Here is a 211,167-nt window from a genome sequence, read left to right as displayed (position 1 = left end):
GAGGAAGAGCAAAAAGGTTCGTCATTACGGCGAACCTTTTTTGTTTTCTATCCTGCAAACAGCTGCATCAACGATACAGAATCTGCTGAATGCAGAGCTTCAACCTCTATATTAACATTATTTATACTATCCTTCGGCTACCGCCAATGTCAGCACACTAATGCGTACTCCTTCTATTTCATGAAAAACATCGGCACAAGCAGTAGTAGTAGAACCGGTAGTCAATACATCATCAACAATCAGCACATGCTTTCCCACAAAATTCTCCGGATGACGAAGCCGAAAGATGCCATCCACATTCTCCCAACGTTCATAAGTCGATTTACGGGTTTGCGTATCCGTATGCTTCTCACGTATCACCGAAGATACATCCACAGGTAATCCGACTACCTGAGACACACCACGGGCAATCCATTCACTTTGATTGTACCCGCGCGCCCTCCTCTTACGGGGATGCAGAGGCACGGGGATAATGATATCTACACCTTCGAAGAAATCTGTTGTAGCCAACTCTGCAGCCATAAAACGCCCCATTATTGCACCCAGTTCTTTTCGTCCTCCATACTTGAACTGATGCAGTATCTTGCGGAAATCACTCCCTTTGCGATAGAAAAAATAAGAAGTGGCACGTTCCAAAGGAATCTTTCCCCAGAACATACGCTCCACAAGGTTGTCTTTTACCTTATGGTAATTGGTACGGGGCATGTTAATGTTACAATGCGTGCAAATAGCCTCTTCACCTTCTACAAGCGGAGCTCCACAAACCACACAACAACGTGGAAAAAAGAGATGAAACAGAGGGCCTAACCAGATTTTCACAGTATTTTTCATTAAGTAGTTTATTTATGTTACATCCCCAATGGAGGGACTTCTTGTATCAGTTGTTGCAACGTAGAATGCAGATGTCCGTTCGTAGCAATAATATGATGCCCTTCTATAAAACTTTCATTTCCATAGAAGTCGGTCACCCGGCCACCTGCCTCTAATACAAGCAACGCAGCTGCCGAATAATCCCATTTGCCGATGAACGCCTCCGCCCAGGCATCAAAACGTCCGGCAGCTACATAACATATCGCTAAGGCAGCAGAACCGGTCATACGAATGCCACCTACTTTACCATACAGGTTATGTATCAAGTGTTCTCCCGTACGGGCATATTGGCATGAGTTATAAGGCAGTTCTACTACCAGAAAGGCATCTTCCATCTGTTGTACATTGGAAACCTGTATCCGCTGACCATCCACGTAAGCGCCACCGTCTTTCCAACCATAGAAACACTCATCCCGGCAAGGATCGTACACCACACCCAACAAAAGTTCCTCCCTGGAGCGAAGGGCTATACATACACAGTAAGGTGCATTGTCATGGATATAATTCGTAGTCCCGTCCAGCGGGTCCACAACCCAGCAATAGGGTTCATCCTGATACACAGCCGAACCTTCTTCCGTAATAAAACCGGCTTCCGGCAACAATGCGGAGAGCTCGGCAACAATCTGCTTCTCCGATTCTTTATCTACGTAGGACACGTAGTCATGCGCATGTTTCTTTTCCACGCTCTCGCTACGGAATGTTTTTCTTTCTTCTTTCAAAAAACTTCCTGCATCCATAGCAATGCGGCAGACTTCCGCAGTAAGTGATGCTAAATCCATATTCGTACTTTTTTCTTCGTTATTCTATTATTTCCCGGGCAATCCAGGCACAAGCCTCAGCGTCAGCCAATGCATGGTGATGCTGTTCCAACTCGTATCCAACATAGGCCGCTACCGTATGCAACTGATAATTGGGCAAACCTTTGATTCGCCTTCGTGCCGTACTCAAGGTACAATGAAATTCATAATCGGGGTAATCTAAACAGTAAGTCTTGAAAACCGCTTTCAAACAACTTTCATCAAAACCTTTGTTATGCGCCACAAGCGGAAGCCCCTCTATAAGCGGTGCAATCTCTTGCCATACTACCGGAAATACCGGTGCTTCCACTGTATCTGCCAATGTCAACCCATGTACCCGGGTATTCCAATAGGAGTAATACTCCGGTTCAGGACGAATAAGACTATAGTAACGATCTACAATCTCTCCATCCCGCACAATCACTACCCCGACACTGCACACACTGGTGCGTTGTTCATTGGCAGTTTCAAAGTCTATGGCAGCAAAGTTCTCCATAACATCTCAAACAATTACTTAGCCTCGTCCACCTGCTGATAGATCAGGTTTCCTCGTTGGCTGATTGTCCATTTTCCATTCTCCTGGCGGACATTCTTTGTATCATCGTCTTCTACATTCCAGACATAGTCTCCGTCCGGCAGCGAACGGCGATCCAATATTTCATTGGGTTGGTCACCGGAGAAGAATAATTCTACTTGCAATGAGTCGGGAGCAAAAACAATATACGCTGTATTTTCCTTATCTGCCACACTTTCCATGCGGACACCTTTTTCCCAAAGACGGATACAGTCTTTCTGCACCTCACTCCATATATATCCGGCGGAAGCAATACAGCCATGTTCATCTTTATCGCTACCTACTGCAGGAGATTCATTTTTCTTGTTTTGAGAGTTACCACAACTCGCCAATGCCATACCCACACCTACAAGGAGCATGAAATAGATTTTTCCAGTTTTCATAAAATTTCCAGTTAAAGTTTTACGGGTCAAAAGTACAAATAAATATGATGCGAGGGGTAAGATAAGCCAAAATCTATTTCTGAAAGAATGGCTCAATAAGAACAAATTAATAACATCAAAGAAGCTAAAAGACAGACCTGATTCTGGTCAAAAACACTTCTGCTCCTTACCAACTCCGTGTTTTCTCCACTCCTATACGGAGATTGGAAGAGTGGAGCAGGTGTGGACTTGGTACGGAATTGATCCTTTTAGATATCTTCGCAATGTTTTCCATGAATCGAACAACGATAACATCAACTATCTCCGGAAGTCCGAATAACTTTTAATATCAGTCAGAGTAATATGCCGAATTTTATATACTTAAATACAAACAAACTATTGGATATTTCATTCTTTTTCTATAATATTGCAGTTACATAATAATATCCACCGATATATTATCATCAAATAAATAGTCAGTGCATATTCTGACTCGCAAATTTACCAATACACAAGCACCATATTTATTAGGCAAAAGATTTATGTTAACCCAATAATACGAAAAAACATGAGAGCTCTCTTATTCTTGGCAGGCAGTATTCTTACTCTGTCTCTCCATGCACAGACATTAAGCACTACCTCCAATATGCCCAGAAGTGGTGACCAACTCATAAAACATGTAGTTACTACTTGTGAACCCGGAGATATGAGTTCCGAACAAATTTGGGATTTCAGCAACCTGAAACTCAAGAATGCGAGCTATCAGCTGAAGTACACAATGCAAGGTTCTGACAGTCTTGTTGCCATTGAACATCGTACGATGTATTATCATTCTATATCCGGAGACAGCCTTTTTTGCCTGGGATATGAAAATCCTACAACTCTTATCACTTATCAGAAGCCTGAACTACTTCTAACCTTCCCTATTTTACAAAACCAGAAAATCAGTGATTACTTCGATGGAAAGGGGCGCTATTGCGAACATATGTATATCCGGCAACGTGGTAAAAGTATCATCACAGCCGATGCCTCCGGTGATTTAATATTACCTGAGGGAGATACCTTACATAAAGTCCTTCGCATACACACTCATAAACAGATTCATCAGAGTATAATTCTGAAAGATAATGTATCAGCCTTATTAAAAGTGGATACTCTCCCATACACCCTAAATTGCGATAGCATAGAATATCTACTAACCAACGACTCTATTCATCAGGAAATAGAGACTTGGCGTTGGTATGCCTACGGCTACCGTTATCCAGTAGTAGAAACTATCAAAAGTACGGTTTATCAAGACAGCAAACCATACGAGCATTTCTCCACTTCTTTTATCTATTTACCTGAAGAACAATATTACGATTTACCTTATGACACCGACAATCAAAAAAAACGCGATATGGCAACAGAAGAACAACTCGAACGCAAATGGAAAAATATGGATAAATCTCTGGAAAAAGGAATAAATGACGACACTATCAACTACAATTATAGAATAGAAAATAACAGTGACTTATACATTAACTACGAACTGAAACAATCCGGCAACGTCACAGTTTCTCTCTTCAACCTGCAAGGACAAAAACTGGCGACAATACAACATACAAGCCTTTCGGCCGGACTCTACAATGAAACTATTTCAATGGACAGCTATCCGACAGGAGAATACCTGCTTCGGATAACAACCGGGGAAAAAGTTTATGCTAAAAAGCTATTTAAGAAATAAGTCAAACGGATTATTTATCATCATTATGAAAAATATCTTATTCGCTATATTAGTATCGGTATCAATTCTGCCGGTTTATGCTCAAAATCAAGACAGCATACCAACTCCAAACAGTCCTTCCCTGAACAGTCTGGACAATTCCCCTTATATTGTACCCCGTACCATTTCGGATGAAACTGTACTCCCGTCTCCCGAAGCAGCCCAGATGAACCGTTATGTAGACTACCCGGTGTCACGTAATACCGGAACTGCCGACGTACATATCCCTTTATATAATTTATCTCTAAAAGACATACCTTTCTCTATATCCATGTCATATCATACTTCCGGATGTAAAGTAGACGATATCCCCGGAGTGCTTGGACTGGGATGGACCCTAAATGCAGGCGGATGCATCTCCAGAGTAATTCACGGACAACCGGACGAGTCGCTTCCATATCAGCTGAAGACCCGCCAGCAAATAGAAAGTAGTGCTGATTTAGATTATTTAAAGGACATTGTTCACTTGCAAAAAGAAGCCAGTCCTGACCGGTATTATTATAATTTCGAGGGTTATTCAGGAAGTTTTATATGCAATCCCAACGGAACAATTACACAATTACCACCCACTAACTTAAAAATACAAAGCATAAATAAGACCTCTAATGGCATTTATGATTTTCTGATAACAACTCCTTCAGGCTGTACCTATTATTTCACAGAGCGTGAGCAGATGAGTTATGAATATTTTCCAACCATTCTGGACAATCTCTACCGTAGTCCTAATTATAGCACAGTATCATGCTGGCATCTCTCAAAAATAGTATCTCCATATCGTACAGATAGTATTTCACTAACCTACACTACCATTCCTTCGTGGCGACGTGAAGAGTCAGCCAATAGCCTCTCTTCCTCTTTTGTAACCACCACCAACGGAGCAACCGGAACCAGCAGCCAACAGTCAAATGCAATTTCGGCCATACACCGCACTACGTTTTCTAATCAACGGGTATTATCCCAGATAAAAAGCAGGACTACCACTATAAACTTTACCTCTTCTACCATTTCCGGTACCCGCAAATACGGAACTCCCAATATACGTATGGCGAAAATTGACATAAAAAACACGCTTGGCAATACTGTACGTAGCATCACATTCGATAATGACAAATTATTCGGAGACAAACGCTTACGTTTAGAGAGTGTCAGTATTACATCTGGCACCAAGCTACTTGACAAGCGCACCTTTACTTATTACAATGAATATGGCAGCTACAGCGATGACAAAAAAGACTTCTTCGGATACAGCAACTCCGGAATTACCACAACTTTAAAGCACAACAGTATCCTTGACTATTCCGGAAAACTTTCCGGCAACCGGAGCTATCACTTTGCAAGTGCCCGTGCCTTTGCCTTAGAGAGTATCCAGGAACCGACAGGTGCCATCACTACATATACATATGAGGCTAATCGCTGTAACCTTTTCCGTTCTCCGGTAAACATAGGTTTACGTATCCAAAGTATATCCGTGACCGATCCGGTGACCGGGAAAAGCAAAACAGCCGAATTCACATACGAGAATGAGGCCTGTACCATCAACTTTGACGATATCGGAACAACAGCCTTCATCTCCCTGTCCGGGGTCCGTGCCTCTTACATCGGATCTCCTACCAGCATCAGCACCGGAAGTGTCCGTACCACTTCTTGCCGCATCCCGGGCTATCGTGCCGAAAACGCTATTATATATTATGGGAAAGTGACTGAAACTGTATCCGGGAGTGGTGTCCCGCAAAAAATGAAAACGGTATATGAATATGACACATCCAATTGCCTGCATCCTTTCAAGGGTGCAGGTATATCTTCCAATCCATCGCTCGACCCTGACAATGCTCGTTATTTGGGCACCAAAATATATTATCCTAATTTAAGTCCGGAAACCTACGAAGAATGCAAGCGCATTTATGGCCCGCAGTTCGTAGGCGGCTATTTTCAAGAAACCTGTTGGGAAAAGGCCCCACTCATCCACCGTACCATATATAAACATACACCTTCAGGCTATGAACCCATAGAAGAGGAAATCAACCGGTATTCTCTTGACCGCACAGGTGTCGTACGAACGGGATTCTATGTAGAAAGTATTCTGCGTACCATAGACGCGTCAGGAATAAGCAAAGAAGATTTTCAGAGTACATCCGACTTTAATTTTTTTGAAACAGAAACCGCTTGCGGACGTTTATTCAAAGATACAACAATCACCATCATACATTACCCTAATTCCGTTTCACACCGTGAAGTAACTTCATATACCTACAACCGTTCCCAAGTGTATTCCAGCCTGACAAATATACTTCCCCCACCGTTAAGGATCATACTCCCCGGTTTTACGGAAGACAGTACACAATTGGCCGACCATGGCATACTTCAATCCACCAAAACAGTTTGCGGAAACCAAACATTTGAACATTATTATTGCTATTCATCCAATATAACGGGTGGTTTCCTCCAAAGAATTGCCAATGACGGAAATATCAGTCTTCCGGTTATGGAGAAATGGGTTATAAATACCAAAGATACAATCTTGCTGAACTGGCAATACGCTGATTTCGGGAGAGGAAATATACGGCCTTCCCGCAAAGTACTTTCATGGAACAGACAGGAAACAGCCTCACAGGTCTTCACTCTCTATGAAAAAGAATATCCACTGGAGACAATCCTCAACCGGCTTTCTCCCACCGCCTACATTTGGAATTTATCCTGGAATTACCCTATTGCAGTAGTACAGGGCGCTTCCTATGCAGACACACGAGTACAGATTGCAAGTACTTCCGGCAAAAGCACTGACGAGTGGCTACCGGTTGTGGAAGTATGGCAAAAGCCCGCCGGTTCCTTAACCACATGCTATGATTATGAACCACTCATTGGCTGTACTAAAGTGACAGAACCCAACGGGGAAGAGACAAATTATCAATATTTAGGAGGTAAACTCAGTAAAATAACAGATCATTCAAAAAAGACAATCGCAGAATATACTTACACCCTGCGTGGAGAAGGTGCAGCAGAGAATAGCATTACAACAAGGAACTATCTACACGGAGCGGTGAGTTACCTGGAACAAACCCAATATTACAATGGACTGGGACAGCCTATACAAATATTGGAGAAACAAATCACTCCACTCCGGAATAACCTGCTCCACGTTTTTGAATATGATTGCCTGGGACGCGAGACACGCAATTGGTTACCTATCCCAACCGCAACAAACGGACGTGCCACTAACTACGCCAATCTTTCCGCCAATTATTATGGCGACCCATACGCCTACACGGAAAATACACATGAAGCAGCACCTATGGAGCAGTTATTAAAGAAAACTCCTCCGGGGAATGATTTCCGGACACACCCGGTTACTTACGAATATCTGGCTAACAGCCCACAGATAGCAGTCTTAAACTGTAATCGTTATGAGGCTGTAAACGATGAACAATTCCGTTGTACCGGTACTTACCCGGCGGGAGAACTGGAAGTTATATTAACAACAGATGAAGACGGTCACAAACAATACACATTCACCGACTTCCGGGGAAACACTGTCCTGATACGGCAAGTCAATAATGGAGAATTTTATGACACTTATACCGTACATGACGCCCTTGGCAATCCCCTACTGGTACTTCCGCCAATGGCTTCCGCCTCACTTGGCAGCAGTGGCACGTGGAGCATCCGAAACAACGAAATCCTGCAGAAGTACGCTTACTATTATCGTTACGATGCCCGCCGCTTATGCGTAGAGAAGAAACTTCCCGGAGCAGAACCGGTCTATTACGTATACGACAAAACAAGACGTCTCATGTTCTCACAAGATGGAAACCAGCGTACCGCCGGAGAATGGACATTCTATCTTTACGACAAATTCCAACGGCCGACGGTACAAGGCGTATGCAAAAACACCAATACCGCCTCGGCAGCTTCAGTCATCATCAATTGTGAACGTAGCAATGGCAACACAGGCTTGGAAGGCAGCGGATACAGTTCCACTTTCTCGCTGGCCTCACCCGAAGTACATATAGTGAACTACTATGATGACTACGAATTCAAGACACTGCCCGGATTCAACAGCAGCAAATTTTCAACTGCATTTTCAACTGCAAACCCAAACTACGTCAAGGGATATCCGGCGGGCAGTATCACAAAGGTACCGGGAAGCAGTACCAAACTTTATTCTGTCAATATCTACGATATTAAGGGGCAGATTATCCAAAGCCTGTCCGCCAATCACCTGGATGGATACGAAGCAGTGGAGAACACTTATACTTTTACAGGAAAGCCCAAGACTGTGAAGCATGTTCATACCAGTAATGAGAGTAAAGCCAATAAAAATACAATAGAAGAGAACTATACTTATAATTATGATCACGCCGAGCGTATCACATCAATAAATTATACGTTAGGCAACAATACCATAACACTGGCAACAAACACCTATGACGAACTTGGAAGACTGAAAAGTAAGTCACATCATGGTTCTAATGCCAACATCATTACGTATAATTACAACACACGAGGATGGACTAAGAAAATAGAAAGCCCGAAATTCACTCAGAAGTTATACTATACAGATGGAAACAGCACACCATGCTACAACGGTAATATCAGCAGTATGACCTGGAAAGCAGATACCGAAGCCACAAGAGGATACAAGTTCACCTATGACCACCTGAACCGGATGATGAATGCCGGATATGGTGAAGGAGAGGATTTGTCGGCTAACGCAGGACGCTTCTCCGAGATTATCACCGGATATGACAGGAATGGAAATATTCTGGGACTGAAACGTAACGGAAAGAGTTCATCTTCCGCCTATGGGATGATTGACAACCTGACTCTGACGTATGACGGCAACCAACTGAAGAATGTTACGGATGCCGCTACTGACCCTCTCTACAACGGCGTGTTCAACTTTACAGATGAGAATAAGGGAAGCGGAACGGAATATCTCTATGACTCCAACGGAAATATGCAGCAGGATTATAACAAGAAAATTAGTAAAATCCAATATAATCTTTTAAATTTGCCTGCAACACTGCAATTTACCAATGGGAACCGGAAAGACTATACTTATAGTGCGGACGGAAAGAAACTGAAAGTCGTGCACAGGACGGCGATAGCAAATATATCCGTCCCCATGGGGCAGATAAAAGAACTGGCGGCAAATCAGATTTCACAAACCCATACGGTAGATTATTGTGGAAATGTGATCTATGAAAACGGAAGTCTGAGCAAGGTACTCACAGAAGAAGGATATGCCACTCTGAGCGGGACAACTCCAACATTTTACTATTATCTGAAAGATCATCAGGGAAATAATCGGATGGTGGTGCGTTTGAACGGAGCGTCATGGAACACAGAACAGGTGAACCATTATTATCCTTTCGGAGGGGTATTTGAAGTGAATACTGAAACCTCGAGAAAACAGTCCTATAAGTATAACGGGAAAGAGTTGGACAGGATGCATGGGCTGGATTGGTATGATTATGGGGCGAGGCATTATGATGCGGCGTTGGGAAGGTGGCATGTCGTGGATCCGCTAGCAGATAAATATTATGGAGTGAGTCCATATGTATATGTAGCAAATAATCCATTGAAACATATTGACTTAAACGGCGATAGCATAAGTGTTGTAGACCTTTACCAGCAAGATGAACGAGGCAATCTCGTAAATTCCAATCAAGTGAAAGCTTTTGAGTTTCTCATAAGTACAAAAGAAGGAAAGGCATTATTGGCAAATTATGCTGCGAAAGGACAAACAATAGCAGGTGTTACATTTAATAAAGATGGGAAATTTCATAAAAAAGGTATTGATATATCATTTGGAACAAAGACTTCTAGGCAATTTTCTTCAGGTAGCACATTTCTCACTGTGAAGACAAACAATATGAATATCCAAGTTGGAGTAGGGAAATCTTCCGACATTGCTGATTTACTGGATACTTTTATTCACGAAATTGTAATTCATGCAGACCAATCTTCTATTGATTTTATTGATGATAGAATAATGAACAATTCGAATGCTTATCCCGCATTAAGAAGAATGAACAAATCTAGAAATTATACCCAACATTGGCAAGAAAGAAATGTCAATAGGGCTATGGAAAGAATAGGAGTACCCATAATACAACAATATTACAAATCGCAAGGAATATTAAAATCAAACGAAGTGATAATGAAAATGATTTACGGATTTTCAAACAACTAATTATGAAAAAATATATAGCTATTACAATACTATTATTTATGCTGCAATCGTGTCAAACAGATTGTACCGATGACTATGAGATGAAAGTGCTTGTTGAAATTTTCGATGATTTGGTTGAGGAAATGGGCGCTTTAGATGGATATAAAACTCCCCCTCCTCCTTTATTATCTACTTCTGATAGCAACAATAATATCTATGATACGATTGAGTATCTCAGAGAAGTTGATAAGGTTCAGGCAAACAGGAAAATGAAAGATACCGTTTTGGTTATTGCTGTTTTAGATACTCTATTCAGTTGTATAAATGAAAATTTAGACATAGAATATATCAAAGAGCAATTAACGAACCAAGGCTATATCGAGGTGCTTGATACAATGAGAACAACTTCAATTATAAGTCAACCACTCAATATATCCAAAATAAGGAAAAGCGAGCGATTCACATTGAAATACTATTCAGAATTTCCCCAAGGAATTAAAATTTGGGAAAGAGAGAAGTACGACTTTCTCTTTTCAGGGGTATTGGAGATATCAAGGATCTATTTTGATGCCAAAAAACAATTTGGACTTTTGTACAGTTCTTATATTTGTGGACGGCTTTGCGGTGAAGGAGCAATTATTTGTATCCACAAAATTAAAGATAAATGGGTGATTGAAAAAAAAATATTATTGTGGGTATCATAACAATCAGAGTAAAAAGCAAATTGACATATTGTTATAGTCCTCAATACTTATCTAAGGAGACTGCGAACTATTTAATCATGTTAGAAAAGTCTGATATAGTGCAGGGAGATTCCGGTAGCTGTATACGTAATGACTGGAATTCCTACCTATCTATTGCGCTGGATTGTCTCATAAAAGGGATAAGCTCCATACGGACATCTTATATATGATTTCAATAAACAATTTTTCTTTTATTTCCATTATTCAGGTAGTATCGGGCTTTACTATAAAGAGGGTATGTAATCCATTCATTGCTAATCTTATAAAAAACAATATCAAATATGATATTGATATAGTATGACCAAGAAAGCAGATGCCGAAACCACAAGAGGATATAAGTTCACCTATAGCCACCTAAACCGGATGACGAATGCCGGATATGACAGGAATGGGAATATTCTAGGACTGAAACGTAGCGGAAAGAATTCATCTTCCGCCTATGGGATGATGTCAAAGAAGCGGAACGACTAAAGGAAAAGATAGATAATAAAATAGCATCATTAAGAAGTTGTTTAAAAATTAATCGAAATATTTATTAAGCATGATTTTACAGAACGCCAATTGCACCATAGCCACCGCTGTATCTGCATGGAACTCGTAGTCAATCGTAAGCCTTCTGAAGTTTTCAAGCCATGCAAAACTTCTTTCCACAATCCAGCGTTTGGGTAAAACTTGAAATTTTGACGGGCATTCATCAGGTCGTAGAACGACCTCTAGTTCCCATCCGAATTTATCCATTATCCAATCAGCAAGAGTTCCTCCGTATCCTCCGTCAGCGAGGATTTTGATCAAACGTGGAAATTTGAACGCGAGATTATCAACAACCAGTGAAGCGCCCTTTAATCTTTTTGTTACCATCAATCCCTCTATCGGAATCAACATGATGGAAAGTCTTCACACTTCTCGAGTCAATAATTCCTAAACTCGGGCTTGCAGCCTTTCCTAATTGTTTGCGTACATTAGAATGAAGGATGTCTGGCAGTTCTTCTATCATACCTTCATTCTTCCATTTACTGAAATAGTAGTATACACTCTGCCAAGGTGCAAAATTGGCGGGGAGCATACGCCATTGACAACCTGTTCTGAGCAAGTAGAGAATGGCATCAAAAATGCCACGAATAGAATATTTTCGTCTTCTCTTTTGTGTATTCACTATTTTTTCTATAAATTGCCACTGTTTATCAGTGAGGTTGGTTGATTATTGTTCCATAACTTAATGTCCTAGTAACCATAAAGTTACAAATAACACATCAATTAGCCTACTGATATTCAATATAATGAACACTTACATCGCAATTATTTTAATTCATTTTTAAACAGCTTCTAAAAAAAATAATGAGATGAAAACAATCTATATAATTTTAACATTTCTCCATTGTATACCAACAATATTTGCACAAACGAAATTGGAGGGAAGTTATTTTAATAATGCTACCTTTGAAATTGCAATAGTCGATACTACTTTTTATTTCGTTATTGCTCAAGGCACACATCTTGCTTTTGAAAATGATACTCTGGCTAAATGTTCAATAAAAAGGATTGGTGATAATTTCATAGAACTAAATTCTGAACATCCAGTTGACATTGTCAGGAAAAGTATGCAAATCGTTCAAGAATATGATGCAACTCTTGTATATAAGAAGCAAGTTATTTTCGATTTTCCTTGTCAACGAAAAGTGGAAATAGAAGTTATAACTGATGAATTGAAGTATTTTAATTTAAAATATTCATCTCACAATAAGTCCTTAACATAGCCTGAACAGACTCAAGCCTTTAGTTATATAATTTATTTAAAAGAATCTCCGATGCCTATATTTGGAAGTGTATGTTTTGGTATTATACAATATGATCCACTTCAAGAAATAAAATTTAACAATGATAAAAATGTTATTCACATCTATCTTCCGGCTATAAACGATACCTTCTTTGAACGTTTTTTCATACAAGGTGAATACGCGAGAGTATGTGGAAATTCGATAAATTGGAAAGGAGATATTTTTATTAAGAGTAAATAGTAGTTTTGGAGGACAGAAAATAAATAAGAACAATGATAGTATTAACCGAAATAGTAAGTATGTTTTCTAAAATAGATAACACAATCGTCATTGCTCCAAGTGTAGAAACTATAAATAAATGTTGTACAAAATACAACATCTACTCTTTTTCATGAGATAGATGAACGAAATATTTCAAATATAAACTTTAGAGGTGGGGTCATTGATTATGAAAATTATGCAAGAAAAATTATAGGACTTCCTATAAGGCCTTTTGGTCTAAACCATAGTAAAACAGTTAGGACTAATTATAAGTAAAATGAAGAAATTTATATTTTTAGCAGCAATCCTTGTTCATTTGAGTAACTTTCATGAACTAAACGCTCAAATAAACTCTCATGGAAATGAAATATACAATTCCTATAAGCAAGTGCTTTATATTGACAATATAGAGCAAAAATTAATACCTGACATTTTTAATAATATATATTATTCTCATTTAGATAGAACGGATTTGAGGATTGATCATTAGGATATTGATACTATTCATCAAGTAAGAAGTGTTTATGTACATTCCAAAAAAGCAGAAGATGGCTACCTTTTTATAAATAAGAATATAATGCATAAAATAAAAGAGTTATCTTTAAGTGGTACAAATATTACAGTTAGAGGAATAGTCCAAGAGGGATTTCCCAAAATAGCGACAATGTTTATATATAGCTGATTGGTATGTGATAGAGGTTTTGGTCTCTTTTTTATGGTTGAACGGTTGATTTATGATGAAAAAGATAGATAAATATGGTATTTTCGCTAAGGTAATCGGTAGGGCTAGCATGGCTATTATCTATAAATATCAACAAAGTTAACAAAAAAACTTATTGGAGAGCTAATATACGCTAATTCAGCTCTTCCATAACTAATTATTTTATATTATGGAATGGAGAAAAAAGATAAAAGATTATTTTAAGAATGGCAATTATGCATATTCTATTGCTTTACTGAAAAGAAATATATTAGAAAAAAATGATTTATTAGATACATTTATCAATCTAATCTATGTGTATTTGTATTCTATTGTTGAAACAGATATATCAAAAGAAACTAAACAGATCTATTTAAAGGATTTAAATTCTACCTTTAAAATTTTTATTGAAGATGAAGAGTATATAAACGATCCTGAGTTTTTGTTTTATACAGCTTACATAGCATCTTCTTTGGGTGAGTTTTACTTAGATTTAACCTGTAATGATATAGAACGAATGTTTGAAAAGTCTTTCCGAATAGATTCTTTAAATTTGCTTTATATTTGGGGGTATTCTCCATATTTGAATGTAGACTATACTAAAATGAGAAAAGAGTATGCCATAAAAATAGTGAGTAATAATAAGTATCTGGAAAGTATTAAGGGAAAAGCCATTGTTGGAAATAATCTATTAGCTACTTTATGCTTTGAGGCTGGCATCAATAGTATTTAAAATAAGGTCTATCTATTTCACTTTACAGTCTGAATATGTTTTTTGATGTATATGTTATTACGTATGCGTAGAGAAGAAATTTCCCGGAACAAAACCAATCTATTACGTAAAAATATTAAAAAATATGATTTATAACAAATATGAAATTTCGATAGTCAGTCCTTTTGACAGAGAATATTTAGTTGCTGAAATAGCTAAAGATGATAACTTTTATGCTGAAATAAATCAAGAAAACGGCTATTTAGAGATTCAGATATATTGCAATGTAAATGAAGTGAAACATTTAGAACTTCAACGTTTCTGTGAGGTTTTATACAAAACTAAGTTGTATTTAGCTCCTACTAATATCAAAAATATTATAATAAAAAATGAATTCCATATAAAAGAAGAAGTAAATGAAGACAAGAAGTGGATACATTTATATTACCGGAAAAAGAAAGTAGCTATTTGCTATTTGTTGAGAGATAGTATTGAACTAAATATAATTGTATCAAGTAAACGTTTAACCTTCCCCTTCGATTCTTTTTATAATATATTAATGAGAATTCATGAGAGACTGCGTAGTTTCATTTAAGCAACATAAACTATCAATACTTCGGTAAATTTTTACCGAAGTATTGATATAATTATATACCTAAATAAGCAGAGAATTATTATGAATAAATTAAACTATATTTTTATCATTTCATTATCTTTGGTGCTATGGGGATGTAATTCCTACGAAACCATTGTAAAGTTCAAACCTTATAAGGAAAAGGATTATATAACCAAAAGACTGGACATCTATGAGGTGGATACAATATTATTTCCTGTCCTTGACTCCATCATATTGAAGGCAGAAAGCCGGCCTGAATATCAAGAACTAAAAACTAAAATAGCCTTTTCTTTCAATACTTGTAAAGACTATATATCTGGTACGGAGAGGTTCTCGCCTAATCCATACATTTTAATTGGTGTTATTTATAGTCCTCGTTTCTATAACTACGGAGAGTGGACTCAAGGCGTCTTTAGCTACAAAGAATATAATTTCTATGTAGATACAGTAGAATATAATATACTCCTTCACAAAACAGGACGTTTTACTACAATTTCTTGTATTGCCCCCCAAAAGTACCAATTTGAATTTCATCATAGAGGGGATAAAGATTTGTATTGGTGGTATGAATATAGGGATGGACAAATTTTCAATCGACAATAGATATGTAATTCCAAAAATGCTTTACAGACTTTTTTAAATAATATGAATGGTTTCCGCCTCACTTGGCAGCCTGGATGGATACGAAGCTGTGGAAAACACTTATACTTTTACAGGAAAGACCCAAGACTGTGAAGCATGTTCAGACCAGCAATGAGAGTAAAGCCAATAAAAATACAACAGAAGAGAACTATACTTATAATTATGATCACGCCGAGCGTATCACATCGGTAAATTATACGTTAGGCAACAATACCATAACACTGGCAACAAACACCTATGACGAACTTGGAAGACTGAAAAGCAAGTCACATCATGGTTCTAATGCCAACAGCATTACGGATGATTACAACATACACGGATGGAAACAGCACGCCATGCTACAACGGCGTGTTCAACTTTACAGATGAGAACAAGGGAAGCGGAACGGAATATCTCTATGACTCCAACGGAAATATGCAGCAGGATTATAACAAAAAAAAATTAGTAAAATCCAATATAATCCTTTAAATTTGCCTGCAACACTGCAATTTACCAATGGGAACCGGAAAGATGCGGCAAATCAGATTTCACAAACCCATACGGTGGATTATTGTGGAAATGTGATCTATGAAAACGGAAGTCTGAGCAAGGTGCTCACAGAAGAAGGATATGCCACTCTGAGCGGGACAACTCCAACATTTTACTATTACCTGAAAGATCATCAGGGAAATAACCGGATGGTGATGCGTTTGAACGGAACGTCGTGGAACACAGAACAGGTGAACCATTATTATCCTTTCGGAGGAGTATTTGAGGTAGATACTGAAACTTCGGGAAAACAGCCCTATAAATACAGCGGGAAGAGTTGGACAGGATGCATGGGCTGGATTGGTATGATTATGAGGCGAAGATGATGGATGCGGCATTGGGAAGATGACATGTAATGGATACTTCAAATAACAGACAGGGAAGCATTTGACTTTACCCTGCTCATTTATAACTTTATAGTAAGTCTTATTGGATGCCAACCTTGGTTGATCGGCCTGTTAACCTTGGTTGATCGGCTTGTTAACCAAGGTTGATAGGCCTGTTGACCAAGGTTGACATCCAATTATTCCTAAGAGTGAACTGGATATTCCTCAGGAGAAAACAAAATCATGGCTTATACAAAACCAATTAATACCTTATAATTAGAACAAACAACTATGACAATCTTATCGTTTACACGGGGGAAAAAGGCTAAAAAACATCAGATTACAGATCCATCCGATATATGCATCATACGATAGGATACTACGTATGACAGAACAAGTTACGATATAGAAATGTAAAATTTGCGCGTGAGAGTAAGCCCCTACTCTCACGCGCAAACTTTACCCTCACTCACACCTAATATTTTAGCTATCAACGATTTATTTCGAAAGTGAGAGTAGTGATAGTAGATTGAGACTAACTTTAAGGGGAGGCTGAACTCAGAACCTTAATATTATTGGAAAGACACAGACTTGAAAATTCCACTTATCCGACCTGTCCTATTGTTATACCGACAACATTCAGTACATTTGCAGAAATATTGTGCGACTGAATATGGCTTTACCAATAAATATAGAAGACTTAATAAAAGGCAACACTGTTGAATGGGAGAGGATAGAGTTTAAATCCGGGTGGAATCCGGAAACCATTATCCACACCATGGTACTCTGGCGTCCTGCAGGAGACAATCGCATGTACTCCGCTCCCATAACACTTGGTACAAAAGCACAACGACAACCCTATATACGTGTAGGTAGCGAGAGCATTGTAGCCCGTGAATATCGAAACAGACGTATCGGTAATTTCCTGAAGGAGTTGCAATTAACAGAAGGGAGAGGCACAGGCTTTCCTGCTATATATGACGCATTGGAGGCAAATGGTTCTCCCAAACCTGTTTTTGAAACAGACGATGATAGTACTTACTTTTTAACAACAATTCCAGCGCATATTTTAGCGGATCAAACATTTATAAAGCCAAATATCAATCTTGATATTAAACTTAGTTTCAATACCATTGATGACCTTATTAATTTCACAAACCAAGTTAGCGACCAAGTTAGCGACCAAGTTAGCGATCAAGTTAGCGATCTCTTAAATAGGAAAGTGCACAATAGAGTGAAAGAAATGCTGATACTTTTGCAAAAGAGAATTCCGCGAACAGAGCTTTTTGAAATGATGGGATTAAAAAACCACTCAGATAACAGACTAAAGTATTTGGATCCACTACTTTCATATGGATGGGTGGAGATGGAGTTTCCTGACAAAAGGACAAGTCCCAAACAAACATACAAAATTTCAAAAACCGGAAGGCAAGTTCTTTTGTTATTAGGTAGAAAATAAAAAGGTTTAATAAACTCATAAAATCTCATGGAACATCCTCTTTCCCAATTCAAGTATTGCCCCAAGTGTGGCTCCATACACTTTGAAATCAACAACGAAAAATCAAAACGCTGTGCCGACTGCGGATTTGTATATTACTTCAACCCCTCCGCCGCCACCGTAGCCTTGATTATGAATGAACGGAACGAACTATTGGTATGCCGCCGCGCCAAAGACCCGGCCAAAGGAACACTCGACTTGCCGGGCGGTTTCATCGACATGGCCGAAACCGGAGAAGAAGGAGTGCGCCGTGAAGTGAAAGAAGAAACAGGCATGGAAGTGAATAAGGCGGAATATCTTTTTTCCTTACCTAACATATATGTGTATTCCGGTTTCCCTGTCCACACGCTGGATCTGTTTTTCCGTTGCACGGTAGCTGATACGCTGCATTACAAAGCAATGGATGATGCCGCAGACCTGTTTTTTATCCCATTGAAAGAGATACGCACAGAAGATTTCGGACTGGGGTCTATCCGGAAAGGATTAGGAATATTCCTGAAAGAAATGAGCGAATAATTATTCAACCGACACCTGTATATCCTAAAAAAGCCAAATAAGTGTAACAAATTCGACTTAAAACCCGTACTTTTGTAAAAACGCGTTGTATTATGAAGAATAAAATCTCCCGAATACTGTGCACGGCTCTCTGCTGTGCACCCCTGCTCGCTACAGCACAGACCAGCGAGAAAATCACTTCCCCCCAACGACTTTATCAGGAAGGACAATCATTGTTCCAACAAAAAGCTTACGCTGCCGCCATCCCGCCACTCCAGGCCTTTGTGCGCCAGGTAGACGCTGAAGGCAAACCATTGCCTGCCGAAGGCGAACGGATGGAGGCTGAATATATGCTGGTATGCGCCGCTTATGAACTGAAAGATACGAAAAGTATAGATAAATTGCGTGCCTATCTGGATGAGTACCCCGATACTCCATACGCTAATCGCATTTATGCACTCATGGCTTCCGTATACTTCTTCGAAGGAAACTATGATGCAGCTATGGCTATGTTCAATGCTTCCCGCCTCGACTTGCTTGGAAATGAAGAACGGGATGACATGACCTATCGCCTCGCCACCTGCTACCTGAAAACAGGAAATGTAAAAGAAGCCGCCATCTGGTTCGAGACGCTTCGTAGCACCAGCAAGAAATATGTTGCGGATTGCACTTATTACCTTTCATACATCCGCTATACCCAACAGCGCTACGATGACGCCCTGACTGGCTTCCTGTCCTTGCAGGATAATGAAAAGTATAAAGCATTGGCGCCTTATTATATAGCAGAAATTTATCTGATAAAGAAGAATTATGATAAGGCGGAAATCGTCGCACAGAATTACTTGTCTGCCTACCCCAACAATGAATATACCGCAGAAATGTATCGTGTTCTGGGTGATGCGGACTATCACTTCGGAAAATACCACGAAGCAATGGGAGCATTTGAAAAGTACCTGGCAAACAACAAAGAGGAAGCGCCCCGCCGGGATGCGCTCTACATGCTGGGACTTTCATATTATCACTCCGGTGTGTATACCAAAGCAGCCAATACCCTCGGGGAAGTAGCTACAGGGAATGATGCGCTTTCACAGAATGCCTATCTGCACATGGGCTTGTCGTACCTGCAAATGGGAGACAAAAACAAAGCGCGTATGGCATTTGAACAGGCTTCCGCCTCTAATGCAAACATGCAGATCAAGGAGCAGGCCGCATACAACTATGCCCTCTGTATTCACGAAACTTCTTATTCCGCTTTCGGTGAATCTGTCACCGTTTTCGAAAAGTTCCTCAATGAATTCCCCAATTCCCAGTATGTGGATAAAGTCAGCAGTTATCTGGTAGAGGTGTATATGAATACCCGCAGTTATGAAGCTGCCCTGAAATCCATCGAACGTATCACCCATCCGGGTGCTGCCATTCTGGAGGCTAAACAGAAAATCCTGTTCCACCTCGGCACCCAGTCTTTTGCAAATACACAATTCCAGGAAGCTATCGGTTATTTCAACCAGTCTATCGCTTTGGGGCAATACAACTTGCAAACCAAAGCGGATGCCATCTATTGGAGAGGTGAATCTTATTATCGCCTGAACCGGATGCAGGAAGCTGCCCGTAACTTTAACGAATATCTGAACCTAACTCCGGACAGGAATACGGAGACTTATGCATTGGCATATTATAATCTGGCTTATATTGCTTTCCACGAAAAAGATTATACGCTTGCACAAAACCGCTTCCTGAAGTTTACACAACTGGAAAAAGGAGAAAATGCCACCGCACTTGCCGACGCCTATAACCGTATAGGCGACTGCCACCTACATGTTCGCCGTTTTGATGAAGCCAAACAATACTATAATAAAGCTGAGAATATGGGAACTCCCGCAGGAGACTACTCATTCTATCAGTTGGCTTTAGTAGCCGGCCTACAAAAAGATTATGACGGCAAAGTGGCATTACTCAACCGTCTCTCCGGCAAATATCCGAATTCTCCTTACGCCATAAATGCACTTTATGAAAAAGGACGTTCGTATGTACAGACTAACAACAGCCGCCAAGCCATCGCAGCCTTCAAAGAGTTACTGGATAAATATCCGGAAAGCCCGGTCAGCCGGAAAGCTGCCGCTGAAATTGGCTTGCTGTACTATCAGAACGATGATTATGATCGTGCGATAGAAGCATACAAGCATGTTGTAACACAATATCCGGGTAGCGAGGAAGCACGTCTTGCCATGCGAGACTTGAAATCCATTTATGTGGATGCCAACCGTGTAGATGAATTTGCCGAGCTGGCGGCTAAAGTACCGGGGGAAATTCGTTTCGACGCCAGCGAACAGGACTCACTGACTTACATCGCTGCTGAAAAGGTATACATGAAAGGAGACATTGCACCAGCAAAGGCAAGCTTTATACGCTATCTGCAAAGTTATCCCAACGGTGCATTCAGCCTGAATGCGCACTATTACTTGTGTGTCATCGGCAAAGAGCAGAAAGATGAAGAAGCAGTACTGGAACACGCCGGTAAGCTGTTGGAGTATCCGGACACTCCCTACTCACAGGAAGCACTTATCGCACGGGCTGAAATACTATTCAATCGTAAACATTTCGACCAGGCACTTACCGACTACAAGCAGTTGAAGGCAAAAGCGACCACCACCGAACGTCGCCAGCTTGCAGCAACCGGTATGCTACGCAGTGCAGCCATGATGCAGGATGATGTAGAAACAATCGCTGCTGCTACAGACATGCTTGCCGAGGCTAAGCTGACACCGGAACTGCGCAACGAAGCCCTGTATTTCCGCGCTAAAGCATACTTGAATCAACAGGCCGACAAAAAAGCGATGAACGATCTTCAGGCATTGGCTAAAGATACACGCACTCTCTATGGAGCCGAAGCTAAATACTTGGTTGCCCTGCAACTGTATAAAGCCCATGAGTATGCTGCCGCCGAGAAAGAAATACTTAACTTCATCGAACAAAGTACACCACACGCTTACTGGCTGGCACGCAGCTTTATTTTGCTGTCTGATGTATATGTAGCCATGGATAAGAAACTGGATGCACGCCAATACTTATTGAGCCTGCAGCAGAATTACCATGCTGACGATGACATTGAACAGATGATCAATGAAAGACTGGAAAAACTGAAATAAAGGAATAAGGACACAAGTTGACAAGATACGAGGCCTTGTCAACTTGTCAACTAAAACCTCGTCAACTATAAATATGAAAAAGGTACAATATATATTCGGAGCATTGGCACTAATAGCCTTCCCGAACTGGGCACAGGCCCAAACGCAAGCTAAAGACACTACCCTGAGCCGCACGGTCGTGGTAGAACAAGAATATAATCCGGACATCATGGATGCTTCCAAGGTAAATGTATTGCCACAAGTGGCACCGCCAACTGTCAGCAAAAAAGCAGTGGAATATGATGCAAGGTTAGTACCGGAAGGAAATATCCCCGCAAGTACCATGCAAGTTTATACCGGAGCAGAAAGCCAGGACAAAGCACAGCGCGGATACGCGCGCCTGGGATATGGAAATTATGGGAATCTGGACGCACGCGCCAATTATTTATTTATTCTTCCCAATAGCGATAAGCTAAATCTGAACTTCCACATGAACGGCATGGACGGCAAACTAAAAGTACCCGGTTTTGCGGAGAAATGGGATGCACGTTACTACCGTACACACGTTGGTATGGACTATGTACATGCTTTCCGGAAAGTGGACTTAAATGTAGCCGGCAACTTCGGTCTGAACAATTTCAACTTTATACCCTATAGTATAAACAACAAACAGAAATTCCTGTCGGGCGATGTACATTTTGGAGTCAAATCGACAAGCGAAGACTTACCTTTTCAGTTTCATGCCGAAACGAACCTGATGTTCTATGAACGCCAGTATGACCTCTCTCAGAAAGATGCACAGGAAGCGATGGTACGGACCAAAGCAGGTGCAATGGGTTCTATCTCCGAAGAACAATCTGTAGGAGTAGACCTGGCAATGGACAATGTATTTTATAAGAACAATCTTTTTGATGATTATACATCTGTAGAACTCAATCCTTACTACTTGTATCAGAATGATGACTGGAAAATCCGACTTGGCGCCCATGTGGATTTTGCTTTCGGATTTGGCAAGAAGTTCCGGGTATCACCGGACGTCACTGCCCAATATATCTTCTCTGACAGTTACATTCTTTATGCCCAGGCCACAGGCGGACGCCGAACCAATGACTTCCGCAGACTGGAAACCGTTTCGCCTTACGGACAGAGTGAAATGCAACTGGATGCCACTTACGAGCAACTGAATGCCGCACTCGGATTCAAGACCAGTCCTGTAACAGGTTTATGGTTCAACCTCTATGGTGGATACCAGGATTTAAAGAATAACCTTGCCTCTGTCGGAGTTTCAAGCTATTTCGTAGATACCAACAACCAATCGTATCTCCAACTGTTCCAAAGAAACATGCATAACATCTATGCAGGTGCCGAGGTCAGCTACAGCTATAAAGACATTCTCTCTTTTTCCGCCTCAGGTGTCTACCGTGACTGGAAAGTTGCAAAGATAGAAGAGGATAACGGAGATTGGCTACTTGCCTATATGCCCTCTTTCGAAGCAAACATTCACGCAGATATCCGACCGATCTCCTCAGTCCTGATCAGCCTCGGATACCAGCACATCACTCGTGAGAAAATAGAAAACGAGCGGGTAGATCCCGTTGGTAATCTTTACCTTGGTGGTAGCTACGAAGTTTTCAAAGGTATCTCTATTTACGCTCGTGTAAACAATTTATTGAACAAAGACTATCAATATTATTGGGGATATCCTACAGAAGGTATCAATTTCGTGGGTGGTGTGAGTTTCCGTTTTTAACAAGCAACGAGGCAAAAAAAGTCATTTTTACTAAAAAAGAATATATTCTCCACATATTATAAGGTGGAAACAATTGTTTTTTTCTACTTTTGCGGGCGAATTCAGTGACAGGAGTCACTATAAAACAGAAATTTATGCCAAAAAACCTTGTCATTGTCGAGTCACCGGCAAAAGCAAAAACAATTGAGAAGTTCCTGGGAAAAGATTATAAGGTTCTTTCCAGCTATGGTCATATACGCGATTTGAAGAAAAAAGAATTCAGTATTGACGTTGAAAAGAACTTTGAACCGGACTATGAAATCCCGGAAGATAAAAAAACGCTGGTAAAGACACTGAAATCTGAAGCGAAAGAAGCAGATACCGTATGGTTGGCTTCCGATGAGGACCGCGAGGGAGAAGCCATCGCGTGGCACTTGTATGAGGTATTGAAACTCAATCCGGAACATACTAAACGCATCGTATTCCATGAAATTACCAAAACCGCTATATTAAAGGCTATTGAGCAGCCTCGAAACATTGACATAAATCTTGTTAATGCACAGCAGGCTCGCCGCATCCTCGACCGTATCGTGGGTTTTGAATTATCGCCCGTACTGTGGAAGAAAGTAAAACCTGCACTTTCTGCCGGACGTGTACAATCAGTAGCCGTACGCCTCATCGTAGAGCGCGAACGTGAAATACATGCTTTCCAAAGTGAAGCATCTTATAAGGTCACTGCCATTTTCCTGGTTCCCGACACCGACGGCAAACTTGTAGAGATGAAAGCAGAACTTGCACGCCGCCTCAAGACTAAAGCAGAAGCTCAGAAACTATTGGAGCATTGCCAGGCAGCAATGTTTACCATTGAAGACATTACAACCCGCCCGGTAAAGAAAAGCCCGGCCGCACCGTTCACCACTTCTACCCTGCAACAGGAAGCTGCACGTAAACTCGGCTTCACTGTCGCTCAAACCATGATGGTGGCTCAGAGATTGTATGAATCCGGACGTATCACTTATATGCGTACCGACTCGGTAAACTTATCGGAATACGCAATCAACGGCAGTAAAGAAGCCATCGCTAACATGATGGGGGATAAATATGTACACCCACGTCACTTCAACACCAAGACCAAAGGAGCGCAGGAAGCACATGAGGCCATCCGACCTACAGACATGGGACAGGCGCAAATAGAAGGCAGCGCACAGGAGAAAAAACTGTATGACCTGATCTGGAAACGTACCATAGCTTCCCAAATGGCAGATGCCGAACTGGAAAAGACAACAGCAACCATCAGCATCAGCAATGCATCTGATACATTCAATGCGACCGGAGAAGTGGTAAAATTCGACGGTTTCCTGCGTGTATACAGAGAATCTTATGATGATGATGTGGAGCAGGAAGATGAAAGCCGTCTGTTACCTCCTTTGAAGAAGGGACAGAAACTACAGTACCAGAATATAACTGCTACGGAACGTTTCACGCAACATCCACCCCGTTATACTGAAGCAAGCCTGGTACGCAAACTGGAAGAGTTGGGTATCGGTCGTCCTTCAACTTATGCACCTACTATTTCTACTGTACAGCAGCGTGAGTATGTAGAGAAGGGAGATAAGACCGGCGAAGAGCGTTTATACAATGTGATTACCTTGAAAGAAGATAAGATTGCAGATGATACACGCACTGAGATTACCGGGGCTGAGAAAGCCAAACTGTTACCTACAGATACCGGTACAGTTGTAACCGACTTTCTGATGCAATACTTCCCCAGCATCATGGACTACAACTTCACGGCAAGCGTAGAAAAACAATTCGACGAGATAGCAGAAGGCGATACAAAATGGACGACTATCATGAAGACGTTCTATAAAACGTTCCATCCATCTGTAGAAAGTACCCTCGCAGCCAAGAATGCACATAAGACCGGAGAACGCTTATTGGGAGACGATCCTGTCAGTGGCAAACCTGTTTCAGTCAAGATTGGACGTTTCGGTCCGGTAGTACAGATAGGAAGTGCGGAAGATGAAGAGAAACCTCGTTTTTCTCCTCTGAAGAAAGGTATGTCTATCGAGACTATTACCCTGGAAGAGGCTATGGAACTGTTCAAATTGCCACGTACCCTTGGAGAACATGAGGGTAAAACTGTCAGCGTCAATGCCGGACGTTTCGGTCCGTATATTTATTATAACGGAACCTATACCTCACTTCCCAAAGGAGCAGATCCTATGGAAATAGAATTGGAAGAGGCTCTGGAACTGATCAAGGAAAAAGCAGAAGCGGAAGCCAAAAAGCATCTTAAAAAATTCGAAGAAGAACCGGAATTGGAAATTATGAACGGAAGATATGGCCCTTATATCGCTTATAAAGGCAGCAATTATAAGATCCCAAAAGATATCGTTCCGGAAGATTTAAGTCTGGATGCCTGCTTGGAAATCGTCAAACTGCAAAGTGAAAAAGCTGCATCAGCTCCAGCAAAACCGAAACGTGGAAAATATGCCAAGAAGAAAGCATAAAGCGATTCATCATAAAACATCAGCCCCGGAATGATTCTCTCATTCCGGGGCTGATGTTTTATAATATTATCTGTAATTACATTCTATCCGGTACTTCGATACCCAGCAATCCCATGCCTAGGCGAACTACTTTAGCTACATTCTCCGACAAAGCAAGGCGGAATACTTTCACTACTTCATCCTCTTCGCGCAGAATACTGAAATCGTGGTAGAACTGATTGTATTCTTTCACCAGATCATAAGTATAGTTGGCAATGATAGACGGACTGTAATCTGAGCCTGCCTGCTTCACAACAGCAGCGAAATCAGCCACCATTTGGATAAGCCCTTCCTCTTTCTCACTCAACTCGATACCTACAGGGATTTCAGCCGGAACTGCGATACCGGCTTCAGCCGCCTTACGCAATACAGATTGAATACGTGCATACGTATATTGAATGAACGGTCCTGTATTCCCATTAAAGTCAATTGACTCTTTTGGATTGAACGTCATATTTTTGCGGGCATCCACTTTGAGAATAAAGTATTTCAAAGCACCCAATCCTACAATTCGGGCAATATTATCAGCCTCTTCCTGAGTCAAACCATCCAGTTTTCCCAGTTCATTTGAAGTTTCCTTAGCAGTGTTCACCATTTCCTCAATCAAGTCATCGGCATCTACTACTGTACCTTCACGACTCTTCATCTTACCCTCAGGCAACTCGACCATACCATAAGAAAAATGCACAAGCCCCTTTCCCCATTCGAAACCGAGTTTATCAAGCAAGATAGAAAGCACCTGGAAATGGTAGTTCTGTTCATTACCTACTACATAAATCATTTTGTCAATAGGATAATCTGCAAAACGTAATTTAGCTGTACCGATATCTTGGGTCATATAAACTGAAGTTCCATCGGCACGGAGCAACAATTTGTGATCCAAGCCTTCCGGAGTAAGGTCAGCCCATACAGAGCCGTCCTCTTTCTTATAGAAGAAACCTTTTTCAAGACCTTCCATAACTTTCTCTTTACCTTCAAGATAGGTATTTGACTCGTAATATATTTTGTCAAAGCCCACACCCATCTTACGATAAGTTTCATCAAAACCTTCGTACACCCAATTATTCATTTTTGTCCAAAGTGCACGTACTTCCGGATCACCGGCCTCCCATTTTACCAGCATTTCACGAGCTTCGTTCATCAAAGGAGAGGCAGCTTCTGCTTTCGCTTTAGCTTCTTCCTCCGTCACACCTTCAGCCTGGAATCTGACCATCAAATCTTTAACTTCGGCTTTATAGTGTTTATCGAAAGCTACATAATAGTCACCTACCAAATGATCGCCCTTTTTACCGGATGATTCAGGAGTTTCACCATTTCCATATTTGGACCATGCCAACATGGATTTGCAGATATGAATACCACGGTCGTTCACGATATTCGTCTTTACCACTTTGTTACCGTTCGCCATAACTATGTTGGCCAAGGCATTACCCAAAAGGTTATTGCGCACATGACCTAAGTGAAGTGGTTTGTTGGTATTGGGTGAAGAATACTCTATCATAACCAGCGGAGAATGATCCGTAGCAGCAGTAATACCGTACTGTTTATCGGCATGAATGCTGTTCAGTAACTCAATCCAGGCAGAAGAAGCAATGGTCAGGTTCAGGAAACCTTTGATGACATTGAACGCAGCAACGGAAGGTTCATTAGCTTTCAGGTATTCACCAATCTCTTGTGCTGTCTGCTCCGGTCCTTTCTTTGACATGCGCAGGAAAGGAAAAACAACCAGCGTGAGGTGTCCCTCAAATTCTTTCTTGGTTTTTTGCAGTTGCACCTGTGCGGCAGGCACATCCTGTCCGTACAGTGCTTTCAGTCCATTGATTACGGACGTTACCAGTTTATCTTCTATATTCATGATTTAAAAGTATTTTCCGGGTGCAAAGATACTATATTTTGGCGAATTAAGTACTCCGTTTGTAGGGATAATAAAAAAGGAGGTGCTGCTGCATCTCCTTTCCTATTCTTTATTCGTAGCCGTCTTTATCCGATGGCCAAAGTCAACTCCATACCAGGTTTAAACTTAGCAACTTTCTTTGCAGGAATCGTAATGCTCTGTTTGGTAGAAGGATTAATGCCCAGACGTGCTGCTCTTTCTGACACAGCAAACGTACCGAAGCCAACCAATGATACTTTATCACCAGCCTTTAGAGCCTTTGTGATTGATGCCATGAAAGCATCCAATGCTTTCTTAGAATCCGCTTTTGTCAAACCGGACTCTGCTGCCATAGCGCTGATAAGTTCTGACTTGTTCATAAATTTAAAATTTAATAATTAATATGTTACACAAAAGATATCTGCAATAGAATTTCACAAAGCTCTACAAAAATAGAGCAATATTTCTGAATATCAAATAAAAACATTAAAAAAAGATTGGATTTTGGCGAAAAAAAAGGAATAGAAAGCCGTTTTTCTGTTATAGAACAGAATTTATTCGTATTTTTGCAACTCAATGAATGAAATAACAGATTATGAATGCCATACCAACAGTTACTAAGAACCTATTAATCATTAATGTACTGGTCTTTCTTGCGACCATTGTTGCTCAAAGTTACGGCCTGGATTTAGCCCGTTATCTGGGACTTCACTTTTTTCTTGCCGATAATTTTAATATAGCACAGCTCATCACATACATGTTCATGCATGGAGGCTTTACGCATCTATTTTTTAACATGTTCGCATTGTGGATGTTTGGCCGTATCCTCGAACAAGTGTGGGGACCGAAACGTTTTCTGTTTTACTACCTGGTATGTGGCATCGGCGCAGGATTTATACAGGAAATCGTTCAATATGTACATTACGAAATGGTGCTTTGTGCATACACCAGCGTCAACACGGGCTATTCTGTCATTCCGATGGGAGAATATCTCAACATGATGACTACTGTAGGAGCGTCGGGAGCTATATATGCCATCCTGCTGGGATTCGGAATGTTGTTCCCCAACCAGCCGTTATTTATCTTCCCGCTGCCATTCCCGATCAAGGCTAAGTATTTCGTTATCGGATACGCATTGATTGAACTGTATGCAGGATTTGCTAACAATCCGGGTGACAATGTAGCTCACTTTGCACACTTGGGTGGTATGATATTCGGTTTTATACTGATCATGTATTGGAGAAAAAAAGACAGAGGAAATGGGTACTATTACAACTGATCTTAAAGAAGCTTTTCGGAGAGGGAATATTTATATCCAACTGATTTATATCAACGTAGCCGTCTTCGTGGTTACTACGCTGACGGAAGTTATTTTGCAGCTATTCAACCGTAGTCTTGGAGGGGTATTTGAATGGTTGGAACTTCCTGCTTCATTTACCCAATTCATCATACAGCCCTGGTCACTGTTCACATACATGTTTATGCATGCAGGTTTTCTGCATATTCTGTTCAACATGCTATGGCTATATTGGTTTGGCGCATTGTTCCTGATGTTCTTCTCTGCAAAGCATTTGCGGGGAGTTTATATATTGGGAGGTATTTGCGGCGGATTGCTGTATATGGTGGCATATAACGTTTTTCCGTATTTCCGTCCGATGGTTGACTACTCATTTATGCTGGGAGCATCTGCTTCTGTGCTTGCTATTGTAGCTGCGACCGCATATCGTGAGCCGAACTACCCGATACGATTATTCCTATTTGGCACGATACGACTGAAATATCTGGCACTGATTGTTATCGGTACTGATTTACTGTTCATCACATCCAGCAATGCAGGTGGACATATCGCCCATTTGGGTGGCGCATTAGCAGGAGTCTGGTTTGCAGCAGGACTGAGTAAAGGCAGAGACATTACGTCCTGGATCAATAAGATTCTGGATGCTATCGTTTCAGTATTCAGCTTCAAGCCTCGCAAACCCAAAATGAAAGTGCATTATGGTAACAGTCGTCAGAAAGACTACGATTACAACGCCCGCAAGAAAGTTCAGTCAGAAGAAATAGATCGCATCCTCGATAAACTAAAAAAATCGGGATACGAAAGCCTGACTACGGAAGAAAAGAAAAGTCTTTTCGACGCGAGCAAACGATAATATAGAAATATGGGAATAAGGCATATTGGCAGATTCGTCGCTTATCTGATTTTAGCGGTCAACATCTTCTTCATAGGTTTGTTGCTTCTTACCGCTTACAGCCCGTATATTAAGCCGGCCGCACATCCCGTGGAATCTTGTTTCGGACTGGCATTTCCTATCTTTCTGGTGATTAATATTTGTTTTCTGGTCTTTTGGCTTATTATCCAGAACTATAAGTTTTCATTAGTCACATTGATAAGTCTTCTTCTATGCTATCCGCAGATACGGACTTATTTTCCTATTAATTTTCATACGAACAAGTTACCGGAAAACAGCTTCAAAGTTTTATCGTACAATATAATGGGATTCGATGGAGCCGTTAAGAAAGACGGAAAGAACCCTATTCTAAATTATCTAAAAAACAGTGGAGCAGACATCCTATGCCTACAAGAGTACCAGACCATTGAATCTTCTCATTATCTCAGCCAGAAAGATGTCGAGAAAGCTCTGAAAGATTATCCTTATCATAAGATTCAAACTGTAGGAAGCGGAAAAGGCCATACCAACCGGATAGCCTGTTATTCCAAATACCCCATACTTTCGTCCCGCAGATTAGATTATGCCAGCGAATACAATGGCTCTGCGGTTTATGAGCTAAAAATAGGAGAAGATACTATAATGCTTATCAACAACCATCTGGAATCTAATAAACTGACGAAAGAAGATAAAGTTGTCTATGAAAGTATGCTCAAATCTCCCGAAACGAAAAAGGTAAAAAGCGGTGCCCGCCTGCTTATCCGCAAACTGGCAGAAGCTTCTGCCATCCGTGGTTCGCAAGCCGACAGCATCGCACAAAAAATTGCAGCGTCACAGCACCCTTACATTATCGTATGCGGTGACTTTAACGATACACCTATCTCCTACGCTCACAGAGTTATCGGCCAGGGACTGAATGATACTTTCACACAATCAGGTCGCGGACTGGGTATCTCTTACAATCAAAACAAATTCTACTTCAGGATTGACAATATCCTAGCAAGTAAAAATCTAAAATCTTATAACTGTACGGTAGACCGATCTATAAAAGAGTCTGACCATTATCCAATCTGGTGTTATCTGAAGAAAAAAGAAAAAAGAATAAAGAAAAAATGATTAATATCTAATACTTAAAACTATGTTTAAGAAGTGTATTTTTATTTTAGCTACAACTTGTATGATGTACTCCTGTACCACACAAACGGAAACGAATCCGTTTTTGTCTGAGTTCCAAACCGAACATGGCGTACCGCCCTTCGATAAAATTAAACTGGAACATTACGAACCCGCCTTTTTGAAAGGGATCGAAGAACAAAACGCGAATATCGATGCAATAGTGAATAATTCTGAAACACCTACTTTTGAAAATGTAATCGTTGCTCTCGACAATAGCGCCCCGATACTGGACAGGGTTAGTGCTATTTTCTATAATATGACGGATGCCGAAAAAACACCCGGCCTGAATGAACTGTCCATAAAAATAGCTCCGACATTATCAGAGCACAGCGATAATATCTCACTGAACCAAGAGCTCTTTAAAAAAGTAAATGCCGTATACCAACAAAAAGAATCTTTGAAACTGACCACTGAACAAGAGCGTCTGTTGGAAGAGACTTATAAAGACTTTGTTCGCTCCGGTGCAAACCTTTCTTCCGAAAAGCAGGCACGTCTGCGTGAGATCAACAAACAGTTATCTACATTAGGTCTTACATTCAGCGATAATATTCTGAATGAAAATAATGCTTTCAAACTATACATCGACAAAGAAGAAGATCTTGCCGGACTGCCCGAATGGTTCCGCCAAAGTGCAGCAGAAGAAGCAAAGGCAGACGGTCAGGAAGGAAAATGGCTGTTCACTTTAGGAAATGCCAGCCGACTCCCATTCCTGCAATACTCAGAAAACCGCCCGTTGCGTGAACAGATATACAAGGCTTATATCAATCGCGGTAACAACAATGATAAGAACGATAACAAGAAAATCATTACGGACATTGTAAGTCTTCGCCTTGAGAAAGCACAATTACTGGGCTTTGACTGTTATTCCAATTTCGTTCTGGATAACACAATGGCTAAGAACTCCACTACTGTAATGAATTTCCTGAATAACCTGTGGAGCTACTCCTTACCGAAAGCAAAAGCCGAAGCTGCTGATTTGCAAAAGATCATGGATAAAGAAGGCAAAGGAGAAAAACTGGAAGCATGGGACTGGTGGTATTATACTGAAAAGCTTCGCAAAGAGAAATATAATCTTGAAGAAGATGAAATCAAGCCTTACTTTAAACTGGAAAACGTACGTGAAGGAGCTTTCGCAGTTGCCAACAAGCTCTATGGCATTACATTAACGAAGCTGGAAGGTATTCCCGTATATCATCCTGACGTAGAAGTATTCGAAGTAAAAGACGCAGATGGCTCTCATATGGGTATCTTCTATGTAGACTACTTCCCACGCCCGGGCAAGAGCGGTGGTGCATGGATGAGTAACTATCGTGAACAACAAGGCGATATTCGTCCACTGGTATGCAACGTATGCAGCTTCACTAAACCTGTAGGCGACACTCCGTCACTGCTGACAATTGACGAGGTAGAAACTCTGTTCCATGAATTTGGGCACGCTCTGCACGGATTATTGACTAAATGCAACTATAAAGGCATTTCCGGAACAAATGTCGTACGTGACTTTGTTGAATTGCCCTCCCAGATAAATGAACATTGGGCTACTGAACCTGAAGTACTGAAAATGTATGCCAAGCATTATCAGACAGGAGAAACCATTCCCGACAGCCTTATCGAAAAGATTCTGAATCAGAAAACCTTCAATCAAGGCTTCATGACCACAGAATTACTGGCTGCAGCTATTCTGGATATGAATCTGCACAACCTGACTGACACCAAGAATCTGGATGTATTGGCATACGAGAAAGAAGCCATGAATCAATTGAATCTTATCCCCGAAATAGCCCCGCGTTATCGTACCACCTACTTCAATCATATCATCGGTGGTTATGCTGCAGGCTACTACAGCTATTTATGGGCAAACGTATTGGATAACGATGCTTTTGAAGCTTTTAAAGAGCATGGTATCTTCGACAAAAAGACAGCAGATCTTTTCCGGTATAATGTTCTTGAAAAAGGTAACAGCGAAGACCCGATGACACTTTACAAGAATTTCCGTGGTGCTGAGCCTCAACTGGAACCAATGTTAAAAAATCGTGGAATGAAGTAAAATTAGTACTATACAAAGGCAGCAAAATCATTGCCAGATGCAAATATTTGAGTTCCTTTTACTTCCGAATGTGAAAAAAAAACTATATTTGCAGCCTTGTACGCTATAGAAATCAATTAATAAAGTAATCATAATAAACTAAAAGTAACATGCAAAACAAAGGATTTGTAAAGGTTTTTGCAATTTTGCTCACACTGGTATGTGTGTTCTACCTTTCCTTCTCTTTTGTGACTCGCCATTATAACAATAAGGCAAAAGAGTACGCAAAAGGCGATCTGAAGTTAGAGCAGGACTACCTGGATTCTCTGTCAAACGAGAAAGTGTGGTTCGGCAATTGGACACTGAAACAGTGTCGTGAGATGGAGATCAGTTTAGGTTTGGACTTAAAGGGTGGTATGAACGTTATCCTTGAAGTTTCTGTTCCTGATGTTATCAAAGCATTGGCGGACAACAAAACCGACGAAGCATTCAACCAAGCATTGGCAACTGCCGCCAAACAGGCTATCAGCAGCCAGGATGACGTCATTACCCTGTTTGTTAGAGAGTATCACAGAATTGCTCCGGATGCACGTCTTTCCGAACTTTTCGCCACTCAACAGTTAAAAGACAAAGTTAACCAAAAGACTTCTGACGCTGAAGTAGAAAAAGTACTGCGTTCGGAAGTAAAAGCCGCAGTTGATAACTCATACAATGTACTCCGTACTCGTATCGACCGCTTTGGTGTGGTTCAGCCCAACATTCAGAGTCTGGAAGACAAGATGGGACGTATCATGGTGGAACTTCCGGGTATCAAAGAGCCAGAGCGTGTAAGAAAATTACTACAAGGTTCTGCTAATCTGGAGTTTTGGGAAACATACAACGCAAAGGATGTTGCACCTTATCTGCAAGCTGCTGATAACAAACTCCGCAGCATTTTAGCTAATGAAGCACCGGCTGACAGTGCAGCCGTTGACAGCACTGCTACTCCGGTTATGGCACAAGCTACCAGCACTGCCGATAGTCTTGCTGCAGTATTGAAAGGTGAAAACAAAGCACAAACTGTCGATCTTGCACAAATCAAGAAAGAACATCCGTTGCTGGCCGTTCTGCAGGTTAACTCCAGCGGACAAGGCCCGGTTGTAGCTTATGCTAACTATAAGGATACTGCTGAGATCAACAAGTATCTTTCTATGAGAGAAATTCAAGCTGAACTCCCGAAAGACCTCCGTCTGAAATGGGGCGTTTCTGCTTATGAATATGATCCGAAGGGTCAGACTTTCGAACTTTATGCTATCCGTTCAACCGAACGTAACGGACGTGCGCCATTGGAAGGTGACGTTGTTGTTAGCGCTAAAGACGAATACGACCAATTTGGTAAACCAGCTGTAAGTATGTCTATGAACACAGACGGTTCACGCCGCTGGGCTCAGTTGACTAAGCAAAACATTGGTAAGAGCATCGCTATCGTATTGGATGGTTATGTATATTCTGCACCGAATGTAAATACTGAAATTACAGGTGGTAACTCACAAATTACCGGACACTTCACTCCTGAGCAAGCAAAAGACTTAGCGAACGTATTGAAGTCAGGTAAGATGCCGGCTCCTGCACGTATCGTTCAGGAGGATATCGTAGGTCCGTCTTTGGGACAGGCTTCCATCAACGCCGGTGTATTCTCATTCATCGTGGCATTGGTACTGTTGATGATTTATATGTGTACCATGTATGGCTTCATTCCGGGTATGGTTGCCAATGGTGCATTGGTACTGAACATGTTCTTTACGTTGGGGATCCTTTCGTCTTTCCAGGCGGCCTTGACAATGTCCGGTATTGCCGGTATGGTGTTGGCATTGGGTATGGCTGTGGATGCTAATGTATTGATTTACGAACGTACCAAAGAAGAATTGCGTGCAGGTAAGGGTGTGAAGAAAGCACTCGCAGATGGTTACTCCAACGCATTCTCAGCTATCTTCGACTCTAACTTAACTTCTATTATTACAGGTATAATCCTGTTCAACTTCGGTACAGGTCCTATCCGTGGTTTCGCCACGACTTTGATTATCGGTATCTTGATTTCATTCTTTACCGCCGTGTTTATGACACGTTTGGTTTATGAGTACTTCATGAATAAAGATAAGTGGTTGAACCTGACCTTCTCTTCCAAGATCTCCAAGAACTTGATGGCGAATGTACATTTTGACTTCATGGGTGGCAACAAGAAGTGGTTGACAATTACAGGTGTTATTCTTGTAATCTGTATCGGTTCACTCTTTGTACGCGGTCTAAGCCAAAGTATCGACTTCACAGGTGGACGTAACTTCAAGGTACAATTTGAGAATGCGGTAGAACCAGAACAAGTACGCGAGTTAATCTCCAGTAAATTTGGTGACGCTAACGTCAGTGTAATCGCTATCGGTACAGATAAGAAAACTGTACGTATCAGTACAAACTATCGTATTGAAGAAGACGGCAACAATGTTGACTCTGAAATAGAAGCATATCTCTATGAGACATTGAAGCCCGTATTGACGCAAAACATTACTCTGGAAACATTTATCGATCGTGAAAACCATACTGGTGGTAGTATCGTCAGCTCACAGAAAGTAGGTCCGAGCATTGCAGATGATATCAAGACTTCCGCTATGTGGTCTGTAGTGCTTGCTCTGATTGCTATCGGTCTGTACATCTTGATTCGTTTCCGTAACATTGCATATAGTGTGGGTTCTGTAGCTGCACTGACAAGTGATACATTGATGATCTTGGGTGCTTATTCTCTCTGCTGGGGTTGGATGCCATTCTCACTGGAAATTGACCAGACATTCATCGGTGCTATTCTGACAGCTATCGGTTACTCTATCAATGACAAGGTGGTAATCTTCGACCGTGTACGTGAGTTCTTCGGCCTGTATCCGAAACGCGACAAGAAACAGTTGTTCAATGACTCATTGAACACTACTCTGGCACGTACTATCAATACTTCATTGAGTACATTAATCGTATTGCTGTGTATCTTCATCCTTGGTGGTGACTCTATCCGCAGCTTCGCATTCGCAATGATCCTCGGTGTTGTAATTGGTACATTGTCTTCTTTGTTCATTGCATCTCCTATCGCATACATGATGTTGAAGAACAAAAAAATAGCTGAGCCGGCTGCTGAAGTAGCTAAATAAGGACTATACAAGTTAACGATAAAAAAGGGAAGCCGAACGAATCGACTTCCCTTTTTATTTTGTAGTCCCGAGGGGAATCGAACCCCTATCTAAAGTTTAGGAAACTTCTATTCTATCCGTTGAACTACAGGACCAGCAACATTTGCGGTTGCAAAGATAAGGCATTCTCCCGATTTCACAAGGCCGAACGAAGATTTTATCGAGAAGTCAAGAAAATACAAGCAACACAAGATTTTATCAAAGTGTAAAGTCAAAACAGCTTCACACAGCATTAATTTAAGCGCCTATACTTACATTTAGTCAACACATGCATCAGTAGAACAAATGATAATATGCAACTTTTATTCGTTCAAGTCAGACACATAGTCAGAGTTTTGCTCACTCCAAATATCAAAAAACACTCATTTCTCAATTCTTTTAGAACACAATCACAGATTAACTCAAAAAGATTTTGCCAAGTCGCATAACTTTCCGACATTTGCAAACGTGCCTATAAAAAGCGTAGTACTTTTTGTAAGTACCCCAACCAACATGAGAACAGATTTTAAGTGATCCTATAAATTAATCATAGTAATACGAAATTATGGCAAACGACATGATGGTAAAAGAACTGGATCAAGTGGTAGTCCGCTTTTCCGGAGACTCCGGCGATGGTATGCAGCTCGCCGGCAACATCTTTTCAACAGTATCGGCTACGGTGGGAAATGACATCAGTACTTTCCCCGACTATCCCGCAGATATCCGCGCCCCGCAAGGCTCTCTGACCGGCGTATCAGGTTTTCAGGTACACATCGGCGCCAGCAAAGTATTCACCCCGGGTGATAAATGCGATGTATTGGTAGCTATGAACGCTGCCGCATTGAAAACACAGTATAAGTTTGCTAAGTCTACTGCTTGCATCATTATCGACACAGACTGTTTCCAGGCTTCCGATTTACAGAAAGCCGCTTTCAAGACTGACAATCCTATCGAAGAAATGGGTATCAAGCAAGATGTTATTGCCGCTCCTATTTCTCAAATGGTGAAAGACTGTCTGGCAGAAACAGGTATGGACAACAAAGCAATGCTGAAATGCCGCAACATGTTCGCTCTCGGCCTGGTATGCTGGTTGTTCAATCGCGACCTGAAGATTGCAGAAGATTTCCTTAGAGAGAAGTTTGCAAAAAAGCCGGAAATAGCAGAAGCCAACATCAAGGTAATTCACGTCGGTTACGACTATGGTCACAATACACACGCTTCCGTAGCACATACTTATAAGATAGAAAGTAAGATAAAGACGCCCGGAATATATATGGATATCATGGGCAACAAAGCTACAGCCTACGGTTTCATTGCTGCTGCTGAAAAAGCAGGTCTGAAGTTATTCCTGGGTTCTTATCCCATCACTCCGGCTACGGACGTATTACATGAACTCTCCAAACATAAATCCTTAGGTGTCATTACCGTTCAATGTGAAGATGAGATTTCCGGCTGTGCTACGGCTATCGGTGCTTCTTTTGCTGGTGCATTGGCTGTAACTACCACTTCCGGTCCGGGTGTCTGCCTGAAATCAGAGGCTATGAACCTTGCAGTGATTACAGAACTTCCCTTGGTTGTTCTGGACGTACAACGCGGTGGTCCTTCCACAGGTTTGCCGACTAAATCGGAACAAACGGACTTGTTACAGGCTTTGTTTGGTCGTAACGGTGAGAGTCCAATGCCGGTTATTGCTGCAACCTCACCGACAAACTGCTTCGATGCAGCCTATGCAGCTTGTAAAATGGCTTTGGAACACATGACTCCGGTAGTTCTGTTAACAGACGGTTTCGTAGCCAACGGTTCCGGTTCATGGAAGCTGCCGAACCTGGATACATATCCTGAAATCAAACCTCAGTATGTTACTCCTGAAATGAAGGATAACTATACTCCTTATAAACGCAATCCTGAGAACCAAGTACGTTACTGGGCCGTTCCGGGACAAGAAGGCTATACTCATATCCTCGGTGGTCTGGAAAAAGACAGCAACACTGGTGCGATCTCTACCGATCCTGAAAACCACAATCTAATGTGCCACCTGCGTGCAGAAAAAGTTGCAAAGATTGCTGTACCCGATGTAGAAGTACAAGGCTGTGCAGATGATGCAGACCTGCTGATTGTAGGTTTTGGCGGTACTTACGGACACTTGTATTCTGCTATGGAAGAGATGAACAAAGCCGGACAAAAAGTAGCCTTAGCTCACTTCTCTTATATCAATCCTCTGCCTAAAAATACGGCTGAAGTATTGAAGAAATACAAGAAAGTGGTAGTTGCCGAACAGAATCTGGGACAATTTGCCGGTTATCTCCGCATGAAGGTGGATAATTTCACTCCGTATCAATTCAATGAAGTCAAGGGACAGCCGTTCGTAGTAAGCGAATTAGTGGCTGCCTTCACCGAGATTTTAAATAAATAATAACCCCGTAAAGTATCGAAAGACATGAGCGAATATACAGCTAAAGATTTCAAAAAAGGACAGCCTCGTTGGTGTCCGGGTTGCGGTGACCACTTCTTCTTGAATTCACTGCACAAAGCGTTGGCAGAAATCGGTGTTAAGCCTTGGGAAACTGCCGTTATCTCGGGTATCGGTTGCTCCAGCCGTCTGCCTTATTATATGAATACGTATGCGATGCAGACTATCCACGGACGTGCTGCCGCCATCTCTACCGGATGTAAAGTAACCAATCCTAACCTGAGCGTTTGGCAGGTTTCAGGTGATGGTGACGGTCTGGCTATCGGTGGTAACCACTTTATCCATGCTATCCGTCGTAATATAGATATCAACATTCTGTTGCTGAACAACCGCATCTACGGTCTGACAAAAGGACAATATTCCCCGACGTCTCCCCGTGGCTTCGTCAGCAAATCCTCTCCTTATGGTACGGTAGAAGATCCGTTCCACCCAGCTGAACTCTGCTTCGGTGCCCGTGGACGTTTCTTTGCACGCTGTGTAGCCACAGATGGTCCCGGCACAGGAGAAGTTCTGAAGGCTGCTGCTAACCATAAAGGAGCCGCTGTGTGTGAGATTTTGCAACACTGCGTTATCTTCAATGACGGAACCTACGACTCTATATACAACAAAGACGGACGTGCCAAGAATGCTATCTACCTGGAACACGGTAAGCCAATGCTTTTCGGTGAGAACAAAGAGTTTGGATTGATGCAGGAAGGTTTCGGACTGAAAGTTGTAAAGTTGGGCGAGAACGGTATCACAGAAAAGGATATCCTCATTCATGATGCACACTGCATGGATAATACATTGCAACTGAAATTGGCTCTGATGGAAGGTCCTGACTTCCCGGTTGCTCTCGGTGTAATCCGCGATGTGGAAGCTCCGACTTATGACGATGCTGTAATGGAACAGATTGAAGAAGTATCAGCAAAGAAGAAGTATCACAACTTCAAGGAACTGTTGATGACGAATGATATTTGGGAAGTAAAGTAAGCGAATACACTATTCCTTTTCTAAAAAGCCTCATTACCGCTACTATTATATAGTACGGTAATGAGGCTTTTTAGAAATAATACAAATCAATAGTTGAAGACGGGTTATGAATAAAGTGTGATAAAGTGATAGCGGGATACCCCAAATGGTAACTTTGTTCACTCCACACGGTAACTCCATTTACATGCCGAGGTAAAGACCGTTACACGCCGAGGTAAAGGCCGTTACAATAAGGGGTAAAGACCGTTACATACGGCGGTAAACGCTTTTACATCTTATGATAAGCACACGGTAAATACTATTAGCTGATTATCAACAAACTAACAAGAAAGTCATCAGCAACCTTTGATTCACATCTTTTCCGCAAAGAATCAATTCCGTCAACAGATAATCCCAAATATCATATACAATTTTGGGATTTAAACTTTAAAAGCCTATATTTGCCCTGAAATAAAGCAAGATGAAAACAAAACACTTATTCTGGATATTCCTGTTAATATCCGTAATCAGCTTCACGAGCTGTGATGACGACAAATTAGAGAACAACACTCCAACACCGTTCCGGATTGGAGTGCTATTTCTTCCCTTACGCTGATTCAAAGCACAAAGTTTCGGATCACCTCATCGCCAAAGGTATCTACAGCTTTTCGTCAAAAACAGAACATGTCACGGAAGCTTCATCTTCTACCGATGCCATACCTTATCTCACATTGAACTATTCGGCCGATACAAAAGGAAACTTTACAGATGCAACAATTCCGCCCACACCGCATAATTTCAAGTTTGAAAAGGAAAACGGTATCACGAGTTACGCTATACTTGGCCTCATACAACGCTATCTGGATGTAGATTGGAAAAAACTTGTCCCCAAAGACGCCTCTACAAGAAATGACATTATCATAAAACCACTTTTAACAATGACAGTGGATGATACCGACTATTCCATTATCGGGGCATTCAATACCATTCCGGCAATTCCAGAAGGAGTATTAGAATAGCTGCGCCTTCAAAGTTTTTTCTGCCCTTTCTCTTTGATAATAAAAGAATTAGTGTATATTTGCATCAGGCATACATTAACCTTTAACATCACTGTACTATGGGTAGAAGATTAATCTTTGACCGGTTTTCCCAGCAAGCTCTCCAGACCTTGCACCGGTATCGTGCCGTAATGTTCAGTCCCACCCTTTATTCATGTTTTTAGTTCGCGAGTGATATTTATTTTCAGTCATTTACTAAACATGAATAGATTATGGATAATAGACCTACCATAGCCGAAGTACAAGAATGGGTACTGAAGCTACACAACACGTGTGAGCAAACCATTACAAACGAAGAGCGCAAAGAACAGCACAAGTATGCCGTCATGGTGCAACGCCCGCAGGACAAGAAGTTCCTAGTGAAAATGCTGGATGAATCTTCGCAGATACGTGATCGCAAAAAACTTGCCGCCCGCATTAAGACTCTGATAGACCGCTATGGAGTACCTGAATTCCTGAACAAGCGGGATACTTTCCTCTTTAAAATGTACCAAGCCTTCGGACATCATTTCGACTTCATCGCCATACCTATTATAAAGAAGCGTTTACGCATGGATACGTCTAAAGTCATCCTTGACGAAGCCCGTCCCAAGTTAACCCGGCACCTGTCTGAACGTGCACAGCAAAAGGTTGGACAAAATGTGAACCTACTGGGTGAAGTCGTTTTAGGCAATGGGGAAGCAGATCACCGTTACTATCATTACCTGGAAGCATTGGAAGCTCCGGATATTAACTATATCTCCGTAAAGATATCCGGCATCTATGCCCAGACGCATGCTTTGAATTATGAAGAGAGTTTCCCGGAACTGGTGAAACGCATGTCCGCTCTTTACCAAAAAGCAATAGACTTCCCGCATACAGATGAAAACGGAGTGAAACATGCGAAGTTTGTCAATCTGGATATGGAAGAATATAAAGATTCACACTTTACTTTACGCCTGTTTAAAACTGTACTAAGCAAACCGGAATTCAGAGACTATTCAGCCGGTATCGTTGTACAAGCTTATCTGCCTGATGCCTATGATTTCCAGACGGAATTGTTGGAATTTGCAAAGGCACGCGTGGCTGAGGGAGGTGCACCACTCAAAATGCGCCTTGTAAAAGGTTGCAATCTGGAAATGGAAACCGTGATTTCTTCCTTGCGCGGCTGGCCCAACCCCATACTTTCCACAAAAACGGAAGTAGATGCAAACTACCTGCATATTCTGGAACGCGCCCTGCTGCCCGAAAATGCAAAAGCGTTGCACATCGGAGTGGCTTCGCATAACCTGTTCACAATAGCCTACGCTTACCTGTTAAGCCAGAAAAACAACAGTTCAGAGTATATGACATTTGAGATGTTGGAAGGTATGGCCGACCATGTATGGCGTGCACAGTCGCAACTGGGTAATCACATCATACTATATGCACCGGTAGTGAAAGATGAACACTTCCTGAATGCAATCTCTTATTTGGTACGCCGCATGGACGAAAATACAGCTCCGGATAACTTCCTCACTCATTCATTCAATCTGAAACCGGGAACTGACACCTGGAATTTCCTGCAAAAACAGTTTGAAGAAGCATATCACAAGAAAGATAGCGTTTCTCATATTCCTACGCGCACGCAGAACAGGCTTTTACCGTATTCTCCCGTCCCCCCATCCGACGTGATGAAAAACGAACCGGATACGGATTTTGATCTGCCTCAAAACCAGAAATGGGTACGAAAGATCTTTGCCAAATGGAAAAAGTCTTCCGCCGATACTCCAGAAATCATTCCTCTGCAAATAGGAACCGAAGACATCATCTGTGAAAAACGCCATAAGTACATGGACCGCTGCCAGAATGATGAAGTATGTATTTGCGAAATGTCGCAAGCCAATACGGAACAAATAAAGCAAATCATCGGCATTGCAGAGAAAGATCCCACAGGCTGGCGGAACACTACCTTAGAGGAACGTCATAGAATCATGTTCGAAGCAGCCAATCGTCTGGGTGATATGCGCGGAGACCTGATAGGCAGTATGTGTGCTGTAACAGGTAAAACAGTGGTAGAAGGAGATGTAGAGGTATCCGAAGGTATCGACTACGCCCGCTTCTATACCACAACAATGAAAAAATTCGCCGCACTGCATGATGTGGACATCACCTCCAAAGGAACAATCCTCGTCATTTCGCCGTGGAACTTCCCATGTGCCATTCCTATCGGCGGCATTGTAGCCGGATTGGCCGGTGGCAATACCGTGATACTGAAACCCGCAACAGTAGCTGCTCCCGTAGCATGGCTATTTGCCAAGGCTTTCTGGGATGCAGGAGTGCCCAAAGAAGCATTGCAAGTCATTATAACCGACCGTGAAGCACTGAAAGAATTGACCACAGCTCCGGCTATCAAGCATATCATCCTGACAGGAGGTACGGATACAGCCCAAAGCATTGCACGTACCAACCCGTCTACCCCACTTTCTGCCGAAACCGGTGGAAAAAATGCTATTATCCTCACAGCCTCGGGCGACCGTGATCATGCCATCATGAATATCGTTACTTCTGCTTTCGGAAATGCCGGACAAAAGTGCTCAGCATGTTCCCTACTGCTTGTAGAACGCTCTGTATACGAAGACAAGAACTTCCAGGATAAGCTGAAGGATGCCGCCACCAGTATAAAAGTAGGCAGTGTATGGGAAGCTGGTAACGTAGTAGGCCCCATGATTACCAACCGGAACGACAAGTTATTGCAAGCCCTTACACTGGAACCCGGCGAGTCCTGGCTGGTTCCACCTAAGTTTATTGACGAGAAGCAATACATCCTCGCCCCTACCGTGAAGTGGGGAGTAAAACCGGGCAGTTATTCATTCCGTACCGAATTGTTCGGTCCCATGTTAAGTGTGGCTTGTATTGACAATCTTCAACAGGGAATAGAGTTGGTGAACAGCCTGGACTACGGTTTGACTTCCGGTCTGCAAAGCCTGGATGAAAACGAACAAAAACTCTGGAAGGACTCCATTCTGGCAGGTAATCTTTATATCAATCGTGGTATCACAGGTGCTATTGTCAACCGCCAACCTTTCGGTGGGATGAAACTATCTGCTTTCGGTGGTGGTGTAAAAGCAGGCGGACCGAACTATTGTGCCTGCCTTGTGAAGATTACCGACAAACCGGAAAGTAATACGGATTATAAGCAAAGTTATCCTCATGCTTATGAAGAAGAATTTGCGCATGCACGGGATATCAATAAGTTATATGGCGAACAGAATGCATTCCGTTATCTGCCATTAAAGAATATGGTACTCCGCCTTTTCCCGGGAGATAGTAACGAAGAAGCGGAAATGATTGCACTTGCCACAAAGCTCTGCCACACACCACTGACTATCAGCTTTGACCCGAATGATGATCGCACGACTGCATTATCATCTACCGGCTGTACACTAAAGAAAGAAACATTGGATGAATTCCTCAAAACAATGAGGAGCTATGAACGTATCCGCACTTGTGGCGCTGATATTCCGATGGAAATGTATGAAGAGGCAGCCCGTAGAAACAAATACATTGCCACGGCAAAACCTGTGAAAAACGGACGTGTAGAGTTAATACATTATATTAAAGAGCAAAGCATCTCCTTCGAATTCCATCGATATGGCAGCATTCTGGATGTGCCTCCCGTAGAATAACAATTAAAAAAACGTGGTCCGGCTTGCCTATCGAAAAGCGGACAGGTCAGGCCACGTCATTCCTCGTTCTCCACCGGCAATGGCAAAGAAACCGTAAATTCGCTATATTTTCCTTCCACACTCTCCACACTGACGTATCCTCCATGTTCACGAGCCACATTCATCACATAGTTCAGCCCCAAGCCGAAGCCGGATACTTTCTTCTTCGCATCCTCATTCCGGGTAATTACGCGTTCAAACTTATCAAATACAATCCGTTGAGCCGCAAGCGGAATACCGATACCATTATCCCGCACCTTGATCTGAGTATACTGTCCGGAAAGGCAGGAAGTAATCTGTATATCTATCGTATCCTTAGAGTATTTCACCGCATTGTCTATCAGGTTACTTAAAGCCTCTTTCAGATACTCCTCATCAGCATAGCATAGGGTTTACCCCAACCCGTCCAATCCCATTGAAGTTCTATCGGGTATCCTTATTATTACCGGGCATCTTATTGGGAGTGATGCCTGCAATCCATGGATTCTGTACAAGAGAAGCCAACATATTCTTTCTGGGATTATTTGGCGTTCTGGGTGGTACGGGAGATATTCTTTTTTGGTACAGCCTTCGTGCCTTTGATGATGAAGATCTGCTACTGGCCGATAAAAAAGCTTTTCAGGCCACTATTATAAAGCGCAATTACGGAAAGAATGACTAAAATTCTTCTCCCAACGTATAACAAAAAAAGTTCCCTCATACCCAAAGAGTAGAGAGAACTTTTAATCATTAGAGAGGAAGACTTATTCAACCTCCATTGTCAATCTATTAACATTCTTATTTAAGGACTTTAATCATTTGTTCTCCACTGGTAAGTACCCCTCGTACAACATATACTCCAGCCGGCAAGTCCGACATATCTACAAACTCAACATTCATAACTTGCTTTATCAGAGTACCACTAACAGAATAGATATAAGCAGTTCCCACCTCTGGTAATACTACTTTCTGAAGTTGGCTGTCATAATATGCTTTCACACTGCCATCTTCTACTTTATCAATACTTGTCGGTACACCTACAATAACAGCATTAGATGCAGCCGTTTCTACACCGCCAACCACCGCAGTTACTGTATATGAGCCGTCTGCTGCATTTTCAACTGTATAATTGGTAGCTTGAATACCTTCTTTCAAGAGTGTACCGTCAATGTAAAGATTATAAGTTGTAGCAGGTTCTTCTGCACGAGTAACAGCTTGCTTATCGGCATCCTGCAGAACTGCGGAAATTCGCCAGTTGTAATCCAAATCCTTATTCATAGACTTCAACGTTCTCCAAGTAGTTCCATCGGTAGTAATCAGATTACCTTTTCCATCCACTGCCGGTCCTTCATCTGTCATATTGGGCTTCACTCCATTAATGTGGCTAACATAATATCCTACACAAACTTCATGACCAGCCGGAATTACTACCGGTTTATCCAAACGAACAACATTTTCTCCTGCTACCAGAGTCTTCACATCAACTTCTTGTTCATAAACTAAATTACGATCATAAAAGACAGCTATGGCAGAAGTCTGCAAATAAACATCACTCAAACTATATTTAATGTGAGTTATATATTTACCTACCTGATCAACCAAATCATCAGCATCATAAGCAATTACAAAGTATCCATATACCCCGCTACTCCTAGTCAATCCAATTGCTTTACTACCGGATGTCTTATCTTGATAGTTCATTTCATTAGCAGCTTCAGGCGATTGCCATGTCAAAGTCAGATTCTTATTCTCCAATGTACCGCTCAAACCGTAAGGAGCAGGTGCAAGATTAGGTTGCTTGTATTCAACAGTATAAGTATCAGAAAGAGCGGATTCCCATCCATTTGTATAAACAGCGGATACAGCATATTCATACTTACCGTAGTTCAACGTTGCAGTATACTCCGGATCTTCTGTTTCAGTAGCCAATGAACCGTTACAATAAACACGGAAGTTCTTTATAGTAGGCTTATTATCAGTTGCACGAGTCGCAACAACACCATTTACCCCAAAGGCTGTTGCCGATTTCAAGTCAGAGAATGATCTGCCTGACATTCTTTCAAGCGGAACCATTTGATTATTAACAGGTGCTGTCTTTCTAAGTGTAGTCGTAGCAGCCTTTTGTGAACCTTTCAAACGTACCTGTGCTCCTACTACAAAGTTACTATTAAATTCTGCATCGATCCGGCTGTAAGCAACCCAAGTTGTTCCATCCAAACTAAGCATATCACCTCCAGTCACACGTGGACCGGCATCAGCAGCAATAGGTTCTTTTCCATCAGCAAACAGAACAAAGTATCCCACATAAATAGAACTTCCTACAGGTACAGCTACCGGCTCATCGAATGCAACACTAAACATTTCACCTGTTTTGATAGAAGTAGCAGTCTTAGAAGCTAAGATTTTCTTATTGGCAGAGCACAGCACAACTTTCAGCTCCTTAACATCATCCGTTAAGTACAGATTAACACCTGTTATCTCATAATCTGCATAAAGAGCCAACTCTTCTTTGGTAAATTGTGCTCCGACATAAAGATCCACATCTTTTCCATCATTGGTCATGCCCCATTTATATTTGGGTTCACCATAATGTTTCAATTCCATAGGCAAATCCGTATATACATCCCATTTCAAAGATAACTTTCCTTTATCGAAATCAGTTTCGGTAAAGGTAGGACGTACATATTCAGCCGGCAATTCAACTGTAGCTGTAGCAGAAGCGGAAGCCTTTGAAGAAAGACCATCTGTATAATTTGCCACAACTGTATAAGTATATGTACCTGGAGCTAATTCCTCCGTATAAGTTAAACCTGTTATTCCGGATTTGACTTCCACGCCATCACGATATACGGTATAGTCTTTCACTACCGGAGTCTTAATCTCACTCTGAGCTTCCACATCAGCACTTAGCATCCAGTTTGCATTAGCTGCTGCCTCAATATTAGTCCAACTGGGCACTGTAGTATCAAAATCAGATTTTGCCGTAGAAGTTGAAATAAAGCATGCACCGGAAATAGCCGGTCCACTATCCAACAACCCAGGGAAAAGATCTGCTGCATGAACCACATAATAACCATAAGACAATTCTGCACTCGGATCAATAACGTACGGAGTTGTTAAAGCCATTTTAGCCCATTTATGCACTTCCAGTGCAGCAATTTCTTCAGCTGACACCTGCTGAGAATATACAATTTTACTATTCTCAAGAATCACCAAACGCATTTCCGTTACTGCAGAATTCAGCATAACATTAATGGCTGTAATTTTATGATCAGCATAAGAAGCCAATTCATCGCTGGAAAATGCATTTACTGCCCATATTTTACGCACTGTACCGGAAGTTCCTCCCATGGCCTTACCTTTTTCCCCATTACTCCAAGTCAATGTTTTATCAGCAAGAATCGGAGATTTCCAACTCAACGTCGCATTCAAACCATTAACCGCAGCTCTTACGTCCACTGCAATTGGGCGGGCATCCTCTACAGGAATATTGGTCAATGACAAAGGGAATGACTTTTCTTCCTTTTCACCATAAACAGCCGACACACAGTAATCATAAGTACCCTTAGGTTCGTCCTTCAACAAGGCAGTTTTTTCCGTCAGCAAAGCTGTATTTACTTTAGTATCGCCACGATATACATTATATCCGTCAGGTTCTCCTGCAGCAGGTATATCAATATGAGCAGATACCAGGAAATTACCTTTCACCACGTTTTTCCAATTCTTTCCATCATACGAATATAAGTCACCCTTGCCCGTAACACCTGGTACGCGGTCCATAATGCCAACAAAAGTAAGGTTCGTACCATGAACTAATTTAGCAGCTACAGTCAATTCTACATCGTCACGCACAGTATAAGGTTCGTCCAACTTGATAGTCTGCATTTCTTTCAGTTTCAGATTCTCAAGATTCACCTTCTGTTCACGTACTACTTTATCATTCTCATACAACAAAAGACTAACCTCAAGCACTGCACTGTAATTGCAAAATGAGATAGCATCAATTACTGAACCTTTATATTCTTTAAGATCATCCTTATCAAAACGGTTAGCAATATAAAGAACAGGAATTTCCCCATTCAAGCTTACTCCGCTCACACCGTTATAAGGTGTATCATTATGCCATTGCATTGTTTTAGCCTCGGCTGGACTTTTCCAATTCAATGATACACTTGCAACCTGACTTTCTCCTCTTAGAGTATGAGGAGCCCCCGTCTGCGCCATAGCAAAGTTGTAACCCAACAATGCAGTCAGCAGAAAAAACATTTTAAAAGTAATATTTCCCATAAGCAATCATTTTATTCCCAAAGAGAGAATACTCCTTTGAGATCGTTAAACAATAATAGGCAAAATTAATGGAAGACCCCATTTCATCGAAAAAAACCGAATAGACAAATGATGTACAAAACCCTTTTTTGTTATCTTTGTAGCATGAAAAATGCATTTTTAATATATTTATGTATATTCTTATTACAACATTCTGTTTTAGGAAGTAATTCATATCGATGGAAACCTATCGATGCTTCTTTTGACTCTTTAGGAAAGCAACTTGAGCTGGTGGACTATAAAAATAATGAACGAAGGCAGTTTTATCCACTTATCACTCGCATGTACCAGATAGCAAATCTAAAAAACAATAGAAACCTGCAAGCGCGTGCCTTATATTGGGATGCCTGGCTGAAATTTGAAACAAATACAGAAGAAACAGAAACCCTTATAGAAGAAGCATTAGAAAAAGTGGATTCCGTTAATTACACTTATGATCACGCCCGTATTTTCTTCGTTAAGGGAATGCTTTTGGCAAAACATAACAAATACCCACAAGCTTATCGCACATTTAAGAGACAAGAAAATTACTTTAAATCCATAAATGATTTATATAGTCTTGGTTATACATATGTCAATATAGGTTCGATTATGAGAAGAATAGGAGAATACCAAGAAGGATATAAATATTATCTGCAAGCCGACGAAATATTCAAGAAAGGTGGATTCATTGATGATGAAATTAAGAATCGACACAATATAGGAATTAGTCAATATCATCTTGGACATCCACAAAAAGGCATAGAGATATTGACTGCTCTACTTGATGAGAGAATAGCGCAAGAAGACCTTCCTTTCAGAACCGATGTGCTGACCTCACTCTATTTTGTTTCGCAAACTCTACCTGATAAAGAGAAGTACGCGCGCGAAGCATATAAAACCGCTCAGAAAATCACAAATAAGACATCACAAACTTATACTCTCATTAATATGGGAGCATTATATATTTATAAGAATGAAAAAGATTCTGCCCTTTTTTATTTTCAAAAAGCACGCCATTCTGCCGAGGCCAACAAGGATGCCTTTTCAGCCATTCACACTTTATATGGCCTTGCAGAAATATATGATAGGAAAAACTTACCCGACAGTGCTTATCAGTACCTAAAACAGTATTTGCAATACAAAGAAGAAACAACCGGGTATGCCAAATCAAATGAAATCAATCAGTATGAAATGAAAATGGCAATTGAACAATATGAGAATGAATTGCATGAAGCTTCCGAGCGTATCGAACTCCATAAAAAATTGACTATAGCCAGCTTCTTAATAGGTTTAATGATTTGCTGCATTATTGGTTATATATTCTGGTTGTCAAGAAAGAAGGAAAAGATCGCCAAGCAACTGAAAGAAGCAGAAAATCGAGAACTAAACGAACGTCTTCAACGCCAACAATTACAAAATGAAAAATATCATCTGGAGTTAGATCTAAAAAATAGGGAATTGACGTCCAACTCCATGATCTCTATTGAAAAGAATCGGGTTCTAAAAGGTTTATTAAAGCAAATAGAGGAACTGGAAGGTAGTAAAGAACTGTCTACGCTAGGAGGAAGAACGCTAAAACAACAAATTAAATCGCACTTGGATACAGAAGACGAATGGATGTTTTTCAAACATCATTTTGAAGAAGTACACCCCGATTTTTTTAAGAAACTATATTCCATTCATCCCAATTTATCAGAAAATGAACTACGTTTATGTGCATATGTACGCACTGGTATGGAAACAAAACAAATTGCACAAATGCTTTCCGTTTTACCTGAAACTATAAATACAAGTCGATACAGAATCCGTAAGAAGATGCAACTCGGACAAGATGTTACACTGGAAAACTATCTGCGGGATATCTAATTTCGATTTTATTTGTTTTATCCATTCTGCTTACCACCAATTTCTGAAGATTGGCAGTAAGCAGCTTGATAATATCTATTCTTTTTCGCCGAAAGCCAAATCACCTGCATCTCCCAACCCCGGAACGATATATGAATGTTCGTTTATCTCCGGGTCGATGGCAGCACACCATATTGTAGTCTTGTCTTCAGGAAATGTTGCAGCAATGTGTTCTACAGCCTGACGGCTGGCAATAATGGAAGCGACATGTATCTCCGACGGGTGCCCTTTCGTCAGCATAGCCTGATAGCTCAGTTCCATGCTACTACCTGTTGCCAGCATAGGGTCCGTAATAATCAGTGTCTTTCCATCGATGCGTGGTGAAGCGATGTACTCAATATGAATATCAAACTTCAGCGTATCCTTATACTTTCGGTAAGCAGAAACAAAAGCATTTTCCGCACCATCAAAGTAGCTTAGAAAACCTTGATGAAAAGGTAATCCGGCACGCAAAATGGTACTTAATACCAGCTGATTATCCGGGGTCTGCACAGGTGCTATCCCCAACGGAGTCTGGATATTCTTCAAAGAATAAGCAAAGTCCTTACTCATTTCATACGCCATAATTTCCCCGATGCGTTCAATGTTTCGACGGAAGCGAAGGCGGTCGCTTTGTACTTGTACATCCCGGATCTCGGCAACATACTGGTTCAGGATGGAGTTTGTCTCGGCAAAATTGATAATTTTCATGATGTAATTTGAATTTATATGCGCAAAGTAAACGATTTCTTGTGCAATTTGCAACATTCAGTTTGCAGATATTGTTACGGAGTTATAAAAGACTTCTCATTAAAGAAAAATTTCTCTAATCAGGTGTTTGTTTCGAAAGAAAATACTACTTTTGTACGCGAAAAACAAGGGGCTGTTTGGAACATAACCCAATTCATACCAATTTCCCCTTGAAAAGAGAAGGTAAAAAGATATTAGCAAGAGATTAATAAACCAAATACCAAAATTTTAAATCATTAAAAGAAATGGCAAATTTAGATTTAAGCAAGTACGGTATCAAAGACGTGAAGGAAATCATCCACAATCCGTCTTATGATGTACTGTTCGCAGAAGAAACCAAACCAGGTTTGGAAGGTTTTGAAAAAGGTCAGGTAACTGAACTGGGTGCTGTAAATGTTATGACAGGTATTTATACCGGTCGTTCTCCTAAAGATAAATTCTTCGTTAAGAATGAAGCCAGCGAAAACACTGTATGGTGGACTTCTGACGAATACAAAAACGACAACAAACCTTGCTCTGAAGAAGCTTGGGCAGACTTGAAAGCTAAGGCTGTAAAAGAATTGAGCGGCAAACGTCTGTTCGTTGTTGATACTTTCTGCGGTGCTAACCCTGCTACTCGTTTGAAAGTACGTTTCATCATGGAAGTTGCTTGGCAAGCTCACTTCGTAACTAACATGTTCATCCGCCCGACAGCTGAAGAACTTGCTAACTACGGCGAACCTGACTTCGTATCTTTCAACGCTTCTAAAGCTAAGGTTGACAACTACAAGGAACTGGGTCTGAACTCTGAAACAGCTACTGTATTCAACCTGAAGACTAACGAACAAGTTATTCTGAATACTTGGTACGGTGGTGAAATGAAGAAAGGTATGTTCTCTATCATGAACTATCTGAACCCGTTGCGTGGTATCGCTTCTATGCACTGTTCTGCCAACACTAATATGGAAGGTACTGACTCTGCTATCTTCTTCGGTCTGTCTGGTACAGGTAAGACAACTTTGTCTACCGACCCGAAACGTCTGTTGATCGGTGATGACGAACACGGATGGGATGACGAAGGTGTATTCAACTACGAAGGTGGTTGCTACGCTAAGGTTATCAACCTGGATAAAGACAGCGAACCCGATATTTACAATGCTATCAAACGTGACGCTCTGTTAGAGAACGTAACGGTTGCCGCTGATGGTAAGATCGACTTTACAGACAAGAGCGTAACAGAAAACACTCGTGTTTCTTATCCTATCTATCACATCAACAACATTGTTAAGCCGGTTTCTAAAGGTCCTCACGCTCACCAGGTAATCTTCCTGTCAGCTGATGCCTTCGGTGTATTGCCTCCGGTATCTATCCTGAACCCGGAACAAGCTCAGTACTACTTCCTGTCTGGTTTCACTGCTAAGTTGGCTGGTACAGAACGTGGTATCACTGAACCGACTCCGACATTCTCTGCTTGCTTCGGTGCTGCTTTCTTGTCACTGCACCCGACTAAATATGCAGAAGAACTGGTTAAGAAGATGAATAAAGTTGGTGCTAAGGCATACTTGGTTAACACAGGTTGGAACGGTAGCGGCAAACGTATCTCTATCAAAGATACCCGTGGTATCATCGACGCTATCCTTGACGGTTCTATCGACAAGGCTCCGACTAAGGTTATTCCTTTCTTCGACTTCGTTGTTCCGACTGAATTGCCTAACGTAGATCCGAAGATCCTTGACCCGCGCGACACTTACGAATGTGCTTGCAAGTGGGAAGAAAAAGCAAAAGACTTGGCTGGCCGTTTCATCAAGAACTTCGCTAAGTTTACTGGTAATGAAGCCGGTAAAGCACTGGTTGCTGCTGGCCCGAAGCTCTAATCTGAATAAAACCGGTTTAGATATATATGCGAAAGCAGCTCTTGGTAATCAAGAGCTGCTTTTTTTGTTTTTATCCGTTTCACTTGTTCTTCATGATTATTTTCCTACTTTTGCGCTATACGTAATACCTAAGAATATGACTTATCTGGATACGGACAAGCAAACGCAAGCCGACTTAAGCATTACAGAAGGAATATATGACGAATATCCCCTCTACTCTTTATTCTCCAAAACAGAGACCAAAAACGGGAAACGCCTGATGCTCGATTGGATTACCTCTCCCCTGAATGACATATCCGTTATACAGAAAAGGCAAGAGGCAATCGCCTGGCAGGAACTACCCGAGCTCCCCCTGGATGAAGAAGAACTTGACTTCATCGAATATTATTTGGAATATCGCGACCAGATCAGAAGACCTAATATTTTAGTTTCGCTAACATCAGCCTTCGACCGTTTATTAAGACACGATGCTCAACGTTATGTCATTAAACGAGGTGTTACTTTGACTATCCGATTGTTAAATCAACTGGAATCATTACGAACAAATCTCCCGGAAAATGCCCCTTTACTTCTAAAAGAACTGGCACAGAGCATTCAATACACGATATATAGTAGCGAGTTGAAAGAAGTAGTCGAACTCTATAAAAAAGAAAAATCCCCTTCCAGCTATATCATCGATAAGTACGATTATCTGTTCCGCTGTATCCACTTAGAATTGATAAGAGGGCTGCTTTCCCATATTTATATACTGGATGTATGCCGTACTGCACACCGCATAGCAATCAGCAAAGGTTTCTGCTGCCGCCCGAAGATGACTGAAGCAATGGATTTGTCCATCACGGGCTTTGTACATCCATTTACCGAAGGAGGACGGATGAATGATTGGAAAATGACGAACGGTAATAATATATGTATCCTCACAGGTTCTAACATGGCAGGTAAATCAACTACCCTCAAAGCTATTACCATCTCTGTATGGCTGGCACACTGCGGATTGCCAGTTCCCGCCCGTTCAATGACCAGCCCTGTATTCGATGGGATCTATACCTCCATCAATCTTCCGGACTCCCTGCGCGATGGCAGGAGTCATTTTATGGCGGAGATTCTGCGGATAAAAGAAGTACTCCAAAAAGCGAAATCCGGCAAACGATGCCTGATAATACTGGATGAAATGTTCCGAGGAACAAATGCACAGGATGCTTTTGAAGCCTCTATTGCTGTAAATGAATTACTCAGAAAATATCCGCATTGTTCTTTCCTTATATCGACTCACATTCTGGAATATGCCAAACATTTCGAGAAAGATAATACATGCTGTTTCTATTATATGGATTCAAGAATTGAGAATGATCAGTTTATATGTCCTTACCAACTGCTTGAAGGCATATCCGAAGCACAAGTCGGATACTGGTTGGTAAAAAAAGAGTTGGAAGGTTTAATATAAAAAAGGTTCTTTTTTCCGAGTAACTACTTCATTACTACGTTTTTTTTGTTAGCTTTGCGAAAACCAATACTAAACAAAGCAATATGAAAAGTATCAAATTGATGTTGGCAACTGTCAGCCTGTTGTTGCTCTGCGGATGCGGTACGCAAGTACAAAAAGAGAATGAAGCCACGTGTGCAAATGAAAGTAAAGAGAATGCGGTGATTGAAAACATGATGTCACGCCGCAGTATTCGTAAGTACAAACCGCAAGCGGTAAACCGTGATACAATGCAGATTATACTGAACTGCGGTATCAATGCTCCTAACGGACAAAACAAACAATCCTGGGAAATACGGGTAGTGGATAATCCGGAATTCATCAACGGTATTACTGAAGTTTACAAAAAGCAAAACCCTAAAGCAACGGAAGATCCTAATTTCAAGAATATGTTCCGCAATGCCTCTACCGTAGTGTTTATTGCCAACGACAAGTCTTATGACCTGTCACAAATAGACTGTGGGCTACTGGGTGAAAATATGATTCTTTCAGCCTGGTCTATGGGTATAGGCTCCTGTTGCCTTGGCGGGCCGACACGATTCATGACATCAACACCGGAAGCAGCCGAATATCTGAAGAAGCTGGATATTCCCGAAGGATATCAATTACTCTATTGTATCGCATTCGGTTATCCGGATGAAACTCCCTCTGCCAAACCTAGAAATGCAGAAAAGATCAGATTTATAGATTAATCATTTCCTGCAAGTAACGTATAAATGAAAAGGAGTGCCACCATTACAGTGAAGCACTCCTTCTCTATCTATTTACAAACAACTTTAGTTCTTATTTGCACGCTTACGTTCTATTTCGTCCAGAATCACTTTACGCATACGCATCGCCTTTGGCGTAACCTCTACGTACTCATCTTCCTTGATATATTCCAAAGCCTCTTCCAGTGAGAACTGTACGGGTGGAATCAGACGAACTTTATCATCCGAGCCGGAAGCACGCATATTCGTCAACTTCTTGGATTTCGTAACGTTAATTACCAAGTCATTATCGTGAGAGTGTTCACCTACCACCTGTCCGGCATATACCTCTTCTTGCGGGAAGATAAAGAATTTACCACGATCCTGCAATTTATCAATAGCATAAGCAAAAGCCGTTCCTGTTTCCATGGCAATCATGGAGCCGTTGGTACGACGTTCGATATCTCCCTTATGCGGTTGGTATTCTTTGAAACGGTGTGCCATGATAGCTTCACCGGCAGAAGCAGTCAGTACATTCGTACGCAGACCAATGATACCACGTGACGGCATATTGAATTCCAGGTTCACACGTTCGCCTGCATTCTCCATTTTCACCATTTCACCCTTACGGCGGGTTACCATATCGATAATTTTGCTGGCATATTCTTCGGGCACATTCACAGTCAGTTCTTCAATCGGCTCACATTTCACACCGTCAATCTCCTTGAAGATAACCTGTGGCTGACCTACCTGAAGTTCATAACCTTCGCGGCGCATAGTCTCAATCAATACGGAAAGATGGAGTACACCACGACCGGAAACCACCCATTTTCCATCTTCCTCACTCTTACGCACACGCAGAGCAAGATTCTTATCCAATTCTTTCATCAAACGGTCATGGATGTGGCGGGAAGTCACAAACTTACCATCACGACCAAAGAAAGGAGAATCATTAATGGCGAACAACATACTCATAGTCGGTTCGTCAATAGCGATAGGTGGCAATGCTTCCGGGTTTTCAAAGTCGCAGATCGTATCACCGATTTCAAAGCCTTCGATACCTACCAACGCACAGATGTCACCGGAAGAAACTTCCGATACCTTCGCACGTCCCATACCTTCAAATGTATGCAGTTCCTTGATTTTGGATTTCACAAAACTTCCATCACGCTTGGCCAAAGATACATTCATACCCTCTCTAAGCGTACCACGATGTACACGACCTACGGCAATACGTCCGGTATAAGAAGAATAATCCAGAGAAGTTACAAGCATCTGCGGAGTACCTTCCAACTGCGTGGGAGCCGGTATATTCTCTACAATACAGTCCAGCAATGCGAAGATATTATCAGTAGGAGTCTTCCAGTCCGTACTCATCCAGTTATTCTTTGCAGAACCGTAGATAACGGGGAAATCCAGCTGATCTTCTGTAGCATTCAGACTGAACATCAGGTCGAACACCATTTCATATACCTCTTCCGGACGACAGTTCGGTTTGTCTACCTTGTTCACTACAACAATGGGTTTCAGACCAATCTGCAGAGCTTTCTGCAACACGAAACGTGTCTGGGGCATCGGACCTTCGAAAGCATCCACCAACAGGATACAGCCGTCCGCCATGTTCAGCACACGTTCCACCTCACCTCCGAAGTCGCTGTGTCCCGGAGTATCAATGATATTGATTTTTGTTCCTTTGTAATTGATAGAAACGTTTTTAGAAAGGATCGTTATCCCTCGCTCACGTTCCAAGTCGTTGTTATCCAGCATTAATTCACCTGTGCTCTGGTTGCTGCGGAAAAGATTTCCTGCCAAGAGCATCTTATCGACGAGCGTCGTTTTCCCATGGTCAACATGGGCAATGATTGCAATGTTTCTAATATTTTGCATACAATACCTATATATTTGGCTGCAAAGGTACGAATTTTGCATTAGATATAACCGTAGCAAGAGAAAAATTTCACTGAATACCATTGCAGTATAAAAGATTATCTCTATCTTTGCACCCTCTTTAAGAGAATATTAATATATCAATTTAATTAAAAGTTATGTATTTAGACGCTGCTAAAAAGCAAGAAATCTTTGGCAAATACGGAAAGTCTAACACTGATACTGGCTCAGCTGAGGCCCAGATAGCTTTGTTTTCATACCGTATTTCCCACCTGACTGAGCACCTGAAGCTCAACAGAAAAGATTATAGTACTGAAAGAGCCTTGACAATGTTGGTAGGAAAACGCCGTGCGTTGCTGAACTACCTGAAGGATCGCGACATCGCAAGATATCGTGCCATCGTTAAAGAGCTCGGTCTGCGTAAGTAATCCGTTACTTGCAGCAAAGCATTAAAAAAGGGAAGCCGTTAAAAAGCTTCCCTTTTTTGTTTTCAAATGTCTCTGATCCTTATACAATAAATGAACACAAAGATTATACAAGACATATTTCCTTTCTATTATGACTTCCATAGAAGACATATTTCAAGCAAAATATGCATTTTATAGAATTATTTCCTATCTTTGCATATCAAGCAAGCTGAAGTATGGAAAAAGACATCATCAAACAAATCATTCTGAACCAGCAAGAGTTCATCAGCCAAGTGAAGCTATTGCCCCGCAAAATATCCATTGAGGAAAATGGTAATTATGTATTTGTAGGTATCCGTCGTGCCGGCAAAACCTATATGCTCTACCAGCATATACTGCAACTGCTAAAAGATGGACATAGTAAACAAGAAATTCTCTTCATTAACTTTGAGGACGAACGCATTACGGATATTAAAAAGGAAGAACTTCATCTGATTGTAGAATGTTACAAAGAGATGTTCGCCTTCGAGCCTATCATCTTTTTGGACGAAATACAGAACGTAGAAGGATGGGAACACTTCGCACGCCGACTGGCAGATGAGAAAAGACGGGTTTTCATCACGGGTAGCAACGCCCACATGCTCAGCCGTGAAATAGCCTCTACACTGGGCGGACGATACCTGATGCAGGAAATATACCCCTTCAGTTTCACGGAATATCTGGAATATAATCATATTACACTGGATACCCACTGGCATCTGGCTCCCATCAGAACCGACGTAGTGCGTTTGTTCGAAGGTTATTTCTACAATGGAGGCCTGCCCGAAAGTTTCAGTTACACAGACAAGCGTGCCTGGCTCACCTCCCTATATCAAAAAATACTCTATTCGGACATTGTCATAAGAAACAATGTAAGAAATGAACAAAGCCTGCGTCTGTTAGTACGTAAGCTGGCCGATAGTGTACTTCAACCAATAGCCATCAAAAGATTGCAGAACATCTTGCAAGGAGATGGAAGCAAAGTGACCCGCGAAACAATCTCCAGCTATTTAGGTTATCTGCACGACGCTTATCTCATCTTCTCTCTCTGTAATTTCAATGATTCCATTCCACAGAGAGAAGGAACAAAGAAACATTATTTCTACGACAACGGCATCCTCAACCTGTTCCTTTTTCAACCTGAAACCAAACTACTTGAAAACATAGTAGCTATCCATCTCTATAAACAATATGGAGAAGCACTCTTTTATTACAATAAGAATGTAGAAGTAGATTTCGTAGTTCCCGATGCCGGGCTGGCTATTCAGGTTTCCTATTCTCTCCGCGACGAGCAGACGCGAAACAGGGAAGTCAATGCCCTTGTCAGCCTTTCCCGTTTCATGAACATAAGTACTGCTTTGATTATCAGCAAAGATCAAGAAGAGACTATTGAGCAGGATGAAGTAAATATAAAAGTGATTCCTGCGTGGAAGTGGTTGACAGAATAGTTGGCTATTCACGATTTTCCATATCAGATTGACACTATATGCCCGATTAATCTAACACACGCCTTTTTATAAAATTGCATTCCAGGATATTCTATGAATAAATAAAGAATAAGAATACTCTATTCCCGTATATTCTTCCGCATTTTCGGGTATTTTATGCAGAAAAGGGTTACTACTTACGGATGAAAGGGTTACTACTTATAAGCAAAACACTTACTACTTACGGGTAAAAGACTTACTACTTACAGATAAAACACTTGTTTGCATCATGATGAAGACTTATAAGTGTACTTTTGAGGAGATATTTCAATCTAAAAAAAATGTAATCATTTCGATATCATACTATCAATCTGTCATTTACGAATTTTCATTTGCCTGCTTTCGTGCGTATGAGGTATTGAACGGATATAGCGTATTCTCGGCCAACAGAAAATACAATTTGTCAGAATGATAAATTCTGTTCCGACTATGATTTTAAAACACGATATGAGACTTGAATGTTTGATTTTTAAGATTCTGCAAATAGTGGAACTATTACTTATCGCCAAAACGCTTTTCAAAGACCTTTTTGACAAATCAAATGTCAACAATGTCAATGAACGATTCGGTTTTAGTGAACCACATTTATTTAATTTTTTATCATTCATTTTTTATGTATAATAATGGTTTGTTATATCCTTTATTTCCGGAAATAAAGGTAGGAAGATAGGGATACTACTTGGTTGCAAAAAGAGGATGTGTGGAAATTGACTGATAAATATCGTTTTTTGACGAATTCCTTCCCTTTTCTATGCTTAAAAACAACTTTTTTTGTATTAAACAAATATATTTGTAGAACGAATAAAGGGTGAATACAATGAAAAAATGTTTTGCTATATATCTATTGCTCTTTTTTGTGTCAATTTCCTTTCATGCAGCAAACAAAGAGTTTAAAGTATTCGATACATCGGACGGTTTGTCGGATAATACAGTAAAATGTATCACGCAAGATAGTTTGGGGTTTATCTGGATGGGGACTTTCAACGGTTTATGTCGGTTCGATGGAGTTAACTTCATTACATACAAACACAATCCGAGTGGTGAAAATTCTATCGCACATAATCAAGTAGAAGCTATCTTGGCAACAGGTGGCGATTTGTGGGTGGGGACGGAAAATGGATTGAACCGATACCCTTTTGCGGAGGACAAATTTTACGCATGTTATACACAAATGGCATCCGGTGAGAAACGACAGATAAAATCGCCTATTCAAAGTATCATGCAGTGTGGAGGAAAGATTTTTGTATTGACAAGCTATAACGAACTTCTTGTGCAGGTAAATGAAAATCAGTTTACCACTTGCAACTATGGAAAGGAACTGACTTACTTGTCTATTGCAAATTACAAAGACCACTTATTTCTAACATTTACCACAGATGGTCTGTATTTAATTGATGCTTGGAAAGAAGTCATTGTCAGCTGGCTACCGTTCGATAGCCAGTCTTTATCCAGACATAATCTATATAATTTATATTATAGTCCCACAGAAGAAACGGCGTTTTCCGGAGCAGGCATCGGACACGAAGGAGAAGCATTTAAAATAACCTCTACCGGAAAAATTGAGAGGCGGAATGACTTTATGCTTTCGGATATTAAGGCGATAACCGATTATAAAGGCAAAGTTTTGTTCGGTACGGATGGTGGAGGATTGGTAAAATGGGATGACGGAAAAATTACCCACATTATTCCGCAAAACAGTTCCATAAGTAGTGATGCGATCCATGCCCTGTTTGTTGACCGAGAAGAAGGTTTGTGGGTAGGAACTTATCGGGGCGGTCTTAATTTTCACTCGCCTTCTTACGATTCGTTTCACACACTGAACATGATGAATGGAACATTATCACACAATGTCGTAACTGCTATTTGTCCCGATAAAGAACAAATCTATATCGGACTGGACGGGGGAGGATTGAATGTTTACGATAGAGTCACAAGGCAGAGTACTGTGTATTCCCGCCAGAATAGTGACATTAGCGGGAACAATGTCATGTCCATGTGTGCTGATGCCCAATACCTCTGGATGGGAATTTATGAGAAAGGCTTGTGCCGTTTCTCTCGTTCCAGTCATACCTTCAAAAATTATGATCTTTCTGCTGAAAGTAAAAACAACAACGCCAATCAGATATGGGATGTGTGTCGGGATGATAAAGGAATGATCTGGATATTGGGACATACTTTGTTCATATTCAATACCAATAATGAGAGTTTTACAACGATAGATGAAATTCATGGAGCTTCGAATATTATATTTGACGCTGATACAGTTTGGATTGGTTCAACCTATTCCGGTCTGTACAAATTGGATAAAAAAAGCCATGCTATCTTGGCTCATTATTACAAAGGAGCGGAAAGGGTTTCATTGGAATCGGATGCCGTCCGTTACATCTTTATGGACTCAGCCCGAAACTTATGGCTTTCTTTGAATTGTGGGCTTTTCAAACTGAATTTAGAGACATCGGATATGATCTCTTATACCGGAAGACGGGAGCTTGCAGACAACCGGGTCGTCAATATAATGGAGGATACCCAAGGATATCTGTGGATGGGTACTTATAAAGGCTTGTACAAATACACGCCCTATGATGATTCCTTTAGCCATATAGGCGGAATGGACAATTGGAAAAACGCACAGTTTAATTATCACGCCTGTGCCCAGGACAGTACCTCTATTTATATGGGATTTACTAAAGGGCTTCTTTATTTCGACCCCTCAAAAATCAATCAGATACCTCATCGCACCAATCCCGTCTGCTTTCGCGCATTGGAATTTCCTGACCATCCGGATGAAAGTTTTCATTGGCATGATGGGAGGGATAAGACGATTACTCTTCCTTACGACCGGAATTTCTTTACCATTCGGTTTTCCGTGGCCGAAATGTTCGCGCCGGAAGGAATCCGGTTCCTGTGCTATATGGAAGGATTTGAAACGGGATGGAAAGAAACTGGCACAGAAAGAGTTGCGTCCTATACCAATGTACCTCCCGGGAAATATACGTTCTACGTGAAATCAACCGACATATCGGGACGCTGGAATCCTAATGTGTCTTCTCTGCATATCATTATTACACCTCCTTGGTGGCAAACAGAATGGGCGTGGTGTCTATGGATTATACTCATTACAGGCATACTCTTTTCTGTTTTTGAGTTCTATAGGCATGAATTGAACATCAAGCATTTGGTTCAGCTGAAGGAAATAGAAAAAGATACAGCCAGAAATATCAATGAAGCCAAACTACGTTTCTACACCAATGTCGTACATGAGTTGCGTACGCCCATCTTCCTGATAACGGCTCCCTTGGAGGAACTGATGAGTGAAAAACAAAGAACAGTCTCTGTGCCCAAGTCTTATTTAGCCGGCATGTATCGAAATGCCATGAAATTGAATAAACTGATTACCCGCATGATAGATCTCCGGAAACTGGAACAAGGACAACTGCAATTGGTATTGCACAGCCAGAATGTTGTATCGTTCTGCAAGAATTTGGTGCCCGACTACGAAGCTCTGTGCCAGCAGAAAGAGATAGTTTTCCACTTCCTGCCTGAAAAGACGCTTGTCAAGGTGGCTTTTGATGCGGAAAAACTGGAGATTATTCTCTCCAACTTGGTATCTAATGCATTCAAGTATACGCCAGAAGGTGGTAAAGTTGTATTGTCCATTCACGAAACGGATCATGAGGTCGTTTTTACCATAGAAGATAATGGAACCGGTATCCCTAAGGAGTTTCAGGAAAAAGTGTTTGACCGTTTCTTCCAAGTGAATCCTTCCCAAAGTATCTCAACAGGTGATGGTATCGGCCTTTCCTTTGTGAAATACCTAGTGGAGCTGCATGGAGGTACCATACGTGTAGAAAGTGAAGTAGGAAAAGGATCTGCATTTATTTTCACTTTGCCGTTGGGAACAGCGACCGACGAGATCTCGGTAGAAGATCAGGAAACTGTCGAACCTCCTGTAGCGACCAAGGTTTCATCGGTTTCAGAAGTACAAGTATCTATTCCCACTGCCGGACACACCCTCTTGCTGATAGACGATGAACCCGAAATTCTGGAAATGCTGGAACACTCGTTGGTAGAAGACTTTCGGATATTGAAAGCCACAAATGGCATGTATGGCTTGGAACTGCTGCGGAAAGAAATGCCCGATTTGGTGATCTGCGATATCATGATGCCCGGCATGGACGGCATGGAATTTCTACGTCTGGTTAGAGGGGACAAAACACTGCTGCATATCCCCGTGATTATGCTGACCGCCAAAATGGATGAAGAAGACCAGATGAGTGCTTTCGACAGTGGAGCAGATGTTTATCTAACCAAACCTATTTCGCTGAAATATCTCCGGAATCGGATAGATCATTTGTTGACCCGCTCGGAAAGAGTGAACATATCCAGTGCTTTAAATCAAATGGAAAAGAGTTACACAAAAGAAGAACAACGTTTCCTGTTGAAGTGTAAAAACGTGATAGATGAACATTTGATGAACCCCGACCTTGGCGTGGTATTTTTAGCGGAAAAATTAGGTATGAGCCACTCTTCCTTCTACCGGAAGATTAAGGCCGTGACCGGCATGACCGGCATTGATTTTATTAACGAGTACCGCATCTTCAAAGCTGTCCAGCTCTTCAAGAGCGGTGAGACTAACATCAGTTCCGTATGCGCGAAGTGTGGATTCAACGATATCAAGAGCTTCCGTGAAGCTTTCAAAAAGAAAATGCACATTTTACCCAAGCAATATGTGATACAACTTAGTGAGAATTAATTTTAAATGTCCTATTCGTATAAGTAGCAGTTCTAAATTAGTACTTATTCTTTTAATTGGACATCTATTGTTTGATGTGCTATAAATATTTGTCTTCAGATTAGGATGTGTCAAGCAATATGTGAAGTGTATCGGTTTATATTCTATTCCAAAAATGAAATTAAATGGGTACGCGAATGAGACAAATTGCAGGGATGACCATAGGTATACCTGTTTTTATCTCGGCGTTCAATTTGATAATTAGAATAGAGTTCCCATCTGCCGAATTTATATCTTTTTTTGCCCAGTTTCCCCCCCTTTTATTGAGTATAATGGAGCACTTTTGTGCCTGTGAATTAGAAAACCTTATGATTGATTTTAAAAGTATAGCTCATAAAAAAACGAAAGAGAGCACATCTTTTCAAGCAAGGTTTAACTTGCTGTGGTGGCATCTTTCTTCATAGGTAAATTATATGCTTTTATAATCTATATATTAACTTTTAAATTTAATAATATGATGAATTCTGTATTGATTAAAGCCAGACGACGATTCACCGTTGGTTTATTTTACTCTATGGGCTTAATCTGTAGTGTTTGTTATCCATTTGACGCTTCCGCTAATTTAAGGGATTCGTTATCGGAGCTGACAACTCAAAGCGACCCTCCCCGCAAGCGAATTCTTTTAGGAACTGTGGTGGATGCTTCGAATGGAGAAACCTTGATTGGTGTAAGTGTGAAGGTTAAAGGGCAAGATGGTGGGACTATTACGGACATAGACGGTAATTTCCAGCTCAATGTAACCAGTAATATGGAGTTGATTTTTTCTTATGTGGGATATAAGACGCAGGAAATCACAGTGGGAGATTTGGGTATGATAACCGTACGTCTTGAATCGGATAATGAAATGCTGGAAGAAGTGGTCATCGTAGGTCAGGGAACACAAAAGAAAGTATCTGTGACCGGTTCTATAGCCACGGTAAAAGGTGCCACTCTGAAGATTCCTTCTTCTTCGCTTACAAGTTCGTTTGCCGGAAAACTGGCCGGTGTGGTATCCATGACAAGCAGCGGTGAACCGGGTTCGTCCTCACAATTCTACATCCGTGGCATCAACACGTTTGGCGGTGTGTCCACTCCACTGATTTTGTTGGACGGAGTAGAGATATCTGTATCCGACTTGGACCGTATTCCAGCCGAGTCCATAGCCAGTTTCTCGCTGTTGAAAGACGCTTCCGCTACAGCTATTTATGGTAACCGGGGAGCAAATGGCGTGATGCTCGTTACCACGAAAACCGGTCTGGAAAACTCGAAAGCTACGGTTAACGCCTCCTTGGAAGTATCATATTTTCGACCAATAAACGTAACGGAGTTTGTGGACGGTCCCACTTTCATGCGTATTTATAACGAAGCCCAGCAGGCCCGCAGTTCCACTCCCATCCTGTCGCCCCGCTATACGGAAGAGCAAATACTGCGCACCGAGCAAGGGGTCAATCCGTATATGTACCCCAACGTGGATTGGTACGACCTCATATTCAAGAAAGGGAACTTCAATCAGCGTGCCAATATCAACGTGTCGGGCGGCGGCTCGCGCGTGACTTACTACATGAGCCTACAGGCCAACCACGATGCCGGTTTACTGGACGCTCCCAAGTACTACTATAACAACAACATCAACAACTGGAACTACAACTTCCAGAACAACATTTCCTACAAACTGACCAACACCACAACCGTAGACATGCGCATGATGGCGCAGATAGGCAATCTGCAAGGGCCTAACTACTCCACCGCTGCTCTGTATCAAAGCGTGATGTATGCCAATCCAGTCGCCTTCCCTGCCTATTTTCCTGCCCAGGAAGAAGGAGAAGAGTTCATACGTTTCGGTACTACGGAGATAAAGCCGGGTATGTTTGGACAGAACCCGTATGAATACATGATGAGTTCTTTCAAGGAAACGAACTACAATACACTGAACGCTTCCATCTCGTTGACCCAGGATTTGAAGTTTATCACCGAAGGGCTGAGCTTGAAGGCGTTGGTGAATTTCAAGAACTGGTCGAACTCCTATTATAACCGTTCCATTACTTCCTATTTATATGGGGCAAAGGAAGGTTCATACAATCCGGAAACTGATACGTATGAACTGCAGTTGTTGCGGACAGGTAATGAATACTTGACACAATCCGGTGCAACACGCGATTCCGACCAGACGTTCTATTTCGATGCCCGTCTGGACTGGAAGCGAAGTTTCGGTAGCCACAACCTGACAGCCATGCTAATGTACATGATGCGTGAATACCGCCATGACGCTTTGCCCAATCGCAACCAAGGCTATTCAGGTCGTCTGACCTACGATTACGACAACCGTTACCTGTTTGAGTTCAACTTCGGTTACAATGGTTCCGAACGTCTGGCAGAAGGCAGCCGCTTTGAGTTCTTCCCAGCGGCCTCCATTGGTTGGGTAGCCAGTTCCGAAAACTTTTGGGAACCTTTGTCGGACTACATCAACCATCTTAAACTAAGAATGTCCTACGGATTGGTAGGTAGCGACTCTTTCAATGGAAGTGCCCCGCACTTCTTGTATCAGAATGATATTGTAATGGGGAGTGGCTATGGCTATTGGACCGGTCTTCCAACCAATGAAATTACCCGGACAGGTCCGTCGTTTAGAATTTTGTCCATTCAAGATGCGGGATGGGAACGTGTCAAGAAGTTTAATGTGGGTTTGGACTTGTCTTTGTTCAACCAAGTGAATATTACGTTTGACTACTTCCATGACATTCGCGACCGTATTTTGATGGCGCGCGCTTCATGGCCTTACATGCTGGGTTATTGGGGGTCTGTACCTTGGAGTAACATCGGTAAAGTAAAGAATCAAGGTGTAGAATTTAGTGTAAATTGGGCAAAGCAGTTTGGTAAAGACTGGAGGATTGACTTGCGCGGTAACTTCACCTACAACCAAAACAAATACTTGTATGTGGACGAACCGAATTATCCGTATGTATGGCAGACCAAGACTCATAAGCCGCTCAATACAATTACAGGTTATGTGGCCGAGGGCTTGTTCACCAGCGAGGAGGAAGTCCAAAACTGGGCGGATCAGTCGCAGTTAGGTGCCAACATCATGCCGGGCGACATTAAATATCGGGACATCAATGGTGACGGAATGATTACTACAGAGGACCAAGTCATGTTGTCTCCTTATAATTACATCCCGCGCATCCAGTATGGCATCGGATTGAACGTCATCTATAAGAAGTTCGACTTCGGCGTGTTCTTCAACGGCTCGGCCAAACGAAAAATCACCATCAATTCTGGCATTATGCCGTTTTTGTCGAGCGGTGGCGACGGAAACGGTGGAGAAACCGTCGAACGAAACTTGATGCAATGGATTGCGGATGACTATTGGTCGGTGGACAATCCGAATCCGAACGCCGGCTTCCCCCGATTAGGTATAAACAATTCGGAGATGTCTAATAATTTCCATACCAGTTCGTTCTGGATGCGAAACGGTAATTTCATCCGTTTTAAAACGTTGGAAATCGGATATACGTTGCCCTATTGCCGCATCTACTTAAATGGAGACAACTTAGCGGTATTCAGTCCGTTCAAGTTGTGGGATCCGGAACTATCTTGGAATTCCTATCCTTTGCAACGCACGTTCAACTTAGGCGTACAATTTACTTTCTGATAAATACTATTTTAATACTATATAGACTATGAAAATAAAAGATAGAATCAATAAGATGGTGCAGGTGGTCCTAGCAGCTTGCTGTTTGGCGTCCTGTGATTATTTGAATGTCATTCCGCCGGCACAACCGGACTTTGAGGACACCATGAAAGATGAGAATGCCACCTTGGGCTTCTTGTATAGTTGCTATTATGGGATTACATATTCCAATCCTATTCCTTATTATTCTTTTGAGGTCTCTGCTGATGAAACAGCCCAGCCTCCGTTGTTTTCGACCTATCCCCAGCAAATGGCTTGGGGAACTCTTTCGCCTTCCTATTCGGCCGTATGGGGTAGCGATGACTACAACATCTGGATCCCCAGTTACAACCACATCGGCTATATACATTATTTCTTGAGCTTGATAGACGATCTTCAGCCGACAGGCGTAACGCAGGAAGACAAGGAGGAATACAAGGCGGAATGCTATTTCCTGGAGGCTTACTATCATTTCCGGGTGTTACAGGCTTTCGGTCCTTGTCCGATTATCCCGGCCAGAGTAGACCCCAATATTACCGCTTCGGATATTCCCGGACGCTCGCATTTCGACTATTGTGTAGACTGGATTGTCGATAAACTAGACCGGGCGGCAGCGGTGTTGCCAGCCACACGTCCCAACAATGAATTGGGGCGCGCCACTTCCACCATCGCCAAAGCTTTAAAGGCGCGTGTGTTGCTCTGTGCCGCTTCTCCCTTGTGGAACGGGTCTTTCCCTTATTCTAATTGGAAAAACGAGAATTATGAAACGCCGGAATATGGTAATGAATTGGTCAACCACACGTATGATGGGAGTAAGTGGACACGTGCCTTGACGGCATGCCAAGAAGCGTTGGCGGCTGCGGAAGAGGCGGGCTATCGGTTGTTCGACATTGAGACCGCCAACAGAAAGGCGGAACGCGACGACGTGCCTCTGCCTTTTGTTCCGGGCAAGGAAGAAGATACGCCGGAAAACCTGCTGTTTAAAGAGCGAGTACGCATGTTCCAGTATATGGTGACTGCCAACGAAGGCGATAACAACAAGGAACTGATATGGGCGCAACGCATTTCCCTCTTTTCCAATAACGGCGGTGAGGGAGTAGAGAGCCGTTTACCTAACAAGGTAGTGAAGCAGAGTAACGGTATTTATGCCGGAGGCTGGGCAGCCATTGCACCCACCTTGTATTCGGCACAGCATTTTTATACAGAGAACGGAAAACTTCCCGCTTACGATCCAGACTTCTACCCGAAAGATCACTGGTACACCCGTTTCTATGAAGGTACCGAGAGTCCGGCATTAGCAACGGACCGGTTAGACAGCGAGGACGTGAAGAATGATATCATCAAAATGCATGCTCGCCGGGAAGCCCGTTTTTATGCGTGGATTGTATTTGATGGCAGCCAGTACACGACCAAAATCAATGACGGTCATCCGTTGTGGATTAACTTCAAGAACAAGGATACGAACGGCTACAATACCGGTAGTCCGCGAAACTGTGTCGGAACTGGTTATTTGTCGAAAAAGTTCATAGATCCGAATATAATTTATGGCGCGAACGGGAGCAGGATGCATACCGCACCTCGCGTTCCTTTTATCCGTATGGCGGAACTGTATCTGAATTTGGCAGAGTGTCATGCTGCATTGGGCAATACGACAGAGGCATTGATCAATCTGAATGTCATCCGTCAGCGTGCTGGAGTTCAAAATCTAACTGAAGGCGACTTGACAGGCGAAATGAACTTGATGGACTGGGTACGCAACGAGCGTTTCGTCGAACTGTTTGAAGAGGGACACCGCTACTATGACTTGCGTCGTTGGACCTTGGCTCCCGAGATGCTGAAGGCGGGTGTCCGTCACGGATTGAACGGTTTCCTTGTAAACGCAAGTTTTGAAGAGTTCAATGTGCCGACCCTTATCAACCAGCCTTTCAAGTGGGACGACAGGCTATATCTACTTCCTGTTCCGACCCGAGATGGTTTGGATGAATTGTACAGCAATTCGCAATTGGTTCAAGCACCCGGTTATTAAGTAGGAAAGTGAGTACATACTAAGATGGGAATATAACTGCGTCCCATTAAAGACACAGTGTAATCCGATAAATTATCATTTATATGAAAACATTCAATCAAATAGCAGCACTTTGTACGATGGTCGCCTTTTGTTCATGTGAGGCGAAGACACAAGATGTGGTTTCCCCCAACGGAGATTTGAAAGTGACAGTAGCCTGTACACCTACGGACGCTTATGGCGAAGCCACTTTCTCCATAGACTACAAAGGAAAGCCGGTGCTTGTCCAATCTCGCTTGGGTATGGAGACAGAAGCGCAGGAACTGGCGGGAAACTTGAAACTGAAATCGGTCTCCGAGGCCAAACCTGTGGTGGATGATTACCAGATGCAGACTGGAAAGCGCAGCCATTGCGTGAACGAGGCCTCCGAACGTGTCTACACCTTTGAGAACGAAGCTGGACAAACTTTGGACGTCACCCTCCGTGCCTACAACGACGGTGTGGCTTTCAAATACGGTCTTCAAATGAGAACGGATAAGGAGCGCATCACCCGCGAACATACCACTTACACTTTGCCCCAAGGTACCAAGCGGTGGATACAGGAGTATGACATGGGGTATGAACGTTTCTTCCCTTTGTCTACAGACGGGACACTGACTGGGCATCCGGAAGTAAATGTGTGGGGCTATCCGGCATTGGCTGAGTTGCAAGACTCTGTGTTCATGTTGGTGACCGAGGCAAATATCCGCTTCGGGCATTGCGGTTCCTTATTATATAATGGTGAAAACCGTAACTGCTACCAGGTTCGTCTGTCCGATGACAAGATGACGGGCGAAGGCACTTGGGAGTCGCCTTGGCGAGTACTCATCCTCGGCAGCCTGGCTGATGTAGTGGAGAGCACGCTGGTAACGGATGTGTCCGACCCTTCGAAGGTGGAAGATACGAGTTGGATAAAGCCTGGCTTGGTGTCGTGGATCTACTGGGCCCACAACCATGGCAGTAAAGACTTCCGTTTGTTGAAGGAATACGTTGACTTAGCCATCCGCATGAAGTGGCCCTACAACTTGATAGATTGGGAGTGGAACGAAATGGGCAATGGCGGAAAGATGGAAGATGTGGTGAAGTATGCAACGGAACGTGGCGTCAAGTCCTTGGTATGGTACAACTCGAGCACGGCATGGCTGGGTCCCGGTCCGCTATACAGGCTGAACAAGAAGGAAGAACGCCGGAAGGAATACCAGTGGCTGAGCGACCTGGGTGTAGCAGGCATGAAGATAGACTTCTTCAACGGTGACAATGTGGCAACCATGAACTACTGCATCGACTTGCTGGAAGATGCGGCCGACTATCACCTGATGGTAAACTTCCACGGAGCAACCATTCCTCGTGGGTGGCAACGCACCTATCCGCACATGATGTCCGTAGAAGGAGTATACGGCGCGGAGTGGTATAACAACAATGCAACACTGACCGACCAGGCTGCCGCACACAATGCTACGCTGCCTTTTACCCGCAATGTCGTTGGTTCGATGGACTATACGCCTGGCACCTTCTCCGACTCACAATATCCGCACATTACATCGCACGCTCACGAACTGGCTTTGCCCATACTTTTTGAATCTGCCTTGCAGCACATGCCTGACCGTCCAGCTACCTACGACCAATTGCCGGAAGCTGTAAAGCAACTTTTGTCCACATTGCCCACTGCTTGGGATGATACCAAATTGTTGACCGGCTATCCGGGTGTAGAGGTGGTTATAGCGCGTCGCAAAGGTGATGTTTGGTACATTGCAGGTATCAACGGTACGGATGAGCCTCGTACGCTCCGTAGCTCTTTGGATGTGCTCTCTATCGACGGTCGTCAAATGACGTTGTTCAAGGACGGTGCTGACAACCGTAGCTTCAGCATCGAAAAGGATGTGCCTACGGGTGATTCCCTAACAGTGGATTGCCTGCCGCGCGGTGGCTTTGTAGGAGTGATAAAATAAACCGATAAATTATCATTTAAAATCAGTTCAGATGATTATGAAGTTGAAATATTTATTATTGGCAGGCTGCTTAATGGGATTGGCTGCTTGTAGTGATTTAGAATATGATTTGGACAATATTGTTCCGGAACAGTATCATAAAATATTGTATGTGAAAGGCAACGGTAAACAATCTTTAACTTTGCATAATACAGGGGAAGACCAACAATATGTTTTCTCCATAGTTAAGTCCGGTAGTGATCCCAGTCTGACGGCTCATGTCTCTATAGGCGTAATGGAGCAAAATCAAATTGATGAAGAGTATAGTATACCCGAGGGAGTGAATTACTCGTTAATTGGCGAAGATTGCTATTCGTTGGAAACTACTGAGGTTGATTTTACTTCTTCCGATCGCTATAAACTGGTCAATGTATTTTTCAAGACTCAACAAGTGAAGGATGTATTGGAAAATAATCCGGACAAAGTATGGGTATTGCCTTTGCAAATAACCAGTGCAACAGACTCTGTCAATGCAGAAAAGAATAAGGTATTTATCGAATTGGAAGCAGTCTTAGCACCGATGGTCGGTTTTGTGATGAAAACACCTGTCGAAGTGATACAGATGGAATACAATTCTCTGGCCACATTTACTGAAGAACTCCCTTTCGGGCTTAATGTAGACAATTATTGGGATTTGGAGTGTTCTTTTGCTGTAGATAAAGCGTATGTGGACCAATACAATCATTCCAACAACACTCTGTTCAGCTTATTACCCGATGAAAGTTATACTCTGCCGCAAACAATGTCTTTGCCCAATGGTGTTACCACGACTGATTTGGAAGTTGAAATAGTAGGGAGCGCCTTGACACCGGGTGACTACATGCTTCCGATTGCGATTACAGGCATTTCCATGTTTGAAATTAACACCGTTAGTTCCGTTTATCCCTTGATGTATCGTATCATGGGTAAACAGTTGGACCGTACAGGCTGGACAGTCGAAGCTACTTCTGAAGAAACAACTGGCGAAGGTGCGGGAAATGGAGTTGCCGGATGTATATTGGATAATAATCCGTCTACTTTTTGGCATTCCAGTTGGCAAGTCATGGAGTATCCTCCGTTTGAGATTATTATTGATATGCAGACGGAACATACGGTCAGCCAGATTGCGATGGCTCAGCGCTGCAATGGATATACGGATACAGCAACGGGGCGCTTCTCTATCAGCTCCGACAAAGAAAGCTGGATGGAGATTGGCCAATTCTCCATGGAGAATGCCCTCGAAGAAACCCAGACTTTTGGTGTGAACACAGCGAAAGGGCGTTACCTGAAGATACGGATAGAAACCAGCTATAGAGATGGGTATGCTTCATTGTCCGAAGTATATGTTTATGGTATGGAATAAATGAAGAATAGAACTGCGTTGCACAATGGTATATTTTTATTAGTAATGACTATATTTATTAAAAAAAAATTCACATGAAAAGATTTATTTATTTATTTTCTGCGCTACTTTGCTTTTGGATAGAAGGCTGGTCGCAGGCTGTACGTTCTTTTCAGAAAGAGAAGAGCCGGATCGTATTTGAAATGGCCAATGGGGAATTGCAACTCTATCCATTGTCGTCCAATACGATAAGAGTGAAGTTTGTAAAGCAACCTTTGGAAATGAAGATACCGGAATGGATTTATATCAACAATGAAACGGAAGATGCTTTTACTGTAAAGGATGGTAAAAAGGCGGTATCCGTGAAATTAGCAGGTATTACAGCCCAAGTTGATAAGGCGACAGGACTGATTACGTTTTTATCTCCGGACGGGAATCCTGTTTTGCAAGAAGCCGGCCGTCAACTTACTCCGTCTTCTATTCAAGGTATAGACACCTATTGTGCAACACAAAAGTTCTATTCACCGGAAGATGAACATCTTTTCGGATTGGGACAGTTTCAAGACGGATGGTTAGACGTGCGCGGACTTACACGTCGGCTAACCCAGGTGAATACGCAGATAGCCATCCCTATGTATGTGTCGAATAAAAAGTATGGTGTATTGTGGAACAATTATGGACTGACCGATTTCAATCCTGCGGAGGAGGTGGTTGAACTATTACCCTTCCGGAAAGAGAGCGAGGCGAAGGAAGTGGATGTTACCTCAACGGAAGGAGGTAAAAAAGAGATGCGTGAGAATTATATTTTCACTTCCGATCTGATGATACCTGCGAAAGGGCGTTATTCGATTTTGTTAGATGTGGGGCAGACAATGGCTCGGAAATATCACTTACGCATAGGGAACAAGACCATCTTTGATATGGAGAACACGTGGTTGCCGCCTACCACTTCTACTATTGTGGAACTAGAAGCTGGAAGCTATAACGTAGTAGCAGAGCTGGAGAAGAATGACAAACCGAAAGTGTTTTTCAAGAAGGTGGATAACGAAACCGTGCTTCGCTCTCCGGTTGCGGAATGTGTGGACTATACCGTATTTTGCGGTGGGGCCGATGATGTGATTACTTCCTATCGGCAACTAACGGGACGTGTCCCCATGTTTCCAGATTGGGCATTGGGGTATATTCATTGCCGCGAACGCTTCCACAATCAACAAGAATTGTTGGAGACGGCTGCCCAGTTCCGTAAAGATAGACTGCCGATGGATATAATTGTGCAGGATTGGCAATATTGGGGACGTTACGGATGGAACGCCATGAAGTTTGATGAAAAGGATTATCCGAATCCCACGGAGATGGTGAACAAACTGCACGAGCAGGACATGAGATTGATGGTTTCCGTATGGTCCAAAGTAGATCCCACTTCCGAAGTAGGAAAAGCGATGGCACAACAAGGGTATTTTATTCCTGGAACGTCATGGGTGGATTTTTTCAACCCCAAAGCAGCATCTTTTTATTGGAAAAACTTCAGTCGGGGACTTTTAAAACATGGTATAGACGCTTGGTGGCAGGATGCAACCGAACCGGAGAACGATGATTTGTTGGGACGAAAAGTGGCCGATGGAAAGATACCCGGAGAAGTATTCAGGAATTCCTACCCGATATTAGTCAATAAGACGGTTTACGAAGGTTTACGCCGGGATGCTCCGGAGAAACGTTCCATGATTCTTACCCGCAGCGGCTTCCCCGGCATGCAACGTTATGCCACTGCCACTTGGTCAGGTGATGTCGGATCTGACTGGAACACCTTGCGCCGGCAGATTGTAAGCGGATTGAGTATGTCTGTTTCCGGACTGCCTTGGTGGACTTATGATGCAGGAGGCTTCTTTCGGCCATACGACCAATATACAAATCAGGCTTACAAAGAATGTATGATGCGTTGGGTACAGACAAGTGTCTTTTTGCCTTTGATGCGTGTACATGGCTATGGATCGAACACCGAGTTCTGGAATTATGGTGCGGAAGTAACGGCTCTTGCCCGTCAGACACTTGCTACGCGCTATCGCCTGGCTCCTTATCTATATTCGGAAAATGCGAATATCAGTTTCAACAATGGTACATTCCTACGTCCTTTGGTGATGGACTTTGCGAACGATACCACGGCCATCTTGCAAAAATACCAATACATGTTTGGCCCCTCCTTACTGGTAGCTCCTATCGTTGAAGAAGGCGCGAAGGAATGGAATGTTTATTTTCCTGCGACCAAAGGAGGATGGTACGACTTCTGGAATGACAAGTATGTAGCTGATAAAGGCTGGCGAAACGTTTCCGCATCCAAGAGTCATATTCCAGTGTACGTCAAGGCCGGTTCCATTCTGCCATTGGCTGACGGGACCCCTCAAACGATGAATGAAGCCTATAAAGAGGATTGGATCATAAAAGTATTTGCCGGAGCAAATGGCTCTTATATGTTGTATGAAGATGAAGGGACCAACTACAATTACGAAAAAGGACAGTTCTCAAACATCCATATGGATTGGAATGATAAAAAGAAGAAACTGACTGTCGGAGAACGGAAAGGCTCATTCCAGGGGATGATTGAAAAACGTCCTATCCGAGTATTGCTTATTTCCGAAAATGGCATAGAGGAACAAAAACTTAGCTATGAAGGTGAAAAGATTGTAATCAGGTTTTGAAATAAAAAAATAATCGATGCCAAGAAAACCAAACAAGAATTTGTATCATAACAACTTTGAAATATGACAAAGAAGGTAATTTTTTGTATATGTATGGCTTGGATAGGGCTTTCCGCATTTGCCGACGATTTGAGGCTTTGGTACAGCCGACCTGCCAGCAATTGGACGGAAGCCCTTCCGGTCGGCAATTCCCGTTTAGGGGCCATGATCTATGGTGGGACAGGGCATGAGGAACTCCAATTGAATGAGGAAACTTTCTGGGCCGGCTCGCCTTACGATAACAATAATCCGAACGCACGGTATGTCCTTCCGGTCATCCGTCAATTAATTTTCGAAGGAAAGAACCGCGAAGCACAAAGTCTGGTGGATGCTAATTTCTTTTCCGGAAAGCATGGAATGAGTTACTTGCCTATAGGAAGCCTCTTCTTGGATTTCGAGGGACATGAACAGGCCACGGACTTCTATCGCGACTTGGATTTATCCAATGCCACGGCCACCATACGCTACAAGGTCAATGGGGTGGATTATGTCCGTACCGTTTTCGCTTCCTTTGCCGACAGTGTGATTATTGTGCGCATGCAGGCTGGGAAGGGCGGCGAACTGAAATTTCGGGTCAGCTACGATGCCCCGTTGGAGTACAGCGTAAAGGTGGAGAACAGTATGCTCTCCACCCTCTGTCGAGGGATAAGCCTGGAGGGCGTGCAGAGTGCGCTTCGGGCCGAATGCCGAATAAAGGTGCTTACGGATGGCACGGTGGCGGAGTCTGTCGATGCTTTGGAGGTCTCCGGGGCGCAGGAAGCCACACTCTACATCGCTGCAGCCACGAACTTCGTGAACTATCACGATGTGAGCGGCGATGCGGCAGCCCGGGCGGAGCGTTGCTTGGGACAGGCCATGCAGGTGTCTTATGAGGAAGCGTTGGATCGTCATGTAGCTCGTTACAAAGAACTGTTCGATCGTGTGCAGTTGACTTTGGGAGATGGGATCGACAAAGCTTCACGACACGAGACAGACGTGCGTATCAGGAATTTCAACCGAGGGACGGACGTGTCTTTACCCGCCCTGTTGTTCCAGTACGGACGTTATCTCCTAATTTCCTCTTCCCAACCGGGCGGGCAACCAGCCAATCTGCAAGGTATCTGGAATAACAGCGTGTACGCCCCTTGGGATAGCAAATACACCATCAACATCAATACGGAGATGAACTACTGGCCGGCGGAGGTCGCCAATCTGGCTGAGATGCACGAGCCTTTATTTTCCATGCTCGACGATTTGTCCCGGACAGGGGCGACGACGGCCCGCAATATGTATGGGTGTCGCGGATGGGTGACCCATCATAACACCGACCTGTGGCGAATTGCCGGACCGGTGGATTATGCGGCTCCGGGCACGTGGCCCACCGGTGGCGCCTGGCTGGCCCAGCACTTGTGGCAGCGTTACTTGTTCTCTGGCAATAAGGAGTTCCTTCAACGCTACTATCCGGTACTGAAAGGTACGGCACAGTTTTTCCTAGACTTTCTTATAGAGCATCCGCAATACCACTGGTGGGTCGTCGCTCCGTCGGTTTCCCCCGAGCACGGTCCCATAACAGGCGGATGCACGATGGACAACCAAATCGTGTTCGATGCGTTGTGCAACACGCTGCAAGCCGCTCGTGTGGTGGGCGACAGGCAGACGTTCCAAGATTCTTTGCGGCAGATAATAGACCGCTTGCCACCCATGCAGATAGGCCGGTACGGTCAATTGCAGGAATGGTTGCAAGACATGGACGATCCGCGCGACGAGCACCGTCATATCTCGCACCTCTACGGCTTGTATCCCAGCAACCAGATTTCGCCATTCCGTCAACCGGAACTTTTCCAGGCCGCACATACCACGTTGGAACAGCGCGGCGACAAGGCAACGGGGTGGAGCATCGGCTGGAAAATCAACTTTTGGGCGCGCATGCTCGATGGAGACCATGCCTACCGCCTGATTTGCAACATGCTCCAGCTCTTACCGAGTGATGCTGAGGCTGAGAAATATCCGGAAGGTCGCACATATCCCAATATGTTCGATGCCCATCCACCTTTCCAAATCGACGGCAATTTCGGGGCAACGGCGGGCATTGCGGAAATGCTTCTGCAAAGCCACGATGCTGCGGTACATCTCTTGCCTGCATTGCCGGAAGCTTGGGCAGAAGGTCGCGTAGCGGGGCTTCGTGCACGTGGCGGATTTGAGGTCGACATGAAATGGACGGGCGGTACGCTGAAGGAAGCCACCGTGCGTTCCACGATAGGCGGTACGCTACGTATTCGTTCGTACGTGCCGTTGAAGGGTAATGGCTTGCGCAAAGCCACAGGTGATTGTCCGAATGCCTTGTTTGCCCCGGCGGAAGTGAAAGCACCGCTTTACTCTCAGGAATTGAAGGAGAAACCGCAGGCCGACGTTCCCACAGTGTATGAATATGATGTGGATACTCGTCCGGGGAAAGTGTATAAGCTGAAAGCCATATAATAGAGTTTATACAGAATAAAGAGTAGGGTCTTTGATTGTCGATGCCCTAGAATCTTTATGAGGGTGAAACTCAGGCTTCTCAACAGCGATCTGCCACTTTAGGAGTTGGAGAATCCCGCACTATCCCGTCTACAGATTCCGCTGGAAAACGCCCGGTTGTGGAGTCTGAAGATTCTGACTGGAAAATTTACGTTCCATTAGCTGCCACACACGACATTGTGGGCTACAACTACCAGATACACAAATCTTATCCGCGCGATGTTTTCATCAACTAGACACGGGTCGTTGACAATTCTTACATCATCGGTGACTTGTATGGACAGGAATAGACTACCCTTGGCGGTGGTGAAGAGCGGAAAAGAAACCGGTGAGTTGACACTAACCGTCAAAGCCAAAGGACTAAAAACAGAGAGAATTAAATTAATGGTTAATGATTATAGGTAAAAAGATTAAAGATGACGAAGAATAAGTGTAGATGCGTGTACCGATGGTGTGCTGCCTTGATGTTGTGGTGTGGCTGGGCGTTGTGTTACGGTGCGGCCACAGACGGAGGACGTGAAGTGGTGAATCTGAACCGCAAGTGGGCTTATCAACGGGGCGATTTCCCGGGTGCAGAACAAACTGGATATGACGATTCCGGATGGGAACATATTGGGTTGCCCCATTCTTTCAGCATTCCTTACTTCATGTCGAAAGACTTCTATACGGGGTATGGCTGGTACCGGAAAACACTGGAACTGTCGAAGAAAGATTTGAAGAAAGACTTGTTTCTAGAGTTCGACGGCGTGTTCCAAGAAGCAGAGGTCTATGTTAACGGCGAGTTGGCGGGCACCCATCGCGGGGGATATACCGGATTCAATGTCCGCATCACGCCCTATGCAAGGCGGGGACAGAACCAAATTGCCATACGGGTAAACAACCTGTGGCAGCCCGATCTGGCGCCACGCGGAGGCGAGCATGTCTTTAGTGGCGGCATTTACCGGAATGTTCGTTTGGTAAAGAAACATCCGGTACACATTGATTGGTACGGTACATTTGTCACCACTCCTACACTGGAGGCGAACGCCGGACGTTCGTCCACAGTGCATGTGCGGACAGAAGTAAGGAACAACGCAGAGGAAACTGGGGAATATCGATTGAAAATACAAGTGATAGACGATAACGGGCACACCGTGGCCGCATGCGACACGATGCAGCGGGTGGAGGCCGGGCAAACTGTGAATTTTGAGCAGACAACAGAAACAATTCCGGGCGTAGCCCTATGGCATCCATCGCATCCCCACTTGTATGTGTTGGTGAGCGAGCTTTACAGTGGAAATAAATTGGTAGACCGTGAAGAGACACCTTTTGGCTTCCGCTGGTTTCGGTGGACAGCGGGCGGTGGTTTTTTCCTGAACGGTGAGCATTTCTTTTTCCACGGTGCCAACGTACATCAAGACCAGGCTGGATGGGGAGACGCTGTCACAGAAGAAGCTACGCGGCGCGACGTGAGGATGATAAAAGAAGCAGGCTTCGACATGATCCGCGGCAGTCATTATCCTCATTCTCCGGCTTTTTCTGAAGCTTGTGACCGCGAGGGGCTATTGTTTTGGTCGGAATGTCCGTTTTGGGCTACCGCCGGGCCGAAGGTAGACGGGAGCTGGACGGCCAGCGCTTATCCAGTGAAAGAAAGTGACATAGAGGGTTTTGAACGCAGTGTTCTTCAACAATTGGAAGAGATGATCCGCATTCACCACAACCATCCGTCGGTTTTCGTGTGGAGCATGTCCAACGAACCGTTCTTCACGGTGGAGTCGACCATTCCGAGCGTGAAGCGACTGCTGGAGAAATTGGTGAACAGAGCGCACGAACTGGATCCGACGCGGCCAGCAGCCGTGGGCGGTGCGCAACGTCCCTTGGGGGCAGACCGTATAGACCGTATAGGAGATGTGGCCGGCTATAACGGTGACGGGGCAAACATTGCCGATTTCCAATCACCAGGCCATCCCAGTGTGGTAACGGAATATGGGAGCACTTTTGCCGATCGTCCAGGAGAATATATCCCAGGCTGGGGTGATTTAGCACGCGACGAAGGGTGGAAAGGCCGTACGTGGCGTGGTGGACAGGTGATATGGTGCGGCTTTGACCATGGAAGCATCTTTGGAGATTACATGGCCAAGTTGGGCATTGTAGATTATTTCCGTCTACCTAAACGTTCGTGGTATTGGTATCGGAACGAGTATACCCACCAGGCTCCACCGCAGTGGCCTGTGGAAGGCCAGCCGGCCCGGCTTCGTCTGACGGCCTCAAAGACTAAAGACATTCGGACGGATGGGACAGACGATGTACAATTGATTGTTACGGTACTGGACGCAGAAGGGCGAGAATTGAGTAATAGTCCGGACGTACGCCTGTCCGTGGTATCCGGTCCGGGTGAGTTCCCCACAGGGCGATCCATTACTTTTTCTGCGGACAGCGACATCCGTATCCAAGATGGTAAAGCAGCAATAGCCTTGCGAGCCTATTATGCCGGGCGTACGATAGTGGTGGTTTCTTCTGAGGGGCTGGAAAGCGCAAGGCTGGAGTTGGAATTCGTGGACGGCCCGCATTACCGAGAAGGACATTCGTGGCAGGTGGAGGAAAGACCGTATGTACGTTTCGTTTCGGAACAGGTACAGAAAGATATGCAGTGGTATGGACCGGACAGTCCCGTTTTTGCCAGTAGTTCAGCACCTGGATATTCGTCCGGTTTGGCGGCAGACGGTGAAATCTCTACTTATTGGTTACCGGCCGATGACGATGTGCGGCCCAGCCTAACTCTAGACGTAGAGCGCACGCTGATGCTTCGCATGGTGAAATCATCCTTTGCAGAGGGGTTTGCCGGGCGTTGTGTAGTGGAAGTTTCTGCCGATGGTAAACAATGGCAGGCGGTGGCTGACGCGGTATCGCGCTCGAAAGGCAAGTGGGATATACAGTTAGAAAAGCCCGTAAAGGCGCGTTTTGTCCGTTTCTCTTTCACACAAGGAGATACGTCCGTTCGCCCGGCTTTGGCCGAGGTGGAGGCTGGCGGCACAGTAGCAGAGTGATTAGATGGACTATGTTGTCAGCCTATCTACATCCGGAAAAATAGATACGGTTGATTTTAAGTGCATTTTACCGGGTTTCTCCCCTTATTTGCCCGATTTTCCCCCTTTTTCTTGAATGGACTGGGGTACTTTTGCATCAGCATCATCTTTCTGTTATCGGAGATAATAGGATAAGACAGCAAGTTTAGGATAAAACTTATTGTCTTTCCCAAGATTATTTATCATTGTGAATAAAAATCTTTAAAATAAGACTTATGCATAAAAGATATTTATTGTTTTATAGTGTATTGGCTTGCTTGTTTGTGATAAGTATCCAGTCCTGTCGTATGGAATCTCCAAAAACCATTGTGCCGGGCACAGTTTGGTACGATACAGATGGAAATCCCATTAATGCCCATGGTGGAGGTATCATGTACCATGATGGAGTCTACTATTGGTATGGAGAATACAAAGGCGATTCCACGTATTATCGGGATGACATCTGTGTAGGTTGGCGTGCCGAAGCAGGTGGCGTGTCCTGCTACTCGTCAACGGATTTGGAGAACTGGAAATTCGAAGGAGTTGTTTTGCTGTCTGAACCTGACGATGTTCATTCGGACTTGCATCCGTCACAAATCATCGAACGTCCAAAAGTCATTTACAATGACAAGACGAAGAAGTTTGTCATGTGGATGCATATCGATGACCCCAATTATGAGAAAGCCCATACTGGCATAGCCGTAAGTGACTCGCCTACGGGCTTGTTCACTTACTTGGGTTCCTTTAAACCCAATGGAGGAGACAGCCGTGACCAAACCATTTTTAAGGACGATGACGGACGTGCCTATCATATCTATTCGTCTGAATGGAACAAGACTCTGTATATCGGCTTGTTGAACAATGACTACACGCAACATACGGGCGTCTATACCCGTAATTTCATTGATCAATATCGGGAAGCACCGGCAGTCTTCAAGCATAAAGGAAAATATTATATCATCTCTTCCGGTTGTACAGGTTGGGATTCTAACACAGCCCAATGCGCAGTAGCGGATTCTATGTTAGGCGAATGGAAAGTGATAGGAAATCCTTGTATAGGAGAGGATGCGGAAAAGACCTATTATGCACAAAGTACATACGTGTTGCCTATAGGAGGAAAAAAGGGACTGATTATCGCAATGTTCGATCGTTGGAATAAGACGGATTTGGACGATTCTCGTTATGTATGGCTTCCACTTACTTTTCGTGATGGGAAACCTGTGATAGAGTGGAAAGACGAATGGGTTCTTGCTGAATAGAACAGAATGAAGAATTAATCTACTAATATTTTACTTATGAGAATAATAAAAAACTTTTTATTGGTCGTGTGGGTGCTCTTTGCTGTAGGATGTTGTGTAAAACAGGTAAGACCTGACACCAATTATCATTTGGATACAAAGGAGGGAAACAATTCAAACACCGGACTTTCAAAAAAACAAGCGTGGAAAAGTCTGAACAAAGCTAATGCTTTGCAGTTGAAAGCCGGTGATAGCTTGTTGCTTCGGTGTGGAACTGTGAAAAGAAAGTCAGAAATCAATGCGCACGGGAATGCGGATTGCCGCATCGTTGTAGATGCATACGAACACCTAAGATTATAACTATTGATTCATCTTTGTACGCAATACTTATTAAAAATTATAATAATCAAATTCTTTTATACACGATGAGAGCCATTTATATTTTTTGTTTGCTTTTACACGCACTTTGCTTTCAAATAGCTTGTGCACCTACGAACGTGCAGCCTCGTGAAGTGACCAACATCAACAATAGCTGGAAATACTCCAAAGGTGATTTTAAAGGAGCCGAACAGGCAGACTATAATGATGGGAGTTGGGAAAACATTGGCTTGCCTCATTCTTTCAGCATACCTTACTTTATGTCGAAAGATTTTTATGTGGGGTACGGCTGGTACCGGAAACATTTACTACTGGATAAAGAGGATTTGACTAAAAAACTCTTTCTGGAGTTTGATGGAGTATTTCAAGAAGCTGAGGTCTTTGTCAATGGAAAACTGGCTGGCAGGCATGTGGGAGGATATACGGGCTTTCCGGTGGACATCTCAGATTGTGCCCAAATTGGGGATAACGTGATAGCAGTCCGAGTAAATAACTTATGGCAACCGGATGTGGCACCTCGGGCAGGAGAACACGTATTCAGCGGAGGTATTTACAGAAATGTACGGTTGGTAAAGAAAGCTCCAGTCCATATCGCTTGGTATGGCACCTTTGTAACCACTCCTCAACTGGAGGAACAGAACGGACAAAGCTCATTAGTAAAGATTGAAACGGAATTGTGTAACGACACGGATGAACCGGGAACATTCCGTTTGCAGACACGTATTCTGAACGAGTGGGGAAAAGAAGTAACCGTAACGGAAAGTACGGAAACATTGGAAGCAAACGAACGGAAGGTATGGATCCAGCAGACCGAACCGGTACAGAAGCCTGCATTGTGGACACCGCAGACACCCGTCCTGTACAAAGCAATCAGTTCTCTTTATAAAGATGACGTGCTGCTGGACCGTATGGAAACTCCGTTCGGATTCCGTTGGTTCAAATGGACAGCAGACAAAGGTTTCTTCTTGAATGGCAATCACTTTGTAATTCGGGGGGCCAATGTGCATCAAGACCAAGCCGGATGGGGAGATGCTGTGACGGAAAGTGCTGCACAACGAGACGTAGCGATGGTGAAGGAAGCCGGATTTAACTTTATACGCGGCTCGCATTATCCGCACGCTCCAGCTTTTGCTCAGGCATGTGACGACCTGGGATTGATGTTCTGGTCGGAAGCACCTTTCTGGGGAATAGGCGGATTTGAGGCAGACGGCTATTGGAACAGCAGTGCCTACCCGGTGGACCAAGCGCACGAAGCGGCATTTGAAGCAAGCGCTTTGCAGCAATTGGAGGAGATGATTCGCATCCACCGTAATCATCCGTCCATCGTAGTCTGGAGTGTATGCAATGAGGCGTTCTTTACGGCACCGGAGGCCATGGACGGTATGCGGGGATTGCTGAAGAAGATGGTGGACAGGGTACATCAGTTGGATCCGACGCGCTTGGCTGCCATAGGCGGTGCACAACGCCCCATCGGTGAAGGACGCATAGATCGTATTGGAGATGTAGTCGGCTACAACGGTGATGGAGCTGTCATTCCCGACTTTCAAAATCCAGGCGTTCCCAACGTGGTGTCCGAATATGGTTCAGAGATCTCGGCAGACCGTCCGGGAGAATATGATGCGAAGTGGGGATGTATGGAACAGAATGAAGGCTGGAAAGGCTATCCTTGGCGAAGCGGACAAGTCATTTGGTGTGCTTTTGACCATGGAAGCATTGCGGGCAATATGATGGCCAAGCTGGGCATCATTGACTATTTCCGTATTCCAAAACGCTTCTGGTACTGGTATCGAAATGAATACGCAGGTATTGCCCCTCCGGAATGGCCAAGTGACGGAACCGCTGCGAAACTGCAACTGAAAGCCAGCAGTACTATGGCTAAAACAGACGGTACGGACGATGTACAGTTGTGGGTCACGGTATGTGACGCTTTAGGCAAATCGGTCAACCACTCTCCAAACGTACAATTACGCATTGTTTCCGGACCGGGTGAGTTCCCCACAGGACGTTCCATCCGTTTTGAAGCGGACAGTGATATACGTATCATGGACGGACAGGCAGCTATCGCAATACGTTCCTACTATGCAGGAAAGACGGTGATAGAAGCCACCTCTGATGGGCTGGAACCGGCACGTGTAACAATTGAATTTGAGGGGGAAACAGAATATCAGAAAGGCATCACTCCGGTAGTAGAACATCGGCCTTACAAGCGGTTTGTACGCGAAAAACAGACAGAAATCATTCAGACCTTCGGACGGAACAATCCGACATTCGCCAGCAGTAACGAAGCAGGACATACCCCCGGTAGAGCCGCAGACGGAAACACGCAAACGTACTGGAAGGCTTCAGCCGAGGATAAGGTCCCCTATTGGATATTAGATACAGAGAAAGGGTTGCGGCTGAAAGAAATCCAACTGCATTTTCCCAATGAGGTTTCCCGTAGCTATGTGGTTGAAGCATCTCATGACAACCACACGTGGCAACTTCTCTGTGACAAAAGTCAAAATCCTCATGCGGAACAGAACTTGCTATTGACACTACCGGATACCGCTCCTACTGGACGTTTTATCCGTATCCGTTTTCTGGAAAGTGACAAGGCTGCTTTGACAGAAGTGATTGTAAAAGGAATTGTTTTAGAATAAGAATAACTATGAAACAACAACTTTTGAATTGGCTTTTTCCCATCCTCTGTTTAGAAGCATTATTCGTTTCCTGCCAACAAGCGAATTCACCAACAGAACTGAAGCTGTGGTATACCCGTTCGGCCACGAACTGGATGACTTCCGCTTTGCCGATAGGCAACGGAGAACTGGGAGCCATGTTCTTTGGAGGCATTACTCGCGAGCAAGTGCAGTTCAACGAAAAGACACTTTGGACAGGCAGCACGGAGAAACGGGGAGCCTACCAAAGCTTTGGCGACGTATACATTGACTTTGAGGGCACGGACACTTGCGGGGTGACGGATTATCGGCGTGAATTGTCTTTGAATGATGCCATAGGGAAAGTAAGTTATCGTTGGAAGGGAGTGAACTATGTACGCGAGTACTTTGCTAGTCGTCCCGACGGAGTGGTTGTAGTTCGTCTTACAACCTTAGGTAAGACCGGCCTGCTGAACTTTACCGTATCGCTGAATGACGGACGGGAAGGAATAACTGAACCAATAGAAGAGAATGCGCTGTTGTTACAGCACCATCTTGACCTGCTTTCGTACGAAGCCCAATTAAAGGTACAGAATGAAGGAGGTACCTTGACTGCAGAGGGTAATCAATTGAAAGTGACTGGTGCCAATGCTGTTACTTTGTTGTTGATTGGTGCCACAAATTTTAGCCTTTCTTCCTCCGATTATGTCGGTGAAACAAGAGAACAGTTACATAAACGTTTATCTGAACGAATGAAACAGGCTTCTCTCCATAGTTATGTTCAACTGAAAGAGAGGCATTTAGCAGACTATCGGTCGTTGTTTGACCGGGTGAAATTGGATTTAGGAGCCTCCCTACCTGATATACCGACGGATGAACTGGTTCGTTCCCATCGGGAAAGCCTTTATTTGGATATGCTTTATTTTCAGTATGGCCGTTATTTGATGTTGGCCTCTTCGCGTGGCATGGATTTGCCTAACAACCTGCAGGGTATCTGGAACAATAACAATACACCACCTTGGGAATGTGACATCCACAGCAACATCAATGTGCAGATGAACTATTGGCCAGCAGAAGTGTGCAACCTGTCCGAATGCCATTCTCCTTTTTTGAAGTATATTGCCACAGAGGCTTTACGTCCGAAAGGAAGCTGGCGGCAAGTGGCACACAGTGAAGGATTGAAAGGCTGGACCATGCGGACCCAAAACAACATCTTTGGCTATACGGACTGGAACATCAACCGACCAGTCAATGCTTGGTACTGCATGCACCTATGGCAACATTACCGTTATACGCAGGACATAGATTTCCTAGCCAATACAGCTTTTCCCGTTATGCAAAGTGCATGTGAATACTGGTTTGACCGACTAAAAGAGGATGAAAGTGGAAAATTGATAGCCCCTGATGAGTGGTCGCCTGAACAAGGTCCGTGGGAGGATGGAGTGGCATATGCCCAGCAGTTGGTATGGCAACTTTTCAGTGAGACATCACAGGCATTGCAATCATTATGTAGCCAGGGGAAGAAAGTGGATGAAGGCTTCACTATTGAACTTACAGAAAAACTCGCAAAGCTGGATAATGGAGTGGCCATCGGAACGTGGGGACAGATTAAGGAATGGAAAAAAGATACCCAACATTTGGATACATGTGGTAACCAACACCGACATCTTTCCCAATTGATAGCACTCTATCCAGGCAACCAGATTTCATATTATGAAACTCCGGATCTTGCCGAAGCGGCCAAACGCACTTTAGAATCGCGAGGTAACTTGGGTACAGGCTGGAGTCGGGCATGGAAGATAGCCTGCTGGGCACGGCTTGGAGAAGGGAACCACGCTTACCGACTTTTAAAATCAGCCTTAAACTTTTCCACGACAACGATTGTGAGTATGGATAATGACAAAGGAGGGGTTTATGAGAATCTGTTTGACTCTCACCCTCCTTTCCAAATTGACGGAAATTTTGGGGCTACGGCAGGCATCGCAGAGATGTTGCTCCAAAGTCACCAAGACTTCATTCAGTTACTACCGGCTTTACCTGTGGAATGGCCGACTGGTAAAGTTGAGGGGCTGCGCGCCGTGGGAGACTTCACGTTCAATATAGAATGGGAGCAACATTGCCTACGCAAGTGTTCGTTCCTATCAGGTTCTGGTGGAGTATGCCGCATCTATAGTCCAGTGACTTCCATACTCAGCGTAAAAGATGCGTCTGGAAAGGATGTAGAAATCCGTCAGTGCACAAATGGAATGTATGTGATTACTACCGAACGTGGGAGTAACTATCAATTGGTATTGGAGTAAGCTCACACGAGCTTATCTGAGAAACGGATATCTCCCCCAAAAGCATCATTTTAGTTAGTTTCGCCACTTTTGCGAAACTCTACAAGGTTACGGATTCAAAGTATTATACAAATAGATTTTGTGATCGCTACGATGAGAAACTTTAGTGATAATATTATTTTCGAATGATTATGAAAGACTCAAAACCAACCTCATTAAAAGATATGACCTAAATGCTGGGAGTATCTATACCTATTGTATCTAGAGCGATTAATAACAGCTCTGAGATTAGCCGTGAGCTTTGTATAAAGGATAATAGAAATAGAGGAAGTAAACGATACTTTGAAGAATCGAAGGTTATTACGTAATCCGTTATGTGCATTTTGTGCGTAACATACCATGTACGTTAATGTATATACTTTGCTAACAGAAAGTATATCGAATAAAATGCAAAAGCACTGATGTTCAAAAACCTATTGTTGAATCCATATAACATCTAATATAAATTCATTTTTTAAATCTAAGAATTATGAGAAGAAAAAAGGAACATGTCTTTTTGAGTAAGGTTCTACTTCTGACCGCATCTTTGTCTATAGGATGTGTGGAATCTTTCCCAACTTTTGCAAAATCCCATGATGGGAGATTGGCAATTGAGCAAAATTTCGCAAATGCAGTGATTAAAGGAACTGTGGTTGATGAGAATGATGTACCTATTATTGGAGCCAGTGTGATAGTGAAAGGTAATACCTCAATCGGTACCATTACTGATATGAATGGTAACTTTGAGTTGTCTAACGTTTCTGTCCCCGGCACATTGATTATTTCGTATGTGGGCTATCAGGGTCAAGAAGTATCTTATGACGGTAACCGTTCTCTTCGTATTGTCATGAAAGAAGATTCGAAGAGCTTGGATGAAGTAGTAGTGGTAGCTTACGGTACAGTTGTAAAGAGAAAGATAACGAATGCCGTGACATCGATCGATGTAAAACCGATTGAGAATCTTGGCGGATACGCAGATTTATCGGCAGCTTTGCAGGGTAGAACTCCGGGAGCTATTATCACTAATTCTTCGGGTATGCCGGGTTCTGTTCCCAATATCAGCATCCGTGGTGGCGGAACCCCCTTATTTGTGATAGACGGTATAGTACAAGACCAAGCGACTTTTAATCTCTTGAACTCTCAAGATATTGAATCTATTTCACTGATGAAAGATGCTGCTTCCGCGGCTGTATATGGTGCATTGGCAGGAAATGGCATTGTAGTTGTCAAAACTAAAACGGGAACAATTGGTAAAACGCGTATTAATTATACGTTTGACCATCAATTTAATAAGCCTACAAACATAAAAGAAAATGCTAATTCGTATGACTTAGCTATGGCTCGAAACTTTCTTGATAGAGTGTATGGGTATGCGCAGACTTATTCGCAAGAGGCATTGGACGCCTACCGAACCGGTTCGGACCCCGACAACTATCCTAACGTGCTTTGGCGTGACGCTGTTATGAGGAATGTGGCGCAATCAGACAGGCATTCATTAACAGTTGATGGAGGAAATAAAGATACTCAATTTCATATTTCATTGGGATATTTTAATCAAGGAACATTGGCAAAGCCTATTGGCGGTAAGGAAATCAATCAGTATCAGAGAGCCAATATTGGCGCAAATGTCACCCACTATTTCCGGAATATAGGTTTGAAAGTCGGATTAGACATGAAAAACTCTTTTGTCTGGAAAAATTCCGCAGCAAGTGAGTATGATATTATGTGGGCTAGCAAATCATTTCCTACAGAAAAAATATGGAATCGGGACGGAACCTATTTTGCCAATACTACTTATATATCCTTAGACCCGGAGAGTGGATACAACAAGAGCAGTGAACCGGTTATGAACAGTCGGCTCAATATGGATTGGGATGTATATGGAGTAAAAGGGCTAAAAGTACTATTTGTGGGAAATTATAAGACAGGCTCATATAATGAAAAATCATGGAACAATGCTTATGTACCATCGTATCGAGCAGACGGAAGTGTACAACCGGCTACAACTAAGCCTTCGTTAAATATGACAAAAAGCAACTCATGGAAGTATGAATTTAACATAGGTCTACAGTATAAAAACATATTTTTCGACAAGCATACTTTGGGAGTCTCTTTCTTCTATAACCAAACAGAATCTTCTTATGAAAGTTTGAATGGAGGCCGGAAAGAGTATCTGACTTCATCTGTAGATCAGATTTTTGCCGGTCCGGAAAAGGATATGACCAGTGGAGGTTCAAGTAACGAATCCGGCAGATTAGGCTATGTTGGTATCTTGAATTATGACTATATGGGACGTTATGTTGTTGGAGCAAGTTTACGTGTTGATGGTAGTGACAACTATTCTCCGGGAAACCGATATGGATATTTCCCTTCGGTCTCTGCCGGTTATGTGTTGTCGGATGAGCCATTCGCCCGTCCTCTGGCTGATAAATTGAAAATTGATTTGTTTAAACTGAGAGCTTCTTGGGGCAAAACCGGTATTGACGGAGAGCGTTTTGCCTATTATTCCAATTGGAGTATGGGCTCGGCACAATGGGACATCAATGGTCAACGTGCCCCTTTGATAAACACTCCCGGTCTGGTATCTCCGGACTTGACATGGTATTCTACCACTTCCACAAATTTCGGGCTTGATCTTTCAATGTTCAATAATCGCTTGAGTGCAACATTTGACTATTTCGTACAAGACACAAAGAATTATTTGCGGAGTCCGAACAATATCTATAAGACACCCCTCGGTACAAGTTTACCCAAAGTGATGTCTAATGATGTGTTTAGAAGAGCCGGTAGTGAAATTACGCTCCATTGGCGGGATTCATACAATAGTTTAAGATATGAAGTAGGCATGAATCTTTCTTTCTATGACGAAGTGTGGAAATCTATTAATGAGGATCCTACAACAAGTGCCAACCCATTGATTAGTTCTCTTGGAAAGACATTGACAGATGGAACCAGAACATGGATCTCAAACGGATTGTACCAAAACGTCGAAGATTTGTTAAACAATCCCCATGCCTTATGGACTACCAATCTCAAAACCGGAGACATCCAATATATAGATGTCAATGGTGACGGACGCATCGATACAGATAATACCTACTCTGATGATAGGATATATAATGGCATGCAACCAAAACCTATTTTGCAATATGGTATAGATTTCAATCTCGCCTATAAAGGCTTTTCCTTGAGTGGCTTGATCCAAGGTTCCGGTAAGAATTACAAACTTATTGGTATGAATGGGCAACCGGTTGGTCTGGGTCGCCTGCGGTTTAATTCAGAGTTAGACTTTTGGACTCCTACCAATACAGATGCTCGTTATCCTATTCCGGATACAGGATACGGGCAATCCAATAACCAACAAGGGTCTACTTTCTGGGAATTAGATTGTAAATATATACGTTTAAAGAATTTACAATTGGGATATGATTTCAAGTATAAATTCTTAAAAAACGTCACTTGGATTTCCAACCTCACACTTTCTTTGGTGGGACAGAATCTCATCACTATTTCTAAGGCTAATGATTATTACTTAGACCCCGAGCAAGGTGATGTGGAAAATTACGGATATCCTATTACGCGTACCTATTCTTTAGTACTTAATTTTGGATTCTAAAAAACAGAAATGAATTATGAAACAGATAAATATATTTTCCATTATAGCTGCTTTCATCGGATTGCCGGTTTTGTTTTCATCTTGTGAGGATGTTCTTGACAAGAAACCACTGGACTTGATAGCAGAAGATGACGTATGGATGGATGCGTCTTTGGCGCAAGCGAACATATACGGTATGTATGAAAACCTGAATTACTTTTCACATTGGAACGGAGATCCTATCACTTATAGATCGGGGGGCGAGGGCTATTATGGATGGGACTATTATAATTCTTACAATTCAGATTGCCAGGCAGATCTCTATTGGGGTCATTGGTTATCCGGACGAGGTAAAGATGATACCGGCTGGACTCCAAGTACGGATTTCGGCTGGGATGCTTTCTCGCTCATAAGAAAAACGAATATTGCAATCAATCATTTGACAAGTGAAGAATCCCGAAATAGCATAGGGGTAAGTGTTGCTAACGATATGTTGGGACAAGTCTATCTGTTGAAGGCAGCGTTTTATTTTATGCAGGCACGTAAATATGGTGGTTGGGTTATTGTCGATGAGGTGTTAGATGATATTGGCGCCGTTGCCGGTAGCGACGAGAGTGCTGCTCAAAAATTGAAACTTCCACGAGCTACTTTGCAGGAAACATATGATTATACGATTGATTTGTGTGAAAAAGCAGCGAATTTGCTGAACACAGATGCCCCATCGGGACAAATAAACAAAGGTTCGGCTTATGCCCTGCTTTCGGAAATTGCTTTGCATGGGGCGGCTTACCTCTCCTATTATGACGGAATAAATGTAGATGCGTATTATCAGAAAGTAATAAAGTCTGTTGAGGAATTGGATGCCCTGAAAAAGTATTCTTTGGTTTCGGGTGCAGAAGAGTATAAAAATATGTTTAGTGACTACGCATACGCACAAACCTGCCCGGAGAATATCCTTGTATCGCAAATGAATGAATCGTATGGGTACAGAGATGCCCCCTATTCTCATATCAACCGACTTTTAGTGAACTTTGGCACAGCATTATTAAATAATAATATCAATCAATCTTTTCAGTCATTAGATAAAGGGTATAGCATGACTAATGCAGGGGCGCAAATACAGCCTGACCCACAAATGGTTGAAAAAGCCTATTATGTAATCGATTTGGATAGGAAAGCACGGCGATTTGAAGAATCTCAATTGTTTGCAGAAAATATAGATATTGTAATGGAAGAAGACAGATGGGTTCCGGGAGCTATGCGCGAAAAGCGGAAATTGAAACCGACCTCGTCCTATACTTCCATTTCAGATTTGATGTATAGTAGAAGAGATCAGCGTTTGGCCGGAACTTTTGTGCATGATGGAAGTGAGTTCTTAGGAAATACAATTTATTTTCGCACGGGTGGAAATATTCATCGCGACTCGTATGTAGATAAAGCACGTGAGATGGGTTCTATGACAGGCATTTTGTATTCGAAGAGAGTCCCTCAATATCGAGAAATTGTCGGAAATCTTAATTGTACAAATCCTATTTTTCGTTTGGGACGATGCTATTTAAATGTAGCAGAGGCTTACCTGTCATTATCTACTCCCAATGAAGCCAAGGCGAAGGAGTATATAAACAAGACACGTGTACAGCATGGGGGGTTACCAGCGTTAACCACGGAGACAGGAGGTGAACTGAAGATGATTTATCTTGACGAAAGAGTTGCGGAACTGAATATGGAAAACGATCGTTATTTAACACTACTTCGTACAGCTCTTTCGTGGGGAGTAACCGATCCTACGACAGGATATCCTACAGGAGAAAAAGGCGGAATCATACCGGAACTAAACCGGGGTAATAACCCGACTAAAAAACTGGAGATAGAAGTGCCCGGAGATTATATGGTGGAAGAAGACTTTATGAAACCTAACGCCTATTTCTATCGCGAGATACAAGTTCCACAAAGTGATCACAATTTCATTTTTACGCCTAAAAAGAGATATTTACTACCTGTTCCACAAAGTGAACTTATAGAGAATGAGAACTTATGGCAGAATAAAAACTGGGAATAACAATAATTTAAATATTTTTTTATGAAAAAGTATATATATATAATCGCGTTGATTGCCCTTCCCCTTTTGTTCAGTTCATGTTTGAAAGACGGATTGGATGAAGTGGAATACTCAACAGAATGTGAGATCACATCTATTGCTTTTGAGCACAGATGGGCTATTAAATCAGATATAGAAGGCATCTATACACTCTATTTTAAGGAGTTATCCGCAAATTATTCCATCGATAGTGAAAACCAAACGATAACCGTTGACATTACAGTTCCCGGTACAGATAACACATTTACCCAAGAGGAAAGAAACAAAGTAACCCTGTCTTCACTTGCTTGTTCCTTTTTTGTATCGCATGCGGCTTCAGTAACGCCATTGGATGGTGCGCCTAAGTTGGGTACTTTGGGAGATTATTCAGCCAAGTCTTTTAGATACCGTGTTACATCTGCATCAGGAATCTATAAAGATTGGGAACTGCAAATTAACAGTTTCAACAAATAAGTATCGGTTACCAAACAGATTTTCCAAGAGAGTGTGTCAAAAAGACAAATAGATAAACTTTTTATTATGTTGAATCATGACACACTCTCATAGGAAAATCAAAAAATGGATATCTCCAACATGAAAAGCGGACAAAGAAATGCGCTTTGCCTCTTTTCGTCACAGCATTCAGCCATAGAGGTATTGTGTGTGAGAACACTTGTGTTACATAGCATATCGGAAGAATGACAAAGTGGTGGGTGGTGTGCCCATTCGTTCTCGTTACATCTGATTCCAGTCGTAATGGGGATTGGATAGCAAATCTCACGGGATTATTATGTATCTATATACAATGGTTCATAATAAAATTATATCGTATTTAAGATATTCATGCTGCCCTGTAATTAGACTATATCGATTAGTTCTTTGACCAGCTTTGCATTTATGTTTCTGTTCGGCTTAAACCCAGACAGTCAAAAAAATCATTTGATATACATCAGGTTCTTTGGTGTATCCATAGAAAATGGTATCCTATTCTCCTTCATCATTATTTTTGCCACATTCACAGTTGTCATTAATGCGTTGAACATAAAATTCAACCGGTTGATATCCCTTGCTTGGGAGTGATACAGGTCCGTGAACCGCTTGCTGTCCCTAAAGCAAAATTCGATCTGAGACCTTGTTCGGTAATATTGGATAATTCTTCCCGCTCATCTGTGTGTCAGTGGAGAAATAGAGTCTATGTACTCTTTAGGGAGTGCTCCATATCACCAACCATATATTGCGTTTCAATGCTTTTGAATAGGCAATCAAGGGATAGAGTTCTCCCTCTTTTTCGTGGATGCCCAATTTCTCCATGCGACTGTAATCAAGGTTTCTCACATCAATCTTGCCATCAAATGTTTTGGGGTGTCCTTTCTTTCTGGTCTTTTCTCCCTGATGATAGTACCGCGATGCGCTTCCACCAATAGCCTCACATAGCTCAATCCTAAATCGATGCTCGGTAACGAGTAGTCCGGAATATTGCTGCCACGATAAAACTTATCGAATACACGGCTTTGCTCGGCTGCCGGAATTCCAATGCCATTAGCAGTCACGCGTATCATCAGTTTGTGATCCAGCAAAAGGCAATCTATAACTACATGCACAGACTGATCGGAGTATTTCACGGCATTCTCTATCAAATTGCCAATTATATTGAAAACATTCTTCAAGGATAACAGGCTTCTGGTAATCATCTCAGCCAATGATATTTTGCACAAGGTTCTGCCCAACTCAATCACTAACATCGATAATGTCTAGTCACAAAAAATATTAGATCTGGACAGCTGAAACGTTACAGTCTCTATCAAATATAATCTGAATAGCGTCAGAAACATATTACAGAAAAATAAAGCCAATACTGACGGGATCAATAGAATTGTAAACTAATAAAGCCTATATTGAATAGACAAAAAATATAGAAAACTTTTCTTCGTGTATTGTTGCACCAAGTAAAAGTTTGTTTTATTTTTGCAGTTTAACAATACAATTTATAACCTAATAGGAGAAAAACATTATCAATTATGGATACAAGCAAGATTGTCGGAGAAAAAATCAAGTCGCTCCGTGAAAGCCAGTCAATCAGTATTGAGCAGTTGGCCGAACGTTCCGGCTTAGCCGTAGAACAGATTGAACGCATTGAAAACAACATCGATTTGCCTTCATTGGCTCCACTCATCAAGATAGCCCGCGTACTAGGTGTACGCTTGGGAACTTTCCTTGACGACCAGGACGAAACGGGTCCTGCTATCTGCCGCAAAACGGAATCCAAGGACACCATTAGTTTCTCTAACAATGCTATCCAGAGCCGCAAGCACATGGAATATCATTCCCTGTCCAAGTCGAAAGCAGACCGCCACATGGAACCTTTCATCATCGACGTAGCCGCTACGGAAGACAGCGATTTCGTACTCTCCTCACACGAAGGTGAAGAGTTTATTATGGTTATGGAAGGTATTATGGAAATCAGTTATGGCAAAAATACATACTTGCTTGAAGAAGGAGACAGCATCTATTATGACTCCATCGTTCCGCACCACGTGCATGCTTACGAAGGCAAAGCAGCAAAAATTCTTGCAGTAATCTATACACCCATTTAAGGATGGTAGGATGGTAAGATGGTAGAATGATAGGATTACTATTCTAATCTTATCACCATACCATCTTACCATCCTATCACTTTTATAATATTATCACTTCATTTATGCTTTACGAAAGAACACTCGGCCAATGGCTGGAGCACTGGGCAGAGACTACGCCCGATAAAGAATACATTGTTTATTCCGACCGCAACCTACGCTTCACCTGGAGCCAGTTCAACCGACGGGTAGACGACATGGCGAAAGGACTAATCTCTATTGGTGTAGAACGCGGAACCCATGTAGGTATATGGGCTGCCAACGTCCCCGACTGGCTTACGCTACTATATGCCTGCGCCAAAATCGGTGCCGTCTATGTAACCGTAAACACCAATTACAAACAAGCCGAACTGGAATACTTGTGCGAAAATTCAGATATGCATACCCTCTGCATCGTGAACGGTGAAAAGGACAGCGACTTCGTGCAAATGACATATACCATGCTGCCAGAATTGAAAAACTGCGAACGCGGACACCTGAAAAGCAAACGTTTCCCACACATGCGCAACGTTGTTTACGTAGGCCAGGAGAAACATCGTGGTATGTACAATACGGCTGAAATTCTCCTACTGGGTAACAATGTGGAAGACGAATGTCTGAATAATCTGAAAAGTCAGGTAACCTGCCATGATGTGGTAAATATGCAATACACATCAGGTACCACCGGTTTTCCGAAAGGAGTTATGCTCACCCACTATAACATTACCAATAATGGTTATCTGACGGGAGAGCATATGAAGTTCACAGCCGATGACAAACTATGTGTCTGTGTACCTCTGTTCCACTGTTTCGGTGTAGTGCTTGCCACAATGAACTGTCTGACTCATGGTTGCACGGAAGTCATGATAGAGCGCTTCAACCCGCTAGTAGTTCTTGCCTCTATACATAAAGAACGCTGCACAGCTCTATACGGTGTGCCCACCATGTTTATTGCCGAGTTGCATCATCCCATGTTCGATATGTTCGATATGTCCAGCCTGCGCACAGGCATCATGGCAGGTTCGCTCTGCCCTGTGGAACTGATGAAGCAGGTGGAAGAAAAGATGTATATGAAAGTTACGAGTGTATATGGTTTGACAGAAACATCGCCGGGTATGACAGCCTCACGCATTGACGACCCATTCGATGTCCGTTGCAATACCGTAGGACATGATTTTGAACATACCGAAGTCATGGTTATCGATCCTGAAACCGGAGAAGAATGCCCGGTAGGTGTACAAGGCGAAATGTGCAACCGGGGCTATAACAACATGAAGGGTTACTATAAGAATCCGCAAGCTACAGCCGAAGTAATCGACAAGAATGGCTTCCTTCACTCCGGTGACCTTGGCGTGAAAGATGAAAACGGCAATTACCGCATCACCGGACGCATCAAAGATATGATTATCCGTGGTGGTGAAAATATCTACCCGCGTGAGATAGAAGAATTCCTCTATAAGTTGGAAGGCGTGAAGGACGTACAAGTTGCCGGAATTCCATCAAAAAAATATGGTGAAGAAGTAGGCGCTTTCATCATCCTGAAGGAAGGGGCAGATATACACGAATCGGATGTACGCGACTTCTGTGCAGGCAAGATTTCACGTTATAAAATACCTAAATATGTATTCTTCATTGAGGAATTCCCAATGACGGGAAGTGGTAAGATACAGAAGTTCAAATTGAAAGATGTAGGATTACAACTTTGCAAGGAACAAGGAATTGAGATAATCTAAAGAACTAAATATAAGAAAATAGGCTGCACGATTATGTTGCAGCCTATTTTCTTATACTTAATTTCGTAGTTTTTAATTATCCCAATGGTAGTGTAAAAAAGAATGTCGTTCCTATTCCTTCACCGGAACGTACCCAAATGCGTCCACCCATCCGTTCCACCAACATACGGGAAACAGTCAGCCCCAGCCCGGTGCCTTGTGCAAAGTTATTAATCTTGCCGAAGCGTTCGAAAATCTTCGCCACCCGGTTGGCAGGAATACCAATACCCGTATCTTTTACGTAGAACTGTACAATATTGCCGCGTAACTGATAACCAAAATGTATTTCTCCGGTAGGAGTAAATTTAGCAGCATTACTCAACAGATTCATCAATACCTGCATAATGCGCATTCGATCTCCCATCACACACAACTCCTCATCCACATCGTCCAGTATCAAAATCACGCCTTTATTTACTTTCAACCGATGCCTGTCATATTCTTCAAGGCAAGCATGATAAAGGTTCACCTTCTCACGAACAAATTCCAAAGTCCCTGATTCCATTTCAGACAAGTCCAGAATATCATTAAACAAACACAACAACAATTCCGAATTTTTCTCGATAATATTGCAATAATCCTCCTTGTCTCCTTCGTGCCCCGAATCGATAACCAACCTTGAGAATCCAACAATCGCATTCAATGGAGTACGGATTTCATGACTCATATTTGAAAGGAACGCAGATTTTAATCGATCGGACTCTTCTGCCTTTACACGGGCAGCAGCCAGTTCACGTAGCGCATTCACCCGGCTCGTCACATCCCGACACATACATAATAAATATTTATCTCCCAAAGGACATACCAGATTTTCATAATGATGCATCTCTCCTTCAAACCACAATGAATGTTCTCCTATGCTGGGACAACCGGTACGCATCACTTTCTCCATATTCGCCCGGATTTTGCGGTATTCTGATTCCGGTACTATATCTTTCAGATTAGGATGTGATTTATCCTCACCGGATAATCCCTCTACATGATTGGTATCAGGAGAGGACAGTAGTTCTATATAATCCAGATTATAATCAAAAACAGTCAACATATCCGGGATAGCGTCCAGAATTTCTTTACCGTATTGCTTACGGAAGCGCTCCAAGTCTTCATCCTGGCATGAAGAATCCGGAAGAGTACGATTTTCCAATTGCTCCTCTAATTTCCGGATAATCTCCAGTAGTTCTTCTTTTGTTTTATCTTTATAGTCCTTCATTTCAAGGCCGATATGTTGTTGAGTATTACATTCGGGCAACAAATATACTATTCTTTTCAATTATATCAACATATATTGCGAGCTTTTATTTAAAAAAAACCAATAGCTTTTGCCCTACTAATCAGAATGTTCTATCTTTGCATCACTTTTTATTTTAAATCATTGATTAATATGTCTAAAGAATTATTCTCTACTCTGCCCTACAAGGTGGCAGACATTACGCTTGCCGACTTCGGTCGCAAGGAAATCGATCTGGCAGAACAAGAAATGCCCGGCCTTATGGCTCTTCGCGAAAAGTATGGAGAAACAAAACCGTTGAAAGGTGCTCGTATAATGGGTTCCCTGCATATGACCATCCAGACGGCGGTACTGATTGAAACCCTCGTGGCACTGGGCGCCGAAGTACGCTGGTGCTCATGTAACATATATTCGACTCAAGACCATGCTGCTGCTGCTATCGCTGCAAGTGGCGTTCCCGTATTTGCCTGGAAAGGTGAAACACTGGCTGATTACTGGTGGTGTACGCTTCAGGCGTTGAACTTCCCCGGCGGCAAAGGTCCTACGGTAATCGTTGACGATGGCGGTGACGCTACCATGATGATACACGTAGGGTACGAAGCGGAAAGCACTGCCTCTATTCTGGATAAAGAAGTTCATGCGGAAGATGAAATAGAACTGAATGCTATCCTGAAATGTGTATTGGCTGCAGATCCTACCCGTTGGCATCGCGTAGCCGTCGAAATGCGTGGCGTTTCAGAAGAAACTACGACAGGTGTACACCGTTTGTATCAAATGCAGGAAGAAGGGAAATTGCTGTTCCCGGCATTCAATGTGAACGACTCAGTAACGAAGTCTAAATTCGATAATCTTTATGGTTGCCGTGAATCTCTGGCCGATGGTATCAAACGTGCTACGGACGTAATGATTGCCGGTAAAGTAGTAGTGGTTTGCGGTTATGGCGATGTAGGTAAGGGATGTTCACATTCCATGCGTTCATACGGTGCCCGTGTACTGGTTACGGAAGTAGACCCGATCTGCGCCCTGCAAGCTGCAATGGAAGGCTTCGAGGTAGTAACTATGGAAGAGGCTTGTACACAAGGTAATATCTTTGTTACTACAACAGGCAATATCGACATCATCCGCATTGATCACATGGAGCAGATGAAGGACCAGGCAATTGTCTGCAACATTGGTCACTTCGACAATGAAATCCAGGTGGATGCTCTTAAACATTATCCCGGTATCAAATGTGTTAACATCAAGCCGCAGGTAGACCGCTACTATTTCCCCGACGGACACAGCATTATTCTATTAGCCGATGGTCGTCTGGTGAACCTGGGTTGTGCTACCGGTCATCCGTCATTCGTTATGAGTAACTCATTCACCAACCAGACATTAGCTCAGATCGAGTTGTTCAACAAGAAATATGAAACCGGTGTTTACCGTTTGCCTAAACATCTTGATGAAGAAGTAGCACGTCTGCACCTTGAGAAAATCGGTGTGAAGCTGACGAAGCTGACTCCCGAGCAAGCTGCCTATATCGGTGTAACTGTAGACGGACCGTATAAAGCCGAACACTATCGCTATTAAAATAACGAAATTGACAATTGACAATTGACAATGGCTATGCAGAATGACAGCGCAGCTTAATTGTCAATTGTCAATTGTCAATTTCATAAAAACCCCGTTTTTATGAAAAAGCTCCTCCCTGACCTCCTGGTCATTCTTACGTTTGCAGTACTTTCGTTCGCCTACTTCTTTCCGGCGGATATAGAAGACCGCATTCTTTTCCAACATGACACGGCTGCCGGTGCAGGTGCCGGACAAGAAGCAAGCTTGTATCGCCAGGAAACCGGTGAGTATACGCGCTGGACTAACTCCTTATTCGGTGGTATGCCGACTTACCAGATAGCCCCCAGCTACGATTCAACTCAACCGCTGACATGGGTGCAGAAAGTGTACCGACTATTTTTACCCACATATGTCAACCTGACGTTTATTCTGATGCTGGGCTTCTTCATCCTGCTGCGTGCATTCGGCATACCTACATGGCTGGCAGGGTTAGGCGGATTAATGTGGGCATTCTCGTCCTACTTCTTCATTCTGATATCTGCCGGACACATCTGGAAGTTTATCACACTGGCGTATATACCGCCCACGATAGCAGGTATCGTACTGGCATACCGGGGTAAATATCTGGCAGGAGGTATCGTTACAGCATTGTTCATTGCCCTGCAGATTCTGTCGAACCACGTACAGATGAGTTATTACTTCCTGTTCGTCATCCTCTTCATTGCAGGAGCCTACTTTGAAGATGCATGGCGTAATAAAACCTTTCCACAATTCTTTAAGGCCAGTGGTGTGCTTGTAGTAGCTGCATTGATTGGTGTATCCGTCAATCTGTCGAACCTGTATCACACTTACCAGTACAGCAAAGAAACCATGCGTGGTAAAAGCGAGCTTGTAGAAACCGGCGATGCAGCCAAACAAACCAGTAGTGGGCTGGACCGTGACTACATCACCCAATGGAGCTATGGTATCGGTGAAACCTGGACCTTGTTAGTGCCTAACTTTAAAGGTGGTGCTTCCGTGCCTCTCATCTTGAATGAGACAGCCATGGAAAAAGCCAATCCAACCTATTCCGGACTATACCAGCAATTACCCCAATACTTTGGTGACCAGCCGATGACCTCAGGTCCTGTATATGTAGGTGCTTTTGTACTCTTCCTTTTCATCCTGGGTTGTTTTATAGTTAGAGGTCCATTGAAATGGGCATTAGTCGGAGCTACATTCTTCTCCATTGTTCTTTCATGGGGCAAGAACTTCATGCCACTAACTGATTTCTTCATAGACTATATACCTATGTATAGTAAGTTCCGTGCCGTATCGTCCATTCTCGTTATCGCAGAATTTACTATTCCACTACTAGCTATCTTTGCGCTGAAAAAGATTCTGGATGAACCGGAGATACTCAAGAAGAAGATGAAGTTTATAGGTGTCAGCTTGGCACTTACTGCCGGCGTAGCCTTGATATTAGCCATTATTCCCGGAGCTTTCAGTTCGACTTTCATCCCTGCAAAGGAAGCACAAATGCTACAGAATGCGGTCAATCAGCAAATGATTCCTGCAAACGAGTTGTCCGGCATCCTCTCTAATATGGCGGAAATGCGTGCTGCAATGGTTAGTGCCGATGCACTGCGTAGCTTTATTATTATCGTAATTGGTTGTGCACTGTTGTGGCTTTACTATAGTGGAAAATTAAAGAGACCCTATATTATTGCAGGCATTGCCATTCTTTGCGTGATCGATATGTGGGGAGTCAACAAGCGCTATCTGCACGATGATCAATTCGTTCCACGTTCTACCCAAGTTGATACTTTCAAAAAAACGAAAGCTGACGAAATCATCCTGCAGGACACTGATCCGAACTACCGTGTACTGAATTTCTCCGGAGATGCATTCAACGAGAATAATACTTCCTACTGGCACAAGAGTGTGGGCGGATATCATGCTGCCAAGTTGCGTCGTTATCAGGAGATGATCGAACGGCACATTTCTCCTGAAATGCAAGCCATCTATCGGGTTATTGCCACCGCAGGCGGAGAAATGGACAGCGTGGATGCTTCCAAATTCCGCATCCTGAACATGCTGAATACGAAGTATTTCATCTTTCCTGCCGGACAAGGACAGACAGTGCCTATCGAAAACCCGTATGCTTACGGCAATGCATGGTTCGTAAATAAAGTGGAATATGTGGATAATGCAAATCAGGAAATGGATGCATTGAATACTATACTTCCAACGGAAACTGCCGTAGTAGATACACGCTTCAAAGATATTCTGAAAGGTGTTACCACCGTTCATAAAGACAGCCTTTCCAGCGTATGCCTGACGAGTTACGAGCCAAACCGTCTGGTTTATGAAACAAATAATTCAAAGGATGGTGTAGTCGTATTCTCCGAAATCTATTATCCGGACGGCTGGATAGCTACCATCGACGGAGAACCTGCCGACATTGCCCGTGCAGACTATATCCTGCGCTCCATGTATGTACCTGCTGGAAAACACACCATTGAAATGCGCTTTGATCCGAAGAGCTTGCATGTAACAGAAGGTGTTGCCTATGCAGCACTGGCCCTAATGGTGATAGGTATTATGATAATGGTGATTGTATATAGAAAGAGGTTAAGCTCTCCCAAAAGCTAAAACTTAGCAAAACTAATTTCTCTTTATTACAAAATGCCCCCCTAAAAGTCTGTAGTAAACTTTTAGGGGGCATTTACATTATATCTGAAGTTATTTATATCTCCTCCTATATTCTTTGGGAGTAATTTCCATCTCTTTATTAAAAGCTTTCGAGAAATGGAATTGATCGTAATAACCTAAACGGAAAGCAATCTCTTTGATCTTTAGATCGGAGAATTGCAAGAACGAACAAGCACGTTGAATTTTTAATTGGTTATAATATTCCATTGGAGCATAAGAAGTTCTCTCCGAAAACAATGCACTGAAATGAGATGCGGAATAGCCCACATGCTGAGCTATATCCTCCAGCGTAATCTTATTCTCCATATTCTCTTTCATAAAGGAAATGCTCTTCTGTATAAAATCCGTTTCTCTCACCTTCTTTATTTCTCTGAACTGATTAATATACTTCAAAGAAGCCAGAAAATGCATCAGGCAAAAGCTAACATATTCCAAGTTCTCAGGACTATATCCCATTTCCAAGTTCTGATACATTTCTTCAAATAGTTGAAAGCGATCATCATAACGGCTCTTATCCGACTCCTCCAAAGATATAGCCTTACCTATTATGGAGGAGAACATAGCCACGCCCTCGCCACAGAAATGTAGCCAATAGATACTCCAGGGATTCACTTCGTCCGCTCCATATGCATGTTGCTCATTAGCCGGTAATATAAAAGCCTGATTTTTAGTCAGGATATACTTCTCACCTTTATAACTAACCCAACCGCAACCACTCTCACAATATATAAAGACATTCTCGTTAGTCCCTTTTTCCCTTTCCCTAAAATGATTTTCTGCATGAGGATAGTATCCAATATGACTGACGAATAATTGTTTTGTAATATTATTCTCTCGTTGAAGGTTACGTATATTATAAGGTGTAACGATAGCCTTCTCTCCTTTAAAACCTTCTGCAACCTTTTCCATAGTATCTGATTTTGGTAGTATTTTACATATATATCATAGTATTTTACATGAATGCTTATTCAAGCAATACATTCAAGCATTTACAGCCATAAATATAATAAGATTATACATTAAATTGATAACAATCTGCATTTTTTTATTAAGTTTAATGGCATACATTTGCCATACAATAAATCGTATATCATGAAAACAAAACCATTTAGCAACAATTTTTACCTATTACTTATTTCGCTGGTATCTGCCATGGGAGGGCTACTCTTCGGATACGATTGGGTAGTCATTGGAGGTGCCAAACCATTCTATGAAATCTTCTTTGCAATTGAGAATTCTCCCGGTATGCAGGGATGGGTCATGGGCAGTGCCATTCTCGGCTGTTTAATAGGGGTAACAATTGCAGGTAGCTTATCTGATAAATATGGGCGTAAACCTTTGATGATAATAGCAGCTATCACTTTTACCGTTTCTGCAATAGGTACAGGAGCTGTCAATGACCTCAATTGGTTTATCTTTTACCGCATATTCGGTGGTATTGGCATCGGCATTGCTTCCAACTTATCTCCCATGTATATAGCCGAGGTATCACCCAGCCATGTACGAGGGAAGTTCGTATCGATCAATCAATTGACAATCGTATTAGGTATTCTGGCAGCCCAGTTCGTCAACTGGTTGATCGCTGACCCGGTAGTTCCCGGCGAAAACATTCTGGAAACATGGAATGGGCAAATGGGATGGCGTTGGATGTTCTGGGCAGAAGTAGTACCTTCGGGACTCTTTTTTATCCTTATATTCTTCATTCCCGAAAGTCCCCGTTGGCTGGCTACAAAATTACAATACGGTAAAGCTGAAAATATCTTGAGCCACATAGGTGGAAAAGAATATGCCAAAAAAGAAATTGAAAGCATTAAAACAGTTATAAATGTCACCAAAGAGAAGTTAAATATCCGCCTGCTTTTTCAAGGCAAGATACCGGGAATATTATTAATAGGCATCGTTATTGCAGCCTTCCAGCAGTGGTGCGGACTAAACGTAGTGTTTAATTATGCCCAGGAAATCTTTGCAGCTGCAGGTTACGGTGTTTCTGATATCCTATTCAATATTGTAGTAACAGGAGTGACGAACGTAATATTCACTTTTGTAGGTATGTACACTGTAGATAAGTTGGGAAGATGCTCCCTTATGTTATTCGGAGCTTCAGGGCTTGCCATCATTTATATCATCATGGGCATATGTTACTACCTCAATATAACCGGAATGGCCGTACTAATTATGGTTGTATTAGCTATAGCATGCTATGCAATGACACTTGCTCCCGTTACATGGGTCGTATTATCTGAGATCTTCCCAAACCGTATCCGTGGTATGGCAATGGCAGTATCCACCTTCTCTCTTTGGGCAGCTTGTTTTGTACTGACATATACATTCCCTTTATTAAATTCCGGATTAGGTGCCTATGGTACTTTCTGGTTGTACGGAATCATCTGTATTCTCGGATTTGTATTCATCAAAATCAAATTACCCGAAACAAAAGGGAAATCACTGGAAAGCATTGAGAAAGAATTAACTAGTTAAAAACAACATATCATTTATTGAATTACATCTTACTTAAACGATGACAAGAAATCATCGCTTAACTTACCCTTATTGTCTAAAAAAACAATAAATACCTTATGGAGAAAATTACAGAATATTTAATTAAACCGACCCTCTCAGAAAAAGGAATTGTGAAAGTTTGGAAAGAAACAATCAAACTTCCGACTTATGAAATCGGAGAGGAAGAAAAAAATCCCATCTTTCTGGAAAAGCGTGTTTATCAAGGAAGTTCAGGAGTAGTTTACCCTTATCCTGTCGTAGAAAAGATATGCGACGAGAAAAAAGAAAAAGACTATCAGGCCTACTTCCTCGAAAACGAATACCTTAAAATTATGATCTTGCCGGAATTGGGAGGGCGAGTACAAATGGCTTATGACAAAGTGAAGAAACGTCACTTTGTCTACTACAACCAAGTCATTAAACCAGCCTTAGTAGGTTTGACCGGTCCTTGGATATCAGGCGGAATTGAATTCAACTGGCCTCAGCATCATCGTCCAAGTACATACTTACCTACCGACTGTATGATTGAAGAAAATGCAGACGGTAGTAAAACGGTCTGGTGCAATGAAGTAGAGCGTATGTTCAATACGAAAGGGATGCAGGGATTCACACTTCATCCGGACAAAGCTTATCTGGAAATTAATGTGAAGGTTTATAACCGAACTCCGTTCCCCCAAACTTTCCTTTGGTGGGCGAACCCTGCCGTTGTTGTGAACGACCACTATCACTCGGTTTTTCCACCCGATGTACATGCTGTTTTCGATCATGGGAAAAGAGATGTATCCAATTTTCCTATAGCTACAGGCATATATTACAAACAGGACTATTCGGAAGGTGTCGATATTTCCAAATATAAGAATATCCCTGTCCCCACTTCATACATGGCCATTAAATCACGCTATGACTTTGTAGGCGGATATGAAGAACATATACAGGCAGGATTATTACATGTAGCCGATCATCACCTCTCACCGGGAAAGAAACAATGGACTTGGGGAAATGGTGATTTTGGTATTGCATGGGACAGAAACCTTACCGATGAAGATGGTCCTTACATCGAATTGATGACAGGTGTTTATACAGATAACCAGCCTGACTTCACATGGTTACAACCTTATGAGGAAAAGTCATGGAAGCAATACTTCCTGCCATATAGTGAAGTGGGATATGTAAAGAATGCGACCAAAGATTTCATTTTGAATCTGGATGTTGCAGATAACACCGCACACATCATTGTATATGCAACCGGTAAGCAAGAAAACATCAAAATAGAATTAAAAGATATAACAGGAAAGGTGTTATTTGACAAAATAACCACACTTTCGCCAGAAAATATCTTTAAAAGTCAGATAAATATAACAAAAGAGTTACCCGAAAACCTTATTTTATCCTTGTATGATAACAATGGCAAACTACTTTTGAAATATAAAGCTGATAAGCCTGAAATAAAACCAACTCCGGATGCTGCTAAGGCAGCCAAACAACCCAAGGAGATAGCTTCCATAGAGCAATTATTCCTGACTGGGTTACATCTGGAGCAATATCGGCATGCGACCTATGACCCAATGGCTTACTACATGGAAGCATTGGAAAGAGAACCGGGAGATATACGTTGCAATAATGCCGTAGGGTTGCTGAATATGCGCCGAGGTAAATTTGAAGAAGCTGAACAGTATTTCCGTACAGCCATAAAAACATTAACAGAGCGTAATCCTAATCCTTATGATGGAGAACCCTATTATAATCTGGGGTGGAGCCTGAAGATGCAGGGTAAGTATGATGATGCATATAGTGCCTATTATAAAGCCACATGGAATGCGGCTTGGAGAGATGCAGGCTACTTCGGTGTGGCACAGATAGATTGTATCAGAGAGAATTGGACTGCCGCTTTGGAACATATAGATCTGGCTCTCATCCACAACTGGCATAATCATAAAGCACGCCAGTTAAAAGCTTCTATCCTGAGACATTCAGGAAAGACTGAAGAAGCCTTGAAATTTATTGAGGAATCATTGATTATCGATAAGTTTAATTTGGGATGCCGATTTGAAAAATATTTCATTGAAAGCAATCCGGTAGAATTGCAGGAAATGCTAAGTATCCTCAACGGTAGTGTACACAACTATATTGAATATGCATTTGATTTTTCATCCGCAGGAATGTATGAAGAAGCTTCCCGGATTATGCATACTTATATAGACGAACAAACCAATATTTATCCAATAGCTGCTTATATGTTAGGATACTTTGCATCAATGGCAGGAGATAAAGAAACAGCCCAGAAATGGTATAAGAAGGCACAAAGCCTATCTCCTGACAAGTGTTTTCCAAACAGAATCGATGAAGTCAATGTACTGACAGATGCTATGAAGATGAATCCAGAGGATTTCAAGGCTCCTTATTATCTGGGGAACTTCTGGTATGCACACCGCCGTTATGAAGAAGCTACTGTATGCTGGGAGAAATCAGTAGAGATAAATAATCAGTTCCCTACGGCTCTGCGCAACCTTTCATTGGCTTATTACAACAAAAAAGGCAGGAAAGAAGAAGCATGCCGATTGTTGGAGAAAGCATTTGAACTGGACCAAACGGACTCACGCATCTTTATGGAGCTGGATCAACTATATAAGAAAATGGGACGAGCCCATGCAGAACGCCTGACCTTTCTAGAGGCACATTTGGAACTGGTGGCACAGCGGGATGACTTATGCATAGAACGAATAACCCTCTATAATCAATTAGGCAACTATGAAAAGGCAAGAGAACTGATAGCCGCACGGAAGTTCCATCCGTGGGAAGGTGGCGAAGGTAAAGTTACAGGGCAATATATTCTCTGTCGGGTAGAACTTGCCAAAAAAGCTATTAAGGAAAAGCGATATCTTGAAGCCATCAGTCTTTTAAAAGAGACTGATCATTATCCGCATAAATTAGGTGAGGGTAAACTGATCAACGCCGAAGAGAATGAGGTAGACTACTATAAAGGAATAGCCTACCAAAAGCTGGGCAACGAAGCCGAATCCATAAAATACTTAATGAAAGCAACACAAGGTTCCAGCGAGCCTCAACAGGCATTCTATTACAATGACCAACAACCTGACAAGATTTTCTATCAAGGACTTGCCTGGAGGGCATTAGGAGAAGAGAGCAAAGCACGTAGCCGCTTCAACAAGCTGATAGACCACGGCAAGAAGCATCTCTTCGATGAATGCAAAATCGATTATTTCGCAGTATCCTTACCAGAGCTTGCGATCTGGGAGGATGACCTGAATGTACGTAACAAGGTTCATTGCTATTATGTTATGGCATTAGGATATAGTGGTATAGGAGAGGAAGAATTAGCAGAAGAATATTATGAAAAGGTGAAAAGACTTGATGTGAATAAACAAGTGTTCAGGATGTGATTACTCTTATTGTACGGGGATGTGCCAGAATCGACACATTTCCCTGTACAGTAATTCACTTAGAAATAAACTATTAGTTAACAACAATATTAATATTATGAAGAGTTTATTTAGATTATCAGCATTATTAATGCTGCTTTGCTTTATGGGATGTTCGGACGATGAGGGTATCTCCTATCCTACATCTGATGCCCCGGAAATAAAAGTGTTGCGTGATGAATTGTATTCTAATCCCAACAGAAAGTTTGTGATTAAGGCTGATTTAAAAGATGATTTAGGCCTTAAGTCTTTGAAAATTGTGATTCCAGAATTTTATCTGGATAAGGAAATTGTATTCCCGACAGATACTTTAGTTACAGAATATGAGTTGGCTTATGAGTTTCTGGCACCAAAGGATACGAAAAATGAAGATGTATATAAAGTAAATCTTGCACTGGAGGATGTTTCTGGAAATGTTGTGACCAAAGAGCTTACATTACATTTGGATGGAGACTTTAATGCTCCTAATTTTTCAAATGTATCACCACAAGACGGAACAGTACAGCTATTGGAAAGCAAGATGGAATTGTCACTTTCCTTTAAAGTCACTGATGATTCAGGCTTAGATTCAGTATATGTGGAAGAACCGATATTGGGTATCATGGAAAGAATCAAATTAAACGGCGAGAAAGAGTACTCTTTCAACAAAACTTATTCTTTACCATCCAAACCGGAAGAGTATGAACTAAAAATAACAGCAATTGATAACTTTGTAGAAGCTAACAGGAAAACACAGAAAATTAAATATATTGTTTCCAGTGAAATGGTTACTTTGTTCCTGGCCGATGTTCCTAAGGGAACTGATTTAACAGCCGATGTTTGTGGAGTACCGATGCTTTATCATAAAAAATCAAATGGTATATTTACTTTCAAATATTATGCGGATTGTGATAATAAGGAAATCTACTTTTTGGGACAGGAGAGCGCTTTTGAACCTCACTGCTTTGGCGTATCAGAAGAGAACGGTAAATTGCTAAATAGTCCTTCTGCCGCACCAATAGTGCTACCAACAAAGGGATACTATGAGATTGTGGCAAATACCAAAGAGCAAACATATACTGTGACTTCTTATATACCTTCTTCAGCTGTGCACGATTCTCCTGATATCACGATGTGTGGTTACGGATTTGAAGGTGCCGGATGGGATCCCTCTAATAAAAACTGTCTACTCACACCGGACGCGGAAAATCCATATATACTTGGACGGACTCTTATATTGAACGAAACCCAGCTTAATGTAACCATTACCTATCCGGGCTGGAGTAAATATTGGCGCTTACTTGAAAATGGTATTATTGATTATATGGGTTCAAGCCAACCTTACTTGAAGGTAAATCAAAAGGGAAGTTATAAATTCATTATTGATACTGAGATTGCGCGTGCTAAATTATTGAAAGAATAATCATTAAATCATGTATATAGTCATGAAAAGAAATATTATATTTTCTCTTGTTGTTTTCTTCTTCTACCTTACAGCTAATGCGCAGATAAAGGTTCGAGGAACTATTGTTGACGACAAAAATGAGCCTCTGATAGGTGTTAATATCCAAGAAGAAGGAACTACCAATGGTAGTATATCTGATGTGAATGGACAATACAGTATAACAGTAGCTGGAATAGATTCCAAACTGTCATTCTCTTTTATCTCTTACAAAACCATTGTAGAAAAGGTAGGGAATAGAACTGTCATTAATGTAACTTTGGTAGAAGATTCAGAGTTGCTTCAAGAAGTGGTGGTAGTAGGCTATGGCGTACAGAAAAAAAGTGATTTAACAAGTTCCATCTCTTCTGTGAAAGGAAAAGAAGTGAGATCAATGAATGTAAGCAATGCTACCGAAAGTCTTCAAGGAAAGGTGGCTGGTGTAACAATTGTAGGAGCAGGGAATCCAGGTGGTCAGCCAAAGGTTTTGATTAGAGGTTTCTCTACCATCAACTTGTCCACTGACCCATTGTATGTGGTTGATGGGGTTCCTATGGGCGAAGGAATCAATTTCCTTAATCCTAATGAGATTGAGAGCATTGAAGTCTTGAAAGATGCTTCTGCCAGTGCCATTTATGGTAGTCGTGCCTCAAATGGAGTTATTATGGTTACTACTCGTAAGGGAGTGGAAGGCAAACCTTCATTCTATCTCGATATGCATTATGGCGTACAGGAAATGAAAAATCCTTATAATATGGCAGATGCTGTGGAGTATGCTGAAATATTGAATACAGCCGCCCGCCAGGCCGGCTATCCGGAGGAATTTGAAAATCCCGCTTCTTTTGCAGGTAAAACAACAAATTGGTGGGATGCGGGTATTCGTCAGTTTACCCCTCAATTGAATGCAAGTTTGGGTGTACAGGGTGGAACGGAGAAGAATAAGTATTCGGTTAGTTTAAATTATTTTCAGCAAGATTCTTTCTACCAGAAGGGAGGATATAAGCGATTTACAGCTCGTTTTACCAATGATTATAAATTTAATAAGTATTTTTCAGCTGGATTCTCATTAAATCCGCGTTATGAATCATGGGGGAATCCTACTAATTGGTCGGACTTTGACAGAGTGGATCCTATTACCCCCATTTTTAAACCAGAGGATGAATTAAATGGTACTGAAAATGAATATAGTGTATATTCCCGTTCTCCTTCTCAAATTTGGAATCCAGTTGGTTATGTTCACAGATGGAATCAAAGTAATAATTCTTATGCTTTGTCATCTTCTGCCTATCTTGAAATTAAGCCGATAAGAGATTTGATATTTAGATCTCAATTCTCTATAGACTTAGATACTCGAATTTCCAATACGTTTGCACCGGATTTTGTTATTGATGCAGCTCATGAATTTCAGACGAACAACAAGTTCACGCGTAACAAACCCACTTATCGTAATTGGAGTTTGCAGAATACATTGACATACCTAAAAACTTTTGCAAATAAGCATAATTTTTCTTTTATGGTAGGTAACACCTTGGAAGAATGGAATAGTACTACTTTGTGGGGAAGCTATGAAAAAATGCCCAACAACTCAGATAATTTACATGAATTGGATGCTGGTACCGTCAATCCACAGACCGGAGGTAATTCTTCTACCACTTCTATTTTGTCTTATTTAGGTAGACTAACTTACAATTATAATGATAAGTATTATCTTACAGCTACTTATCGCGTGGATGGTTCTTCCAAATTCCTGTCCAAGAATAAATGGGCTTCTTTCCCTTCAGCTTCTATAGCTTGGCGTATGTCTAATGAGCCGTTTATGGAAAGTATAAAATCTGTACTTAACAGCCTTAAACTTAGAATAGGTTGGGGGCGTGTAGGTAATCAGAATCTACCTTCAGGAGTTTATATGTCTCAATTAGGACAAGGTTACTATGTATTGGGCGATAATGTGGTGAATACTGTTTACCCCAGTTTGGTTAAAAATGAGGATGTGAAATGGGAAACTGTAGAAGATTATAACTTTGGTATTGATTATGGATTATTTGATAATCGTTTAACGGGATCTTTTGAGTATTATATAAAGAATACTAAAGATATGCTTTTTCAGAAAGCTTATCCCAGTTATTCCGGCTACCCGGGTGATGCCAAGATTTGGACAAATGTAGGTTCTATGCGTACCAAAGGTTTTGAAATGGCAATCAGCTACAATGACCGTTGGGGAGATTTTACCTTTGGAACTACTTTAAACTTGACTACTTTCAACGTCAATATGACAGAGTTGACAGGCGATAAAGACCCATTGTATGGAAATGGTGAAAAGACAAAGACAATAGAAGGTGAAGAGCCTGCTTTCTTCTATGGATATGTGGCTGACGGTATCTTCCAGAATCAGACTGAAGTGAATCGTCATACTAATAACAAAGGACAGTTCTTACAACCTAACGCACAAGTTGGCGATATTCGATTTAAGGATATAAACGGAGACGGACAATTGAATGCAGATGACCGTACAAAGATTGGTTCTCCATGGGCTGATATGACGATGGGACTTAATCTGAACTTAGGTTATAAGAACTTTGACTTAGTGGCAAACTTCTATGCCAGTATCGGTAATGATCTTGTCAATCAGAATATTCAAGAATTGTACAATGCTGCCGGCAGTGGTGGAAAAGTGAATAAGGTGAGCGGTTTACTTGATATGGCTTGGCACGGTGAAGGAACTTCTAACTATGTTCCTCGCTTATCTACTCAAGATCATAATGAGAACTTTACCAAATTCTCATCTTTCTACATAGAGGATGGTTCTTACTTAAGACTAAAGAATTTACAATTGGGGTATACTTTTAAGAAAATCCCTGGCGTCAATAAACTGAGATTATATATAGCAGGACAAAACTTGTTTACCTTAACTGGCTATAACGGCGTTGAGCCCGAAGTTTCAGGTAGTGTGTTGAGTTTTGGATTTGGCGGATGGACTTATCCAGTACAACGTATATACTCAGTAGGTGTAAATGTAACATTTTAATAGATTGTAAATCATGAAAAAGAATATATTTGCTTTCATAATAGTGGCTTCATTGGGATTTATGTCTTGTGAAGATTTTATTGAACACGAAAAAAGAGGTGTTCAAGATTTGGATAACTATTTTAAGACAGATACAGAATGTCGTGACTTTGTCATTGACTTGTATAAGCGTGCATTGCTAAATAATGACTGGCAGCCGATAGCTCATACCAGAATAACGAATGAAACGGCTACCGATGATGCTTGGATGGGAAATACCGGACAATCTGCTGATGGATTCAGTCCAGCTTCGGAATACTTGATCACTCCCAATAGAATGGGATATCTTACAGATTTATTCAAGGAGAGATATAAGAATATTATGGCATGTAATATTGCCATAAACTCTATTCCCGAAGCTCCTATTTCTGAAGACAAAAAAAAGTCCTATGTCGGTGAAGCTCTATTTTGTCGCGCATATAATTACTTGGATCTTGTAGGCAATTTTGGGGGTGTACCATTGGTACTTAAAATGCTTTCATCCAATGATATGAATCTAGGGCGTTCTAGTAAAGAAGAAATATATCAGCAAATAGAGAATGATCTTAAGTCAGCCGTTCACATGGTAAATACTACGTATGGAAGTGAAGGAAAAGGTAGGGCTACTGTATGGACTTGTACTGCATTATTAGCAAGAGTTTCATTATATCAAGGAAAATGGGAAGAAGCTTATCATTATGCAGATACCACAATCATGAATAGTGGCTGTAAACTCGAACCTGATTTTCTAGATATTTGGAACGTCAATAATCACAATGGCATAGAATCGCTTATTGAAGTTCAGACAAGCTCTGAAGTGGGTAAAATTTTGGGCAATCCCCTTTCTACACTTTGTGGAGGACGTGGTGAAAGTTTGGAAAATTTCCCCAGTAAAGACCCCAATGACATTATGGATGGTTGGGGATGGGGAGTACCCACCAGCGATTTGGAAAATTGTTATCTTTCGGAAGAAGATGAGATAAGAAGGCGCAGTACAATAACGGTTTGTGGTGACGCTGTATATGGTGATGAGGATTTAAACCCTACTTATGTATTTGACTTAGCACAAAATAAGTCTGGGCGTGTAATTCGTAAGTATTATATTCCCATTGCTACTCGTAGAACATTGGAAGATAAAAGATATAACGCTCCTTTGAATACTCCAATTATCCGTTTGGCAGAAATGTATCTGACGCGTGCAGAAGCAGCTTTTCACTTGGGTATGTTTGATGAAGCAATGGATGATGTAGACATCATTCGTGCTCGAGTAAAACTTTCTCCGAAAAAAGGAACTGTAACCGGTAACGAAATACTTTATGCTATTTGGAAAGAGCGCAGAATGGAATTGGCATTTGAAGGATTGCGCCTGTTTGATATTAGGAGACAGATAGATCCGGTCACTAATCAACCCGTTATAGCTGGTTTGTTCGGTCCGAATGGAAGTTTTGTTCGTTACAATATGTATGAATCAACGGATCAATATGAAACGAGCAACCTTAAAGAGCTACAGAACAAAGGTATCAACTTCGATATCAATAAACATTTGGTATGGCCCATTCCTCAATCGGAAATAGATCGTAGTTTTGGTACTGTAACACAGAATCCTAATTACTAATAAACATAAGAGATCAAACTTAAATTTTATAGAAATGAGAAATAGCAAATATTTGCAGATATTAGGTATCTGTACACTGTTTTCAGTTACGGCATGTAGTTCCAAATTGGAGATTCCAGAACCGCCTGTTTACAATAAGGTGAGAAATATTTCAGTAGACTTGAATCAGGAAATGCAGACGATTGACGGCTTTGGGGCATCAGATGCTTGGCGCTGTCAGATGGTAGGAAAATATTGGCCGGAAGAGAAGAGAAATCAAATTGCCGATTGGCTGTTTAGCCAGGAAGTCGATGAAAATGGAAATCCAAAAGGCATCGGCTTGTCCATGTGGAGATTTTACATTGGTGCGGGAAGCACAGAACAAGGACTTGATAGCGACATTGCGGATGAGTGGAGACGGTCTGAATGTTTTTTATCAGCTGATGGTACTTACAATTGGAATAAATATGAAGGACAGAAATGGTTTTTAAAAGCCGCTCGAGACAGAGGGGTTGAACATTTTCTTGCTTTTAACCTAAGCGCTCCGGTTCATATGTCCATAAATGGGAAAGGCTTTTCAATTAAAGAGAAAAGGATGAATATCAAGGCAGGTATGATGCCTGATTATGCAGACTTTTTAGTGGAATGCATTGATAACTTGCAGAAGAAAGAAGGAATTAAATTTGATTATTTAAGTCCTGTGAATGAGCCACAATGGGATTGGAGTAAAGGCAGCCAGGAAGGGACTCCCGCCACTAATGAAGAAATATCTCAGTTCGTAAAATTACTATCAGAAAGACTCAGCAAAAGAGGATTGGCTACCAAAATAGCATTGGGCGAAGCTGGGAGTATTCAATATTTGTATAAAAATGTAGATAATGAGAACTTTGATAATCAGATTGATGATTTTTGGAATCCATCATCTCCGTTGAGCATTGCTTCTCTGCCCAATGTAGAGCGAGTAATGACTGGACACAGTTATTGGACTGTTTGGCCCGTCAAGGATTTAGTTTCACATCGTAAAGCCTTGAATGATAAAATAAAAGAGCACAGCGGCTTAAAATATTGGCAAACTGAGTATTCTATCCTCGAAAGCCCCGGAGAGTCCGAAATTCCTAACGGAAACGGAAATAAACGCGATTTGGGTATGCAAACGGCACTTTTTGTTGCACGTACTATTCACAATGATTTGACATTGGTAAATGCTTCCTCTTGGTCTTGGTGGACAGCTCTTACCCGTGCAGACTACAAGGACGGTTTGGTATATCTGGATGATGGAACAAATAATGGTTCACAAGTTACAGACTATTGCAAAAAAGATGGATTTGCCAGGGACTCTAAGCTTATGTGGATGCTAGGTAATTATTCTTTTTTTGTCCGTCCGGGTATGAAACGTGTTGCCGTTATTACCGAAAATCCAGACCCTGAGAAAGAGGGTAAAGATGTTATGATTAGCGCATACAAAGACGGTTCTTCCAAAAAGATAGTTTTGGTAGCAGTTAATGTCGGTTCTGTCAACCGAAAATATAATCTTCAAGATTTGAAACTGAAGAATCAGACTTTAACTCCTTACACCACTTCTGAAACATCCAATTTAGGAAAGGGAACGACAATAAAAACTAATGAGATTGTTGTTCCGGCAAAGTCTGTCGTAACTTTTGTTGGTGAACTAGAATAATGTAATGAATAACTTGAAATATTGACTCTATGCGTAATATTTTCTTTCTCATATTAAGTTGCTTTTGTCTGCTTTCAGTACACGCACAGAATGAAACGTCAAAAGATCATATTTCATTAGCTGGTATCTGGAACTTTAAATTGGATCCTTTGAATGTTAGTATTCCGGTAAAAGGAAGTAATTTTGTATCTAAGTTTCCAGAAGAAATAACTCTGCCGGGGTCTACAGATCAAGCTGGAAAAGGATTTAAAACGCAAGATATGAGTTCGCTTCGGCTTACTCGCATGTTTGAATATAGTGGAGCAGCTTGGTATGAGAAAGAAAATATTTTTATTCCTGAATCTTGGAAAGACCAACAACTTTTTCTGTTTTTGGAACGAGTACATTGGGAAAGCCAAGTGTGGATTAATGGGAAATTTGTCGGAAAAGAGGAAAGTCTTTCTACACCACATTTGTATGATATAACTTCTTATGTAAAGTTTGGAGACTGCAATACTGTTCGCATTAGAGTAGATAATGGGAACATCCATGATATAGCCTATACACATGCCATCAGTGCTGAAACACAGACTAACTGGAATGGCATTATTGGACGTATGGAAATCCAGGCTGTAAGTAAGGTACATATTGCTGATGTACAGATATATCCTTTACAAAAAGAAAAAAGGCTAAAGATTGTGGCGCAGATTGTGAACTATAGTAACCTGCCGGTTAAAGGCGATATACGGATAAATTGTCATTTTTTGAATGATTCTCAAGATTTGCATCTAAAGGAGAAAAATACAACTTTTAATAGTTCGGATTCTTTAATACACTTGGTACATTACTATGATTTGGGAGATAAGCTATACACTTGGGATGAATTTGAGCCTAATCTGTATGAAATTGACTATGAGATAAAGTGTTGCGGTAAGAGTGATGTGCGAAAAATAAAATTTGGTATTCGTGACTTTGGAACAAAAGGTACGCATTTCACGATAAATGATATTCCTACATTTATTCGCGGTGCTGTAAATTCTTGCGAGTTCCCCATTACCGGTTATCCTCCGATGGGTTATGAAGAGTGGAAAAAGGTAATGAAGGTATATAAAGATTACGGATTGAACTGCATTCGTTTTCATTCTTGGTGTCCCCCTGAGTCCGCATTTCAAGTTGCAGATGAATTGGGCTTGTATTTACAAGTCGAAAACTCGGACTGGCGTTTTACGGTAGGGGAAGATGAGGCAACCAACGCTTTCTATTTAGATGAAGCTCAACGCATTTTTAAGGAATATGGAAATCATCCGTCTTTTGCCTTCTTTTGCGAAGGCAATGAATTAGTTGGAAAAGGTTGTGTGGATTTTCTAAAAGAAATGCTAACTGAATGGAAGAAAGACTCACGTCATCTTTATGTGGCTGCATCTGGTTATCCTACAGTGGAAGGAAGTGATTTTTTCGATTTTTATGGTGCTCGTCCACAGCGTTGGCAGGAAGGCCTGAAAGGACGTTTTAACTCGCAGCCATTAAACACAAGATATGATTACATAGATTATGTAAAAAAATTCTCAACACCTATGGTGACTCATGAGATAGGACAATGGTGTGCTTATCCTGATTTTAACCAAATATCTAAATATATAGGGGTTTTAAAACCTTATAACTATGAACTTTTTAGAGAAGATCTCCGTAATAAAAAAATGCTTGATCAGGCTCATGATTTTCACATCGCTTCAGGTAAGTTCCAAGTTCTTCAAAAAAAGGAAGAATTTGAATCTTATTTCCGCACCCCTGGTTTCGGAGGCTATCATTTACTTCAACTAAATGACTTCCCTGGTCAGGGTACTTCACCGGTCGGAGTTGTTGATGTTTTCTATGATGCTAAGCCTTATGTGGATGCCCAAACATTCAAACAGATACAAAGTCCTTGTCTTCCTTTATTACGTACTGATAAGTTGGTGTGGAGTCAAAATGAAACTTTTGAAGGAGATGCCCAAGTAGCTAATTTTTTGAAAGAAAAACTAAAAGGAGCAGTAGTGGACTGGAAACTTGAATATCTGAATGGCAATGTTTATAAAGACGGCTCCTTTAAACTAGATATTCCGAATGGTGGCATTACTGACTTGGGAAGAATTTCTATTCCCTTGACCGAAATTTGTCAAGCTGCAAAGATGGTATTGAAGATGGAAATTAGAAACACCTCATTTTCCAATAACTGGGCTATATGGGTTTACCCAGACAAGCTACCAGAAATATCAGAAAAAAAAGTAATGTTGGCCAGAGAATGGAATAATAGAGTCAAACATTATTTGCAGAAAGGAGGAACGGTATTGTTACTTGCTGATACTGCCCAAGTAAAATCTGACGTGCCCCCTTGTTTTTCCAGCATATCCTGGAATGCAGTCTGGTCTGGTACACCTCCAAATACTTTAGGTATTTTATGTAATCCCAAACATGCCTTATTCAGACATTTTCCTACAGAAGAACATTCAAACTGGCAATGGTTTGACTTGGTGCGTAATTCGAAACCTATGTTGCTTGATCATACTACTTATGAATTTAAACCCTTAGTGCAGATTATTCCAGATTGGAACAACAATCGAAAGATAGGCCTAATTTTTGAAGCTAAGGTAGGTAAAGGAAAACTAATGGTTACTTCTATCGCCTTTGACCGGATTATGGCTCATAGCCCTGTTGCACGGCAGATGTATTACAGTCTGGTAAACTACCTTAATTCACCCGATTTCTCTCCGGAAGTGACCCTTACTAACGAAATGATTGACAAGATATTTATTCAGCCATGAAACACAAGAATATCCCTTTGATATTGTTGATCCTTTTTTCAGCCGTGACATATAATTTATATGCCCAGCAGAAATACTGGAATGAGCACACTCAACTCACCCCATGGCGTTTTCCATTAACGGCAGACAAGGCTGGACTCACTTATGAAGATCTCACGGGAGACGGTACGCCAGATATCATCCGTGCTTTCGTCCTCGACAGCATTCCCGTCATGTGGATTGATGACGACGGAGATATGAGATACGATGATTTGGAAGGTGATACAGATAATGATTGCCTGCTGATAGACCTGAACAAAGATGGCATCTTCGGTGGTCCGAAAGACCTCTGCATAGACTGGGTGGACACAGACGAAGACGGAATAGCCGATATGCAATTGGTTATTTATAACGGCAGTGCCGATGCTCGTTGCGGCTATGACTGGGACTCTGATTTCATTATTGTTATAGATATTGAGAAGGATGATATCAAAAGTTTCATCGACTGGAACCAACTACTCCCTTTATGCTGGGAACATAATGGTCATTCTAATTTCTTTCAAGATTATCATGGGAACACACTATTGCTGAAAATGCATTCATCTAGTTTCAGAGTTGCCGACACTCGCTTCAACTGCGAAAATCCTTTTATCTTCTACGATCACGACAATGATAACCTGACTGAAATGTCTGTCCGCCTAATGGATATTCCACACGTTCGTCCCTGTAACGGGGACACTCCCCATGAAACATTCAGAAAAGTGTCTGATGAAATAGATGTTGTGTATAGCGGCCGCATTCCTTGGGCAAGTATCTCTTGGGATGTGGATAATGATAACGGGCAGGGCAACGAATTCGATTTTGATATGACTGTCCATTTCTATGGAAAAGGATTCGATTATTCTGATCAGATACATAAATTTAAAAACCTGCGCGGACTTCCGGAGGCTGACAGATATATTTACGACCCACGTTGGCGACAAATGTCCGAACTTATCTATCCGGACGAAAAAGTGGCTTATAATATGATTTTCCGAAAAGGGAAGTGGGATTACTGCTGGTTTGTCTTTGATGAGGACGACGACTGCAACCGTTGGGAGCGTGTAGAGTTCTACTATCCATACGACCTATTCAAAGTAGGTGCCGCACAAGGCGGACTCGATAGCCACAAGCAAGCTGATGCAACCGGTGACCGTGGAGAGTTCGATCAGGATAACTCTGGAAAAGGGAGACTGTACCTCTCCCCCATCGACGGAAAGATACATCTTTTCGGTGCTGAATGGGGCGCCTGGCGCATTGACCAAAATGCAAAATGCTTTCAGGGATACGGCGGATTATATCCCCCAGGAGAAAAAGAGCAACGTTTACACAAAGACCCAGAGTCTTTCGCAACAGTCAAGTATACGGATACCGATAACAATGGATTTTTCGACTTGATAGAATATGACCTTAACGGAGACAGAATATTTGAAGAACGTGTATCTTTGCTCGAACTGAATATCGATGATTCGGGGATGATTTATGATACCTCGGAGATGAAATATGAAGATGTCAAAGCATTATTTGATATATGTACAAATGGAATGTGGGAACGGGGACAAGATGCCATAGAAGTAGCAGGACAATATAACCTGAACACAAGCTGGTACTCATTCTGGAAACAACCTCACACTCCGTTCGAACGATATTCATACGGATATTGGCTTAATTTCTATATTTATAAAGATCTTTGCCATCTGGCAGAACTGAACAAAGATACTAAAATGCGAAAACGACTGGATAAAGCATATTATTCAGGCAATTGGAAGGAGGTACTAAAATGAAGAAGATCTTGATACTTTCCTGCATTGCATTATTAATGCTTTCCTGTACACCGACAGAGTCAGTAATAGATTTGTCTGGCGAGTGGAAAGTAAAAATTGATTCTGTACAACACAAAATAATGCTGCCGGGTTCTCTTGCCGAAAACAAAGTTGGTTTTCAGCCTAAGGATTCCGTAACCAATATTCTGACCGAAACCTATAGCTACCAAGGAGCAGCGTGGTATGAAAAAGATATTGAAATTCCGGCTTCATGGGAAAATCATCCCGTAGAGTTGTTTATGGAAAGAACAAAAGTTTCCGAAGTATTTATCAACGGAATATTTTTGGGGAGCCAGAACAGCGTGTCCACTCCACATATATATATGATTGATTCGCTGCTTAAAATCGGCAAGAACAGTATCAGAATCAAAATAGACAACACTAAAAGTCTGCTCCCATTGGGCGGTTCGCATGCATATTCAGAACATACTCAAAGCAACTGGAATGGCATTCTCGGTGATTTTTATTTAAGGAAATTACCTGATATCTGTATCCGGCAAATACGAATAGACAGTCCATCCAACGGTAACTGCCTCGTGACGGTATCACTCGCCAATTATTCAAAGGAAACAGATATAGGAATAAAAATAGTGGTTGTAAATTCCGATGACAGCAAGGTAGTAGAAGAAACTGTAAAAGCATCTGTTCCCCAAGGTAAATCGGAACATACAATAAAAGTAAGAATTCCCGTTCCGCAGTTATGGGATGAATATACCCCCTGCCTATATAACTTCCGAATAGAGATACCCAATTATGATTCCCAATGTGTTCAGACCGGATTCAGAGACTTCAAAACGGCAGGGACACAATTCATAAACAACGGAAGGGTTGTTTTTTTGCGTGGAAAAAATGAAGGTGGAGTTTTTCCATTGACTGGATATCCAAGTATGGAAATCAATGACTGGAAACGATACTTCGAAACCATCCGTTCCTATGGTATCAATCATGTACGTTTCCATTCATGGACACCTCCCCAGGCAGCTTTTTATGCAGCTGATGAAACAGGTATATTTCTCCAACCCGAACTACCTTTATGGGGAACATACCGGGAAAAAGACACCATTCTCATTTCTTATATGAAACAGGAAGGCAAAAGAATCATTCAAACATATGGAAATCATCCCTCATTTGTCATGTTCAGTTTGGGCAACGAGCTTGAAGGAGACACCGCTATAATGGCAAGTATAGTGAAAGATTTGAAGAAATATGATAAACGCCATCTCTATATTTTAGGAACCAACAATCATTACCGGGATCCTCAAACCCATACAGAAGAAGATTTCTTCGTCGCTATGCGACATGGGAAAGCGGCCAACAATAACAGTACAGACCTACGCGGTTCTTTCTCTTTTGCCGATTCCAATCAGGGAGGTATAATAAATTGCAACGTTCCAAACGCCATGCGCAACTTTACAACAGCCATACAAGGTATGGATAAGCCAGTAATAGGACATGAAACCGGACAATATCAAGTATATCCCAATTTTGAGGAAATAGACAAATATACAGGAGTATTACGTCCACTGAACTTCATAGTATTCAAAAACAGGCTGAAAGAGACCGGTATGAGTACTAAGGCAAAAGCTTTTCTGAAAGCATCAGGCGCATTGGCTGCATTGTGTTACAGAGAAGAAATCGAAATGTCGCTCCGTACTCCACAATTTGGTGGCTTCCAGTTGCTCGATCTGCAAGACTATCCAGGACAAGGCACTGCCTTGGTAGGTATCCTTGACGCATTTTTGGAATCCAAGAATGTTATCTCCACAGAAAAATGGAATGAATTCTGCAATGACATAGTCCCATTGGCACGTTTTTCTAAATACTGCTGGAACACGGACGAAACATTTATTACAGAAGTCCAGATTGCCAACTATGGACAGTCCGATATAAAGGACAAAATCATATCATGCACATTGTCTACCGAAGACGGAGAAACTCTTTATTCAGAAGATATCAGAAATACAGCCATTCCGCAAGGCCAATTATCAACTTTCAAAAGTTTACATATACCACTTAACCACGTAAAGGAATCCCAAAAGCTGACTTTCCGCATTGCCCTAAAAAATACGTCTTACCACAACTCATGGAATATATGGGTATATCCCCGTTATGATAAAATAAAAGAAGGAGTCATAGACGGAGTGACCGTGACCCGCGATAGTAAAGTCTTCGCAAAATTATATCAGGAGGAAAAACCGGTTTTATATATCCCCAAAGAAAAGGATATCAAAGATCAATCGGTAGGAGGACTTTTCATAAGTGATTTTTGGAACTACAAAGTCTTTGACAATGTAACCAAAAGCCTTGGAAAAGAGTCTTCTCCCGGAACACTGGGATTACTAATTGAAAGTCCGGAACACAGTATTTTCAATTCTTTTCCAACGGATTTCCACTCTAACTGGCAATGGTGGAATATTATAAAGAAATCCAGCCCTATAATACTAGATGAAATGCCAAAAGATTATTACCCGATTGTACAGGTAATCGACAATTTCGAACGAAATCATAAGCTAGGGTTAATATACCAATTACCGGGAACAAAAGCATTAGTATGTTCTTCCGACTTGTTTGCAATAGCTGACGAACCGGAAGTTAAGGCACTTTTCCACAGTTTATTAAACTATTTGAAAACAGAGAAAAAACAAAAATAAAAGAATATGAAATATCTGTATCTACTATTATGCACATTGTTAGGGTTTGACGTCATGGCACAGACCGGTCAATCCTTCGAATTCACGCAAATCCGCCAAGAACTGCAAAAAAAATGGCCGGATAACAGAACTGTAAACCTTGTATTTCATGGACACAGTGTACCTTCCGGCTATGCCAACACACCTAATGTAAAAACGCTTCAAGCTTATCCCCATCAAGTCTTGGAAGCTGTCAAAGAAATATATCCATACGCAGTGGTCAACTCTATTACCACATCTATTGGTGGTGAAAATGCCGAACAGGGGGCCAAACGATTCAAACAAGAGGTCTTACCTCATCGTCCGGACATTTTATTCATAGATTATGCTCTGAATGACCGTAGCATCGGACTGGAAAGAGCTTTGAAAGCCTGGGAAAAAATGATAAAGGAAGCACAGAAGCAAAACATCCCAATCATTCTCCTAACCCCAACACCCGATTTAACCGAAGATATATTGGACGATAATTCTCCACTTGAACAACATAGCCGCCAGATACGTCGTTTAGCCCACGACTATAAAACAGGACTGATAGACAGCTATGCAACCTTCAAGGAGAAAAGAAAAAATGGAGAAGATTTAAAAATATATATGAGCCAGAGCAATCACCCCAATGAGAAAGGACATCAGGTGGTAACCAGACTCATCTTGAACTATTTCTTCGAGGAGGCACAATGGAATGAATACTGCCAAAATCAAACCATGACGATTATGAAAAAGATAGCCGACTGGCAACTGATGAATTTTGAGAATCAAGTACGGAAAGGCTCCCAATGGACAAATTCGCATGCCTACTGGGCATGGACTAACGCGACCATGTATATCGGTATGGCAGAATGGGCGGAGATGTCTGATGATCCCAAATACTGGAACTTCCTGCTCACCATAGGCGAAAAGAATCAATGGCAGACTGGCCCTAGTATCTATTTTGCCGATGACATCTGCATCATCCAGCCTTATGCTATGTTATTCAATAAATACAAGGAACCACGCATGATCAAAAAATCCGTTAAGACCTTGGATACTCTCATTGCCAACCCCAGACACAACAGCCTAAGCTATTATGCTGACGGTTCACATTCCCGCTGGTGTTGGTGCGATGCCCTGTTTATGGCTCCGACTTCTTTTGCCCGTATTGGAAAAATAACAGGAGAACCAAAGTATTTTGAGTTTATGGATAAAGAATTTCAAATCACTTACGACAGTCTCTACTCAGTTGCCGATAGTTTATTTTTCAGAGATACCAGATATATCAATATGCGTGAGCAAAACGGGAAGAAAGTATTCTGGGGACGAGGAAACGGCTGGGTAACAGGGGCACTGACCTTCATCATCGACAACATGCCTGCCCAACATCCCTCACGCGTTTTCTATATCAGTCTTTTCAGGCAAATGCTGAAAAAGATATCTACGCTTCAGGATAAACAAGGCTTCTGGCACTCTTCTCTACTGGACACAGCTTCCTATCCCATGCCGGAAACCAGTGCATCAGGTTTCTTCACATATAGCCTGTTCTGGGGCCTTAATCATGGATATCTTGAAAAAGAAGAATATCTGCCCATTGCAAAAAAAGCGTGGAATGCATTAGCTTCCGTCGTACACGAAGACGGCAAGATAGGCTATGTACAACCAATAGGAGCTGACCCGAAGAAGGTAGATATAAACGACACAGAAGTGTATGGTACGGGGGCTTTCCTGCTAGCTGCAACCGAATATGTCAAATACTTAAAGCATACAAAATGAAAAATAGACTTTTACTCGTACTGATCTTTATCCCTTGCCTGCTTTCAGCGCAAAACGGATATTATTTCTTCACTGAAAGCGACATCAGCCAAATACGCTCAGCCGCAAAAACGGAATGGGGAAAGAGCATTATAGAATCACTGAAAGATACCGTGGAAGCCCGGCGAAAATATCCCCTAACCGTACCTTTACTGGAAGGAGGACATATACACGATTATTTTTGTCCCGAACACAAAGTACGTTTTTCATTCGACTGGAATAAGCCGGAAGCACATTACTGTTCACAATGCAAGCATTATTGGACAGGAAATAAGCGTTATGATTGGGCATGGGTAAATGTGGCGCATACTCATAATTATACATATTTGCGCAACTGTATGTATTTATACCTTGCCACTGGCAATAAAGTCTATGCTGAATACATCCGGAATATGCTATTGGATTATGCATCCAAATATATTACTTATCTAGACCACGACACAGCTAGGAAAGTAGGTCCCTGGGGAGGCAAAATGTTTGGTCAAAGCCTTGATGAATCTGCATGGGCCAGTGATGTCTGCCGAGCCTATATGGTAGCCAAATCCATAATGACAACTAACGAAATAAGAGAGATAGAAAAAGGTTATCTTATACCCTGTTCCGAGCTTTTGCTGAGAAGAAGAGGAACTGCCAATTGGCAAGTATGGCACAATAGCGGTCTGATAGCATTAGGAGTAGCATTACAAAATGACAGCATCATCAACGTAGCTATCAATGATCCAGAATGTGGATACCATGCCCAAATGGAGAGATACGTTATGGATGACGGCTGGTGGGGCGAAGGTTCTCCTACCTATCATTATTATCCTTTACGAGCTATGCTTCTGTCAGCTGATGCCGTACGTTGCCGTAATATTAATCTATATGACAGAAAACTATATAAAATGCTTGCTGCTCCTGCATCCGGAGTATATGCAGATCTATATTTTCCAGCCCACAATGACGGATGGTATGGAGAGTCTTTAATTGCTCAGGTCAGCCTATATGAAATTGCCTACCAACGCTACAACAAGGATCCATTTTTCCTGAGTGTACTTCAACAGTGCTACCGATATACAGACAGGAACTTCGGTGAAGCATTACAGAATAATATAGAAATTCCTCAAGTAACAACAATGGCAGCATGGCCATCCGTTCATTTTAAGGAAACTGGCTATGCTGTACTCAGATCAGGCACAAAGACGGTAGTCATGAAATACGGTCCACATGGTGGAGGACACGGTCATCCAGATAAACTATCCATTTCCATTCATGACGGTGAAAAGGAGATTGTATCTGACATGGGGACATGTGCCTATGGAGTACCTGCATTTACGAAATGGTATCGGAAGACTTTATCACACAGCACACTAACCGTAGATGCTAAAGATCAAAAAGAATCAACCGGCAAATTGTTAGCATTCAAAGCATATAAGGACGGAGGAGAAGTTTCGGCTGAAGCTCTGGGGGCATATTCTGGAGTCGCAATGGAAAGAAGGTTAATTTTAAAAAAGAATAAACTTACAGATATACTTACCGCCCGTTCTGATGAGCAGCATCTCTATGATTATGTCTTGATGCTTACAGAGAGGCCTGTATTCAGCCAAACCGGAGAAACTATCATCCTCAATGACTCGCCAAGCTACAACTATATAAAAAACGCAATAGTGCGAAAGCAATCATCGCCCCTTAGTTGCAAAATAGGAAAAGCATATATGAAGATCGAAGTGCCCGATGGACAAGAGTTTGAAGTTATTACGGGGGAAGCTCCTGGCATTCCACCGGGAAACGGAAGTGTTCTGCCAAAATATGATTCACCTTTTTGCTATCCTTTGATTGTAAGAGTAAAAGATAAGAAACTGAGAATTAAGACAGAATGGAAATTTTAATTTGATATTATGAGAATAAGTAAAGTTTTAATCGCTTGGGGCATCATGGCCCTATTAATAACCTCGTGTAAACAAGTAGTACGCGAGATGGATCTCTCCGGAGAATGGGAAGTAGCATTGGACAGTCTGGATAAAGGCATTTCAGAAAAATGGTATATGGAATCGTTTCCAGATAAGATCACCCTCCCCGGAACACTTTGTGATGCCGGCTATGGAACTCCATGTACCCTCGAACCTACCATGGACAAGGAGATATTCTTAAATCTGAAACGTAAATTCGACTATCTCGGCCCAGCCTGGTACAAGAAAGAATGCTTCATCCCGGCAGAATGGAACGAAAAAGAGGTCTTCCTTACTCTTGAACGCGTGATATGGAATTCGCAAGTATGGATCAATGGTACTAAAGTAGAAGGACTCAATGAAAGCCTTACCACTCCTCACTACTTCAATTTGAGTAAGTATCTTGTTCCAGGAGAGAATAACAAAATCGTTATACGCATCGATAACCGGAGACAGCATGATATATCAGTCAAAAACCTTGCACATGCTTATACGAACGATACCCAGACTATGTGGAATGGCATCTTGGGTAAAATAGCATTAACAGCAAAAGACAAGGTACAGATTGAGGAATTGCGCTTAACACCCGATATTGATAACCAAACGGTCAATGTCTGTGTAAAAATCGGAAGTAACGGTTCATCCCCGGTATCCGGTAAACTTCTGTTCGCTGTCAAAGACCCTAAAGGAAATAAACTGGCAAATAAGGAAGTACAGATAAACAACACTGAAATAACATTCACTTATCCCATTAACAACCCAATGTTGTGGGATGAATTCAATCCTAATATCTACGAAGCAACCGCAACTCTTGAAACGGAAGGTATGACTGATTCGAAATGTGAGACATTCGGTATGAGAAAACTGACGAACCAAAATGCTCTCCTACAGATTAATAACAGAAGACTCTTCCTCAGAGGAACACTGGAGTGTTGCATTTTTCCGCTAAAGGGATATCCGCCGATGGACGAAGCCAATTGGGAAAAAGTATTCAGTGCAGCCCGTGATTATGGCATGAACCACCTGCGCTTCCACTCTTGGTGTCCTCCGGAAGCAGCTTTCAACGTAGCTGATAGAATGGGATTCTACATTCAGGTTGAATTGCCTCTATGGACACTCAACGTAGGTGAAGATAAAAGCACTGTCGATTTTCTGTATAACGAAGCTGCCCACATCATGAAAGAATATGGCAATCATCCATCTTTCTGTTTCTGGAGTTTGGGTAATGAGCTGCAAGGAGATTTTAGTGTCATGGATAAATTACTCACCACCATTAAGCAGCAGGATAGCCGTCATTTGTATATGACTACTACATTCACTTTTGAACCAGGACATGGCAGTTGGCCCGAACCTAATGACGACTTCTGGGTTACACAGTGGACTAAAAACGGCTGGGTACGCGGACAAGGGATTTTCGACGACCAACCTGTAAGTTTCAATAAAGACTTCTCCAGTGCTATAGAGGGTTTGCCTGTACCACTTATTACCCACGAAATCGGACAATACAGTGTATTCCCCAATCTAAAAGAGATTGATAAATACACAGGTAATCTGATACCATTAAACTTCAAAGCCGTAGCTGCAGACCTTAAAAAGAAAGGACGGCTTCATCTGGCGGAAAGCAACCTGATGGCAAGTGGCAAACTGGCAACTATCTTATACAAAGAAGAAATAGAACGGGCACTAAAGACTCCCGGATTCAGTGGTTTCCAACTATTGGACCTGCATGACTTCCCCGGACAGGGCACTGCACTCGTCGGAATTATCGATGCATTCTGGGAGAGCAAAGGTTTAATCACTCCTGAAGAATTCCGGAATTTCTGTTCTCCGGTAGTACCGTTAGCACGCTTTGAGAAAGCTACCTATGTGAACAATGAAACCTTTAAAGCTCAGTTTGAAGCTGCAAACTTCAGCGATAAAGTCCTGAGTGATATTCAACCGGAATGGACATTAAGTGATTCAAAAGGAACGGTCATTGCACAAGGCAATCTGGATAAACAAGAAATACCTGTGGGGAATGCATTTAATCTGGGAAGCATCTCTGTTCCTCTGGAATCCATATCCGTTGCCGACCAATTAACTTTATCCATCCGTTTTACAGGAACCCAGTATCAAAACTCCTGGAATGTTTGGGTATATCCTCAGGAAGTACCGGAAGTTGGTAAGGAAATCTTTTACACCCGTAGCTTTGCCGATGCAGAGAAAGCATTAAGTCAAGGGAAAAAGGTATTGCTGAACCCGGAAAAAGAAGAAATTAATGGGCTGGAAGGCAAATTTGTACAAGTATTCTGGAGCCCTGTACACTTCCCTAACCAACCGGGAACAATGGGAATCTTCTGTGATCCCACCCATCCGGCATTAGCAGACTTTCCAACTGAAATGCACAGTAACTGGCAATGGTGGAATATTTGCAAGAATGCTACAACCATGGAACTCGACAGTTTAAAAAACAATATGCAACCGATTGTCAGAATGGTAGATAACTTCTATAAGAACAGAAACTTAGGTTTACTATTCGAGGTAAAAGCAGGATACGGAAAGCTATTAGTATGTAGTTCAGACTTGGCAAAGGATCTCAATACCCGACCTGTAGCCCGTCAATTACGCTATAGCCTCCTGAAATATATGGAAAGTGATAAGTTCAATCCACAAGAAGAGGTTGCATTTAAACAGATAAAACAGGTACTCCATAATGTGAACCGGACAAAAGAAGAAAAGAAATCAATCTATGAGTAATTTAAATTTCTAAAATCAGATAAGAATATGGAGATGCGACCAAAACCACATCTCCATATTTTATAAATGATTTCTATATAATATCCTCAAGATAAGGATACCATATACTAAAATTACAATTTAACCGATTTCTTCTTCCCGCCATATGAAACCGATTTCGTGAATTTCGTCGACTGAACACTCCCTGTCCCATTCTCCTTATCCACCACAACGATATTGAACTTACGTGATTTCAACATACCGGGGAAAGTTCCTTCCCGATCTGCGATATTCAACGTCCGCTTTGCATCATCCCAAGTAAACTTAATGATTGAATAGGCACCTTTCTCATAGTTATAATTATCGTTTTCATCTTCATACAGCACAAATTCGCCATCGGCTCCGGGATAAATGCGTATCTCCAGATTATTCCATTTCTTCTCTGTAGAATACTGCACTTTCGGTCCAAAAGGAACAATGGAACCCGCACGTACATACAATGGAATAATATCGATAGGAACCTCTTTGGTAACCAGCTGTCCGCCATTCAATGCTTCTCCCGTCCAAAAGTCAAACCATTTGGTGCCCTTAGGAAGATAAACATCCTGTGTTCCTGTCTTGCTAAAATCTTCATACGGATCTTTCCACTGTTCCTTATCAGAGAATACATACATATTCCTGGTTACAGGAGTCACAAGAAATGCCTTTCCGAACATATACTGATTACTGATATTGTGTACTTTCTGATCTTCGTTGAAGTCCATGAACAAGGCACGGAGGAAAGAGCCTGCGTTATCAGTCACCTGCCATCCTGTTGAATACAGATATGGCAGCAATGCATAACGTAAATTTATGTATTTCTCTTCCGAATCATATACCCAGTCACCCTTTTTACCCAAATTGTAGATTTCCTTTTTCACACCGCTTCCATGCGAACGCTGCATGGGCAAGAATGTACCATATTGAAACCAGCGAGTATACAGTTCATGATAAGCTTTATTTTCAGCCCCACCATGATAAGGCCAGTTAAAGAATCCACCTATATCCGTATTCCAGTAAGGTATTCCCGATAGAGAAAAGTTCAAGCCTGTAGGAATCTGCTTACGGAATGTTTCCCAATTACACACAACATCACCCGACCAGGTATTCGCCGCATAACGCTGTTGTCCGGCAAATGCACAACGAGTCAGCAGATATACACGCTTATCAGAGGTTACAGCACGCTGATGCTCATAAACTCCCTTGTTACTCATCAATGGGAAAGCATTTACTACGCTGCGATAAGTTCCCATTGCTGTCGGGATATCAAAGTCTCTTTCCTGAACATCTAGATGATCAGGTTCCGTTGAATCTGTCCACCAGGCATCAATACCTTTACTGAACAGACCTTTATTCAGATGCTCCCAATAAATATCGCGTGCTTTTTCATTATAAGCATCATAAGCTTTCACTCCCCCGTCTGCAGGCCATGTCTTGAAGTTGAACAGGGCATTGATTTTCTCCAAGTCCTTGTACGGATTCGTATCCGGCCCGAATGAAGCCCATATAGAGATCATAATCTTCGCATTTTTCTTCTTCACATGATCGATCATCTTCTGAGGATCAGGGAACTCCGGATTATCAAAATTCATAGAGTTCCAGTTAGAGTTCGGCCCCCAATATTGCCAGTCCTGAATAATTCCATCCAAAGGAATCCCTAACTCACGATACTTATCCACGACTTCCATCGTTTCCTGTTGTGATTTGTAACGCTCACGCGATTGCCAGAAACCGAATGTCCACAACGGATACATAGGTGCCTGTCCCGTTAAGTCGCGTATCTGCGCTATCACGCCATCTGCATTGCCGCCATACATAAAGTAATAATCCATACACTCTCCCACTTCCGAATCAAAGGACATCTCTTGCGGATTATCTGTATAAGTGGTTGGGGAATAATTATCCCAAAACATTCCGTACCCTTTTGTAGACTGAATAATTGGAACACTGGCATACAATGCACGTTGACGCATGAAATGTTTATGATTGCGCTGATTCAGATCATCAACCTGCTGCTGTCCCAGACCATAGATAGCCTCATCCTTATCCAACAAAAAAGCTTGACGCACACTAAAAGTCGGATTCCCCGCATCATTGAACGGAGTAAACTGAGCACCATAATCTTTCTCGGTAAATAATGCCTTTCCTTGCTTGTCAAAGAAAGAAATCCGTCCGGTCCCCACATTGAAATCAACGCGTACAGCATTGCTTTTCAGGGAAACGGTTTCCCCTTTCTTCTCGGTCGTTACAGACATGCTTTCAGGGCTTTTAACCACAGAAAGGCTTTTCTTTGTAAAGCTACGTCCTTCGGGCGCCTTCACCACACGTACAATTTCAGGGCTGACGAATTGGATTTCAATATCCATTCCCTGCGTAGTACCCGTTATTCCCTGCTTGGTTTGGCGGAAAGTCTGAGCCTCGACAGGCAAAGTCGATATGAAAGCCGCAGCCACCAGCATACTACTGATTTTTAAATAAAACTTCATGTTCATGGTTTCTTTTTTACTTGTTTATATTATGAATTACCTAATGAAAATAATCTATCTCAGTTGAGTGACCTCGGAAAATATATAATCATTTCCTTCCCGTGCCTTAACCCCGATTCTTGCATATAAAAACTTGGCAGCATCAGTAACCCCATTATCATTCAGGTCGAAAGTAAACTCATGCTCACCCGGAGTCAGATTGGTGAATGATTTCTCCGCTATCTTCGCAACATTATCCACCAGTTTCGTTTTGGATATATAGATCACGACCCTGTCAATAGAAGCAGTCTCAACCACCTGATTTATCTTGCATTTCACCTTTACCACCTTATTCTGGAAATCAATTTCAGTATCCTTGATAAGAAAATAAGGAGTAACCTCAACATCCAATATCTGATTACCTTTAATGTTTACTTCAATCGTATCCTTCCGCGGAATCCATGGGCCTCTGTCCTGCCTCAACACAATCTTATAGAAGCCGTCATACATCAAAGAATTAAATTCGCCATCAGAGTTAACAAACAAATTGATAGCACCCCGATCTTCATACTCAGGTCCTTCCTGATAAGCATACATCATACAATCATTGTCATAGGCAGTCCCTCTTAATTGCAGTGCTTCACCCTCATAGACAAACCTGCCCTTAAACTCACTTTTAGGCTCATCGAAATTATCCAGCTCGCAACCGGTTACCAGAAACAAGCCAAGAATTAATATAAGGCTATTGATATTTTTCATTTTATTTAATCTAATCGTTAGTTACTATATTACTGTAATGGGTTCTTAACCAACTTCGGATTCTTGTTAATCCAGCCATCATCAATCGAACCGTAATAACATCGCATGGTGAAGTTTCTTGCATTCGGCGCCATGTAAGATCTGCTTTTCTCGAAAGCCCACTTACCATCATATGGCGAACCGGGTGCATACACCTTATAGGGGAAAAGGGAATACATCTGTGCAGTCGGACTGTCAATGACTCCATTCCATACAGTATGGGCAAGTCTCCAACGTTTCAAGTCCCACCAACGATGATCTTCAAAGGCAAACTCAACCCTATACTCATTCACAATGTGCTCAAAAGTAATCGTGGATTCCGTCAATTCTTTAATTCCACCACGAGCACGAACTCTGTTTATATATTCGACGGCTTTCACCTTGTTCACTCCCCCTAATTCATAAGCTGCTTCCGCTGCAATCAGCAAAGCCTCTGCGAAACGGAAACGGGGATACCACATCTCACTATTCTGCGTATCCGATCCTGCATTGGCGGCTTCATCCAGGAATTTACGTACCAAAAAGCCGGTCTTATTAAATCTGTCGCCTGCCGTTGCTAATGGTCCGTCCAGTGCAGTAATTAGCTGCCCATCTTCAGTGGTTGCACCTAAAGAACTGATCTTTGTTTTCCATTGGCTCGGATTTTCTGTATCCTTAATCAGCAAACCAGCTTGTAGAACCACCGGCTCACTTCTATAAAGTGCATTAGGCCATATCACAGTCCCCCACAATCGGGCATCTTTCACTTTGAAAGGCTTTTCGGGATCATCATAAAACACAAAGTTGCCATTAGCATCATGCGTCTTTATCTTGGAGTTGCTTCCATCCTTGTTTTCAAAAGATTCCACTAAATTAAGAAGTGCTCCCAGAGCATTTCCCTGTATTCCATCCTTCAAAGAGAAAGGCATACACCAAGCTGTGAAGTTAGTCGTTACCTTATCCGTCACAGATCTGTCCAAAGCCCAAATAACTTCTTTATTATTCGATTTCTGGCATACAGCCTTATAAAAGCTCAATCCTAAATCCTGAGGATCGGAAATCTGCAATTCATAAGGGCTGTTTTCTATAACTTCCTCAGCAGCAGCCAATGCAGTCTCATAGTATTTGGTTGCTAAATCAGCCGGAATACCGACTTCTCCATTATCAGTCTTCAGAGTCGGAGTAATCTTATTACCATAATTTGCAATGGAACCTGCATACACGGCAGCACGTGCCTTCAACATTAAAGCCGCCCATTTATTGGCCCGAGCAGAATTTATAGTCATTTGTTCGGTTAGCTGGCGGGCAATTTCATCACATTCGCTGATTATATAATCATAGATTCCCGCCTCTGTGGAACGTGGCATCTGGTAGGTTTCCACATCTATTCCCGATTCATAATTAAACACTTGGTCTCCAACAAGCGGCATACCACCCAAAGTACGGGCCATGTGGAAATAATGCCAGGCACGCAGAAAACGAGCCTCTCCCTCAAAAGCCTTTTTCTCACTATCCTGAAGTGCACTACTGCCTCTGACGCCCTGCAAAAACAAGTTTACCCGGCGTACAAAGTCATAATCACGGACTCTCCATGAGTTCCGGTCATACTCCGTAAATATCACCCACGGACTTCCATAACATTTATTAGCTTCGTCCAACTGGTCGTAACTTCCATAATCCCCATTATTCTGTCCCCAGTTTACTCTGCCATACAAATTTGAAAGTACGGATAATACAAGTTCCTTATCTTCATAAATCATGCTCTCAGGTATCACATTTTCAGGTTCCTGATCCAAAAAGGATTCCGAACAACCGGCAGCCCCCATTAAGAAAAGGGCGGATATGATTATCAATTTTATTTTAGTCATCTTGATACGTATAAAGGTAATTAAAAATCAACGGAAAAACCAAAGTTCACTACTTTCATATTCGGATAAGCCATACCGTTCTCCGCAGTAATTTCAGGATCAATATCAATATCAATATTCTTCAATGAGAACAGATTCTGTCCTGAAACATAAAAACGACACCGAGATATCCCTACCTTTGACGTCCATTTCTGAGGCAAGGTATAACCGACTTCAACATTTCTCATCTTCAGATAAGTCATATTGGTATACCAGAAATCACTGGGCCAATGTGTACAATCACTGCTATTCCGGGTACGTAAAGCCAACGGATATTTACCAATATTAAAACCACTGTCAGCATCCCAGATATCCACAAGCCTAGTTGAATTATCCCAAAGATATTGAGATAGATTTTTATTAGAATCAAAGTATCTCAAAAAACCTTGTTGAACATAAGTATAGGCAGTTGCACCTACGAAATCTGCACGGAAGTCAATCCCCTTCCAATCTAAGGCCAAATTAAATGCAAAATTAACCCACGGAGTACCTCCTTTACGATAACCAATTGCACGCCAGTCAGCATCATTAATTAAGCCATCTCCATTCATATCTTTATATTTTGCATCACCGGGCTTCAAAGTTATATTACCTTGATGGTCCTGATCAATAGGGTGATTTGCTATTTCTTCCCAACTCTGGAATTGTCCATCCGAAACGAGCGAGAACTCCACATCCGTATAACGTCCTTTTATATTTCCTGCCTGATAACGGAACTTCTGCCATTCACTGGAGAATCTGGGCTTGTACCGGTCTCCCACATACCAACGTGAATAAGTAACGTTACCTCCTACTGTATAATTCACATCTCCAATTCGGTCTCTCCAATTCACAGAGGCATCGAATCCCCTGGCATAATTAGAGTTCAGGTTTTCCTGAGGCAGTGAGAATCCCACTTCTTCCGGGATCTGCACATCATAACGGCTTGCCAGCAATCCAGTCTGATCTCTGTTGAAATAGTCAAAAGAAGCATTCAGGCGATTATCCAAGAAGCCCAGATCAATACCGATATTCAGTATCTTCGATTTACCCCATGTGATATTATCGGTCGCTAATCCTGTAACAGTACTACCGGTAACCAGCCCACCGTCAATCACAGCACCACCGTCATTATAATTATAGCCAACAATATGGCTTAAAGCCGTACCCAATTCTTCACCTAACACACCATAAGAAGCACGGATTTTCAGATTGGTGATATTGTCTTTCAGGAAATCGACATCCTGCCAGAACTTCTCTTCCGTAACCCGGTAACCGATAGAAGCCGATGGGAAGAATCCCCAACGTTTCCCCCGTTTATACCGGTAAGAGCCATCATATCTACCGGATAATTCGATGATGTACTTATTTGCGTAGTCGTAGTTCAGGCGACCTATATATCCCATACGTGTCTGCGGGTTACCAATACCATCGGTAAAAGTAGACAGACTGGTTTTATCAATATAAGGAATTCCGTTTGCCGGAGGATTTCCCAATGCATACATTCTTGGATAAGTGCCTTTCTTTGCCTCAAAGCCCACAACCGCATTCACATGATGAAGTGCAAACGTATTTTCATACGACAGTTGAATATTGGAAGTCAGTTCTTCTTTCATCTCCATACTTCTTTCCGTATAACGTGCCGTACCTGTTTCCACAACATTGTAGACATCATTCTCCTTGTCATACTCATAGAATTTATAGGAGTATTCCCGGTTCGACTGCCTTCTGTTTGCCAACCAATAGCTGAACAGTCCTCTTGCTTTCAGGCCTTTCAGTATTTCATATTCGGCAGTACCGTTAATCTGAATGACCTTCCACTGGTCTTTATATCTCCCCGCATGTTCGTAATTCATCCAGCCGAAACTGTCTTGAGCCCAAGGTGCCGAAATAGCCGGATACTTAGGATTATTATTGGCATAAGGCTTTTTAGTCGGCAGGTTGTTATAAGCCCCATAGATAGGCAGATTATAGTCGTCACCCGGCAATCCCGGATTATCGGTAGTCTCTATGCGTCCGTTAATTGCTACACCGATTTTGAACCTGTTCGTAATATCAACGTCAATATTAGACTGCATATTGGTTCTGTTGAAACCGTTAAAGCCTCTGATATTTCCTTCCTGATCAATATGTCCCAAACTCAGGTAATATCTGACTTTCTCCGTGCCACCGGATACATTTGCATTCACATAAGATTGTGGCGCACTCACCCAAATGTACTTATACCAGTCGAAAGAAGTATGATCTTCATCAACCCTATCTACCCATTTTTGGTATTCTTCTTTCGTAACGGTTCTCGGAGTTCCATTTATAGTTTCGGTCTGTATGATAGCCGCCAGATAATCTTCTGCCGAAGCGGGTTTCGGATAGTTGGAAGGTAACTGCCATCCATAATACCCATTCACATTGACCTTCAACTTTTGGTTTTTCTGTCCTCTTTTGGTAGTTATTACCACTACACCATTAGCAGCCTGCATACCATAAATAGCCGCCGAAGCATCTTTCAATACAGAAACAGATTCGATATCATTAAAATCCAGGTTATTCAGGTTACCGGAATCTTTCTGCACACCGTCAATAATGATTAAGGGCGTTCCCATGTTTCTGATCTGGATATTGGGAGCGGCACCCGGACGTCCGTTATCCTGACGGAAATTTACACCGGGGAGCTTACCTACCAGTGCACCTGTAGCCGTTACCGACTTTGCATGCGCCAATTCCTGTGCACCCACAGAAGAAATTGCACCCGTAACAGAAGCCTTCTTCTGGGCAAGTCCAAAACCAGTGACTACTACTTCATCCAGCAACATACTATTTTCTTTCAGTGTCACAACAATATTGTTTTTGCCGGACACCGGAACTGTTTGGGTGATATATCCTATAAAAGAGATAGTCAGGACATCATTAGAACGAACCGACAGTTTAAAATTACCTTCCACATCGGTTATTGTACCATTCTTACTTTTCTGAGCAACTACACTGGCTCCTATCACAGCTTCCCCCTGATCATCCACAACAGTCCCACTGATATTTATATTATTCTGTGCTGCCACATGGACAAAACTCAGAAGGATAATCAGTGAAAGTATTAGTTTCTTAAAATTAGATTCCGGTAAACGATACCGGTAATCTGGTGTTAAAAACAGATTATGATTTTTCATGCATTAAATAATTCATAAAACGGTTAATTAATTAAAGTTAGAAATAAAGGTAAAAAACATGATACGACTTTTAAGGTGCATTTTCCATGGCAATTGATTTATGGGTTAATACTCGGTTATTTCAATTGCAAAAGTACCGGGAAGACGACTCTGAGTAGGGGTCAGCTTGTTGCTTTTTAGGGTACATTTCGTTGTTTTCAAAGGAAAAATACACAGTAGGCAAGGGGTTTACCTGAATCTTGCCAGTTAACTGGCAAAAACCGACATTCAATAAGATACGACTAATTACACTAATCGGAAAAGAAAGGAATAAAAGAGTGATAAGGCGGTAAGGTGATAGGGTGATAAAGTGGCTGCACTATATATCACAGAGCGTTATCTCGCTATCACTTTATCACCCTATCACCTTATCACATTTTGCTCATAACCCGAAAGTTATGAATCAACTCTCCCCAGTTATATTAGTCTTATACTGCGAAGGCGTTACACCAAACGCCTGTTTGAAGTACTTTGTGAAATATTTAGGAGTATTGAAACCAACCATATCGGCCACTTCACCTACCTGATATCCTTTATTCAGCAATTGAGCAGCATGCTTCAAACGAATGGAACGGATAAAATCAGAAGGAGTCTGGCCGGCAATAGCATTCAATTTACGATATAGTACCGTACGCTCCATCCCAACATCAGCACTCAGCTTCTCTACTGAATATTCGGGATTATCTATATTCTTTTGAATCAATGCGCAAACCTTCTCTATAAACTGTTCATCAATAGAAGTGATGGTAACCTCTCCCGGATTAATATTTATTCCCTGTGAAAAAGATCTCTGACGGGCTTTCTCTTCGTTTATCAGTTTCTGTATTCTCAATAACAGAATATCCAGATTAAACGGTTTGGATATATATTCATCCGCACCGGATTCGTACCCGAACAATTTACTTTCGTCCGTAGAACGGGCAGTCAGTAATATGACAGGGATATGCGACACCTGTATATTGGACTTGATGCGTTTACATAACTCCAGACCATCCACCTTCGGCATCATGATATCACTGATTATCAAATCGGGAAACTTTGTAGTAGCAATCCGTTCTCCTTCTTCCCCATCACCGGCTTCCAATACATTGTATTTCTTGGAAAGCAGTTCAAACATGTAATGCCGGAATTCTTTATTATCTTCAACCAGAAGTATAGTGTACTCTTTATCCGTTTGCAGGTCCTGATCACTTTCCACATCAGGATTCAATTCATCCCCGATGAAAGTATTTTCCTCTTTCGGTAACTCCGTATCCACTTCTATATCAGTACGCACAGGTAGATATACAGTAAACAAACTGCCTTTATTTACTTCACTCTCCACTTCTATCTTTCCGGAATGCAACTCTACATACTCTTTCACCAGATGAAGACCGATTCCACTACCTATTTTATCTTCTTCCTCTTTCACTTGATAGAAACGCTCAAAAATATGGGAAAGGTTCTTTCGAGGAATCCCTGCTCCGGTATCTTTCACGGAAAGACGGAAGTACTGTACCCCGTCCGGTTCCTTACAAGTATCGAGAGTTATCGTCACCATACCTCCTGCAGGTGTGAACTTGAATGCATTAGACAATAGATTATTCAGTACCTTTTGTATCTTCTCACGGTCGAAACTTATATATAAATCTTCTGCAATCTTATCATCTATCTCAAAAGAAATCTCCTTTTCCTGAGCCAGATAATCAAAAGAGGATTTTATCGAAGACACAAACTCCGCTATATTCCCCTTAACAAGAAACAGCTTCTCTCCATGAACCTCCAAACGCCTGAAGTCCAACAATTGATTGACGAGGTCCAACAGTTCTTTGGAATTACGGTAAATGGATTGTAATCTCTTTTTCAGGGCTATGTCGCCGACTTCCTTAATAAGAGATTCCAATGGGGTTATGATCAGAGTCAGCGGTGTGCGGAATTCATGGCTTATATTGGTAAAGAAGCGAAATTTCATTTGATTCAGTTCTTCTTCCTGAGCTTTTTGCAACTTCCTCTTATTCATTCGCAAATAACTGTAAAGAGCCCAATATATGGAAAGGGCAATCAACAGGCAATAAATGAAATAAGCCAAAGGAGTTTTCCAATACGGGTCCTTTACAATGATTTGTATAGTTGCACAGTTACTTCCCCACTGCTTACTGTTGTTTGCCGCATATACTTCCAGATCATACGTACCCGAAGGAAGATTGGCATAAGAGGCAGTTCCTGTCCCTGTAGGAGAAACTATTTCGTGCCACTCCTTATCCAACCCCGTCAGCCGGTAGCGATAGTGAGTCTGTGATCTATTGATATAGTTCAGTGCAGAGAAATCAAATGATACAAAGTTCTGGTCATAATTCAAGATAATCTTTTGAGTTGCGCTTACAGGCTCGCTCAATAGTACATTGCCATCATAAGCCTTATCCATCTCCACCTTTTTCCCGAAAAGATGAAAGTTCACGAAGAGAGGTTTCATATCTTGTTTCACCGGAGGCAGTTTATTAATTCGGAATTCGTTGAAACCATCAATTCCTCCCATCAGAATTACATCATCCTTCGTTACATATACGGATCTTTCCAAGAATTCCCGTTCTATCACTCCATCACTATGATTAAAGTTGGAAAAAGAGTATTCTGTTCTTCCTCCTTCCTGAACTACATTCACACAAGATATTCCATAAGAAGTAGTAATCCACATCACGTGGTGACGATCTTCGGATATTGCCTGTATACTATTGTTTACCAAACCGTTTTCCATATAAAACATCCTGATCTCTTCATTCTTCGGATTCCAGACTATCAGGCCATCCTGTGTGGCAAGCCAAATCAAATTACGGCTATCTACATACAGATCGGAATAATGATGAAGATCGTAGAAATCTTGCCAGGCCTTTTTATCTTTAAACACCGGTGCCGTCAGAACCTGCTTTTTATAATCATAGGTAAACAATCCTAAATTGCAGATTCCTATCAGCATGCCCTCTTTATAATTCCTGATCTGCGAAACGGAGTTGATTTGTCGCCCTTCACTTTCCTCTATCTTCTTAAGTTCTCCAGTATCAGGATTCAAAAGACACAGGCCATCTATATATGAACAGATGTACAGGTTCTTATCCGGTGCTTCAAATACCTTTGCTACATCACGTACAGGATAACTTCTGCTCTTTCCATTCTGAATACAGAACAGTGCCTCAACCGATGAAAGCCATATCCGCTGCCGGCTATCTTTAGTTAACCCGTTACACCGTAAATTGCGGGGCAATCCTGCCTCAAAAGATAATTTGCTCTCAGATAAAGAGTACCGTAAAAGTCCCTGGCGGGTACCTACCAGGATTCCACCATGAGCATCTTCTACAAAACACGACACACTAACTTCCCCATTCTGATCAATATTAGGGAAAAACACTTTACCTACATTTTTAAATTTGAAACGATTAGGATGGTAATAGCATATTCCTCTGTCCAAAGTCCCGATCCAAGTTCCTCCCTGGTTATCATTAAAGACTGTACTGACTTCCGTTTTTATCTCTTTACCATCTACAAATTCCAGCGTAGGGATAAATTGTTTGTTTTGCAGTTTTTCGTCACACACCCACAGGCCAGCCTGACTAGTTATCCATATATCGTGCTCTTTGCCTACAGAAAGCACATTCAGCCTATATTCAGTTTCTAATATTACTTCCCACTTACGCAGTTCAATATCAAAACGTAAAGCTTCAGTCTTTCGTCCATTCATCAAATAGTACAAGTACTTTCCCCGGGGGACAACCAACAGAGTAGCAGACCTGTCCTGCTTTTCATCCAGTGCATATTCCCGATACAATTCTCTGGATGTTTCCAGATCATAACAGACCATGAGACTTGAATTGTAGAACAAAAAGACTTGTTGATTTACTACCGCTATATCCAAAAGCCTGTCACGTTCATCTCCGTTCATTGAAACATTCTTCAAAAACTCAACAGTCTTCCCACTGGCATAATCCCTGTACAGCAGTACATCATCATCCGTCAGCATCCAATAATTACCTGCCTCATCCACAAAGAAGTTCACCAACGCCCCCTTTACACCATAAGACTTAAACAGACTGTCCAAATGCTGTTCAAAGCGTTCTTCATTAATGTTGATGACCATCAGTTTATACCAGTCTTTGATATAAATATAATCCTCATTCACATAAATGCGATGGTGCCCGACATAGTCATTAAGAGGGATTATGTTACTTTTATTATAATGGAAATACTGAAAAGAAGTTCCATCGTAGATGCTGACGATCTCATTGGCATTGATTGCAATGCGCCCATCCCGCAACTGAATGATATTGCGTACTCTGTTGCCCGAAAGTCCGTCACTGCAATCGATGGGAGTAAACGCATAGTGATCTTGTGCATGAAGCGGGGAGTTAAGCAATAAGACAATAAACAGCAAAAGTCTTATCACTTTGATCGTTGACAATTTCATTGTTATGTTTTCCATATTAGATTATCAGTGATGCAAAGATATAGAAAAAATATATCTGATAAAGATTCCCATAAAAAGAAAACCGTCCCCTCCCCTCACGGGGGTGGAACGGCACAGTCAATAATACATGAAAAAACGCTATTTAGAGAGAGTCTCTACAAATTTGGCTTGTGGGGATGATCCTGTGGTTGGGGTGGTTCTTGTGGTTGGCACATTTCCTGCCACTTTGCATATTGTTCCGCCGTCAGGATTTTCTTGATTTTCTTTTCCTTCTTGGCAACAGCTTTCTGCATCTTCTCCACATTGTCCTTTTCCATTACAGGACGTTCACCTGGAGCTCCCATTGGCGGACGACCGCCTCCCATACCGGGGCCCATTCCACCATCCATTGGCGGGCGACCGCCGCCCATTCCAGGACCTCCTCCCATTGAAGGACGCTGGCCGCTTCCTCTTTCAGTCATGGTTGCAAAATGTTCTTGTTGTTCCTTCAGATTCAGCTTGTACAGCTTGTCATATTGCTTGTCTGTCAATTGCAGTTCTTCTTTCATCCGGTCCGTCATTTTACGGGCGACCTTTTTCGGTGAGGGAACTTCACGAGGCAATTGCTTCTTTTCCTGTTCCTGCGCTTGCGTACAGACCAGTCCACACAACAGACATACAGCTAATAACCATAATCTTCCGGTACTTTTCATTTTGCGTCATTTTTTTATTACGATGCAAATGTAAGGGAGAGAAAGAAGAGCTGAAAATAAAATCTACGAAAGGGGAAGTTTTGTCGACGGAATAGCCAAATAAGGAAACGCTATGTAATGAACTATCATCACAACATCATCATAAACCATTTGTCCTTAATGGTATATATATATCCGTCTTGCCACTATGAAGAAGACTTGTACAAGCCATAATTGAACCGAGAGGAGTTTTCATATCATGTATCATTTGATATGCAAAAAAGAGCAGGTATTGACATTCTACTCATGCAGAGAATCAGCACTAAGCCGTTGATTATTTCTTTTTGCCCAGTTGGTTTTGCATCCCCACAGTAAACACTACCGAGTATTAACCTTGGCTAACAAGCCTATCAACCAAGGTTAATCGGCTCGTCAACCAAGGTTGATAGGCTTGTTAACCAAGGTCAACACCCGACTACTCCTAAGGGAGAAGGAATATATCCCTGGCTCTCAAGAGAATAATCCCTGATATAAAACAAACAAATGCATCGTCCTGATATGGGTGACTGCGAAAGTGAGAGTAACTTGATCCAACTTTTTATTGAACCCCTGAGTTCATGGTAACTGAAAAACGATAGGTTCCGGACTGCAACGCAAGCGAGATAGCCTTTCCCTTCTGCGTGTACAAGCTAACTCCTTTCGCTTCTTTCCATATAGAATCTCCTTCTTTTAGGGTTTCCAAATCTATATCGGACAGCTTCAAAATAGCCGTAGTATTAGCAGGCACAGTAACTTCAAGATTCAGGACACCAGAATTCACCGCCCAGTTGGACTCTATATTCCCATACATCGAATTATAATGTGAACGAACCTGCTGAGACCCTTTCTCCGTAATCCAAGGTTCAATGATAAATTGTTTATATCCCGATTCCGTACGTCGAATACCTCCCAAGGCCTCAATAAACCAGCTTCCTATGTATAAATAAGAACTATGCAAAGCCGAGCCACGGCATTCCCAGTCTTCAAAGAATGTACCATTACCTTTTTCCAACATATTCCCCCAACCTGGAAAATCTTCTTTCATAGCCATCTCAAAAATCAAATCATCACGATGATTATCCAGTAAAGTATGCAACAGGAATGAACCGGCAGTTATCCCTCCCCAGAAATGCCCTTTACGATTTACAAGAATTTCCTGTTCAAGACGTTTCCAGACTTTGGTCCTCAGATTTTCAGGAGGCAGATCAACCATTAATGCAATGGCCAAATACGAAGGATAACCATTCACATAACTATTATTCCGGGAATCAAAGAAAGTCGTATGTACTGCTTTACGGATTTCTGAGGCTCGCTTCCTATAAGTAGCCGCCACAGTTTTATGGCCTAAAATATCGGCTATCCTTGCTGCTGTCTCCAAACTATAAATCCAATGGCAATTATTGAAAAAAAGCGTCTCACGTGTATCTCCAAGTGCTTTTCCTTGTTTTTCCATGGCTGATCGTTCCGACCATGCATCCGGCCAAAGCCAGTCTCCCAAGAAACTCCACTTGCCTCCCCAGCGTACCAACATATTATGCTGAGACTTCGTTTCTAAAAAATCAAGCCAGCGCTGGATTGTCGGAAAACTTTCCGAAAGGATGCGTATATCTCCATATTGCCGATAAAACTCCCACGGCAATGTGATACAGAATCCGCTCCAAGACGGACCTCCACCACCAATACGAGTAGGAGCTGTATAAGGAACATTACCATCTGCCTCTTGAACATCCCGCCAATCTTCCATCCATTTATTATAGAAAGCTCCCAATTGATAATTCCCCAAAGCCGTACGCGTGGTAGCCAAAGCATCTCCACCATAGCCACAGCGTTCACGATGCGGACAATCTACCACATAATTGCCTAAACTAAGGTTTTCCAAAGTCCATAAAGTGGTACGATAGATATTATTCAGTAAGGGAATATCGCATTCAAATCCACCGCTTCTGCGATAATCGGGACGAATCATCCAACCACGTATCTGGTCTGTTGTTGGCTTATAGCGCAAACCACTGATTTGTACCCAACGACCTGTCATATAATTAAAACGATTGCAGAAAGTTCCTTTCCGTTTAGGCCCCACTTTATAAATACTGTGTATGCCATAACTGCAAACATCCTTTTCCCTCTCGGAGAATTGGAATACGATTGAATCGCCAGGCTGGCCTTTAAGCTGCATTTCAAACCAACCGGCATAATTGACGCCCATATCAACTCTATAAACACCAGGAGTAATTTCCTGAATAGAGAGAGGAGTTATCTCTTGAATCAAACGATTAGGTTCCGTACGGTCTGAGGATACTACAACGTCGGTAGAATAGACCTTTGCCATAGCCCAACCGGAATCATCAAAATCCGGAGTATTCCACCCATCTTTTTCCAAAGCAGCATCATAACATTCTCCTTCAAAGTGATGCGCTTCCCAGTAACCTAACAAGGTATTGGGACTTGCATGGGTCTTCCAGGTATTATCCGAAACAATTCGTAACTTCTTCCCGGAAAATAATACGATCTCAGCTTGAGCCAGTGCCATCGGAATAGCCGGCCTGTCCTTCTGCTGATAAGCCGGAAAAACAGCCCAGGAAGTACCCAGCCACAAAGCAATAACATTAGTACCTTTTTTCAGATAGTTCTTAATATCATATGTCATGTAGCGGGCACGTGATTTATGATCCGTGACTGAAGGTGAAAGGACAGCGTCCCCTACTTTCCGACCATTGACATACAGTTCATGATAACCGATGGAAGCTACATAAATAACAGCATCCTGTGGAATATCCGACATATTAAATGTTTTACGGAACCAGGGATCTGCCATTACATTATTAACTTTCTTACCTCCCACACTCTGAGATTCCATTTCTGCACTGCCTATCCATTGTGCTACCCAATCAGCAGCAAATAGCCCCATACGCCAGTTTGCAGGAGTGCTCCACGCTGACCAGTGATTATGTTCGTCGGAGAAACGGACTTTCCAGAAACATCTTTGTCCTGCAGGCAAAGGTACTCCTCCATAAACAATATTCACCGACTCAGCAGAATTAACACAGCCGCTATCCCAAAGGTCCCCACGGTCTGCATCAAGCAAATCCCGGGAGCTTGCTACAAGAATCTGATAAGCAGTCTGCTTCCGTCCTCGTGCCGGAATAGTGGCTCCCATTTTCCAACTCAAACGAGGTTGCTGTATATCAATGCCTAAAGGATTACTAAGATATTCACATTGCAAATCAAAAGGTTGGAGAGTGGCAATATTCGTAAAAGCCGTACTACCAGTCAGTTCACCCTCCGGAAAAGCAATCTGCACTTCTCTGCCATTAAGAGAGAGACAAACCTTCTTCTGACTATAAAGCGGATCAGCAACCCAGATATCGTACCCTATTCCCTTCTGTTCAAGATAGACAATCACTTGTTTATCAGCAGCCAATGTAAGCCCCTCTCCCAAATCAATTGTTCCCGGATGATAAAAAACAACGGCGTATTGATGGTTCAACTTAACAGCCTGTACCACAGAACTATTTTGAATAATCTTATAATTCTGTGCAGCCGCAAATGTCCGGAACTCCTCTAAAGTTCTGTCAGGAACGACCATATACGCATATTTCCCCTCCTTAGCCTTTGTTCCATGACTGATCCAGAGATTAAATATATCAGCAGAAATCTTTTTCCCACTCCCACTGATATTAATATCCTTCCAAGCCCCGGTTTGTTTCGGACTACTGACAGTTACATCCCCCCCTGAAGGAAATAAATAACCTACTTTATCATGATATACCCAAGCCGGATTTTTGGCAGATGCATTTTCTTTGTAAACAGATGTAGTTACTCCCTCTTTGCCAACTACCATTTCGCGTTTAAAGAGACACTGATTAACAGTTGTAACCACTTCTTCGGGAGCATCTGACGCAATATCTGTCCCTAAACACAAAAGTACATCATCCATAAAAAAGTAAGCCTTTTTTGCCTTTACGCCCTTATAGCAATGCTCATAAGCAATGACTCCATTCTTGCCGTTACTTACCCCACCTCCAAACCGGTTTCTTCCGAACAGATATCCTTCAAGACGAGCAGAATCCGGATGTTGAACAGCCGTAGTGCCCGGTATTTTATTCCAATTCCATACAGGGAAGATACCTTCATATTCTTTCCCGGAAGTAAGGATATTCGTAGCACCAAGTGGCAGGTTATAACCTTTGAGGTTCTCATTATTAAGCATTTCAGTTCCATTGGTCCGGGTAGAAATCACCTTGGCAGAAAGATAATAGCCGGCACCATGCTGAACCATCATGTCCGATTTCCAAAAATACTTATTACCGAGAACAGGAAAGGGACCACCGGAAAGATGTTCCTTCCAGGCCGAATAATCAGCAGCACGACCAGGATCATTCTGCTCCATGTATTCCAGCGTGACAGGGGAAATATTACTCAGTCCCTCGGGACGTGATATATTACGGCCGATGGCACCAAAATCGAACGTTTCCCGATAGCCCAACAACCGATGCCCCCCCATCAGAAGATTGATAAATATATCTTTTTTCTCTTGTGTAAAATAAGGCTCAAAAGCAGTTCCTTTCACCAACTGCAAGTAATAGGCAATATCATCTACATACGATAAACCATACCCGCCGGAATATAATTGCGGACGATGCTGATGAAAACTGCCATCCACCTTAATACCTTCGTCACCTTGTTCCGGAACAATTTTAATAGTAGAGGCTATGGACTTGATTCCGGTTCGTATCAGCTCAATATTATCTTCAATACATCCCTTATGAATAGTAACGGCAGATACCCATGTACGATTTTTGCCTTTATGCCCTTTGTTCCCTGTCAAATCCCTCAGATAAGAAGAGTAATGCAACAGTTTCTTTTCACTAATTTTGCCTTTCAGCAGAATTAACGGAACCATGTAGTCCTGGGGAGCACCGATATCACCGAACCACCAGTTTCCGGATTTAGGACGTACTTTATACCAATAGTCGATACCAGCAACAATCTGTTTCAGCAGTTTTCCTGAATTATAATACTTATTTCCAGGTTTACGGTATGCAATAGCCATTGATTTCAATCGTTTCAAATGGGAGCCGGCCGGATAAAAAGAACCTTCGTGCACAGTTATATAATCCAGGTCCGGGAAACTTCCATCCGAACGTAATGCAGTCGCATAACCCGCTATGACGTCCTCATCTACTTTCGCTTCCAAATAGGAAGCGACCAGTCGTCCGGTCATTTCGTCCACTTCCTTCTGTGCATCTACTTGCACCTCTTTAGCCTCTGTCAGGGAGCAACACAGACAAAGCAAACAGAATATTAGTTTCAAGCGTTTCATAAACATACTCCTATTTATCCAGATACTTACCATCAGCTACTATCCCTGAGCTATGCACTGTACGAATAAATTTCGCATCAGCAGGAGCTGCTCCCTTGCACTGATTCAGTTCTGCTCCGACAACATCATCCAAAAAGAACAACGGACGTGCATCTGGTTTAGTCGCATCAAAACGTACATTATTGAACCTCATATTCCTGGCATGGCGCACATAAAAGCCTGCCGCCGGCAATGTATTACCAAACATTCTATTCTCAGGGTAGCTCTTTATCATCTCCGGAACGGACTTATTAATCATATCCAGAGTCCCTCCTCCCGGATAGCTGATTTGCACATTATTAATCGAAACATTCTCTACACAGCTCGTTTCCACACCGGTTATAGAACAAGCTATTAAGCTTTCGGCAGTTGCTACAATGTTGCTGATATTTATATTCTTCAGTACACCACCTTCTTTCCGGTAAGTGCGATTTCTGTCTCCCAAACGGATGAATATAGGAGTCTGGACATCGCGCATAGAAATATTGGAAACGGTGATGCCATCAATAATACCTCCATCAACCATTTCTATGGCAACACCCGAAATAACGGTAACATCGGCAGAAATATGCTCAAGCTGTTTACTCCAATGACGAATATTATCTTCTGCTGCTCGACGAACAACGCAATTGGAAACCGCGATATTCCGGTATCCTCCATGAGAAGCTGTACCGAATTTGATTGCATTGCAATTGCTCGCTGTTACACAATTCGTAACCGTTATGTTCTCGCAAAATTCCGGATGGTCACTCTTGAAACAAATAGCATCATCTTCCACATCAATGTAGCAATCGGATATAGTCGCATTCTTAGCATCTATATCAAGCCCGTCATTATTATAATTACAATGACTGAATACTTTCAAACCACGGATAGTTACATCTTCACATTTTTCATAATGCTGTACCCAATAGGCAGAATTACGGAGGGTGACATCGGTCACAACGATATCGCAGCACTCTACAAAATAGATTATCTTAGGGCGCTTCGGTCCGCCATCCGCATCATTGCCAAATTGAAAAGCTTTATCTCCGCCTTGTCCGTCAATTGTTCCTAATCCAGTAATCGAGATGTTCTTCTGTCCACGTGCAAACAAAAGCCCGGAAGACTGATTCATTGTACCGTCCTTGAATGGAAAAGCATGATCATAATCCGACAAACGTGTACTTCCCAACAATAAAGTGCCAAAATCCAGATGAAGGTTCACATTTGATTTCAGTTCAATAGGGCGTATCAAATAAGATCCGGATGGTATCAAGACGGTTCCTCCTCCTTTCTTCGAACATTCATCTACGGCCTTCTGTATAATAATTGTATTATCCGTTACACCGTCTCCTTTAGCTCCACGTTTAGTCACATCAATTGTTCCAGCTATAAGAGAAGATGAAAATAGCAAAGATACTACAAGCAAGACTATATTACATTTATTCATCATGATATCATTGTTTTAGGGTTTATCATTTAAGGATTTGTATCGGCACAACGCCTCTACATAGTAATAATCAGCATAGGTTAAAGGCACATCTACTTCCGTACCGGAAGGAATATTGCCTACCGAATGTTTCAGGATGAATCCTCCGTTAGTTCCTTCCTCTGCCGTATACGCCGGTGAGGATAATGTCTGGAGCATTTTTTCGGCTGCCTTATAATACTTCTCAGCCTGTTCTCCGGATACATACTGAGACAATTCCAGCAGTCCGGAACAGTTAATAGCTGCAGCAGAGGCATCACGCAAGGCATTCGGTATATCAGGAGCATTATAGTCCCAGTAAGGAATCAGGTCTTTCGGCATATTAGGATGATTCAACGTAAATTCTGCTATCTTTATGGCTTGCTCAAGGTATTTCCGGTCTTTCGTAAAACGGTACATCATTGTATAGCCATATAATCCCCAAGCTTGTCCACGAGCCCAAGCTGACTTTTCGGAAAAGCCCTGTCCACCTTGGTAATGCTTTATTTCACCGGTTGCCGGGTTATAATTCAGTCCATGATAAAGACTATTGTCTGCCCGGAAATGATTCTTCAAAGTTGTATCGGCATGTTTCACAGCAATATCATAGAATGTACTGTCTCCTGTGGCTTGAGTAGCCCAGAAAAGCAATTCCAGATTCATCATATTATCAATGATAACGACATAGTCATCCGGCTTGCGATTATGGGATTTAATACAGCCTACCACCGGACTGAAACGGGAAATCAACGAACGGGCGCTGTTCACCATAATATCTTTATACTCAGGTTTCGGAGCAACGCGGTTTGCATTGCCATAACTGCAATACATCATAAAACCGACGTCATGTGTATTCACGTTGTATTGTTCCGGTTCCAGCAACTTCAACATACGTACTCCTTCAGCATATAACTCCTTGTTTCCTGTATCCTCGTACAGATAGAACAGAGTTCCGGGATAAAAGCCACTGCACCACCATTCCGAATTACTGGTTTTCAAGCGTTGCATGTGTTTGTCATACGTTTTAGGAAACTGGTTGCTTCCTTGCAGTTCGCTCCTCATATAGAGATACTGACGAGCAGCCTGCTCTAACGCCTTATCAACTTTTACCTTACCCTTGGCGAATAAGTCGCCGGAGGGAAAAAAACTAATTAGAATCGTAACAAACAATAATGTACTTTTTTTCATGGTTATATTTTAAATTCATATTCTATTGTTCCACTGCATCCGAGAAAGAAGCAACCTGCAATTTTTCGGCAAACTGCAACGAAGGTAGTTCAGTAGTCACTTTAAGCGTAACCGGTTTGCCAGGCAAAATATCCATATAATTGTCGGATATGAAATTGTCGATATCCTCTTGGAGCGACAGGAAAACGCCTCTTGCAAACACATCACAAGACAGAGTTACCTCATAACCTCCTTCAGTCGGTACAAAGTCTTTATTAATCCGGGCTACTGCATAATGCATATCCTTTTGCTTCGCCAAAAAATAATTATTAGTATACTCTGTTCCTGTCTTATCCTTATAAAAAACGTGTACAACGACGTCTTCTTTTTTCTCTCCATTCAATAACTCGTCCACAGCTTCCTTCCACACAACTGTACTTGTATTAGCCGGAACAGTTATCTGTTTCTTGAATTCTTTCACTACTCCGCTACCATCCAATCTGAACACACAGACCGTTAATTTACCAGAAGTGCTCTTTAGCCTATCTGATACCATATAAATCTGCAATATGTTTTCCTTTTCTATTGGCGATACCAGTAAGTCGGCGAAAGACTTTACCGTAAAATAATGCTGCGCCTTCCAACGTCCGTAATAGTCGCGGCTTGACCAGGATGCCACCGGCCAGCAATCGTTATGCTGCCATACCAATGACCCCATGCAATAGGGCATATCCCTCCGATGCGCCTCCATAGCCATTTTCATAGCATCAGCCTGTAAAAGCTGGCTCATATAGGTAAACGAACGGAAATCTTTCGGTTGACGGTATTCCGACAAAAGGAAATCATTGATACGCTTATTAGCTGCTGTTCCCCCTCGCTGATGCGACATCATGACTTCCGAAGTCAGCTCCCAATCTTCAGGCAAAGGTGCATACCGTTTGATTGACTCAAATTCCGGGAATGACTGAAAACCATACTCGCTGAAGAAACGGCTCCGCTCATGATTGAACTCAGAAAGAGGTTTCAATCCTTGCCAGACTTCCCAATAGTGCATATCCCCCACCGTATGATTGCGCGTTCCCTTATCATCAGAATAAGGAGATGACTTACGATAACAAGCACCCGGATGAAACTCTTCTACCACAGCCGGCAACGTCACAAAATACTGATCTTTGAATTGTTTCCATATAATATCCGAATAAGCAGGATTCTGTTTGTCATAGGTATTTTTCCAGTTCCAGTTGAACCAGGCATCGAGACATTCATTATTCCCACACCAAAGAGCTATACAACTGTGATTGCGCAAGCGTCGTACATTATCAATGGCTTCCCTGCGGATATTTTCCAGCAATTCACCCTCGGCAGGAAATACGCTACACGCAAACATAAAGTCCTGCCAAATTAAAATGCCGTATTTATCACACAAGTCATAAAAAATATCTTTCTCATAAACTCCGCCACCCCACACGCGTAGCATATTCATGTTTGCACTGACTGCATCCCGAATTGTTTTTTCATAAATGGAATCAGTAACACGTGTCAGAAAGTTATCACAAGGAATGTAATTCGCTCCTTTGGCAAACAAAGGTTTTCCATTTAGTTCAAAATAAAAACTTTCACCATATTTGTCAGGAGCCGTTATCACTTTCAATGAACGGATACCCAGTTTTTCCTCCGTAATATCTATTTGCTTACCATCCAGTTCCAGCGTCGTTGCAAAATTATACAAGAAAGGTTCGCCCAAACCGTTTGTCCACCATAACCGGGGCTTTTTCATGGTAAAAGATACCGGAATTTTATTCAAGCCTTTATTCAAACGAATCAATTTCCGGCACTCGGTACGATTGTCCGTATAATTAATTACAGCTACCTTTGCTTCTGTCTCCTTATCCGCCAAGACTTCCACCGTGACATCCACTACGGCCCTCTGGGCTGTCACCGACTGCTGGTTATAAAAGACATCATTAATACGAGCCTCATCCCATGCTTCCAGACTAACAGAACGCCAGATACCTGAAGTAACCAAACGAGGTCCCCAGTCCCAACCAAAATGATAACCCGCTTTACGAACAAACACTCCGACCTTGCGATTAAGCAATCCTCCATTCTCGGACTGGTCATTCGAACTGCGATACTGGAAAGGAACAGCTTCCCATTTCGGCATGGCTATCTTAATAGGAGAATGCAAATAAACCTGCAATTCATTGCCATGCTCCTTTAAGAGAGAACGGACATCCGCCTGCCATTCGCAAAACATATTATCAGCAGAAAGAATCTTCTTTCCGTTCAATGTCACATCAGCATAAGTATCCAGTCCCTCAAAATGTAGCACAATATTCTTCTTTGCAAGTAACTCAGGGGTTACCTCAAATGTCGTCCGGTAAATCCAGTCTTCTTTATCCACCCACTGTACACCACGCTCATTGAGCCTGTAGAAAGGGTCATCTATCAGTTTGTTATTCATCAGGTCTGTATGAACTGTTCCCGGAACAGTGGCTTCATACCAGTTAGTACCCCTCGCCTGCCGGAAGTTCCATCCTTCATGCAAGTACTGACGGACAGGCTGTGCATTGACTGCTGTAAACAAAAACAGCAGATTCAACAAAGCTACCCATGTTCTTGTCTTTACTTTCGTATTCATTTGTTTATTTGTTTACGATCTACATTCCATCCTTTCACTACTATCACCGGCTCTTCAGTTATCTTTTCAGCATTCGTTTCGATAACTACGGATTTACTCTCACCCGGCATCAAAGAAAAGAAATTATCCGTATAAAAAGAGGGGCGAATAGGTTTCAAATCCTGATTAAGGAACTGCAACTGATTGAAAAAGGCGATAGAACCAGACACATTCTTCACTGTAACATCTACGAAATACTTGCCTTCGCTCTTTCTTGTCTTATAAGAAGTATTCAATCTGGCCTTTTTCAACTGAGACAATGTTTCAAAGCCTGAAGAAGTAGGACCAGTCAGCGTTTCCTTACCTTCATACTTATCATTGGAACGCCAGTAGAAATTGGACGAGACTTCCTTGCCTTTCTCATCTTTCAATCTCAACTTAATGAAATGTACCTGTGAGATATCTCCAGGAAAGCGAATGGCCAATACATCATTTGCCACACCATCCGAAGGAAGGTCAACTTTTTCAGACTCTTCGAATACCTTTTTACTATTGATATCATAAACCTGAGCCACTACTGTATACCCTTTAAATTCCTGATAGAAATCATTCACCACCGACACCGTATTCTTTAGATAATCAAATTGTGCATGCAAAGGTTCCAACGCATTAGCTGTATGATAGAGTGAAGCCGTTGGTTCCAACGACCAATCCCACATGCGGGCACAGACCTGACGCACCGGACAATTATGATACCAGAATAGTAAACCGGAACAGAAACGGTCACCATAATCAAGTTTATTATAGTTCCATACTTCCCAAATGCTTTTTGAGTTCATGGCACCCACAAACTGGCCTTTTTGTGCAAACTCATCAATAGAAGAAGATTGCCCGTAATTATTAACCAAGTCAGTATACATGGTAGACATCAGATGGAATCCATTCCCATCCAGATAATCCCAAACCTCTTTATTAATAGGCCATAAATCTTTCTCGTCCATCATCTCCCGGAGAATTTCTACCGTAGGAAGTGTCGGAGCACCATATTCGGGGTTAAAACCATCTACACGGCTACCTCTCACAGAAGCAGTGTTTTCATAATGCTGCATGGGATTCACCTGTTTATATGGACTTCCATCATGCACACCTGCACATTCCGATTGCATCTGATAGCCACGTGTACCATCAAGTTGTTTCAGTAGTTCAGGTGTACCACTAACTTCGGAACTCTCATTCGAAGCTACATAATAGGCCAGAGCCGGATGATTACGGATACGTTTCACGGTAGATGCCACATTATTCAGATATACACTCTTATCCTGCGGATGGCGTGTATCGCCCGTCATCCAGAACTCCTGCCAGATCAATAATCCCAGTTCATCACAAAGTTGATAAAAATAATCAGACTCGGCTATGCCACCACCCCAGAAACGAACTAAGTTGATACCTGCCTGACGAGTATACCTCAACTCAGCATAGGTGCGTTCATCCGAAGTACGCAACATTCCCTCAGGAATCCAGTTTGTGCCACGAATAAAAATACGTTTACCGTTCACGTAAAATACACGCGATTTATCGGGAGTATTTGTATCAGAGGTAATCTCACGGATGCCAAATCGTGTCTTGACAGAATCACAAACTGCACCTTTTACGTTTACTGTCAATTTCAGTTCATACAAGTTCTGAGGACCTTTGTTGACCGGCCACCACAAGCGTGGATTACGGATAGTAAGTTGAGGAAACTCTTCCGGAGTGAAAGTCACCATTTTCTCCTCACCCCGCAATATACGGAAAGGTTTTTCCACTACAATATTCTCTCCCGTGATCTCTCCTCTGATCACTCCGCTGATCGTATCCATCGAATTAAGCGGATTAACCACTTCAACGGATATAGTTTCATGAGCTACATCATACCCCGGCTTTTGTAGTTCCGACTTCACAAACGGATGACGCAATGCCAATGTCCCTGTAGTATACATAGATATACTTTTCCAGATACCAGTATTACGGTCACGAATACCATCCATAAAGGTAAAATCCCATCCAACGCTCATAAGCATGGTAGTATTTAAGCCAATGTTTCCATTGCCTCCATTATGGAATTCACCTACAGCACCCCAAGGCTTTGGCATAGTAGTTCCCGGCACATCTACCGGATAAACCCTGACGGCAAGAACATTCTTATTACCTACTTTCACAAAGTCGGTTATATTAATGTAATCATTGACAAACATTCCATTGATTGTACTCAGCAAATTACCATTTACCCATACTTCTGCCCGATAATTGATACCATCAGGCTGCAACCATATATTTTTTCCTACGAAAGAAGCAGGGACTTCAAATTCCGTGCGGAACCAATAAGTATAAAACTCACGACCCACTTTTGAGATATCCGGTATCTTATTGGATTCTATTTTATTATTCAGCCCGTAATAGGGTTCAGGATACTTCTTATTATACACAAGAGAATTAAGCACCGTTCCCGGAACAATGGCCGGCAACCAGTTGCTCGTATTATACCCAAGTGATGAAATTTCCTCAGCCGATGCTTTCACGTCTCCCACTTTCATCATCTTCCAAGTATATTCTCCCTGATGCACTTCTTTCGAATCCAACCAGATTCTATCGGTTGTCTTTGCATAGTTTTTATCACTGCCCTGTGCGGAATATGAGAGAGACAGGAACAAAAGCAAAAAAATCAATAGTTTATTCATCTTATTCTTTATTTATTTTTTTCTGCAAGCAAATATAGCCAATGAGTTCTAAACGAGACGTGCGCATTCTTGCCAGATATAGATAGAAAAAGGGAAAATACACACAGCATACATTTTTGACAAGGATACATACAATTATTCGGGCACTTTCACATTCTTACAATCTTTCAAGCGAATCACAGAGAGTTCACTATCCGGAGATTGCAATGCAGAGTCGGTAATTTCAAGTCCGTTTACATCTTCAGCAACAACCGCATGCCGTTCTTCTTTATCACCAATGGTTGAGAGCTTCATATTTATAAAACGAATATTGTCAGCATGTCGTATATAAACTCCATAAGCAGGTAACATCATGCCGAACATTCGATTCTCAGGATAGGCTTTTTCAACCTCCGGTACTTCTACCATCGTATCCGAAACTTTTCCTCCACCTTTCAACTTAAAGTCTATATCACGAATCTCCACATTGTCAACACGAAGTCCGGGAACACCTGTAATGGAACTTGCAACATAACTGGCAGAACTTGCTGTGATATTCTTTATCAATACATCCTTCAGATAAGATTTCTCTGAAGTTTTACGTCTACCCAAGCGAATAAATAGGGGTGTCTGCACATCTTCCATCGTCAAATCAGAAATGACAACATCTTCCATAAAACCACCGTCAACCACTTCAAGGGCCATACCCGCTATACCAGTAATCGGATCAGAAACTCCCGGAACACGTTTTTCCCAAAAACGAAGCAAAGATCTGCTACATTTATGAAGAGTGCAATCAGAAACCCGGATATTGCGAAATCCTCCGGCACTGGCAGTACCAAATTTAATAAAATTACAGTTAGAAGACAGGTCACAATTCTTCACTGTAACATTCTCGACCACATAATCCGGGTCTTCACTCTTGAAACAGATGGCATCATCATCTGTATCAACTACACAATCTGTGATAGTAACATTCCGGCTCTCAATATCAAAGCCATCATTATTCCAGTTCGCATGTCCTTCCACATACACTTTACTGATATCAACCCCATCACAACGCACAAAACGGAATGTCCAAAACCCAGAGTTTGATAATTTTACTCCATTTACATAAACCTTATTACAATCGAGCAGGAGTACCAGAGTGGGACGGTTCGGAGCATCATTTCCTTTATTAAAAGCCGATCCATTACCATCTATCTCTCCCTCACCTGTAATTGAAATATTGTCTGCTCTTTCTGCAAAAACCAGAGCTTTGCGTCTTCCTTTATCAGGATAATCAGCAATATTCTTACTACCCAGAATCGTAGCACCTTTCTCCAGATTTAAAGTAACATTCTTCTTCAACACCAGTGTTCCGGTCAGATACTTTCCGGCGGGTAAAGATACAACGCCTCCCCCTTGTCTGGCACAGTCATCAATCGCTTTTTGAAGACCAGTAGTAGTTAAGGTCTTCCCATCCGTATGAATCGCGTATTTGTCTGTTATAGGTTCCGAACTATTCTGTTCTTTATTGGTACAAGCCATAAAGAATAAACAGAAGCAAAACAATCCCCATGTTATAGTATCATTCATTATTCCAATTCTTTAAATGAATGAGGCTGCGGCAAAATAATATTGACACAGCCTCATCATAGTTATTAATTAATTAGCTGCAGGTATTACAGTCACTGTCCATTGCTTCACGACCGTTTTACCCGGTGAAGTCACCGTATATGTACGGGGAGTAGAATAATCTTGGAAACCAACAGCCATACCCGGAGTCAGGGTTGCTCCCGCAGAAATGGTTGCTATCATCTTCAGATCAGTAATATCAGCGTCTTTTTTCAGAGTAACCATGACAGTCCCAGCTTCAGAGTCAATCTGAGTCTTATCACTCATAACCCCCTCTGCCCTATTATATACTGTCACATTTGTAATCTCTGCTTTTTCATAAGCTTCGTCTACTGCATAGTCATCATCTCCACATGACACAAAAGTCAGCGCCAAAGCAACGAACATAAAAAATAGTATCTTTTTCATCTTATAGCTACTTTTAAATTATACAATCATCATTTACCACAAAGGATTCTGATCCAAATTAGGATTCTTGTCACGTGCAGACTGTGGAATCGGCAGCAAATAATCGCGAGGAGCCATGAACGTCTTTTTACATACGAATACCGTTTCATAAGTAGGCACAATTTCTCCATCAGCTCGTTTTATATAAGTCACAAGGCAACCTTGCGCATCCTTATTCAACACTTCCTCACCAATCTTCCACCGCTGAATATCAAACCATCTTTTACCCTCAAGAGCCAGTTCTATACGACGTTCATGACGAATACGTTTTCTCATTTCACTTTTGTCCAAGCCTGCAGGAAGTACAGGTTGTCCGGCACGGGCACGTATTTCATTTATTGCACCATATACTTCAGCAGTCGGTCCATTCACTTCGTTCTCTGCCTCGGCCAAAGTCAACAATATTTCTGCATAACGCAAAACGATAAAGTTATGTCCGCCGCCTACACCACGCCCACGATTATCATAGCCGCATAGCACATCCTGATTCATGTATTTCCCAATGTAATACCCGGTTTTTGTGCATGAAGGTTTACCAGCACTATACATTCCGTTGGGGTTCTCCTTCAGATTCAGATTGCCCGGAGTATTCTGGGCTGTATACAATATCTTGTTTTTCCAAGGTTTTCCATTGTAATGGAGAGTTGCATAGAAGCGCTTGTCACGATTCTCATAAGGAGCTGCGGCATGTTCCGGATTATTCCAATCAAAAGGTTCACCGGTAGCCATTTCAAATTCATCAGCCAGACTTGCAGTCGGGTGGTCTTTGCTCCATCCATATTCAGCCGGTGTGCCGGGCTCAGGCGGAGCCAAAACAGTCTGTGCACTCGACCATCTATACGGATATGCAAACTGGATATCAAAAATAACTTCACTATTGTGTTCATTATCCTCATAAAACATCTCAGCAAACCCGTTCTGGTACAAAGAATAAGTACCTTTCAGATCACCACTAACTAAAACACGGGCAGTTTTAGCCGCATCTGCATAATATTTGGAATCTATGATTCCGGCTGCATATAAATAAGTGGCCGCCATCATGCCCAACGCAGCTCCCTTAGTCGCACGCCCTAACTCGTCATCAGGCACCGTCACCGGTAAACGATCGGCAGCATTCTGGAAATCAGAAATAATGAACTGCAATGTAGCCTCCGGTGTAGCACGAGCCAGGAAAATATCATCCGTATTGCGATCAAGCGGTTTGTCAATCAGTATAGCCGCTCCATAATAACGGAATAATTCCAGATAGAACATCGCACGCAGAAAGTACGAATCTCCCATCAAGCGTTCTTTCACATTAGCAGGTAGCGGAGAGTCCGGCAAGTTCTTCAAAGCAATGTTAGCTCTACGAATAGAAGAATAACGATTACCCCATCTGTCAATCGGAGCAGAAGAAGCATTGAAGTCAAACAAATTCCATTGATTAGACGCCTTCTCACCAATCTGGATACAATCATCCGTAAACAGGATATCGACAGCATGGTCGTTCAAGCCATTTACGCTATAATAAGGTCCATCCAAGTCTCTGTAAACTTTACTCATAAACAGCATAGCACTTGACTCTGTCAACCAGATACCTTCATCGGTAACAGAATTCGTTGGTTTTATATTGTCCATAAAATCCGTGCACGAAGCATTCAACAAAAGTATGGAACAAAGGATACCATATATTATTTTTTTCATAATTATATTGCATTAAAAGGTTACACTTACACCAAAAGAGCTGATAATCTGTTGTGGATATGAGTTGAAAGCTTGGTTTTCAACGTCAAAGTCGTCAGGCATTTTGCTATAAATGGTCCACAAATTATAGAAATCAGCATATAAACGTAAACTCTGCATCTTGGCTTTCTTCAGTAATTGCGGTTTAAAAGTATAGCCAATCTGCAATGATTTTAGTTTCACATAAGCAGTATTTACCATCCAGTAAGAGGATGTTTCATAGTTCTGGTTACGGATAGAGGCAGACAAACGCGGATATTTTGCATTTGGATTCGGATTAGCTTCTGTCCATGAATCCAAGTGTTCACGGCGTGGATGAATGGCATCCTTGAATGGATAACGAACATTACGGTCTCCATTGCTACCCAAATAATAGTCAGAACCACCAGCTCCCTGAATGAACATACTGAAATCGAAGTTCTTATATTCCAAACGAAGGTTATACCCCCACATCACTTCAGGAGTCTCGTTGAAACCAATAATAACCTGGTCTTCACTATCAATCTTACCATCACCATTGATATCCACATACTTGATATCACCAGGCAATACGCCCTTCTGATAAGCCCAGTTATCAATATCTGCCTGATCCTTAAATAATCCGGCAGCTTTATATCCCCATGTGCGTCCACTCGGTTGCCCGGTCTTACGCTTTCTTGGATTATTCTTGGTTCCGGGAGCTTCACGAATCTCAATCTGCTTATCACGAGTAAACCCGAAAGAAACCGAATTAGACATCTTTAATCCACAATTGAAAGTATAATGGCTACTCAATGCTGCATCAAAACCATACCTTTCATCTTCACCAGCATTTTCTTTAGCCAGGCCAATGCCATATTCAGAAGATACAATCGCATTCGGACTCAAAATTTTATCCGTGCGCTTATCCCGGTATACATCAAACTCAGCAATCAACAAATCATTCCAAAAATTTATGTCTAAACCTATATTAGCTTTCCAGACTGTTTCCCAAGTCAGGAAAATATTAGGTTCAGCCCCCTCCACCAAACTCTGCAATTGGGTAGGGTTTTTGCCGAACACTGCACCATTTTCAATTTTATATTGTGAAAGATAAGAAAATGCATCACCGACAGGATTACCAGATTTACCATAAGAAGCTCTCAACTTTAAGTTATTGATAAATGAGAAATTATCTTTTATAAATGATTCCTCAGAAAGTCTCCAACCCAAAGATACGGAAGGGAAAAATGCACTTCTACGGTCAGGAGCATATTGGTAAGTCTGGTCATAACGTCCTGCCAATTCAAGCATATACTTCTGGGCATAGTTATAGTTCAGACGCATAACATACCCCTGTTGACCAAAGCGGGTGGTGGTACCGGAGTTGCTGATAAATTCCGCAACCGGACTACCCATATTCAATTCCGGAATCATAAAATCATAGTTCTTTCTACCGGCTTTGGTTTCTACCGTATTACCCCATCTCCTTTCAAATACACCTAATACACCAACCTCATGCTTACCAAATCTTCTTTCATAATTCAAATGAGCCTGAATAGTATAATAAGTCCATTGCTTATTTGTGATGTTAAGAGACGGTTTCGCTTCACCACCTTGTTGTTCTTCAATTTCACCAGCATCATTATAGGCATAAGCCGTGAAAGGATATTGCCATTCTTTTGCATCATAAATCTGACGGTCGTAACTGAATAAAGCTTTTGCAGACAAGCCTTTCAGAAATGGCAATTGCTGATCTAAAGAAACTGTTATATTCTGAAAGTTATTATTGTATGTCTTATCAGCTCCATCATGCACTCCCATATACATACTGGAACCACCACCCTGCATGGCTGGTTTTCCGCCAACCATATTGGGGACTGTCGGAGCACACAAACGATACAAGTCTTCCATCATCTTTTTGCCATCATAATAATGGCTCTTTTTAGTATCGTAGGCTAAATTGATATCAACACTCACTTTAGTAATGTCTATCGGATGGAAATCAACATTAGAACGGAGATTAAATCTGTCATATCCGGTGTCTTTACCCATCATACTGCCCTGATACATATATCCGAAAGAGGCGAACGCATTGATAAACTTATTACCACCACTCAGAGAGACATTGTGACGAGTAGTAGTGGTAGTCTTCATGTACTCATCCATCCAGTCTGTATTTTTGTAACGGTCGTCAGTACCATCCTTATACTTCTGCAACAGATCATCACCATATACTTCTTTGTCACGTCCATCCATTCTCAACGCTTCATTGTATAAGGTCAATGCATCATAAGCATTCAGGAAATCAGGAGTATTCATCGGGGTCTGGAAACCAACCGAACCATCATAAGTCAAGGTTACTTTACCTTCTTTTCCTCGTTTCGTATTAATCAGGATTACACCATTGGCCCCTTTCAAACCGTAAGGAGCAACCGCAGCAGCATCCTTCAGAACAGAAATAGATTCAATATCAGCCTGGTTTACTTTTTCCCACGGGCGTTCGATACCATCGACCAGAACTAGCGGTTTATTACCACGCAACAACACAGTCGCTGCATCTTTTCCCGGCTCACCGGAAGTCTGACGGGTAATAATACCCGGTATCTGTCCTCCCAACTGATTGGACACATTAGCAACAGGAGCCTTAATCTTATCCCCCTGTACGGTGGCAACAGCCGAGCTCATTGTCATACGCTTCTGGGTACCGTAACCAACCACCACCACCTCATCAAGTAATTGGGTGTCTTCCTCTAAAGTAATAACCAGAGGTGCTCCAGCCGTAGCCTTCATTGTTTTGGTTTGATAACCAACAAATGAGATTTCTATTGTGGGATTAGAAACATCAACAGGCAAATTAAAGTTACCGTCAATATCAGAGATAGCGCCCTGCGTGGTTCCTTTCACTTTAATTGTTGCACCAATGATAGACTCACCTTTTGCATCCACTACTTTTCCTGTTAGTTTTTTAGCAGTTTGCATAACACCTTGAGTACTTGCCACAACTTCACCGATGTGTGTCTGATTGTCTTTAGCAGCATAAACGTCAGCAGTTGTAACTAAGCCAAGCGACAAAAGTGTCGCCATTAAAATGGATTTCTTAGAAAATGGCATGATATCTTTCAGCCAGTAATGCCTAAGAATCATTTTCTTTTGGACATTGAGTTTGTTTCGCATAATTGTGTATTATTAATATTAGAAATAGTTCATTAAGAAACTTACCAAAGTAGAGTATAATAAAGAATAAATTCTTCTTACTCTAAGAAAATCAAGGAGAGTGTTTTTCCATACTTAAAAATATATTAGAGGTTAAACAAATGTTTTTCTACTTTCCGAAAGGAGCGGATGAATCATGCACATGCAGTCTTCACCCTCTCGCTTTACAAAAAATCTTTTTTACCTTAATGTGCAATCAATGCATATTGAAAACATACTAATTATGTTGTTTCTATCGGCAAAGTTAGACGATTAATAGTACATAAGTACATCCAATATCGCCATTAATATGGCAAAAACGGACATATTGAGAAAACATACATTTTGGGCGAAATTGGACATGCATTATGTAGTGAGCCGGTGCTTCAGATGTGTTTAAACTATATCAGAATCGTATCTACTCCCTACCATCTCCCTATATAAAACAAGGAGAAGGTAGATAATAAGTGAGGAGAAAATAAAAACTTTCATTCAGTTTGGACACGCCCTCCTTCAATTATTTAGTTTTAATTTCAAAATGATAGGTACCGGTTAGCAATTCGATGCCATTTCCTTTCTCGCGCATGGCAAATAAAGTAGCAGCTTCTATCTCTTTACATTTTATTCTACAAGACTTCTTTAGATATAAGGTAGCAGAACTGTTTGAAGGAATAGTAATCGTATATTGCACCTTACCCCTGTTCTTTTTCCATGATGAAACTATTTCTCCATAAGGGGAAATATGACTTGCCTCAAAAGCATCCAAACCTGCTACAAAATTGGGTCTTAACATAATATGTTTGAAGCCGGGCATTGAAGAATCAGGGTAAAGTCCTCCCAATGCTTTATAATACCAAGCACTAATTTCTCCAAACATGATGTGGTTTAATGAAATATCTTTTTTCCCATCAATACGCCAATTCTCATAAAGAGTAGTTGCTCCATTCTTTATCCACCAGCCCCAGGACGGATAGGTCTCTTTAGAAGCAAGTTGATAAGCCAAATCTGCATATCCATTCGCACTCAAAGCATTCAGAATAGTTTTACTACCCAGTAAGCCTACATCCATACTGCCGTCTTTACTCACTTTCTCTGCTAAGTTATGAGCCACCAATTCTTTCAGATGTTCAGGGACTATTCCCCAATAGAGTGGTGCGCTTAACTCTGTCTGACTTCCACCACAATAAATACCTGTTCCCTCATTCAGAAAGCGGGCATTGATGCTATTCTTTATTTTTTGCGCTAAAGCAGAATACTTTTCATAATCTTGTTGTTTGTTCAATATTCTGGCTGCTTTAGCCAGAATATCCGTATCGACATAATAATAGATGGATGAAGTCAGCTCTTTGGAGGAATGTGACTTTATAGGAATCCAATCTCCTAATCCCCAGTCCGTGATGCCCGAAGGGTATGTATAATTCAGATAATCCACATATCTTCTGATATTGTCATACATAGATTCAAGCAAATGTTTGTCTCCATAGAACAGGTAAATATTCCAGGGAATAATAGCCACCGTACTTGTCCAGTCAACACCATTCCCCCAATGATACCCCCATCCGGCAGTAGGAATAATGGCAGGGAGCACTCCGTTAGGGGCTTGTTCATCTTGGTGGTCGGCCATCCATTTTTCATAGACCGTGATGCCATCATAATTATAAAGTCCGGTCTCGATAGCAATATGGGCATCTCCCGTCCACCCATTCTTCTCCCGTTGGGGGCAGTCCGTAGGATAGCCAAACAAGTTTGACAGGTATGCAGCATTCGTCGCCTTCCATATCTTATTCAATAATTCATCAGATGATGAGATTCTGCCGGCAACAGGAACATCACTGTGCATGAAGTAGGCTTTCAAGCTATTATCAGTCAGTTCAACCGGCTCGCTACTTGTTACTTCAACATACTGAAAACCTTTATAATTAAAACGGGCACGAAATGTTTCTTCTCCCATACCACTCAGAATAAAGATATCCGTTTGAAAAGGATCTGAATCATCTGTAGGGCGATAGTGATAATCAATATTAGACATATCTGCTCTATTATTTTCTCCGATTCTCTCAGAATGCTTCAAACGAACTTCCGTACCAGGTTTTCCTTTGATTGTCAATTGGCTGACACCTGCTATATTCCTGCCCAAGTCAAATAAATAAATAGAATCGGAAAGTTTAATCATCTTTGCCGGACGGAGCATCTCCACGTCCCGGATAGGATGCATCTGCTGCGACACAATCAGAGGTGACGGAGCGGAAGTGCAACTTGCATTTTTCCATTTCTTATCATCAAATCCCGGAGTGTTCCAATCAGGTTGTTCCAACCGTGCATCATAGTGTTCAGCAGTATAAATACTATTGAAAATAACCGGACTCAAAGAGGTTTTCCAGTCTTGACCAGTAGAAATAAATTCTACCTTTCCGTCGTCATATACCACACGGATATCCATACAGAATTTAGGCCTGCCACGCCAAGGCGCCTGATCGAAGTTCCACACAGCAGTAGACTGGTGATTGTACCAGCCATTTCCCAACAGTACACCAATGGCATTATTTCCTTGCTTCAATAGTTGCGTTACATCGTGTGTCAAATATAAAGTACGTCTATCAAAGCGAGTATATGCAGGGTCCAGACGATGATCTCCAACCCGTGAGCCATTAATATAAAGTTCATATAATCCGGCAACAGCAATGTATGCACGGGCTTCCCGAATAGTACGTTTTGCATCCCATTCTTTTCTAAAATATGCAGCGGGCTTCAGATGTATATTATGGGTATCTGATATCCAGTTACCCTTCCAGTTGTGTTCATCCATTACTCCGGTTTCAAAGTAAGTTACGTCACTTGTATACATCTTATTACTATCCCAGACACACACCTTCCAGTAATATCGTGTATAAGGTTGAAGTTTTTGTCCGGCATAAACAGCCAGAACATTTGATATAGTCTGTTTACCGGAGTTCCAGCTATCACCCATCCCCTGAGCAACCCGAACGGAATCTGTGCCTACAATAACCTGATAGGCTTCCTGAACATCAACATCAACTGGCAATTGCCAGCTCAAACGCGGAGAAGGCACATCTATTCCTAACGGGGCAACTAAATATTCACAGCGAAGAACATTAAGCTTCCCTATTGATCCGGCTAATAATGATAGATGAAATAATGAAATAAAAAAGAATACTGATAAGATTCGTTTCATAATATAGATTACTTTTTTAGTGAATGATACAAAAATAGGCAATAATCAATATAGTAATATCTACAAAAGTGCCAATAGTATACGCTGACATGACAAAGAACGTGCCCATCTTCGCCATTTTTGTATGGTTATCGTCCTAAGACATAATTATACCATTTTAAAGCATATTTTTCAGATTGAAGCACAGAAAAAAAACATATCTTTGTTTGCATCTAATACTTAAATAAATATGAATAGCCCCATGAGAAAACATACATTGCTGCTTTTATTCTTTTTTTCTTGTTTAACAAGCAACATTTGTTCGTACAATCTGAGACAGATCAGTAATCGGGACGGTTTATCCAACAGTTCTGTCACTTGCCTGTTTCAAGACGACGAACGTTTTTTATGGATCGGAACATATGACGGGCTTAATATGTATGACAGCCGGAATATCTATATTTATAAGCCCGATATCAACAACCAAAACAGTTTATCAAGCAATGTTATCAGAAATATTATAGAAACAGACAGCATTTATCTGTGGATCAGTACCAAGTGGGGACTTAACAAGCTATCGCAACAAAGCAATACCATAGAGGCGTATTACAATGAATTCGGAGAAAACTCTTATATGGCTAAAGACAGCCACGATAATTTGTATGTTCTTAGCAAACCGGATGTCTTGTCTTTCTATTCTAAAGTTGAAAATAAATTTATCGACCTTCCTGTACATAAAGGAATAGAACATAATACAGTATTGGGTATGCTAATTGATGCACAAGATACTATTTGGATCAATCACCAAGGAGTTCTGGAGAGATATACTGTATCTGACACAGGCTCTGATCAACCCAACATTAAAAGGCATAGTGATTTTAAACATGCTCAGCCCATAGAGTATGCATTCTACCATAACGAGAAAATCATCATAGTCGATTCTATCGGAGACATTTATTATATAACAACCCAAGGCATTCATTTTGTTAAAAATCTGAATAAGCTTATTAATGAGAGCGGGGAAATCGGCTCTATTATTTTCGATAACGATGATCTCCTCATTGGTTTTAGAACGAACGGCCTTATTCGGCTCGATGCAGCTAAAGGATATGAATTAGAAAAAATAGAAATTAATTGTGGGGTATTCTCATTATGGAAAGATGAACAACAAGACATTATCTGGATTGGTACAGACGGGCAAGGCATATATGCATGGACCAAAGATGAGTACGCTTTCAACAACCTGTCATTAAATCAATTACCCATAAATAAAAGAAGACCCATCCGGGCTATTCATACAGATCAACAAAACACTCTGTGGTTGGGAACTAAAGATAATGGCATCATCAGAATTAAAGATTACGATGTTGCCCAGGAATATTCGACAGCTAATGTAACCCATTTCACTGTCAAAGACGGATTAACCAATAATGCAGTCTTTGCTTTTACTGAAAGTAAGAGCCATCCTATATTATGGATTGGGTCGGACGGTCCTGAACTAAACTATTATTCATATCGGGACAACAAAATACACTCGCTTATCAACAATACCAACTCTAGAATTGCACGTGTACATTCCATGAGTGAGACCTGCGACTCATTGCTATGGGTAGGTTCTGGAAGCAGATTGCTCCGAATCAGTATTGAAGCACATGGAAATACGATTAAAGCCAAAGATATACGTACCATTTATTTCAGAGTCCCCAACAGACAGCAGTACAATCAAATATATTCCATTTATCCGGAGAATGATTCTATTCTCTGGATTGGAATGCGGGGAAATGGAGTCATTCGCCTGAATACGCAGACCGAAGCCTATCAGCTTATCTCATTCGATAAAAACGGAATAGCTCCAATGAATGACATTCTCTGTATACATCAAGACAAAAATAAAATTATATGGATAGGCAGCAGTTACGGCCTCACCAGATTGACCTTATTACCCAATGGTGAATACGATTATAAAAACTTCAATGAAAATGAAGGATTACCTAATAATACAATACATGGTATCGCAGAAGATCCTCAAGGTAACTTATGGTTAAGCAGTAATACTGGTATCATTCTATTTGATTCACATAAGAATACATTCCGAAACCTTAATCATAAAACAGGATTAAAGGTAATAGAGTTTAGTGATAATGCTTACTTTCAAGACAGTACAAAAAAACGATATTTCTTTGGAGGCGTAGATGGTATTGTATGGATAGAAAATGGGGAAAAAAAGAGAAAAGATTTCATTCCGGATATTTTCTTTACCAAGCTCAGGATATTCAATAAAGATTATAACATATCCGAATTTGAAAAAAGCAAAGGTAATAAAAGAGAAATTGTATTGAAGCACGATCAAAATTTCTTTGCTGTTTCTTTTGTTGCCATGGATTTCATCAATGGAGAAAATAGCAAGTACTCCTATAAACTGGAAAATTTTAGCAATGTATGGATGGACACGCGCTCCAATGAAGCGCAATTTACCAATATTCCTCCCGGTAACTACATCTTGCGAGTGAAGTATGATGATGGGAGCAGTAGTAATGAAAACTTAACTCAAAGTATATACATCACCATCCTTCCCCCCTGGTACTGGAGCATTGCTGCTCAAACAATCTACGTTCTACTACTTATAGGAGCAGGGTTAGGTCTTTTCCGATATATTCGTTGGAAGTACGAACGGAGGAAAGCTTCTATCGACAGAAGGCTGAAAGAAAAATATAAAGAAGAAATGTATGAAGGGAAGTTACGTTTCTTCACCAATATTACACATGAATTCTGTACTCCGCTCACACTTATCTACGGACCATGCGAAAGGATACTCAATTATGAACATAGTGATGACTTTATAAAAAAATATGCCCAGATTATAAAATCAAATACCGAGCGGCTTAACAGCCTGATACAAGAAGTCATCGATTTCCGCCGTATGGAAACCGGTAACCAGATATGCCACATACAAGAATTGAATATCAGCGAATTGGGCAACGGAATCATTGAATCATTTGATGAATTGGCCGAACAGAATCGAATTCAGTTGGAAACAGACATCACTCCGGATATCATTTGGAGAAGTGACCACAACGGCTTTACTAAAATCCTCAATAATCTTATTTCCAATGCTTTCAAATACACACCGGAAAATGGGACTATCCGTATATCCATAAAAAAAGAAGAAGATAAACTAAGCATTAAAGTGTATAATACGGGGAAAGGTATCAGTAAAGAAAACCTTCCGTTAATATTTAACCGGTACAGTATACTCGACAACATCAAAGAAAATAGTATAAAAGGCTTATCATCCAGAAACGGATTAGGGCTTGCCATTTGCCAGAGTATGGTAGAATTGCTACATGGAACCATTAACGTAGAAAGTGAAGTAAATCAATATGCCCAATTTATTGTGACTTTGCCTGCGCTTGAAACCACAGAAAAAATGGGAAATATACAACCACATGAAATTGCCAAAGTTGAACTGTCCAATTATAAAACAGAGGTAACACTGCCCGAAACAGTCAATAACGAAGAAGAAACTAACCAACCGGAAAACACAATACTGATTATTGATGATAATAAAGAATTGTTGTGGATGTTGAAAGATATATTATCAAATGAATATGCAATCTTAACTGCCGAAAACGGAGAGGAAGGGTTGGAACTATTGAAACAAGAAACTCCGAATCTGATTATCACAGATATCATGATGCCTAAAATCGATGGAATCACCCTGACTAAACAACTGAAAAACAATAAGCATACTGCACACATTCCATTGGTAATTCTTTCGGCCAAGAATACAACCGATGAGAAAATAGAAGGTATAGAATCCGGAGCGGATGCTTACATTCCCAAACCTTTCAATACACAATATCTTAGAACCATTATCAAACAACTTATAAAAAAACAAGAAGAGTTAAAGCAATACTATAACTCTTCTGCAAGTGCATTTGACTATAGTGGAGGACAGTTATTACAAAATGAGGATAAAGAATACCTGCAAACCGCTATAGAAATAATCAATAAAAATATGGATAATGCAGAGTTCGGCCCTGACGAATTAGCCGAGGCGATGCAAACCAGTGGCAGAAATTTATACCGAAAGTTCAAAAAACTGAACCAATCATCTCCCAAAGATTTCATAAAAGAGCAAAAAATGAAATATGCTGCAAAATTGCTGTTAACAACAACATTAAATATACAAGAAATCATGTACCGGATAGCGGCTACCAACCGGTCGCATTTTTATAAAGAATTCGCCAAACGCTATAATCAAACTCCCAGGGAGTATAGGGAAGCCAATAAACAAAAAGATGATTCTCTTGTTTGACGAGTTCTTTATTTCTTAGCAATCACTACGTAAGTAGTGCCTTTGCGTACTTATTAATGCTTTTGAGCTATATGCTTTATCACCGAACTACCGGAATAGTCACCGGAAGGGAATGTTATATCCATCTGTTCTCCATTCAGGCTTAATTGAACAGACTCCTCTTTATACAAAGGATCAGCTACAGCTATTTCATATTGCCCGTCTTTCTTCTCAATGTATAACAAAACTTTTTTATTGACTGCCACTACCAGATCATCTGAGAACCGTATTTCACCCGGTTCATAAAAGACGACAGCATACTGTCTCTTATTCTCATTGGCAATCGCTTGTGTCTGCTCCGTATTGGCTATAATTTTGATTTCATTCTCAAACTTCTTATCTGTAAAATAAGAAAGAGGTTTATCAGGCATTATTATGTAGCAATAATCCTCATTCTGTGGAGTAGTGCCATGCGAAATCCATAAACTAAAAACCTCTTTTGTAACAGGTTGCTCACTTGCCGTTACTTCAAGTTCCCGCCAGGTACCCGTTTGCTTGGCTTTTCTCAATGTTACACTCCCATTTTGCGGGAAAATATACCCTACATTATCATGGTAAGCCCAGTCTATCTTTTTGTCGGACAAGTTATCCATTAGCCGGTATGTATGCCCTGACAAGCCATATGTAACCTCACCATTTGCCAGACATTGATTTACCGAAGTACGAACTTCCTGCGTACGGGCTGCCTTAATACCACTTCCCATACATACCATAGCATCTCCCATAAAAAAGTAAGCTTTCCGAGCTTCCACACCCTGATAGGCATGCTCATAAGCCATTACTCCATTATGGGCGTTGCTAACGCCTCCGCCAAATTGATTCGACCCGAACAGATACCAACGTAATTCGGCAGTCGACTGATTAGCAACCGCCGTTGTTCCCGGTACCCGCGTCCAATCCCAAGCTACAAAGACGTCATCATACTCATGACCGGTAGTCATTATATTAGTTGCTCCTAATGGTAGATAATAACCTTTCAAATTCTGCCCATTCAGCATTTCCGTACCATTTGTGCGCACGGATATGACTTTGGCAGACATGTAATAATCAGCTCCATGATGAGTCATAATGTTCGATTTCCAGAAGTGTGTATTTCCAGGTACCGGAAAGGCTGCACCATTAATATGCTTTTTCCATGCTTCATAATCTTCTGCATGAATAGGATCAACTTCTTTCATTAAATCTAATGTGTACGTGGACATATTACTCAAGCAATTCGGCCGACATATTCCCCGTCCAATCGTCCCAAAATCATATGCCTCCCTGTATCCGAACATCTGTGTTCCTTTCAGAAAAACATCTGATACCAACTTAATCTTATCAGGAGTAAAAAATTTTATGAAAGATGTCTTATTAGCTAAAGTAATATACTCTGCCAAGTCAGACATCAGTGACATTCCATATCCACCCGAATAAAGTTGAGGACGGTGCTGATGGATACTATTATCTCTTTTCATTCCTTCATCATCTTTCTCCTCTACATATATGGTAGAAGCAATGGAAGAAAATCCTTTGGCTATTAACTCATAATTATCTTCTATACAGCCCTTATGTATCAAGACTGCAGACACCCATGTCCTGTTCTTACCTCTATGTGCTACATTATCTGTCTTATCAACCAGGTAAGCAGAAAGCCTCATCAAATCTTCTCTTTTCAGTTCTTTCTTCAACAAAAGAAGAGGAACCATATATTGGGAAGGAGCCCCGATATCCCGATACCACCAATTTCCGGAATCGGGATTAACTGTCCGGAAATAGTCTAACCCCAATACTATCTTTTTTCTCAATTCCGGCTTATGAAATAGCTTATTTCCAGGCTTACTATAGGCCAATGCTATGTTTCTTAATCTTTTGAGATGACGGTCTGCATCGAAATAGAAAGTCACTGTCTTATAATCAATGTCTTTCCAACTACCATCAGTTTGCATAACAGCCAAATCTTTTTCTGCTTGAGAAACGTCTATCGAATCCGATAGGTATTCTTCCAACAATCTATTATATAAAATCTCTATATCCTTCTGCTTCTCTACAGCATAACTGCATTCTCCCCAAAAGCATAACGCTAGATAAATAATTAGTAACCTTTTCATAATCATTCTTTATCTATAATTATCACCGCCGCACTCATTGCCGGGACGGATACTTTAACATATTCATTTTGTGGTTGATATTTCTCTCTTATATTTAGTTGAAAACTTCCATCAGCTTCTACTTCAGCATCAGCAAAATATATTCCTAATGAATTTTTCAAGAAAGACTCAAGCCAACGGATACTTCCAGCAACTGCCAGTCCCGCTATAGTAACATTAGGTAACTTATCTTTTAGCATTCTTTAAATCGTTTTGCTACATATGCAGCTTCATTCGAGTTTTTTCAGAATTTTTTCTCCCTGATTCAGCCCACAATAACCTTTCAGTCGGTTAAGCCTACAAATTTTGAAAAAGTATCTACATCTGTAGTACCCCCCCCAAAGGAGTGCAACAACAAAAGAATTGTTTCCCCTTTTTAATAATTTAGTCAAGTTCATGGTATTAAATATCAGTTTTTTATCTTCAAAAATAAAAGTCTATTTAATAAGGAGTTAGCCCAATAATGAACCAACTCCTTACATTACATAAGTTTTTAGGTAGAATTAGAAATATCCAGGGTTCTGCTCTTCCTCATCAGAACCGCGAGGATTCAGTCGGTCAATATGCTTTTGAGGAATTGGACGCAGTTTGTGATACTCTTGGATATTCTTCATTGCGTCTGGATTCCATTTTTTTACATACTCAACCAATTTCTCACAACGTACCAGATCTTCCCATCTTGTGTATTCGCCCAAAAGTTCACGTCCTCTTTCATCCAACATAAAATCTACAAAGTTCTCTTTCAAGTCATCTGCAGTCACTTTTATATTTTCATAAGTAGATTCCGTGTTGTCCATTTCTCCACCTTCTTCCAGCCAATATTGAGGTACCTTTTTTTCGCCGGACTTCCAAGAAGCACGCTCACGAATAACATTAATCAAATCAGCAGCCAAGTTGTAATCCCCCTTACGTCCTGCTGCTTCCGCAGCAATGAGGTAAGTCTCGCCAAGACGCATACGTACCCATTCGCGTACCCCTTTCTGCTCATTTGCCGTTTCTCTTAACGGATCCTCATATTTCAACACAATGGGATAATATCTGTTATTCTTACTTGGATCATCCTTGTTCCATTGAAAATATTTATATTTATATGTTCTGTTCTTAGGAGCATTTAAACTATAATAAATAGCAGTATCTCCTATGGCTAAAGAAGAAGTTACTTTATTACAATAGTAGGTCCATTTAAAACTCTTATAAAAACGGGAGTCATTTTTACGATCAAATAACTCAAACATCGTCTTATTGGTAGCACGATGAAAACGATAAGGACGGCCGTTAGCTATATCACGCTTCATACCAGGTTGATCTTCATACCACGATCCCCAATATAAATGAGATTTATTTCCATCTCCATTATATATCGGATCAAGAGTAAACTGAATGGAAAAGATAACCTCACGATTTCCCATGTTGTTAACATCCCACAAATCCGAATAGTTATTCAATAAAGTATACTTAGGGCTGTCTATTACCCTTTTTGCATAGTAATAAGCACTATCCATATCAGTTGATAATTGTCCACGCTGATTAGTTACTGCACTACCACGTGTAAGATAAACTTTAGACAATAAATGAGCAGCAGCATATTTAGTAGCCTTACTTTGTTCTGTACCAGTTGCCGATTCACGGAGATGTTCTGCCGCATATCTTAAATCACTGACAATAAGCTTATAGACATCTGATACAGAAGAGCGTTTGAAGTCAGTTTGAGGTTCTTGTATTGCCTTAGTAACCAAAGGTATTTTGCCAAATTGTTGAACTAAGTCAAAGTAGAAGTACGCACGAAAGAAATTCATCTCAGCACCATAACTCTCTTTTTCTGCTTCCGATACACTCGCCTCCGGCAGAGCATCTAAAACCAAGTTTGTCACTCCGATAGCTTTATAATGGTTTTCCCACAAACTATATAACTTCGATTCTGTTGGTGACAAAGTTGCACTATATAAATTATAGGGATAACTCAAAGCTCCCTCCGCACCTGTTATCAGATCAGTGCCTAATTCTGTAAAAACATTAGAGAACTCTCCACCAACTCCAAAACGCATATAAGCATAGGTGGCATCAACAGCTGCCAGTATACCTTGTTCAGTTTTATAAAAATCACTTGTTATACGAGGAACTTCTTTCTCTGAAAGAAAATCATCACAACTAACATTTATCAGGGAGATAAATCCATAAACCATCGTAAAAATTATGTCGATGCTTTTTCTATATTTCATCGTTTTCATTTTATTCTTATTTTATTTAGTTTAAAAAGAAACATTCATACCAAATATCCAACTACTTACACTTGGTGAAGCATAGGTTGCCGCTCCTTCCGGATCGACTCCGGTGTAGCTTGTAAACACAAGAGGATTCTGTGCAGTAACGTATAAGCGACAATTAGATAAAGTTGCTTTATTAACCAGACTTTTAGGTAATGTATACCCTAATGTTATTGTTTTAACACGTAAAAAATCAGATTTTTCATAATATAATGAAGATTCATACTCTATATTGTCATACAACCTGTTAGGACGCGGATAAGCATTAGTGGGATTATTAGGAGTCCAATAGTCAAATTTCACACTATTATTACGATAAGACTGGTGATTCACGCGAACTGCATTTCTCAACATTCCGCCTAAAGTTCCATAAAGAACAACATTCAAGTCAAGACCTTTATAAACAAATGTATTGCTAAAATTAAAAATATGTTTGGGGCGTTTTTGTCCAAGGATCATACGATCATTGTCTGCAGTAATTTTATGATCTCCATCAATATCCAGCAGTTTAATCATTCCCGGTGCAAATTTATGACCATTCTTATTATATTTTTCGATTTCTGCAAGATCTTCCGGAGTATCCTGCCAGATACCGATTTTCTTATAATCATAATATACCCCAAGCGCTTCGCCTATAAACCAACTATTGCCTATATCATCTACTTTCCCATTATACAATTCTACAATTTCTTCCTTATTAGTTGAATACATAAAATCTGTAGACCATGTAAAGTCTTTATTTTGTATATTCACAGTAGATAAACTAACTTCAATACCCTTATTCCTTGTCTTACCAACATTAGTAAGTACACTCGTATAGCCAGAGACAGCAGGTAACTGACGGTCAAGCAGCAAATCATGTGTATTTTGCAGATAAGCATCAACTGTTCCACTCAAACGTCCACGGAAAAAACTAAAGTCAACACCTACATTCCATTGTCCGGTAGTTTCCCAAGTCAATGTTTTATCCGGTAAGCTGGATGAGGTATAACCAATAACCATATTTTCTCCATAATTATAATACTTCTTTGATAACAATCCCTTTGTTTGATAAGGATTAATAGAAGTATTGGCAGTTACACCATATCCGAAACGCAGTTTCAAATTATCAAGTTTATCAAAATTCTTAAGGAAGTTTTCCTCATTTACTCTCCATGCCAATGAAAAAGCAGGGAAAGAAACCCATTTGTGTCCATCTGCTAAACGTGAAGAGCCATCATAACGCATTGAGAATGTTGCATAATACCTGCTTTTATAATTGTAGTTCAAGCGCCCCATGAAAGAAGCAAGGCTCCATACCTGGTTATTACTGTCATATCCTGTCATATCCAATGCTGACGCAATATCATTAAAAAGCAGATCATCCGAAGGTAAATCCTGAACAGTAGTACTTAAACTTTCAGTTCTATTGCGCTGAATAGATTGCAGTAAGGTAACTCCGATAGAGTGTTTTCCAAACTGCTTATCATAGAATAACAGATTTTCAAACGTATAAGCATAGGTCTGCTGAGTAGCGTTCTTTGCCTGATTAGGATTACCCTGTCTTGCATTTGAAGATAAAAAAGAATAATCCTGACGAGAATGGAAATCAATTCCAATATTTGCACGATACTTAAGTCCATCTAACGGAAGCTTGATTTCTCCATAATAACTACCTAAGAAACGGTTAATCTTCAACGGATTTACTACAGCATCAGGCTCCAAATATTGAAGAGGATTCCACCATTGAGAGTCACCACCCGAGGTCATCAACGTAGGTGCTCCATCATCATCGTACAATCGTCCAAGCGGATTAACACGCCAGCAATCCTGAAAATTCGAACCTCTATCCTGTAATGAATGACTAAAATGTGACTGTCCTCCTATCTTCAACCAATTAGTAACCTCCGCATCAACACTCAACTTTACCGTATAACGCGAGTAATCTTGATTCTTATAAATACCTTCATTCCTGAAATATGTAGTATTAAAAGCAAACTGCATTTTATCACCTCCACCTCTAATGCCGAGCTGGTGGTCAGTCACTATACCTGTACGTTCTACTTCGTTCCACCACAAAGCCCCGGAACGTACTTTACTGGGATCATAATTACCATTTTCATCATAAGCCATTGCAATAGACTGCCAAGTATAATCATCGCCAGTAAACGAAGGTAATGTTTTATCCAGTTCCATATTAGGTACTGCTGAATCATATTGTCCGGCAGCTCTATAAGCTTCACGCACATACTCCGCATATTCTGATCCATCCATTAATTCCAACTTATTTTGAATGGTCTGAACACCATAATAACCATTATAATCAACCTGTACTTTTCCTTTTTTACCTTTCTTCGTTGAGATAATGATAACTCCATTAGCACCTCTAGACCCATATATCGCTGTGGCTGAGGCATCCTTAAGAACCTCTATCGACTCTATATCACCAGGGGCAAATAAATTAGGAGCTGTTGAAATAGGAATACCATCCACTACATACAACGGATCATTTCCTGCTTTGATAGAACGTGTACCACGAATAAGAATAGACGGAGTAGATCCTGGAGTCCAACTTGTGTTCTGTATCAATACTCCCGGAACTTTACCCTGAATAGCCTCAGCAGCGGATAACGCCGGACTCTGCAACAGTTTTTCAGAATCAACAGATGTAACAGAGCCTGTCAGATCACGTTTCTTTACAGTTCCATAACCCACTACTACAACTTCATCCAATTCTGAGGCAACCTCAGTTAAAACAACATTCATCATTGCTTGTATGCCAACCTTTTTCTCAAGTACATTGTAGCCGATATAGCTAAACTTTAAAGTCGAATTTGATGAAACATTTAAATCAAACTTTCCATCTATATCCGTTACTGTACCATTAGAAGTACCAAGTTCCACTACACTGACTCCTATTAATGGTTCATTTTTCTCATCAGTGACTAATCCCTTAATATTTTTCTTTCCCTGACCATAAGCAGTAAACAGAGATAAACACAATAATAGAAGGATTGCAGAGAACCGTTTTCCTCCTAGTCTTTGTTCACTTTTGTTTGTTAGCATAAAAATGTTTTTCATATTAATATATTTTTTAATTGGTTCTATTTTAAAAGACACTTATTAAAGAGACAAATACCTTTAAAACATCAGCATGAGTAATTCTCCAAAACTCAAATTATCAAAAAGTACTCTAATGACATCTTTTTAGAAATACTCAAAAAATTAAAAGAATGTTTTTCCATATTCATCGCTATTTATCAAAAATTAATAATATGTATCTTTTCTCAATACCTGCAAAAAGACTAATACACTATTGAAAACGTTTGATGTTGTTTCTACATGCAAAATTAGCGTACAAGCAATATGTATATATACAATATCTCGCCAATATCATGCTCATATCCGCAATGCACAAAGAGAATACAGTTATGGCGAAATTGAATACAACAGTCTTTTAGCAGAGGTTATCCCCCGGACAATAAAACCTTAGTTTTAACTAAAGTTGATCTTGTTAAAACCTAAATTCAACCAGATAGAATTTTGGAAAAATCAATCAGAGCACTATCTTTGTTCGCCAGTAAAAGTGATTAATGCCAAGAGGACTACTAATGAAATATTATATTCAATTTTCTTTGCTGCTACTATTTTGTTTTATACAAAATGTCAATTCACACAACCTTAGACAAATTAGTAATCGTGACGGGCTATCAAATAGTTCCGTTACCTGTTTATTTCAGGATGAAAAACGATTCTTATGGATTGGTACTTATGACGGGCTCAATATGTACGACAGCCAAAAGATATATGTATATAAGCCTGATATCAACAATCAAAATAGTCTTTCAAGTAACGTTATCAGAAAAGTTATAGAAACAGATAAGAACTATCTATGGATTAGCACAAAATGGGGGCTAAATAAACTATCCCAGCAAAGTAATACTATAGAAGAATACTATAATGAATTTGGCGAAAATTCGTATATCGCCAAAGACAGCCAAGACTATTTATATGTATTTAATAGACCCAATACATTATCTCTATATTCGAAATTAGACAATAAATTTATAAATTTCCCCTTCTATAATGAGAAGGAATTGGACAATGTATCGAGTTTCATAATTGATTCACAAGATACGGTATGGATAAACCATAAAGGCATAATGGAAAAGTATACCATATCTGGTAAAAAAACAAATAACCCTCAAGTAGTCAGACATCCGGATTTTATATATCCACACCTCATAAAATATGCTTTCTACAGTGACGAGAAAATAATTATGGTAGATTCTGAAGGAAACATATTTTACAAAGACAAAGAGAAGCTACATTTTATCAAAAAATTAAAGCAATTGATTCAGGAAAGTGGTAAAATCGGAGCTATTGCTTTTGATAATAAAGACATTCTTATTGGATTTGAAACAAATGGTCTTATACGACTAATAGCTGAACAAAACTACCAAGTTGAGAAGTTCAACATCAATTGTGGTGTATTCTCTTTGTGGAAAGATAAACAACAAGATATTATCTGGATTGGCACAGACGGCCAAGGGGTATATGCATGGACAAAAGACGAGTACACATTTACCAATATATTACTCAATGAACTTCCGATCAGCAAGAAAAGGCCGATTCGTGCCGTTTACACTGATAAATATAACACCTTATGGTTAGGTACAAAAGATAACGGTGTAATAAAAATCAGAAATTACGATACTTCAAAAGAGTATTCAAATGATAACGTTACACATCTTACAACTCAAGAAGGACTCACTAATAATGCAGTTTTCGCATTTGCACCAAGCAATGTGTATCCAATTCTGTGGATAGGCTCCAATGGCCCCGGTTTAAACTACTACTCTTTCTCGGACAATAAAATTCACTCATTAATCAACAATACTAATCAAGATATCGCCCACGTACATTCCATGAGTGAGACAAACGACTCACTATTGTGGATAGGGGCAGGAAATACTCTATTGAAAATAAGCACCCAACGACATAAGCAAGGGATTGAAGCTAAACAGATTCATGCATTTAACTTTAAGGTTCCGCATAAGCAGAAAAATAATCAAATATATGCCATATATCCGGAAAACGACTCTATCATCTGGATTGGGATGCGTGGTAATGGTGTCATCAGATTAAACTCGCATACTGAAGATTATTCTTTCATCTCTTTTGATAGGAATGGCATAGCTCCCATGAGCGATATATTATGTATACATCAAGACCAACATGAAGATATGTGGTTAGGTACAAGTTATGGGTTAACTAAACTAAAATTCTCATCCAATGGCAATTATGACTATAAGAATTTTAATGAGAATGAGGGTTTACCCAATAATACAATACACGGAATCATTGAAGACCAAGAAGGACATCTATGGTTAAGCAGTAATACCGGTATTATATTATTTGATTCTCAAAAAAATATATTCAAAAACTTTAATCATAGGACAGGATTAGATATAACAGAATTCAGTGATAACGCATATTTTCAAGACAAAGTAAGAAACAGATACTTTTTTGGGGGAGTAAATGGCATAGTCTGGATAAAAAAGGAGAAAAAGGGAAGAAGCAATTTCGTACCTGATATTCATTTTACTAAAGTAAGGATATTCAATAAGGAATATAATATTCATGAATTTGAAAAGAAAGGCAGCAATCCCCAAAATATCGTACTGAACTATGACCAGAATTTCTTTGCAATCTCTTTTGTTGCCACCGACTTTATCAATGGTGAGAACTGCAAGTATTCTTATAAACTTGAGAATTTCAGTAATGTATGGATGAATACACGTTCCAATGAAGCTCAATTTACAAATATTCCTCCCGGAGACTATACATTGAGAGTGAAATACAATGACGGAGGAAATAACAATGATAATTTAATCCAGAGTATCCGTATTGTCATTCTTCCCCCTTGGTACCAAAGTATTGCAGCTCAGATAATATATGTATTACTGGCCCTTGGAGCAGGATTTGGATTCTGGCACTATATCCGGCGGAAATACGAACGGAGAAAAGCCGCTATTTCCAAGAGATTAAACGAAAAGTATAAAGTAGAAATGTACGAAGGTAAACTACGTTTCTTCACTAACATCACACATGAATTTTGCACACCACTTACCCTGATCTATGGACCATGTGAAAGAATATTGCAGCATGAGAACAGTGATGCTTTCATCAGGAAATATGCTCAGATTATTAAATCAAATACAGAGCGCCTCAATAGCCTGATACAGGAGGTCATAGATTTCCGCCGTATGGAAACCGGTAATCAGATATGCCACATACAGGAACTGAATATCAGTAAACTGGCAAAGGAAATTATAGATTCATTCAGTGAGTTGGCAGAGCAGAATCAAATCCATCTAGAAACCGATATCTATCCAGAAATTATGTGGAAGAGTGATTATAGTGGATTCACAAAGATCCTGAATAATCTTATCTCGAATGCATTTAAATATACCCCCGAGAATGGAATAATCCGCATATCCATAAAAGCCGAAGGAGACAAGTTAAATCTAAAAGTTTATAATACGGGAAAAGGAATATGCAAAGAGAGTATTCCATTTATATTTAACAGATATAGTGTACTTGATAATATTCAAGAGAATAGTATTAAAGGGCTTTCTTCCAGAAATGGTTTGGGACTTGCTATCTGCCAAAGCATGGTAGAACTGCTACAAGGTACTATTGAAGTAGAAAGTGAAGTAAACCAATATGCTCAGTTCATAGTGAACCTGCCACAACTTGAAGTAACAGGAAAAGCGGAACGTATACTAAATGAAGAAGTTCCTAAATCTGAACCTTTTAACCATAAAACCAGTACTGAAATAACTGAAAGAGACAATCATCAGGAAGAATCCAATCAACCGGAGCCAACCATTCTGATGATAGATGACAACAAAGAGCTACTGTGGATGCTAAAAGATATACTATCCGATGAATACTCTGTTTTAACCGCAGAAAATGGCGAAGAAGGGCTTACCATATTAAAACAAAAAACACCGGACCTCATCATTACAGATATTATGATGCCTAAAATAGATGGAATCACTTTAATCAAACAGCTCAAAAGCAACAAACATACAATGCATATTCCACTAGTTATCCTCTCTGCAAAGAATACAACCGATGAAAAGATTGAAGGTATAGAATCTGGAGCAGATGCTTATATCCCCAAACCATTCAATACTCAATATCTGAAGAGCATCATCAAGCAACTATTAAAAAAGCAGGAAGAATTAAAGAAATATTACAACTCCTCAGCAAGTGCCTTTGAATTTAGTGGTGGACATTTGCTACAACAGGAAGATAAGAAGTTTATAGAAACTGCTGTTGAACTAATCAATAGAAATATGGACAACACCAAGTTCGGACCGGAAGAACTTGCAGGAGCCATGCAAACCAGCAGTAGAAACTTATATCGCAAGTTTAAAAAACTGGAGCAGCTACCACCTAAAGATTTCATTAAAGAACAAAGAATTAATTATGCCGCGAAACTACTATTAACCACCACGTTGACTATACAAGAAGTCATGTATCGGACAGCTTTCACAAATCGGTCACATTTCTATAAAGAATTTGGCAAACGATACAATCAAACTCCTAAGGAATACAGAGAAAGCAATAAGCACAAAGACAATTCTCTCAACTAAAAAGAGCTTGTGCATAGATACTTAAGGCAAGAATGAAAATGATATCACTCTTGCCTCAAATTTATATCCAGAAAGCACCTTACCTATTCAAGTTCCCTATTTTCCCAGCCGTTAGCGTGACCGGTCCCAATAAACCGGACTCAACAAGGGGTGAGGTTTTGTCATAATGCTTCCAAGTTGTAAATGCAATTCTGCCTCCTGCAGGTTTCGGTTTACCCTGTATATACCATTCAGGAAGTTTTTTGATACCACCGTTGCGCAATGTAGAATATTTATTTGGAATATCCTGATAACCATAAATATTCTCTTCAGGCATGTACTCATCACCAATCAATCGGTTGACCCACAAATTTGTTACACGAATTTCTATTGTATTATCTCCTTCGTGCAAAAATTGTTGTATATCAACAGAATAGGGAGGAGCCCAACAGATTCCAGCACAGTTCTCATTCACCAACACTTCAGCAAGTACTTCTACACGCCCTAGATCCAAACGTAAACAAATATCGTCTTGTAAATAGGCACTATTGATAGACAGCGAATAGAGATAATTCATCGTTCCCGAAAAATGACGAACCCCAAAATTTTCTTCTAAATGCAATGAATGCAACTGGCTTAAAGTAATTTCTTCAGTTACTCCCATATTTTTTGGAAATCGAACCCTCCAGGGCCCCTCTAACAAAATACGCGCAGGAAGAATGTCAACATACTTCCGAAAACTTGTATGCTCTGAAACAAACTCATAAATACCAGCTTGCCATGCAATAAACTGATAATTGGGCAACCATGATATCACCTGCTCACTTGGATGGAACGGAGCAGGTACCCCTTTTTGGTAAAGTTTGGTTATCTCTGTCTGGTCAATACTTGAAGAATGGATACATAAATTACAAAGTCCACCTTCATAAGCATCCGCTTTACACAACAAATCCGAATGCAATGTCTCGAGGTGTACAATTGTGCTTGAAGTTGTTCCTGCCCCAGCATATACTCCATTTATCCAAAGATGCGGTACGTTATTCTGATAGATCAAAGCCAAATGAGTCCACCCCGATAATGGTCTGAGATTTCGGTATACAGCTTTATTATGTATAGTCCGCTCATATACAACCACTCCATTCCGCCCCACTGACAACCCAACAGCACTATGCCCGTTTCCATGTCGCCTCTCTCCTTCTAAAGGGTAAATAGCAAAAAAACGAGCACACATATCACCGAGTTCCTGTTCTTCGGTTATGGCTATGTCCACCTCAGGCTTTATCCAACAAGTAATACTAAAATTTACAGATAAAGAATCCTGTTCCACTACATTTTTAATAGTTGGAAACAAAGAAACTCCATTGTATTTCAAATTTGTACACTTCCGTTGTTTTTCAGCCTTACGAAAAACAACAAACATAGATCCTGCAGGAGTAAAATTAAGAGGAATTTCTACACCTTCACTATCAGTGCGATAGACCGGGCACTGTAAAATTTCAGTTGTATAAGGATCCCATAACTCCGGAATATAACCTTTTATCCGGAAATGAGCTGTTCCTTTTTCATACGCTCGCTTACGATTTGCCAAGAAGTATATCTCGACTCCTTCCTGTTGATAATGGATAGCATGAACAGCTGAATTTCCTGTCTCAGAATAATAAACAAAGTCAGGAGATACACCTAACCGATTGAGAATGATTTGCAAATCCTCTCCTTCATATACGTTCGGGTACTGCCAGACTTTTTTCACCAATGCAACAAACTCATTTTCTTTCTCCCCATCACACAAACCTAATGTATGCTGTGGCTTTTGACCAACCAACACCATTCCCTCATCCACCAATCGATCCAGTATCCGCAACGTATGCAATGACATTGTTTCCGATTTAAGCAACACTAAGAGCTTATAGCCATCAAAGCGTGTAGCAGGAAGAAGAATCTTTCCATCCTTGATGTGTGCCTTGTCCAGTATTTCAGTATTTATCATGTCATAATCATACCCTTCTGGAGGTGCCAATGGGGTTTGTTCCGGTTCAATGGTACTGCCAAAACTATCATCACCATTATGATAAAGAATATCACCATAGAAAGTTGAGCTCTGGAAAATGTGCTGACAACGATTCAAATAGTCAATCCACGCTTTCCCCGGTTTCCACCACGTATTGGTACGGTCAAAGTGCAATCCCCATGCTCCCATCGTCATTCCCGGAGCGGCAGTAGGATGCGGTTGGTGGGCAAAACGATGAAAATAAATCCTACTAAGTCCCCGGGTGAACATATAATCACCTAGTGACTTTAGAGCATATGGATACAACAGCCATTTGTCTGCATCTGGTTCAGAAGTAAAAGCCTCAGCACCAACAATCTTTCCACCAAGCGTATGTGCTATTGAAGCCACTTGTTTAACGGTACGGTTATATTTATAATTTGCCCAAAGCACAGTCTGGCCACACCAGAATTCTCCCATATTAATGTCAAGCTGTTGTGCCACTTGCAATTCTTCCATCATATTGCCACCGTAAGGCTCTGTATAAGTTATTATACCTTTCTCTTTACACCGTTTTTGAAAATGCGCATAGTAACGCTCAGCAAACAGATCAGCTCTGGTTCGGCGAAAGTCAAACAGGAAACGCTTCGTACTTTCCTCACTCTCAACCACCTTATTAGCTAACGCAGGCAAAAACGGATAAAGCGCATACCTATGCTTTTGTTCAAAGTAGGCAGGCATGTCGGAAGTCCAATCCTGATCGCCCGTTTCATAGCTATCTATCAGCAAGCCAATCTTAGAATGTTTGGCTACCTTCTCCATTGCAGGCATCAGCCTCTTAAACATACAATCCAAATGATAGTCTAGTGCTTCCGTACTGAATTTATCACAATCCAATCCGGTCGTTTTAGAGGGAGCTGACTTATTCTTCTGATCTTTAGCTGTTTGTCCGAAACGCATAATCAACCACTCACCAGCGGGAGCCGCCCAAGTTAAAACGCCGTCCTTAAGTTGCCCTGACAATTCAAGAACCGATGACTTAGGTATCACTTCCATATTTGCCGGAATAGCCAAACAAAATGTATCTATATAATAATCAAACATATGTTTGGGAGTAGGCAACGGCATCCGGATTTGTTTTCCACCTGTTACTTTTGTTTCGCTCCATGTTATTATCTGCATAGCTTTATCCGGAGTAATCCAAGGTCCACCACTAGATGACCAGCCGGGGCAGTTGTGCATTGCAAACTCCAAGCCCAATCTCTCTGACTCTTTGAGCGTATGTAAAATAAGATCTACCCACTCATCACTAAGCGATTCTACCGGACCAATGGGAATGCCACTTCCTGCTTCAAACAATTGATAGCCTGCAATGCCATTTGCTTTCATGGCTTCAAGGTCACAGGTTATGCCATCTTTAGTAATATTACCATTCATCCAGTGCCACCACGTATAAACTCCGGAAGAGAAAGGCGGATTACGGAAAGTAGATTCAAGAAGTGTTGAAGAAGATTTAGATACCTTGTTCCTACATACTCCCATAGCAAAAGCAGGACTAACCAAACTAACGATACCCGCTGATGACAAAATTTTAAGAAAAGTACGTCGTTCCATGAATAAAAAGATTTTTAGGTGGGTTCTATAATCATTGTTTCTACATGCAAATATAAGAACCCAACAATGGATACATATATGGTATTCTGCCATAATGATATCCAAACCTGCAAAATACAGAATGAATACACTAATGGCCAGATTGCATACACTTTCTACCCATTGAAAGAAGAATCACAGGTACAATCATCTCTTCAGTAGCCGCTTCGTCAGATAGTGGACCGGATACCATACTGAAAGAAAGCCAACGGTAATCACGGTAACAAATACCAATATAACGTCCGTTGCATGAACACTGACTGGATAAGCATCCACAATAAAGCCACCGCTACCACCGCCCAAAGAAATAATGCCGAAACGCTGCTGAATATAACAAAACAGCAAACCAAGGATAATGCCGGAAAGTGCACCGAACAAAGATATAAGCCGGCCTTCAAACAAGAAGATGCGAGCGATTAACCGATCATCCGCTCCAAGATTACGTAAGGTTTCCACGTCCTCCCGCTTATCAAGAATAAGCATAGAAAGAGAACCAATCACATTGAAACAGGCTATAGCAAGGATAAACGTAAGGAACAGGTAAGATATAAACTTCTCTATCTCCATGATACGGAATACATCAGCCTGCTGCTCATAACGGTTCAAGACCAAAAAATCATCGCCTAAGATGCGGGAAATCTTTTTCTGTACGGCAGAGGCATCTGTATCCGATTTCAACTTCAGTTCAACAGCAGATACCTCCGTATCATAATTAAAAAGATTACGTGCAAAATCAAGAGAAGTGAGAATATAACGCGCATCATATTTTTGCTGGTTCACCACAAACACAACTCCGGGAGAAAAGAGGTAATCGCGATTAAAAGAAGCAGAAGGATTAGCCATATTCACACGTACATTCCGCTTAGGGGCATATACCTGAAGCGGATCGACGAACTGAAGACCAGTCCCCAGCTCAGAGATCAGTTCCACACCCAAAACCCCGTAATCCACTATGGAATCGTGCAAGATAAAATCCCCTGCACCGTATAGCAAACTGTCGATAGACGTCAGTTGTTCAAAATTATCTTCCACCCCTTTTATGATTGCCATAGCCTGGCGGTCTTTATACTGCACCATGGCGTTGTCTTCCAGTGTCTCTGTCCAGACATCAATTTCCGGCAAAGAACGCACCTCCTGAAAAGCAGCTCCATTCGGTTCAAAGACTTTTCCCTCACGAACCATAATCTTCAGTTCCGGATCGAAAGCCGTAAAAAGACCTGCCACCATATCCTGAAAACCATTGAACACGGAGAGTGTACAGACCAACGCCAACGTAGCCAATGCCACTCCACACACCGAAATGCCGGAAATGATATTGATAGCGTTGTGTTTCTTCTTAGAGAAGAGATAGCGCCGGGCTATGTAGAAGGGAAGGTTCACTTCAACAATTCATCTATTTTCTCAAGATAATCCAGTGAGTCATCCACAAAGAACTTCAGTTCGGGGATGATACGAAGCTGATGACGTACACGAGTTCCTAACTCATAACGAACAGACTTCATGTTTTCATTGATGTTCTTAATCATCTCTTCTGCCTTTTCCGAAGGAAAGATGCTGAGATAAGCACGTGCAACACTCAGGTCAGGACTGATACGCACAGCACTGACTGATACCAATATGCCCGGCATAGATTTTGTTTGTAACAAGAAAATTTCGCTCAATTCCTTTTGAAGTAAACGACATATTTTGTTCTGTCTGGTAGTTTCCATACTATTTATTCCTTTATTTAGAGACAAAGTTACTGAAATATCTGGGTTAGTTGACAAATTATACTTTTTTTAGCACGATTATCAAGCCAATCAATTCACAATAAAATTATCTTTGCAACAACACTAATCAAAAAAACATGAAAAGACTCGTCTTCATATTGCTATTCCTGCCTCCCTTGCTTCTTTGCAGTCAGGCTAATCAGGACAGTAAACAAGATAGCCTCCGAAAAGTTGCGGATCAATATATGAAAGAGCAGCAGTATGAAAAAGCTGCCAATCTATACAAAGAATTAGGAGAAAAGATTGATGCTGACTACAAAGGAATCAGTACTCACAAAGTAAAAGATCTACGTAATACATATTCTATTGACGAATTACAACTGGCCAATAACCAGCAACAGAATCATTTGTTGTTATTAGCCCTTATCGTATTGCCTTGCCTTATCATTATCACGATTTTCGGCTTCCTTTACCTAAAAAGAAAAGCAAAAAAATTAATGCTTTCAAAACGGAAGTTACAAAAGGCAGAAAAAGCCGTGGAAAACTCAATACGCAATAAAAGCTTGTTCATATCAAATATGAGTCATGAAATCCGAACACCTCTAAACGCTTTATCCGGTTTCTCTGACGTACTTACTACTCCGGGCATTGATGAAGAAACCCGAAAACAATGCAATGACATCATCCAACTAAATTCACGCCTCTTACTGAATCTCGTAAATGATGTAGTGGACATCTCTTGCCTTGACGTAACAAACATGAAATTCAATCTCAAGCAGTGCAATGCAGTAAACTTGTGCGAAGGTATCATACAAACACTGGAAGGTATCAAACAAACACAGGCTGAAATATTCTTCAGGACAGAACTTCCTTCTTTGGAAATCGAAACTGATACACTGCGGTTACACCAGGTACTAATCAATATATTGGTCAACGCAACTAAGTTTACAAAAGAAGGAAGCATCATTCTGCAATTGGAACAGAATGAGGAAGGGATGGCTCAATTCTCCATCACAGATACCGGTTGCGGTATCCCGTCAGAAAAACAAAACAGCATATTCGAGCGTTTCGAAAGAGTAAACGAGAAATCTCAGGGAACAGGTCTCGGATTAGCTATCTGCCAACTCATCATCAGCCGTCTCGGTGGAAAAATATGGATAGACCCGCAGTATACCGATGGCTCACGCTTCGTCTTCACACACCCATTAAAGCAGGAGGGCAGAGTATGAAGAAAATAATATTTACACTTTTGTTTGTAATAGGAATACTTTTCCAGATAAGAGCAGAATCATCTATCTCAACGGACAAGCAATTCCGTGACAGCATCTTTCAGACCGTCAAATTTGAGTCAAACGATACACTCCGCTCAAAGATATTGAGAAATGCATTCCAGCAATATATGGGCAAAGATATAGCTTTAGAATTCCTGGACTCAGCTCTTGCGCTATCCAGACAAAAAGGGATACATGAAGAAGAGTTATACGTCCTTTTTGATTACTGCCGTCACTATGAATTCCGGGCTGAAGCGTCTGAGATGGAACGATGTTTTCTGAACCTGAAGGAAGCCAGCTACCGATATAAAAATTACTCACTCTATTATACCATCTGGTTATCCATCCTACAAGCCAGGTGTGCCCAGGGAGATACGGAATACGCCATTATGCAGGCCAAAGAAATGCAAAAAGAATCCATACGGATCAAGTATGACAGGGGAGTATTCGTTTCACTCATAGCCTTGGCGCAGGCACAAAATTTTGCAGAGCAATATGATGAAGCGATTGCAAGCTATAAACAAGCTTTGACTATAAATCCGAATGCCAACAATTATTCTCTCCTACTGATACACAAAAGCCTAGCTGAAATATATCTGTCGCAACAGAAATATATAGAAGCCCTCAGCGAATTAGAGCAGCAACAAAAGGTAGTGGAAAAGTTGATAAAAGAGGACACACAATCTATCAATGTACTGAAAAACATCTATTTAGAAATAGAAGTATCTTTCGGTATGGTTTATGCTAAAACCAAAGACAAAGATAATCTTAAAATGCACCTGACAAGAGCAAAGAAATATTACGATAAAGAAATATATTTCAGCTACTATATTGATTACCATGCTTTATGGGGGGTATATTATAAACTTATAAAAGACTGGGACAAATGTTTCCAAGCCTTCGATCTGGCCTTATCATCCTGCCAAGAAGCAGAACCCTTTCACGAAAATAGTATCCTTAAGATGAAAGCAGAAGCTATGCTAGAAGCCGGTCGATATGAAGAAGCAGCCAATATTTATAAAACAGCAGCCCTAAAAGGAGATTCTCTCAATCAGGATATGCTGCAACGCCATGAAGAAGTATATCAGGCCAACTATAAAATCCAGAAAGCGTTATTAGACAAGGAACTACTGACCAAACAATATCGCTGGATATACGTCGGAGCCTCTGCCATCATACTGATCCTCATGCTTCTTGCCATCATACGTGCCTTTTGTATTCACCGGCAACTACGTCGTTCGGAGGAAGAAACCCGGCAAGCATTAGAAACGATAGAAGCAACAGATAAAATGAAAGAGTATTTTCTGAAAAATATCACTTACGAGATCCGTATACCACTGAATACCGTCGTAGGCTTCTCTGAATTGTTGTCCACCGAGAAAAACCTTTCCGAAGAAGAAATACAGGAATACTCGGTTACCATAAAGCATAATTCTGAAAAGTTACTGGCCTTGATAAACAATATCCTTGATTTATCACGTCTTGAAGCAGGAATGATGCGATTTAACGTACAAGAATGTGATGCCGTGGAACTCTGTCGGGAAGTAAAAATGATGGTAAATATGCAAACAAAAATGGTGAATGCATACTTCCATACAGATTTAGAGATATTACCCATTCAGGCAGATAGCAGATGGTTCCTCAAAGTACTGTCATCACTATTGTGCGTACCCAAATTGTATACCGGAGATATTTGCCAAGTAGAATATACACTGACAAAAGAGGGGCAATACCTCAGAATTACTGTCACAGGAAGTCCACTTTACCATATATGGAAAGACGAACAGGAGCAACGCATCCTGCATGACATCAACAAACTTTGTCTGGAAGCATTTAAAGGAAGCTATCTGGTTTCGGAAGGAGAACAAAAAGTGGTTACAATCGCCTATCCGCTGGCTTAAATATCATTTCTTACGTATAATCGTTAGTCCGTCACGCAAAGGAAGGATCACCTTTTCCACCCTCGAATCTTGTGCAATAAGGTCATTGAAAGCCTTGATGCCGATGGTTTGCAAGTCGGTGCGATGCGGTTGTTCTTCAAGCACATGTCCATCCCACAAGGTGTTATCAGCAAGGATATAACCACCATCAGACAGACGTGGCAGCACCATTTCATAATAGTCTATATACCTGCGCTTGTCACCATCAATAAAAGCAAGATCAAAAGTGAGATCAAACTGTGGGACCATTTCCAACGCATTACCTATATAAAACTTAATTTTATCTGCATAACCAGAATTTTCCAGCCAAGGACGTGTGAAGTCCTCCTGCTCATCATTAATCTCAAACGTATACAACATTCCGTCTTCCGGCAACCCTTCGGCCATGCAAAGAGCTGAATAACCGCTATATGTACCGATTTCCAATATTCTCCGGGGACGAATCATCCTGACAAACATCTTCAGCATCCGACCCTGCAAGTGTCCTGACGCCATACGCGGATACAGCAATTTAAGGTGCGTATCCCGATAAAGAGCTTTCAGATAATCGCCTTCATCATCGATATGCTGTAAAATATATTCGTCTATGGTCATAACAATCGACAATTAACTATTGACAATTGATAATTGACAATTGACAATTAGCTGCGCTGTCACACTGCATAGTAATTGTCAACTGTCAATTGTCAATTAATCAAAGGTATCTATTCTTATTGGGCAATACACTTTCTTCTGCATACTTCAAAGCATCTCCCACTACGTTAATTTCAAGGAAAGAAGTATGTGTACCGGCTTTGCCGCTACTTAGATAACCGACCATATCAGTCTCGCACAGACGGCCTTCTTTCAGCAGACGGCGCAAAGCTGCAAAGTAATATTCTTGTCCGTTAGCAAGCTCCGGCATATAAATGGCTTCCACGCCATAAGAAAGTGCCAGATGACGCATGGTCTTTTCCTTATAACAAATAGCCAACACCGGATATTTACCACGGAATGCAGCCAGATTACGGGCTGTACGTCCACTGTAACTATCAGTAATGATCGCACGTATCTTCAACTTTGAAGTAGCCTTTACTGCTTGCTTTGCGAGGAAAGCTGTCACATCATTGCTGTTTTCATCCAACGGAATTCGGATATCATTATCAGCCAATTTATCTTTTTCTGCCTGTGCGGCAACCTTTGTCATGGTTTTCACAGCATCCAGCGGATATTTACCATAAGCTGTTTCACCGCTCAGCATCAAAGCATCCGTACGGTAATAGATAGCATTTGCAATGTCCGTTACCTCTGCACGGGTAGGACGCGGATTCGTAATCATCGTATGAAGCATCTGAGTAGCCACAATTACCGGCTTCTTAGCCAGAATACATTTACGGATGAGCACACGCTGGATACCGGGAATACGTTCTTGCGGAACTTCAATGCCCAAGTCACCGCGAGCTACCATCACACCGTCAGCTACTTCCAGAATTTCATCGATGTTATCAACGCCTTCCTGATTTTCTATCTTGGCAACAATCCTGATATCGCTGTTATGGGCATCCAGTATTTCCTTTATATCCAGAACATCCTGTTTATTACGTACAAAAGAATGAGCAATAAAATCGATATCTTTCTCAATGGCATACAGGATATTTGTACGGTCCTTCTCCGTCAGAGAAGGAAGATTGATACGTACACCCGGTACATTTACACTCTTACGACTTCCCAGAGTAGCATCATTTTGTATCTCACACACCAGATAATCATCCGCCTTTTCCACAACGACCATTTCCAGATCGCCATCATCTATAAGAATATGTATGCCGACAGCCACATCGTGCACAAAGTTCGGATAAGAGACAGAAATACATTCGCGCGTAGTGTCCAAATCGGGATTACCTACTACTTTTACCTTATCCCCTACTTTATACGGAATAGGTTCAGCACAGATGGTAGTGCGCACCTCCGGTCCCTTAGTATCCATCAGGATAGCTATGCGATTAGATACCGCACGCACATTATTTATCAACATCTCCGAGCCTTCGCGGCCGAGATGTGCCGTGTTCATACGCACCACATTCATACCGGCTTCAAACAAGCCTTTTATAAAATCAACGTCGCAGCGTTTATCAGAAATGGTTGCAACGATCTTAGTCTGTTTTAATAACATAATCTTATACCTATTTATTTAATCATTTATCACTTATCAACGCTTCCAGCGCCAGGCGGTAGGAGTTCAACCCGAAACCGCAGATAACGCCTTTACAGGCGCAAGCTATCATAGATACATGACGGAAAGCCTCACGAGCATGCACATTAGAAATATGTACCTCGATAACCGGAGAAGTAACCGAACGGATAGCATCCTGCAGGGCGATAGAGGTATGCGTGTAGGCACCCGCATTCAGGATAATCCCATCTACATCAAAACCGGTTTGCTGAATCTTATCTATCAGCTCTCCTTCAATGTTCGACTGAAAGTAGTCTATCTGTATATCAGTATACTTCTGACGAAGTTCGGCAAGATAATCTTCAAAAGTAACACTGCCGTAAATGGAAGGTTCACGTTTGCCCAGCAGATTGATATTCGGGCCATTAATTATTTGTATCCTCATAACACAATTTTTTATACCTTTGTCCCGGAAGTACCTGCTCCGTACCAAGCCCGTACCAAGTCCGTACCAAGTCCAAACATATAGATACGGAGCGAACACGGAGCAGACACGGCCCAGATATGCCCTAAGAAATATTTAAATCGAGCTGCAAAGATAGTGCAGACTGTACGCAGAAGCAAATTTATCAGTATTCTGCTAAAGTGCAGCCTATTTTCGCGGAGCAAAGGTAGAAAAAAGAAATGAAAACAGAAGAAAAATCAACGAATAACGAGAGACAAGCGTTGATAATCAGAAAGTACCAGCAATATTTAAAGTTAGAAAAGGCTCTTTCTGCCAATACGCTCGATGCCTACCTGACCGATCTTAACAAACTGCTGTGTTTTCTGAAAACAGAAAACATCGATATGCTGGCTGTGACTCTGGATGATTTGCAACGCTTTGCTGCCGGATTACACGACATCGGTATTCATCCCCGCTCGCAAGCACGTATCATGTCGGGAATAAAATCTTTCTTCCACTTCCTAGTCATGGCAGACTATCGGGAAGATGACCCCAGCGAACTACTCGAAGGTCCTAAAATCGGGTTCAAACTACCCGAAGTGCTTACCGTCGAAGAAATAGATACTATTATCTCCACTGTAGACATGAGCAAGAAGGAAGGACAACGCAACCGTGCCATCCTGGAAACCCTATACAGCTGCGGATTACGTGTCTCGGAACTTTGTAACCTGAAATTATCCGAACTCTACTTTGACGAGGGTTTCATCAAGGTAGAAGGAAAAGGCAGCAAACAGCGTTTGGTCCCTATTTCTCCCCGTGCCATCAAAGAAATAAAATACTGGCTGCTCGACCGCAATCTTGGTAAAATAAAGAAAGGATTTGAAGACTACGTTTTTCTTGCCCGATGGGGAAATAGCATTTCCCGCATCATGGTTTTTCACCTGATTAAAGAGCTGGCAGAGAAAGCCGGCATCACCAAAAATATCAGTCCGCACACCTTCCGCCATTCCTTCGCCACCCACTTGTTGGAGGGAGGTGCCAACCTCCGTGCCATCCAATGTATGCTGGGACACGAGTCTATTGCGACCACTGAAATCTACACCCATATCGACCGGAATATGTTGCGAAGTGAGATCATTGAGCACCATCCACGAAACATTAAGTACAGAAAAGATACAGGATTTCATTAAATTATAATAAAATTGGCTATTCGTGTTAGATTGTGCCGATAGATTTAATATCTTTGCGAGGCTATTATCATGTGGTAATAGGCACTAAGAAAAACGAGTAGACTAATTTCAATTACAAACAATTAATTTATACCTAAGATGACTAAGAAATTGTATCTGCCTTTGTTAATGGCACTGGTTGTTGCTCTTTCATCATGTAGCAGCAAAATGGGTGAATTATCCTCTGATTACTTCACCGTGACTCCTCAGGTTCTTGAAGCCATAGGCGGCAAAGTACCGGCCACGATTAATGGAAAATTCCCTGAAAAGTATTTTAACAAGAAAGCCGTAGTGGAAGTAACTCCGGTTTTGAAATGGAACGGTGGCGAAGCTAAAGGTCAGCCTGCTGTATTCCAAGGAGAAAAAGTAGAAGGTAACGATCAGACTATCTCTTACAAGATGGGTGGTAATTACACAATGAAAACTTCTTTCGACTATGTCCCTGAAATGGCTAAGTCTGAATTGTATCTGGAGTTCAAAGCCACAATCGGCAAGAAAACAGTAACTATCCCTGCTGTAAAAGTAGCTGATGGTGTGATTTCTACTTCTGAAATGATTGGACAGACATTGGGCAGTGCTAATCCTGCTAATGGTGACGACGCTTTCCAGCGTATCATCAAGGAAAAACACGATGCTAACATCATGTTCCTTATCCAGCAAGCTAACGTTCGCGCCAGCGAATTGAAGACCGCTAAGGAATTCAACGAAGAGGTGAAGAATGTAGACGGTGCTGTAAACAAGAAGATCAGCAATATTGAAATTTCTGCTTATGCATCTCCCGATGGTGGTGTAAGCCTGAACACTAAGTTGGCCGAAAATCGTCAGGATAACACTGCAAAAGTTATCAACCAGAACTTGAAGAAATCTAAAGTTGACGCAGCTATCGATACTAAATACACTGCTCAGGACTGGCAAGGTTTCCAGGAATTGGTATCTAAATCCAATATCCAGGATAAAGAACTGATCCTTCGTGTTCTGTCTATGTATTCTGATCCTGAACAAAGAGAACAGGAAATCAAGAACATCTCTTCTGTTTACAAGAACTTAGCAGACGATATCTTGCCGCAGTTGCGTCGTTCACGTCTGACTTTGAACTATGAAATCATCGGTAAGTCTGACGAAGAAATTGCAAGTCTGGCTGCATCTGATCCTAAGCAGTTGAATATAGAAGAATTGCTGTATGCAACTACACTGACCAACGATCCGGCTAAGCAAGAAGTTATCTTCACTAAAGCTACTCAAATCTACCCGAACGATTTCCGTGCTTACAACAACTTAGGTAAGTTGGCTTATCAGGCAGGTAACCTTGACAAAGCAGAAAGCTACTTCAAGAAAGCTGCTTCTATCAAAGATGCTCCTGAAGTTAACATGAATCTCGGTTTGATCGCCTTGACTAAGGGTGACAAAGCTGCTGCAGAAAGCTATCTGAGTAAAGCTTCAGGTGCAAAAGAACTGAACGAAGCACTGGGTAACCTGTATATTGCTCAAGGTCAATATGACAGAGCTGTAAGCGCATTCGGTGACACTAAGACTAACAGCGCTGCTTTGGCACAGATCTTGGCTAAGGACTACAATAAGGCTAAAAACACTTTGGCTAGTGTAGCAAAACCTGACGCTTATACTGACTACTTGATGGCTGTATTAGGTGCAAGAACCAACAATGCTTCTATGGTAACCAGCAGTTTGAAGAACGCTGTTGCTAAAGAACCGTCATTGGCTAAGAAAGCTGCTTCTGACTTGGAATTTGCTAAGTATTTCACGAATGCAGAATTTATGAGCATCGCTCAGTAAGGAGCTCTTAACTCATATTAATTAGTTCCTATTAAAAAAACTATAGGGTGCCCGACATTGAGAAATGTTGGGCATTTCTTTTTTATTATCTGCAAAAGCCGTACTTTCGCGGAAAAGTATTTCAAAATGAAGAAAGTCTGTCTATTATATTTTCTATTAATCGCCCTTTTTGCCTGTAGTGAAAAGAAAACCGACAGCATCAGTCTCAACGGAGAAATCAAGGGATTGGGCAATGATACCATCTATTTATATGGATCGGATAGAATGTATGACCGTATGGATACACTGATTGTCGAAAACGACAAATTTTCTACAACGCTTTCCGTTGATACATTAGTGAGTACAACTTTATTATTCAGTGATGGAACGGAATACCCGCTCTTCCTGGATAAAGGAAATAAAATACAAATAAAAGGATCCGCAGCTGAGCTGTCCTCATTGCAAATCAGCGGTAATGCTCCTAACGAAGATCTAACAGACTTCAACCAAGAGCTGAAAGGCCTAGGTACACCTTCCGAGAAAGCATTGGAAGAGAAAGTAGAGAATTTTATAACCAAACATCCCTCTTCATTAGCCAACATTTATCTGTTGGATAAATACTTTGTACAGAAACCCCAGCCCAATCTGGAACAAATAAAACAATTGACCGACCGTATGACCGGTGACCTGAAAGACCGCCCTTACATGGAAACATTGCTAAAGCGTATTGAGGAAGAAGAAAAAGTAGATATAGGAAAAACAGCTCCTTATTTCCGTATACGCAATACAGAAGGCAAAGATATCAATCGTTCCGATTTCAAAGATAAATATCTACTGATACAGTTCTGGGCTTCATGGGATACCATCAGCCGGGAAAAGAATGCAATGTTCCGCCGTATTTATAAGAAAGAACAAAAGAACAAAAACTTCGCATTAATGGGTATTTCCCTTGACTTGGACAGGGAGAAATGGTTGGAAGCAGTTAAACAAGATACTTTGAAATGGGAACAGACTTGCGAATATTCTGGATGGGATGGAGATGTTGCCAAACTATTCTCCATACATACTCTCCCAGCCAATATCCTAATCAGTCCTACAGGTAAAATAGAAGGAAAAAATCTAGATGAAAAGGCTATTGAAGATAAACTGAAAGAAATAGCCCGGAAAGAAAAAGAAAAGTAACCATTAATCACTAACCACTAATCACAAATAAGCACGTGTTAATCAAAGTTTTCGGAGCGGCTGTACAAGGCATTGACGCAACCCTCATCACCATTGAAGTAAACAGTTCACGAGGTTGCATGTTTTATCTTGTCGGGCTACCGGACTCTGCTGTAAAAGAAAGCCACCAACGCATTATATCCGCACTACAGGTAAACGGATACCGGATACCTACCAGTAACATCGTGATTAATATGGCTCCTGCAGACATCCGTAAGGAGGGATCCGCATACGACCTTCCACTTGCCATAGGCATGCTTGCCGCCGGAGAAGTAATTCAGTCCGATAAATTGAACCGTTATCTGATGATGGGTGAACTGAGCCTGGACGGTAGTTTGCAACCTATTAAAGGTGCTCTGCCTATTGCCATCAAAGCACGGGAATTAGGCTTCGAAGGCATCATCGTCCCTCGGCAGAATGCTCGTGAAGCAGCGGTGGTCAATAAAATTCAAGTATATGGAGTGGAGAACATCAAAGAAGTCATAGAGTTCTTCAATGGCAATCAGGAACTACCCCCCACTATTGTCAATACCCGTGAGGAATTCTATGCGCAACAAAGTGACTTCGATCTCGACTTCTCTGATGTAAAAGGGCAGGAAAATGTAAAACGTGCATTGGAAGTAGCCGCAGCCGGTGGACACAATATTATTCTTATCGGTGCGCCAGGCAGTGGAAAATCCATGCTCGCCAAACGCCTGCCTTCGATTTTGCCTCCTCTCTCACTGGGAGAAAGCCTTGAAACAACCAAAATACACTCAGTGGCAGGGAGATTGCAGGCAAATGCAGGGCTTATCTCCAAACGCCCGTTTCGTGATCCTCACCATACTATTTCTACAGTAGCGATGACAGGAGGCGGCAGTTATCCACAACCCGGTGAAATAAGTCTGGCACATAATGGCATTTTGTTTCTGGATGAACTTCCGGAATTCAATCGCAGTGTGCTGGAAGTTCTCCGCCAACCACTGGAGGATCGTAAAATTACTATCTCCCGTGTAAAAAGCAATGTGGAATATCCTGCCAGCTTTATGCTGGTTGCCTCCATGAATCCATGTCCTTGCGGCTACTACAACCATCCCACCAAAGCTTGTGTATGTAGTCCGGGACAAGTACAAAAATACCTGAACCGCATTTCCGGTCCTTTACTCGACCGTATAGACCTGCAAATCGAAGTTGTCCCCGTACCTTTTGAAAAAATGTCCGATGCACACCCCGGAGAGGCAAGTAGCATCATACGAGAGCGCGTAATACATGCCCGTCAAATTCAGGAAAACAGATATGCCGAGGTTGCTGGTGTCTACTGCAATGCGCAAATGAACAGCAAACTGCTGTCGTTATATGCCCGTCCGGACGACAAAGGACTCATATTATTAAAAAATGCCATGAACCGCCTAAATCTTTCTGCCCGCGCTTACGACCGCATATTAAAAGTAGCACGTACCATCGCCGATCTTGAGAATAGTGACCTAATACAGACTTCGCATTTAGCAGAAGCCATCGGCTACAGAAACCTGGATAGAGAGGACTGGGCAGGGTAATTCAAGGAAAAAAACGATAGTTCACTATTTTCCCCCTAATTTGCATCATTTTCCCCCTGACTCCAATAGTATTGGTGTAGATTTGCGGTAATCAAAATCTAAAACACTATGGAGACAAAGACATCATCCCGTTTTTTCCCAGAGCTGCCACTTATAATAAAGGGCAGCACGGAAACCTCACCTTTATTCTTTACATTACATCTACCCAAAGATAGTAATATAAAGCAAATACCCTTTTATCCTTTATCTTATTCAATCAATTATATATCAAAATATTACAATAATTCCGTAATATACTTGAAATATATCTGTAATAGGCACAACCTACTTTTGCAGCCAGAATAATATTTATAAATATATAGAAAAGGACATAATTCATAACTAAAACTTTATTTTATGCTGAATGTACAATTAAAAAGAAAGAGAACATTTGCACAAAGCATGCTCTTTGTAGTGTTCTTGCTAAGCAGTACCTTAGCATTCGCCCAGAACAAGGTGACCGGTACTGTAACAGACAAATCCGGTGAGCCGTTAATCGGTGTCAATGTATTGGAAGCCGGTACCACCAACGGATGTATTACCGATGTCGACGGAAAGTACTCCCTGAACGTAGAGAGAGGAGAAACCCTTATCTTCTCTTTTATAGGTTATAACAAACAGGAAGTAAAAGTCACTCAAAACATCATCGACGTGACAATGAGTGAGGATACAGAGTTACTGGACGAAGTAGTGGTCATCGGTTATGGTTCTATGAGCCGTAAGGATGTAACATCTTCTATTACTACAGTTAAGGCTGACAAGTTGAATGTCGGTGTATTCTCGGATGCAGCAAGCATGTTGCAAGGTAAGGTAGCAGGTCTTACTATTACATCTTCCGCCGACCCTAACGGTTCACCCAGTATTACTCTTCGTGGTGCTTCTTCTCTTCGTGAAGGTGCTGCCATGAGTCCTTACTATGTCATCGACGGTATTCCCGGAGTGGATATTTCCATGGTTGCTCCTGATGACATAGAAAGTATCGATGTTCTTCGTGACGCTACTGCTACTGCAATCTATGGTTCTAAAGCAGCAAATGGAGTTATCATCATCAACACTAAGAAAGGTAAGAACGGCATGGAACGTACCAACGTAAGCTATAGCGGATACGTTGCTTTCGACAACATCTTGAAGAAGATGGATATGGCTACCGCAGACGACCTGCGAGCATACGCAAAAAAGAACGGACTAACACTTGCCAACGACCAAGGCGCAAATACAAACTGGCAAGATGAGGTTCTTCGCACTGCTATCAGTACAAACCACAATATCTCTATCAATGGTGGAGCACAAAAGACTACCTACATGGCAAGTCTTAACTATATGGATCGCCAAGGTGTAGTGAAAGGCTCTAAAATGAACAGACTGAATGTGCGTTCCTTAGTTACCACTAAGGTATTGAAAGACCATCTGGACCTTTCGGTAGGTGTAAATGCAAGATATGGCAAGGCTGTAGGTGTTCCTATGAATAACGAAGGTGCGTCCGTCCTTGATGCGATGAACTACTTCTCACCGACTCTTCCTGTTAAGAACGAAGACGGTTCATGGACAAAAGGTTCAGGTTCAAAGAACTACAACCCATTGTCTCTAATCAATGAAGATACGTCTGAAACTATCTTCAAGAATACTCAGGTGATTGGCAAGGCAACTCTGAAGGTTATTGAAGGTCTCAACTGGAATGCCAACTACTCATTTACAAACAACCAGCGCACATATAGTTCATACGATACACACAACACTCAATTAGAGGGTGTAAGTGCATACAATGGCCGTGCAACCCGTTCTACATATTTCGGTCACGAACATTCATTCGAGACTTACGGTAACTACGATACTACTATCGCAAATGTACACAAGCTCTCTCTTATGGCTGGTTACTCTTGGGAAGAGAAGATGAGTAACGACGGCTTTGGCTTGACAGTTCACGACTTCTATGATGATGTCTTGAAATGGAATCAACTGACTTATGCAAGTACTATTGATGGTATACCTGCTGTAGAGAGCGGAACAAAAGAGACTATACGTAATATATCATTCTATGGTCGTGCAAGCTACTCTTACAATAGCAAATATATGATTCAAGCAACGATACGCCGTGACGGTTCTTCTGTATTCGGCAAAGACCACCAGTGGGGCACATTCCCTTCCGTATCTGTAGCATGGAACATCACAGAAGAAGGATTCATGAAGAATCAGAACCTCTTCAGCAACTTGAAGCTGCGTATAGGTTACGGTGTCAGCGGTAATGCCCTTGGCTTCGGTGCCTATACAGCAGTTGCCACTTACGGTGCATCCGGCTTCTTCAACTACAATGGCAAGGACTGGCGTACACTGGCTGCGACAAAGAACGCCAACCCCGATTTGAAATGGGAAAGCACAGGTATGCTCAATGTCGGTATTGACTATGCTTTGTTCAATGGTCGCATCAACGGTACTATTGAGGTCTACAACAAAAAGACCAAAGACTTAATCTGGGATTATCCGGTTTCTACAAACATCTATCCTTTTGGAACAATTGCAGCCAATGTAGGTAAGATAACCAACAAAGGTATCGAGTTCTCTATCAATGCTACTCCGGTACAGACTGAAGACTTCACTTGGAATACAACATTGAACCTTTCTCACAACAAGAATACAGTAGACAAATTGTCAAACGACAAATATCAGGTAGGTACATTTACACAAGGCGACCCCATGGTAGCAGGTGTATCATCCAATGGTTACACTCAACGTATTATAGAGGGCGAAGCTCTGGGTACATTCTATACTTATGAATTTGCAGGCTATAAAGACGGTAAGGCTACTTACTATGTAAGAGATGAAAAGACAGGTGAACGTACTGGCGAGACTACAAGCGAACCTGCATTCAAAGACCGTACTATCACAGGTTGCGCACAGCCTAAGCTAAATCTTGGTTGGAACAACTCATTCAACTACAAGAACTGGAACGCTACCATATTCATTACAGGTGTATTCGGTAACAAGATCTACAATGGTGCACGTGCCAACTATACAAGTCCTGAAATGTTTGCAAACGGAAAGAATGTACTTAAAGAATTTATAACAGACCGTCCTGCGACAGATACCGGAGGTAATGTTCCTTCTGACCGTTTCATCGAGAATGGATCATACCTTCGTTTATCTAACTTGACATTAGGTTATACTTTTAAGAATCTTGACGGTTGGTTACAGAATGTTCAACTCTATGTTACTTGCAACAATCTGTTCACTATCACAGGATATAAGGGACTTGACCCTGAAGTAAACATGGGTGGTCTTGCTCCGGGTGTTGACTATCGTTGGAGTACATACCCTCACTCTCGTACAACAATGGTCGGTTTAAAGGTTAACTTCTAATTATAAATAGAGATGATATTTATGAAAACTAATATAAGATTATTATTTACGGCTTGTGCAGCTGCTTTAGTAACCGGCTGTACTAATTTAGATGTTGATGTAGAATCTCAATATACAGAATATCCTACCAATGAGATTGCTGTTGAAGCAAAGATGGCTGATGTGTACTATCAGATGCGGGATGTATTCGGACGTAGATATATGGAAGCACAAGCTTTGTCAAGTGATGAATATACAGCTGTATCATACGGTGGTGGATGGTATGACAGTGGTGCATACGCACATCCAAGTCTTCACAACTATACATACGAAGATGCAACCATCGACTGGATGGGACAACTTACATCAGGTATAACAAAAGCAAACAAGATTATTATTGAATTGGGAAGCAATGAAGCTGGTGCAACTGTCGCTCCTGCCCGTGCAATGCGCGCTTTCTTCCATTTCATATTGATGGACTGCTGGGGTGATGCTCCAATCCTTGACCATGCAATGGCTGAAGGTGAGACTATAGACCGTTCACCTCGTGCTGATGTAGCAAGGTTCATAGAGAGCGAACTTAAAGAGATTATCCCTCAACTTACCGATGAAGTAAATGCAAATACATACGGCAAACCGACAAAATGGATGGCAGAGGCTCTTTTAGCAAAGATATACATCAACTGGCCTGTATATACAGCAGCTTCTGTTGATCTATATGATGCAGCTACTGCAAAAAATGAAAAGCTGAATGATTGCATTGCACTTTGTGATGATATAATCAAATCTGGCAAGTTCAATCTTGGCTCTATGTCGTATAGCAAGAAGTTCGGTCCGGACAATGGTTCACATGTTGAAGATTTCATATACGTTATGCCATACGATACATATACAGCACAAGGTATGCAGTATGGCCGTTCTCGTTGCTGGAAAGATATCAAATCATGTGCAAAAAGCTACTTCGGTATGAAACTGAGTCAGTCCGGCGGTGGTTACATTACTATGACTCCTGAGTTCGCAAGTTTGTTCAATCTTGAAGGTGATCAACGTAACAATTGCGTAATAGGTGGCACTGTTCATGTATATGATCCTAAGACTTATCTTCCAACAGATGAAATTGCCGTAGATAAAAACGGTAATCCTATTGTACTTACTAAAGAGATTACCCTTGTAAAAGAAGGAGATATTGAGCTTGGTGTAGGTGATAATATCAACGGTTATAGCCAAGGCTATCGTTCTGTGAAGTTCTTCGTTATAGACGATGATTTCAAGAATGGCAGAAATCAGTCAAACGACCTTCCTATATTCCGTTATGCAGACATCTTGCTAACTAAGGCTGAAGCTATAGTACGTGGAGGTTCCGCAACCAACGGTGATACAGCGATGAGCCTCTTCAATGAGATTCGTAGCTACGTTACTGCTCCTACAATTGACCATACTCCATCGCTTCAGGAACTTCTTGATGAGCGTGGACGTGAGTTCCTTGATGAGAACTGGCGTAGGAACGACATGATACGTTTCGGTACATTCGAAAGCGAGTTCTTCCCACATTATAAAGGATTCCCAACTGCCAACTTCGATAAGACACGCCGTATATTCCCACTTCATAAGGATATAATGAATACGAATCCCAACTGGAAACAAAATCCAGGCTATTAATTGAATCCATCAAGGTAAAATAAACTATTGTTTTCTTTTAACTCAAAGCCCCGCATTGCAGCCGATACACCCAAATCAGTCGGTTGCAATGCTCGGCTTTTCCATTAAAAAAACTCCGCCAATGAAAAGCAAAATAATCACACTATCCGTCCTGCTACTGTTCTCTGCAAATACCTTTGCACAGGACACCAGACTCACAGATTACGTAGACCCACGCATTGGTTCCGAAGGACTGGGACGCGTCTTTATCGGTCCCTCCTGCCCCTACGGGATGGTGAAACCCTCACCGGACTGTACCCCACGCCCTAATAGCGGCTGGCTACCCATGCCCGAACAGGTAGACGGTTTCTCTCAGGTACACGTCAGCGGAACAGGTGGCGGACCTAAATATGGCAATATCCTTGTAATGCCTTTCGGCGACGGAATGGACCGAACAAAGCATATCGATCACCGCAAGTACGAAACTATTAAATTAGGATATTATACCACCCAATTCCAAGCTTCCGGTATACAAACAGAAATAACTACCGCACCTAAAGCCTCATTCTATCGTTTCACCTATCCCAAAGACTCTCTGAAGTCACTGGCCATCGATGCCGGATTCTTCTTAGGTGAAAGTCCCGTACCCGATGCACGCGAAGCACAACAATTTGTAGGCTCCGAAATACAAATCATCTCCGACCGAGAAGTCATCGGATATAGCCGTATCCGTGGCGGATGGAACAATGGTCGTGCCTACACTGTCTACTTTTATGCAGAAACGGATAAACCTTTCGTAAATACAGCTACCTGGAAAGGTGATAAGATAACAAATGAAAAGTTCCAATACGACTCACATCAAAAGACCGGAGCATTACTACGCTTCAATTCATCTGAAGAAGTAGTGCAATTGAAAGTAGGTATCTCCTTCCTCAGCTCACTGAAAGCCCGCCAGAATGCTCATTCCGATATTCCTCATTGGTCATTCGAGACCGCACATCAGCAACTTCTGGCTCAATGGGAAGACTTACTCCAAAGAATTGAAATCTCTCCCCGTACCCCCGAAGCACAGAAACGTATGTTCTATACCGGCCTCTATCACACCATGATTATGCCTGTAGACCGTAGCGGCGAGAATCCTCTCTGGGCAGATAATGAGCCCTATTATGATGACTTCTATGCTATCTGGGACACTTATCGCACTTCTTCACCGCTTATTACCCTGATAGATCCGAAACGTGAAACAGACATCGTCCGCTCACTCATCAACATCTACAAACGAGACGGTTACATGCCTGATGCCCGGAGTGGCAACTGCAACGGACGCACACAAGGCGGTTCCAATGCTGAGATCGTAATAGCCGACGCCTTCGTAAAAGGCCTGGAAGGAATAGATTATGAACTCGGCTTGCAAGCCATGCTGAAAGACGCAACCGTCTGTCCCGGCGACCGCCATGAAGCGGAAGGACGCGGTGGCCTGACCCATTACCTGCAACTGGGCTATATCCCCTACGGCATTCCTCGTGCCGGAAACCGCACCGTGGAATACTCCTATTGCGATTATACCATTGCCTTGGTTGCCAAAGGGCTGGGAAAAGAAGATCTTTATCAGCACTATCTGAAGCAATCCGGAAACTGGAAGAACCTCTGGCGTGACGATTATGAACATGCCGGTGCCAAAGGTTTTATCCTGCCCCGCGATGAAAAAGGCAACTGGCTCGATGAAATCACTTTCGGAAAATCCAATATACAAAAACCGACCTTTACCTATACCCCCGTCACTTTCGAAGGTCCCTGGTACACACCTTGGTGGGACATGTTCTTCTACGAGGCTTCCTCATGGGAATATTCCTTAAGCATTCCGCACGATGTTCCCGGGCTGATAGAGAAATGCGGTGGTGCAGAAAAGTTTGAAGCACGCCTGGACATCTTCTTCGACCGGGGATTCTTCAATGTAAACAATGAACCTTCTTTCCTCTCCCCTTGTCTTTACCATTGGCTGGGAAAGCCCTACCGCAGCAGTGACCGTATCCACGAAATCATTGCCAAGAACTATAATGACGGACCTATAGGACTACCGGGTAACGATGACTCCGGTGCCATGTCCTCATGGCTTGCCTTCCACATGATGGGACTATACCCCAATGCCGGACAGAACTATTACCTGATTAATACTCCTTTACTGGAAGAAACGATCTTCCGGTTAGATAACGGAAAGATTTTCAAGATTTCCACTCAGGGACTTTCTGATAAGAACAGATACATACAATCCGTTACATTGAATGGAAAAACCTACCCCTACTCAGCCATACGGCATAAAGACATCATTGCAGGTGGCGAGCTGATCCTGAAGATGGGAAAGAAACCGAGTGAATGGGGCAAACAATTATTGTTGAACGAAGAGAACGAGAAGTTATGAAGAAATATATGATTCTATCCGTCTTGCTATGTCTGGGCTTCACCGGAAGTCTATTTGCACAGAGCATTCTGCCCGACACATTGCTATTTGTATTCAAATTACACGGGCAGACACGGAAATACGAAATGTCCTTCCAGGAAAAGCAAGACTCCATATACCTGCATTGGGGAATAGAACGCAATTTGAAATGGCAATCAGGAAGCTATACCATGGGATCCGAATCCGTAGAACAAGCTACACGGCTCAGCTTCCTGCAACCGGAAGATGGTAAGCACGTACAGCTCTCCCCGGAGGAAACTGTTTATTTCCTTTCCCGTTCCGCCTACAAGCAATTAAAGGAGCAGCGAACACTTGTCTACAATCAAACGACGTACTCTGTCCTGGACAGTAACGAACAGGCTTTAGGTTATCCGCTTATTCATGTGAAGGATGCCGTGGAAGGATGCGAGATGTGGATACTGGATAATCCTAAATTAGCGTTAGTATGGAGAACTTGTAATAATCCGTTAGGGGTTAACTGGGAAGTAGAATAATAAAAGAATCCCCGTCTCTGCATTTATATTCAGAGACAGGGAAAATTAAATTCATGGATTGGAAATTCTAATCCTCAAAATCACTAGATAAAATATTAATTACGCAATATAATTACCAAACTTCAAGCCAATAGATTACATAATTCTTATAAATAATAAGACCTTTGGTATAGCCATGTAGCCACTCTTCAGGTAAACCAACACCGGACCTTGAAAGGCAATCATCCGATAAGAAGCGACCTTTCTCTGCATCAAGAAGATAAATAACGTAAGCATTCTATTTTCCGCCTTGACACCCATGATTGTAAATCCAGATGAACGAAGTAAGCTTTTAAGTCAAAAATCACTAAGAAATAACCCCTGACCAGACTAATTATTTATAGTAAAGGTCAGGGGTATGTAAGATTAGCAGATTAAAAATTCCAATACTCCGTTCAATCAGATTGAATATCCAGTTGAACAAAATTCTTAAAGACTATTTATCCAAGCTAAATTCTTGTTCTAATTCCATCTTACGTTTAAAATAAATCTGATATGCAACTTTTTCCACATCTACCAGTTGTTCATAGTGCATATCATCAAAAACCAATTCATAATACCCCCAAACAGCTTCTCTATAAGGGTACTTTTCATCCGCACAGCAAAAAGCTTTGTAATACCAAAAGGAAGGAATTTTATTATCAATGATCTCAAAAAGCGGATAAGGATATGCCGAAATATATCCTCCGTCATCTATCAAATAATCCAAAGCTCCTTCACCAAACAGCATACCCATCACTAGAAATTCTTTACCAATTTCCAATCCGAATTGCGTATATTCAGTAGCACCAAATCGACCTAATTGTTCTTTTTTTAAAGACTTATACTCGTATTGTCTTATACTCTTTCCTGTATTATTAATGCAACGTACTTTCATGAATCTATTTAAATTTAAAATCATCAACTGCTTTCAAAACACCTTCTTCCCATTTTCCGACATAGTGTATCACTGTTTTACTTCCATCTAATCCGGTATGTATATATTGCATCTTTCTCCAACCAAACCAACGTGGGTCATTTATAGGCTTCATTCTTTCAATTATTTCACCTGCAGCAGGATTTGCTAGAATTTCTTGCATCGCTAATTTTTCTGTTAGATTTCTTGAAATAGACCTACCTGTGTTTCCAAGTCCTAAAGGACGCAATAACGGACTCACTTTAGCCATCATCTTCCTGAGTATCCACCCTATAGCTTTACCAACCAGAGGTCCACCAAGTTCACCTGCGCCACTCCAAACTAAGAACTCTCCTATCGGTCTTGCAATAGCATCCGTCCCTCGCGATACAAGTCCATTGAACAGCCTTGACTTGGAAGCCTCCGATAACAGACTATTCTCACCAAGAAAAAGGTTCTGCAACTTAGGGCTGGAAGCGATCAGATCAAAAGCATTGACAGGCTTGTTGGCTACAATACCACCGTTCTCATAGTAATTGACATACTTACTTTTACTGATTTCTATAGAGACTGAAGATCCGACCCATGTCCATCCTTCAGCGATGTCGCCACCTCTTTCAGCCCAATGATAATTGCCGTCACTATCCTTATACCAATCCGCTCCCGTAGGATCTATCCTATTTATAGGATTACCTCCACAATAAACATAAGGAGAGGTCGGGTAATACTTTTCGGATGAAGGATCTACCGTAGTAAAGATTCCCAGTGCCGCATCATACTGCCTTGCCCCATAATCATACCAGTTCAGCCCTTTCTTAGTATCCAGTTCCTTGCCATTATACTTATAAGGCTGCACATTCTCTTCACTTGCAAAGACGCCTCCGAAT

The 211,167-nt window shown here is 41.6% G+C and carries 118 protein-coding genes, 1 tRNA gene and 1 pseudogene; 76 read left to right on the top strand and 44 right to left on the bottom strand.

The genetic code is table 11. The features are described from left to right. Positions 1–126: 126 nt before the first annotated feature. Genes BWI44_RS05490 through BWI44_RS05475 form a run of 4 tightly spaced genes read right to left on the bottom strand, consistent with a single transcriptional unit; the run spans position 127 to position 2,624 of the window. Positions 127–831 (bottom strand): ComF family protein, encoded by a 705-nt coding sequence (locus BWI44_RS05490; protein ID WP_118476833.1) that lies wholly within the window; start codon positions 829–831, stop codon positions 127–129. Positions 832–848: 17 nt separating this feature from the next. Beyond that, complete coding sequence (locus BWI44_RS05485; RefSeq protein WP_007661949.1) at positions 849–1,649, bottom strand: inositol monophosphatase family protein; 801 nt, start codon at positions 1,647–1,649, stop codon at positions 849–851. A gap of 19 nt (positions 1,650–1,668) precedes the next feature. Next, a complete protein-coding gene (locus tag BWI44_RS05480) occupies positions 1,669–2,163 on the bottom strand; it encodes a 3'-5' exonuclease (protein ID WP_195209060.1) in 495 nt (164 codons plus the stop codon). Positions 2,164–2,177: 14 nt separating this feature from the next. Continuing rightward, the gene (locus tag BWI44_RS05475) at positions 2,178–2,624 is read right to left on the bottom strand and encodes a hypothetical protein (protein WP_195209059.1); all 447 of its coding nucleotides are present in this window, start codon (positions 2,622–2,624) and stop codon (positions 2,178–2,180) included. 547 nt (positions 2,625–3,171) lie between these two features. On the opposite strand from BWI44_RS05475, the gene BWI44_RS05470 reads away from it, so the two are divergent. The 4 genes from BWI44_RS05470 to BWI44_RS05455 all read left to right on the top strand — a co-directional run bounded on the left by BWI44_RS05470 (position 3,172) and on the right by BWI44_RS05455 (position 11,754). Then, the gene (locus BWI44_RS05470) at positions 3,172–4,329 is read left to right on the top strand and encodes a T9SS type A sorting domain-containing protein (protein ID WP_195209058.1); all 1,158 of its coding nucleotides are present in this window, start codon (positions 3,172–3,174) and stop codon (positions 4,327–4,329) included. 25 nt (positions 4,330–4,354) lie between these two features. Next, positions 4,355–10,561: an RHS repeat domain-containing protein gene (locus BWI44_RS05465; RefSeq protein ID WP_229036148.1), complete on the top strand. Its 6,207-nt coding sequence runs from the start codon at positions 4,355–4,357 to the stop codon at positions 10,559–10,561. A gap of 2 nt (positions 10,562–10,563) precedes the next feature. Continuing rightward, on the top strand, positions 10,564–11,244 hold the full coding sequence (locus tag BWI44_RS05460) for a hypothetical protein (RefSeq protein WP_138293261.1): 681 nt from the start codon (positions 10,564–10,566) through the stop codon (positions 11,242–11,244). Between the two features lie 336 nt (positions 11,245–11,580). Then, a complete protein-coding gene (locus BWI44_RS05455; protein ID WP_171032208.1) occupies positions 11,581–11,754 on the top strand; it encodes a hypothetical protein in 174 nt (57 codons plus the stop codon). A 48-nt stretch (positions 11,755–11,802) separates the two neighbouring features. Here BWI44_RS05455 and BWI44_RS22350 read toward each other — a convergent pair. Next, positions 11,803–12,448: pseudogene (locus BWI44_RS22350) on the bottom strand (transposase). Positions 12,449–12,623: 175 nt separating this feature from the next. Here BWI44_RS22350 and BWI44_RS05440 point away from each other — a divergent pair. From BWI44_RS05440 to topA, 11 genes are all read left to right on the top strand, one after another. Beyond that, positions 12,624–13,037, top strand: coding sequence for a hypothetical protein (locus BWI44_RS05440; protein WP_138293260.1), 414 nt, complete (start codon positions 12,624–12,626; stop codon positions 13,035–13,037). Between the two features lie 1,172 nt (positions 13,038–14,209). After that, positions 14,210–14,752, top strand: coding sequence for a hypothetical protein (locus tag BWI44_RS05435; protein ID WP_138293259.1), 543 nt, complete (start codon positions 14,210–14,212; stop codon positions 14,750–14,752). Positions 14,753–14,876: 124 nt separating this feature from the next. Beyond that, positions 14,877–15,326, top strand: coding sequence for a hypothetical protein (locus BWI44_RS05430; RefSeq protein WP_138293258.1), 450 nt, complete (start codon positions 14,877–14,879; stop codon positions 15,324–15,326). An 81-nt stretch (positions 15,327–15,407) separates the two neighbouring features. Beyond that, positions 15,408–15,950: a hypothetical protein gene (locus BWI44_RS05425; protein WP_138293257.1), complete on the top strand. Its 543-nt coding sequence runs from the start codon at positions 15,408–15,410 to the stop codon at positions 15,948–15,950. A gap of 74 nt (positions 15,951–16,024) precedes the next feature. Continuing rightward, positions 16,025–16,357, top strand: coding sequence for a hypothetical protein (locus BWI44_RS05420; RefSeq protein ID WP_229036146.1), 333 nt, complete (start codon positions 16,025–16,027; stop codon positions 16,355–16,357). A 102-nt stretch (positions 16,358–16,459) separates the two neighbouring features. Beyond that, on the top strand, positions 16,460–16,843 hold the full coding sequence (locus tag BWI44_RS05415; RefSeq protein ID WP_195209055.1) for a hypothetical protein: 384 nt from the start codon (positions 16,460–16,462) through the stop codon (positions 16,841–16,843). 673 nt (positions 16,844–17,516) lie between these two features. Further along, entirely contained in the window at positions 17,517–18,302 is a 786-nt protein-coding gene (locus tag BWI44_RS05410; protein ID WP_286812069.1) for a Fic family protein, read from the top strand. 27 nt (positions 18,303–18,329) lie between these two features. Further along, positions 18,330–18,857 (top strand): NUDIX hydrolase, encoded by a 528-nt coding sequence (locus tag BWI44_RS05405; RefSeq protein ID WP_138292955.1) that lies wholly within the window; start codon positions 18,330–18,332, stop codon positions 18,855–18,857. A 92-nt stretch (positions 18,858–18,949) separates the two neighbouring features. Beyond that, positions 18,950–21,982 (top strand): tetratricopeptide repeat protein, encoded by a 3,033-nt coding sequence (locus tag BWI44_RS05400; RefSeq protein ID WP_195209053.1) that lies wholly within the window; start codon positions 18,950–18,952, stop codon positions 21,980–21,982. 73 nt (positions 21,983–22,055) lie between these two features. Next, positions 22,056–23,711 (top strand): TonB-dependent receptor, encoded by a 1,656-nt coding sequence (locus BWI44_RS05395; RefSeq protein ID WP_195209052.1) that lies wholly within the window; start codon positions 22,056–22,058, stop codon positions 23,709–23,711. 134 nt (positions 23,712–23,845) lie between these two features. Continuing rightward, positions 23,846–26,203 carry a type I DNA topoisomerase gene (topA, locus tag BWI44_RS05390; RefSeq protein WP_195209051.1) on the top strand — a complete coding sequence of 786 codons (2,358 nt, stop codon included), beginning with the start codon at positions 23,846–23,848 and terminating at the stop codon, positions 26,201–26,203. A gap of 76 nt (positions 26,204–26,279) precedes the next feature. Here topA and argS read toward each other — a convergent pair whose 3' ends face one another. Continuing rightward, a complete protein-coding gene (gene argS, locus BWI44_RS05385) occupies positions 26,280–28,097 on the bottom strand; it encodes an arginine--tRNA ligase (protein WP_195209050.1) in 1,818 nt (605 codons plus the stop codon). 125 nt (positions 28,098–28,222) lie between these two features. Further along, a complete protein-coding gene (locus BWI44_RS05380) occupies positions 28,223–28,495 on the bottom strand; it encodes an HU family DNA-binding protein (protein ID WP_007661934.1) in 273 nt (90 codons plus the stop codon). A 215-nt stretch (positions 28,496–28,710) separates the two neighbouring features. Between BWI44_RS05380 and BWI44_RS05375 the strand changes: the two genes are divergently transcribed. The 5 genes from BWI44_RS05375 to secDF all read left to right on the top strand — a co-directional run bounded on the left by BWI44_RS05375 (position 28,711) and on the right by secDF (position 36,655). Continuing rightward, positions 28,711–29,394, top strand: coding sequence for a rhomboid family intramembrane serine protease (locus tag BWI44_RS05375; protein ID WP_195209049.1), 684 nt, complete (start codon positions 28,711–28,713; stop codon positions 29,392–29,394). After that, positions 29,375–30,265: a rhomboid family protein gene (locus BWI44_RS05370; RefSeq protein ID WP_007661930.1), complete on the top strand. Its 891-nt coding sequence runs from the start codon at positions 29,375–29,377 to the stop codon at positions 30,263–30,265. The genes BWI44_RS05375 and BWI44_RS05370 overlap by 20 nt, the downstream gene beginning before the upstream one ends. Before the next feature lie 15 nt (positions 30,266–30,280). Continuing rightward, the gene (locus BWI44_RS05365) at positions 30,281–31,399 is read left to right on the top strand and encodes an endonuclease/exonuclease/phosphatase family protein (RefSeq protein WP_195209115.1); all 1,119 of its coding nucleotides are present in this window, start codon (positions 30,281–30,283) and stop codon (positions 31,397–31,399) included. Positions 31,400–31,421: 22 nt separating this feature from the next. Then, positions 31,422–33,506 carry a M3 family metallopeptidase gene (locus BWI44_RS05360; RefSeq protein ID WP_195209048.1) on the top strand — a complete coding sequence of 695 codons (2,085 nt, stop codon included), beginning with the start codon at positions 31,422–31,424 and terminating at the stop codon, positions 33,504–33,506. A gap of 149 nt (positions 33,507–33,655) precedes the next feature. Beyond that, positions 33,656–36,655 (top strand): protein translocase subunit SecDF, encoded by a 3,000-nt coding sequence (gene secDF / locus BWI44_RS05355; RefSeq protein WP_195209047.1) that lies wholly within the window; start codon positions 33,656–33,658, stop codon positions 36,653–36,655. Positions 36,656–36,717: 62 nt separating this feature from the next. On the opposite strand, the gene BWI44_RS05350 is transcribed toward secDF, so the two are convergent. Then, a tRNA-Arg gene (locus BWI44_RS05350) sits at positions 36,718–36,789 on the bottom strand. 449 nt (positions 36,790–37,238) lie between these two features. Here BWI44_RS05350 and BWI44_RS05345 point away from each other — a divergent pair. The 4 genes from BWI44_RS05345 (at position 37,239) to BWI44_RS05330 (ending at position 44,799) form a co-directional block, all read left to right on the top strand. Beyond that, on the top strand, positions 37,239–39,086 hold the full coding sequence (locus BWI44_RS05345; RefSeq protein WP_195209046.1) for a 2-oxoacid:acceptor oxidoreductase subunit alpha: 1,848 nt from the start codon (positions 37,239–37,241) through the stop codon (positions 39,084–39,086). Between the two features lie 24 nt (positions 39,087–39,110). Further along, complete coding sequence (locus tag BWI44_RS05340; protein ID WP_044532733.1) at positions 39,111–40,115, top strand: 2-oxoacid:ferredoxin oxidoreductase subunit beta; 1,005 nt, start codon at positions 39,111–39,113, stop codon at positions 40,113–40,115. 566 nt (positions 40,116–40,681) lie between these two features. Next, positions 40,682–41,113 (top strand): hypothetical protein, encoded by a 432-nt coding sequence (locus BWI44_RS05335; RefSeq protein ID WP_195209045.1) that lies wholly within the window; start codon positions 40,682–40,684, stop codon positions 41,111–41,113. A gap of 251 nt (positions 41,114–41,364) precedes the next feature. Beyond that, the gene (locus BWI44_RS05330; RefSeq protein WP_171032190.1) at positions 41,365–44,799 is read left to right on the top strand and encodes a bifunctional proline dehydrogenase/L-glutamate gamma-semialdehyde dehydrogenase; all 3,435 of its coding nucleotides are present in this window, start codon (positions 41,365–41,367) and stop codon (positions 44,797–44,799) included. Between the two features lie 56 nt (positions 44,800–44,855). On the opposite strand, the gene BWI44_RS05325 is transcribed toward BWI44_RS05330, so the two are convergent. Beyond that, positions 44,856–45,203: a sensor histidine kinase gene (locus BWI44_RS05325; RefSeq protein ID WP_227073163.1), complete on the bottom strand. Its 348-nt coding sequence runs from the start codon at positions 45,201–45,203 to the stop codon at positions 44,856–44,858. Between the two features lie 50 nt (positions 45,204–45,253). Between BWI44_RS05325 and BWI44_RS05320 the strand changes: the two genes are divergently transcribed. Continuing rightward, a complete protein-coding gene (locus BWI44_RS05320; RefSeq protein ID WP_227073160.1) occupies positions 45,254–45,499 on the top strand; it encodes a hypothetical protein in 246 nt (81 codons plus the stop codon). A gap of 116 nt (positions 45,500–45,615) precedes the next feature. Here BWI44_RS05320 and BWI44_RS05315 read toward each other — a convergent pair whose 3' ends face one another. After that, complete coding sequence (locus tag BWI44_RS05315; RefSeq protein ID WP_286812068.1) at positions 45,616–49,104, bottom strand: hypothetical protein; 3,489 nt, start codon at positions 49,102–49,104, stop codon at positions 45,616–45,618. 108 nt (positions 49,105–49,212) lie between these two features. On the opposite strand from BWI44_RS05315, the gene BWI44_RS05310 reads away from it, so the two are divergent. Then, on the top strand, positions 49,213–50,991 hold the full coding sequence (locus BWI44_RS05310; protein WP_229036144.1) for a tetratricopeptide repeat protein: 1,779 nt from the start codon (positions 49,213–49,215) through the stop codon (positions 50,989–50,991). A gap of 75 nt (positions 50,992–51,066) precedes the next feature. Here BWI44_RS05310 and upp read toward each other — a convergent pair whose 3' ends face one another. Next, positions 51,067–51,720, bottom strand: a complete 654-nt coding sequence (upp, locus tag BWI44_RS05305; protein WP_044533907.1) for a uracil phosphoribosyltransferase — start codon at positions 51,718–51,720, stop codon at positions 51,067–51,069. Between the two features lie 284 nt (positions 51,721–52,004). On the opposite strand from upp, the gene pckA reads away from it, so the two are divergent. The 3 genes from pckA (at position 52,005) to BWI44_RS05290 (ending at position 55,787) form a co-directional block, all read left to right on the top strand. Continuing rightward, positions 52,005–53,612 (top strand): phosphoenolpyruvate carboxykinase (ATP), encoded by a 1,608-nt coding sequence (pckA, locus tag BWI44_RS05300; RefSeq protein WP_007661905.1) that lies wholly within the window; start codon positions 52,005–52,007, stop codon positions 53,610–53,612. A gap of 136 nt (positions 53,613–53,748) precedes the next feature. Beyond that, positions 53,749–55,056: a MutS-related protein gene (locus tag BWI44_RS05295; RefSeq protein WP_286812070.1), complete on the top strand. Its 1,308-nt coding sequence runs from the start codon at positions 53,749–53,751 to the stop codon at positions 55,054–55,056. Between the two features lie 83 nt (positions 55,057–55,139). Then, positions 55,140–55,787: a nitroreductase family protein gene (locus BWI44_RS05290; protein ID WP_044533549.1), complete on the top strand. Its 648-nt coding sequence runs from the start codon at positions 55,140–55,142 to the stop codon at positions 55,785–55,787. Between the two features lie 84 nt (positions 55,788–55,871). Here the strand turns inward: BWI44_RS05290 and typA are convergent, their stop codons facing one another. Further along, a complete protein-coding gene (typA, locus tag BWI44_RS05285) occupies positions 55,872–57,671 on the bottom strand; it encodes a translational GTPase TypA (RefSeq protein ID WP_117705994.1) in 1,800 nt (599 codons plus the stop codon). Positions 57,672–57,829: 158 nt separating this feature from the next. On the opposite strand from typA, the gene rpsO reads away from it, so the two are divergent. The 19 genes from rpsO to BWI44_RS05185 all read left to right on the top strand — a co-directional run bounded on the left by rpsO (position 57,830) and on the right by BWI44_RS05185 (position 94,383). After that, positions 57,830–58,099, top strand: coding sequence for a 30S ribosomal protein S15 (gene rpsO / locus BWI44_RS05280; RefSeq protein WP_007661900.1), 270 nt, complete (start codon positions 57,830–57,832; stop codon positions 58,097–58,099). Positions 58,100–58,314: 215 nt separating this feature from the next. Continuing rightward, positions 58,315–59,565, top strand: coding sequence for an ATP-binding protein (locus BWI44_RS05275; RefSeq protein ID WP_138292965.1), 1,251 nt, complete (start codon positions 58,315–58,317; stop codon positions 59,563–59,565). Between the two features lie 856 nt (positions 59,566–60,421). Further along, positions 60,422–64,357, top strand: coding sequence for a hybrid sensor histidine kinase/response regulator transcription factor (locus BWI44_RS05270; protein ID WP_229036143.1), 3,936 nt, complete (start codon positions 60,422–60,424; stop codon positions 64,355–64,357). Between the two features lie 176 nt (positions 64,358–64,533). Next, positions 64,534–64,800 carry a hypothetical protein gene (locus BWI44_RS05265; protein WP_229036142.1) on the top strand — a complete coding sequence of 89 codons (267 nt, stop codon included), beginning with the start codon at positions 64,534–64,536 and terminating at the stop codon, positions 64,798–64,800. A 53-nt stretch (positions 64,801–64,853) separates the two neighbouring features. After that, entirely contained in the window at positions 64,854–68,024 is a 3,171-nt protein-coding gene (locus BWI44_RS05260; RefSeq protein WP_195209114.1) for a SusC/RagA family TonB-linked outer membrane protein, read from the top strand. Positions 68,025–68,052: 28 nt separating this feature from the next. Beyond that, the gene (locus tag BWI44_RS05255) at positions 68,053–70,068 is read left to right on the top strand and encodes a RagB/SusD family nutrient uptake outer membrane protein (protein ID WP_195209041.1); all 2,016 of its coding nucleotides are present in this window, start codon (positions 68,053–68,055) and stop codon (positions 70,066–70,068) included. Positions 70,069–70,151: 83 nt separating this feature from the next. Beyond that, positions 70,152–72,035 (top strand): glycoside hydrolase family 97 protein, encoded by a 1,884-nt coding sequence (locus BWI44_RS05250; RefSeq protein WP_195209040.1) that lies wholly within the window; start codon positions 70,152–70,154, stop codon positions 72,033–72,035. 31 nt (positions 72,036–72,066) lie between these two features. Beyond that, positions 72,067–73,416, top strand: a complete 1,350-nt coding sequence (locus tag BWI44_RS05245) for a BT_3987 domain-containing protein (RefSeq protein WP_286812067.1) — start codon at positions 72,067–72,069, stop codon at positions 73,414–73,416. 74 nt (positions 73,417–73,490) lie between these two features. After that, positions 73,491–76,088, top strand: coding sequence for a glycoside hydrolase family 31 protein (locus tag BWI44_RS05240; RefSeq protein ID WP_229036140.1), 2,598 nt, complete (start codon positions 73,491–73,493; stop codon positions 76,086–76,088). Between the two features lie 93 nt (positions 76,089–76,181). After that, complete coding sequence (locus tag BWI44_RS05235) at positions 76,182–78,584, top strand: glycoside hydrolase family 95 protein (protein ID WP_229036155.1); 2,403 nt, start codon at positions 76,182–76,184, stop codon at positions 78,582–78,584. A gap of 315 nt (positions 78,585–78,899) precedes the next feature. Next, the gene (locus BWI44_RS05230; RefSeq protein ID WP_262893721.1) at positions 78,900–79,028 is read left to right on the top strand and encodes a hypothetical protein; all 129 of its coding nucleotides are present in this window, start codon (positions 78,900–78,902) and stop codon (positions 79,026–79,028) included. A gap of 11 nt (positions 79,029–79,039) precedes the next feature. Further along, the gene (locus BWI44_RS05225) at positions 79,040–81,649 is read left to right on the top strand and encodes a glycoside hydrolase family 2 protein (RefSeq protein WP_229036139.1); all 2,610 of its coding nucleotides are present in this window, start codon (positions 79,040–79,042) and stop codon (positions 81,647–81,649) included. Positions 81,650–81,903: 254 nt separating this feature from the next. After that, positions 81,904–82,926, top strand: coding sequence for a glycoside hydrolase family 43 protein (locus BWI44_RS05220; protein WP_195209038.1), 1,023 nt, complete (start codon positions 81,904–81,906; stop codon positions 82,924–82,926). Positions 82,927–82,962: 36 nt separating this feature from the next. After that, on the top strand, positions 82,963–83,265 hold the full coding sequence (locus BWI44_RS05215; RefSeq protein WP_195209037.1) for a hypothetical protein: 303 nt from the start codon (positions 82,963–82,965) through the stop codon (positions 83,263–83,265). A gap of 65 nt (positions 83,266–83,330) precedes the next feature. Next, complete coding sequence (locus BWI44_RS05210; protein WP_195209036.1) at positions 83,331–85,922, top strand: glycoside hydrolase family 2 protein; 2,592 nt, start codon at positions 83,331–83,333, stop codon at positions 85,920–85,922. 8 nt (positions 85,923–85,930) lie between these two features. Then, positions 85,931–88,219 (top strand): glycoside hydrolase family 95 protein, encoded by a 2,289-nt coding sequence (locus BWI44_RS05205; protein ID WP_195209035.1) that lies wholly within the window; start codon positions 85,931–85,933, stop codon positions 88,217–88,219. Positions 88,220–88,727: 508 nt separating this feature from the next. Beyond that, positions 88,728–91,853 (top strand): SusC/RagA family TonB-linked outer membrane protein, encoded by a 3,126-nt coding sequence (locus BWI44_RS05195; RefSeq protein WP_195209034.1) that lies wholly within the window; start codon positions 88,728–88,730, stop codon positions 91,851–91,853. 16 nt (positions 91,854–91,869) lie between these two features. Next, positions 91,870–93,891 (top strand): RagB/SusD family nutrient uptake outer membrane protein, encoded by a 2,022-nt coding sequence (locus BWI44_RS05190; protein WP_286812066.1) that lies wholly within the window; start codon positions 91,870–91,872, stop codon positions 93,889–93,891. A 21-nt stretch (positions 93,892–93,912) separates the two neighbouring features. Further along, entirely contained in the window at positions 93,913–94,383 is a 471-nt protein-coding gene (locus BWI44_RS05185) for a DUF5018-related domain-containing protein (protein ID WP_195209032.1), read from the top strand. Positions 94,384–95,112: 729 nt separating this feature from the next. On the opposite strand, the gene BWI44_RS05180 is transcribed toward BWI44_RS05185, so the two are convergent. Further along, positions 95,113–95,244: a hypothetical protein gene (locus tag BWI44_RS05180; RefSeq protein ID WP_262893720.1), complete on the bottom strand. Its 132-nt coding sequence runs from the start codon at positions 95,242–95,244 to the stop codon at positions 95,113–95,115. After that, on the bottom strand, positions 95,241–95,600 hold the full coding sequence (locus BWI44_RS05175) for a sensor histidine kinase (protein ID WP_229036138.1): 360 nt from the start codon (positions 95,598–95,600) through the stop codon (positions 95,241–95,243). The genes BWI44_RS05180 and BWI44_RS05175 overlap by 4 nt, the downstream gene beginning before the upstream one ends. Positions 95,601–95,927: 327 nt before the next feature. On the opposite strand from BWI44_RS05175, the gene BWI44_RS05170 reads away from it, so the two are divergent. Both BWI44_RS05170 and BWI44_RS05165 read left to right on the top strand, forming a co-directional pair. Then, entirely contained in the window at positions 95,928–96,503 is a 576-nt protein-coding gene (locus tag BWI44_RS05170) for a helix-turn-helix domain-containing protein (protein ID WP_007661869.1), read from the top strand. 104 nt (positions 96,504–96,607) lie between these two features. Next, complete coding sequence (locus BWI44_RS05165) at positions 96,608–98,254, top strand: AMP-binding protein (RefSeq protein ID WP_138292966.1); 1,647 nt, start codon at positions 96,608–96,610, stop codon at positions 98,252–98,254. Positions 98,255–98,330: 76 nt separating this feature from the next. Here BWI44_RS05165 and BWI44_RS05160 read toward each other — a convergent pair whose 3' ends face one another. Then, on the bottom strand, positions 98,331–99,503 hold the full coding sequence (locus tag BWI44_RS05160; RefSeq protein WP_195209110.1) for a PAS domain-containing sensor histidine kinase: 1,173 nt from the start codon (positions 99,501–99,503) through the stop codon (positions 98,331–98,333). Positions 99,504–99,674: 171 nt separating this feature from the next. On the opposite strand from BWI44_RS05160, the gene ahcY reads away from it, so the two are divergent. Further along, positions 99,675–101,093 carry an adenosylhomocysteinase gene (gene ahcY, locus BWI44_RS05155; protein WP_195209030.1) on the top strand — a complete coding sequence of 473 codons (1,419 nt, stop codon included), beginning with the start codon at positions 99,675–99,677 and terminating at the stop codon, positions 101,091–101,093. Positions 101,094–101,195: 102 nt separating this feature from the next. Then, positions 101,196–103,709 carry a YfhO family protein gene (locus BWI44_RS05150; protein WP_278706558.1) on the top strand — a complete coding sequence of 838 codons (2,514 nt, stop codon included), beginning with the start codon at positions 101,196–101,198 and terminating at the stop codon, positions 103,707–103,709. Between the two features lie 90 nt (positions 103,710–103,799). On the opposite strand, the gene BWI44_RS05145 is transcribed toward BWI44_RS05150, so the two are convergent. After that, positions 103,800–104,678 (bottom strand): AraC family transcriptional regulator, encoded by an 879-nt coding sequence (locus tag BWI44_RS05145; RefSeq protein WP_007661863.1) that lies wholly within the window; start codon positions 104,676–104,678, stop codon positions 103,800–103,802. Between the two features lie 183 nt (positions 104,679–104,861). Here BWI44_RS05145 and BWI44_RS05140 point away from each other — a divergent pair, with 183 nt between their 5' ends. The 12 genes from BWI44_RS05140 to BWI44_RS05085 all read left to right on the top strand — a co-directional run bounded on the left by BWI44_RS05140 (position 104,862) and on the right by BWI44_RS05085 (position 131,200). After that, positions 104,862–106,247: a sugar porter family MFS transporter gene (locus BWI44_RS05140; protein WP_195209028.1), complete on the top strand. Its 1,386-nt coding sequence runs from the start codon at positions 104,862–104,864 to the stop codon at positions 106,245–106,247. A 98-nt stretch (positions 106,248–106,345) separates the two neighbouring features. Further along, positions 106,346–109,669: a DUF5107 domain-containing protein gene (locus tag BWI44_RS05135; RefSeq protein WP_195209027.1), complete on the top strand. Its 3,324-nt coding sequence runs from the start codon at positions 106,346–106,348 to the stop codon at positions 109,667–109,669. 97 nt (positions 109,670–109,766) lie between these two features. After that, entirely contained in the window at positions 109,767–111,110 is a 1,344-nt protein-coding gene (locus BWI44_RS05130; RefSeq protein WP_229036137.1) for a hypothetical protein, read from the top strand. A gap of 22 nt (positions 111,111–111,132) precedes the next feature. Further along, complete coding sequence (locus tag BWI44_RS05125; RefSeq protein ID WP_229036136.1) at positions 111,133–114,153, top strand: SusC/RagA family TonB-linked outer membrane protein; 3,021 nt, start codon at positions 111,133–111,135, stop codon at positions 114,151–114,153. Between the two features lie 13 nt (positions 114,154–114,166). Beyond that, the gene (locus tag BWI44_RS05120) at positions 114,167–115,786 is read left to right on the top strand and encodes a RagB/SusD family nutrient uptake outer membrane protein (RefSeq protein ID WP_195209025.1); all 1,620 of its coding nucleotides are present in this window, start codon (positions 114,167–114,169) and stop codon (positions 115,784–115,786) included. Positions 115,787–115,820: 34 nt separating this feature from the next. Further along, positions 115,821–117,443 (top strand): glycoside hydrolase, encoded by a 1,623-nt coding sequence (locus BWI44_RS05115; RefSeq protein ID WP_195209024.1) that lies wholly within the window; start codon positions 115,821–115,823, stop codon positions 117,441–117,443. A gap of 29 nt (positions 117,444–117,472) precedes the next feature. Continuing rightward, on the top strand, positions 117,473–120,223 hold the full coding sequence (locus BWI44_RS05110) for a DUF8487 domain-containing protein (protein ID WP_195209023.1): 2,751 nt from the start codon (positions 117,473–117,475) through the stop codon (positions 120,221–120,223). Then, positions 120,220–122,025, top strand: a complete 1,806-nt coding sequence (locus BWI44_RS05105; protein ID WP_195209022.1) for a hypothetical protein — start codon at positions 120,220–120,222, stop codon at positions 122,023–122,025. The genes BWI44_RS05110 and BWI44_RS05105 overlap by 4 nt, the downstream gene beginning before the upstream one ends. Beyond that, positions 122,022–124,715 (top strand): DUF8487 domain-containing protein, encoded by a 2,694-nt coding sequence (locus tag BWI44_RS05100; protein WP_195209021.1) that lies wholly within the window; start codon positions 122,022–122,024, stop codon positions 124,713–124,715. The genes BWI44_RS05105 and BWI44_RS05100 overlap by 4 nt, the downstream gene beginning before the upstream one ends. A gap of 6 nt (positions 124,716–124,721) precedes the next feature. Beyond that, a complete protein-coding gene (locus BWI44_RS05095) occupies positions 124,722–126,497 on the top strand; it encodes a glycoside hydrolase family 88 protein (RefSeq protein ID WP_007661826.1) in 1,776 nt (591 codons plus the stop codon). After that, the gene (locus BWI44_RS05090; protein ID WP_195209020.1) at positions 126,494–128,404 is read left to right on the top strand and encodes a heparinase II/III domain-containing protein; all 1,911 of its coding nucleotides are present in this window, start codon (positions 126,494–126,496) and stop codon (positions 128,402–128,404) included. The genes BWI44_RS05095 and BWI44_RS05090 overlap by 4 nt, the downstream gene beginning before the upstream one ends. A gap of 9 nt (positions 128,405–128,413) precedes the next feature. Then, positions 128,414–131,200 carry a glycoside hydrolase family 2 protein gene (locus BWI44_RS05085; RefSeq protein WP_195209019.1) on the top strand — a complete coding sequence of 929 codons (2,787 nt, stop codon included), beginning with the start codon at positions 128,414–128,416 and terminating at the stop codon, positions 131,198–131,200. Between the two features lie 113 nt (positions 131,201–131,313). Here BWI44_RS05085 and BWI44_RS05080 read toward each other — a convergent pair whose 3' ends face one another. The 16 genes from BWI44_RS05080 to BWI44_RS05005 form a co-directional block, all read right to left on the bottom strand. Beyond that, complete coding sequence (locus BWI44_RS05080; RefSeq protein ID WP_286812065.1) at positions 131,314–133,710, bottom strand: glycoside hydrolase family 31 protein; 2,397 nt, start codon at positions 133,708–133,710, stop codon at positions 131,314–131,316. 48 nt (positions 133,711–133,758) lie between these two features. Continuing rightward, positions 133,759–134,442: a DUF3823 domain-containing protein gene (locus BWI44_RS05075; protein WP_195209017.1), complete on the bottom strand. Its 684-nt coding sequence runs from the start codon at positions 134,440–134,442 to the stop codon at positions 133,759–133,761. Positions 134,443–134,471: 29 nt separating this feature from the next. Beyond that, a complete protein-coding gene (locus BWI44_RS05070; RefSeq protein WP_195209016.1) occupies positions 134,472–136,328 on the bottom strand; it encodes a RagB/SusD family nutrient uptake outer membrane protein in 1,857 nt (618 codons plus the stop codon). Positions 136,329–136,348: 20 nt separating this feature from the next. Continuing rightward, a complete protein-coding gene (locus BWI44_RS05065; protein ID WP_286812064.1) occupies positions 136,349–139,507 on the bottom strand; it encodes a SusC/RagA family TonB-linked outer membrane protein in 3,159 nt (1,052 codons plus the stop codon). Between the two features lie 442 nt (positions 139,508–139,949). Then, the gene (locus BWI44_RS05060) at positions 139,950–143,996 is read right to left on the bottom strand and encodes a hybrid sensor histidine kinase/response regulator transcription factor (protein ID WP_286812063.1); all 4,047 of its coding nucleotides are present in this window, start codon (positions 143,994–143,996) and stop codon (positions 139,950–139,952) included. A gap of 140 nt (positions 143,997–144,136) precedes the next feature. Then, a complete protein-coding gene (locus BWI44_RS05055; RefSeq protein ID WP_138293133.1) occupies positions 144,137–144,673 on the bottom strand; it encodes a DUF4890 domain-containing protein in 537 nt (178 codons plus the stop codon). 577 nt (positions 144,674–145,250) lie between these two features. Beyond that, a complete protein-coding gene (locus tag BWI44_RS05050) occupies positions 145,251–150,014 on the bottom strand; it encodes a family 78 glycoside hydrolase catalytic domain (protein ID WP_286812062.1) in 4,764 nt (1,587 codons plus the stop codon). A gap of 10 nt (positions 150,015–150,024) precedes the next feature. Beyond that, positions 150,025–151,488 carry a glycoside hydrolase family 28 protein gene (locus BWI44_RS05045; RefSeq protein WP_286812061.1) on the bottom strand — a complete coding sequence of 488 codons (1,464 nt, stop codon included), beginning with the start codon at positions 151,486–151,488 and terminating at the stop codon, positions 150,025–150,027. A gap of 12 nt (positions 151,489–151,500) precedes the next feature. Further along, on the bottom strand, positions 151,501–152,691 hold the full coding sequence (locus tag BWI44_RS05040) for a glycoside hydrolase family 88 protein (protein ID WP_007661799.1): 1,191 nt from the start codon (positions 152,689–152,691) through the stop codon (positions 151,501–151,503). Between the two features lie 22 nt (positions 152,692–152,713). Then, positions 152,714–155,311, bottom strand: a complete 2,598-nt coding sequence (locus tag BWI44_RS05035; protein WP_286812060.1) for a beta-mannosidase — start codon at positions 155,309–155,311, stop codon at positions 152,714–152,716. Further along, positions 155,308–158,007 carry a glycoside hydrolase family 2 protein gene (locus BWI44_RS05030; protein WP_286812059.1) on the bottom strand — a complete coding sequence of 900 codons (2,700 nt, stop codon included), beginning with the start codon at positions 158,005–158,007 and terminating at the stop codon, positions 155,308–155,310. Before BWI44_RS05030 ends, BWI44_RS05035 begins: the two co-directional genes overlap by 4 nt. A 135-nt stretch (positions 158,008–158,142) precedes the next feature. Next, positions 158,143–159,564 (bottom strand): glycoside hydrolase family 28 protein, encoded by a 1,422-nt coding sequence (locus tag BWI44_RS05025; protein WP_138293128.1) that lies wholly within the window; start codon positions 159,562–159,564, stop codon positions 158,143–158,145. Positions 159,565–159,633: 69 nt separating this feature from the next. Beyond that, positions 159,634–160,011, bottom strand: coding sequence for an SGBP N-terminal domain-containing protein (locus BWI44_RS05020; protein WP_007661792.1), 378 nt, complete (start codon positions 160,009–160,011; stop codon positions 159,634–159,636). 33 nt (positions 160,012–160,044) lie between these two features. Then, the gene (locus tag BWI44_RS05015) at positions 160,045–161,733 is read right to left on the bottom strand and encodes a RagB/SusD family nutrient uptake outer membrane protein (protein WP_195209010.1); all 1,689 of its coding nucleotides are present in this window, start codon (positions 161,731–161,733) and stop codon (positions 160,045–160,047) included. 12 nt (positions 161,734–161,745) lie between these two features. Continuing rightward, positions 161,746–164,907: a SusC/RagA family TonB-linked outer membrane protein gene (locus BWI44_RS05010; RefSeq protein ID WP_195209009.1), complete on the bottom strand. Its 3,162-nt coding sequence runs from the start codon at positions 164,905–164,907 to the stop codon at positions 161,746–161,748. Between the two features lie 535 nt (positions 164,908–165,442). After that, the gene (locus BWI44_RS05005; protein ID WP_195209008.1) at positions 165,443–168,118 is read right to left on the bottom strand and encodes an alpha-L-rhamnosidase; all 2,676 of its coding nucleotides are present in this window, start codon (positions 168,116–168,118) and stop codon (positions 165,443–165,445) included. 241 nt (positions 168,119–168,359) lie between these two features. Between BWI44_RS05005 and BWI44_RS05000 the strand changes: the two genes are divergently transcribed. Then, positions 168,360–172,415 carry a hybrid sensor histidine kinase/response regulator transcription factor gene (locus tag BWI44_RS05000; RefSeq protein WP_195209007.1) on the top strand — a complete coding sequence of 1,352 codons (4,056 nt, stop codon included), beginning with the start codon at positions 168,360–168,362 and terminating at the stop codon, positions 172,413–172,415. Between the two features lie 53 nt (positions 172,416–172,468). On the opposite strand, the gene BWI44_RS04995 is transcribed toward BWI44_RS05000, so the two are convergent. The 4 genes from BWI44_RS04995 to BWI44_RS04980 form a co-directional block, all read right to left on the bottom strand. Beyond that, a complete protein-coding gene (locus tag BWI44_RS04995; RefSeq protein WP_229036134.1) occupies positions 172,469–174,544 on the bottom strand; it encodes a polysaccharide lyase family 8 super-sandwich domain-containing protein in 2,076 nt (691 codons plus the stop codon). A gap of 2 nt (positions 174,545–174,546) precedes the next feature. Beyond that, positions 174,547–174,783 carry a hypothetical protein gene (locus tag BWI44_RS04990; RefSeq protein ID WP_007661783.1) on the bottom strand — a complete coding sequence of 79 codons (237 nt, stop codon included), beginning with the start codon at positions 174,781–174,783 and terminating at the stop codon, positions 174,547–174,549. A gap of 303 nt (positions 174,784–175,086) precedes the next feature. Next, positions 175,087–176,811 carry a RagB/SusD family nutrient uptake outer membrane protein gene (locus tag BWI44_RS04985; RefSeq protein ID WP_195209005.1) on the bottom strand — a complete coding sequence of 575 codons (1,725 nt, stop codon included), beginning with the start codon at positions 176,809–176,811 and terminating at the stop codon, positions 175,087–175,089. Between the two features lie 21 nt (positions 176,812–176,832). Then, positions 176,833–179,907: a SusC/RagA family TonB-linked outer membrane protein gene (locus BWI44_RS04980; RefSeq protein ID WP_286812058.1), complete on the bottom strand. Its 3,075-nt coding sequence runs from the start codon at positions 179,905–179,907 to the stop codon at positions 176,833–176,835. Between the two features lie 530 nt (positions 179,908–180,437). On the opposite strand from BWI44_RS04980, the gene BWI44_RS04975 reads away from it, so the two are divergent. Next, the gene (locus BWI44_RS04975; protein WP_195209003.1) at positions 180,438–184,493 is read left to right on the top strand and encodes a hybrid sensor histidine kinase/response regulator transcription factor; all 4,056 of its coding nucleotides are present in this window, start codon (positions 180,438–180,440) and stop codon (positions 184,491–184,493) included. Positions 184,494–184,572: 79 nt separating this feature from the next. Here BWI44_RS04975 and BWI44_RS04970 read toward each other — a convergent pair whose 3' ends face one another. The 3 genes from BWI44_RS04970 to rbfA all read right to left on the bottom strand — a co-directional run bounded on the left by BWI44_RS04970 (position 184,573) and on the right by rbfA (position 189,821). Further along, the gene (locus BWI44_RS04970; protein ID WP_195209002.1) at positions 184,573–188,073 is read right to left on the bottom strand and encodes a glycosyl hydrolase; all 3,501 of its coding nucleotides are present in this window, start codon (positions 188,071–188,073) and stop codon (positions 184,573–184,575) included. A 186-nt stretch (positions 188,074–188,259) separates the two neighbouring features. Further along, complete coding sequence (locus tag BWI44_RS04965) at positions 188,260–189,492, bottom strand: FtsX-like permease family protein (protein ID WP_195209001.1); 1,233 nt, start codon at positions 189,490–189,492, stop codon at positions 188,260–188,262. Beyond that, positions 189,489–189,821, bottom strand: coding sequence for a 30S ribosome-binding factor RbfA (gene rbfA, locus BWI44_RS04960; RefSeq protein WP_007661767.1), 333 nt, complete (start codon positions 189,819–189,821; stop codon positions 189,489–189,491). Before rbfA ends, BWI44_RS04965 begins: the two co-directional genes overlap by 4 nt. A 137-nt stretch (positions 189,822–189,958) precedes the next feature. Between rbfA and BWI44_RS04955 the strand changes: the two genes are divergently transcribed. Together BWI44_RS04955 and BWI44_RS04950 are read left to right on the top strand one after the other, a co-directional pair. Beyond that, positions 189,959–191,050: a sensor histidine kinase gene (locus BWI44_RS04955; RefSeq protein WP_195209000.1), complete on the top strand. Its 1,092-nt coding sequence runs from the start codon at positions 189,959–189,961 to the stop codon at positions 191,048–191,050. Then, the gene (locus BWI44_RS04950; protein WP_195208999.1) at positions 191,047–192,993 is read left to right on the top strand and encodes a tetratricopeptide repeat-containing sensor histidine kinase; all 1,947 of its coding nucleotides are present in this window, start codon (positions 191,047–191,049) and stop codon (positions 192,991–192,993) included. The genes BWI44_RS04955 and BWI44_RS04950 overlap by 4 nt, the downstream gene beginning before the upstream one ends. A 3-nt stretch (positions 192,994–192,996) precedes the next feature. Here BWI44_RS04950 and BWI44_RS04945 read toward each other — a convergent pair whose 3' ends face one another. The 3 genes from BWI44_RS04945 to aroQ all read right to left on the bottom strand — a co-directional run bounded on the left by BWI44_RS04945 (position 192,997) and on the right by aroQ (position 195,629). Continuing rightward, positions 192,997–193,626 (bottom strand): O-methyltransferase, encoded by a 630-nt coding sequence (locus tag BWI44_RS04945; RefSeq protein WP_195208998.1) that lies wholly within the window; start codon positions 193,624–193,626, stop codon positions 192,997–192,999. Between the two features lie 100 nt (positions 193,627–193,726). Beyond that, positions 193,727–195,184 carry a pyruvate kinase gene (gene pyk, locus BWI44_RS04940; RefSeq protein ID WP_117706043.1) on the bottom strand — a complete coding sequence of 486 codons (1,458 nt, stop codon included), beginning with the start codon at positions 195,182–195,184 and terminating at the stop codon, positions 193,727–193,729. Positions 195,185–195,206: 22 nt separating this feature from the next. Then, on the bottom strand, positions 195,207–195,629 hold the full coding sequence (gene aroQ / locus BWI44_RS04935) for a type II 3-dehydroquinate dehydratase (protein ID WP_007661760.1): 423 nt from the start codon (positions 195,627–195,629) through the stop codon (positions 195,207–195,209). Between the two features lie 239 nt (positions 195,630–195,868). Here aroQ and xerD point away from each other — a divergent pair, with 239 nt between their 5' ends. The 8 genes from xerD (at position 195,869) to BWI44_RS04895 (ending at position 209,346) form a co-directional block, all read left to right on the top strand. Next, complete coding sequence (gene xerD, locus BWI44_RS04930) at positions 195,869–196,819, top strand: site-specific tyrosine recombinase XerD (protein WP_195208997.1); 951 nt, start codon at positions 195,869–195,871, stop codon at positions 196,817–196,819. 138 nt (positions 196,820–196,957) lie between these two features. Beyond that, complete coding sequence (locus BWI44_RS04925; protein WP_117706045.1) at positions 196,958–198,649, top strand: tetratricopeptide repeat protein; 1,692 nt, start codon at positions 196,958–196,960, stop codon at positions 198,647–198,649. 126 nt (positions 198,650–198,775) lie between these two features. Further along, a complete protein-coding gene (locus BWI44_RS04920) occupies positions 198,776–199,810 on the top strand; it encodes a TlpA disulfide reductase family protein (protein WP_195208996.1) in 1,035 nt (344 codons plus the stop codon). 35 nt (positions 199,811–199,845) lie between these two features. Continuing rightward, positions 199,846–201,384, top strand: a complete 1,539-nt coding sequence (locus BWI44_RS04915; protein ID WP_195208995.1) for a YifB family Mg chelatase-like AAA ATPase — start codon at positions 199,846–199,848, stop codon at positions 201,382–201,384. 396 nt (positions 201,385–201,780) lie between these two features. Next, entirely contained in the window at positions 201,781–204,777 is a 2,997-nt protein-coding gene (locus BWI44_RS04910) for a SusC/RagA family TonB-linked outer membrane protein (RefSeq protein WP_007661754.1), read from the top strand. Between the two features lie 21 nt (positions 204,778–204,798). Further along, complete coding sequence (locus BWI44_RS04905; protein ID WP_044154927.1) at positions 204,799–206,415, top strand: RagB/SusD family nutrient uptake outer membrane protein; 1,617 nt, start codon at positions 204,799–204,801, stop codon at positions 206,413–206,415. 121 nt (positions 206,416–206,536) lie between these two features. Further along, positions 206,537–208,813, top strand: a complete 2,277-nt coding sequence (locus tag BWI44_RS04900) for a GH92 family glycosyl hydrolase (RefSeq protein ID WP_138293113.1) — start codon at positions 206,537–206,539, stop codon at positions 208,811–208,813. After that, positions 208,810–209,346: a hypothetical protein gene (locus BWI44_RS04895; protein ID WP_138293112.1), complete on the top strand. Its 537-nt coding sequence runs from the start codon at positions 208,810–208,812 to the stop codon at positions 209,344–209,346. The genes BWI44_RS04900 and BWI44_RS04895 overlap by 4 nt, the downstream gene beginning before the upstream one ends. Before the next feature lie 475 nt (positions 209,347–209,821). Here the strand turns inward: BWI44_RS04895 and BWI44_RS04890 are convergent, their stop codons facing one another. Further along, positions 209,822–210,262 carry a phosphoribosylaminoimidazole synthetase gene (locus tag BWI44_RS04890; protein WP_138293111.1) on the bottom strand — a complete coding sequence of 147 codons (441 nt, stop codon included), beginning with the start codon at positions 210,260–210,262 and terminating at the stop codon, positions 209,822–209,824. Positions 210,263–210,266: 4 nt separating this feature from the next. Then, positions 210,267–211,167 (bottom strand): RHS repeat-associated core domain-containing protein (locus BWI44_RS04885; RefSeq protein ID WP_286812057.1); only part of this gene is annotated, 901 nt, incomplete at its 5' end.

This window comes from Bacteroides sp. Phil13 (assembly GCF_001940965.1).
In the GTDB taxonomy this organism is placed as follows: domain Bacteria; phylum Bacteroidota; class Bacteroidia; order Bacteroidales; family Bacteroidaceae; genus Bacteroides; species Bacteroides intestinalis.
The sequence above is the reverse complement of the archived record's forward strand: the minus strand, read 5'-3'. Positions and strand labels throughout refer to the sequence as shown.

What these genes read in the sequence shown, in the direction of transcription:
- BWI44_RS05490 (WP_118476833.1), bottom strand. Translation starts at nt 831, where the DNA reads ATGAAAAATACTGTGAAAATCTGGTTAGGCCCTCTGTTTCATCTCTTT.
- BWI44_RS05485 (WP_007661949.1), bottom strand. Translation starts at nt 1,649, where the DNA reads ATGGATTTAGCATCACTTACTGCGGAAGTCTGCCGCATTGCTATGGAT.
- BWI44_RS05480 (WP_195209060.1), bottom strand. Translation starts at nt 2,163, where the DNA reads ATGGAGAACTTTGCTGCCATAGACTTTGAAACTGCCAATGAACAACGC.
- BWI44_RS05475 (WP_195209059.1), bottom strand. Translation starts at nt 2,624, where the DNA reads ATGAAAACTGGAAAAATCTATTTCATGCTCCTTGTAGGTGTGGGTATG.
- BWI44_RS05470 (WP_195209058.1), top strand. Translation starts at nt 3,172, where the DNA reads ATGAGAGCTCTCTTATTCTTGGCAGGCAGTATTCTTACTCTGTCTCTC.
- BWI44_RS05465 (WP_229036148.1), top strand. Translation starts at nt 4,355, where the DNA reads ATGAAAAATATCTTATTCGCTATATTAGTATCGGTATCAATTCTGCCG.
- BWI44_RS05460 (WP_138293261.1), top strand. Translation starts at nt 10,564, where the DNA reads ATGAAAAAATATATAGCTATTACAATACTATTATTTATGCTGCAATCG.
- BWI44_RS05455 (WP_171032208.1), top strand. Translation starts at nt 11,581, where the DNA reads ATGACCAAGAAAGCAGATGCCGAAACCACAAGAGGATATAAGTTCACC.
- BWI44_RS05440 (WP_138293260.1), top strand. Translation starts at nt 12,624, where the DNA reads ATGAAAACAATCTATATAATTTTAACATTTCTCCATTGTATACCAACA.
- BWI44_RS05435 (WP_138293259.1), top strand. Translation starts at nt 14,210, where the DNA reads ATGGAATGGAGAAAAAAGATAAAAGATTATTTTAAGAATGGCAATTAT.
- BWI44_RS05430 (WP_138293258.1), top strand. Translation starts at nt 14,877, where the DNA reads ATGATTTATAACAAATATGAAATTTCGATAGTCAGTCCTTTTGACAGA.
- BWI44_RS05425 (WP_138293257.1), top strand. Translation starts at nt 15,408, where the DNA reads ATGAATAAATTAAACTATATTTTTATCATTTCATTATCTTTGGTGCTA.
- BWI44_RS05420 (WP_229036146.1), top strand. Translation starts at nt 16,025, where the DNA reads ATGGATACGAAGCTGTGGAAAACACTTATACTTTTACAGGAAAGACCC.
- BWI44_RS05410 (WP_286812069.1), top strand. Translation starts at nt 17,517, where the DNA reads ATGGCTTTACCAATAAATATAGAAGACTTAATAAAAGGCAACACTGTT.
- BWI44_RS05405 (WP_138292955.1), top strand. Translation starts at nt 18,330, where the DNA reads ATGGAACATCCTCTTTCCCAATTCAAGTATTGCCCCAAGTGTGGCTCC.
- BWI44_RS05400 (WP_195209053.1), top strand. Translation starts at nt 18,950, where the DNA reads ATGAAGAATAAAATCTCCCGAATACTGTGCACGGCTCTCTGCTGTGCA.
- BWI44_RS05395 (WP_195209052.1), top strand. Translation starts at nt 22,056, where the DNA reads ATGAAAAAGGTACAATATATATTCGGAGCATTGGCACTAATAGCCTTC.
- topA (WP_195209051.1), top strand. Translation starts at nt 23,846, where the DNA reads ATGCCAAAAAACCTTGTCATTGTCGAGTCACCGGCAAAAGCAAAAACA.
- argS (WP_195209050.1), bottom strand. Translation starts at nt 28,097, where the DNA reads ATGAATATAGAAGATAAACTGGTAACGTCCGTAATCAATGGACTGAAA.
- BWI44_RS05380 (WP_007661934.1), bottom strand. Translation starts at nt 28,495, where the DNA reads ATGAACAAGTCAGAACTTATCAGCGCTATGGCAGCAGAGTCCGGTTTG.
- BWI44_RS05375 (WP_195209049.1), top strand. Translation starts at nt 28,711, where the DNA reads ATGAATGCCATACCAACAGTTACTAAGAACCTATTAATCATTAATGTA.
- BWI44_RS05370 (WP_007661930.1), top strand. Translation starts at nt 29,375, where the DNA reads ATGGGTACTATTACAACTGATCTTAAAGAAGCTTTTCGGAGAGGGAAT.
- BWI44_RS05360 (WP_195209048.1), top strand. Translation starts at nt 31,422, where the DNA reads ATGTTTAAGAAGTGTATTTTTATTTTAGCTACAACTTGTATGATGTAC.
- secDF (WP_195209047.1), top strand. Translation starts at nt 33,656, where the DNA reads ATGCAAAACAAAGGATTTGTAAAGGTTTTTGCAATTTTGCTCACACTG.
- BWI44_RS05345 (WP_195209046.1), top strand. Translation starts at nt 37,239, where the DNA reads ATGGCAAACGACATGATGGTAAAAGAACTGGATCAAGTGGTAGTCCGC.
- BWI44_RS05340 (WP_044532733.1), top strand. Translation starts at nt 39,111, where the DNA reads ATGAGCGAATATACAGCTAAAGATTTCAAAAAAGGACAGCCTCGTTGG.
- BWI44_RS05330 (WP_171032190.1), top strand. Translation starts at nt 41,365, where the DNA reads ATGGATAATAGACCTACCATAGCCGAAGTACAAGAATGGGTACTGAAG.
- BWI44_RS05315 (WP_286812068.1), bottom strand. Translation starts at nt 49,104, where the DNA reads ATGGGAAATATTACTTTTAAAATGTTTTTTCTGCTGACTGCATTGTTG.
- BWI44_RS05310 (WP_229036144.1), top strand. Translation starts at nt 49,213, where the DNA reads ATGATGTACAAAACCCTTTTTTGTTATCTTTGTAGCATGAAAAATGCA.
- upp (WP_044533907.1), bottom strand. Translation starts at nt 51,720, where the DNA reads ATGAAAATTATCAATTTTGCCGAGACAAACTCCATCCTGAACCAGTAT.
- pckA (WP_007661905.1), top strand. Translation starts at nt 52,005, where the DNA reads ATGGCAAATTTAGATTTAAGCAAGTACGGTATCAAAGACGTGAAGGAA.
- BWI44_RS05295 (WP_286812070.1), top strand. Translation starts at nt 53,749, where the DNA reads ATGACTTATCTGGATACGGACAAGCAAACGCAAGCCGACTTAAGCATT.
- BWI44_RS05290 (WP_044533549.1), top strand. Translation starts at nt 55,140, where the DNA reads ATGAAAAGTATCAAATTGATGTTGGCAACTGTCAGCCTGTTGTTGCTC.
- typA (WP_117705994.1), bottom strand. Translation starts at nt 57,671, where the DNA reads ATGCAAAATATTAGAAACATTGCAATCATTGCCCATGTTGACCATGGG.
- rpsO (WP_007661900.1), top strand. Translation starts at nt 57,830, where the DNA reads ATGTATTTAGACGCTGCTAAAAAGCAAGAAATCTTTGGCAAATACGGA.
- BWI44_RS05275 (WP_138292965.1), top strand. Translation starts at nt 58,315, where the DNA reads ATGGAAAAAGACATCATCAAACAAATCATTCTGAACCAGCAAGAGTTC.
- BWI44_RS05270 (WP_229036143.1), top strand. Translation starts at nt 60,422, where the DNA reads ATGAAAAAATGTTTTGCTATATATCTATTGCTCTTTTTTGTGTCAATT.
- BWI44_RS05265 (WP_229036142.1), top strand. Translation starts at nt 64,534, where the DNA reads ATGAGACAAATTGCAGGGATGACCATAGGTATACCTGTTTTTATCTCG.
- BWI44_RS05260 (WP_195209114.1), top strand. Translation starts at nt 64,854, where the DNA reads ATGAATTCTGTATTGATTAAAGCCAGACGACGATTCACCGTTGGTTTA.
- BWI44_RS05255 (WP_195209041.1), top strand. Translation starts at nt 68,053, where the DNA reads ATGAAAATAAAAGATAGAATCAATAAGATGGTGCAGGTGGTCCTAGCA.
- BWI44_RS05250 (WP_195209040.1), top strand. Translation starts at nt 70,152, where the DNA reads ATGAAAACATTCAATCAAATAGCAGCACTTTGTACGATGGTCGCCTTT.
- BWI44_RS05245 (WP_286812067.1), top strand. Translation starts at nt 72,067, where the DNA reads ATGATTATGAAGTTGAAATATTTATTATTGGCAGGCTGCTTAATGGGA.
- BWI44_RS05240 (WP_229036140.1), top strand. Translation starts at nt 73,491, where the DNA reads ATGAAAAGATTTATTTATTTATTTTCTGCGCTACTTTGCTTTTGGATA.
- BWI44_RS05235 (WP_229036155.1), top strand. Translation starts at nt 76,182, where the DNA reads ATGGCTTGGATAGGGCTTTCCGCATTTGCCGACGATTTGAGGCTTTGG.
- BWI44_RS05230 (WP_262893721.1), top strand. Translation starts at nt 78,900, where the DNA reads ATGGACAGGAATAGACTACCCTTGGCGGTGGTGAAGAGCGGAAAAGAA.
- BWI44_RS05225 (WP_229036139.1), top strand. Translation starts at nt 79,040, where the DNA reads ATGACGAAGAATAAGTGTAGATGCGTGTACCGATGGTGTGCTGCCTTG.
- BWI44_RS05220 (WP_195209038.1), top strand. Translation starts at nt 81,904, where the DNA reads ATGCATAAAAGATATTTATTGTTTTATAGTGTATTGGCTTGCTTGTTT.
- BWI44_RS05215 (WP_195209037.1), top strand. Translation starts at nt 82,963, where the DNA reads ATGAGAATAATAAAAAACTTTTTATTGGTCGTGTGGGTGCTCTTTGCT.
- BWI44_RS05210 (WP_195209036.1), top strand. Translation starts at nt 83,331, where the DNA reads ATGAGAGCCATTTATATTTTTTGTTTGCTTTTACACGCACTTTGCTTT.
- BWI44_RS05205 (WP_195209035.1), top strand. Translation starts at nt 85,931, where the DNA reads ATGAAACAACAACTTTTGAATTGGCTTTTTCCCATCCTCTGTTTAGAA.
- BWI44_RS05195 (WP_195209034.1), top strand. Translation starts at nt 88,728, where the DNA reads ATGAGAAGAAAAAAGGAACATGTCTTTTTGAGTAAGGTTCTACTTCTG.
- BWI44_RS05190 (WP_286812066.1), top strand. Translation starts at nt 91,870, where the DNA reads ATGAAACAGATAAATATATTTTCCATTATAGCTGCTTTCATCGGATTG.
- BWI44_RS05185 (WP_195209032.1), top strand. Translation starts at nt 93,913, where the DNA reads ATGAAAAAGTATATATATATAATCGCGTTGATTGCCCTTCCCCTTTTG.
- BWI44_RS05175 (WP_229036138.1), bottom strand. Translation starts at nt 95,600, where the DNA reads ATGATTACCAGAAGCCTGTTATCCTTGAAGAATGTTTTCAATATAATT.
- BWI44_RS05170 (WP_007661869.1), top strand. Translation starts at nt 95,928, where the DNA reads ATGGATACAAGCAAGATTGTCGGAGAAAAAATCAAGTCGCTCCGTGAA.
- BWI44_RS05165 (WP_138292966.1), top strand. Translation starts at nt 96,608, where the DNA reads ATGCTTTACGAAAGAACACTCGGCCAATGGCTGGAGCACTGGGCAGAG.
- BWI44_RS05160 (WP_195209110.1), bottom strand. Translation starts at nt 99,503, where the DNA reads ATGAAGGACTATAAAGATAAAACAAAAGAAGAACTACTGGAGATTATC.
- ahcY (WP_195209030.1), top strand. Translation starts at nt 99,675, where the DNA reads ATGTCTAAAGAATTATTCTCTACTCTGCCCTACAAGGTGGCAGACATT.
- BWI44_RS05150 (WP_278706558.1), top strand. Translation starts at nt 101,196, where the DNA reads ATGAAAAAGCTCCTCCCTGACCTCCTGGTCATTCTTACGTTTGCAGTA.
- BWI44_RS05145 (WP_007661863.1), bottom strand. Translation starts at nt 104,678, where the DNA reads ATGGAAAAGGTTGCAGAAGGTTTTAAAGGAGAGAAGGCTATCGTTACA.
- BWI44_RS05140 (WP_195209028.1), top strand. Translation starts at nt 104,862, where the DNA reads ATGAAAACAAAACCATTTAGCAACAATTTTTACCTATTACTTATTTCG.
- BWI44_RS05135 (WP_195209027.1), top strand. Translation starts at nt 106,346, where the DNA reads ATGGAGAAAATTACAGAATATTTAATTAAACCGACCCTCTCAGAAAAA.
- BWI44_RS05130 (WP_229036137.1), top strand. Translation starts at nt 109,767, where the DNA reads ATGAAGAGTTTATTTAGATTATCAGCATTATTAATGCTGCTTTGCTTT.
- BWI44_RS05125 (WP_229036136.1), top strand. Translation starts at nt 111,133, where the DNA reads ATGAAAAGAAATATTATATTTTCTCTTGTTGTTTTCTTCTTCTACCTT.
- BWI44_RS05120 (WP_195209025.1), top strand. Translation starts at nt 114,167, where the DNA reads ATGAAAAAGAATATATTTGCTTTCATAATAGTGGCTTCATTGGGATTT.
- BWI44_RS05115 (WP_195209024.1), top strand. Translation starts at nt 115,821, where the DNA reads ATGAGAAATAGCAAATATTTGCAGATATTAGGTATCTGTACACTGTTT.
- BWI44_RS05110 (WP_195209023.1), top strand. Translation starts at nt 117,473, where the DNA reads ATGCGTAATATTTTCTTTCTCATATTAAGTTGCTTTTGTCTGCTTTCA.
- BWI44_RS05105 (WP_195209022.1), top strand. Translation starts at nt 120,220, where the DNA reads ATGAAACACAAGAATATCCCTTTGATATTGTTGATCCTTTTTTCAGCC.
- BWI44_RS05100 (WP_195209021.1), top strand. Translation starts at nt 122,022, where the DNA reads ATGAAGAAGATCTTGATACTTTCCTGCATTGCATTATTAATGCTTTCC.
- BWI44_RS05095 (WP_007661826.1), top strand. Translation starts at nt 124,722, where the DNA reads ATGAAATATCTGTATCTACTATTATGCACATTGTTAGGGTTTGACGTC.
- BWI44_RS05090 (WP_195209020.1), top strand. Translation starts at nt 126,494, where the DNA reads ATGAAAAATAGACTTTTACTCGTACTGATCTTTATCCCTTGCCTGCTT.
- BWI44_RS05085 (WP_195209019.1), top strand. Translation starts at nt 128,414, where the DNA reads ATGAGAATAAGTAAAGTTTTAATCGCTTGGGGCATCATGGCCCTATTA.
- BWI44_RS05080 (WP_286812065.1), bottom strand. Translation starts at nt 133,710, where the DNA reads ATGAACATGAAGTTTTATTTAAAAATCAGTAGTATGCTGGTGGCTGCG.
- BWI44_RS05075 (WP_195209017.1), bottom strand. Translation starts at nt 134,442, where the DNA reads ATGAAAAATATCAATAGCCTTATATTAATTCTTGGCTTGTTTCTGGTA.
- BWI44_RS05070 (WP_195209016.1), bottom strand. Translation starts at nt 136,328, where the DNA reads ATGACTAAAATAAAATTGATAATCATATCCGCCCTTTTCTTAATGGGG.
- BWI44_RS05065 (WP_286812064.1), bottom strand. Translation starts at nt 139,507, where the DNA reads ATGAAAAATCATAATCTGTTTTTAACACCAGATTACCGGTATCGTTTA.
- BWI44_RS05060 (WP_286812063.1), bottom strand. Translation starts at nt 143,996, where the DNA reads ATGGAAAACATAACAATGAAATTGTCAACGATCAAAGTGATAAGACTT.
- BWI44_RS05055 (WP_138293133.1), bottom strand. Translation starts at nt 144,673, where the DNA reads ATGAAAAGTACCGGAAGATTATGGTTATTAGCTGTATGTCTGTTGTGT.
- BWI44_RS05050 (WP_286812062.1), bottom strand. Translation starts at nt 150,014, where the DNA reads ATGAAACGCTTGAAACTAATATTCTGTTTGCTTTGTCTGTGTTGCTCC.
- BWI44_RS05045 (WP_286812061.1), bottom strand. Translation starts at nt 151,488, where the DNA reads ATGATGAATAAATGTAATATAGTCTTGCTTGTAGTATCTTTGCTATTT.
- BWI44_RS05040 (WP_007661799.1), bottom strand. Translation starts at nt 152,691, where the DNA reads ATGAAAAAAAGTACATTATTGTTTGTTACGATTCTAATTAGTTTTTTT.
- BWI44_RS05035 (WP_286812060.1), bottom strand. Translation starts at nt 155,311, where the DNA reads ATGAATACGAAAGTAAAGACAAGAACATGGGTAGCTTTGTTGAATCTG.
- BWI44_RS05030 (WP_286812059.1), bottom strand. Translation starts at nt 158,007, where the DNA reads ATGAATAAACTATTGATTTTTTTGCTTTTGTTCCTGTCTCTCTCATAT.
- BWI44_RS05025 (WP_138293128.1), bottom strand. Translation starts at nt 159,564, where the DNA reads ATGAATGATACTATAACATGGGGATTGTTTTGCTTCTGTTTATTCTTT.
- BWI44_RS05020 (WP_007661792.1), bottom strand. Translation starts at nt 160,011, where the DNA reads ATGAAAAAGATACTATTTTTTATGTTCGTTGCTTTGGCGCTGACTTTT.
- BWI44_RS05015 (WP_195209010.1), bottom strand. Translation starts at nt 161,733, where the DNA reads ATGAAAAAAATAATATATGGTATCCTTTGTTCCATACTTTTGTTGAAT.
- BWI44_RS05010 (WP_195209009.1), bottom strand. Translation starts at nt 164,907, where the DNA reads ATGCGAAACAAACTCAATGTCCAAAAGAAAATGATTCTTAGGCATTAC.
- BWI44_RS05005 (WP_195209008.1), bottom strand. Translation starts at nt 168,118, where the DNA reads ATGAAACGAATCTTATCAGTATTCTTTTTTATTTCATTATTTCATCTA.
- BWI44_RS05000 (WP_195209007.1), top strand. Translation starts at nt 168,360, where the DNA reads ATGAGAAAACATACATTGCTGCTTTTATTCTTTTTTTCTTGTTTAACA.
- BWI44_RS04995 (WP_229036134.1), bottom strand. Translation starts at nt 174,544, where the DNA reads ATGAAAAGGTTACTAATTATTTATCTAGCGTTATGCTTTTGGGGAGAA.
- BWI44_RS04990 (WP_007661783.1), bottom strand. Translation starts at nt 174,783, where the DNA reads ATGCTAAAAGATAAGTTACCTAATGTTACTATAGCGGGACTGGCAGTT.
- BWI44_RS04985 (WP_195209005.1), bottom strand. Translation starts at nt 176,811, where the DNA reads ATGAAAACGATGAAATATAGAAAAAGCATCGACATAATTTTTACGATG.
- BWI44_RS04980 (WP_286812058.1), bottom strand. Translation starts at nt 179,907, where the DNA reads ATGAAAAACATTTTTATGCTAACAAACAAAAGTGAACAAAGACTAGGA.
- BWI44_RS04975 (WP_195209003.1), top strand. Translation starts at nt 180,438, where the DNA reads ATGAAATATTATATTCAATTTTCTTTGCTGCTACTATTTTGTTTTATA.
- BWI44_RS04970 (WP_195209002.1), bottom strand. Translation starts at nt 188,073, where the DNA reads ATGGAACGACGTACTTTTCTTAAAATTTTGTCATCAGCGGGTATCGTT.
- rbfA (WP_007661767.1), bottom strand. Translation starts at nt 189,821, where the DNA reads ATGGAAACTACCAGACAGAACAAAATATGTCGTTTACTTCAAAAGGAA.
- BWI44_RS04955 (WP_195209000.1), top strand. Translation starts at nt 189,959, where the DNA reads ATGAAAAGACTCGTCTTCATATTGCTATTCCTGCCTCCCTTGCTTCTT.
- BWI44_RS04950 (WP_195208999.1), top strand. Translation starts at nt 191,047, where the DNA reads ATGAAGAAAATAATATTTACACTTTTGTTTGTAATAGGAATACTTTTC.
- BWI44_RS04945 (WP_195208998.1), bottom strand. Translation starts at nt 193,626, where the DNA reads ATGACCATAGACGAATATATTTTACAGCATATCGATGATGAAGGCGAT.
- pyk (WP_117706043.1), bottom strand. Translation starts at nt 195,184, where the DNA reads ATGTTATTAAAACAGACTAAGATCGTTGCAACCATTTCTGATAAACGC.
- aroQ (WP_007661760.1), bottom strand. Translation starts at nt 195,629, where the DNA reads ATGAGGATACAAATAATTAATGGCCCGAATATCAATCTGCTGGGCAAA.
- xerD (WP_195208997.1), top strand. Translation starts at nt 195,869, where the DNA reads ATGAAAACAGAAGAAAAATCAACGAATAACGAGAGACAAGCGTTGATA.
- BWI44_RS04925 (WP_117706045.1), top strand. Translation starts at nt 196,958, where the DNA reads ATGACTAAGAAATTGTATCTGCCTTTGTTAATGGCACTGGTTGTTGCT.
- BWI44_RS04920 (WP_195208996.1), top strand. Translation starts at nt 198,776, where the DNA reads ATGAAGAAAGTCTGTCTATTATATTTTCTATTAATCGCCCTTTTTGCC.
- BWI44_RS04910 (WP_007661754.1), top strand. Translation starts at nt 201,781, where the DNA reads ATGCTGAATGTACAATTAAAAAGAAAGAGAACATTTGCACAAAGCATG.
- BWI44_RS04905 (WP_044154927.1), top strand. Translation starts at nt 204,799, where the DNA reads ATGAAAACTAATATAAGATTATTATTTACGGCTTGTGCAGCTGCTTTA.
- BWI44_RS04900 (WP_138293113.1), top strand. Translation starts at nt 206,537, where the DNA reads ATGAAAAGCAAAATAATCACACTATCCGTCCTGCTACTGTTCTCTGCA.
- BWI44_RS04895 (WP_138293112.1), top strand. Translation starts at nt 208,810, where the DNA reads ATGAAGAAATATATGATTCTATCCGTCTTGCTATGTCTGGGCTTCACC.
- BWI44_RS04890 (WP_138293111.1), bottom strand. Translation starts at nt 210,262, where the DNA reads ATGAAAGTACGTTGCATTAATAATACAGGAAAGAGTATAAGACAATAC.